Below are 230,686 nucleotides of genomic sequence, written 5' to 3'. Positions count from 1 at the left end.
CTTTCACGACCGTCACTCGGTGGCGCCCGGGCGCCGCGCCGCGGTTATCGGGCTACGCCGGGGGGATGTCCTGGCCCTGCCCGGGAGCCGCCGGCGGATCGACCCGCTCGGACGCCACCTGGCGCACCTCCGTCGGCTGCGCCGACCGGGTGGGAGATGTTTCCGATCTGCTCTCGTTCTGCAGTTCACGGACTTCGGACTTGAAGATTCGTAACGACTTTCCCAATGCCCGTGCCGTGTCGGGAAGCCTTTTGGCGCCGAACAGCACGATCATGACGGCGGCAAGGATCGCCCAGTGCCACGGACTAAGACTGCCCACTTTGGTTACCTCCAGACGTCGCCACGATGCTACCGCAGCCGGGCGATCCACAGTTTTGATCTCGATCGGCGCCCGCCGCGAGCCGGTAGACCTCCAGCGCCGTCGTCGCCGCCTCGCGCACCCGCCGCGCCAGCGAGTCGGGGGCCAGCACTTGCAGACCGGAGCCCACCCCCAGCACCAGGCGGGTCATCCAGTCGTCAGAAGCGTAGGTCATCGCCGCCTCGCAGCAACCGTCGGGCAGCTCACGAAGCAGCCGCATCGGGTAGTACTCGAACATCCACGACGCCGAGGGCGCCACCCGCAGGGTCGCCGCCGGAAGCGCCGGATCGGCCTGGAACAGGGAGGTATCCGGGGGCGCCTGGACCGCAGGTTGCGGGGGTGCGGACGGCTCATCGAGCACCCGGGCGTCGATGATTCGGTCGAAGCGGAACAGCCGGACCCCTTCCGCCTCGCGTGACCAGGCCTCCAGGTAGCTGTGGTCGCCGACGAGCACCACCCGGATCGGATCGACAACCCGCCTGGACAGCGTATCGTGTGACGCGGCGTAGTAATCGATTGCCAGGGCGCGATTACCGCGAACCGCGGCGCGTACCGCCGCCGTGGCCGCATTCTCGGCGGGTGCGGGCTCGGCAGCCGTCGGGTGGCTGGCACCGGGTCCGACGGTGCCCGCCGCGGCTTCGATCTTGGCGATCGCGCTGCGCGCCGCCTCCGGATCGACAACGCCGGGAATGTCCGCCAGTGCCCGCAGCGCCACCAACAAGCCGGTGGCCTCCCGAGAAGTGAGCTTGAGTGGTTTGTCGATGCCGGCCGAGAAGGTCACCTCGATGGTATCGCCGGAGAATTCGAAGTCGATCAGGTCACCCGGGCCGTAGCCGGGAAGGCCACACATCCACAACTGGTTGAGGTCCTCGTCGAGCTGCCGGACGGACACCCCCAGGTCGGCGGCGGCCGCTGCCCTGGTGACCCGGGGGTGAGCCTGAAAGTACGGCACCATGTTGAGCAGCCGCACCAGACGCGTGGATAGCTGAGTCATTTCGCCGCCGCTCCTCCTCATCGCTGCGCTCTGCATCGTCGCCGGCGGGGTCATTTCGCCGCCGCTCCTCCTCATCGCTGCGCTCTGCATCGTCGCCGGCGGGGTCATTTCGCCGCCGCTCCTCCTCATCGCTGCGCTCTGCATCGTCGCCGGCGGGGTCATTTCGCCGCCGGCACCTCCCCCATGCCGGCCTGAGCCCGCAGTCGCGCCAGCACCTCGTCGCGCAAAAACGACGGCGCCAGCGCCACGGCGTCGGCGCCGTAACCGGCGACCTCACGCGCCAGCCGCTCGGTGGAGTCGATGTCCAGCTCGATCACCTCGCCGTCGCGGCCAGCCAAGTTCCGCGCTCCGAGGGACCTCCCGGCGCGTCGCAGGGAGATGGCCCGTCCCTCGGCGACCCACACCTTGGCCCGCGCGTTGGTTGGTGCCGCAGCGGCGGCGGTAACCGATTCGGCCACGATCCGGCGTAAGTCGACGCCGTCGGGCCGGCGGCTCACGCCGGGCGGACCGATCGGTGTCACCTCGGCACCGATCCGCGACAACCGGAAGACGCGGGTGGCCCCGCGATCACGGTCGTGGCCCACGAGATACCAGCGACCCTTCTCGGTAACCACACCCCACGGCTCGACGGTGCGCACGGTGACCGGTTCGGCACGTGACGAGCGGTGCGGAAACTGCACGGCCCGCCCGGAATCGATGGCCGACAAAAGAATCCCAAGAACGTCCTGAGACCCGCGCAGGCCTGCGGGCCAGGCCGCAGAAGAGATGGTCACCGGGGCGTCGGGATCGACGTCCACTCCGGCGGCGCGCAGCTTGAGCAGCGCGTTTTGGGTCGCGGTGAACAGTTCGGGGGATTCCCACAGTTGGGTGGCGACCGCGACCGCGGTGGCCTCCTCGGGGGTCAACCGGACCTCAGGCAGTGCGTAGGCGTCGCGGTTGATGCGGTAGCCCTCGGTGGGATCCAATGGTGACACCTTCCCGGTTTCGAGCGGGATACCCAGGTCACGCAATTCGTTTTTGTCGCGCTCGAACATCCGCGAGAACGCCTCGTCGGTGCGACTGTCGGCGTAACCCGCCACCGTGGCCCTGATTTTTTCGGCGGTGACGTAGCCGCGGGTCGCCAGCAACGCGATGACCAGGTTCATTAACCGTTCGATTTTGGAGGTTGCTGCCACCCCTACAAGGGTAGGGGGCCGGACCCGGATCGCCCGGCTCCTTTGCGTCGCGAGCCGCCGCGCCGCAGGGATCAAGCCCGGCCCGCGCGGCAGCTACATGCTGGCGATCAGCCGCTTGACCCGCTCGTCGACCGACCGGAACGGGTCTTTGCATAACACCGTGCGCTGGGCCTGGTCGTTGAGTTTGAGGTGCACCCAGTCGACCGTGAAGTCGCGGCCCGCCGCCTGGGCAGCGCTGATGAACTCGCCGCGCAGCCTGGCCCGGGTGGTTTGCGGCGGAGTGTCTACGGCCTCCTCGATGTCCTCGTCGGTGGTGACGCGGGCTGCCAGGCCCTTGCGCTGCAGCAGATCAAAAACTCCGCGACCGCGTTTGATGTCGTGGTAGGCCAAATCCAGCTGGGCGATCTTTGGGTCGGACAACTCGAGGTGATAGCGGTCCTGGTAGCGCTGAAACAGTTTGCGTTTGATCACCCAGTCGATCTCGGTGTCGACCTTGGCGAAGTCCTGGCTCTCGACGGCGTCGAGTTGGCGGCCCCACAAGTCGACGACCTGCTGGATCTCCGCGCTGGGCTCACGGGTCTGCAGGTGCTCGACGGCGCGCTCATAGTACTCCCGCTGGATGTCCAGGGCGCTGGCCTGACGCCCCCCGGCCAGCCGTACCGGACGCCGCCCGGTGATGTCGTGACTCACCTCACGGATGGCGCGGATGGGGTTATCCAGCGAAAAGTCCCGGAAGGCCACCCCGGCTTCGATCATCTCCAGCACCAGCGCGGCGGTGCCCACCTTGAGCATGGTGGTGGTCTCGCACATGTTGGAGTCGCCGACGATGACGTGCAGCCGCCGGTACTTCTCGGCGTCGGCGTGGGGCTCATCTCGGGTATTGATGATCGGGCGGCTGCGGGTGGTGGCCGACGACACGCCCTCCCAAATGTGCTCGGCGCGCTGGCTCAGGCAAAACGTAGCGGCCTTCGGGGTTTGCAGTACCTTGCCGGCCCCGCAGATCAGCTGACGGGTGACCAGGAACGGCAGCAGCACATCGGAGATCCGGGAGAACTCGCCCGCCCGCACGATCAGGTAGTTCTCGTGGCAGCCATAGGAGTTGCCCGCCGAGTCGGTGTTGTTTTTGAACAGGTAGATGTCGCCGCCGATGCCCTCATCGGCAAGCCGTTGCTCGGCGTCGACGAGCAGGTCTTCCAAGACCCGCTCCCCAGCGCGGTCGTGGGTGACCAGTTGCACCAGGCTGTCGCATTCGGCGGTGGCGTACTCGGGATGGCTGCCCACGTCGAGATAGAGCCGCGCACCGTTACGCAGAAAAACGTTCGAGCTGCGGCCCCAGGACACCACCCTGCGGAACAGGTAACGGGCCACCTCATCCGGAGACAGCCGGCGATGACCGTGAAATGTGCAGGTCACACCGAATTCGGTCTCCAGGCCCATGATCCGCCGCTGCACAATTCGAGCGTACTGGTTGGATGGGCCAACCGGTGTGGAACACCACGGGCGCTGGACGGCGGTCCGCCCGTCGGCCGCATCCGACAGTTTGATTGCCCGATCCCGCGACACTCCACCGCTGGCGTGATCCGGCCGTCTTGGTCCGGTACAGTCGGTGCTGTTCGTTATCGCGAGCGCAGTCGTCAGAAAGGCCTCTCCAGTCTCGTGGACAGAGCCAGGGTCGCGGAGTACCCGCGGCCGGACCATGTCATCGTTCACATCAGCGACACCCATCTCACAGCCGGCGACGGCGACCTCTACGGAGATGTCGACGCGGAGGCCCGATTATCCCAGCTGCTCAAGCGGCTGGAAGGTTCGCAAACACATCCCGATGCCCTGATCTTCACCGGCGATCTGGCCGACACCGGTCAGCCCGACGCCTACCGTAAGCTGCGGGATCTCGTTGAGCCTCTGGCTGATCGTCTTGACGCCGAGGTCATCTGGGTGATGGGCAATCACGACAACCGGGCTGCGTTACGGCAATGCCTGTTGCGTGAGGCCCCGACGATGGCGCCGATGGACCGGGTGCACGACATCGACGGCCTGCGCGTCATCGTTTTGGACACCTCCGTCCCCGGCCACCATCATGGCGAGATCACGCCGGAACAGCTGCGGTGGCTTGCCGATCAGTTAGCCGAATCCGCTCCCTTCGGCACCATCCTGGCCATGCACCACCCGCCGATACCCAGCGTGCAGGATCTGGCCGTCCTGGTGGAGCTCCGGGATCAAGCACGGCTAGCGCCGGTGCTCTGGGGCAGCGACGTGCGCGCGATCCTGGCCGGGCACCTGCATTACTCCACCACGGCCACCTTCGCCGGCATCCCCGTTTCGGTGGCCTCGGCCAGCTGCTACACCCAGGATCTCTTAACGGCGGGAACCCGGGGTCATGACCGCGCGCAGGCGTTTAATCTGGTGCACTGCTATCCGGAAACGGTGGTGCACACCGTGGTACCGCTGGCCGCCGGGCCCACGGTCGGTCGGTTCGTCCCGCCGGATGCCGTGCGACGTCAACTCGCCGACGCCGGAGTGAGTATCCTGCCGGCCACCCGGATACCGCGCATCGCGCCGCAGCTCGCTCGAGAATAGCGGGCGAGTCACTCGTCCCCGGCTGCTCGCTCCCACGGCGCGGGCACCGGGAAATAGCTTTCCAGGAACTCGCCAACCACGCGGGCCCGCTCCTCGGCGCTTACCTCCGGGAAGCTGCCGTCGTTAAGGCAGAAGAAGTCGAACTTGCGCTTCTTGAGGAGCTTCGGCAGCTTCGCGAGCCCGGACCGTGTCGTGGTGTCCACGTAGAGCACCTTGGCCGACTCGTTTTGCACCGCGCGCCCGGTCATCAGCGCGTAGTAGTGGTACAAGGAGTTGGTCACCGAGATGTCGGTGCTTGACCGGAAGCGACTCGCCTGGGTGCGCGCGAAGTCCTCCGGGAACTCCCGCTCGAGTTCGCTCAGCACGCTCTTGCGCAGCGGAGCGGCCGTGTGCTCAAGGTGGCGGGTGATGATCTTCCCGAACTTCTCCCACAGCAGCTGGCGGTTGACGCGGGCCGCGTTCTCGAAGCCGCTGCGTTCGGGATTGTTGGTCCCGAGTCCGATGCGCGTGCCCGCCTCGATGAACTTCGTCACCCCGCCCGGTGAGAAGAACATCGTCGGTGACAGCGGCCGGCCGAAGAACATGTCATCGTTGGAGTACAAGAAATGCTCTGCCAGACCCGGGATGTGATGCAGCTGGGTCTCAACCGCATGACTGTTGTACACCGGCAGTGCGGACAGGTCGGTGAAGTGGTCCTCGGCGCGCACGATGGTGATCTTCGGGTGCGGAGCGAGCCACTGGGGGACCGGCGAGTCGGTCGCGATGAAGATGCGTCGCACCCACGGCGCAAAGGCGTGCACCGAGCGCAAGGCGTACTTCAGCTCGTCGATCTGGCGAATCCGCGCGTCGGCGTCATCGCCTTCGCCGAGAACGTATCCCGCCATCGCCGCCGCACGGCGGGCACGGAATTCCGGGTCGCTGCCGTCGACCCAGGAGAACACCATGTCGATGTCGAATGTGATGTCGCCGGCGTGCGGGGTGAACATCCCGGCGATCGTCGGCCAGACGCGCCCGTGAAGTTCGACTGTGGTGTAGACAATCTCGCTGAGCGGCAACGCCCGCCGGGTCAGCGAGTTCTCAATCGGGCAGATCACTTGCTGCCCGTCGAACACCCAGAACTGCAGCTCGACTCCGGCGGACGCGCCGTAGCGCATGCCCGAACGCGGGCATTCACGCCGACGAAACACCCGCAGCAACCGTGGGTCGGGGTCTACCGACAGCAGACCGTCACCCAGATACACCGAGCGGCGGCCCGTCCCGTCGTAGATCTTGGCGCGCAGCGGCGCCTCCAGACAGGCAGCCATTAACACCTCGGCCACCCGGGCCCGCAAGGCGATATCCACGACCAGCGCCGGCCGTCCGTCCGCGCCACGGATGAGAAGGAACGGGATGCCCGCCATCTCCAGCTCCGTGCGAACGAACAGCAGGTCCTCCACCATCGCCTCATAGGGAGTCAGGCGCAGCCCATGGGCCGAGTTGACAGCAGCGACGTCGATGGTCATGGGAACACCTGCCTTCCGCACTCGATATCGGTCAGAGCGCACGAAGAGGGATGCCGTGGCGTGAAGTTGGCGGCGCCCTCACACGTTGAGCTTTGGCACTGGGCGACGTATCTCTGCCGAAGCAGAAAAGCCACTTGGGAGCACCCCTTAAGCCGGGGAGATCTGTCCTGATCTTGGGCGTCTCTCGACGTCGTCAGATCAGTGGCCTATGTCCGTCCAGGAGCCTCGCCTAACGAGGTGCCTCCGCAAGATAGCACCGAATCGAACTCCCGGCAACATGCTCACCCCCAGGCCAGAGGTGACCAAAGCGCTTGGTATCGCACACGTCCCGGGATGCCCGACAGGCCGATCAGCCCGTCGGCTCGGAGCCGTCCTGCTTGGGCAGCAGCGCCTCCAGCGCGGAGCCGGTGATCCGCCGGAACGCCCGACGCGGCCGGTTCTGGTCGAGAATGGCCACCTCCAAGGTGGACACTCCCAGCCGGGGTTGTTCGCCACCGTTGCCACCACCCGCGCGCAGCGCCTCGACCGCGATCCGCACGGCGTCGGCCAGCTCGGCATTCTCCGTGTAAGACTCCTTGAGCGCCTTCGTGATTGGCTCCGTCGTTCCCCCGATGACCACGTAGTTCGGCTCGTCGTTGATCGATCCGTCGTAGGTGATCCGGTACATCTCGGGCGGTTTGGTCTCACCGAAATGGGCTACCTCGGCCACACACAGTTCAACCTCGTAAGGTTTGGGCTGCTCGGTGAAGATGGTGCCCAAAGTCTGCGCGTAGACGTTGGCCAGCTGCCGGCCGGTGACGTCACGGCGGTCGTAAGCGTAGCCGCGGGTGTCGGCGAACTGGATCCCCCCGCGGCGCAAGTTGTCCAGCTCGTTGAACTTGCCTGCGGCCGCGAAACCGACCCGATCGTAGAGCTCGCTGATCTTCTGCAGGGACCGCGACGGGTTTTCGGCGACGAACAGCACCCCGTCGGCGTAGGCCAGCGCCACCACGCTTTTACCCCGAGCGATGCCCTTGCGGGCAATCTCGGCGCGCTCGCGCATCGCCTGCTCTGGCGAGATGAAATAGGGAAAGCTCACGTCGTACCCCGCGAAGTCTCCCCACCCGGGCCGAAGGTCCCTGCCCGGGAGCGACTTTCGATGACCTCGCGGGCCAACTCGGCGATCCGCTGCTCAGGCACCTCGGCCGCGCCGTCGGCGTCGATGGCCACCGCCGTCGGGTAGATGCCGCGGACCAGGTCCGGCCCGCCGGTAGCGGAATCGTCGTCGGCGGCGTCATAGAGGGCTTCGACGGCCACCCGCAGCGCAGAATCGGCGTCGGTCACCTGCGAGTAGAGCTTCTTCATCGACGACTTGGCGAAGACCGCCCCCGAGCCCACCGCCTGGTAGCCCTCTTCCTCGAGGTTCCAGCCGCCGGCGGCATCGAACGAGACGATACGGCCTGCTTTTTGCGGGTCCGCCTCGTCGAGGTCATAGCCCGCCAGCAACGGCAGCGCGACCAGGCCCTGCATCGCGGCAGCCAGATTGCCGCGCACCATGATGGCCAGACGGTTGACTTTCCCGGCAAACGTGAGCGGCACGCCTTCGAGCTTCTCGTAGTGTTCGAGCTCGACCGCGTACAGCCGGGCAAACTCAACGGCCACCGCAGCGGTGCCGGCGATCCCGGTCGCGGTGTACTCATCGGTGATGTACACCTTTTTCACATCGCGCCCGGCGATCACGTTTCCCTGCGTCGAGCGCCGGTCACCGGCGATGACCACACCGCCGGGATATTTCAGCGCGACGATGGTGGTGCCGTGCGCCAGTTGTCCGCCGAAATCCTGAGATGCCGCGCCACCGCGCCCGCCCGGAAGTAGCTCGGGCGCCCGACGACGCAGCAGATCAGCGAACGACGACAGCTCAATGGCGGTTGCGGGGATTCCGGGTAGTGCTGAGTTGAGGGCCGGCCGGTAACCGAACGGCCAGGTCACTGTCCGCCCTTTTGGACGTACGCACGAACGAAGTCCTCAGCATTCTCCTCGAGCACGTCGTCGATCTCGTCGAGCAGATCGTCGGTCTCCTCGGCCAGCTTTTCGCGACGCTCTTGACCCGCGGCTACGCTGCCGGTGAAGTCGTCGTCATCGCCGCCGCCACCGCCACGCTTAGTCTGCTCCTGAGCCATCGCCTGCCTCCTGCTTGGTCAAGCGGCCGCGTATCACACGCACGCCGGTGTTTCCACCCTACCGGTCGACACGGTCCTGCCCGCCTTTAAGCGTAATGGAACCTCGGTGTCTGCCTCCTTTAGGCCGTCCCGGCCGGCAACGTCACCGGAGCCGGTCAGGCGGTCAGTTGTTCCACCAGTTCGACCGCACTGTCCACCGAGTCCAGCAACGCTCCGACATGCGCCTTACTGCCCCGCAGCGGCTCCAGGGTCGGGATGCGCACCAGCGAGTCACCGCCGAGATCGAAAATCACCGAGTCCCAGCTGGCCGCTGCGATGTCGGCCCCGAAGCGGCGCAGACACTCCCCGCGGAAGTAGGCGCGAGTGTCCGTCGGCGGGTTGCTCACCGCGTTGAGCACCTGCTGTTCGGTTACCAGCCGGCGCATCGAACCACGGGCCACCAGCCGGTTGTACAGGCCTTTGTCCAACCGCACGTCGGAGTATTGCAGATCGACCAGGTGCAGCCGGGGCGCCGACCAGCTCAGCTTCTCCCGCTGGCGGAAACCCTCCAGTATCCGCAGCTTGGCCGGCCAGTCCAGCAACTCGACGCAATCCATCGGGTCCCGCTCGAGTTTGTCAAGGATGTCCGCCCAGGTTTGCACGATGTCGGCGGCACGCGGGTCCGGATCACGCGAGTCGACCAGCTTTGCGACGCGGTCGAGATAGATACGCTGCAACGCCAGGCCGGTCAGTTCACGGCCATCGGCGAGCGCGACGGTGGCGCGCAGCGACGGGTCGCGGCTGATGGTGTGCACCGCATGCACCGGACGCGCCAGCGCCAGGTCGCTTAGGTCCAAGTTGTGGCGGGGGCCTTCTTCGATCAGGTCCAGCACCAGTGCGGTGGTGCCCAGCTTGAGATAGGTCGCGGTCTCGGCGAGATTAGCGTCGCCGATGATGACGTGCAGCCGGCGGTATTTGTCGGCGTCGGCGTGCGGCTCGTCTCGAGTGTTGATGATGCCGCGTTTCAGCGTGGTTTCCAGCCCGACCTCGACCTCGATGTAATCGGCGCGCTGGGAGAGCTGAAAACCCGCCTCGTCGCCGGCCGGCCCGATGCCGACTCGGCCTTGACCGACGATCACCTGACGGGACACCAGAAACGGCGTCAACCCGGTGATGATGGCCGAGAACGGTGTCTGACGGCTCATCAGGTAATTCTCGTGCGCCCCGTAGGAGGCGCCCTTGCCGTCGACGTTGTTTTTGTACAGTTGCAGTTTCACCGCACCCGGGACACTGGCGACGTGCCGGGCCGCGGCCTCCATCACGCGTTCGCCAGCTTTGTCCCAAATCACCGCGTCCAGTGGGTCGGTGGTCTCGGGTGCCGAGTATTCCGGGTGTGCGTGGTCAACGTAAAGCCGCGCCCCGTTGGTCAAGATCATGTTGGCGGCGCCGACCTCATCGGCGTCGACCACCGGCGGCGGCCCGGCTGATCGACTCAAATCGAAACCCCGGGCATCCCGCAGCGGCGATTCCACCTCATAATCCCAGCGCGTGCGTTTGGCCCGCTGAATGCCCGCTGCGGCGGCGTATGCCAGGACCGCCTGGGTCGAGGTCAAAATCGGGTTCGCGGTCGGGTCGGACGGCGACGAAATGCCGTACTCGACCTCCGTCCCGATGATCCGTTGCATACTCCCAGCCTAGGCGCGGCGACGATGCGGGCCGGGTGCGGCCCGCGCAGGAGCCACGCGATTTCACTCCGGCGCGGCGACGATGCCGGCCGGGTGCCCCCGCGCAACCGGCCCAGGCGCTACAGGTACTGGCCCAGGTTGGACTCGGTGTCGATGGCCCGCGAGGTGCTCGAGCCCTTGCCGGTGACCAGGGTACGGATGTAGACGATCCGCTCGCCCTTCTTCCCCGAGATCCGCGCCCAGTCATCAGGGTTGGTGGTGTTGGGCAAATCCTCGTTCTCGGCGAACTCGTCGGCGATGGAATCAAGCAGATGCTGAATCCGCAGCCCGGGCTGGCCGGTCTCCAGCACCGACTTGATGGCATTCTTTTTGGCTCGGTCCACGACGTTCTGGATCATCGCCCCGGAGTTGAAATCCTTGAAGTACATGACCTCTTTGTCACCGTTGGCATAGGTGACCTCGAGGAACCGGTTGTCCTCGATCTCGGCGTACATCCGATCGACGACCTTTTCGATCATCCCCTTGATGCACAGCGCGCGGTCACCACCGAACTCGGCCAGATCGTCGGCATGAACCGGCAGGTCTTCGGTCAGGTACTTGCTGAAGATGTCCTGGGCGGCTTCGGCATCCGGGCGTTCGATCTTGATCTTCACATCGAGCCGCCCAGGCCGCAGGATCGCGGGATCGATCATGTCCTCGCGGTTGGAGGCACCGATCACGATGACGTTCTCCAGCCCCTCCACCCCGTCGATCTCGCTCAGCAACTGCGGGACCACCGTGGTCTCCACATCAGAAGACACCCCGGTGCCCCGGGTACGGAAGATCGAGTCCATCTCGTCAAAGAACACGATCACCGGCGTGCCCTCCGAGGCTTTCTCCCGCGCCCGCTGGAAGATCAGCCGGATGTGGCGCTCGGTCTCGCCGACAAATTTGTTCAGCAACTCGGGACCCTTGATGTTCAGGAAGTACGACTTCGCCTCCTTGGCGTCGTCGCCGCGAACCTCGGCCATCTTCTTGGCCAGCGAGTTGGCCACCGCCTTGGCGATCAACGTCTTGCCGCAACCGGGCGGGCCGTAGAGCAAGACCCCCTTCGGCGGGCGCAGCGCGTACTCCTTGTAGAGCTCGCGGTGCAGGAAGGGCAGCTCCACCGCGTCGCGGATCTGCTCGATCTGGCGGCTCAGGCCACCGATGTCGTCATAGCAGACATCGGGCACCTCCTCGAGCACCAGGTCTTCCACTTCGGCCTTGGGAATGCGTTCGAACGCGTAGCCCGCCTTGGTGTCCACCAGCAGCGAATCCCCGGGGCGCAGTTTGCGGGGGCGGGTGTCGTCGTGACCGTCAGGGGCACTGTCGGGCAGGTCCGGAGACACCAGCGGCTCGGCCAGCCAAACGACGCGCTCCTCGTCGGCGTGCCCGACAACCAGGGCCCGATGACCATCCGCCAGGACCTCCCGCAGGGTCGAGATCTCGCCGACCGCCTCGAACGAGCCGGCCTCTACGACGGTCAGCGCCTCGTTGAGCCGGACGGTTTGACCCTTCTTGAGGGATTTGACGTCGATGTTGGGCGAGCACGTTAGACGCATCTTGCGCCCGGACGTAAACACGTCGACGGTGTCGTCGTCGTAGATCGACAGCAATACGCCGTAACCGCTCGGCGGCTGCCCGAGCCGGTCGACTTCCTCGCGCAGCGCCAGCAGTTGCTGCCGGGCTTCTTTAAGCGTTTCCATCAATTTGGAATTCCGCGCGGCGAGCGAGTCGATGCGTGCCTCGAGTTGACGGATATCCCTGGCGCCGCGCACCGCACTCTGCCCGACGGCGTTCTCCAGCTGCTCACGCAGCATAGCCGCCTCTCGCCGTAATTCTTCCAGCTCGGCGGCATCGTCGCTGGACATAGGGCCTCCGAACACGTCGCGCTCTGATTCAGCCATGGTGCGCTCCTTTCCCGCTCCGAAAGTTGGCGCGGTGGATAGTTCAACGCTACCGGTGATTTCGCATTCGTGCGCGGACTCGAAATACGGCCTCCGGTTTACCGGGTTACCATCACTACCGAGCCGGTCTAATCGAAAGGACAGCTGTGATCGTGAAATCCCTCGTTACGGGCGTGGCAGCCGCCGCCGCCATCGGTGCGGCCGTCGCGGGTGTGACGTCCGTTGCATCCGGTCCCCGGCCCGCCTGGCAGGTCGAGCCCGTCGTTTTCAGCGTACCGTTGCCGCTGCAGCCGGGCGCCGACGTGCCCACGCCCGAGCAGTTGGCGAACGTGCTGTACGGCCTCGCCAACCCCGGTGTCTCCTTTATCAGCAAGGGCTATTTGGTGGAAGGCGGCATCGGCCCGGTCGAGGCCCGGATAGCGGACCGGCAGATGCAAAAAGCCGCCGCCAACGGCGACCTGCCGCTCTCGTTCACGGTGGCGAACATCCAGCCTGCCGGTCCCGGGGTGGCCACCGCCGATGTGACGGCCTCCGGCCCTCGGCTCGCGCCGACCACCCAGAATGTCACGTTCGTGGATCAGGGCGGCTGGAAGTTGTCGCGGGCCTCGGCGATGTCGGTGCTGCAGGCCGTGCAGGGGGCAGGCGGCTAACCACCGGTATGCATCCCGGTCTGCATCGGTATATCGCCGCGGCGCTGAGTGCCGCCACCGTTGTGGTCGCGCCGGGGTTATCGGGCTGTTCCCAGGGGCAAACCAAGGGGCCCGTCAGGGGCACGCCGCCGGCCGCCCCGGTGACCGGCATCTCGACGCCGGTCGCCGCTGAGCAGACCGCTCCGGTGCCCCCGCCGGAGGCCCTGACCGACGTCCTCTACCGGCTGGCCGACCCCACGGTGCCGGGCTCCGAGAAAGTGGTCCTGGTCGAAGGCGCTACCCCCGACAGCGCGGCCACGCTCGACAAATTCGCCACCGCGCTGCGTGACGGTGGCTACGCACCGGCGGCATTCGCCGCGACCGACATCGCGTGGTCGGACCGGGACCCGGCGACGGTGGTGGCCACCATTAACGTCACCACACCCAATCGCGGTGTCCACGGATTCTCGTTTCCGATGCAGTTCAAGCCTTATCGGGGCGGCTGGCAATTGTCCCAGCAAACCGCTGACATGCTGCTGGCCTTCGGCGCGTCGCAGCCGGGGGCCGGCGCCACGCCGGCCCGCTGACGGCTGCGGCGATGTGGATCGGCTGGCTTGAGTTCGATGTGCTCCTGGGTGACGTGCGATCGCTCAAGCAGAAGCGCTCGCTGATCCGCCCGGTGGTCGCCGAGCTGCAGCGCAAGTTCAGCGTATCGGCGGCGGAAACCGGTTCGCTCGATCTGCGTCGGCGTGCCGGTATCGGGGTGGCGACGGTCTCCGGGGACCGTCGCCATGCCGTGGAAGTGCTCGACGCCGCCGAGCGCCTGGTCGCCGCGCACCCGGAGTTCGAGCTGCTCTCGGTGCGCCGCGGCCTGCACCGCAGCGATGACTAAACCCGCGACGACATTGGACAAGGCGCTGGGCGCGGTGGCGACGCCGGCACGCGAGTCAGTCGGCGCGGTGTTTGCGATGCACCCACAAGGGGGCGGTGACCCCGGGGGCCAGCCGGCGGGCCGAAACCAGGAATGCGGTGTGCGCTCGCATGGTGTGCCGGGGGCGAACGGCCAGCCCCACGACATTCCATTCCCGCTGCAACGTCTCCCAGGCCCGCGGCTCGGTCCAGCACCGCAGTGCGCGCAGCGCCTCCACGGTCCGCGACAACTGGGTGACGGTGGCCACATAGACCATCAGCACCCCGCCGGCGGCCACGACTCGTGACACCGTGTCGAGCACCTCCCACGGCGCCAGCATGTCCAGCACCGCCCGGTCGACGGACCCCGCGGGCAGCTCGGAGTCCGCCACATCGCCGATAACCAGCCGCCAGTTGAGCGGTGCCTGACCGAAAAAGGCTTGCACATTGCGGCGGGCGTGTTCGGCGTGGTCGGTGCGCAGCTCATAGGAGATCACCCGCCCCCCGGGCCCCACCGCGCGCAGCAGGGAGCAGGTCAGCGCACCCGAGCCGGCGCCGGCTTCCAGCACCCGAGCCCCCGGGAAGATGTCCCCCTCGAGCACGATCTGAGCCGCGTCTTTGGGATAGATCACCTGGGCTCCGCGCGGCATTGACATCACGTAGTCCACCAGCAGCGGGCGCAGCACCAAAAACGGGTCGCCATTGCTGGATTTGACCACGCTGCCGTCATCGAGCCCGATCACCGCGTCGTGGGCGATCACCCCACGATGGGTGTGAAATTCGCTGCCCGCCGCGAGCACAATCGTGTAGTGGCGGCCCTTGGCGTCGGTGAGTTGCACACGATCACCCGCGGCGAACGGGCCGGTTGCGCACACGCGATCTAGCCTGCCAGCCGACGCACCCCACCGATGCGCGGGGTTTGACGGTGGCCGGCCCTAGTCTGCGAGTATGAGCCCCCGGCCGGACGCACCCGTCCCGCTGACGGCGGACCCCGCGGCGGGGAGCCCCGGTCCGCCCGAAAGACGACGGGGTGACGACCCGGACGACCGGGATATCCGGTCACGCCCGGCGCTGTCGCCATCACGGGCGGGGGACTTCAAGCAGTGCCCGCTGCTCTACCGGTTCCGCGTGGTCGACCGGTTGCCGGAGCCGTCCTCGGCGGCGCAGCTTCGTGGGGCGGTGGTGCATGGGGTGTTGGAGCGGCTTTACCGCCTCCCCCAGCCGCAGCGCGGGCCGGAAACCGCCAGCGCGCTCGTGGACCGGGCGTGGGAGGGGGTGATCACCGCAGCACCCGGCCTGGTCGCCGGGCTGGATGCCGGCCAACGCGCTCAACTGCTGGAGCAGGCCCGGGTGTTGCTATCCGGCTACTACCAACTGGAAGATCCGACCCGGTTCAACCCGCAGAGCTGCGAGCAGCACGTCGAGGTCACGCTGGCCGACGGCACGCTGCTGCGCGGGTTCATCGACCGGATCGACGTCGCCGCGACCGGCGAACTGCGGGTGGTCGACTACAAAACGGGTAAGGCACCCCCCGCCGCGCGCGCCTTGGCCGAGTTCAGGGCGATGTTCCAACTGAAGTTCTACGCGGTGGCGCTGCTGCGTTCGCGGGGAATGCCGCCGACGCGGCTGCGACTCATCTACCTGGCGGACCGCCAGGTGCTGGATTACTCTCCCGATGTCGACGAGCTGGTTCGCTTCGAAAAGACGTTGGTGGCGATCTGGAAAGCCATTCAAACAGCCGCCGCGACCGGCGATTTCCGACCCAATCCGTCACGGCTGTGCGATTGGTGCCCGCATCGGGCGCGCTGCCCGGCGTTTGGGGGCACGCCACCGCCCTATCCGGGTTGGCCGGGCCATCCGGCCCCGCCCGGCAACGCTGCGAGCCGCACCGCACCGAAGGTGTGACGCATCGCTGCCCTCGTGCCCCTGAGCGACCACGGCCTATCACAGAGCGGCCGTCACCGCGGCTATCGCGAACCCGCCGAGAACCGCGATCGCGTCTTCGGCGAGCGCTACGGGCAGATCGTGCCCCGCGCGGGCGGCCAACCGAACGCGCGCTTGAAGGCCACCCATGGTGCCCAGCACGGCGCCGATAACACCCGACCCCAGCGCGCTCCAGGTGTAGTTCCAGGCGGTGCCGATGGCGGCGCCGGCAACGGCCCCCAGGATGATCCGGCCGCTAAACGCCACCGCGGTGGTGCGGCTCGGTATCTTGGGATGCTTGTCGGCGGCCAGCTCGACGATCGCGAGCACGGTGAGGACGGTGAGTGGCACCGGCTGACCTACCCAGGACGCCCAGGTGCCGTCGAGGTTGATCCAGTGCAGGCCGGTAGCCCAGGAGACGGCGGCCAGAGCCGTCAGCGCGCGCAGCCCGGCGACGACACCGATCAGCAGCGCGAGCAGCACGACGAGGGTATGCGTCACAACGGCCGCACGTTAACACAGCAACGCGGTCGGCACCGGGTTTACGGTCAGAATCGGCAGAACCTGATGTCTGAGGCCAGGATCGCCTTAGCCCCGATCGCGGCGAGATCGTCCATGATCGCGTTGACGTCCCGGCGGGGCACCAGCGCACGGACCGCCACCCAATCCGGCTCGGCGAGCGGCGCGATAGTCGGTGACTCCAGCCCCGGCGTGATCGCGGTGGCCTTGGCGAGCACCGAGCGTGGACAATCGTAATCCAGCATCAGGTACTGCTGGCCGAACACCACGCCCTGCACCCGGGCCACCAGTTGGCCACGGGCCGCGATCATCCGACTGCCACGGCCACTGTCCGGCTCGGCGCGCTCGATCAGCACCGCCTCCGAATCACAAAGCGGCTCGCCAAAGGCCACCAGATCATGCAGGCTCAAAGTGCGCCCGGACCCCACCACGTCGGCGATAACATCGGCCACGCCGAGCTGCACTGATATCTCCACGGCACCGTCGAGTGGAATGATCTTCGCGTCAATCCCCTTGGCGGTCAGGTCTTTTCGTACCAAGTTGGGGTACGCGGTAGCGATCCGCTTGCCGGCGAGGTCTGCCGTGGTCCACGCGCGCCCGGCGGGGGCGGCGTAGCGGAAGCTGGATCGGCCGAATCCAAGCGCCAGACGTTCACGCACCGGCGCATCGGACTCATGCACCAGATCGCGCCCGGTGATCCCGAAGTCCAGCTCCCCTGATCCGACATAGATGGCGATGTCTTTGGGACGCAGGAAGAAAAACTCGACGTTGTTGACCGGGTCGATGACGGTCAGGTCCTTGGGATCGGTGCGGCGACGGTAGCCCGCCTCCGTGAGGATCTCGATCGCCGGCTCGCTCAGCGTGCCCTTGTTGGGAACCGCGACCCGCAGCATTGGCGATTGGTCGCCGGGACACAGGGGCGCCATCAGAGCTTCCGGTACACGTCGTCGGGGGTCAAACCGCGGGAAATCATCAACACCAGCGTCCAATACAGCAATTGGCTGATCTCCTCGGCCAGCGCCTCATTGGGCTCGTGTTCGGCCGCGAGCCACACCTCACCAGCCTCCTCCAGGATCTTTTTGCCGACTGTGTGGATCCCGGCGTCCAGGGCGGCCACGGTCGCGCTGCCCGGCGGCCGGGTGCGCGCGCGCTCATCAAGTTCGGCGAACAGATCCTCGAACGTCTTCACGGGCAGCGATTGTTTCACGTTCCGAGCAGCAAAGTCACGGCGGTTTCGCCCACCCACCGCCATGGCGGGGCGCGCTCGGCTTCCCCCGGTGTGCATGTCTTCCAGCGGCACCCCTTTGGTCTCCGGAGCCCGAGGGCAGCGGCACGGATGCGGTTGGGGAACATCTCCCCCAGCACCACCCACAGGCTCGGCCGAGATCACCCGCCGGGCCTGCGCAATCGCACGTGCGGCGGGGATGTCTCGGCAATGTAAGCAGCTGCGACCACGGACGCGACCCCGACACCGGCGCCGCCGAGGATCCAGCCGCCGATGACCAGCCAGGTGCTGTCCGCGAAGGCGCCAGCAGCGCCGCCGCGGCGGTGAAGCCCACCACCGCATCGGCAATCGTGAATTCATCCTGCGGCACGGTGATCACGCAATTGATCAGCGAGGTGTCGCGCCGAACAACAGCCCGCCCAGTGCGGCCACCGACGCCGCCCACACGGCACGGCGGCCCGGCGCCGCCTGCTCGTCGTCGAGTACCGGGTGCCCGGCTGCGGGGCAACCCTCGCCTCCGGTGAGGGGCTGCCAGCTGTTGCGTCGTGAGCAACCACCGCGGCTAACCCGTCAGACGTTGAAGTACTTGGCCTCGGGATGGTGCAGCACAAAGGCGTCCGTCGACTGTTCGGGATGCAGCTGAAACTCCTCGGACAGCGTCACCCCGATCCGCTGGGGCTCCAGCAGCGCCACCACCTTGGACCGATCCTCCAGATCCGGGCAGGCGCCGTAGCCAAACGAGAAGCGGGCGCCGCGGTAGCCCAGTTTGAAGTACTCCTCGACGGCTAGGGGATCCTCGCTCGAGATCGCCCGGCCCCCGGGAAACCGCAGCTCCTCACGGATACGCCGATGCCAGTATTCGGCCAGCGCCTCGGTGAGCTGCACCCCGATGCCATGCACCTCCAGGTAGTCGCGATAGGCATTCGAGGCGAACAGCTGCTGGGCGTAATCGCCGATGGGCCGGCCCATCGTCACCAGCTGGAACGGCAGCACGTCCACCTGGCCGGTGCGGTGCGCGTGATCGCGCGACCGGATGAAATCGGCGATACACAGAAACCGGCCGCGCTGCTGGCGGGGAAAGTGGAACCGGAATCGCTCCTCGGCGCCGGGTTGGGGCTCGGCGAGCACGATGACGTCGTCCCGTTCGGACACCGCCGGAAAATACCCGTACACCACCGCGGCGTGCGCCAGGATGCCCTCGGTGGACAGCCGGTCCAGCCAGTAGCGCAGCCGAGGGCGGCCCTCGGTTTGCACCAGGTCCTCATACGCCGGCCCCGCACCACCGCGCGCACCGCGCAGTCCCCACTGCCCCAAAAACAGCGCGCGCTCGTCCAGCAACTCGCTGTAGTCGGCCACCGCCAGCCCCTTAACGATCCGCGATCCCCAAAACGGCGGGGTGGGCACCTCGATACCGGCCGCGACGTCGGAGCGTTCCGGAACTGCTGTCGGCTCCTCGACTGCTTTACGTTGCGCGGCAATGCGTTTCGAACGCTCATGTCGGGCTTTGCGCGCTGCCGCTTGTTCACGGGCCTTGACGGCGTCCGGGCTGTCGACCGGGAGTGGTCCACCGCGTTTGGCGCTCATGATGGTGTCCATCAACTTCAATCCCTCGAAAGCGTCACGCGCGTAATGCACTTCGCCGTCATAAAGTTCGGCTAGGTCGTTCTCGACGTAACTGCGGGTCAGCGCGGCGCCGCCGAGGAGCACCGGAAACTTCCCGGCCACGCCACGGGCGTTCATCTCCTCGAGGTTTTCCTTCATCACCACGGTGGACTTGACCAACAGACCGGACATGCCCACCACGTCGGCGTTCTTGTCCTCGGCGACTTCCAAAATGTTGGCGATCGGCTGTTTGATGCCGAGGTTGACCACCTCATAGCCGTTGTTGCTCAAAATGATGTCGACCAGGTTCTTGCCAATGTCGTGCACGTCACCCTTGACGGTGGCCAGCACGATGCGACCCTTACCGGAATCGTCCCCGGATTTTTCCATGTGCGGCTCCAAATAGGCGACGGCGGCCTTCATCACCTCGGCGGATTGCAGCACGAACGGCAACTGCATCTGCCCGGAGCCGAACAGGTCGCCAACGGTCTTCATGCCGGCCAGCAGGTTCTCGTTGATGATTTCCAGCGGCGGCTTCTGAGTCATGGCCTCGTCGAGGTCGGCTTCCAAGCCATCTCGTTCACCGTCGACGATGCGCTGCGCCAGCCGCTCGAACAGCGGCAACCTGGCCAGCTCGGCGGCTCGGGACTGCTGTGATGATGCCGCGGACACCCCTTCAAAGAGCCGCATCAGCTCCTGCAGCGGGTCATAGCCGTCGCGGCGGCGGTCGTAGATGAGATCCAGCGCGACCTGGCGCTGGTCATCGGGAATACGGTTGATCGGCAGAATCTTCGAGGCGTGCACAATCGCCGAGTCCAGCCCGGCCTGGCGGCATTCGTGCAGAAATACCGAGTTGAGCACTTGGCGCGCAGCGGGGTTCAGGCCAAACGAAATATTAGATAACCCCAGCGTGGTCTGCACATTCGGGTGGCGGTTTTTCAGTTCGCGGATCGCCTCGATGGTCTCGATGCCGTCACGCCGAGATTCCTCCTGTCCGGTGGCGATGGTGAACGTCAGGCAGTCGATGAGAATGGCAGACTCGTCGATTCCCCAGTTGGTGGTGATGTCGGCGATCAGTCGTTCGGCGATCTGCACCTTTTTTTCGGCCGTACGGGCCTGGCCGTCCTCGTCGATGGTCAGCCCCACCACCGCGGCGCCGTGTTCAGCCGCCAGTTGCATTGTCTTGTGAAACCGGGACTCCGGCCCGTCGCCGTCCTCGTAGTTCACCGAGTTGATCACACAGCGCCCACCCAAATGCTCCAAACCCGCTTGCAGCACGGCGGTTTCGGTGGAGTCCAGCATGATCGGCAAGGTCGACGCGGTGGCCAGCCTACTGGCCAGCGCGGTCATGTCTGCGACGCCGTCGCGGCCCACGTAGTCCACGCACAGATCCAGCAAGTGCGCGCCGTCGCGGGTCTGTTCCTTGGCGATGTCCAGGCATCTCTGGTAATCCGCGGCAATCATTGCCTCACGGAAAGCTTTGGAGCCATTAGCGTTTGTCCGCTCACCGATCATCAACACCGAGGCATCCTGGGCGAACGGCGTCGCCGAGTACAGCGAGGACACCGCGGGCTCAAAGACGATCACGCGCTCACCGCGACACACCCGCGGCACCGCAGCGGCCACGTGACGGATGTGCTCGGGTGTGGTGCCGCAGCAGCCCCCCACCAGCGAGAGGCCGAACTCCTCGATGAACCCGCACAGCGCCTCGGCGAGCTCCTCGGGCTGCAGCGGGTATTCGGCTCCCGCCCGGCCCAGCACCGGAAGCCCGGCGTTGGGCATCACCGACACCGGGATGCGGGCATGTCTGGACAGGTAACGCAGATGCTCGCTCATCTCGGCGGGCCCGGTCGCGCAGTTCAGGCCGATCATGTCGACACCGAGCGGCTCGACCGCGGTCAGCGCCGCACCGATCTCGCTGCCCAGCAGCATCGTGCCGGTGGTTTCCACGGTGACGTGGACGAACACCGGAAGGTATCGCCCGGAACTCGCCATCGCCCGCCGCGATCCCAGCACCGCGGCCTTGAGCTGCAAAAGATCCTGGCAGGTCTCCACCATGATGGCGTCGGCACCGACGTCGAGCATGCCCAGCGCGGCCTCGGTGTAGGCGTCGCGGACCAGCGGGTACTCGGTGTGGCCCAGGGTCGGCAGCTTGGTGCCCGGCCCCATCGATCCCAGGACGTAGCGTTTGCGTCCGGGCGTGGAGAGCTCGTCGGCGACCCGGCGCGCGATCGCGGTGGCCCTCGCCGAGAGCTCGCGGATCTTGTCGGCGATGCCGTAGTCGGTGAGGTTGGACAGGTTGCACCCGAACGTGTTGGTCTCGATGGCATCGGCTCCGGCCTCGAGGTAATTGCGGTGAATCCGTTCGATGACGTCGGGTCGGGTCGCGTTGAGGATCTCGTTGCAGCCCTCCAGCCCGCGGAAATCGTCGAGGGTGAGATCCGCGCCCTGAAGTTGGGTGCCCATGGCGCCGTCGCCCACCAGCACGCGGCGCGACAACGCTTCCAGCAGATCGGTGTCGTACGGATGATCGTCGGCGAAAGTCACCTCAGCGAGGATAGCCTGCCTATCTAATCCGGGACGTTACCCGTCCCGCATCGTCGCCGGGCTGGGTGTGATGGCCCGGCTCCTCCCCGGGACGTTACCCGTCCCGCATCGTCGCCGGGCTGAAGCCGTAGGCTGATGCTGTGATCCCGCCGGAGGCCAGCGCGGCGCTGCCTGAACTGCACCACACCGTCGCTGTGGCGGCGTTCGAGGGATGGAATGATGCCGGCGATGCGGCCAGCGACGCGCTGGAGCACCTGGACGCCGTCTGGGAAGCCGACCTGATCCTCGAGATCGACGACGAGGCGTATTACGACTACCAGGTCAATCGCCCGGTGATCCGCCAGGTCGACGGCGTGACCAGGGAACTGGTGTGGCCGTCGATGCGGATTTCGCACTGCCGCCCGCCGGGCAGCGACCGCGACGTCGTGTTGATGCACGGGGTGGAGCCGAACATGAGGTGGCGCACGTTTTGCGCCGAGTTGCTGGCCATCGCCGACAAGCTCAATGTCGATACCGTCGTGATCCTCGGGGCGCTGCTGGCCGACACCCCGCACACCCGTCCGGTTCCGGTCACGGGTGCGGCGTACTCCCCCGAGTCGGCGCGGCGCTTCGGTTTGCAGGAGGCTCGCTATGAGGGCCCGACGGGTATTGTCGGGGTGTTCCAGGACGCCTGCGTTGCGGCCGGTATCCCGGCGGTGACGTTCTGGGCGGCGGTGCCGCACTACGTGTCGCAGCCGCCGAACCCGAAAGCGACGGTGGCGTTGCTGCGCCGTGTCGAAGACGTGCTGGACATCGAGGTTCCCCTGGGGGATCTGCCCGCGCAGGCCGAGGAGTGGGAGGCCGCGGTCACCGAGATGACCGCCGAAGACGAGGACCTGGCCGAATACGTGCAATCGCTAGAGCAGCGCGGCGATGCCGAAATCGACATGCACGAAACCCTGGGCAAGATCGACGGCGACGCGCTGGCCGCGGAGTTCGAACGCTACCTGCGCCGCCGTCGTCCCGGCTTCGGGAGATAGCCGCGGGGGCGATGCGTGCCGCAAGCCCCGATGCGGAGTCTGGCAACAGCGGCTGGTCTGCCCCCTCCTAGCAGCCGACCAACCACCCACACCACCAGGACTCCGAAACGCCTGGAACACCGTCAAGAGTCACATAACGCAGTACATCCACACCGCCAGACTGCCGGTCAGTTTTTCCGGTTCATCCACGCCAAGTAATCGGCCTTGGTGAAGCTTGCACCCAACGCCCGGCGGCGCTCGGATTCCTCGAAGACTTCTTGCAGAGCGTCTTGGTCGTACCCCGTTTCTCGCGCCACATAGCGGTACAGCTCGTTGTCCATGGCGTAAACCCCAGGAACGGGTTCTTGCAAGTGCTTACGGTAGACGGCCTCCTGGAAGGCCTTCGGGTCTTCGCCGGCTTCGCGGCGCCGGTTGACCTCGGCCACCAACTTCTGTCGCGCTTCCTCTGCACTCGGCGCAGTCACCGACCAGTCCGAACCTGGGTACCATGCACGCCACCCATCGGTGGTGTGCTCGAATTGGGGCTTCATCCTGAAGGCGAACCGTTGCTGTGCAATTGGATCGTCAGCCGGCGTTGTCATCGGTTGCTCCCGTAACCGTTGGTGGTCGAGTACGCCGGAATCGTCATAGGTGTCCACCTGACTCGTCCTCGTCGGTGTAATACATGTCAGTGGTACCGTCCGTATAGAGAATTTCGCAATGAAAAGCCCAGGGCCCACCCCGCGGACCAGGTACGCACCAGACAATCCGGCCTTGAAGAATGTCGTGAAATCCCAGCGGAATTCCGTCTGTTACGCCTGACCCTCGTACCTTGGCCGTCGGCGACTGGGCGAAGGTCAGGGTGCCCCAGGCGGCGGTGGCTTCCTTCAGCTCTGCGCTGACGCGCTGCTCGTTGCCGACCAGCATCCCGACGCGGTGGCGAATGAGATTGGAGTGCGCGACGGCTTCCGCCAGACGTTTCTCCTGCTGCGCGCGGCTGGTGGCCCGACCGGTGTCGGTGACGCTGTAGTCTTCGCTGACCCGAAAGCCGGCGCGCTGGGCGTCGGCGACCGCCTCCAGGGCTTCCTGCTTGCCGGCTTGCAGCACGTCCTGCCCACGCCGGGCGATCTCGGCCGCATCGGGCACGCTCCACAAAAACTTGCGCGCAATGACCACATCGGTTTCCGCCTGAGTGATCGCCGCGTCCCCGGCCGCACCCTCCCACTCGACGCCGCCCGGGGCACGCACTTTTTGCGCCAATTGCGCCAAGGCTTTCTCTGCTTCAGCACCGAGGTGTTCGCACCAGTCGGCGAACTGCCCCAGGTGACCAAATTGCGCGGAACGCAGCTGCGAGAGCGTCGGCCAGCCCGTGGGCAGCGGCGACACACCGGCCATCAGCTCACCAACCCCCGCAACCGCGCCGCGCTGTGGTCCTCGGTGCCGGTGTAGGCGATGCCCGCCATACTGTAGTCGGCCCCACGCGCGCCCACCCGCCGCGCTATCGCTGCCAGGTCTTTGCTCGCCGCGGCGGCGGCGAAGGTCACGCTTCCCACGGTGGACTGCCAGGGCGAAGCCGCCACAAACGACGGCGCTGCGGCCGCGGACAGCTCACCGCAGATCGTCTCGCATTCAGCTCCCAACTGGCGCAACCCAACCGCGAGCACCTTCAGGCGGCGACCGGGGGCCTCGGGCATACGGGAATCATAGTGGGAACGACCTACTCCACTCGGCCAAACGGCCGATGCGAGACCACCCCCGAAGCAGGCAGCCAGCAACAAGTTCGCTCAAGTCGGCGCACCCCGCCAGCTTTTCCGCTAAGGACGCACGCCGCCAGCCTCCGTTCCACGCTATTGCCGCGCCACAAACGGCGTAGCCGAACCGCACGAACTGCAGTTCACCGAGTTGATCACGCAGTGCCCACCCCAATGCTCCAAACCCGCTTGCAGCACGGCGGTTTCGGTGGAGTCCAGCATGATCGGCAAGGTCGACGGCACCTGGGCGTCCTGGGTAGGTCAGCCGGTGCCACTCACCGTCCTCACCGTGCTCGCGATCGCCGAGCTGGCCGCCGACAATCCCAAGATACCGAGCCGCAAATTCCCACCGCGGCGTTTAGCGGCCGGATCATGGGCCCGACGGGTATTGTCGGGGTGTTCCAGGACGCCTGCGTTGCGGCCGGTATCCCGGCGGTGACGTTCTGGGCGGCGGTGCCGCACTACGTGTCGCAGCCGCCGAACCCGAAAGCGACGGTGGCGTTGCTGCGCCGTGTCGAAGACGTGCTGGACATCGAGGTTCCCCTGGGGGATCTGCCCGCGCAGGCCGAGGAGTGGGAGGCCGCGGTCACCGAGATGACCGCCGAAGACGAGGACCTGGCCGAATACGTGCAATCGCTAGAGCAGCGCGGCGATGCCGAAATCGACATGCACGAAACCCTGGGCAAGATCGACGGCGACGCGCTGGCCGCGGAGTTCGAACGCCACCTGCGCCGCCGTCGTCCCGGCTTCGGGAGGTAGCCGCGGGGGCGATGCGTGCCCGGAGGGCCGACCGGTGTCCGTGCCACCCGAGCAAAGTCACCGCCGCGGCAGTGGGCGGGTGCGCACCAGGGTCGGCCACCAGAACCACGGCCCCAGGATCCGGACGATGCACGGCACCACGAACGACCGCACGATCAGCGTGTCCAACAGCAGGCCAATGCAGACGGTCGAGCCCACTTGACCGATCGTTCGCAGATCGCTTGTCAGCATCGCCAGCATCGTGAACGCGAACACCAGACCCGCGGATGTCACCACCCCGCCGGTATTTCCAAGCGCCCGAATCAAACCGGTGTGCAGCCCGGCATGGATCTCCTCTTTGACCCGGGCGATCAGCAGCAGGTTGTAGTCCGACCCGACCGCCACCAGGATGATGAACGTCAGCGGCAGCACCAGCCAGTGCAGATGCAGGCCGATGAGGTGCTGCCAGACAAGTATGGACAGTCCGAACGCCCCGGCGTAGGAGAAGGCCACAGTGCCGGGAATGACCAACGCGGCCACCAGGCTTCGGGTGATGTACATCATGATCAAAAAGATCAGCACCAAGGCGGCGATCGCGGCGATGAGCAAATCAGCGGCGGCGTATTCCCTGATGTCCTTGTCGTTGGATCCCGAGCCGCCGATATAGATCCGCGCGCCGGCCAGCGAGGTCTCCTTCAAGATCGTGGTGATCGCCTCGGGGAACCTTTCCACGTGCGCCACCCCTTCCGGACCCATGGCGTCGCCCTCGTGGGTCACGATGAGCCGGGCGGCCTTGCCGTCGGGTGACATCATCAGCTTCATGCCGGTTTTGAGATCTTCATTGTCGAAGGCCTCGTGCGGGATGTAGAAGTAGTCGTCGCTTCGCGATCTGTCGAAGTCGTTGCCGACGTTGATCTGGTCGTCGAATGTCTGCTCGGTCTGAACGGACTGCAGGTCGGCGGCGCCGTAGGTGTTGACCAACTTCGCCCGCAGCGCCTCGGTGTCGTCGGCCGTGGCTTTTAACTGGGCAATGATTTGCGGCAAGATCCTGTCGATCTCCTCCAGGGAGACTTTGGTGTGGTTGATGTCTTCCGCCAACTTGTCGATGTGGTCGAGCGTGTCGAATACCGATCTGAACGCCCAGCAGATGGGTATGTCGAAACAGTGCTTCTCCCAATAGAAATAGCTCTTGATCGGCCGGAAGAAGTCGTCGAGGTTCGAGACTTCCTCGTTCATCTCCTCGCTGACTCGTTGCAGATCCTCGACGGTGAGAACCGTTTTGTGCAGCTCATCGGACATCCGTTGGAAGAAAAAGACCTCTCTGCGCAACACTTCGACAGTGTGCGCCTGGATATCTGCCTGCCGGTCGGTATTGAGGTTCTGCTCGTTATTGAACGGAAGCTGTTGACCGTTGTTGCTGCCCTGGGTGGTGAATAGGTAGGGAATGCTGGCATGCTCGAGCGCGTGCCCCAGCGGCCGGGTGATGCTTTGCACCATCGCCACCCCGGGCAGGCGAATGAGGGCTTTGGCGACCCGGTCCAGCGTGATGAAATCAGCCGAGTTGCGCATGTCGTGGTCGGTTTCGACCATGAGCATCTCGGAGAAGAGTTTGCTCTTGGAGAAGTGCCGATCGGCTGCGGCGAAACCCAGATTGGCCGGGGCATTGCGCGGCTGGTATTGACGATCGTCGTAGTTCTGCTGGTAGGTGGGCACGAAGATCGCCCCGATCATCACCGCAGCCGAACTGGCCACCAGGATCGGCACCGGCCACCGCACCACGCTCGCGCCGATTCTGCGGTACAGCCGGGCCTTGGCGGCCTGCCGCGGTTCGAACATTCCGAACAGGCTGCCTACGGTCAAGATGGCCGGACCCAGCGTCATCGCTTCCGCGATGGTGAACAGCATGCTGATGGCAACCGCCGGTCCCATGGTGTGGAAGTAGTTGAGCCGCGCGAAGGTCAAGCAGAAAGCCGCCCCGGCGATGGTCAGCCCCGAGCCGATGACGATGGGCGCTATTCCGCGGTAGGCGGTGTAGAAGGCGTCCTCCCGGCTTTCCCCGGCCTGGCGCGCCTCGTGATAGCGGCCCATTAAAAAGATGCCGTAATCGGTGCCCGCTCCCAGCGTCAGCGCGGTCACGATGTTCACCGCGAATGAGGAGAGCTCGAGGTAGCCGAGATGCCCGAGGGTCGCGATCAGCCCCCGGGCAACCTGCACCTCGATGAGCACCCCGAGCAGCGGCACCAGCAGGGTGGACGGCCGGCGGTACACCACCAGCAGCATCACGACGATGAGCACGATCGTGACGATCGTGACGTTGTTCAGGCTGGCATTGGCAATAGCGACGGTGTCGGAGGCCAGCGGAGCCGCTCCGCTGACATACACCTTGAGCCCGGGTGGCGGGGTGTCTTTGGCGACGATCTCGCGGACCGCGGCCACCGACCGGTTGGCTTGGATCTGGCCGATGTCGCCGGCCAGACGCAGCAGCACATAGGCGGACCTGCCGTCCAGGCTTTGCGCCCCGGCCGCGGTGAACGGCTTGCCCCACAGATCCATCACGTATTGCACGTGCCGGGTGTCGCGCTCAAGCCGGCGCATCAGATCGTCGTAGTAGTAGTGATCCGCGACGACCAGCGGGCGGTTTGCCTCCAAGACGATCATGGCCAGGCTGGTGGAGTCCGACTCGTGAAACTTCGCGCCGATAGCCAGCAACGACCGCTGCGAGGGCGCGTAGTGCGGGATCATCGGCCCGGCCAGTTCCGCTGCGACGTCCTCCACCTTGGGCATGAAGGTGTTGGTCGCCACGGCGAGCAGACCCCAGAAGACGATGATCGGGATCGCGAGCACGCGGACCATTGCCGGGATGACAGGGCGGTTGCGTCGCTCCGCTCGGTGCTCACTCATGCGGATTTGACCCGGCACTCGACGTCCGCGTCCGGATGCTTCGTCCAATGCTCGTCGCGGACGACCTCATCGACCAATATCCGGCAGCCGACCCGCTCGCCGCGGACGTGCACCGAGACGCTGCCGGACACCACCGTGAGCATGGTCGTCTCCGTGTGCGACCACGGCAATGTCGTGACCTCGACCTGATGCGGGTGGCCGTCGATGTCGATGTAGACGAGCGTCCCACCGGAGCCCGCGGAGCCGAACACCTCGTAGGTGAGCCGTTTGGGATTGACCGGGCGCAGAGAGCTGATGCACCTTCCACATGCCCAGCACTCCCAGGCCGACCGCGATGACGGTCACCAACGGCATCCAGGCGTGTGCTAGCACGGTCCTGCCGGTTGAACGAGGGCTCACACGGGTCACCTTCTTCGGATTCGTTCTCGGGCATAGCGTCTCGCTGGATGCAGGTAAAAGGTGCGGCCGAATATCAATTAGCTTGCGATACGCCCGACGGCGACAAGGTGTTCGTCAGACGCTTTTTCAAGCGGGCATTGCCGATCATTCGAAGGGTCAGGTTCACCGCGGCCAGCATCGGGATAACCCCGAGAAAGGTCCGCTCCGAAGGTGCCGCCCCATGCAAATGGTAGAGGCTGCCGAACACATAAAAGCATCCCAGCATGAACAAAGCACCGGGAAGGCAGAACGCCATTGGCGAGCTGCGGTCGGCAACGATTTGCCTCGCATAAACCAGCTCGTCTTCTGATAGGGGTTGGCCCTTGCGCACTTTTTTGACTACCGCAAAGGCGCTGTCGACCTGCTCGCTGATCGGCAGGGGTGTTCGGGTGCGCAACCGCTGCACGTAGCTCGATCCGACAGCGGCCAACACCACCGTTAAACACAAAGTGATGATCGTCAGCAAACCCCACATGCCCGATCCCACCGTTTCACCCCCGCACCCGCCGTCCAACCCGCGTCATGCTAATCCAGTGGGTGCCGAGGGACGGATAGCGGCACCGATCCTGAAAAAGCGCCCGCAAGACACATCGGTGCCTCCTACGGAGCCCGAGAAACGCCCGAGAAACGATGACACTTGCCGCCGTGGGCGACTCCTGCCCGAAGACGAGCAGCGTCCGCTACGAGGCTTCCAGTCCCTCGGTGTGGGCACTGGTTGAGCGGCCGAGCGCGGCGACTTCGGCGTCCATGCGCGGCAGCAGATCGGGCACGAACCGCCGGACCGGGGCCTCGCCCAGGGGGGTCGACAGCACCGGCCGCAGCCAGCGCACCAGCCCCACCCAGCCCGGACTGTTGATGCGGCGCTTGCGCCCCTCGATGCCCTTGACGAAGACCCGGGCGCATTTCTGCACCGATGTGGTGCGGTTCAGCGGGTAGGGCAGTTTCGTAAGCATCTCGGTGAAGGTGGACAGATCGGCTTTGCTGTCTCGCACCATCGGGGTGTCAATCCACGACATGTGCGCTGAGCCGACGTCAACACCCAAATGCGCGACCTCCAGCCGCAACGCGTTGGCGAACTGCTCGACCGCCGCCTTCGAGGCGTTGTACGGTGCCAGGCCCGGTGCGGCGGCATAGGCGGCCAGCGAGGAGACGATCAGGACATAGCCGCGCCGCTGGATCACCGATGGCAAAGCGGCCCGAACCGTGTGATACACACCGAGCACGTTGACGTCGAGGAGCCGTGCGAACGCCTCCGGATCGACCTGCAGCACCGACCCATAGCTGACGATCCCGGCGTTGGCCATCACGACGTCGATCCCCCCGAAGCGCTCGACGGCCTGATCCGCGGCGGCTTGCATCGCCGACAGGTCGCGCACGTCGGCGACCATGGTCAGCACCCACTCGTCACCCAGCTCGCCGGCCAGCGTGTTGAGCTGCTCCTCGTCCAAATCGGAAAGCGCCAGCTTGGCTCCCCTGGCATGCAGTCGACGCGCCACCTCCGCGCCGATCCCCCCGGCGCTGCCGGTGATGAAAACGACCTTGCCGCTCAGCGAACCCATGGCGGAAACCTACCGCCGCGGCGATTGCAGGTCCACCCCCAGCAGGGCGTCGATAACGGCCGCAACCGCCGCCGGCGCGGTGCTGTCCCGGCCACCGTACTCGAGAGCATCGGTGGCCCAACCATCGAGGGCGGCAAACGCTTTGGGGGTGTCTAGGTCGTCGGCCAGGTAGCGCCGGACCCGGGCGATGGTGTCGGTGGCATCCGGACCGCAGGGCATCGCGGTCGCGCTGCGCCACCGATGCAGCCGCGCAACCGCCTCGTCGAGCAGCCGTGCGTCCCAGAACCGATCGGCACGATAGTGCCCGGCGAGCAGACCCAACCGGATGGCCGCCGGTTCGACGCCCGCACGGCGCAGCGTCGACACGAAGACCAGGTTGCCGCGGCTCTTGGACATCTTATGGCCGTCCCAGCCGATCATCCCGGAATGCACGTAGTGGCGGGCGAATCGCCGCTCCCCACTGACGGATTCGGCATGCGCGGCGGTGAACTCGTGATGCGGAAAGATCAGGTCCGCGCCCCCGCCCTGCACGTCCAGGCCGGTGCCGATGCGGCTGAGCGCGATCGCCGCGCATTCAACATGCCAGCCCGGCCGGCCGGGGCCGAACGGCGACGGCCAACTCGGCTCCCCCGGCCGGGCCGCCCGCCACATCAGGGCATCGAGCTCATCGGCCTTGCCCGGTCGCTGCGGATCCCCACCGCGCTGTGCGCACAGCCGCAGCATGGTCTCCCGGTCGTAGCCCGATTCATAGCCGAACTGCGGGGTGGCGTCGGCCCGGAAGTAGACGTCGGGGTATTCGCCGTCGACGACGTACGCCGCCCCGGAGGCGAGCATCTTTTCCACCGCCTCGATGACTTCCCCGACGGCCTCGGTCGCCGCGACGTAGTCGTGGGGTGGCAGCACCCGCAGCGCCGCCATGTCCTCGCGAAACCGCTCGACCTCACGCGCCGCGAGCTCACGCCAGTCCACGCCGTCGCGCTCGGCGCGATCGAACAGCGGATCGTCGACGTCGGTGATGTTCTGCACGTAGTGCACCCGGTGACCGAGATCCAGCCACAGCCGGTGCACCAGGTCAAACGCCAGATACGTGGCGGCGTGCCCCAAATGGGTGGCGTCATACGGGGTGATCCCGCAGACGTACATGGTGGCGGTGCGACCGGGCGCCACCGGGCGCACCTGGCGGTCGGCTGTGTCATACAGCCGGAGCTCCGGGCCCCGCCCCGGCAGGGTCGGGACGGGTGCCGCCGGCCACGAGTGCATAGCATCGACTCTAAGGTGTGGCCCCGCTGCGGCGCCGACACCGGCCGTGCGGAACCGGGAAGGGCGTTTTCTGCGGGTGAAAGCCGGTGCCCGGCAATCGGTTCTAACCGGCCGACCCGATGGCGCCGAGTAGCACGTCGACCAACTCGGGGCGGCACATCAGCAGGTCGGGCACATACGGATCGGGCCGGTTGTAGACCAGCTCGGACCCGTCCAACCTGGAGGCGTGCAGGCCGGCCGCCAGCACCACACCCGCCGGAGCGGCCGAATCCCACTCCCATTGGCCCCCGGCATGGACGTAGGCATCCGCGTCCCCGCGGACCACGGCCATGGCTTTCGCCCCGGCCGAGCCGATCCGCACTATCTGCACATCCAGCCGGTCGCGCAGCCGATCCAGCACCGCGGGCGGTCGACTGGAGCTGGCGGTGACCCGGATCGGCCCGGGGTGGGGAGTCAGGTTGGCGGTGACCGTATCGGTGCGGTACAGCTCCCCGGCCGCGGGCAGGGCCACCGCCGCGTCGGTGATGGCCCCGTTCGGGCCGCCGTTGCGCCGCCACAACGCCACATGGACGGCCCAGTCGGCGCGTCCCGGCGTGGAGAACTCGCGGGTGCCGTCCACCGGGTCGATAATCCAGACCCGGTCCGCGGTCAACCGGGTCAGATCGTCATGGGCTTCCTCGCTGAGCACCGCGTCGCCGGGTCGTTCGGTGCGCAGCCGGCGCAACAGCAGCGTGTTTGCCCTCTGGTCGCCGGCGTCGCCGAGTGCCCACGGATCCTCGAACCCGATCTCCTCGCGCACCGCCAACAGCAGCTTTCCCGCGTCTTCGGCCAGGTCCGCGGCCAAAGCCGCATCCGTGACGTGGTGGGGGGCCGGGCTCACCCGACCCAGTATTGCCGAGGCGGCCACTCGGGCCGCGCACCACCGTCAACTCCGCGTGCCGGACGCCACCGGTCACCCCCGCCGGGAATGTCCGGAGGCAAAACGCGTTAGAAAGCCGGCCAGGGAATGGGCCGGTGCCGGTTGGGGCACGGCATCACCGGGTGGTCCAGCAGCCGGTGCACCCGCCGGCGCAACGCCGCGATCTCCCGGAGGGTGATCGCGCCGCTCAGCGCGTCGGCGAGCGGGCCACCAAGCGCGTCGGCGAGCCCGGCGACCGCCTGCAGCGTCTCGGCGTCGATCGGCCGGCCGGCCCACCCCCACAGCACCGTGCGCAACTTCTCCTCGGCATGCAGACACACCCCGTGGTCGATCCCGTACACGTGCCCGTCGGCACCGAGCAGGATGTGGCCGCCCTTGCGGTCGGCGTTGTTGACCAGCACGTCGAACACCGCCATCCGCCGCAGCCGGATATCGTCGGCGTGGCCCAGCGTGACCTCCTTTCCGGAGTAGTCATAGCCGCGCAGAACCGGAAGATAGCCCGAGGGCAGTTGGCCGGCGGGAAACACGTCGACCAGGTCACATCCGGGGTCGCTGGGGCAGTCCGCTGCGTCACCGGGTTGCTCCACCCACAGCTGCAGCATCCCGGCCCCGGCAGGTCCGTCACGGATGATGGTGCAGGGCACGACATTCCACCCCAGCTGGGTGGACACCAGGTAGGCGCCCAGTTCCCGCCCGGCCAGGGTCCCGTCGGGGAAATCCCACAGCGGCTGCTCACCTGAGATCGGTTTGTAGACGCAATGCACCCGGTGTTCACCCAGCCTCGACTCGCACAAAAACGTGGCATTACTCGCCGAGCGTATGCGTCCGAGCACCGTCAGCTCGCCGCGCCGCAGTACCTCACGATCGTCAGGCCCCGATGTCATCGTCAGACCCGAGCAACGCGCTGCGCCGGTAGCCGTTGGTGCGTGCGCAGATGTGTCCCTCGGGGTCCAGCGGTTCGTCGCATAACGGACACGGTGGGCGGCCCGCCGCGATGACACGGTAGGAGCGAGTCGCGAACTGCCGCGCCGACTCCGGTGTCAAAAACACCCGCACCGCATCGGGCCCCTCCTCGGTGTCGTCGAGCACCACCGACGCGTCGAACTCGCGGTCGGTGGCGGCCAAAAGTTCGACCACCACGGTTTGGGCCTCCGAATCCCAGCCGAGCCCCATGGTCCCGACACGGAACTCGGCGTCGAGCGGGGTGATCAGCGGGCTGAGATCCTCGACCTCGGTGGTCTCCGGCGGTAACGGGGTGCCGAACCTGCGGTGCACCTCATACAACAGCGCGCCGATGCGCTCGGCAAGCACCGCGACCTGCTGTTTTTCCAGCACCACCGAGACCACCCGGGACTCGTGCACCGCCTGCAGGTAAAACGTCCGATTTCCGGGCTCACCGACCGTCCCGGCCACGAACCGGTCGGGTGAGCGGAAAACATGGATGGCGCGAGGCATGGCATCTCCAAAATACCGGCAGTTGCCGTGTGCGTCGTAATTCTTCAGTTGTACCCGTTTGACCGCGACGATGCCCACCGACACCACCAGCGGGCCAATCAGCCGGTCGACCCGCCCACCACCGCGTCCCCGGGCGGCGCTTGGCCATCCGGCGACGGCTCGGCCAGCGCGGCCGCCAGCCGTTCACCGGTGTGGTTGACGTGCAAGACAAACGGCCGCAGCCGGGTATAGCGGATCACGCTCACCGACCCGGGATCCACGGTGACACGCTGAAAGCTGTCCAGGTGCATGCCGAGCGCGTCCGCGATCAAGGCCTTGATGACATCGCCGTGGGTGCACGCCAGCCACAAGGTGTTGGGGCCGTGTTGATCGGCCAGCAGCCGGTCGTGTTCGCGGACCGTCGCCACCGCCCGCGACTGCACCTGTGCCAGGCCTTCGCCCCCGGGAAACACCACCGCGCTGGGATGGGTCTGGACGACCGCCCACAACGGTTCCCGGGCCAGCTCGGCGATGGTGCGTCCGGTCCACTCGCCGTAGTCAACTTCCGCGAGCCGCTCGTCGACGACGAGCTCGAGGCCCAACGCGTCGGTGAGCGGTTCGACGGTGCGCCGGCACCGGAGCAGCGGCGAGCACACCACGGCCCGGATCGGCAGCCCACCGATCCGGTCGACAAGCTCGGCGGCTTGCTGCCGGCCGGTGTCATCGAGGTCGACCCCCGCGGAGCGCCCGGCCAGGATGTGCGCGGTATTGCAGACGGACCGGCAATGTCGCAACAAGATGACGGTCACGTCGGCGCCACCGCCCCGCTGGCCAGCAGAACCAGGACACCCACCCCGGCGGCCACCCGATAGCCCACGAACCAGTACATGCTGTGGCGCACCAGAAACCGGAGAAACCAGGCCACCGCGGCGAGCCCGACGACGAACGCGATCATCGTGGCCGCCGCCAGCTGGGGCCCGGTCGCGCTCATGCCCTGGCGGACCGGGTGAAAGGCATCCGGCAACGAGAACAACCCGGACGCGAACACCGCCGGGATGGCCAGCAGAAAGCCGAAGCGAGCCGCCGGTTCGCGGTGCAGCCCGAGGGACAGCCCGGCGCTGATGGTCGCCCCGGACCGGGAGACACCGGGGATGAGCGCCAGGGTCTGAGCCAAGCCCACGATGACGGCGTCACGCCAAGTCAGGTCCCCGGCACCCCGGTTTTGGCGGCCGACATACTCGGCGAGGGCGATCACCGCCGAGAACATCACCAGGGCCGTCGCCACCACCCAGAGATTGCGGACACCCGAGCGGATCTGGTCGCTGAACGCCAGGCCCGCGACGCCGATCGGGAGGCTTCCGATGATGACGTACCAGCCCAGCCGGTAGTCGGGGCCGCGCTGTCGGGACGCGCCCAGGCCACGACACCACGCGGTGACGATGCGCGCAATGTCTCGGGCGAAGTAGGCCAGCACGGCCGCCTCGGTGCCCAGTTGGGTGACCGCGGTGAACGAGGCGCCGGCGTCGCCGCCGAAAAGCACCCGTGAAGCGATCGCCAGGTGCCCCGAGGAGGACACCGGCAGAAATTCGGTGAGACCCTGCACCACGGCCAGGGCGATGACCTGCCACCACGACATCGCTGCGGGTACGGTCACGACGACGACCGTACCTAATCGATCTCCCGGCATCGATCTCCCGGTCGGGCCGGCCTGCCGGCATTTCCGAAGCCGGCATGCCCGGCATCCGCGGAGGGCTACCGGGAAACCGCGGCGGCCCGCCGGGGCACCGGTTCGGCCACCGCAACCGCATCCCGGACCGCCGCGATGAGGCTGCGCTCGTCGATGAGGTCGACGTGGATGAGGGTGCGGCTCGATTTCGCGACCACATCCTCGGGCTGGGGCACCGGCCCGGTGAGCCGGGGACGGTAGATCTCCACCTCGAGCCGCCGGCGTTCGACGCGGAAGGCGAAACAGCGACCGTCACCGACCGCTCCGAAGCCACTGGCACAAACCCCGCCGGAAAAGACCTCGATCCACAGGTCTTCGATCGCGAAATTCGGGTCGGCGAACGGACGGTCCTCGGTGACGGTCACAAGGGCACAATACTCCCCGGCGCTGCCGGGACTGCATAGGATACCAGACTGCGCCCGAGCGGCGCCGTCCCCGACCGCCAGCACCCCCCGGTCGTTCGAGGCATGGCCCATGGCCCGGGTGGCGCGGCCCGGCCCGCGACGAGGCGGTTGGGCATCCGGGCCGCGGCGCCTATGCTCAGTGGTTACCATCTGGTCCCCGCAACAGCTGTGGAAAGGTACGGTAGCCAACCGTGCGGCACACTAACTCGCCGGACACCGAGGTTGCCTCGGGCGGGCCGCGGGGCCGGCCGGGATCCAACGGCGGAATCCGGGTCATCGGGCACGCGGCGGGTCCCCGTTGACTGCGGCCCGGTGGCGGCGGCTGCCCGCGGGATGGGACTCCGAGATGTCCGACGACTACGAGTGGGCGCCGCTGCACCTGCCGCCCGAGGTGACCAGGGTCAGCGCGTCTACCCGGCTGTCCATCGAGGCCGAGTACCGCGGCTGGGAGTTGACCCGGGTGCGCCTGTACACCGACGGCAGCAGGCGGGTGTTGCTGCGCCGCCAGAAGTCGACGGTCGGCCAGCGGCTTGACCGACCGCAACTGTGACGGCGGACGGCCCCCGCGACAGTCGTCACCGGATCGACGATCTGGTGCGCCGGGTGCTGTTTTTGATACCGCCGGAACACGCCCACGCGATGGTTTTCGCCGCGCTGCGCGGTGTCACCGCGCCCACCCCGCTGCGCGGGTTGCTTCGCCGGCTGTTGGCGCCCGCCGACCCGGTCCTGGCCAGCACGGTGTTCGGGGTGCGCTTCCCGGGACCGCTCGGGCTGGCCGCCGGTTTCGACAAGGACGGTGCCGGGCTCAACACCTGGGGCGCGCTGGGCTTCGGCTACGCCGAGGTGGGCACCGTCACCACCCACCCGCAACCCGGCAATCCGGCGCCGCGGCTTTTCCGGCTGCCCGCCGATCACGCGCTGCTCAACCGGATGGGGTTTAACAACAACGGCGCCGGCGCGCTGGCGATGCGCCTGGCCCGTCACCACCCCGGCATACCGATCGGGATCAACATCGGTAAGGCGGCATCGACCGCGCCGGCACGGGCGGTCGAGGACTACCGCACCTGCGCCCGCCTGCTCGGCCCGCTGGCGACGTATCTGGTGGTCAACGTGAGCTCACCGAATACGCCTGGGTTGAGGGATCTGCAGGCCGTCGAGTTCCTGCAGCCGATCCTGTCGGCCGTGCTCGCCGAGACCTCGACGCCGGTGGCGGTGAAGATCGCGCCCGATCTCGCCGACACCGACATCGACGACATCGCCGACCTGGCGGTCGACTTGGGGGTGTCGGCCATCGTGGCCACCAACACCACGGTCTGCCGCGACGGCCTGCGCACCCCGGGGCTCGACCAGCTCGGGCCGGGCGGCGTCTCCGGGCCCCCGCTGGCGCCGCGGGCGACCGCGGTGCTGCGCCGGCTCCACCGCCGGGTCGGCGACCGGTTGACCCTGATCAGCGTGGGCGGCATCGAAACGCCCGACGATGCCTGGGAGCGCATCACCTCCGGTGCGTCGCTGCTGCAGGGCTACACCGGCTTCGTCTACGGAGGAGCCTTGTGGGCCAAGCACATTCACGACGGGATCGCCCGCAGGCTGCATGACGGCGGGTTCGCATCGCTTAGCGAGGCCGTCGGGTCCGCCCCGGCCGAACCCTAAGCTGCACCGGCGCAAATCTTCAATACCCGTTCAATACCCGGCGAGCAGGCCTGTTGCGACACCGCGCCCCGGGTGGTCAGTCGGCCGGCTGCTCGTAGGTGCCGTAGATGAACGCCCGCGCGATCGCGTGCTGGAAAAGCTGAAATCCCAGGAAGGCGGGACTGGCGTCCTCGCTGAGATCGAGTTTCTCGACGTTGACCGCATGCACCGTGACGTAGTACCGATGCGGACCATGACCGGGCGGTGGCGCAGCCCCGACGTAGCGCCGCATCCCGGCGTCATTGACCAGTGTCAGCGCGTTACCCGGCAGCTGACGGCCGTCGCCCACACCTTCGGGTAGCTCGGTGACCGAAGCGGGCAGGTTGGCCACCGCCCAGTGCCAGAATCCCGACATCGTCGGGGCATCGGGGTCATAGACGGTGACCGCAAAGCTGCGGGTGTCCGCGGGAAACCCAGACCAGCTCAGGTGCGGGCTGGCGTCCCGGCCGCCGGCACCGAGGATCCCGCTGATCTGGGCGGAGGCCAACGGCTGCCCGTCGGTGATCGACTTCGATGTCAGCGTGAACGACGGTAACTTGGGCAGTGCGGCAAACGGGTCGGGTCGGGTGATCATCCTCGGTCCTCTCGTGTCGATCAGCAGTGTGTTAAAAAGTGTGCCAGCACCCGGGTACCGAACTTGAGCCCGTCGATGGGTACCCGCTCGTCCACGCCGTGGAACAGCGCCGCGAAATCCAATTCCGGGGGCAATCGCAGGGGGATGAAACCGAAACAGCGAATACCCAAGCGCGCAAAGGCTTTTGCATCTGTTCCACCGGATAGCATGTAGGGCACCGTGCGGGCATCGGGGTCCACCGCGCGCAGTGCGGCGTTCATGGCGTCGACCAGGTCACCGTCGAACCCGGTCTGATACGGCGGCAGGTTGGCGATCCATTCGCGGCTCACCTCGGGGCCGATCAACTCGTCGACCTCGGCCTCGAAGGCCGCTTGCCGGCCGGGAAGCACGCGGCAGTCCAGCACCGCTTCCGCCGTCGCGGGAACAACGTTGGCCTTATACCCGGCCTTGAGCACGGTCGGGTTGGCGGTGTCGCGCAGCGTAGCCTTCACGATGCGGGCTATCGGGCCCAGTTTGTCGAGTGTCCCGTCCAGGTCTGGCGCCCCGGCGTCGAAAATGTGGCCCGTTTCCTCGCTGACCGCCGCCAGGAACCGCGCGACGGGCTCGGTAACCACCAGCGGGAAGCGGTGGCGGCCCAGCCGGGCGACCGCCTCGGCGAGGGAGGTGACCGCGTTGTGGTCGTGCACCATCGAGCCGTGGCCAGCGCGCCCGCGCGCGGTCAGCCGCATCCACTGCACGCCCTTCTCGGCGGTCTCGATCAGATAGAGGCGGCGTTCGCCGCCGGTGCGGCACGGCACGGTCAGCGAAAACCCGCCGACCTCGCCGATCGCCTCGCTGACCCCGTCGAACAGGTCGGGCCGGTTGTCGACCAGCCACTGCGACCCGTATAAGCCGCCGTGTTCTTCGTCGGCAAGGAACGCAAACAGCACATCGCGGGGCGGCACGATCCCGGCACGCCGGAAATGCCGGGCCACCACGATCATCATGCCCAGCATGTCTTTCATGTCGACCGCGCCGCGGCCCCAGACATAGCCGTCCTCGATCGCTCCGGAAAACGGGTGCACGCTCCAATCGGCCGCCTCGGCCGGCACCACGTCGAGGTGACCATGGATCAACAGCGTGCCGCGGGACCGGTCCGCGCCCGCGAGCCGGGCGAACACATTGCCCCGGCCGGGGGCACCGGACTCGACGTATTCGGTCTGGTAGCCGGCCTCCTCCAACTGCGCCGCCACCCAGCCCGCGCACTGCGCCTCGCCCTTGGTGGTGTCGGGTTCGCCGGTGTTGGTGGTGTCAAATTGGATCAGCCTGCTGACGACGTCCACCACCTCGTCGACCGGAACACCGGCTGCAAGCGTCACAGTCCCTTTCCTATCATCGGCCATCATCGGGCATCATCGGGCACCTTTCCTACCGTTGGGCACTTTCCTACCATTGGAACGGCCCTACCATTGGAACGGCCGTGGGGCAGGCGTGCCTGGTGTTTGGGTCCGCACCCGATGATCCGATAGCCTTGGCTGCCAGCCCTGGTTGAGTGGTCCGAGTGGCGGAATGGCAGACGCGCTAGCTTGAGGTGCTAGTGCCCTATTAGTGGGCGTGGGGGTTCAAGTCCCCCCTCGGACACCCGGTGCCGACGGGCAGCATCGCCGAGCCGTGGCCCGCCTGGGGTCGTAGGCTGGGGATAGCCAGCAACGAGGTAGCACCAATGAATCGATCGGGTGGCTTTCTCCGGCGCACCGCGGCCCGCACGTTTCGCGACCGTCGCGACGCCGGGCGGATGCTGGCCCGAGAATTGGCCCCCCACCGTGGCACGGCGGGGCTGCTGGTGTTGGGGCTGGCACGCGGTGGTGTCCCCGTTGCCTGGGAGGTTGCCCGCGCACTCGATGCTCCGCTGGATGTGTTTTTGGTGCGCAAGCTGGGCGTGCCGCAGTGGAGCGAACTCGCGATGGGCGCGCTGGCCAGCGGTGGCGGGGTGGTGATCAACGACAACGTGGTGTCCAGCCTGCACATCGGTGAGGACCAGGTGCGCGCGGTGATCGATCGGGAGACCGCGGAGCTGAGCCGGCGCGAGCGGGCCTACCGCGGTGACCGGCCGCTCACCGATCCCGCCGGCAAAACCGTGATCCTCGTCGACGACGGTATCGCCACCGGTGCCAGCATGCTGGCGGCCGTGCGTGCGGTGCGGGCCGCCGGCCCGCACGCGATCGTCGTCGCCGTCCCGGTAGCACCACCCTCGGGCTGTGAGCTGCTCGCGCAAGAAGCCGATGACGTGGTGTGTGTCACCATGCCTGCGGCGTTCGACGCGGTGGGACAGGCCTACGTCGACTTTCATCAGGTCACCGATGAGGAGGTCCGGGAGCTGCTGGCCACCCCGACCCGGCAGGAGAGCCCCCACCAAACGTGAATTCGACGCCCGGGCGTCACCCGTCGCCGCCGGCTCCCGGTTTTCTCGCCGGCGTCTCATCGGCACCGGTGTCGACGCTCTCGGGGTACTCGGCATCGAAGGTCTCATCGGTCGAGGTCTCGCCGGTGACGCTCGCGTCGGCCCCCGGGGCTGGTGTCGGGTCTTGAGCGCCCGGCGACGTGGTGTCCACCGGTCGCCGGGGCGGCCGCCCGGCGGTGTCCCGTTCCCGGCGTTCCTGCAGCGCGTCGACGATCAGCAACACCACCCCCGCAGCGCTTGCCGCAATGCAAACCCATGCCACCAACTCGTTACTGGTGACGACCGCGAACACCAATGCGGCCAGGCCTATCACCGCTAACACCAGCGCGATAATCAGCATCGGCAACCCTTCAGCCACACCGGCGGAACCGCCGTCTTCCTCGATGTCTTCTTCGGGGCGGCCCGAACCCTGCCCGGCTAGTTAGTGCCCCCCTAGTTACTGCCCCTGTGGAATTGGTTGAACCCACCGGTTTCTGCGCTGGAGTCGACCGGCGCCGCCGAACCGCGCTGGCCAAGCTCCTCAAGCTGAGATTCCAGGTAGGTCTTCAATCGGGTGCGGTACTCGCGTTCGAAGGTACGCAGTTGCTCGAGGCGACCTTCCAATACCGTGCGCTGCTGGTTGATGGTGCCCATGATCTCGGAATGCTTGCGTTCGGCGTCGGCCTGCAACGCGTCGGCCTTCTCCTGGGCCTGGCGCAGCTGAGCCTCGGATCGAGTCTGCGCATCGGTCAACATCGCATCGGCGCGCTGGCGGGCTTCGGCGAGCGTCGTTTCGGCCTCGCGGCGCGCGTCGCTGAGGATTTGGTCGGCGTTGGCGCGGGCATCGGCCAGCATCTTGTCCGACTCGGCTTTGGCGGTGGCGGTGAGCCGATCGGCAGTGTCCTGAGCGAGGCTCAGCACCCTGGCGGCCTTGAGGGCCTGCTCCTCGGCCACCTCGGCGGCGGGCGCCGGGGCTTCCCGTGGCGGTTCGTAGAGCGGGATGGCCTCGGTGGGCTGGGCACCGGCACTCGCGCGGACGGCGGCCAACTCCTGATCCAGTTCCTTGACCCGCTGGCGCAGGTCGGTGTTCTCTTCGATGAGCCGGCTCAGCTCGTTTTCCACCAGGTCGAGGAAGGCATCGACCTCGTCCTCGTTGTAGCCTCGCTTGCCAATCGGCGGCTTACTGAACGCCACATTATGGACGTCTGCTGGTGTCAGCGGCATTCTTTGCCCCCTCGAATCTGGATCGTCAATCCGGTCTGCAAAGTGTAGGACGTTGCGGTAGCTGTACCGCAACCGTTGCCCATCCTGTCACATCAGACCCGCCGGTTGCCGATTAGCCCGATACTTAAGAGCGAATTTCATATTTTAAGAAGAGCCCGAGAAATCTCGTCCACGAGATTGCGGACGTCCGCCGATAACCCGTTGGCACCCGGTGCGCCCAGCCGCCCGGCGGGCACCGTCCGACGCGCTTTAAACCGCGTTAAACCGCGGCCTGAAAAGCCAATTGCATGCCGATGAACGCCACCAGCAGCAGCACCATGATGGACAGGTCGAGGCGAACCGCCCCGATGGTGAGCTGCGGTATCAGCCGGCGCAGCAACTTCACCGGGGGATCGGTGATCGACATGATGGCCTCGAGAACCACCACGGTGGCACCGCGGGGATGCCAGTCGCGGCTAAACGATCGGATGAATTCGACGACGATCCGCGCGATCAGCAGCAACCAGAACAGGAACAGCGCGAAGCCGAGGATCTGAAAGAACAGCGTCAACGGGGGCCTGACCTTACCGATGTGAGCCTGCCGACTATCACCGCGCCCGGGCGCGGCAACCGTCAGCCTACCGACTCGGATGGCCGGCGTGCACGCTCGTTGCCGGCGGCCGGGCTGTCCTGTTGCGGCGGCTACTGGTAGGCGTAAAAGCCGGTTTCGGCGATCCGGCGCCGGTCCTCCGGGGAGACGTCGACATCGGCGGGCGACAGCAGGAACACCTTGGTCGCCACTTTGTCGAATGAGCCGCGCAAGGCGAAGGCCAGTCCGGCCGCGAAATCCACCAGCCGTTTGGCGTCGGCGTTATCCATCGACACCAAATCCATGATCACCGGGGTGCCGTCGCGGAAACGCTCCCCGATGGTGCGGGCCTCGCTGTAGTCCTTTGGGCGCAACGTGGTGATCTTCGACAGCGGGCTGCCCTCGTCGAACATCATCGCCATCCGACGTGGATCCATTGCCAGCGCGCCGCGCGTGGAGCCGCGCAACAAGCCGAACCGGGGCCGGGCCAACTCGGCTCGGCCGAACTCCCGGGGCCGGAACCGGGGCTCGTCGCCGTAGCCGCGATAACCACCCGGGGGGTAGTCCCCCGGCTCGCCACGCGGATCGTCATAGTCGCGCCCGTCGTAGCGGGGGTAGCCGTCGTCGAACCGGTGCCGCGGATAGCCGTGCGGTGTCGGAGCGCGGTCGTCGTAGTACTCGTCGTCGTAGTCCTCCGTCGGAGCCATCCCGAAGTAGGCCTTGACCTTGTGCAGTGTGCTCATCGTGTGACCCCTTCTGGAGTGTGATGTCTGTGATGAAGGTGTGACTGCAGTGACTGCTCACGGTGACCGTAGCGGTCGCGGGCCCAATAACGCGGTACCGACACGCACACAGGTTGAACCGTGTTTGACGGCGATTTCGAAGTCATTGGACATGCCCGCCGAAAGCCCCACCGCATTCGGATGCGACTCGAGCACCCGGCGATGCTCGGCGTGCAGCCGCGCGAAGGCCTTCTCCGGATCCCAGTTCACCGGCGGAATACCCATCAACCCGACCAATTCCAGCGTTTCGGACGCCTCCACCCGGGCGCAGATATCGTCCACGGCGCCGGGCGCGGAGATGTCCACCCCGCCGCGAGCCACGTCGCCGTCGAGGCTGATCTGGACATAGACCCGCAGCGGGGCACTGCGCTGACCTCCGGCAAGGGCCGCGCCGGCCGCCCGGTCGAGCGCGGTCACCAGGCGTGCGCTATCGACGGAGTGCACGGTGTGCGCCCAGCGGGCCAGCCGGGGAACCTTGTTCCGCTGAATCTGACCCACCATGTGCCAGCGCACCTGCCGCGCTGCGGGGCCCAGCACCCCGGCGAGCTCACCGATCTTCGCCCACGCCTCCTGCTCGCGGGACTCGCCTATCGAGCGGCAACCCAAACGCACCAAAATCGCAACATCGGTTGCCGGAAAGAATTTGGTAACGGGCAGAAGTTCGATGTCATCGACGTTGCGGCCCGCAGCCCGTGCGGCCGCGGCGAGCCGCGAGTGCACCGACGCCAACGCGCGGGACAATTCGGATTCCCGCGTTGAATGCTCGGCTGCCGCCGGACTCATTGCCGACCCGGTCCGTTCACACCGGCGGCTTCCATCCACACCAGCGACGCCAACCTCCCGGTCTGCCCGTCCCGGCGATGGGAGAACAGATCGGGGTCCGCCACCGTGCAGCGGGGATCGACGTCGATCGCGCCGACCCCCGAATCGGCGAGCTGGCGCGCGATTCCGGCGCGCAGATCAAGCGCCGGAGTGCCGGCCGGCGTGGTGGTGCGGCTGCCGGGCAGAGCCGCCTCGACCTCATCGGCCATCGCCGCGGGCACCTCGTAATTGCGCCCGCTGACCGCGGGACCGAGAAAAGCCGAGATATCGCGAGGGTGCGCGCCGACGGCCAGCATCACCTCCAGGGTGCGGGCCACCACTCCGCGCTGGGCGCCCACCCGGCCGGCGTGCACGGCCGCCACCACACCGGCGCGGGCATCGGCCAGCAACACCGGCACACAGTCCGCGGACACCACCGCCAGCGCCAGGCGGGGGGTACGGGTCACCAGTGCGTCGGTGGCGTCGAGCGCGCCGCCGCGTGGCTCATCGACCACCTCGACGTGATCACCGTGGACCTGGTTCATCCACACCACCCGTGCGGGGGGCAAGCCAATGGTGGCGGCCAGCCGGGCCCGGTTGGCCGCCACCGCAGCCGGGTCGTCACCGACGTGATCACCCAGATTGAAGGTGTCGAACGGGGGCGCCGAGACCCCGCCGGCGCGAGTGGTCGTCACCCGGCGAATGCGATAGCCCACCGACCCAGTATCCGGTTCGGTCGGCACCGAAGTCAGCGGGGCGCTAGCGGCGCATGAAGGGCGGCACGTCGACGTCATCGTCATCATCGCCGCCGATGCTGAGCGTCGAGCCGTTGGTGGACAGCGGCACGCTGACGGCGTCGGCGGGCTCGAACAGCGTCGTGGTGAGCTTGCCGGCCTTACCCGGGGCGATGGTCTGGCCCGATCCCCCGCCGAGGATCGGTCTGCGGCCCGGCCCGCTGGCCGCGAAGCCCGCCGCGATGACCGTGACACGCACCTCGTCACCCAGCGAGTCATCGATGACGGTTCCGAAGATGATGTTGGCATCCGGGTGGGCGGCCTCTTGCACCAGCGAGGCCGCCTCGTTGATCTCAAACAGGCCCAGGTCGCTGCCGCCGGCGACCGACATCAGCACGCCCTGCGCCCCCTCCATGGAGGCTTCCAGCAGCGGGGAATTGATCGCGATCTCGGCGGCCTTGATCGCCCGGCCCTCACCGCGGGCCGAGCCGATGCCCATCAGCGCGGTGCCCGCACCGGACATGATGCCCTTGACATCGGCGAAGTCGACGTTGATCAAGCCCGGAGTGGTGATCAAGTCGGTGATGCCCTGCACGCCGTTGAGCAGCACCTCGTCGGCACTGCGAAACGCGTCCATCAAGGAGACCGCGGCATCTCCCATCTGCAACAAGCGATCGTTGGGGATCACGATCAAGGTGTCACAGCTTTCCCGCAGCGCGGCGATGCCGGCCTCGGCCTGCTGACTGCGCCGCTTGCCCTCAAAGGAGAACGGCCGGGTGACCACGCCCACGGTCAGCGCGCCCAGCTTTCGGGCGATGGTGGCCACCACCGGCGCGCCGCCGGTGCCGGTTCCGCCCCCTTCGCCGGCGGTGACGAACACCATGTCGGCCCCGCGCAGCAGTTCTTCGATCTCGTCCTTGGCGTCCTCGGCGGCCTTGCGCCCCACCTCCGGGTCGGCACCGGCGCCCAGCCCGCGGGTGGAATCCCGCCCAACATCGAGCTTGACGTCCGCATCGCTCATCAACAGCGCCTGGGCGTCGGTGTTGATCGCGATGAACTCCACGCCCTTGAGGCCCTGCTCGATCATCCGGTTGACGGCGTTAACACCGCCGCCGCCGATCCCCACGACTTTGATGACGGCCAGGTAGTTATGCGGGGGGGTCATCATTCGGCTTCCTCCCTGATGGGACTGACGTCGTTTGCGGCTCGGATCTGTCGGCCCAACGTGAACAACCCTTCAAGACCTTCGGCAAACTCTCAACCTCAACCAGAGGCTTAGAGTTATGTCAAGTAGTTCTGCGCAACCAGAACGGTATGGCCATGGCCCGCCCCAACCATGCAGGCGCGCCGACACACGGCGGGCGAATTTCGGTCAATTTTTCCCGGGCAGCGGGCGCGAAGCGCCCGGCGCGTGACACCGGCGTCACCCGCGGGGCCCGATGCACAGTCACGCTCACCCTTAAACCTCGGGGACGGGCCTATTTGACGGTGGGCAGGTCCGGACTGGACACGTCGTAGGTGTGTGCCGGCTGGGTCAACAGCGCCGCGAGCTTTTCGGCCTTCTCCTGGGTGCGGTCGGCGGTCCCCCAGATCACCGTGCGCCCGTCGACCAGTGTCAGGGTGATGGCGGCCACCGACGGGGCGGCGACACGGGCCACCTGCCCGGCGACTTCCGGACGCAGCGCGGTGAGCACCGCCAGCGCCGCCTTGGTCGCCGGATCGGCCGGTGCCGGGTCCTCGACATCGATGTAGGGCAGCGACGGTGGCGGAGGGGCGGTCGCAAAGTCGACCCCGTCCCGGTCGTAGAGATGCGGACCGTCAGGAAAATCCTTCACCACCAATGGAATTCGCTCGACGATGGTGATCCGCAGCGTCGAGGGATACTGCCGCTGCACGCGCGCGCTGGCGACCCGGCGGATGGCCGCGACCCGGTCGGCGACCGCGCCGGTGTCGATTTGCAGCAACGGCGTGCCGGGGCGCACTCGCGCCGCGTCGAGAACCTCGTCGCGGGTGACCGCGCGGTTACCGGTGACCACGATGCCGCGCGCGGACATCACCGGGGTGAAATAAAGGACCGCCCCGAGCGTAACCGCGCCCACGATCCCCACGACCGTGGCCACCATCGTCTTCAGGCCGCGCACCGCGCCGCGGGGAACGGGCTTGGGCTCGGTGGCGGGGCCGGCGCGGGCCCGGCGCCTGGCCTCACGGCGGACGTGTTCGATCGCGCGGGTGCGGGCCCGCGCGGCGCGGCCCTCGGCACGTTCCCGGCGGGCCCGCCGGCGGGGACCCTCGAAGTCACCGAGGTGATCCGGTGCCGTGGCCGGCTGCATCAGCGCCACCCCCCCGGCCGTCCGGGCGCGCTGCGGTTGGCCCGCACCCGCAGCGCGGTCAGGATCTCGGGGGCGAGCATGGTCACATCGCCGGCCCCCATCGTGACCACGATGTCGCCCGGAGCGGTAGCCGCCGCCACCGCGGCCGGCACCGCCGAGAAATCCGGGACATAGTGCGCGGGCACACTCACCCACTCGGCGACGCTGGCCCCGCTCACACCCGCGAGGGGCTGTTCGCGAGCGCCGTAGACGTCGAGCACGAACACCTCATCGGCGGCGTTGAGCGCCCGGCCGAACTCGGCGGCGAAAGCCTTTGTCCGCGAATATAAATGCGGTTGAAACACCACCAATAATCGGCCGCCTCCGTCCTGGGCCAGCAGGGTGCGGACGGCGGCTAGGGTGGCGCTGATTTCCGTCGGATGGTGGGCGTAGTCGTCGAACACCCGCACCGAGGCGGCGGTTCCGACCAGTTCGAGTCGGCGGCGCACACCCTCGAAACCGGTCAGCCCGTCGAGCGCCGCATCGATGGGTGCGCCCACCTCGACGGCGGCCAACAGCGCTCCCAGCGCGTTGAGCGCCATGTGGCGCCCGGGCACCGACAGCCGCAGCACCCGCGGGTAGCGTTCGCCGGCCAGGTGGATGTGCGCGACCGCGCCGGTACCCTGCTGCTCCCACGACAGCAGCGTGCCGGTAAGCCCTCCGGTCGGCCGGCTGCCGTAGCGCAGCACCCGAATCCCAAGGGCCGCACTGCGGTGCGCCAGTGCGGCCGCTCCGGCGTCGTCCACGCAAGCCACCAGCGCGCCGCCGGGCGCGAGCCGCTGCACAAACGCGTCGAAAACGGCGGCGTAGGCGTCCGGGCTGCCGAAGAAATCCAGGTGGTCGGACTCGATGTTGGTGACCACCGCGACGTTGGGGGTGTATTCCAAAAGCGAGCCGTCGCTCTCGTCGGCCTCGGCGACAAAGCAGCTCCCGCTGCCGTGGTGCGCATTGGTGCCCGCCTCCCCCAGCTCGCCGCCGACCGCGAAAGACGGGTCCCGTCCGCAGTGCTGGAGCGCCACGATCAGCATCGACGTCGTCGTCGTCTTCCCGTGGGTGCCGGTGACCATCAGCGTGGTCCGCCCGGCCATCAGTTTTGCCAGCACCGCCGGGCGCAGCAGCACCGGGATGCCGCGACGACGGGCCTCGACGAGCTCCGGGTTGGTCTTGGGGATGGCGGCGTGGGTGGTGATGACGGCGGTTGCGCCGCCCGGCAGCAGATCCAGCGCCGACGCGTCGTGCCCGATCCGGATCAGCGCGCCGCGGGCCCGCAGGGCGTGGACACCGCGGGACTCTTTGGCGTCGGATCCCGACACCAGCGCGCCGCGGTCCAGCAGAATGCGGGCGATGCCCGACATACCCGCTCCCCCGATGCCCACCAGGTGCACCCGGCGCAGCTCGGGCGGCAGCGGCTCGGCGCTCACCGTCGCTCCCCGGGCTTCGCCGCCGCCGGCGGATGACCGGCGGCGACGCGTAGCGCACCCCGCCGTTTGGTGACGCGGCTGCCGTCACGCGCGGCGCGCGCGACGTCCAGCGCGGCCTGGGCCACCCGCCGGGCCGCGTCGGGGTGTCCCGCCCGCGCGGCGGCCGCCGTCATCGCCGCCAGCCGTGCCGGGTCGGCGAACAGCCCGGACACCTGCGTCGCCACCAGCCCCGGCGTCAGATCGGCGTCGGCGACCAGCACGCCACCGCCGGCGTTGACCACCGGCAGCGCATTAAGCCGTTGTTCACCGTTGCCGATCGGCAGCGGCACATAGATCGCCGGCAGCCCGACGGCCGACACCTCGGCGACCGTCATCGCCCCGGCCCGGCAGATCACCAAGTCGGCCGCGGCGTACGCGAGATCCATCCGGTCCAGGTAGGGCACCGCCACATAGGGCGGATCACCGGGGTCTGGGGCGCGCAGCTCGAGGGTGTTCTTGGCGCCGTAGGCGTGCAGCACCGACACACCCGCGGCAGCCAGATCGCCCGCTGCCCCGGCGACCGCCCGGTTGAGTGAGACCGCGCCTTGTGACCCGCCGAACACCAGCAGCACCCGCGCGTTGTCGGCGAAGCCGAAATGGGCTCGCGCCGCCGCCCGCAGCGCCGCGCGGTCGAGCGTGGTGATCGCCGCCCGAACCGGCACGCCCACCACCTCCGCACGGCGCAGCCCGCTATCCGGGACCGCTGAAAGCACCCGGGCCGCCGTCCGGGCGCCGACCCGGTTGGCCAGCCCGGCGCTGGCGTTGGCTTCGTGCAGCACCACCGGGACGCGCCGCTGCCACCCCGGGATGCCGTGGGCGGCAAGGTACGCCGGCAGTGCCACATAGCCGCCGAAGCCGATCACCACGTCGGCGTCCACATCGTCCAGCACCGCGCGGGCTTGCCGGACCGCGCGCCCAAGTCGCGCCGGCAACCCGACCAGGTCGCCGCTGAGCTTGCGGGGCAGCGGCGCCGGCGTGATCAGCTCGAGGCGGTAGCCGCGCCCGGGCACGAGCTCGGTCTCCAGGCCGCGGGGGGTACCCAGCGCGGTAATCCGCACGCGAGGCTCCAGGGCCCGCAACGCGTCGGCGACGGCCATGGCGGGCTCAACATGGCCGGCGGTGCCACCGCCGGCCAGAACGACCGATATCGCGGCACCGCCGGCTGAGCCAAGAGACGAGTCGTTCACCCGTAACGTTGACCTTCCACTGTGCGGGCGCGCCGTACCGGACGCCGACCAGCTCTATGATGCCCCGAGCGGGTGCGCTCGGCCGTGGGCGGTCGTCCCGCTCGCCCGACCGGGTGGACCGCACGCTGCTCCCGGTGCGGGGGCCGAAGCGGTGGCCGAGCGCTGCGCAACCGGTCGCGCAGCGCCTCCACCCGGGTCGGCGAGTAGGGTGCCGGCAACGGCAGCCGCAGCAGCCGGTTCATCCGGTCACCTCGCCCGGCCCGCAGCGCAGCCACCGCCTCCGGTTCGTGGCGGGCCGCGTTGGCAATCATGCCAATCATCAAAAGTGTTGTGGCCGTGGCTGTTCCGCCAGCAGAGATCAGTGGCAACTGCAGACCGGTGACCGGCAGCAGGCCGATCACGTATCCGACGTTGATAAATGCCTGGCCCAGCACCCACATCGTGGTGGTGGCGGTCAGCAGCCGCAGAAACGGGTCGACGGACCGGCGCGCGATGCGCATCCCGGTATAGGCGAACAGCCCGAACAACGCCAGCAGCGCGACCGCCCCGACAAAGCCGAGCTCCTCGCCGATGATCGCGAAGATGAAGTCGTTGTGGGCGTTGGGCAGGTAGTTCCACTTCGCGGTGCCCTGACCCAGGCCGTCGCCGAAGATGCCGCCGTTAGCCAGCGCGAAGCGGGCCTGACGGGCCTGGTAGCCGGTGTCTTGCGGGTCGGCCCCCGGGTTCAGCCAGGATCGCACCCGATCGGAGCGGTAGCCCGCGGAGACCGCCAAGATCGCCGCCGAAACGATCACCGCGAACAGCGAGCTCACGAAGACGCGTAACGGCAGTCCGGCGTACCACAGCAACGCCAACAGGATGATTCCCAGCGACACCGTCTGCCCGAGGTCCGGCTGGGCGACGATCAGGGCCAGCGCGATGACGGCCGCGGGCACCAGCGGGATCAGCATCTCCCGCAGCGAGGCGCGCTCCATGCGCCGGGCCGCCAGCAAATGTGCGCCCCAGATCGCGAAGGTGATCTTGGCCAACTCCGAAGGCTGCATCGACAAGCCGGCGATCACAAACCACCCGCGAGAACCGTTGGCCTCCTTGCCAATTCCGGGGATCAGCACGAGAACCAGCAAGATGACGGTCACCGCGAAACCGGGAAAGGCCATCCGCCGCATCACCCGCACCGGCACTCGCAGCGCGAGATAGCACGCGACCAGCCCGATGAGGGTCCACAGCACCTGCCGGCCGAAAATCACCCACGCCGAGCCGTCGTCGTCATAGGAACGCACCCCGGAGGCCGACAGCACCATGATCAGGCCGAGCGTGGTCAACAGCGCCGCCACGGCGATGATGAGGTGAAACGATGTCATCGGCCGTCGCAGCCAAGCCCCGAAACGGGTACGCGGCCCCCCCGCCACGGTGCCGGCGCCCGTTGGCGCCGCGTCGTCACCCGAGGAGGCTGCGGCCGTCTCCGCGGCCTTCGGATCCCGGTGCCGCAACCGGGTCAGCATGCCGGCCACCGCGGCTACCCGATCGCCGCGCGCACGGCGGCCGCGAACGCGTCGCCCCGGTGGGCGTAGCCGGCGAACTGGTCGAACGACGCACCCGCCGGCGCCAGCAGCACGGTGTCGCCGGGCGCCGCCAGCTCTCGGGCCGCGGCCACGGCCGCGATCATCACACACTCACCGACAGTCTTTCCCGGCTCACGGACAACTCTGATCACATCTGCAACATTTGCCACAGAAGTAGCATCCATATCGCCATCCTCGCCCGTCACAACCTGGACGACGGGGACATCGGGTGCGTGTCGCGATAACGCTCGGGCAACCTCGCCGCGATCCCGCCCGATCAGCACCGCCGCCGCCAGCCGGGATGCGACCCGGGCCACCGTCGCGTCCACGGATGCGCCCTTGAGCAGGCCGCCGGCCAGCCACACCACCCGCGGGTAGGCCAGCACCGAGGCCTCGGCGGCGTGCGGATTGGTGGCCTTGGAATCGTCGACGTAGCGGATCCCGTCGACGACGGCCACCACCTCCCCGCGGTGCCGGCCGGCCCGAAACGACGCCAGCGCGCCGGCGATGGCGGCGGCGGGCACCCCGACGCTGCGGGCCAGCGCCGCAGCGGCCAGCGCGTCGAGCACCCCCACCGGGCCCGGCACCGGGATCGACGCGACCGGGGCCAGCGTCAGGGCGTCGGCGAAGGCCCGGTCGACGAGCGCGCCGGCGCGCACCCCCAGCTCCCCCGGGGACGGCTCGCCCAGCCGGAAACCCACCCGCACCGGGGCCGTCGCGGTGTCCAGCAGCGTGGCCGCCCGGGCATCGTCCAGCCCGGCCACGGCCACCCGCCCGGTCAGCACCCGCGCCTTCGCCGCCGTGTAGTCGGTCATCGAGGCATGCCAGTCCAGGTGGTCTTCGGCGATGTTGAGCACCGCGCCGGCCTCGGGTCGCAGCGACGGCGCCCAGTGCAGCTGGAAACTGGAGAGCTCGACGACCAGCAGGTCGGCGGGCTCGCGCAGGGCGTCGAGCACCGGGCTGCCGATGTTGCCGCAGAGCCGGCTGCGCCGGTCCGCGGCCCTTAGCATGGCGTGCAGCATCGAGGCGGTGGTGGTTTTGCCGTTGGTGCCGGTGACGACCAGCCAGCGCCGCGGCGGCCCGCAGCGGCCCGAGGCGTCGAGCCGCCAGGCCAGCTCGACATCGCCCCAGATCGGCACGCGCGCCGCCGCGGCGGCGGCCGGCACGGGCGCGCTCGGCGGGAAACCGGGGCTGGTGAGCACCAGCGCGTAGTCGGCGATCCGCGCGACCGCGGTCGCCGGGTGCACGGTGGCCACCCCGGCCTCGGCGTGCCGGTGCCGAACGGCGGGGTCGTCGTCGCACACCGTCGCGTGCACCCCCAGGCGGGCCAGCGCCGCCAGCGCCGACCGCCCGGTGACCCCGCCGCCGGTGACCAGCACCCGGGCGCCGGGCGCCAGCGGCGCCAGGGACCCCAGCCGGTCACCCCCGCCGATGGTGTGCGGGCTCACGGTCGATCACCGATCGCGACCAGCCACTCGGCGTAAAACAGGGCCACCCCCAGTCCGCAGGCGATCGCGGTGAGCAGCCAGAACCGGATGATCACCGTGGTTTCCGCCCAGCCGACCAACTCGAAATGGTGGTGAAAGGGCGCCATCCGAAACATCCGGCGCCCGGTGGTGCGAAAGGTCAGGACCTGCAGCACCACCGAGGCGATTTCCGCGACGAACAGCGAACCCAGCACGATCGCGAGCAACTCGGTGCTGCTGGTCACCGACAGCCCCGCAATGACGCCGCCCAGCGCCAGCGATCCGGTGTCGCCCATGAAGATCCGGGCCGGCGCGGCGTTCCACCACAGAAAACCGACGCACGCGCCCGCGGTCGCGGCCGCGACCAGCGCCAGATCCAGCGGGTCACGCACGTGATAGCAGCCCACGCCCGGTGCGGTGACGCACGCGTTGCGGTACTGCCAGAACGTGATCAGCACGTAGGCGGCGGTCACCATCGCCATGCTGCCGCCGGCCAGGCCGTCCAGGCCGTCGGTGAAGTTGACCGCGTTCGACCAGGCGTAGACGATGACCACGCAGAACAGCACGAACAGCGCCGGAGCCAGCGTGACCGTGGCGATTTCCCGCACATACGACAGCTCGGGGCTGCCCGGTGTCAACCCGGCGGCGTTGCGGAACTGCAGCACCAGCACGCCGAAGATCACCGCGGCCGTGATCTGCCCGGCCGTCTTGGCGGTTTTGCTCAGGCCCAGGTTGCGGGCCCGGCGGATTTTGATCAGGTCGTCGACGAAGCCGACGGCGCCCAAAGCGGTGGCCAAAAACAGCACCAGCAGGCCCGACGCCGAGGGCCCCACGCCGCCGAAGGCCAGGCCCGCGAGATGGGTGCCCGCATAGCCGGCCCAGACACCGGCGAGGATCGCCACCCCGCCCATCGACGGCGTGCCGCGCTTGGCGCGGTGGCTGGGCGGGCCGTCCTCGCGGATCTCGTGGCCCAACCCCTGCCGGGTGAACAGCCGGATCAACACCGGGGTCACCAGGATGGACACCGTCAGCGCGATGGCGACGGCGATGAGGATTTGGATCATCGCCGGATGCCTCAGCCGGTGCCGTCGGCAATCAGCGCGTCGGCCAGCGCTCCCAGCCCGGCCGCATGGGACGCCTTGACCAGCACCACATCCCCGGGCCGCAGCTCGGTCCGCAACAGCGCCAAGGCGGCGTCGGTGCCGGCGACGACGGTGGCCTCGCCGCCCCACGGGCCCGCCGTCACCGCGCCGTGGTGCATGGCACTCATCAGCCTCCCGGTTCCCACGACAACCAGTCGAGACACATTTAAGCGCACCGCCAGCCGGCCGATGCGATGGTGCTCGGTTATCGCGTCGTCGCCGAGCTCGGCCATCGGCCCCAGCACCGCCCAGCTGCGTCGCGGCCGCCCGCCCCGGTGAGCGATCCAGGCCAGGGCCTGCAGCCCGGCGCGCATCGACTCCGGATTGGCGTTGTAGGCGTCGTCGATCACCGTCACCCCGTCGGCACGGGTGATCACCTGCATGCGGTGCCGCGACACCGCGCCCGCGCCGGCCAGCGCCACCGCTGTCTGCCCCAGCGCGGCACCGCAGTGCAGCGCGACCGCCGCCGCGCACAGCGCGTTGGTGACCTGATGCTCCCCCGACACCCGCAGCTGCACCTGGGCCTGCGCGTCACGGGTGTGCAGCGTGAAGCGCGGCCGGGCCCATTCGTCGAGCGTCACCGGCCCGGCCCAGACATCACCGGGCCCGGCGTCGGTGAGCCGGTTGCGGCTGACCCGCACAACCCGGGCCACGGTTTTACCGGCCATCGCCGCCACCGCCGGATCATCGACATTGAGGACGACCGCTCCGTCTTGTGGAATAGATTGCAGTAGTTCGGATTTGGTCGCCGCGATCGCCTCCCGCGAACCGAATTCGCCGAGGTGCGCGGTGCCGACGTTGAGCACCACCCCGATCGCGGGCGGCGCGATGGCCGCCAGCGCGGCGATGTTGCCGCGATGGCGCGCCGAGAGCTCCAGGACCAGATAGTCGGTGTGGCGGGTGGCGCGCAGCACCGTCCACGGGTGGCCCAGCTCGTTGTTGAACGAGCCCGGTGGGGCCACCACCTCGCCCAGCGGCTTGAGGACGGCAGCCAGCAGGTCCTTGGTCGAGGTTTTGCCCGATGAGCCGGTGATGCCGATGACGGTCAGCCCCTCGGCGATCAGCTCCGCGGCCACCGCGCCGGCCAGCTTGCCCAGCGCGGCCAGCACCGCCGCGCCGGAGCCGTCGGCATCGTGCTCGAGCACCCCGGTATTTGCCGGGGGTTGCGGGCCGGGGCGCACCACGATGGCCGGCACCCCGACCGGCCGGGCGGCCAGCACCGCGACCGCTCCGGCAGCCACCGCCGCCGCCGCGTGCTCGTGACCGTCGGTGCGCGCCCCCGGAAGCGCGAGGAACAACCCGCCGGGAGTGATTGCGCGGGAATCGAATTCGACGGTTCCGGTCACGTGCCGTCGGGCGGCGTCGTGCGGTGTGATGCCGGACAGGTCACCGCCAACGATCTCGGCGATGCGCGCGACGCTCAGATCGATCACGCCCGCGCCTCCAGGGCGGCCGCTAGCTCCAGGCGATCGTCGAAGGGCCGGATCTGCCCGCCACGGATCTGCCCGGTCTCGTGGCCCTTGCCGGTGACCAGCACCACGTCGCCGGGTTGGGCCCAGAAGACGGCGTGCCGGATCGCCGCGCGCCGGTCGGCTATCTCGACGAGTTCGGCGTTGGTGTTCGCCTCGGCGGCCCCGGCGAGGATGGCGCGCCGGATCGCGGCGGGATCCTCCCCGCGTGGGTTGTCGTCGGTGACGACGACCAGATCCGCCAGTTCGGCGGCGATCTTGCCCATCGGGGCCCGCTTGCCGGGGTCGCGCTCCCCGCCGGCGCCGAACACCACCGCGACCCGGGCATCCGGGTGGCGCACCGCCCGCAGCACCGCGCGCAACGCGCCCGGCTTGTGGGCGTAGTCGACCAGCGCCAGAAAGTCTTGACCGCGGTCGATCTCCTCGAGACGCCCGGGAACGCGGGTGGCCCGCAATCCGGGCGCCGCCTGCTCCGGGGAAACGCCGACCAGATCGAGAATAGCCAGTGCGACAAGACAATTCGCGACGTTGTAGGGTCCCGGCAGTCGAATGCCCAGCCGGTGGCGCACGCCGGCCGGGTCGACCGCGGTGAACTGCTGTCCGTGGGCGCCGAACCGCTCGATGTCCTCGGCGCGCCAGTGTGCCGGGCGGTCCGCGGCGCTGACGGTGATCGCATCACCGGCGCGGGCGGCCATCGCCCGCCCGGCATCGTCGTCCACGCAGATCACCACGGCGCGGGCCCGCAGCGGCGAGCCCGGGTCGAACAGCCGGGCCTTGGCCGCGAAGTAGTCGGCCATGCTGGGGTGAAAGTCGAGGTGGTCGCGGGACAGGTTGGTGAAGGCGGCCACGGCGAACCGCACCCCGTCCACACGATGCAGGGCCAGCGCGTGACTGGATACCTCCATCACCGCGGTGTCCACGCCGCGTTCGGCCATCACCGCGAGCAGCGCCTGCAACGCGGGTGCCTCCGGGGTGGTCAGCGCCGCGGGCACGTCGGCGCCGTCGATGCGGCCGCCGATGGTGCCGATCAGCCCGGTGGTCCGCCCGGCGGCCCGCAGACCGGCCTCCACCAGATACGTCGAGGTGGTCTTGCCGGAGGTGCCGGTGATCCCGATGACGGTGACCCGCCCCGACGGCCGCCCGTATACCGTCGCGGCCAGCTCGCCCAGCACCGCACGCGGTTCTGGGTGGGTCAGGACGGGCACGGCGAGGTGGCCGGGCAGCGCGGCCACCCCACCGGCATCGGTGAGCACCGCGACCGCACCCCGTTCGGCCGCCTCGCCGGCGTAACGGCCGCCGTGCGTGGTCGCGCCCGCCAACGCCGCGAACAGGTCGCCGGCACGGGCCTCTTGGGCCCGCAACGTCACCCCGGTGATGCGCACATCCGGGATGACGCCGCCCGCGGCGGGCACGGCGCCCACCTGCGCCGCTAGCACCGGCAGCGGCACACCGGCGCTCGCGGTGGGGCGCAGCTCAGTTGGCACCGACGTCACCTCCACCCGCTCGCTCACCGGGATTTCAGCCAAGCCAATGGGCCTACCAGGATTTCAGCCATGAAACAGTATCGGCCTCGATCACGCGGAACGGTGCCGGCCGTCCGCCGGCGCGACGCCACCCATGGCTGCGCGGCGCGGTGATCTCAAAGCCGCCGCGGCCGGCGCAGCGGTTACCGGCCGGTGCCGAACCTCCGGCGGCGCCCGAGTGCCCTGACGATCAGGGGGTGATGAGCATCTTCAGAAAGCCCGGCTCGCGGTCAGCGAATTGGGTTGCCGCCCCGGGAAACTCGTCGAGCCGCACCCGGTGGGTGATGACCGCGGTCGGGTCGATGACGTTGTTCTCGATGAGCTGCATCGCCTGCCACTGCGCGGTTTTGGCGTTAGCGAATCCGTTGAGACGCAGCTGAAGATTCTTGAAAAACATGTCGAACAGTGACGCCGGATGATCGCGCTCGAGATACACCCCCCCGCCGCTGATCGTCGCACCGGGCCGAGCCAGGGCAACGGCCAGGTCGAAACCCGCACCGCGCCCGGCGAACTCAACGACCTTGTGCACCCCCAGCCCGTTGGTGGCGTCCAGGATGGTCTGAATGGATGCCTCGGTCGCCTGCGGGCCGGCGTCCAGGGCGATCGCGCCGAGCTTTTCGGCGCGCTCCCGGCGATAGGCCACCGGGTCCAACGCATACACCGGGGCGTCGGTGCGCCGGCGAAGCAGGTCAAGTGCGAGCAGACCGGTGGGGCCGCACCCGACGACCGCCACGGTGTCGGTGGGCTCGATGGCGGCCGCGTGCACGGCGATGGTAGCCGCGGGCAGGTTGCAGGACAGGAACGGCGCGACCTCGTCGGCGATGGCGTCGGGCACGTGCTCGAGGTGAGCGTCGGCAAGCGGAACACGGACGTATTCGGCCTGGCTGCCCCCCAGGTCGCCGAAGGCGGTGCCGAAGCCGTAGATGGCCTTGCCGCTGGTCAGGCAGTGCGCGGTCTGGCCGGCCCGGCACATCTCGCAGCGCCCGCAGCTGACCGAGTACGGGAAGGTGACCCGGTCGCCCACGGCGAATTGGGTCACGGCGGAACCCACTTCGACGACCTCGCCGCAGATCTCGTGGCCAAGCGTGGTGTGCCCGGGGGCGACGAGGTCGGCGACCTCGCCGTTGAACAGGTAGAGATCCGATCCGCACATCGAGGCGACCCTGGTCTTGACGATCAGATCGCCCGGATCCCGGAGGGTCGGGTCCGGCACGTTTTCGATGGTGACCGTGCGCGGTCCTTGGTAGACGGCTGCTCGCATGAAAACCTCCTCGTGCGGTCGGTGGGAAACCCGCTGGCGGGCATGGCTGGGCCGGTCAGCCGAAACGGTCGTAGTGGACGCGGTCGATCGGGATGTTGCGCTCGCGCAGCAGCGCGAGCACGGCGTCGACCATCACCGGGGGCCCGGCCAGGTAGTGCTCGGCGTCCGTCAGCGCTGCCAGCTGCGACTCGAGCGCGTCGGTGACAAACCCCGTGGTGCCCGACCAGCCCTCGGCGGGTTTGGCCAGGGCGCCGTGCAGCCGGCCCGACGGCAACCGCGCGACCAGCTGCTGTAGCTCGTCCCAGCACACCAGCTCGTCTCGGGTGTTCGCCCCGTAGAACACGTGCACCGCCCGGGTGGTGGCGGCGTCGGCGAGCTGGCGCACCAGCGCGATGATCGCCGAAATCCCGGTCCCGCCCGCGGTTAGCACCACGTCGCGGTCCCCGCCGCGCAGCCACATGTCCCCGTAAGGCAGCTCGATGGGGATCCGCTCGCCGGGAGCCAGCGAGAAAAGGGTGTTGCTTCCCGCGCCGCCCGCATAGCGCTTGGCGATGAACTCCACGGTGTCGGCGCCCGGGAGACCGGCCATCGAGTAGCAGCGCCGCAGGTTGGCGCCGAGTTCGAGGATGGCGTGCTGGCCCGGCCGATACTGGCTGGTGATGTCCAGACGAAACCGGAACCGGCGGATGTCCGGCCCGAGTTCCTCGGTGCTCACCAGCTCCGCGTGGTAGTCGCGGGTCGGCCGCTCCTCGAACGGTCCGAACCGCAGCACCTTGAGGGTGATGTCGGAGCAGGCCGTGGACTGACAGGCCAGGAAACGCCGGCGGCGGGCGTCCCGGGGATCGACCGCGGGGGCCTGCGGGAAGAGCAGTTTCACTTCCCCCTCGACCAGGGTCGCCTTGCAGGTGCTGCAACTGCCCCACCCGCATTCGAAGGGTAGCCACACCCCCGCCCGGCGGGCGGCGCCGAGTATCCGCTCGCCGGAACGGACCCGGAACCGTAGATCCGTCCCGGCGACGCGGGCCTCAAACGAGCCGGTGGCAGCGCCCTCCTCAGCGCACGGTTCCGGCAAGGAACTCACGGTGAGCCTCTTTCACCCGCGAGGCGACCTCGCCGGGATCCCGGGGCCGCGGCGCCCGGGCGAACTGCGCCGCCAGGGCTTCGACCGCCTTGTCGGCGCGCGGCTGCCATTGGCGCACCCACCCGTCGAGCACCTCGGTCAAGTCCGGCTTGCGCTCACGGGCGTATTCGGTCAGCGCCCGGGTCCAGCGCTGGCTGCGGCGGGCGTCGTGGGCAAACTCGGCGCACAACGCGGCCAAAAGCCGATCGTCGTTGGTTTCGGCCAGCGCCCCGAACTCCTGGTTGACCAGGGTGTCGACCATGGGTTTGACGACGAGGTTCAGCGCGGTGAACGCCTCACCCCAGTCGTAGGCGATCAGCAACTTCTCCAAGGTTTCCCGCAGCGGTTGCCAGGCGGGATCCTGCTCCCAGGCTTGGCGCGCGGTCGCGGTCTCGGCGATATCGGCGCCGTGGGAGTTGGCCAGCACCTTGGTCCAGTAGGCGATGCGCTGGATGCGCCGCATCTCATCGGCCGCCTGGAAGTGGGCGCAGTTGGTGATGTAGGACGACGGCGCCATCTGGCCGACGTACAGCCCGACCATCTGCAGCACGTGCAGCGGGAACCGCAGCGGAACGAACAGCGCCCGCAACGTGTCGACCCATCCCGGGTCGAGGGCGGTGACCGATCCGGCCTCCTCATGCTCGTCGATCAGGCCGTCCACGTACAGCTCGCGCTCGTGCTGGTGGGTGACGTAGTCCTTGTAGATCAGCGTGTCGGGGTCGCGGAAGTCCTCCCAGTCATCGACCTGCAGCGGCGAGCCCTCGCGGTGGGTCAAATACCACTGGTTGAGTGACCACTGCGGGTCCATCTCGAACGGCGCCGGGTCGTGCCGGAAGTGGTAGTGCAGCTTGCCGGTGACAACCTCGTACGGGGTGGGCTTGCGCCGGACGTCACCGAACAAGCTCCATGTCTTTGTCTTTCGCCGTTGCCGGCCCTGCGCGGTTGTCACGGCTTCAGTCCTGCCTTTCTAGGTACCAGACCCACTGGTCATCTGTCTGTTTGATCCGGCCGGCGAACGCCGAGAGGGCGGGCTCGAGATCGGTCAGCGGGAACTCCCGGCCGAGTTCCTCTTCCAGGCTGCGCCGGGTCAGCACGCACCGGTGGGGCACGCTGATCCGCACATAGCCGCCTTTGTCGTCGACCGTCACGTCGGCACCGGGGTTATCCGCCTCGATCGCGGCCACCACCGCCTCGGCGATTTCCCCGTCGATGCCCCGGATCACCGGGCCGACCAGTTTTTCACTCACGTTGTCACTCACAGTCATTGTTGGTTCTCAGCCTCTTGGTAGCGGTAGTAGTGGCTCTGGCCGTCCTGCGGGATACCGACACGCACCGTTCCGTCGTCGGCGACGTCGATCGGGAACCGGTACAGCCGGCACCCCGCCGGATTGATGCACACCCCGGCCTTCAGATCGAAGAGCCAGGAATGCCCGGCGCACTCCAACGTCGCCGACCCCTCATCCCACTTTCCGTCGGCCAGCACCACTTCCTGATGCGGACACAACCCCTGATAGGCCATCCACGAGCCATCCAGGTGGTGCACGATGAGCACCTGGTCGCCGTCAATCTCGGCATCGATAAGGTCGCCCTCCCACAGGTCCTGGGCCTCCGGAACCTCGACCCAGCGCAGCGGCACGTCGGTCATCACACGTATCCCACCTGGATGACATCCATCGGGGTGATTTGCGTGCTGGCCAGGGTGACATCCCCGGGCAGGGTGGTGCCGTTGTGTCGCACCGCCAGGGGGCGGTCCTGCGCCGCCACCCGATGGCCCACCACGTGGTGGGCCACCTTGTCGGCGACCACGCTCATCGGGTCGGTGTCATCGACGGGCACCACCAACGCCACAAAGTCCCCGTCGAACACCGCCTGCAGCGGAAACAGCGCCATTGCCGCAGCCCTCCTTTCGTCGTTGTCGTTAGGCGACCGAGGACACCCGGTGCGGGAGCCCGGCGAACGCCCAGGCGTAGTTCACGGCGTCCTGGCCCATCTCCGCCGGGGACAGGCCCATGTAGGCGAGCGTGCCCTCCATCGTCGGAGGCTGGATCTGACCGGCGAGGAACCGGTCGACGATGTTGAGGTGCCCCTGGAACCGTGCCGGCGACTGCTCGAAGACCCACTGGCAGGGCTCGGAGCAGAACGTGTAGCGACGCCCGTCGCGGTCGAGGATCCGCGGCAGCGGGTCGGACAGCTTGCCGGCGTTGTAGCCGGCCGGGGACACCACCGGGATGTGGCACATGTTGCAGACCATCGGCAACGTCTCGGGCAGGGTGGCTTCGGGGTTGCCGGCCCGGATGTTCTCCGTGATCACGTCCCAGTGCCGGCCGAAGTTGTCGTTCCAACCGGGGTATTTGGTCTCCAGCCAGTCGCGTCCCTTGCCCGGCGTGACTCCGCCGTCGGGGTTCCACCAGACGGTGGGGCGCCAGTACCACACACCCAGGTGCAGCGCGTGGTGATACCAGTCCAGCTCCGGGATGAAGATGTCGTCCCAGTACCAGGGTTTTTCCAGGCCGAAGTCGCGGAACTGGTCGAGGAACTGCTTGCAGATAAACTCCTGCATGAACTCCTTGAACGAGTGGCCGCGCTGCTCCACCGGCGTGTAGTAGTCCATCGACAGCCCGGTCAGCAGTGCGAAGATCCGCCACGAGCGCCAGAACATGTGATCCACCAGCTTTTGGGCGACGTCCTTGCGCCCGTGCTTGACGAGCAGCTTGATGGTCGGCTCGCCCTGCTGGGCGTGGCGGGCCTCATCGGTTTGGATGGAGGAGATCAGCGCGCCGAAGCTGACGTCACCGACGTTCATCGCGTCGGCGGCCATCCCCAGGAACTGCAGGTTGGTGAACCCGGTCTCGAAGGTGAAGGTCAGCTGGATCGCCGTGGACACCGCGTCGTTGGCGACGAACATGTCGTCGAAGAGGCTGCGCGCGGCGATCGCACCCCACTCGTTGGTGTGGGTCGTCTTGAGCGCCCAGTCGAAGCGGGGTTCCCTCCCCAGCAGACCGTAGGGGATGTAGAGCTGAATCTGGCCGTGGCGCATCTCATCCAACGTGCCGAACAGGGCCATGTTGCGCCACGCCGCCGCCCGGCCGAAGCGGCCCATCCGCGACTCGCCGATGCTGGCCAGATACTCGGGCACCGCGATCGCCCCGTAGTGCGCGATAATCGCCGACTTCCAGCCGGGATCGAGCTGTTCGAACACCTTCGAGCGCGCTATGGCGGCGTTGACCGCATAGACCTCGGCATCCTTGCCGTGCTGGGTGCGCACGTACTCCGGGTAGGTGATCTTGTAGGGCTCGTCCCAGCCCCACCAGGCCTCGGCGGGCAATCCGAAGCCGTTGGACAGCTCGGTCGGCCACGCCTCCTCTTCGGTGACATACGACAGCGTCCAGTTCATGTCCCTGGTGAGGTCGTACCATTCGGAACGGGCAAGCTTGGGCATGTTTTTGCTCCTGTCTTCAGACTGCACGTCGGGGTCCGGCTTGGCGTTATATCCGTTTGAAGCGGATCTCTAAGGGGGAGTCTTGGCTGGCCCCAACGTGGCGTCAACGCGCGTTCCACGATGAGGAACATCACAGTCGATCCGCGTTGCGCCGCCCGCCCGCGGACGTGAAGTCAGGTCAACTCGCAGCCGGCACGGTGCGGTTCGCAGCCGGCGCGCCGACGGCCGTCACCCGCTGATTGTCAATGCGAACGGCGGGCGGGCCCGCTTTCGGCCCGGGACGGGCCGGCTGGGCGACGGCAACGCCCACCGCTTTGGCGAGCTTCACCGCGACGAGGCTCGCCAGCCGTGCGTGCCGGTCGATGTGACGCTCGGCGTAAGCGGTCGGCGCGACCACCGACAGCGCCGCAAACGCCCGGCCGGAGTGGTCGCGCACCGGCACCCCGACCGAGGTCAGCCCCGCCAATGTTTCGTCGCGGTTGACGGCGAAACCCCGCCGCCGGGTCAGCGCAAGCTCCCGCTCGAAGTCACCGACGGTGCGGATCGTCGACGGCGTGAGCTCCGGGAAGCCGGCGTGCATCCGCGCCGTGGCGCAGGACGGGTCGAACGCCGCGATCGCCTTGCCGCACGCGGTGCTGTGCACCGGCTGTCGCCGGGCAATTGCGGCGAACAACGGCGTGCACCGCACGCTTTCCAGCCGCTCCAGCTGAATCACGTCGGCGCCGTCGGCAACCGCCAGGTGCACGGTGCACCCGCTGCGCTCCTGCAGCTCGTGCAGCAGCGGCATCGCGGTACTCCGCAACCGGTAGCGGCTGATTACCAGCGTGCCCAGCTCGTAGAGATGCAGCCCCAGCCGGTACCGGCCGGTTTCGGGATTGCGCTCCGCGAATCCCCGGGAGCACAGGGTGGTCAGCAGCCGATGCACGGTGCTCTTGGCGACACCGAGGCGCCGGCTGAGGTCGGACACCCCCAACTCTTCCTGCGTCGCGAAGCAGTCCAGCAAGTCCAGCGCCGTCGACACCGAGTGCAGACCGCCGACTTGCATCGTCATGGCCTCGACCACGCAGACCTCCTCGTCACCCCGGGATGTGGTACCTATCACAATGCTTCACCGCAGTGACGCTGGCAACAACATCGTTCCGTTGAGTGGCACAGCGGATCCGGCACTGCCCGTGACCCCGGACCGGTGAGCGGGAAGGCTGGGCCCAGTCCACGAGACGACGCGTACGCCTCGCTGGATACCTATGATCGGGCCGATGACCATCCTCACGTTGTTGCATCCGGGCGCCATGGGCGCCGCGGTCGGCCGGCAGGCCGTGTCCGGCGGCGCCACGGTGCGCTGGGTGGCTGCGGGCCGCAGCGCCGCCACCCGCCGCCGCGCGGCCGAGGCCGGGCTCGAGGAACACGCCGGGCTGACCGCCGCCCTGGACGGCGCGGATGTCGTGGTGTCGATCTGCCCTCCCGCGCATGCCGAGGACGTGGCCCGCGCGGTTGCCGGATACACCGGGGTGTACGTGGAAGCGAACGCCATCGCCCCGGCTCGGGTAAAGCGAATTGCCGAGCTGCTCCCCGCGGCGCGAGTGGTGGACGGCGGCATCATCGGACCACCGCCCCGCCGGCGCGGTACCACCCGGCTGTACCTGTCCGGTGACGCCGGCGGGATACCGGATGTGTTTGCGGGAACCGCGCTGGAAGTGATCACGCTGCCCGGCGGCATCGGGCAGGCCTCCGCGCTGAAGATGGCCTACGCGTCCTACCAGAAGGCCAGCCGGGTGCTGGCCGCCGTGGCGCACGCATTGGCCACCGAGCACGGCGTCGACGACTACCTCATGCGTGAGGCGGCCCTACTGCGCAGCTTCCCCCTGGCCGATGTCGACCACTTCCCGGAGGTGGCCGCCAAAGCCTGGCGGTGGGCTCCGGAGATGCTCGAGGCAGCCGAAACCCTGCGCACCGCCGCGCTTCCCGCCGGACTGGCGCTCGGCGCCGCCGCGGCACTCGAGCGTTGGGCGGCGGTCAAAGACCGGGACGACCTGAGCGTCGCCGACACGATCGAGCTGCTCTTCGACCACCCGGAGGGCCGCCACCCCGCCGCCGAAGCACGCCGCCGCGGCTAACGCGTCCTCCTGGCTGTGTGCTGATCACTAATATACCTCGGTTCAATTCCGCTGTATCTGCATGACGACGGCTTTCGGTTCGGTGAAGAATTCCCGGCTGAAAGTGCCTCCCTCCCTGCCGACCCCGGAATCGCCCACCCCGCCGAACGGGGCACGCAGATCCCGTATGAAAAAACAATTGACCCAGACGGTGCCGGCCCTCAGCGCCGCCGAAACCCGGTGCGCCCGATGCAGGTTCTCGGTGAACAGCATCGCGTTGAGGCCATACCGGGTGTCGTTGGCCAGTCCGACCGCCTCCTGCTCGGTGTCGAACGGGACGATGACGACGACCGGGCCGAAGATTTCCTCGCGGCTCAAGCGAGCATCCGGGGCGACATCCACGACGGCCGTCGGCTTCACCACCCAGCCATCGCCCAAGCCGCCGGTGATCATCTTGCCTTCGCTGGGCACCAGATCGATGTACGACTTCACCTTGCGGAAGTGCTCTTCGGAGGCCAGCGGGCCGATCTCGGTGGTCTCCTCTTTCGGGTCACCGATGACCATCGCCTCGGCGGCGGCGACGAAACGGGACAAAAACTCGTCGTACACCGCGCGCTGCACCAGCAACCTGCTGCCGGCCAGGCAGACCTGCCCGGTGTTGGTGTATATCGCGCGAATCGACCAGTCGACGGCGTTGTCCAGGTCGGCGTCGGCAAACACCAGGTTCGCGCCCTTCCCACCGAGTTCGAGGCTTACCGGGGCCAGATGCGTCGACCCCGCCCGCATGATCATCTTGCCGGTAGCGGACTCACCGGTGAACGTGATCCGGTCGACCGCCGGGCTTTCGGTCAAGGCCTGGCCCACCGAATCCGGGCCGTAGCCGTGGACCACGTTGAACACCCCCGGCGGCATGCCCGCCTCGATGGCGAGCCGACCCAAAATCGTTGCCGAGACCGGGGTGTCCTCGGCCGGCTTGAGCACCACGGTGTTGCCCCAGGCCAACGCCGGCGCGACCTTCCAGGTCTCCAGCATCAGCGGGAAGTTCCACGGCGCGATCGCCGCCACGACACCGGCCGGGTCGAACCTGGTGTAGGTGTGGTGGCCGCTGTCCATCGGCAACACCTCGGCGGTCGACAGCCGGGCGTGGTCGGCGAAGAACCGGAAGTTCAGCGCCGACCTCGGAACGTCGTTATCGCGGGCCTGCCTGATCGGTTTACCCATGTCACGGGTGTCGGCCATGGCGAGTTCGGTGGCGTGTTGCTCGATCAGATCCGCCAGCCGGTGCAGGATCGCGCCACGCTGCGCGAAACCCATTCGGGGCCAGGGTCCCTCGTCGAAGGCTTGACGGGCCGCCGCTATCGCGCGATCGGCGTCGGCTTTACCGCCCAAGGCGATCTCCGCCCACGGCTCGCGCGGCCACGGATCCACGCTGTCGAAGGTTGCGCCATCGAGCGAACCGACCTCTTCGCCGTTGATGATGTGACCGAACGAGCGTTTGGAAGTCATGGCATGCTCCGTTTCGAATCGATAGGGGTGCGCGTGACGCTCACGCGGGTCTGATGTTCGCACCGCTCTGCGACAGTGCCGTCGCCTGCGGCCCAATGGCTACCGGCGTCGCGGACCACGCGGTGCTGGGCCACCACCGGATCCGCGCCTTCCCTGCTCGACGGCGACTGCACCTCTGACGGAGCATAAGCCGTCGTCGAAGCCTGCGCTGCGCCGTGTTCCCGGTCGCGGAACAGGGCCCACGGCATGAACACGGCATGAAGAGGACGTTATCGGGAGCAAATTACCGGCAGCCGGAGCGTCCGGATAATCTCGCGGTAGGACCTGGCGGGTCGGGTCACGTCGAAGAGCAGCGTCGCCATGCCGAGTGCCCGCGCGGCATCGGTGTTTCTGGGCTGATCGTCGACGAACAGCACCGACCCGGCCGGCACCCCGAACGCGTCCAAGACCGGCCGGTACGCGGCGGGATCGGGCTTGAGCACCCCCGTTCGGGAACAGTCGATCACCACGTCGACCTCGTGCAGGAAACCCACCCGACCGATCCAGTCGTCGTCGAAGTAACTGGCGAGGTCGTTGGTCAGCACCGCGGTCCGCAGCCCGGCGGCCTTGGCGGCGCGCACCGTGTCGCACGCCTGAGGACGGATCAACGCATCGACTTCGTCGGCCGGATACAACTGCGCCATCATCGCGCGCAGGCCCGGGCGTCCGGTCACCGCAGCCACCTCCCCGGCCCGGGCCGCCCAATACTCCTGCTCGCTGATCCGCCCGGCCAGCATGCTGCGCCACAGCGGGTCCCGAGCGGGGTCGAAGGGCCCGGTCCAATCGAATGTGCCCGGCGCCAGCCCGAGTCGGCGCTCCAAGCCCCGCACCGCCTCGAAAGGGGTGAGCAGCACCGGGCCGCCGAAATCGAACACCAGCGCCCGCACCGTCACGGCGGTCCGCCGAACGCGTATTTGGCGGCGTAGACGCTCGGATCCCAAGTGACCCCGGATTCGCGGATCGCCGCGTCGTCGGGTCCGGCGGCCACCGTCACCGGCCGGGCCTGCACGATGACGATCGGCTCCCCGGCGCGCCGGGTCCGTTCGATCACCCATTCCACATCCACCGGGTGGCCGTAGTGATCCTCGATCGCACAGACCTCCTCGGCGATCACCCCGATCTCCTCCTCGCCGAGGACCCGGGCGGTGCGAAAGCGGGCGGGCATCTCGGCCTGCACCACCCCACCCTTGACGTAGTCGAAGGTGGAGACCACCCGTTTGTCCGCAACGTGATAGGCCAGCACTCGCCGATCGGCCTTCCCCACCTCGACGTGGTCGGGTGTCACCGCGCCCTGCACGACGGCCTCGCCCCATCCCCAGGTGCCCTCGATCACCATCCGGTCGCGTTTCCCCGACACCGGGTGGATGGAGAATGCGACGCCGGATACCCGTGCGGGAATGAGTTCGAGCACGCCGACCGCCATCGGCATGTCGTGGTGCGAGCGCCCGTGCTCGAGACGATAGGACAGCGCCCGGACCGAAAAAAGACTCGCCCAGCACCGCCGCACCGCGTCGAGCACCTGGGTCTCGCCCGAAACGCCCAGGTAGGTGTCGAAGACGCCGGCGAAGCTCGCCTGGGCGCTGTCCTCCCCGGTCGCCGAACTGCGGACCGCCACCGGTTGACCGACGTCCAGGCAGCGGAATGCCAAATCGGCGTACGCGTCGGCGATGGCGCCGGCGAGCTTCGGCTGCACCGGGGTCTGCTCGAACACCGTGCGGATGGTTGCCGCGACGGCCGTGAGCCGATCACGGCCGACGGGCTCGGTGATCGTCGACAGTTGCTGATCGATCACGGCATCCAGCCCGGACTCGGCGCAGTGATAGGCATAGGCCTCGACGGTGACGGTAAAACCGCGCGGCACCCTGATGCCGATGTGCGCCAGTTCCGTGAGCCGGCCCATCTTCGCCCCGGCGACAGCGATCGCCGACGCCGGATCCATGTCGTCCAGCCAGGCGATGAACCCGCTCATGTCGATGGTTCGGGCTGGGACGTTTCGGGCGTTGCGTCCTCGTGGCGCCGAGAATCCTCGTGATGCCGGTAAATGATGACGTCACCGGCGGACCCGTCGACCTCCACCTCGTCACCATCGCGGATCAAGGCGGTGCCGAGACCGACCGCGGTGACCGTCGGCACCCCATATTCTCGGCCGACGATGGCCGCGTGCGACAGGGAGCCGCCCTCGTCGCAGACACAGCCCGCGATCTTGGCAAACGCCGGGGTCCAGTTGGGCGAGGTGGACTCGCACACCAGCACTTCACCCGGTTCGATCCGGTGCAGGTTGTCGGCGTTGCTGAGCACCCGCACGGGTCCGCGGGCGCGCCCGCCGGCAGCGGGCACTCCGTGCAGCGTCTTCACGGCGGTGTCCGGGCCTCCGGTGCGCACCGCGTGCAGGAAATGCTTGTTGAGCCCGAACACCTCGATCAAGATCGGATCGCTGACGGTGTCCGGTACCGTGCCCAGCACCTTGGGCATCGCGGCCCGGCGCTGGCGCCAGTGGCTGAAGTACTGGCGGCGCTCGGCGATCAGGCTGTTGAATCCGCGGAGATCGGCCTTTCCGTCTAGCAGCGCCAGGATTTCCGGCCAGAACAGGAATATCGTGTCGTCGGGTGCGTCCGCCCCCAGCACCTCGGCCACCGCCAGGCACGCCCGGCGCAGCGGCAGCATCGCGCGCAGGTCGATGTAGTAGTCGTGTTCCTCGTTCCACCAGGTGAAATTGGCCTGCCGGCAGGACATCAACCCGGCGTCGAAGGCGGCCTGCTCCTGTCGTGTCAGCTTGGAGCGGACCGCATCGAGCGCGCTCTCCCGGGCTTCGGCGGCCGCCGCGCGCGCGGCCGTGAAGTCGTGCGGGGCCGCCATCTGCAAAAAGGTTTTGATCGTGCCCAGCGGCGACGTGGGGTCCTCGACCCAGCTGGGCAGCGCGATGTCGTCGATCCCCTCGGTGCGCCAACCGTAGGTGTTGAGGAAATCCTCGAACTCCGCCAGCCAGCCCACCGCCCGGCCACCGGTCTTGGCGAGCGTCACCGCCAGCCGCTCGGGCGGGGTGGCGGCGAAAACGGTGTCCAGCCCGGCGCTGCGGGCCGACTCCGCCAACCGCCACAGCTCGCGGTCGGTGGCCATAATTTGAGTGTCGCCGCGGTCGAGGAATTGGCAGATGTCGGCCGGATCGATACCCAGCTCGATGCACAGGCCCCGAAAGGCCAGGTAATTGGCCAGCAGCGGATACATCAACTCGAAATGGATCTCCCAGGCACGCCGGTGATGGGCGCGGGCCTGCAACAGATGCTCGCGCAGCTTCCGGCGCGACATGGTGGCGGGGTCGGCACGGCGGAGGCGCTGCCAATCCTCGTCGATCTCAGTGCGACGCGCCCGCCAGATGCGCTGGAAGTCACGGATGAAGACCGGCAGGGCCTGGGCGAACCGCGCCGCGCGGTCGGTGTTGTCCGCGCCCGGATCGACGGGGATCTCGGCGGCGTAGGTGTGCGTTCCGGCGGTGCGCACCGCAATGCCACGCCCCGAAGGCAGCGGCAGCCGGCGCGCGGCGTACTGGGTACCCCAGGTGTAGTCGACCATGCTGATCAGACCCATCGGGGTGAGCCCGCGCGGCCAGTGGAAATCCAGAAACCAAAAGCGGCTCTGATCCTCGGCGCGGAACCGGGAATACGGTTCGGCCGGCCACGGCGGCGAATCACCGGTAAAACCGGGGTCTCCCGGATACCCGGGGTCCGCGACGAACTCGTCGATCGGCACTACGGCGGCCATGGCTCAACCCTAACGGCACCCATCGGCGGATCCGCGGTCTTTCCCCCACCGGCCGGCACCGGCCATCGGTTGGGTGTCGGCCATCGGCTTGCTCACCCCAGTTCGGTCTCCCAGTCGCGACCCTGCAGGGCGTCGCGGACATACATCAAAAATCGGGAGGCGGTGACGCCGTCGAACGCCCGGTGGTCATAGGAGAGCCCGAGAATGCACATGTGGTGGATGGCGATCGCGTCACCGACAACGGTTGGTCGGCGCGCGACGGCGTCGGTGGACATGATCGCGACATTGGGCTGGTTGATGATCGCCGCCGACGCGTAGCTGCCCAGCGGCCCGGGGTTGGTAATCGTGAATGTCGAGCCGGAAAGGTCATCGGCGGTAAGCTTTTTCGCTTTCGCGGCGTCACCGACCCTCTTAATGGCCCGGGCGAGCCCGCGCAGATTGAGCGCATCGGCGTCTTTGATCACCGGAGCCATCAGGCCTTGCTCGTTCAGGTCGACCGCGATGGCCAGATTCACGTAACGGTGCAACGTCATCGTCTTGGCGGCCATGTCGAGCGACGAGTTCACCGTGGGGAAGGCGCGCAGCGCGTCGACCGTCGCCCGGGCGATGAAGGCCAGATACGTCAGGGAAACGCCCTCGTCTTGGCGGAACCGCTCCTTGTGCCGCCGCCGAACCTGTTCGACCCGCTCGAGGTCGACCTCTACGGAGGTCCACACATGCGGTGAGATCTGCCGTGACTGCAGCATCCGCTCGGCGGTGAGCAGCCGGATGCGGGACAGCGGCACCACCTCCTCCCGGTCCCCGGCCGCCGTCGCCGCGGCCGGCGCGGGCATGACGGGTGCGGGCGCCACCGGTGGCGCCGGCGCGGCGGCGCGGGCGGCGATGGCGGCGACGACGTCCTCCCGGGTGATCCGTCCGCCCGCACCCGACCCCGAGACGGTGGCCAGGTCGATGTTGTTCTCCGCGGCCAGGCGGCGCACGACCGGAGACAGCAGGGACCTGCCGCCGTTGCCCGGGTGCGCGGGGCGGGGCGGGGCGGGTGCGGTCAGCGTGGCGGCCGCCACTTCCACCACCGGCTCGGCGGGGGCGGCGACCGGCTGGCCGGCGGCCGGAAGCGGTTGGGCGGTAGCGCCGGCGCTGGCCCCGGCCGGCCCGATCCGGGCGAGTTCGGTGCCAACCGGAACGGTTTCCCCCTCGGCGACAAGCACATCCAGCAGCACCCCGTCGTACGGGCTGGGCACCTCCGAGTCGACCTTGTCGGTCGAGACCTCCAGCAGCGGATCATCGAACGCGACCGGGTCGCCGACCGATTTCAACCACCGTGAAACGGTGCCCTCGGTGACCGTCTCGCCGAGTTTCGGCATGGTCACCACGTGCACGTCGTCTGCCATGATCCTCCGTTTCAGCCATGCAGTGCGCGCCCGGTGAGGGCGAGCATCGTTTCTCCCACGGTCTCCGAGAGGCTGGGGTGCGGATGGATGAACGCGCCGACTTCCTCGGGCAGGGCCTGCCAGTTGACCGCCAGGTAGCTTTCCGCGAGCAGTTCGCTGGCCCACGGCCCGACGATATGGACACCCAGGACGGGTCCGTCACGCTGGGCGACGACTTTCACCAATCCGTCGGTGTCACCGAGGATCATGGCGCGGCCGTTGCCGGCGAACCTGTGCTTACCCACCACGATGTCATAGCCGGCGGCCCGGGCGTCCGCTTCGGTGTAGCCGCTCCAGGCCACCTCGGGATGGGTGTAGACCACCCATGGAATTCGCGCGTAGTCGACCGGGACGGGTCTCTCCCCGAGGATGGCCTGGATCGCCACGATCGCCTCGGCGTAGGCGACGTGCGCCAGTCCGCAGGTGTCGACGACGTCACCGACCGCGTAGACACCCGGCCTGGTGGTGGCCATCGTGGTGGTGTCGACGTCGATGAATCCCTTGTCCGACACGTGAACTCCGGCTTCGGCCAGCCCCAGGTCCGCGGTGAGCGGACGACGTCCGACCGCCACCAGCACCTGGTCAACCTCGATCTTCTCCGTCGTGCCGTTGGCTTCAAATCCCAGAACGAGTCCGCCGTCGGACCTTTCCGGTGGGCTCACTGTCGCCCCGGCGTGAATCGTGGTGCCGCGCTTGACCAGGGCCCGGCGCAGCACGTCGGCGAGCTCCGGGTCCGGACCGATCGGAAGGATCCCTCCGGGCAGCGCCTCCAGCAACGTGGTCTGCACACCGACATCGGTGAACATCGACGCGAACTCCGAGCCGATGACGCCACCGCCGATGACCGCAACCCGGCCCGGCAGGCCGGCACTGCGGGTGCTGTGGTCCGAGCTGACGATCCGCTCGCCCTCGAACTCGAAGCCGGGAAGGGTGCGCGGCGCCGACCCGGTCGCCAGGATCACCGCCCGCCCGCGCAGCGTTGTGCCGTCGACCGACACCGCGCCGGAGGCCGTCAGCCGGCCCCACCCGCTGATCAGTTCGACCTTGCGCTTTTTGATCAGCCCCGTCAGCCCGCCCACCAGCCGGTCGACGATCCCCGTGGTGCGCTCCGCGACCCGGGTCCAGTCGGCCGTCAGCGCACCGGAGCCGTCGGCGCGAATCCCGAAATCCGCCGCGCCCGCAGCGGTCCGGTACACCTCGGCGGTGTGCAACAGCGCTTTGGCGGGAATGCAGCCGCGGTTCAGGCAGGTGCCGCCGACCGTGTCGCTCTCGATCAACGCAATCGACAGGCCCGCCGAGGCGCCGTACAGCGCCGCGGCGTAACCGCCCGGACCCCCGCCGATCACCACCACGTCGTAATCGTGGTCGCGCCCGCTCATGTCGTCGCCACCTTGCGCAGCGTTTGGATGACCTCGGCGGTTTGCGGGACGACGTCGTCCTCCAATGGCGGGCTGGTCGGGATCGGGGTGTTTTTCCCGGCGACCCGCACCACCGGGTGATCCAGGGCCCAAAAACACTCCTCGGCGATGACCGAGGCGATCTCGGCACCGTAACCCAACCGGCGCGCCGCCTCGTGCAGCACCACGGCGCGGGCGGTCTTGCGCACCGAGTTGGCGATCGTCTCGACGTCGAGCGGCACCAGGGTCCTGACGTCGACAACCTCGACGGAGATCCCTTCCTTCTCCAGCTCGGCGGCGGCCTCCAGCCCCTGATGCACGCCCACCGAGTAGCTGACCAGCGTGACGTTGGTGCCCTCCCGGACCACCTTCGCAGCGCCGATGGGCACCGGCTCCAGCGACAGCGGCGCCTTGATTCGCCGGTACAGGTACTTGCTCTCCAGATACAGCACCGGGTTGTTGTCCCGGATCGCGCTGATCAAAAGGCCCGCCGCATCACTGACCATCGCCGGCGCGACGATCTTCAATCCCGGCACGTGAGCGAAGTAGGATTCGATGCTTTGCGAATGCGTCGGGCCGGCGCGCAGCCGGGCCCCGAACGGGCACCGAAACGTGATCGGCATCGGGTTGCCGGTGCGGAAGTGATGCCGCGCAACCACATTGATGATCTGGTCGAACGCGCAGGAGATGAAGTCGGCGAACTGGAACTCGACGACGGGGCGTAGCCCCATCAGCGCCGCGCCGGCGGCCAGCCCGGTGAACCCGGACTCCGCGATCGGGGTGTCCACCACTCGCCGCGCGCCGAACCTGTCCAAAAAGCCCTTGGTCACCTTGAAGGCCCCGCCGAATTGCCCGACGTCCTCTCCGATCAAGAAGACGTTCTCGTCGGCGTCCATCTCCGCGGCCAGCGCCCGACTGACGGCGTCGAGGTAGCTGACCTCCTCGCTGGGTGTTGCCGCGTTTGCCGGCGCAGCGGGCCTAGTCGGCATAGACACGCTCCTCCAAACCGATCGGCTCCGGCAGCGGATCCGCGATCGCCTTCGCCCGGGCCTCGATCGCGGCTTGCCGTGCTTCCTGCTTGATGGCGGTGATGTCCTCGTCGGTGGCGAATTTCAATTCCCGCAACGTCGCCGCGAACTCCTCGATCGGATCCCGTTTCGCCCACTCGGCGAGCAGCTCGCGGGGCACGTAGTCGGCGGGATCGTGCTCGGCGTGGCCGTGCATGCGCATGGTGACCGCCTCGATCAGCGAAGGGCCCTCGCCGGCTCGGGCGCGGGCGACCGCGCGCCCGGTCGCCTCATACACCGCGATCACGTCGATCCCGTCGACCCGCTCGCCGGGCATGCCATAGGCGATCGCTTTGGTGGCCAGATCCTTCGATTTCGAGGTCAGCCGCAGCGGCGTGGAGTAGGAGTACTGGTTGTTTTCCACGATGAAGATGCACGGCAGCTCGAGCACCGCGGCGATGTTGAGCGCCTCGTGGAAATCGCCGCGCCCGGTGGACCCGTCGCCGCAGTACGCCAACGCCACCCCGTCGCTGCCCCGGTATTTGAACGCGAACGCCGCGCCGGTGGCCACCGGGTAGTTGTCGGGGATGTGGCTGGGCGGGTTGTAGATGTTTAAGTCCAGCCGCCCGTAATGCAGGGTGCCGTCCCGGCCGCCGGTCGGGGACGTGGCCTTGCCCATGAAACTGGCCATCACCTCCCGCGGATCGACGCCGCGCCACAGGTGCGCCCCGAGATCCCGGTGCAGCGGCGCGAGGAAATCGCTGGGGCGCAACGCCGCGGCGGTGCCCACCGCGATCGCCTCGTGCCAGTGCCCGGTATACAGCGAGCCCAGCAGCTCACCCTGCCGGTACATGCTGACCATCCGGTCCTCGACCGCGCGCTGCAGCGCCATCGTGCGAAACATGCGCAGGTACAGCTCGCGGTCGGGTGCGGGCGCCGCCTGGCGGCCACGCCGATCGTTGGTGCCCGCTTTGGCGGTCTTATTCGTCACCGTCATGCTTGTCTCGCCCTCGTCTACTCAGCGATACATCGGCGTTGCCGAGATCGGCCAGCCGAGATTGTGTATTTCGAAGACCCGGTACGTCGGTTCGGGCAGGCCACTTTCCATGATCGCTTCACGGATCTGCGCGTTTTGCCGAAACGCCCGTAAGGCATCCTCAGAATCCCAGACATCGCACACCATAAGCCCGTAATCGCGTGGCACCGCGAGGTGGATCAGCGGCCGCGCCGGCGAGATCTCCACGATGCGCAGCAAGGCCTTGTCGTAGCACGCCTTCAGCTGGTCGGTGTCGCCACGAAAGTCCAGGGCCGCCAGGACCGTGCCCATAACTCCTCCTCAACCGGCCGGGTTGACCGCTGTGTGGGGCCTGGCCTGGGTCAACATGTCGACGATGACGTCATCGAGTGCCTTTCTGCCCGCGGGCTTCTCGGGTTGCGCATGCAGATCGTCACCGACCTCGAGCCGTGCCGTGTGGCCCAGCGGGTCGCGGTGCACCAGCAACCGAAATCGGTGTCCCCGCCAGCTGAGCTCGAATGCCAGCACGCCGGTGCCGTATTCGTCGCGCAGCGTGATGCGTTCGGTGTCGGCGTCGAGCATCGCGTTCGCCTCGGCGATCATCTGCTCCGCGTAGGCGCGCAGCTCCATCCATTCGTCTACTGCCACGGCGATGGAGCAGGTGCCGCTGGGTTCGAATTGCAGTGTGCCCGGCGCCGCGGAGGTGCCGCTCAATGCGTCACGCACCCGCAACATGAACGGGGTGAAGACAACGTCACGCTGGCTGTCGTCGCTCGTCATCGGATCTCCTTGTCCGGCTGTCATATTCGTTGGACACCCGGGGCGAGAACGTTGCTTGGCAGCGGCTGGAAGCGGGCCCGCGGCGCCGAGCATGCCGATGCGCATCAGGGTGTCTTGATCAACGGGCTGCGGATACCGCCGGTGGCCTTGTCGGACGCGTCGAAGAAGTCCTCCCGGAAAATATCGCGGGGGAACAACCGCTTTTTGATCAGCATCTTGATCGCCGCTTCCACCATCGGCGGCGGCCCGCAGAGGTAGCCGACATGGCCGCGGCAGGTCTCGAAATCCTCCGCCACGACGTCGGTGACCAGGCCGTGGGCAAAACCGTCCACCTCCTCATCGGACAGGCATGGGCGATAGCTGAACTGCTCGGGGAACTGCTTCGCCAACCCGCGGAAGAAGTCGACGTCATAGAGGTCTTCTTCGGTTCGCGCGCCCTGGTAGAGGTACAGCCGTTGCGGCAGCCCGGTTTCCAGCACATGCCGAACGATCGCCTTGAGCGGGGCGACACCGGTGCCCCCGCCGATGAGAATGGCGGGCTGACTGCGGGCTTCCCGAAAGAAAAACCGACCATATGGACCGGCGAGGTGCACCTCGTCACCGACGGCAAGATCTTTGAACACCCAGCCCTCGGTGCCCAAACCTCCCGGCGTGTTGCGGATCTGCAACTCGATGAGGCCGGGCTGACCCGGCGGGTTGGCCATCGACCAGCTTCGGTTCACGCCCGCGCCGGGGATGGTGACCTGGACGTATTGGCCGGGGTTGAAGGCCATCTCACCGTCCAGCTCGATCAGCACCCGCCGGGTCGCGCGTGCGCAGTCCTCGACGGCGCTCACCGTGCCGGTGTAGTCGCGGACCGGGTGGAACACCACCCCCTCCTCGACATCCACATCGGCTTCGAAGGTGACATCTGAGGTCGGGGTCGCCACACAGATCAGGGCCTTGCCCTCGGTGCGTTCGTAATCCATCAGCGCGAAGCTGGATGCGTCGTTGTGCTCGACCTCGCCCTCGAGGACCTGCACCTTGCAGGTGGCGCACGTGCCGTGGGTGCAGGCATGCGGCAGCCAGATACCCGCGCGCAGGCAGGCGTCGAGAATGCTCTGGTCGGCGCGACACGGCACCTGACGGCCGAGCGGTTCGACCGTGATGGTGAACGTCTCGGTCATGGGGCGTCTTGACCTCCGCTGCTTGGTCGCTGTCAGGTGAATACGGTGGTGAACCGGTCGTTGAGTTCGCGGGTGATGTAGAAAATCCCCTTTCCGATTTGGTCCGCGGTCCAGGTGATCGTCGGGAAATCGGCCCCGGTGATGTAGCCGCCGGCGAACACCTCGTTGCGGTTGCCCGACGGGTCGAAGAAGTAGATGGTCTTCCCGCGGGTGATGCCGTGGCGGGTGGGGCCGATATCGATCGGCACGTCGTCCATCGCGAAAATGTCTCCGGCACGCAGGATCTGGTTCCAGTCCTCGAGCCAGTAGGCCCAGTGGTGCAGCTTGCCGTTCTCACCCTTGATCACGGCGAGGTCGTGCGGCTTTTGGCCGCAGAACATCCACGTCCCGATGAGCTCCGGGTTGCCGGGCTCGGTGATCAGCCGCTCGGCGATGTGGAAGTCCAGGCACTCGATGAAAAAGCGTTCGACGAGCGCGGGATCTTCGGCCGCGATCAGCGCGTGGTCCAGCCGGTGCACGGCCACTCCCCTGGCGTGGCGGGGCCAGGGATCCGGGTTGAGGGTGCCGGTTTCGGTGCCGACATAGTCCATCTCGGTGTAGAGCTCCACCACGTGTTCCGACGGCAGGATCACCCGCAGACCCTCGCCGACCGCGAGGTTCTCCCCTTTGCTCATCCGCTCGCTACGTGCCCCGAACCGGGCGATGCGGTTTTCGAACTCGGCCAGGTCGTCGTCGGTGTGCACCTTGAAGCCGAGCTTGACCAGGCCGACCCCACCCTCCTCGAGAACCACCGAGTGATGGTCGAATTCGTCCCAGGACTTCAGGTAAACCTTTCCCTCTTCCTGTGCGACGATGCTCTGGCCCAGGGTGTTGCTGTAATGGCCGATGGCCTCCTCCAGGTCGGTGACACGTGCATGCACGTAGCCGATCCGATTCACTGACATCGCGCTGCCTCCTTATGCGAAAATGGTGACTGTTTGCGAGCTAGGCGCTCGCGGTCTTGCGGGTCTTTTCGGCCGCCACCTCGTGCTGCCCGATAGCAAAAGCTATCGGGACGTTCAGTTTCAGCCGCTCGGCGTGGCGCAGCTGAAGCACGACGTCATCGGAGACCGGGCAGGCGCGACACGTCAGCACCACATTGGCCGCCCGCTCCTGTTCGCTGAGCACGCTGTAGGCGACCACCTTGGGATACCGCACCTCGCCGGAGACCAAATCCGCCTTGCAGACCCCGCAGCCACCGCGACGGCACCCATACCAGTAGGTGAAGCCGTTGCGGCGGATCGTCTCGAGAATCGACTCGTTGGGGTGAACCGACAGCTCGATGTCGCCGGGCAGCAGGCGAAGGATCGTCATTGCGGCACTCGGAAGCGGATCACGCCTTTATGCGGGATGCCCAGATCGGCGATGGTCTCCGTTGGCTTCGGGTTGATCTCCTCCTCGTCGATGCGCCAGCCGGTGGCGTCGTTGGGCCGGTAGTCCGGGTCGGCGGACGCCCAGGGGTCGATCATCTGGGTTTTGAAATCCGACCAGGTCATAGCCCGGGGAACCCGGAAACACGCCGCGGCGCAAAAGAACATGTTGTTTTCCCAGAGCACGTGGACGAGCTGGTCGTCGCCGAAAAGCTCTTGCCGGTCTTTTGCGGGAAAGTCATAGCTCCCCAATGCCTTAACACTCATCTGCCCACCCCCAGGGGTGCGTGCCAGTTCGCCCATCGCTTGGCGTCTTCGGAGGTGGTGTACTCGCCGTTGTCGCGACCGTCGACGATGCCGTACCAGGCGAGCACGTCCGGTATTGTCGGCCCGCCGCAATTGCCCTGGTAGATCTGGTGCACCGGCAACCACGCCTGCACGTACTTCTCCGGCTCCCGCTCGAAAATCCATTGGCATCCGTCCGAGCAGAAGTTGTAGCGCTCCCCGCGGTAGACGCTGTGCCGCTGGCTGATGGTCGTCGGATCCCCGACTTCGGTGAACCCCATCGGGATCTGGCACACCTGGCACAGTTGCGGCAATCCGGGGAAGAAGAAGCGGTTGCCGCTCGCCTGCATCCTGGCGGCCTTCTCGTAGAGCGGACGGTAGTAGCGGTCGAAGGTGTCGGGGTAGCGCTGCGATAACCAGTCCAGCTCGGGCTCCGGCGGAACCGTGGTGGTGAACGCCGCCGCGTGGGAGAACTGGTAGAGGATCCAGTGCACCTGGTGGCTGACGTAGTCCTTCTCCACGATGGCCTGCTGGACGTGACGCGGCGGCCTGATGCCGTAGTACTCCAGGTCGGGGAACAGGCCCTCGAGCATCTGCTGTTCCAGGTACAGCTCGAAGGCCTCCTTCCAGCTCATCACCTTTTTCACCAGGAAGTAGTCCATCATGGCGGCCACCAGCCCCAGCAGCCGGTAGCCGCGCCAGAACCATTTGTCGACCCAGTCCTGCATGATCGGCACGTTGGCCTCGTCCTGCTCGAGAATGAACTTGATGGCCTCGAGACCCAGGGTCATGTGCCGGCTTTCGTCGCTTTGCGCGGAGAAGCCGAAGGTCATGGTCGGCAAATCGCCGTTGAAGCTGGCGCCGCTCATGAACGGGACGAACAACAGGTTGGTCAAAAAGTACTCGAAGCTAAACGAGATCGCGGTCAGGGCTTCGAACGGCCCGGCCGAGAGCGCGTCGTCGAAGAACGACTTCGGCACGCTCAGATACCACACCCGGTCGTGCATTTTCCAGGGTGAGTGCAACCCGTCGTAGTACTTGTTGTACATCGAGATCGCGTGTGTCTGGGTTTGGGCGTGCCGCAGCTCGTCGATGCTCTGGCACAGCGCCGCGAACCGTGGCCCCGGGCCATTGAAATGCCGTCCCAGATAGGCGAACAGGCGGTGCGCCGTGTACTCCAGCGGCATAACCCCCTGCAGGAAGAGCTTGAGCGCGTTGAGGTAACGGGCGTCGGCCACCTGCAAATGCCCCTGCCCCTGGGCAAAGCTCTCGATTGCCGCGTAGAGCCTTTTGTCCTTCTCCGACTGATATTTGGAGTACGCGTCGATGGTCAGCCGGAACGGGTCCTCCCAGGCGTCCCAGTCATGGATCTTGATGCCCTCGAATCGGGTGTAGGGGTAGAGCTGTTCTTCCGAGACATACGTCGGCGTCCAGTCCAAATCCCGGGTCAGGAGCCGGTAGCGCTCCCGCATCGACGCCTTGGCCACAATTCCTCCTTCAGTGTTCCCACTTGATCACGATCTCGTCTTCGTCCCACTCGGCGATGTGGCCGACGTAGGAGACGATCGCCAGCTGAAATTCGTGTGTCTCCCAGGGACGGCCGAGCAGTTCTTCGACCGTGGTGCGCCGGATGACCAGGTGCCCGGGTGACGTGATTTTGACCAGTCCGGGCATCCGCAGCACGTCGGCGCTGGGATTGTCCCGCTCGATCGCGTCGATGATCACGCGATTGTCCTCGGTGTCTTGCAGGTCGACGCCCACCGGGCGGACCCGTCGGGTTCGGGTCTCGGTCATGCTCGCACTCCGCCCGGCGCGGTGACGGGAACGCCGATCTTCTCCAGGCTTGCCGCCAGCTCGGAGGCGTAACGGGTGGCGGCGGACATGATCGAGGTCGAGGCGAAGTTGGTTTCAATTCCCTCGGCCAGGCGGCGCACCGCCTCCCGCGCCTGCGGATACCACCGGTCTGCCATGGCGCCCAGCGCTTTACGGTTCGCGCTGCCGTATGAAGGATCCTCCACCCACGCCTTGAGCAACGCCATCAGCCATTTCTGATGGTCGGCATACCACCGGCTGAAGTGCTGGGCGAGCAGGCTGTAGGCCATCGCACCGCGGAACAGCGCGCGATCGTCGGTGTGCCGGAACAGCAACGGATACAGTTGCGCGTCGGTCAATTCGATCGCGAGCACCCCGCTGACCCAGTCGGGCTCGACGAGCGCCTGCTCGGTGAGTTCCCGCAGCGCCTGCAGGCTGGGCTGCTCCAGCCAGAACCGCTTGGCCTCGGCGAGTTTGTCGCCCGCTCCCCCGCCCATCGCCAGGCCGATCAGGCTCAGCAGCTGAGCGTTGCCCACCCGGTCCATGGCCGCGTAAGCCGCCGGCTGGGCCACCGCCGTGCCCCACGCGAACCGGGCGCCGTTGATGAAGGCCAGCTGGGCGCCCGATTCGTAATGCCGCAACGGCACAATCGCGTGGGCCACGAACGCGTGCCAGTTCTCTGGGAGCCTGTCGAACAGCTCGCGCTGCTCGATGTATTTCAGGTCGTTGGCGAAGGCTTCGTAGTGAGCGGCCCGGTTGGCCACATAGGTCGCGTAATAGTACTGCCTGGGGTCGGTGTAGCTATACGGGTCGGCAAGCTTCACCGCCGAGTAGTCGGGATCGTAGATCTCATGCTGCGGGTCCCACAGCGGCCGGTAATGGAAATTCTCCATCGCCTGCATGTTGTAGGTGCCTTCCTGATACCGGGTTGCCGGCTTGTCGCCGAACCGGTCGATCAGGTTTTGAAAGGTGTTGCGGATCGGCTCGACCGCCTGGGTTCGTATTTCGTATCCGACCATCAGCTCTCCTTTCGGCGCCGAACCGGCCGGCCCCACCGAGCGCGGGGTTCCCGGAGTTCGTCTGCGGGTTTCGCAGTTAGTGTGGTGTCCGCCACGACCCCACCATGCGCCACGCCGCGGGGTTTCACAACGAAATGTTCCGCATAGCGGAATCATGCAAGATCCCGCCGGGAGGCCCGGCGGTTTTGGGTTTATTGCCTGACGGGGCACCGCCCCCGGCGCCGGCGACTCCGAACGGAATCCGTTGTTCTGCATCGCGGAACAGCGATGTGTGCCCGCCGCGCGCTGCATAGCCTGAAAGTCGTGGAAGCTGGGGCGGGTCGCGAGGCCCAGCGAATGCGCCGGGCAACGGCGGGTTTCGTCACTGCGATTCATCGCGCGTACGCCACCGAGCTGCGATCGCTCCCGCCGGCGGCCCGTCGGCGTCTGCCGCTGGTCTCCGGCGGTCCCTTCGAGGTCGCCGCGGTCGGGCTGCACCATCTGCACCTGCTCGCCACCCACGACCACCTGGGCACCGGCGACGACGAAATCATCGAAGCCAGCGGTTCGGCACCGCCGCTGTCGTGGACGCTCCGTTTCTACGATGCAACTATCCTGCCCGCGCTTACCACGCTCGACGAGTCGACGCAACCGGCGGTCGACGGGGTCCGGCGGGTGCTGGGCGTCGGTGCCACGCTGTATCACCTCGTGGTGCAGCAGGGCGCGACACTGGACTACCATCGGGCCGAGCATTTCGGTGCGGGGCTGGCACACAGTCATGCCGCGGCGGTGATCGATTTCGCGGCGATGCGCCGCTGCGCCCGGGGGCGCGAAGACCTCGTCGATGAGATGGAGGCGGCGACGATCGCGGGCCTGCGCCACTGCCAGCGGCTGCTCGCCCTGGCACTGGCACCAGGGGACGCCAGGGTCGCCGAGCTCGCCGCCGACCAGCCGCCGGATCCGGTGGTGCTTCGTCGTGCCGTGTTGGCCGCCCTGCGTGCCCACGGTCCGGTGCCACGGTGACCGGCTCCCCGGAGAGCACCGGGGAGCGGATGTCCTCCGCGCGCAACACCGCCCGGGTGCTCATGGCGTTCGGCCATCACCCCGGTCCGCGGGGAGTGACCGAACTCAGTCGCGAGCTCGGCCTGAGCAAGAGCACCGTGCACCGCATCCTCACCGCGCTCGTTGCCGAGCATCTGCTGGAGCACGACCCGGTATCCCGCACCTATCGGCTCACCCTGACCTCCATTGACCTCGCCACGGCCGCCACCGCACCGCTGCGGCTGCATGAGGCGGTGATGCCCAACTTGGTGCACCTGCACCAGCGCATCGGTCAGACCGTGCATCTGGGCGTGCTGGAGGGCAGCGAGGTGGTGTATGTCGAGCAACTGGCAAACCACGGCGGCCGCTACCGGGCGGTCACGCACGAGGCCCGGATGCCCGCCCATTACTCCAGCTGCGGCAAAGCGATCATGGCGTACCTGCCCGACGCCACGTTGGAGGCCCTCCTGGCGGGGCATCATTTCGACGCCCGGACACCGCAGACCATTGTCGATCCGACCCAGTTTCGGCGCGAACTGCGCCTGGTTCGGGCACGCGGATGGGCCCAGACCGTAAACGAGCGCGAATACGGTCTCGGATCGCTCGCCGTGCCGGTGCGCGGCAAATGCGGGCTGGTCGTGGCGGCCGTCGGCACCGTGCGTCGGCTCCCACAGGACCGAAAAGACGAGCTGCGCCGCTATGTCGAGCCCCTGCTGATGACCGCCGCGGCGATTTCCCGCACCATCAGGGCCGTCCCGCCGGGGCGGGGCGGGTAAGCCCCAGGGTTAGCCCGCCTGGATCTGCATCACCACCGCCTTGGGTTCGGTGAAGAACTCGCGGCTGAAGTTGCCGCCCTCCCGGCCGATGCCGGAGTCCCCGACCCCGCCGAACGGGGCCCGCAGATCGCGGATGAAAAAGCAGTTCACCCACACCGTGCCGGCCCGCAGCGCCGCCGACACCCGGTGGGCGCGATGCACATTCTCGGTGAACAGCATCGCGTTCAAGCCGTAGCGGGTGTCGTTGGCCAACCGGACCGCGTCGGCCTCGGTGTCAAACGGCATCACCACCGCCACCGGGCCGAAGATCTCCTCCCGGCTGCAGCGGGCCTGCTGACCCAGTCCGGTCACCACGGTGGGACGCACCCCCCAGCCCTCGCCGAGCCCCCCGGTGACGACGGAGCCGCCCTCGGACTCGATGGTGTCGACGTAGCCGCGCACCTTGCGGTAGTGCTCCTCGGAGGCCAGCGGGCCGATTTGGGTGCTCTCCTGCTTCGGATCCCCGATGATCATGGCTTCGGCCGCGGCGGTGAACCGGCTCAGAAACTCATCGTAGACGTCGCGCTGCACATACAGCCGAGACCCGGCCAGGCACACCTGACCGGTGTTGGTGAAGATCGCCTTGATCGACCATTCCACGGCGGTGTCCAGGTCGGCGTCGGCGAACACCACGTTCGCGCCCTTCCCCCCGAGCTCCAGGCTCACCGGCGTCAGGTTGGCCGCGGCCGCCCGGGCGATGGCCCGGCCGGTTCCGGATTCACCGGTAAAGGTGATTCGGTCGACGTCGGGGTGTTCGGTGAGCGCCTGCCCGACGGAGTCCGGTCCATAGCCGTGCACGACGTTCAACACGCCCGGCGGCATTCCGGCTTCCACCGCGAGCCGACCCAGGATAGTGGCCGAGGCGGGGGTGTCCTCGGCGGGCTTGAGCACCACGGTGTTTCCCCACGCCAGGGCGGGGGCAACCTTCCAGGTTTCCAGCATCAAGGGAAAATTCCACGGCGCAATGGCCGCCACCACACCGGCCGGCTCGAACCGGGTGTAGGCATGATGCCCCGAGTCCATGGGGAACACGTCCGCGGTGGCCAGCCGCGCGTGGTCGGCGAAGAACCGGAAGTTCAGCGCGGCACGGGGCACATCGTTGCCGCGTGACTGGCTGATCGGTTTACCCATGTCGCGGGTGTCGGCCATGCCCAGCTCGTCGGCGTGCTCCTCGATCAGGTCGGCCAACCGGTGCAAGATTCGGCCGCGCGCGGCGTATCCCATCCGCGGCCACGGCCCGGAGTCAAACGCGTGCCGCGCCGCGGCCACCGCACGATCGGCGTCGGTGGTGTCGCCGAGCGCGGCTTCCGCCCACGGGCGACGGGTGTAGGGGTCGATCGAGGCGAACGTCGCCCCGGAGGCCGACTTGACCTCTTCACCGTCGATGATGTGCCCGAAAAATTCCATGTTCCTCAGGTCTCCTTCGATGTCATCGCAGCGCGTTCGGCCAGGGTCACCCCGCCGGCCGAGAAATGCGTGGCCGGAACCTCGCGCACCACCACCCGGATGCTGGCCTCCGGTGCCCCGATCGCCCGGTGCACCGCGGCATGCACCTCGGCCAGCAGGGCCCGGATCTGCTCGGCGCGGCGGCCCTCGACCAGCGTGATTTCCACCAGCGGCATGTCACTCGCACCTCAGGGTGACCGCGCCCAGGCTGGAGAACTCGGCGCTGACCCGGCTGCCCGGCCAGACGGGCACGGCATCGGTGAGGCCCCCGGTCAACACCACCCATCCCGGCTCCAGCGCCTGCTGGCGCTTGGCCAGCGCATTGGCCGCCAGCGCCAGGGCCTCACCCGGATGGCCCTGCACCGCGGCGCCGGTGGCCGAGTCGACGACGTCACCGTCCACCGCTAACAGGCACGCTTCCAGCGCCAGGTCCACCTCGTCGGGCCTGCGGGCCACTCCCCCGACGACGAAAAGCGCCGAGGAGGCGTTGTCGGCCACCACGTCGGGCAGGGTGAACTTGAAGTCGGTGTAGCGGCTGTCGATGATCTCCAACCCGCCGTACACGTGCGACACCGCCTCCATCGCCCGCGCCGCGGTGACGCCGGGCCCGGCCAGTCGCTGGCCGAGCACGAACACGATCTCCGGCTCCACCCGTGGATGAATCAGCTGCCCGACCACCAGCGGCGCACCCACCGGCAGCGCCATCCGGTCGGTCAGCCAGGCGGTGAGCGGCGAGTCTATCCCCATGCGCTGCTGCTTGGCGCGCGAGGTCAACCCGAGCTTCACCCCGACAATGTGCTGCCCCGACTCGACCTTGCGGCACACGATCTCGTCTTGCACCCGATACGCGGTCTCCAGATCCAGCCCGGGCCACTCCGCGGTGACCGGACCGCGGTCGGCACGCGCGGCCTCGGCCTCCAGCAGCACCGTCGCCGCCCGCGCCACATCCCATTCGGTCATGCCGCACCCTCCCCGCGCTCGGCCGCCAGCTGCAGCGCGATGTCGATGATCATGTCCTCCTGGCCGCCGACGTACCCGGCTTCGCCGACCCGCTGCAGAATCTCGTGCGCGGGCACCCGGTAACGCTCCGCGGCACGTTCGGCGTGCAGCAGAAACGACGAATACACCCCCGCATAGCCCTGCACGATGGCGTTGCGCTCGGCCCACGGCAGCCGCGGAATGAACGGCAGCGCCACCTCCGCGGCCGCGGCGAGCAGCCCGGGCAGATCCAGCCCGGTTCGCACACCCAGTTTCGCGAACACCGCCGCGAGCACCTCCGTCGGCGAGTTACCCGCCCCGGCGCCCAGCGCGCACAGCGTGCCGTCGATCTGCCGGGCGCCGGCCTGGTAGGCGGCCAGCGAGTTGGCCACCCCCAGGCACAGGTTCTGGTGGCCGTGCAGGCCGACCTCGGCCCGGTCGCCGATCCGACCGACCAGCGCCGCCACCCGCGCCCGCGCATCGTCGGGCAGCAGCGCACCGGCGGAGTCGACGACGTACACGCACTGGCAGCCGGCGTCGACCATGATTTCGGCCTGCGCCGCGAGCTCGGCGGGCTCGATCATGTGCGAGAGCATCAAAAAACCGACGGTCTCCATGCCGAGGTCCCGGGCGGCCCCGAAATGCTGGATCGACACGTCGGCCTCGGTGCAGTGGGTGGCGATGCGCGCCACTCTGGCCCCGGCGTCGTAGGCTTGCCGCAAGTCGGCCACCGTGCCGACACCGGGCAACAGCAGCACCGCGATGCGCGCGTTTTCCGCCTCGTCCGCGGCCGCGGCGACCAGCTTGATTTCATCCTCACCGGAAAAGCCGTAGTTGAACGTGGATCCCCCCAGGCCGTCCCCGTGGGTCACCTCGATGACGCGCACACCCGCGCGGTCCAGCGCCCGCACCACGTCACGCACCTGCCGTTCGGTAAACCGGTGCGCCATCGCGTGACTGCCGTCGCGCAGCGTGGTGTCGGTGATCCGCACATCGATTTGGCCGGTGTCCGGGATTTGGCCGGTGTCCTGGACTTGGCCGGTGTCCTGGATTTGGCCGGTGTCCTGCCCGCTCATCAGATCGCCACCTTCGCTGCCGCCAACAGCTCGCCCACCCGTGCGGCGGCGGCTGTCATGATGTCCAAGTTGCCCGCCCACTCGGGCAGGTAGTCACCGTTTCCGCGGACCTCCAAAAAGACACCCACCCGGGCACGGCCGTTCCAGCCATCGCGGGGGTCGTCGAATTGCGGGTCGGCGCGCAGCGTGTAGCCCGGCACGTAGCGGCGCACCTCGGTGACCATCCGGTGAATCGACTCGCTAATCGCGTCGCGGTCGGCATCCGGATCGATCGCGCAGAAAACGGTGTCCCGCATGATCATCGGCGGTTTGGCCGGGTTGAGAATGATGATCGCCTTGCCGCGAGCCGCCCCGCCGACACTTTCGATCGCCTTGGCGGTGGTCTCGGTGAACTCGTCGATGTTCGCCCGGGTTCCCGGCCCGGCCGACCGCGAGGCGATCGACGCCACGATCTCCGCATACGGCACCGGAGTCACCCGCGACACCGCGGCGACGATGGGGATGGTGGCCTGACCCCCGCAGGTGATCATGTTGACGTTCGGCGCGTCGATATGGGTGGGCAGGTTCACCGGGGGGCACACGAATGGCCCCACCGCCGCCGGGGTCAGGTCAATCGCCTGAATGCCGGCCTCGGCGTAGCGAACCGCGTTGGCGGCGTGCGCCTTGGCGCTGGTGGCCTCGAAAACCAGGTCCGGCGGTTGCTGCGCCAACAGCCAGTCCACTCCGGCCGCAGAGGTCTGCACGCCCAGCCGGGCCGCGCGCGCCAGACCCTCGGAAGCCGGATCCACCCCGACCATGTACCGCACCTCGATGTGCTCGCTGCGCTGCAGTTTCGCCAGTAAGTCGGTGCCGATGTTGCCCGGCCCGACGATCGCCGCAGTCGCTTTGCAAGACGCGTTGCCCACCGCCGTCACTGCAGTCCACCGCCCTTCTTGGAAAACCGCGCCGTCACCGAGCCCAGTCCGGCGAAAGCCGTCGTCACCACGTCCCCCGCGGCCACCGGCACCGCCGCCGTGATCGAGCCCGGCAGCACCACATGACCGGCTTCCAACACCACGCCGCGCGCCCCGAGGATGTTGGCCAGCCACACCAGCGCGTTCAGCGGGGACCCCAGCACCGCGCCGCCGGCCCCGGATCCCACCAGCTCCCCGTTGCGGTAGATCACCCCGCCGGTCAACCGGACATCGACCTGCGACAACGGGACGGCGCTGCTGCCCAGCACCACACCGCCCGAGGACGCGTTGTCGGCGATGGTGTCCACCAGCTTGATCTTCCAATCGCGGATCCGGGAGTCGATGATCTCCAGCGCCGGGGTCACGAATGCCACCGCGGCCATCGCCTCGGCCACCGTCACCCCCGGTCCGGCCAGCGACCTGCCCAAAACGAACGCAAGCTCGGGCTCCACCTTCGGCGCCAGAAACACCGAAGAATCGATGGGCTGCGACTCGAGGAAAAACATGGCGTCGGTGAGATGGCCGAAGTCGGGCTGGTCGACCCCCAGCTGACGCTGCATGGCCGCCGAGCTCAAGCCCACCTTGTGCCCTTTGATGACGGCGCCGTCGGCCGTCCACCGCTGCACCTGACCCACCTGAATCGCGTAGGCGTCGTCGACGGTCAGCCCGGGGAAGCGGTCGGTCAGCGGGTCGATCGGCTCGCCGCTGCGGTAGGCGGCCAGTAACAGCTCGACCGCCTCGGCCCGCGCCCGGCGGTTAGCGTCGTCGCTCGGTGTCATCGTCTACCGCCTGTCTTCCTGGCCCACATCGCTGGCCCAAACGCTATCGCCGTCGACCTTCGTGCCGGCTACGCGTTCGCGAGCGCGGAACGCCCGCGATCACTTGACACTCGTCTTCGGCGCGGCACAATGCAAGTCATGCGTTCCACTGGGCGGCACGAAGGAGACGATTCCGCTCCGTCGGTGCTGGCCCGCGCGACGGCCATCCTCTCGGCCTTCGACCGCGACCGACGACCGCTGGGAATATCCGAGCTGGCCCGGCGCACCGGGCTGGCCAAATCCACCGTGCACCGGCTGACCGCTGAGTTGACCCGGCATGGCCTGCTGGAGCGCCGCAGCGAGGGGCTGGTCCTCGGGTTGCGGCTGTTCGAACTGGGGGAATTGGTTCCCCGCCAGCTCGATCTCCGGGAGGCCGCGCTGCCCTACATGGCCGACCTGCGCGCCGCGACCAGGCAAACCGTGCACCTCGCGGTCCTCGACGGCACCGAGGTGGTCTACGTGGAGATTCTTCGCCACCACGACGCTCCACCACTGCCGTCACGGGTGGGTGGACGGCTTCCCGCGCACGCGACCGCCGTCGGCAAGGCCATCCTCGCGTTCTCAGATCCCGATGTCACCGAGGCGGTGCTGCGCGCCGGGCTGCGACGCCTGGCGGAGCGCACCATCACCAACCCCGACCTGCTGCGACGCACTCTCAAGTTCACCCGCGCGCACGGCATCGCCTACGACTATGAGGAATCCCAGGCCGGGCTGGTGTGCGCCGCCAGCCCGATCACCACCGCCACCGGTGATGTCGCGGGGGCGTTGTCCGTCTCCGGATGGGCGGGGCGCCTGAATGTTAGGCGACTCGGGCCCGCCGTTCGCACCGCCGCGCTCACCCTCTCCCGCGACCTTGCGTCCTCGGGCCCATAGTCAGGCCACAGCGCCCGCACCGGTGTCGGCGATTTCGCGATCCTGTTCGGCGGAACCACCGGACACCCCGATCGCGCCCACGAGTTCCCCGGCCACCCGGATGGGCACCCCGCCGCCGAAGATCACCAACCGCTCGGCGTGCACGATGCCGTTGCGCAGCGCCGGGTCGTCGGCGATCGCGTCCCACCACTGATGGGTCGGCCGTCCATTGAAGGCCGTCACCGTGTAGGCCTTATTGCGGGCGAGTTGCTCGGAGAGCAGCGGAGCGCCATCCATCCTCAGGTAGGCCAGCAGGTTCCCGGCCCGATCGGTCACCGCCGCGCACACCGGCACACCGATGCGTTCGGCGTGTGCGACCGCGGCGTCGATCACCCGCCGCGCACCTGCCATGGTCAGCGAGGACCACGACGTGACATCTTCAGCCATCGCGCGAATGTGCTCCCTTCACCCTCGTGGAATCGGTCCGGTCCACGCCACCATCGTCGCCAGAGCGCCTGCGCGGCAACCGGAGACGTTCCTCACCACGGAACACCCTAAATGCGAACCTCATCCATCGCCGCGAGTTGGCCGCCTCAGGTGGCTAAGCAGGTGGCGAAGCGCCGGTCTCACCACGTCTTGTGGGGTCTTGTGGGTCTTTTGGCGTAACGTAGGCGCGATGAGCGTATCGGATTGCGTTGCCGTGAGCACCGATCGGGGGCAACGGCGTCGCCCCCGTTCCGAAGCGGTCGCACGGGCGCAGCCGATTCAGCCCACGGGGATGCCCGGGACGCGGGTGGCCGGTGTTCGGGCACCGGCATGCCCGGCCCCTGGTGCGGTCAACCCGGCGAAACGACGCGGGAAATGACGCGGAAATTGATGACGCCGGAATTGATGACGCCGCAGTTGACGTCGGCCACCCACTGGGGCGCGTTCACCGCACGGGTGCGCGATGGCGACATCGTGGCCGTGACTCCGCTGAGCGGTGACCCCAACCCGGCCCCGCAGTTGCGGAATCTTCCCGGTGCCGTGCGGCATCGCTGCCGCATCGCCAACCCCGCGGTGCGGCGCGGGTGGCTGCTGAACGGTCCGGGACCCAGTCCGGCGCGCGGCGCCGACGAGTTCGTCGAGGTCAGCTGGGACGAGCTGCTCGACTTACTGGCCGCCGAACTGCGCCGCGTGGTCGAGCGCCACGGCAACGAGGCGATTTACGGCGGCTCCTACGGCTGGGCCAGCGCCGGCAGGTTTCACCACGCGCAAAGCCAGATCCACCGCTTCCTCAATCTGCTGGGCGGATACACCGCATCCCGGCATACCTACAGCACCGGCGCCTCCGAGGTGATCTTTCCGTATATCTTCGGCGCCGAGCTCTTCGAATCCCTGGCCGGCATCACCACCTGGGACGTCATCGTCGAGCACACCGACCTGTTGGTGGCGTTCGGCGGCTTGCCACTCAAGAACACCGCGGTGACGCCCGGCGGCGCCACCCGTCATCTCGACCGCGACTACCTCACCCGGTACCGCTCCCGCGGCGGCCGGCTGGTATCGGTCAGCCCGCTGCGCGACGACATCACCGCGATCGCCGGCCCGCTGGGCGACCGGTGCCGCTGGCTTGCCCCGGTTCCGGGCACCGATGTGGCGATCATGCTGGCGCTGGCCTACGTGCTGGCCACCGAGTCACTGGCCGACCGGGCCTTCCTCGACACCTACTGCACCGGATATGAGCGCTTCGAGCGTTATCTGCTCGGCGCTGACGACGGGGTGCCCAAGACACCCCGGTGGGCCGCCGGGCTGTCCGGACTTGACGCCGGCGAGCTGCGGGATTTGGCCCACCGGATGGCCGATGGAAGAACGCTGATCACCACCAGCCTGTCGCTGCAGCGCATCGAACATGGTGAGCAAAGCGTGTGGATGGGCGCCACGCTGGCGGCGATGCTGGGCCAGATCGGGCTTCCCGGGGGTGGATATGGGCATGGCTATGGCTGCAATGGCATCGGCAACCCGCCGCTGGCCTGCCGGCTGCCGGCATTGCCGCAGGGAACCAACCCGGTGCGCAAGTTCATCCCGGTGGCGGCGATCACCGAACTGCTGGAGCGGCCCGGGGGGCAGCTGGCCTACAACGGCACGCTGCTGGATTTGCCCGACATCAAGTGCGTCTACTGGGCCGGGGGAAACCCCTTCCACCATCACCAGAACCTGCCCCGGCTGCGCCGGGCGCTGTCCCGTGTCGACACCATCGTGGTGCACGAGCAATTTTGGACCGCGATGGCCAAACACGCCGACATCGTGGTGCCCACCACCACCAGCTTCGAGCGTGACGATTTCACGGGCAGCAGCACGGATCCCGGGTTGGTCGCGATGAAGGCGCTGGTGCCGCGGTATGCGAACGCCCGCGACGACTACGACACCTTCGCGGGGCTTGCCCACCGGCTGGGGTTCGGTGAGCAATTCACCGAGGGCCGCAGCGCCCACGAGTGGCTGGAACACCTCTACACCAAATGGTCGGCCGAACAGCACTTCCCGGTGCCATCATTTGCTGAATTCTGGCGCGTCGGCCAGCTGCAGCTGCCCACCAGAACGGGTGTGACGATGCTGGCCGATTTCCGCTCCGATCCCGACGCCTATCCGTTGGGCACCCCCAGCGGGCGCATCGAGATTTTCTCGACGACGATCGACGGCTTCGCCCTGCCGGATTGTGCGGGCCATGCCAAGTGGTATGAGCCCACCGAGTGGCTGGGCGGTCCACGGGCCCGGTTGTTTCCGCTGCATCTGATCGCCAACCAGCCGGGCACCCGGCTGCACAGCCAGCTCGATCACGGGGGCGCCAGCATGGCCTCGAAAATCCATGGGCGAGAGCCGATCCGGATACATCCCGTCGACGCTGACGCCCGCGGGCTCAGCGATGGCGACATCGTGCGGGTGTTCAACGACCGGGGTGCCTGCCTGGCGGGTGTCGTGATCGACGAGAATCTGCGGCCGCAGGTGGTGCAGCTGGCCACCGGAGCGTGGTTTGATCCCGCCGACCCGGCGGACCCGGATTCGATGTGCGTGCACGGCAATCCCAACGTGCTGACCAACGACTGCGGAACCTCGGCCTTGGCACACGGCTGCACCGGCCAGCACGTCCTGGTCCAAATCGAGAAGTTCACCGGCGAACTGCCCCCGCTGCGCGCGCACGAACCGCCCGCCGTGAACCCGCTCAGCCCATGCTGCTTCCGCCGTTGACACTGAGCACTTGCCCGGTGATGAAGCTGGCCTCCTCGGACGCCAGGAAAAGCACTGCGGCTGCGACTTCCTCGACCGTTGCCGGACGTCGCATCGGGATAAGGTTGACCGCGATGTCGGTGATCGACCGGAATTCCTCAGGGATCGTCCCGTCGGCCAGGGCCGCTCCGATTTCCGGGGTGAGGGTGTAAGACGGGGCCACCGTGTTGAAAGTGATGCCGCTGGTGGCGTATTCGCGGGCCAAACCCACCGCAAACGCATGGACACCGCCCTTGGCGGCGTTGTAAATCGCGTGTCCGTTCAGGCCGTTGCGCACCGATTCGGCGCCGATATTGACCACCCGCCCGTAGCGGGCCGAAACCATGTGAGGAAGCACGGCCAGCGTGCAGTTGAGCGTGGTCCACAGATTGTTGTCAATGGTGCGCCGGATCGTCTCATCGGTGTGGTGACGGGTTGCGGTGATCACCCCACCGCCGGCGTTGTTGACGAGAATGTCGATGCCGCCCAGCTCTTTTAGGGCAGCGTCCACCAGTCGCTCTCCCGCCCCAGGGCGGCTCAGGTCATCGACATGCCCGGCCACCACCTGCTGGGAATCAATAGCTGACAGGCGGGGCAGCGCAGCGGCCATCGCCGCGTCGTCGGGGCCGGCGAGCAACACCGCGGCCCCCTCGGCAAGGAACCGACAGGCCACCCCGAATCCGATCCCGGTCGCGCCGCCGGTGATCACGGCGCGCCGCCCGGCAAGGCGGCCGGCGTTCACAGAATGATGCTCACGGCGCCGGCGGGCCGCAGCACCGTCATGTCCATGACCGCCCGCTTGTAGCAGATCCGCAGGATCCCGTCGGTGCGGCGCAGCCGATAGTCGTAGCGCCCGACGTAGTGGTCGTCGCGGCCGTTGCGAAAGCGCCATACCGTGAAATACGCGGTGGCGACGATCTCCCCGCCCGATTGATCGAGGATGCGCACATTGCTGACCTGGTGGCGGGTGATCGCATGGGGGTATTCGCGGTGTGCTTTGCGGCTCTTGAGCCGTTCCACCCGGGCCAATAGCCGGAACTTGTTGTCGTTGACTAGCACCAGGTCACGATCCGGGTCCGGATCGGGCAGGTCGTTGGCTGGGATGACGTAGTGGGCGTCCTCGGTGTAAAGCGCTGCCCATTCGTCCAGGCGCCACTCGTCGAGCAACTGCGCCTCAAGGTAGAGCAGATCTTCAACGTCACCGCGCTGCACCGGGGCAGCGTCGGCATCAAGCTCCGCGGCCTCTTGTTCGAGTGTCATACCACCACCTCCCGCTGCGGGCTGAGCTGTTTGCGCCACTGCCGCCAGAACGCCCGCATCTGCTCCTCGTCGGTGGCCTGGGGTTCACGCGTCATCCCACGGGAAATATCGTTCCACTCGACCCCGCCGCTGCGAAACCCGTCCTGGCAGGACTCGAGGGCCTCGATGTCGTCGGGCGTGGCCAGGCCCCCCGGGCCGAGAAAGCTCAGAAAACTTTCCAGCCGCAGCGCCCGTGCTTGCGGTATTTCCGTTTTCGGGGCAAGGTGCCAGGCGCTGACCTCCATGTGATCCGCGGCGGTGGGCATGAAAGTGCGCACGGTGACCGCCTGGATGTCGTTGACGATGAGGTTCGGGTAGATGAACAAGTTCCGGTTGTTTTCTGCCATCCTTTCTGCGCGTTCAGCACCGTACACTTCGACGAGCCGGTCCCGGAGTCTCTCGATTTCGGGGCGGGACTGCTCACCGAATTGCTTCTCCCATTTTGCGATCGGCCGGCCCCATGGTGCCTTGTATTCCATCACGGCATGCCCGTGACCCAATGCCCGGCCCCGCCCGGAGAGCCCGCCGGCCACCCGAATATTCATGGAGCTCAGGTACTTCATATAAGTATCGTGGGTGGGCACCGCGTGGTAGCCGTCAATACTGTTCTCCACCAGAAGCTTCCAGTTGGCGTTGATGGAGTACTGGTTGGATCCTTTGAGAATCTCCCACCCCGACTCCGATTCGTCGACGATCAAATCGAGGTAGTCGCGGGCCCCCGCCAGATAGTCGACGAGGCTCTCGGCGCTGGTATTGAAGGTGACGAACACGAAGCCGCGATAGGACTCCAGCCCGGCCACGGGCTGCAGGCCCATCTCCTCGGCGCGGAACGCCGGACCGTAGCCTTGGCGGTCGGGCACACCGATCAGTTCACCGTCGGTGTTGAACGACCACGCGTGGTAGAAACATTGAAACACCTTGCCGTTGCCCGAATCGGTGCGACACACCAGTGCGCCCCGATGCGGGCAGGTGTTGTGAAAAGCCCGGATCTGCCCGGTTTTAGCGCTGCGCACGAAGATCAGCGGCCGCCCCGCTACCGCGCGTCTCACGAAATCACCCGGAGCGGCGACCTCCGACTCGTGCCCCAGATATAACCAGCAGCGGTCGAAGACCAGGTCGCGTTCCGCTTCGAAAATCTGCGGTGAGGTCAGCGCCGAGCGATGCACGCGAAACACGCCATTGTCCGGGTCGTCGACAATGAGCTGCGTTGCAGCCGTACTCATGATCCGCCACTCTTTCCCGAACTCCGAAGACTACGCGGCACCCCTTGACGCCGGGCAACCGGCCGGCCCTCCGGGCAAGCCGGCCGGCCGCTCAGCGCGGACCGCTACGCCCGCTGCGACGCCTTCGACGTGGCCTGCCACTGGGGCCAGCCGGCCTTGCGGTTCGCCGCCATCGCCAGCTCCTTTTCGGCCGGGGAGGCAAAATGCTCATCCCAGTGCCGTAACCGCGGCTGGGCGATCAGGCGTTCCCACAGCGGCGGGATGAGGGCGCACACGAAGCACAGAAACGCACTGGGCATTTGTGGCGCCTCCGGGCGGGGTTTCAGCTCGTGGTATTTATACCGGCTGTCGAGGTGGTGCTCGATGTGGGTGGTGATCTCCACACCCAGCGGACGGATGATCGCCCCGAGGTGGTTCCAGGCGTGCTGCAACTGGATCGGCGAGCCCGGCACCCGGACCAGGCCATAGTGCTGCAGATAGTTAAAGCCCTCCACCAGCAACTTGGAAAAGACCATCGCGGCGGCGGCGGGCACCAGTCCCGCCGGCCCGGCGACGGCATACACCGCCGCAAACAGCAGCGCCAACAGCCCGAGTTCCAGGTACACCGCGTTCTTCGGATGAAAGACCGACAAGTCGCGCTTGCGCAGGGAGGTCACCGAGGTGACGACGCCGTCCTTCCACGCCCCGTAGGACGCCTGCCACATGAACGCGTAGATGCTCTGCCCGCGTCTGGGAGTATCACTGTCTTTCTCGGTGCACAAGTCGAGGTGGTGGGTGAGCTTGTGCCCCACGTCGCGGTTGGGATCCAGGTAGACGGTGCTGTAGACCTTAGCCACGGCCCGCGGAAACAACGCTCGCCGGTGCATCAGCTCGTGGGCGATCGGCAGGTTGGGAACCGCGCCGATCCATCCCACCGACAACACCATGCCGACGACCCCGGCCGCGCCGACCGTGCCGCCCGGCAACGCCACCGTGGTGTGGCCCGTCCAGGCACCCAGTCGCAGCGCGAACAGTGCCCACAACGCCGCCAGGAGGGGCAGATGCAAATACAGCGGCACCTCGGCCAGCCACGGTACCCGGATGTTGCGGACCTTGTGGTCGGCGGGCAACACGATGTCTAAGAACATCAGGATCGGGAAGGTTGCGATGCCGGCCCACACCCAGCCACCTCCCAGCCACAGTCCAGCCAGGGCCACCCCGGAGACCAGGCTGACCAGGTAATATCGCAGCGCATCCACCTTGCTACTCCTTTCTTGTAGCGGAATCCGCACGGGTGATGGTTAGTAGATCAACACCGGTTTGATGGTGCGGCTAGCTTCGGCGTCCGCGATGGCGGTGTTGATGTCGGTAAACGGGTAGCGTTGAATGATTTTGTCGAGCGGGAATCGGCCGCGCAGGTGCAAATCGACCAGATGGGGAATAAACAGGCTGGGCACGCTGTCGCCCTCCACGATCCCTTTGACCGTGCGCCCGAACAACAGATTCACCAGATCCAATGACACCTCACTGCCGATGGCGTTGGCGCCGACCAGCCCGGCGGTGCCACCGACGTTGAGCGCATCGACGGCCTGACGCAAAGTCGCCGGCAACCCGACGGCATCCAACGCGAAATCCGCTCCCCCGCCGGTGATATCCCGAATCCGGGCCAGGGCCTCATCGGAGGCCTTCACGGCGTGGGTGGCCCCCAATTCCACGGCCATGTCTAGTCGCGAAGTGTTGAGGTCAACCGCGATGATCGGGTCACACCCGGCGATCACCGCACCCATGACGGCCGCTAACCCGACCGCCCCCGCCCCGAACACCACGATGCTGGCCCCCACCGGCGGCGCCAGCGCATTAAGCACCGCACCCGCACCGGTTTGCAGCCCACAACCCAACGGCCCCAGCAACTCCAGTGGTGCTTGCTCAGAGACCTTGACCGTGCTGCGTTCGGCCACCACCATGTGACTGCTAAACGAGGACTGGCCGAAAAAGTGCCCATTGAGCGCACCGCCGTCACGGTCCCGATACGCCGTGGAACCATCGGCGCGGCGCCCACCGAAGTTCAGCGCCATAAAAGAATCACAATTCATCGGATGACCAACCAGACAATTGCGGCACACACCGCACCACAACGGGGCCAGCACCACATGGTCACCCACCGCTAGCGAACGCACCTCGGAGCCAACCGCCTCCACAACCCCGGCCCCTTCATGCCCTAAAATGACCGGCGGGCCCGGGGGAAGCACCTGGTCGCGAACACTTAAATCGGTGTGACAAATCCCGCTGGCCACGGTGCGCACCAGCACCTCATCCGGACGCGGATCACCGATCTGGACGTCTTGAACGCCAAACGACCCCCTCTTGTCGCAGAGCACCGCCGCCTTGCCCGTAATCACCATGCTCCTTTGCGGTCTTGCGATCAGCTCGCTGAGGACACCGGCGGCAGATAGACCGACTTCTGCTGCTCGTAGGCGGCCAGCCCTTCCGGTCCCAGCTCGCGGCCCAACCCGCTGGCCTTCACCCCGCCGAACGGCGCGGTGGGGTCGGGCAGATAGCTGTTGATCCCGATCGTGCCGGTCTGAACACGACGGGCCACCTCGACCGCCCGCTCGGGGTCGCTCGTCCAGATGGTGCCGCCCAGCCCGTAGTCGGAGTCGTTGGCGATGCGCACCGCCTCGTCGACATCGCTGTAGGCGATCACCGACAACACCGGGCCGAAGATCTCTTCCCGGGCCACCGTGAAGGTGTTGTCCACGTCGGCAAACACCGTCGGCTCGACGAACCATCCCTTGTCCAGTTGCGGCGGGCGTCCGCCGCCCACGGTGATCTTGGCGCCCTCATCGAGCCCTTTGGCGATGTAACCCTCCACGCGTTGCCGGTGCTTGGCGCTGACCATGGGGCCGATCTGGGTCGCGGGATCGAGCGCATCGCCCACCGTGAGGCCCGCAACGAAGTCGGTGAAGAGGTCCACGATCTGCCGGTAGCGACTGCGCGGCGCCAAAACCCGGGTGCACAGGTAGCAGGTCTGGCCGTTGTTGAGCAGTGTCGCCCCGAAAAGGTTTTTCGCCGTGGCCGCCAAGTCCAGATCGGCGTCGTCGAGGATGATCGCCGCGGACTTGCCGCCCAGCTCCAACGTGACCGGACGCAGCATCCGCCCACAAGTCTCAGCGATCTGGCGGCCCGCGGCGGTCGATCCGGTGAAGGCGATCTTGTCCACCCCGGGATGGGACACCAGATAGGCGCCGATGTCGCGCCCGCCGGTGATGATGTTGACCACGCCCGGCGGCAGCGCGGCCTCCTGCACGGCCTCGGCCAGCAGGTAACTGTCCAGCACCGTCTCCGGCGAAGGCTTAATCACCACGGTGCAGCCCGCCGCCAACGCCGGAGCGTATTTGAAGGCCGCCAACGTTTGCGGGAAATTCCACGGCACAATTGCGCCCACCACCCCAACCGGCTCGCGTCGCACCAGGGTGGTCCCGCCGAACAAACCGGGGCGCTTCTCCTCCGGATCGCGGTCGCGAACCATCGCCGCGTAATAGCGCAGCAACATCGCCGGGAACACGGCTTCCAATTGCTGCGACACCGCGATCGGCATGCCATTTTGGCCGCTCACCCGACGCGCGATCTCCTCCGACCGCTTATCCAGCGCGTCAGCCAACCCCACCAACGCCTCCGCGCGCCGCGCCGGCTCCCACCGCGACCAGCCCGCCGGATCATCAAACGCGGCCCGCGCAGCGCCAACCGCCGCATCGACCTCCGCCCGGGTCGCCTCGGGCACGTGCCCCAGGACCTCTTCGGTGCTCGCCGACAGCACCGTAATCGGCATCGCCCCGGGCGGCTTTACCCAGTCACCACCGATGAACAGCGCGTCGTACGCCAACGACATGTCATCTCCTCATGCAGATCCTCATAAACCAGCGCACCGGTGCAGCGGTGCAGCGATGAGCCAGTTCACGCGCCGGTACCGGTTGTGAACCAGATCACGCACAGACTAGAGGTTCTTAACCGTGATAGTCAATACCTATAACTAAAGTCGGGCGGCGGGTTGCGCCAGCGGAAGAGCGGCGATGGCGGCCGAGACCACCGCGACCGGGGGCAGGACCGTTGCCCGCAATCGGCCTTAAGCGGTCACGCGATTAGGCCGTTGTCGATATGTCCAAACCGTCGAGCGCGCCGGCTTGGCCGTCGTCGGGGACCGGCGGGTGGGCCGCCGGCGGCGGGCACGGTGGGGCGGTTTCGATGGAGACCCGCAGGCGATCCAGTAGCGCCGCCAGCTGGCGCAGCTCATCGCCGGTCAACCCGCTGGTCAGTACCTTGAGGTAGCGCCAGTGGTGAGGCAAGAACCCCGCTAAAAACGCTTCCGCGACCGGGGTGATCTCGACCAGGAACGAACGCCGGTCGTGGGGATTGAGCACCCGCCGGACCAAAGACCGCCGCGCGAGGGTGTCGATCAGACCGGTCAGGTTGGCGCGCCGAACGGAAAGCAACTCGGCAAGCTCCCCCATCGTGACCGGCTCCTGTACCCGGTGCAGCACGCTCAGCGCCTGGAACTGGCTCAGACTGAGTTTGTAGGGAGCCAGTTCCGCCGCGTGCGTTCGGTCGGCCGCCGCCACGGCGCGGTACAGCATCATCATCACGGTCAGCGACTCCGGGTCGAAATCATCACCGGCCTCATGCGCGCTGCGGGTAACCTGTTCGGCTACCGACAGGCCCGCCCGGCCGGCCGCGACCCGGCGGTTTTGACCTGCTGGCTGTGTGCTCAACTGCACTCCCTCGCGGGGTGAGACCGTATCGTGCGCAGAGTCTAACACGGAAAGCTTGTTGACCCTGATATTTATATCACTGTACTATCAATAGTCCTGAGGAACTTTGGGGGACACAACCGCAGGAGGACGGCCGTGGGCGAGGTGCTAGGGATCGGGTTGTCGCATTACCCACCGCTCAGTGGCCGCGACGAGGACATGGCCGGACTGCTGCGAGCCACCCTCAACGATCCGGCCATCCCGCCGGCGGCGAAGGACCCGGCGAACTGGCCCGAGCTGATGCGCCGGGAATGGGGTTCCGACGAGGGGCGCTCGGCTGCGGCCGCGCACCGCGCCGCCCTGGTCACCGGATTCGAGCGGGCCCGTGCCGCCCTGGACGAGTTCGCCCCGGATGTCGTGCTGATCTGGGGCGATGACCAATACGAGAATTTCCGCGAAGACATCATCCCGCCATATTCCGTCCAGGCATACGACGATATGGAGGTCCGGCCCTGGGCGCAGGCCGACCACTCATCGGACATGGCCGGCCGCGCCAACGTCTGGAACGAACCCGCCGACACGACGGTGTTCAAGGTGCGGGGCCGCCGCGACATCGCCAAACATCTCGTCAGCTCGCTGCTGGATCGCGGCGTCGACGTGGCGTACGCGTATGAGCCGCTGCACCATCCCGGGCTGCCGCACGCATTTCTCAACGCCATCTTGTACCTGGATTATCACCGCGCGGGTTTCGACTACCCCGTTATCCCGTTTTCGGTCAATTGCTATGGGCGTCGTGTGATCAGCTACCGGGGTTTTGCCAGCCGCCTGGACGACACTCGGGAACTCGATCCGCCGTCACCGCATCCGGCACGCCTGGTGGCCCTCGGGGCCGCGGTCGGGCAGATCATGGCGGAGTCGCCGTGGCGGATCGCTTTGGTGGCGTCCTCGAGCTGGTCGCACGCCTTTTTGTGTGACAAGACCTGGCGACTACGCCCGGACACGGCTGCCGACCGCTACCTCTATGACCGGCTCACCGTCGGGGACATCGACGCCTGGCGGGCGGTGTCTCTTCCTGACCTGGAGGCGTCGGGCCAGCAGGAACTGCTGAACTGGTTCGCGCTGCTGGGGGCAATGGAAGCGGTGGGCTCGCCGGCACCGTCATGGTCGGAGTTCATCGAGACCGATGTCTTTAACTCCAACAAAGTGTTTGCGATCTATCGGCCATGAAAACCGCAGGCCTCCAATCGACAACAGGGCCGGTCTCCGAGAAATCCAGTGTCATGACAGCGCCGACGACGTGGCCGGACCGGCTGGAGCGGCTTGCGCACGGCACCATCGACTTTCACACCCACGCGATCGACCCGGAGCTACCCGACATCGGGGCGACGTATCGGGGATCCTTTCCCCGGGTCGAGCGCACCGGTGAGCGCAGCGCCAGGATCATCGTCGATGGTCGTGGGTACCGTGATATCGACGATGCCTGCTGGTCGGCGGACACCCGGGTCAGCGATATGGATGCCGAGGGCATCGCCGTGCAGGTGCTGTCCCCGATCCCGGTGACGTTGTGCCACGAGCAGCCGGCGTCCGGGGCCGCGATCCTGGCGCGCGCCCAGAACGACTTTTTGGCGACCCTGGTCGCGTCGGCACCCCAGCGATTCCTGGCCCTGGGCACGGTGCCGATGCAGGACCCGCCGTCGGCGATCCGAGAATTGACCCGGTGCATCACCGAACTCGGGTTTGTCGGCGTCGAGATCGGAACCCGTGTCGGAGAATTCGACCTCACCGATGCCCGGTTCCGGCCATTTTTCGACGCCGCGTCGTCGCTGTCGGCGGTGATCTTCATCCACCCGGTCGACCGTGACGTGGATCCGCGGGTGACCAACCTGGGGTTGGGGTTTGGGGTCGGCATGCCCACCGAGACGGCAACCGCGGCGGCCGCGCTGTTGGCGGCGGGCGTCGTGCAGGCCGCCCGCGGGGCGCGCTTCGTGCTTGCCCACGGCGCTGGCGCGCTTCCCGCCCTGCTGCCACGCCTGGATCAGGGGCAGCGTCTTGCTGCCCACCGGGCCGGTGCAGAGCGGCTCTCTGATGCCGCCCGTCGACTATGGTGCGACTCGCTGACGTACGACGCCGCGAGCCTGCAGTTGGCATTGCAACGCTTCGGAGCCGGGCATGTGGTCCTGGGCACCGACTACCCCTTCGCGGCCCGCGAACACCCCGCCGGAGAAGTCCTCACCCACCTCGACCCCCCGTTGCAGCGGCGCATTGGCACCACGAACGCCTGCGCGCTGTGCTCGGACGTGAGGCACCACCTGAGCCGGCGTCACGTGTCGGAGATGACTGACCCGACCGTCAACCGATCGGGCACCATCGCTCACATCAGCAACCGTGTCGACGTCGTCACCGACGTCGCAGACCAGGAGGGACATCCCAGGCTATGACCGCCGACGCCGGCACCACAAACCCCGCTATCGGCTCATCCGTCGACGCCGGCGGGATCATCACCAATTACCTGGACGCCGGCGACCCGACGGGGGCGCCGGTGGTGTTGTTGCACGGCTCCGGTCCGGGGGTGTCGGCCTACGCCAACTGGCGGCTGACCATCCCCGCGCTGGCCGCCACCCGGCACGTCGTGGCCCCGGACCTCGTCGGCTTCGGCTACACCCAACGGCCCACCGGCTACCACTACACCATGGACAACTGGATCGCCCACATCGAGGCGTTTCTCGCAGCTCTCGAACTTCACTCGTATTCGCTGGTGGGCAACAGTTTCGGCGGTGCGCTGGCGTTGCGGCTGGCCACTCGGCACCCCGATCAGGTCCGTCGGCTGGTGCTGATGGGCAGCGTCGGCGTCCCTTTCCGGCTGACCGAGGGGCTGGACGTGGTGTGGGGCTATGAACCCTCGGTGGCGGCGATGCGCCGGGTGTTGGATTTTTTCGCCTACAACCGGGAGCTGATCACCGATGACCTGGCGGCGGCCCGCTACCAGGCCAGTGTGCAACCGGGTTTTCAGGAGTCCTACGCGGCGATGTTTCCCGCTCCCCGCCAGCGCTGGCTGGACGCGATGGTCACCGACGAAAACGCCATCCGTGACATCCGGTGCCCGGCCCTGATCGTTCATGGCCGGGAGGACCGGGTCATCCCGCCCGAGGCTTCCCGGCGGCTTTTCGAGCTGATCCCCGACGCGCAGTTGCACATGTTCGGAAAATGCGGGCATTGGACCCAAATCGAGCATGCGGCGGCCTTCAACCGTCTTGTCGCGTCATTCCTTACCGACGAACGGCAATGAGCCCCTGTTGAACAATCCCGAAAAGAGGCCACGGTGAAACTGTTCTCCCGCACCACAACCCACGGGGCGCGCACCGTCACCATCACCGGTACCACCAAAGTGTTCGAGGTTCCGGGCAAGGATTCCATCCTCAACGAGGCGTTGGCGGCCGGCATCCCGTTTCCGCACAGCTGCACGGTGGGCACCTGCGGCACCTGCAAATCCAAACTCGTCCACGGCAAGGTCCGCGAAATCGTCGATTCCGCTATCGCGCTCAGCGCCCAGGAACTGCGTGACGGCTACATTCTGCCGTGCCAGAGCATCGCCCGAAGCTGCATCGAACTCGAGGTCGCCGGCCTGGCCGACATGCCCGAGCACCCCCTGGTGCACACCGGCGCGGTGATCTGCGCGCAACGCTCGCTCACCCACGACATCACCGAGATCGTCCTGAAGCTCGACAAAGAGCTCGACTACACCGCCGGCCAATACGCGGAACTGCGCATCGACGGGGTGACCGGCCCCCGCTCGTATTCCTTTGCCACCGCGCCGGACGACGCAAACTTGCGCCGGGTGACCTTTTACGTCCGCCACGTGCCGGGGGGACAGTTCACCGATTGGCTGTTCGACGCCGACAGGCAAGGCACCCGGCTGCAGCTGGCCGGTCCCTTCGGTGACCTGTGGCTGCGCCCGGCCGACGAGCCGCTGTTGTGCGTGGCCGGCGGAAGCGGACTCGCGCCGATCAAGGCGCTGCTCGAAGATGCCGTCCGCCAGCGCTGCAAGCGGCACACGGTCCTGCTCTTCGGCGCCCGAACACAGCGCGATCTGTATTGCCTAGCGGAGCTAGACGAGCTGCGCCGGTCCTGGAACGGGCAATTCGACTTTCATGCCGTCCTCTCCGACGAGCCCCCGGAATCGACCTGGTCGGGCGCCCGCGGCCTCGTCACCGACGTGCTGCCCCGGTTACCGAGCCAGTTCATCGGTGACTGCCACGTCTATACCTGCGGCCCACCGGCGATGATCGACGCCCTCGAGACCGCGTTGCGCGACATCCGGGCCGACACCGAGCACTTCTATGCCGATCGATTCGTCACACGCATCCCCGGAGCCGCGCAAACCCTATGAACGCGCGTTGCTCCAGCCCCAGGCCAGTCCTAGCAATTTACCCAGTGTGATGAGGATCACCGGGTGCAAAGATTTCAGGAACGATTTCAGGAAATTACCCCCCGTAGAGGCAACCGATGACCACACCAATCGCCGAGAACCTGGACCACCTCGCCGCCCTGCTAACCGATGCGGTGATCGAAGACCCGCACACCGGCCGCTACCGGGTCAACCGCCGGATCTTCACCGACGATGAACTGTTCGAACTGGAAATGAAATACATCTTCGAGGGCAACTGGGTCTACCTGGCCCACGAAAGTCAACTACCTGACCCGGGTGATTACTTCACCACCTACATCGGCCGTCAGCCGGTGGTGATCACCCGCGATAAGGATGGTGACCTGCACTGCCTGATCAACGCCTGCTCCCATCGGGGAGCCATGCTGTGCCGCCGAAAGACCGACAATCGAATGACGCTGACCTGTCCGTTTCACGGCTGGACATTTCGCAACGACGGGCGACTGCTCAAAGTGAAAGATCCCGAGGGCGCGGGCTACCCGCCGTCATTCAACCTCGATGGCTCGCATGATCTGACCAAGGTGGCCCGTTTCGACAGTTACCGCGGTTTCTTGTTCGGCAGCCTCAATCCCGACGTGCTGCCCTTGACCGAACACCTCGGTGACACCACCAAAATCATCGATCTGCTCGTCGACCAGTCCCCCGACGGCCTGGAGGTGTTGCGTGGCTCGTCGACCTACACCTTCGACGGCAACTGGAAGGTGCAGGCCGAAAACGGCGCCGACGGCTATCACGTCTCGGCCACCCACTGGAATTACGTAGCCACCACCTCGCGGCGCAGCACCGGTGAATCCAAGACCGGCACCAAGGTGCTCGACGCCGGCAGCTGGGGTAAACACGGCGGCGGTTACTGGTCGTTCCCCAACGGTCATGTGTGCCTGTGGACCTGGGCGGCCAACCCCCAGGACCGCCCACTGTGGGACAAGATCGATGAGCTGAAAGCCACCCTGGGTGCGGCCAAGGGCGAGTTCATGATCAAAGGGTCCCGTAACTTGGGGATCTATCCGAACGTTTATTTGATGGACCAAATGTCCACGCAGATAAGACATTTTCGGCCGATCGCACCGGACAAGACCGAAGTGACCATTTACTGCATCGCCCCCAGGGGGGAGAGCCCGGCGGACCGGGCTCGCCGCATCCGCCAGTACGAGGATTTCTTCAACGCCTCCGGCATGGCAACGCCGGACGACCTGGAGGAGTTTCGCTCCTGCCAGCGGGCATTCCACGCGAGCAGCGCGCGGTGGAACGACATCAGCCGCGGCGCCGAGCATTGGCTTTCCGGGCCCGATCCGGTCGCCGAATCGCTGGGCATGCAAAACGTTATCTCATCCGGTGCCCGTAACGAGGACGAAGGTCTTTACGTAGCGCAGCATGGCTACTGGCTGCAAACCATGCGCGCCGCGCTGGCCCGAGAGGCGTCGCTGCAGATGGAGAGCGTCAGATGACCACCGCGCAGAACACCGACACCGGCGGCAAACTAATCACTCAAAACATGGTCGAGCAGTTCCTCTACCGCGAGGCCCGCTACCTCGACGACCGCGAGTTCGAAAAATGGCTGGAGTGCTACGCGGATGACGTTATCTACTGGGTGCCGACCTGGGGTGATGATGACCGGCTGGTGGAAGACCCGCAGCGGGACATCTCACTGATCTACTACGCCAACAAAGGCGGCCTGGAAGACCGGGTCTTTCGGATCCGCACCGAGCGCTCGTCGGCCACGTCCCTTCCCGAGCCACGCACCAGCCATAACATCAGCAACGTCGAAATCATCGAGCGCCGTGGTGACCTGGTCGATATTCGGTTCAACTGGCACACCATGTATTTCCGCTATCAGACCCTCGACCCGTACTACGGGACATCGTTTTACACCGTCGACTTCTCCGGTGAGCAACCGCTGATCCGGCGTAAGACGGTGGTGCTGAAAAACGACTACATCCACCATGTGGTGGATATCTACCATTTCTGAAGGCGCGCACATGGCTACCACCGCCGCGACCTACCAGGTCGCGCTTGCGTTCGAAGACGGGGTCACCCGATTCATCACCTGCCGGGCGGACCAGACCGTTGCCGATGCGTCGTACCGGCAGCGCATCAACATCCCGGTGGACTGCCTCGACGGGGCCTGCGGCACCTGCAAAGCGTTGTGCGAATCGGGCCGTTTCGACGGCGGAACCTATATCACCGACGCGTTGTCCGCCGCGGAGGCCGCGGCCGGCTACTGCCTCCCCTGCTGCATGAAGCCCCGCTCGGATCTGGTGCTGCAAATCGCCAGCACCTCCGAGGTCGCCAAGGCGAAAGCGGGCCGGTACACCGGAAAGCTCACTGCTCTGCAACAACTTTCGCCTACCACAATGCAGATCGGCATCGACATCCCCGATCGTGACAAGTTGGCGTTTTTGCCCGGTCAATATGTCAACATCACCGTGCCCGGAACCGAACTCACCCGGTCCTACTCGTTCAGTAATTCCCCCACCGAGCGGCAACTGACGTTTTTGATCAAATTGACCCCCGGCGGTGCGATGTCGGGCTATCTGACCGGGCGGGCCGCTCTCGGCGACACAATCACCTTCACCGGCCCCCACGGCTCGTTTTTCCTGAGGGAGGCAGACCGGCCGGCGCTGATGCTGGCCGGCGGAACCGGCCTGGCGCCGATGCTGTCCATGCTGGGCGGGCTGCGCGCCCAAACCAGCCCTCGCAAAGTGCACCTGATCTACGGCGTGACCACCGACGATGACCTGGTGGCGCTCGACGAACTGGCTCGGCTGTCCGCCCAGCTGCCCGGTTTCAGCTGGGACTACTGTGTCGCCGACCCGCACAGCAGCGCCCCCAACAAGGGGCCGGACAAGGCCTACGTCACCAGCCTGCTAGAGCCGGCGCACCTCTACGACGGCGACGTCGCCGTTTATCTGTGCGGTCCGCCGCCGATGGTGGAGGCCGTGCGCGACTACTTCCGGACCACCGGGTTTCAACCGACCGGCTGCTACTACGAGAAGTTCGCGCTCGCCGTTCCCGACGCCGACAAGGCCGGCGCGGCCGCTGCTGCCCCGCCGCATGCCGAGCCGCATGCCGAACAGCTGCTGCCCGCACCCGACGCCCGAGGGATAGCCGGCCAGCTCATGCTGCCCGCGAAGGAGATCGGCGCCTGGGCGGGGCCGATTGCCGTCACCGACGACAGCCGGGTGTTACGCCGGCTGGCGGGACAAGAGATCTTCCCGCCCCCCGGTTCGCCGCTTCCCGGGACCGCACCACCGGCGATTCCACAACCGTCGGTCTCGATCGTCGGCCCGGACGGCTACCAAATCGGCGAGGACCACCCGCCCGTGCTCGAGTCGGATGCCCTGTTCGAAGCCCGCCAGGCCCTCGAACTCGCCGCCCTGGAACTGACCCTGGGCCGGTTGACCGGCCAGCAGCTGACCGGCTACCGGTTGCTCGCCGAGTCCACGCTGCGCTATGTCGACGGCGACCGCCTGGCCGACGCCGCCCAATTCACCGAAGCCAACGCGGCGTTTCACGACTACCTGTTCACGCTGAGCGGCAACCAGCACCTGTTACAAGCCTACCAAGCCCTCGACATCAAGGGCCGGATGAGCGAAGTGCTGCGTAACGCCACCTGGTGTCACCCGCTGGTCGCCCAAGACCACGTCGACATCGTCGCCGCGTTCGAGGCCGGCGACAAAGAGGCCGCGCGGGCGCTGATCGTCGCGCACGCCGAGCGGTCCAAGCAAACCATGCGCCGTGCCATGGCGGACGCGGGCGCGGCGCGGCGCCCGAAATTCGTCACCCCCGGCCGTTTCACCGGCAAGGTCGTCGTCGTCACCGGAGCGGCCCAAGGCATCGGCGAGCACACCGCGCGCCGGATCAGTGCCGAGGGCGGCACGCTGGTGCTGGCCGACCGCTCGGCGCTGGTGAAGGAGCTCGCCGACGAGCTGGCGTCCGTCGGGCCGGAGGCGCTGGCCGTCACGGTGGACCTCGAGTCGGCTGACGGGGCCGAAACCCTGGTGCAGCAGGCGCTGGCGTCCTTCGGGCACATCGACGTGCTGATCAACAATGTGGGCGGCGCGATCAACTTCAAACCGTTCACCGAGTTCACCGGAGCCGAGATCCGCGCCGAGATCGAGCGCTCGCTGCTGACCACACTGTATTGCTGCCGCGCCGCGCTGCCCTCGATGGTGCGGCGCGGCCGTGGGGTGATCGTCAACATCTCCTCGGCGGCCACCCGGGGCATCCATCGCATCCCCTACTCGGCGGCCAAGGGCGCGATCAACGCGCTCACCGCCTCGCTCGCGATGGAGTACGCCGACGCCGGAATCCGGGTCGTCGCCACCGCCCCCGGCGGCACGCAGGCACCGCCACGGCGGATCCCGCGCGGCACCCCGCAGCCGCGCACCGACACCGAACGCGCCTGGTTCCAGGCCCACATCGACCAGACCCTCGACTCATCGCTGATGAAACGCTACGGCACCCTCGACGAACAGGCCGCCGCGATCTGTTTCCTGGCCTCCGACGAGGCGTCCTACATCACCGGCACCGTGCTCCCGGTGGCCGGCGGGGATCAGGGCTGACACCGGCGGCCGACGGCGAAGCGCCCGGCAGTGGACCGGGTATTCGCCGCGCTCCTAGCATGTCAGCGTGATCATCGCGGCCACGACCTGCGTCGGGCGCGGTCGGGAACTGGCCGAGCTGAGCAGCCGCTGTGCCGCGACAGCGACCCGCGGCGCCGACATCGTCGCGGTGGTCGGGGCTTCCGGGATCGGTAAGAGCACCGTGTTACGGCGGCTGATCAGCCAGCGCGAGGCGGCCCGGTGGGCCCGCGCGACGCCGTGGGAGAGCGGCCTGCCCGGTGGGGTGCTCAGTCAGCTGCTGCAGGAGAAGGTGCCCGCCGAGCCGGTCGCCGCGGCCGAGCAGTTCGTCGATCGGATCACCGGGTTGCAGCCCGCGCTCGTCGTGGTCGACGACGCCGAGCACGCCGACGAGCTGTCGCTTCATGCGCTGGTCTCGGCGGTTCGGCATCATCGCCGCCTGCCGCTGTTGGTGGTGGTGAGCACCACGTCACCGCAGGTGATCGCTGACGCGGTGAGCGAGGAGATTCGGCTGGAAGGGCTGGAACCCCCCGCGGTTGCCGAGATAGCGGCGTCGCGGGGCCTGGTGCTGCACCCGGCGATGAGCGAGATCCTCACCCGGCACACCGGGGGCAATCCCCGCGCCGTGGTGGCGCTGCTCGACGAGCTGCCGATCGATGTGTGGTCTCGGCCCGGCGTTCGGCTGCCGGCGCCGTCGCACGTCGTCGCCGATGTGGCGGACCGGCTGAAACGCTGCGGGTCGGCGGGCCGCGCGCTGGTGGAGGCGCTCGCAATCCTCGATGATCACGAATCACTTGGAGCTGCGGCAGCTTTAAGCGGACTGGAGGATCCGCTGACAGCGATCGACGAGGCCGCCGACGCAGGGTTGTTGGCGCCCTCACCGGGGTTTTCGCCACGGCTGCGCGATTCGCTCACCCGGGCCGCCGTTATCGATCTCATGGGCGCGCACGCCGCCGGCGAAGCCCATCGCCGGGCCGCCCGGATGGGGGCCGATCCGGTCCGGCGTCTCCATCACCTGATCGCGGCCACCGCAACCCCGGATCCCGGTCTGGCCGAGGACGCCGAACGACTCGCTCACGAACGCGCCTCCCAGGGAGCCTGGGCCGAGGCCGCGCGACTCCTCCGGGAAGCCAGTCGGCTCAGTTCGGACCCGGCGTTGCACGATGAACGACTCACCCGTTCGGTCGACGCCCTGATCGCTGCGGGCGACTGCCTGGGCGCCGCCGCGCTAGTGCCCACCATCGAAAGCCTGCACGAAACGCCTTTGCGTGACGCCGTCTTGGCGTACCTGGCGATCCTTCGCGGCCGGGCCGCCGAGGCAGAGGTCCGGCTGCGTCGTGCGTGGGACATCGCCGATGCCGGGCGAGACCCCGAGACGGCGGCCATGATCGCTCAGCGTCGAGTCCTGCACTCACTGGTGCGTTGCCGGACCGAAGAACTCGTGCACTGGGCCGACCGCGCGCTGGCACTTGCCGGCGGCTGCTCACCCGCCGGGATCGAGGCCGCCGCCATCCGCGGCCTGGGACTGGCCGCAGCCGGAAAGGTCCACGAGGCGGCCGTGGCCTACGACACGCTGGCCAGCCGAATCAGCCACGGCGCCCAGGCGCAGCGGATTGGCATGGGCCGTGGTTGGTTTCAGCTGAGCCAGGATGACATCGACGGCGCCCGAAGCAGTTTGGAAGCCGCCGTCGCCATGGCCGCGTTGGGCGGCTCGACGCGGATCACGCTGTGGGCGCTGGGCTGGCTGGCCCGGGTGCAGTTCGTGACCGGCGAATGGGACCGGGCGCTGGACAGTGTGGAGCGCGGCCGCGCGCTGGCCGGCTCCAGCGGCATCGTGCTGGCGACACCGCTGCTGGCCTGGACCGCGGCCCAAGTGCACGCGCTGCGCGGCGACTGGAAGAAGGCCGCTGCCGATGTGCTGGCGGCCGACGCGGTCACCGGCGATTACGAGATGATGCGAATCCCGCCCCTGCTCGCTCGGGCGCATGTCGCCGAGGCCAAAGCGTATTACGCCGCGGTGCGGCGCACGCTGGAGCCGCTTACCCGGCTGTCCGCCGATACCACGGTGGAGCCTGGTCTATGGCCGTGGGCCGACGTGCTGGCCACCGCACTGGTGGTCGACGGTCAGCTCGACAGCGCCGAGGCGTTGTTGCGCCGTCACGAGCACTGCGCTCGCGGGCATCGCTCGGCCACCGCCCGGGTGCTCGCCGCCCGCGGCCGGCTGCTGGGCGCGCGGGCGGACCTGCCGGCGGCGCGACGGGCCTTCCAGGAGGCGCTTGCGTTGCTCGAGGGACTGCCGCTGCGCTACGACCTGGCGCGGGTCTACTTCGGCTACGGCCTGACACTGCGCCGCGCCGGCAAGCGGGGCGAAGCCGACGCGGCGATCAGCACCGCCCGCGACCTTTATCTCTCGCTCGGCGCGCACACCTACGTGCAGCGCTGCGAGCGCGAGCTCAGGGCGGGAGGCGTGCATCAGCTGCGCCGGCCGCGGGCTCCCGTCACCCTAACCTCGCAGGAAGAAGCGGTGACCGCTCTTGTCGCCCAGGGACTGTCCAACCGTGAAGTGGCGGCCGAGCTGTATGTGTCGCCGAAGACCGTGCAGTATCACCTGACCCGGATCTACCCGAAACTCGGGGTGCGGTCCCGTGCCGAACTCGCCGCCCTACGGCGCTGAACGAGCATCCACGCTTCACGGAATGGCACGCACCACACCGCCGTCCACCCGAAGGGCCGCTCCGGTGGTCGCCGCGGCCTGGGGCGAGCACACGTAGACCACCAGATTGGCCACCTCATCGGTGGTCGCGAACCGGCCCAGCAGCGAGGTCGGTCGCATGGTTGCCAGAAACTCCCGCTCGGCATCTTCGGTGGTCCGCCCCTGGCGGGCGGCCAATTCTTGCAGGAAGGTGCTCACACCCTCGGAGCGGGTCGGCCCGGGGAGCACCGAGTTCACCGTCACCCCGCTCGCCGGGTAAGACTCGGCCAACCCCCGGGCCACGGCGATCAAGGCGGTCTTCGTCATCCCGTAGTGGACCATCTCCGGGGGAATGTGCAAGGCGGACTCGCTGCTGATGAACACCACGCGCCCCCAGCCCCGGTGTGCCATCCTGGGCACGTAGTGGCGGGCCAGCCGAACCGCTCCCATGACGTTGACATCGAAAAACCGCTGCCACTCCTCGTCGGTGATCTCCGCGAACGGTTTCGGCGCGAAAATCCCGGCGTTGGCAACGAGCACGTCGACGTCGGGTTCTTTCTCGAGTAGCGTGGCCACCCCGTCGGCCGTGCCGACATCGGCCGCCACGCCCGTCACCCGGGCGTCGGGAACCTCCTCGTGCAACCGGGCCACCGCCTGGCGGACGCGGTCGGCTGTCCGCCCGTTGACGACCACCGCGGCACCCGCCCCGGCAAGGCCCCGCGCGATCGCGTAGCCGATCCCGGCGGTCGACCCGCTCACCAGTGACCGTCGGCCAGATAAGTCGATCCGCATGCCCGCTCCTTCCGGTGATGAGTCCAGGTGCGCGGTCCGGTGTCCATCATCCGGGACGCCACCGGGTGCCGGGCACGCATATTCCGGGCACCGGAACACCGACACCGGTGAGCCCACGGGCGGCTGGAACAGGTGCGCTCACCCGACGCGGACGGCGAGCATGGAGACCGATCCCCCCTCGAATCCCGTCACCGGCAAGCCCACCGGCTCGTCCTCCGAACAGGCGCCCAGCACATACAGCAGGGGCAGGTAGTGCTCGGGAGTGGGGACCGCCAACGCCGCATCAGCGCCGGCGCTCCGGTAGCCGATCACGTCGCGGAAACGGCGCTCCCGAAGCGCATCTCGCAACCAGGCATCGAAGCGAACCGCCCAGTCGAACGGGACGACGGGGTGCCGGTCCCAGGCGTAAAGGCGCAGATTGTGCACCACGTTGCCCGAGCCAAGGATCAAGATCCCCTCCTCGCGCAGCGGACGCAAGCGTTGCCCCAGGTCGAAATGCTGCGCGGGGGTAAGGGTTTCATCGATGCTCAGCTGCACCACCGGAATGTCGGCAGCCGGGTACATCTGCACCAGAACCGACCAGCTGCCATGATCCAGCCCCCAGTCGGCGTCCGGTTCGATCGCCGCCGGCGCCAGCAGGTCGGTGACCCGGCCGGCCAGCTGCGCTGACCCCGGGGCGGGGTATTCGACCTCATACAGCGCACGGGGAAACCCGCCGAAGTCGTGCAGGGTCACCGGCTTCTCGGCAGCGGTCACCCGCCCGCCCACGCCGTACCAGTGCGCCGAGATCGCCAGGACCGCCCGGGGCCGCGGGATCGACGCGGCCAATCGCCGCCAGGCCGCGCTGAAGGGGTTGTCCTCGATCGCGTTCATCGGATTGCCGTGCCCGACGAAGACGGCCGGCATCACCGCGGGGCGCATCTTTGACATCCCGGTGGCCGATCAGTTCGCCGCTGGGGCCAAGACGATGTCGAAACGCACCCGCGACCACTCGCGATCGCCCACATCGCGGCCGTCCGGGGTGGGTGTTCCGGGGCGGTGGCGGGTGAACTCCTTAACCAACGAGTCTTTGACACCAAAGACCGCGTCCCCAACCTCAAGCTGGGGATCCCCGGCGACGAACACGTGGGTGACCAGGGTCCGTAAACCGTCGGCGCTGACCATGACATGCAAATGCCCCGGGCGCATCGGGGAGCGGCCCGTGGCCGCAAGCAGCGCCCCCACCGGCCCGTCGTGCGGGATCGGGTACGGCGTGGGGGTGAGCCCCCAAAAGCGATACCCGCCTTGAGCGTCGGTGAACAAATGCGCTCGCCCCGCGACCCGGCCGTCGGGATACTGCACGTCATACAGCCCGGCGGCGTCGGCCTCCCAGACCTCGATTCGGGCGCCCGCGACCGGGTTGCCGTCGGTGTCGGTGACCCGGCCCTCCACCCAGCACGGCTCGCCGGGAGCCCCGCCGGCCATATCCCCGCCCAGCGGGATCCGCGGCGAGCCGGTGACGAAAAACGGGCCGAACACCGTCGCCTCGGTAGCACCCCGGTAGACCTCGTTGTTGACGGCCACGGTCTGCATCGAGGCGCCCAGCACGTCGGAGAGCAAGATGAACTCCTGGCGTTTGTCGTCGCTGATCTGCCCCACGGCGGTGAGAAACTCGATCGCCGTCTTCCACTCCGACTCGCTGAGACGCACCTCGCGGATAAAGGCGTGCAGATACCGGGTGAGCGCCTGCATCAGCTGGCGCAGCCGCGGATCGGGGGTAGCGGCAAAAGCGTCGACGACGCGGGCCACAAGGTCGTCTTCCACGGCCCGCTGCTCAGCGGAGATTACGGTGAGGGCAGCTTCTGGCTTAGTCATCGTGTGCTCATTGCGCCTTTCGTGATGTCCTCGGCGAGGATCCCCGGATCAGCCCCCCGCCACGCCGCGGTGAGCAGCCGGCGCAGATCCTCGGCGTCGACCGGGCGCGGATTGCCCGGCGGCACCTTCGGCAGGATCGCGTCCACCGCGGCGCCGATGTCGTGTTCGCGAAACCCGTAGTCGCGCAACGCCTGCGGCGCCCCAAGCCGCACCCGCAATCGTTGCAGACCCGCGAGCGCCGTCGGCGCCTCGAGCGCGGCCGCGATCCGGCGCTCGGCCTCCGGCGCGGCGCTCGCGTTGAACGCCAGCACGTACGGCAACACGACGGCGTGGGTCTGAGCGTGCGGAAGGGCGTAGGCGCCACCGAGAACATGACAGATTCGGTGGTGCAGCCCCGACCCCGCCGACGAGAACGCCACCCCCGCCAGATAGGCCCCGTAGAGGGCATGCTCGCGGCCGGTTAGCCCCGTCGGGTCGGTCACGATCCGGGGCAACCCAACCTTAAGCGCCCGGATCCCCTCTTGCGCCAGCGCCTGATCGATCGCGTCCACCCGAGGTCCCCACATCGAATCCACGCAGTGCGCCAACGCATTCAACCCCGAGGCCACCGTTATGGCTACCGGCAGCGAGCACGTCAGCTCCGCGTCGTAGATGACCGCTCGGGGCAACACCCGTGCGTCCACCCCGGTCGTCTTGCCGGTGCCGTCGGTCAGCCCCCACACGTTGGTGGCCTCCGAGCCGGCGTAGGTGGTCGGCACCGCCACGATCGGCAGCCCGGTGGTCAACGCAACGGCCTTCGCCAGCCCGGTCGCCGATCCTCCGCCGACACTGACCAACACATCGGCCTCATGGCGGACAGCGGCGGCGCGGGCCCGCTCGGCCACCTCGACCGGAACATGCATCACCACTTCGTCGTGACGATGCACCACCGGCAGACCCGCGGTGATCCTGCCCGCCCGCCGCAGCGCACCGGGCGAGGCGATCACCATCACCCGCGAGGCACCCAGCCCGGTGACCTCCTGCGCCAGCGTCGGCTGGGCGTCACCCGGGGCGAAGCACACTCGCTGGGGCAGAAATTCATGCGAGAACCGCACTACGGGCATACCTTTCATGCCGACACGGGAACCGTCCCGCGCTGAAGCTGGAGGCACCGGCAAACCTCGCCGTCAACTCATGGCTGCCATCTTAAAAACCTAAGCGTCGACCACGGTCCCGGCGATCATCGTTCCGGTACGCGGAACACGCCGTTCACGCGTGCCGATGATGCTCGGTGCTCCCCCGCTATCCGGTGATGCGTTGCCACCCTTACTCGGCTTGCAACGTCAGTCGAGGTCCGGGATCCGGTGACAGCGGGACGTTTTCGCGCCGCATGAGCCAGCTCGCGATGTTGTGGAACAGCGGGGCCGCCGAGGATCCCGGGGAGCCGTCGGCCGCGCGCCGCGGGTTGTCCATCATCATCGCGATGACATAGCGGGGGTTGTCGGCGGGCGCCATGCCCGCAAAGCTGATCCAGTAGACGTCGTCGAAGTAGCAGCCGCAGGCCGGGTTGATCTGCTGCGCGGTGCCGGTTTTGCCGGCGATCTGATAGCCGTCGACCGCGGCCGCCGGTGCGGTGCCCTGCTGATAGCCACGGGGGTCGCGCTGCACGACCGCGCGCAGCATGTTGCGCACGGTCCGCGCGGTCTGCGGCGAGACCACCTGAACACCTTGCGGGCGCGGCTCTTCGGTCCTGGAGCCGTCGGGAGCGATGATCGCCTTGATGATGCGCGGCGGGATCCGCAGCCCGTCGTTGGCGATGGCCTGATACATCCCGGCCATCTGCAACAATGTCATTGAAAGTCCCTGTCCTATAGGAAGATTGGCAAATGTGCTGCCTGACCACTGGTCGATCGGCGGTACCAGCCCGGCACTTTCGCCGGGCAGCCCCACCCCGGTGCGCTGACCCAGGCCGAATTTCTTGAGCATGTCGTAATAGCGTTGCGGGCCGACGCGCTGCGCCAGCATCAGGGTGCCCACGTTAGACGACTTGCCGAAGATCCCGGTGGTGGTATAGGGCATCACGCCGTGGCCCCAGGCGTCGTGCACGGTGACCCCGCCCAGGTGGATTGAGCCGGGCACCGAGAGCACCTCGTCGGGGTTGCTCAGCCCGTACTCGATGACCGCGGACGCGGTCACGATCTTGTTCACCGAGCCGGGCTCGTATGGTGCGGACACCGCCGGGTTGCCCAGCTGCCTATCACCCTGACGCCCGATATCCTGCGACGGGTCGAAGGTGTTGTCGTTGGCCATCGCCAGCACCTCGCCGGTTTTAGCGTCCAGCACCACGGCCGACACGTTGCGTGCGCCGGAGGAGTTCTTGGCCTGCTGCACCTGCTGCTGCACATAGAACTGGATGTCGTCGTCGATGGTGAGCTGCACGGTCGACCCGTTGATCGCCCTGTGCCGGTTGCGATAGCTGCCGGGGATGACGACTCCGTCGGACCCCCGGTCGTAGGTGACCGAGCCGTCGGTGCCGGCCAGCACGGCGTCCATCGCGTCCTCCAGGCCCAGCAGCCCGTGACCGTCCCAGTCGATGCCGCCGACGATGTTCGCCGCCAGGGACCCGCCCGGGTACTGGCGCAGATCCTGGCGCTCGGCGCCGACTTCGGGATATTTCTTGGTGATCGCGGTGGCGATCGCGGGGTCCACGGCACGGGCGAGGTAGACGAACGTCTCGTTGCTGCGCAGCTTTTTCAGCACGGTGTCCCGGTCGGGCTTGTTGTTGAGCCGGGTGGCGACCTCGCCGGCGATCTCGCCCAGCCGCTGCTGCGGGTCGGGGGCGGCGGCGTTCTTGCGTTTCGCCTCGGCCAGTTGCCTGCCGATCCTGCGGGGTTGGAATGTCAGCGCGCGCGCTTCGATGGTGAACGCCAACCGGTCGTTGTTGCGGTCGATAATGGCCCCGCGCACCGCCTTTTCCACGTCGGTGACCTTCAGTTGCCCCGCGGCCTCGGCGCGCAGCCCGGCCGCCCGCGGCACCTGCAGGTAAAACAACTGCGCGGCCGCCACGATCAGAGCCGCAAAAATAACCGCATTTCCGACACGGTGCCGAAACACGAACGACGCGCTGCGGACGCCCAGGTCGACAGCCTGCCGGGTACGCCGCTCGGATGCCGGGTGACCGTGGGCAACCGGGCCGCCGAGCCCTTGCCGGTGCGGCTTTTTCGGTTTTGCGGATGCCGCTGCGCGTCTGGGGTTTCCCCTGCCGCGATTCATCGGCGGTCGCCGGGGCTCGCGATGGTCAGCGGACCGAACTGTTCGCCACCGGGTGCAACGGTGGGCCCGGCGGTGTCGGGGGTGACGGCCACGGAAGGCGCGGCGGCCGGAACCGGCACCGGGGTACCCGGGGCACCCGGGGCCGGCGCGCCGACCGTCGGCGAACCCGGTTGCGGGGCCGGTGCCGCCTCGGACGGCCCGGGCCCCGGGGGTGGCGCCGGGGGTTCCGCCGCAGCCCCCGGGTGCTGGACTCCCAATGTCGTCGCGCCGTCGGGAGCGCGAACCAGCACCTCCGGCGTGGGTACCGCGGCGCCCGGTGACATCCGAACCGGCAACTCCACCGAATTCACCTGCTGCGGTGGGGGCGGTGGTGTCGGTTTTTCATCCGGCAGCTTGGTGTTCAGTGGCGGCGGCGGAACCCCGTCAGCGGGTTTGGGGGTGCCGACAACCACCCAGTTACCGGCGGGGTCTTGGACGAGGTGCGCGGTGTCCCTCGTCGGGATCATTCCCAAGTTTCTGGCTTCCTCTGCCAGCGCCGGTGCGGATTGCGCTTGCAGCACGTCACGTTCGAGGGCCTCCTTCTGCTGTCGCAGGATGCGGGTTTGCTCACGGGCGTTGCCCAGCTCATAGGAGCGCTCCGCGGAATCGGTGGATAACCACAGCGTGACGCCCAAACCGACGGCAAGCGAACCGATCACCAGCACCACAAAGGGCACCTTGCTCACCAGCGTGCGCGGCCGCAGGTCGACCGACATCAGCCTGGCGATGACACGGTCCCGCAGCGGAACCCGGATTACCTTAGGCGCCTTGGCTTTCCGGGCCTTTGAACGTGCCTTGGCTTGGCGGGTGCTCGTGGGCCGGGCCGATCGCTCGACCGGGCGGGGCATGGGCGCGGTCTGCGGTCCCGATCGCGCCGTTTTGCGCTCGCGGGTGCGCGCCGCGCTGCCCTCGGTGCGCCGGCGACCTGCGCCGCGGCGCGCCGGCGGTTGGTGCGTGACTGTCATGAATCGGCCCTCCCTGCGACTCCCGACCCCGGCCGGACACGCTGCACCGCGCGCAATCGCACCGACGCGCTGCGCGGGTTGTGGTTCACCTCGGTCACATCGGCGCGCTCGGCGCCGTGCGTCAACAACCGGAAATGCGGTTCGTGGCCGGGCAGTTCAACCGGCAAGCCCTCCGGGGTGCGGGTGGCTGCCGCCCGGCCGAACACCCGCTTGACCAGGCGATCCTCCAGCGACTGGTAGGACAACACCACCATCCGCCCGCCGACGGCCAACGCATCCAACGCCGCCGGGAGTGCGTTTTCCAGCGAACCCAACTCGTCGTTGACCTCGACGCGCAGCGCCTGAAACGTGCGCTTGGCCGGATGCCCGCCGGCGCGCCGGGCCGGCGCCGGGATCGCCCGGTAGACGACCTCGACCAACTCCGCGGTGGAGGTGAACGGCGCCCGGCTGCGGCGACGCACGATGTGCGCGGCGATTCTCCGGGCGAACCTCTCCTCGCCGTAGCGGTGCAGGATCTCGGCCAGGGCGGCTTGATCGTAGGTGTTGACGACGTCGGCCGCGGTCAGGCGGGACCGGGGATCCATTCGCATGTCCAACGGCGCGTCGTGAGCGTAGGAGAACCCCCGCTCGAGGCGGTCGAGCTGAATGGACGACACACCGAGATCGAACAGCAGCCCGTTGACTGATTCCGTTGCAGCGTAACCAGATTCAGTCAGCGCGGCGGCGATGTCGTCATAGCGGGTCGACACCAGCGTCACCCGGTCGGCGAACCGGGCCAACCGAGTGCGGGCGATGTCGAGCGCGGCCGGGTCCCGGTCGATGCCGAGCAGGCGCAGGCCCGGCAACTCGGTGAGAAACCGTTCGGCGTGTCCGCCCGTGCCGATGGTGGCGTCGACGAGAAGCGCCCCCGACCCGTCGGGACGATGCCGGGTCAGCGCCGGGGTGAGCAACTCGACGCACCGGGCCAGCAGCACCGGCACATGCCCAAAACTCCCCGGCTGATCAGCCACGGGCACCCCTTCCCCGCTGTGGCGCCGGCGGGCCGCCTGTGCATCGAGGTCCCTGTCCGATAGCGCGAACCTGGCGTCGGGGAAGTACGTCAGGGTCGGTTCGGGCAGAGGCCACGCTGCACGGGCGGGCGCCTTAGATAATCTCGCCGAGCGCTTCATCGCTGGCCGCGGAGAAGTTCTCTTCGTGGGTCTGCTGGTAGTCATGCCACGCCTGGGCGTCCCAGATCTCCAAATAGTCGACCGCACCGATCACGACGCAGTCTTTCGACAGGTTGGCATACCGCCGATGATCGGCCGACAACGTGATCCGGCCCTGGGCGTCGGGGTGCTGCTCGTCGGTGCCCGCGGCGAGGTTACGCAGGAATGCCCGCGCGCCGGGGTTGCTCCGCGACGCTTTGCTGGCGCGGCGCGCCAGCTGTTCGAACTCCGCCCGGGGGTAAACGGCCAGGCTGTGGTCTTGGCTCTTGGTGACCATCAACCCTCCTGCCAGTGCGTCGCGAAACTTGGCGGGCAGTGTCAGCCGCCCCTTGTCATCGAGCTTGGGCGTATAGGTGCCCAGAAACACCAGGCCACCTCCCGCCACGACACGGAGCGACCGCGCTCCCACTCACCCGACGACTCCAACCACCATACCCCACAATTCCCCACTTTTCCCCATTTTGTGGTCACAGATCGTTCATGCCGTGCTTTCGGGCCGTTCTCGGGCGGGTTCCGGGATGACCGTCGGGGATGACGCCGAGCCCTGGCGCCCTGGATTCGCACCGCAAGTCCCGGAAACATCGCTGAATTTCCCCAATCCGGCGGGAACCGGTCACCCCGGACGGTCAGGGGGGCCTGCGGTGGGGGAAAGTGGGGCGAACTCCGACTCAAACCCGAAGTGCCCCGCCCGGTGTCGAAGACACCGAACCTACGGTGAATCGCCGGCCATGCCGGTGGAAACCACGGAACACCCGGGGCGGCAGGCCCCTCACGGCCGGCCCTTTTGCCCGGGCCCGGCTACTGTTCGAAACGGCGCCGGAACCGATCTTCCATGCGGCTGGTGAAGGAGCCCCCGGCGCCCTTGGCCCGCCGAGGGCGCGCCGACGGCGATCCGGACGGGCCGCGCCTACCGGGCAGCCGTGGGCCGGTAATGGCAAACACCACCCCGCCGAACATCACGACGAACCCGAAGACGCTGAGAATAGGGAAACTTCCGATCATCGTGGCCCGGAACGCCACCCCGGAAACCAGCATCCCCAGGCCGATGACGAAGAGCGCCGCCCCCTGCAGTCGCCGTCGTGTGGTCGGCGCGCGCAGCCCACCCCCACGAACACTCGAGGCGAACTTGGGGTCTTCGGCGTAGAGAGCGCTCTCGATCTGCTCGAGCATCCGCTGCTCATGATCGGAGAGTGGCATTCGTCCCTCCTTGCCGAAAGGCTGTCACGCAACACCGCTGGCACGTGCCCGCCCGCTGTGAACAACTAACTCAGATGATACGAGGTCAGCCAGCGCCATACCACTGGTTCGCAAGCGATTCTAGCGGCGACCCGTCGCGGCTCCGAAGCCGCCACCCACACCGACAATCCGGTCCGATAATTAGGTGAAGGCCCGCGCCGCGATCACCTGCCGGGAGGAGGGCAACGCCAGTTGACGACGTTCCTCATCGATCTGGCCCCGCACGACATGCAGCGCCGCCTCGATGACGCCCTGGGTGTGTACGTCGACGCTATGCGTTATCCCCGCGGCACCGAGAACCAGCGCGCGGCAATGTGGCTGGAGCACACCCGGCGGCGTGGCTGGCAGGCCGTGGCCGCCGTGGAAGTCCCCGACGGCGACGAGTTACCCTCGGGCGCGCAGTTGCGCAGCGCCCCGCTGCTCGGTGTGGCCTACGGCTATTGCGGGGCACCCGATCAGTGGTGGCAGCAGCAGGTGGTGCGGGGCTTGCAGCGCGGCGGCTTCACCTACCCCGAGATCGCCCGGTTGATGTCCGATTACTTCGAGTTGACCGAATTGCACATCCACCCCCGCGCCCAGGGTCGCGGCCTGGGCGAGGCGCTGACCCGGCGCCTGCTCGCCCGCCGTGGCGAGGCATACGTGCTGCTTTCCACCCCGGAAATCAACGGCGAAGCCAACCGGGCGTGGCGGCTATACCGGCGGCTGGGATTCATCGACATCATCCGCGACCACCACTTCGCCGGCGATCCGCGAGCGTTCGCGATCCTGGGCCGCAGGCTGCCGCTGTGATGCGGCTCGCCGGCGGCGATCTCTGGTCCTGCAGCGCTGCCGGGGCTCGTCTCGATGCCCCGGGGCACGCACGTCTGGCACGATGACCTGATGCGCGTGAGATTGCCGCTGTTGGCTTCGCGCGGGCGGCGCCCGCATCGGCGCCGCCGCGTGTTGCTGGGTGCGGCGCTGCTGTTGACACTGCCGATCGCCACCGGATGCGTGCGCGTCAAGACATCGCTCACCGTCTCCCCCGACGATCTGGTGTCCGGGCAAATTATCGCTGCGGCCAAACCACGCAACAGCAAAGATGCCGGGCCGCAGCTTGATTCGAACAACCTGCCGTTCAGCCAGAAAGTCGCGGTCGCCAAGTATGAGCGCGAAGGCTATGTGGGGTCCGAGGCGTGGTTTTCCGGCCTGACCTTCGCCGAACTGCCGCAGTTGGCCAACATGAATCCCGACGCCCAGGGGGTCAATCTCGACCTGCGACGAGCCGGTGATCTGGTGATCTTGGAGGGCCGCGCCGACCTGACCTCGTTGCATGATCCGGACGCCGACGTCGAGTTGAGCGTCGCCTTCCCCGGAACGGTGACCTCAACCAACGGGGATCGGGTTGAACCCGAAGTGGTGCAATGGAAGCTCAAACCCGGCGTGGTGAGCACCATGACCGCCCAGGCGCGCTACACCGACCCCAGCACCCGTTCGTTCACCCGGGCAGCCACGTGGCTGGGCCTCACCTCGTTCGCGGTCGCCGGTGTCGTGGCGCTGCTGGCCTGGCGCAGCCGCGACCGCTCCCCGCGGTTCACCCGAACCGCCGATTAGGCCGGGCGGACCGGACGCCCGCGGGTCACGAGTACTCGTTCAGGACTTGGCGGGCGACCAGTAGGCGAGCATTTCTGCGAACGTCTGGAAAGCCGGGACGGATACGCCGTATGTCGCCTCCAGGTGGATGCTCAGCGGGAAACCGAGGTCGACGACGCCGTCGATCACCCGCTTGTACAGGTCGACCATGAGCCGGCGTTTTTCGGCGGGTTCGCTGCCGGCCAACCTCTTGACGAACTCCTGCTCACCGGCCACCGCGGCGTTCCCCGGGTCGCGGATCAGCCAGTTGATCAGCCCGATCCGGCTTTCCACCTGGGGGACGAAACCAAACGACAGCAACAACTCCGGCCGATGCTCGCTGCGCCGGGCGAACTCGGTCAAAAAGGTCACGATCGCGTCGGAATACAGCAGCTGGGTCTGGGCGAAGGTGGCACCCCGATCGCACTTGTAACCGAACCGGCCGTGTTCGCCCTGCCGGGTGGGGATCAAGATGACCCCCCGGTTGGCCACCAGATCCCGGTAGATCGATAGCGCGTCGGTCGGCGCGACGCCCGGGCCCTCACCGTCGTGCATGGTGCGCGGCACACCGACGAACACGACACCCTCGATCCCGGCGGCGAGCAGATCGGTGAGTCTCCGGCGCAAGGACTGCTCGTCGGTGAAGGCGGTGACCTGGCTGCACAACGCGCCCACCCCGGGCAGCTCCGGTTTGATGATCGACCAGAATTCCAGGACGTCCAGCCGGGGCTTCATCTCGACCGGCCGATCGCTCTCCTCGGCGATGATCCCGGGGATCATCACGTGGCCGATACGGCCCTGCAGACCCGTTTCGGCGGCGACTCGCAGCACTTTGCGCGCATCCTCGACGGCCCGCTCCCGACCTTCTGCTGTGGCCGTCGGCAAAAGCTCCAAGGCTACGGTGGTGAAACTCACGGGCCTCCTCGTTACCTCTCCATCGCTCCTTCGACAGCAGCGCACCGGCCGGCCGGGGCAATCGGCCCAACTCGTCGCCAGCTTAGGCGTCGCAGCCGCCGGGCCGTCGCGACAGCCGCTCGGCGCCCACCGGACTCGGCACGACACCCCGTTGAGCTGGGCAATCTAGAGCAGGGCAGGGTTAAGGCGATTCGGTTCTACGCTCTACGCTGAAGGTACGTGGACACCCGGACTGGGGGCCACCATGGCGGAAAGGGGCGCCGCGCTGAGCGTCGAAGCACCGGCAACCGCGGAGTTGGCCGGCGTGATCACCGATCAGTTGAGGGGATATCTGCGCGGCCGCCGTCGCGATGCCGGGCACATCGGCGCCGACTACGACGACCTGATCGCCGCTCTGGAAGAGTTCGTGCTGCACGGCGGCAAACGCCTCCGGCCGGTTTTCGCCTACTGGGGCTGGCGTGCGGTGACCACCCGTGACGTTGATCCCGGTGTCTGGCTGCTGTTTTCGGCGCTGGAGCTGCTGCACGCCAGCGCGCTGGTGCACGACGACGTGATCGACGGATCGGGAACACGCCGGGGCCGGCCGGCCGCCCACGTCAAGTTCGCGAACCTGCACCATGGCCGGCACTGGCGCGGCTCACCGGAGCGGTTCGGCGTCTCAGCGGCCATCCTGCTCGGGGACCTGGCGCTGGCGTGGGCCGACGATATCGTCACCGCCGTGGATCTTCCGCCCGATGCGCACGCGCGGGTCCGGCGGGTGTGGGCCGATATCCGCACCGAACTGCTTGGCGGGCAATACCTCGACATCCGCGCCGCGGCCAGCGCCGCCCCGTCGATCGCCTCGGCGATGACCGTCAACACCTTCAAGACCGCCGCCTACACGGTGTCGCGACCCTTGCAGCTGGGGGCGGCCGCGGCCGCCGATCGCCCCGACGTCCACGGCGTTTTTCATCAGCTCGGCACCGACCTCGGCCTGGCGTTCCAGTTGCGCGACGACGTGCTGGGTGTCTTCGGGGACCCGGCGGTCACCGGCAAGCCGTCCGGAGACGACCTGCGCTCCGGCAAGCGCACCGTCCTGGTGGCGGCGGCGCTGGAGTTAGCCGATAAGTCAGACCCCGTCGCGGCCAACCTGTTGCGCAGATCCATCGGCACCGACCTTTCTTCTGGGCAACTGCGTGAACTACGCGACGTCATCGAGTCGGTAGGTGCGCTGGCCGCGGTGGAGGACCGCATCGACGTGCTTACCCGGCGGGCGCTGCTGACGCTCGACGCCGCCCCGATCAACCCGGTGGCCAAGGCTGGCCTGTCCGACCTGGCCAGGCTGGCCGCCAGCCGATCCTCCTGACCGGTATGACCACCCCCGTGCCTGTACCGGCGGCCGCTTCGGAAAACCATGTGGCGCACCACTTCCCACGTCTGCGCGCGGTTACTGCGACACCCGAAGGTCGACTCGCGCTGGTGGGCTCCGCGGGTGCGGTGCTGATCACCGTGGGCGGGCTCGGTGCCGGCAGCACCAAGCCGCATGACCCGCTGCTGGAGTCGATCCAGCTGTCCTGGCTGCGCTTCGGGCACGGGCTGGTGCTCTCCTCGGTCCTGCTGTGGCTCGGCGTCGCGCTCATGCTGCTGGCATGGCTTGCCCTCGGCCGTCGTGTCATCGCCGGCCGGGCCGGCGAATACGCCATGGTGGCGACCACCGGCTTGTGGCTGGCACCGTTGCTGCTGTCGGTGCCGGTCTTCAGCCGCGACACCTACTCCTATCTCGCTCAGGGCGCCCTGCTGCGCGACGGCCTAGACCCCTATGCTGTTGCCCCAGTGGACAATCCAAATCCATTGCTGGACAATGTAAGTCCAATTTGGACTATCACCACCGCGCCGTACGGCCCAGCGTTCATCCTGGTCGCGCGGTTCGTCACCACGGTGTGCGGCGACCACGTGATCGCCGGGACCATGCTGTTGCGGTTGTGCATGCTGCCCGGGATGGCGCTGCTGATATGGGCGACCCTGCGGACGGCCCGCCATCTCGGCGCCGACGGCCCGACCGCGCTGTGGATCTGCGTCCTCAATCCGCTGGTCGTTATCCATCTGGTTGGCGGCGTACACAACGAGATGCTGATGGTGGGCCTGCTGGCCGCGGGCATCGCGCTGACCTTCGGTGGGCGCCATCTCTCGGGTGTCACCCTGGTCGCCGTGGCCGCCGCGGTCAAAGCCACCGCCGGTATCGCGTTGCCGTTCTTGGTGTGGGTGTGGACACACCACCTGCGCGACCGCAGGGGATACCCGCCCGTGCGGGCGTTCGCGGTGGCCACCGCGATGTCCACGGTGATCTTCGTGGCGGTGTTCGCGGCGTTGTCCGCCCTGGCGGGGGTCGGCCTGGGCTGGCTGACCGCGCTGGCCGGCTCGGTGAAGATCATCAACTGGCTGACCGTGCCCACCGCGACCGCAAACCTGCTCCACGCGGTGGGTGGCTGGTTCTTTCCGGTCAACTTCTACGCGGTGTTGCACGTCACCCGGCTCGCCGGAATCGCGATCATCGCGGTGTCCCTGCCGTGGCTGTGGTGGCGATTCCGGCACACCGACCGGGCCGCGCTCACCGGCCTCGCGTGGTCGATGCTGATCGTGGTGCTGTTCGTGCCGGCGGCGCTGCCGTGGTACTATAGCTGGCCGCTGGCCGTGGTGGCCCCGCTGGCTCGCTCGCAAACGGCACTCGCGGCCATCGCCGGCGTCTCGACTTGGGTGATGGTGATCTTCAAACCCGATGGGGCGCACGGCATGTACTCGTGGGTCCACGTCATGCTGGCGACCGCCTGCGCCGCTCTCGCCTGGTCTGCGCTGCACCGAGCGCCGCAACCGCGCCGCGCCGCCGCACAGCCGGCCGTACCGCCGGCCGCGGCTTAACTGAATCGGCCACTTAATAAGCCATCGCCTGCGCCCGGCGCAGCACTTCGCGAGCCTCATGGGCGTGCAACGCGTCGACCGGGCGGGCGTTGCCGGCCACTTCGCGTGTTCCGTCGTGGGTGAGGCTCAGCGACGGGTCGGGAGTGAACAACCAGCGGATGATCTCGGTGTCACGGTAGCCACCGTCGCGCAGGACCATCAACAACCCCGGCAGGCTTTTGACCACCTCACCGGACTGGGTGAAAAACGCTTGCGGCACCACCACGTGCCCACCGCGCCGGATCGCGACCAGGTGACCTTCCCGCAGCTGCTGGTGCACCTTGGTGACCGGCACCCCCAAAAGCTCGGCGACCCTGGGTAGATCATAGGTGGGCTCGTCGGGATCCAGAACGTCCTCGCCGACCGGAATGCTGCTCACCGCGCCCAGTGTAGAACGCCGTCCGCGACGCCGCGCGCGGGTTTCCGCGCCCACATCGCGGTGCTCTGCTGTGATCGTTCGCCGACGCTAATCGCGCAGCATTTCGGCGATGAGAAACGCCAGCTCCAGCGACTGTTGAGTGTTCAACCGGGGGTCACACGCGGTCTCGTAACGGCCGGCCAGGTCGGTATCGGAGATGTCTTGCGCGCCACCGAGGCACTCGGTGACGTCCTCGCCGGTGATTTCCACATGCACACCGCCCGGATGCGTTCCCAGCGCCCGGTGCACCTCGAAGAAACCCTGCACCTCGTCGACGATGCGGTCGAAGTGCCGAGTTTTGTATCCGGTGGATGACTCATGGGTGTTGCCGTGCATCGGGTCGCACTGCCAGATCACCTTATGCCCGGTGCCCTGGACCTTCTCCACAATCGGGGGCAGCAGATCGCGCACCTTGTTGTTGCCCAGCCGGCTCACCAACGTCAGTCGGCCCGGGGTGTTGTGCGGATCGAGGCGTTCGACGTACTCCACCGCCAGCTCCGGGGTCATCGCCGGCCCCATCTTGACACCGATGGGGTTGGCGATCACCTCGGCGAACGCGACATGCGCGCCGTCGAGTTGCCGGGTGCGCTCCCCGATCCACAAGAAGTGCGCCGACAAGTCATACAGCTTGGGCACCCCCTCGGGCTCGTCGGACAACCGCAGCATGGCGCGCTCGTAGTCGAGCACCAAAGCCTCATGGCTGGCATAGATCTCGGCGGTCTGCAGGTTACGGTCGGCCACCCCGCAGGCGCTCATGAACCGCAACCCCCGATCGATCTCGGTCGCCAGGGCCTCATAGCGCGCCCCGGCCGGAGAGGTCCGGACGAACTCCCGATTCCAGTCGTGCACCAGGTGCAGCGACGCCAGGCCCGAGGATGTCAGCGCCCGCACCAGGTTCATCGCGGCGCTGGCATTGGCGTAGGCGCGCACCAGCCGCGACGGGTCGTGCTCTCGGGCTGCGGGGTCCGGGGCGAAGCCGTTGATCATGTCCCCGCGGTAGGAGCGCAGACCCAGCGCATCGATGTCGGCCGACCGGGGCTTGGCGTATTGACCCGCGATGCGGGCCACCTTCACCACCGGCACGCTGGCGGCGTAGGTCAGCACCACCGCCATCTGCAACAGGGTGCGGATGGTGCCCCGAATATGGGGTTCGGTGTTGTCGACGAACGTCTCCGCGCAGTCGCCGCCCTGCAGCAGAAACGCCTCACCGTTTGCCACCTGCGCCAGCAAGCCCTGCAGCCGCACGACTTCCGACGGCACCGTCACCGGGGGCACGCTCTCCAGGACCGTCCGCATCGCCTTGGCTTCGTCCGCCGGCCAGTCGGGTTGCTGAGCAGCGGGTTTGGCCAGCGCGGCGTCCAGCCGGGCCCGCAGATCCGGCGGCAGCGGCGGCAGCGGCGGCAGTTGGTCGATCGGAATGTCGACGGTCCAGTTCATTGGATCATGGTAACCGGGGCATCGCCTGCTCCCGGGGCCGTCCCGGCCCGCATCGTCACCGGGCGGTGATGAGGAAAAAGCGGCGCAGCTGGTCACGGGCATCGACCAGCGCGTCGTGAACGTCCCGCGGGCGGGGCGGCATCGGTGGGCACCCGCGGTCCTCCCACAGCTGGCGCAGCTCCCGGGTGAACCGGGGCATCGCCGGCGGCAGATCCGTCATCGGGCCCCACAACTGACACAACGCGACGTGATCGTAGGCGCCAGCCCAGGCCCACAGCTCGATCGGATCCGCGCGTTCCACACCGAAGAACTGTTCCAGATCAGCGCGAATCCGGTTCCGTGAGCGCCACAGTGGCGAGGCGGGCGGCGGCAGTTTCGGCAGCACATGACTGCGCACCCACAGCCCGGCCCGCTCGGGATCGAACTCGGTGGACACGGCGTAATATTCACGGCCGTCCTCGGCCGCCACCCCGATCGAGATCAAATCGATGGTGCGGCCATCCTCGATGAATTCGGTGTCGTAGAAGTACCGCACCCGCGCAGCCTAACCGGAGCGGGCGGGGGCGCCGCTCGATGACCTCGACGCGCAGAATCCGACACCCGGCAATCCCCGATACCGGCCAACCAAACCGCCAGCCGCTCCCCGCTCGGAGACGCGACGCTCAGCCGGGGCGAGTACCGCGTGCCGTCAGGGCGTGCCGGGGTGCTTCGGGCGGTGGCGCGGGGTGGACTTCGCGGTCCAGCTGGGCGTCGACGGCGACCTCGTCGGCAAAGCGCGGCGTTCCGGCGACCGCGCTCTGCAGCCAGAGCTTGGCATGCACCACGGGGCGCCGCAACCGACGCTCCCGCTCCAGCGCACGGCGCATCTTGTCCGGCTGCTTGGTGTAGCGCCAACGCGCCCACGGGGCGTGCGGACGCGATAACCGGATCGCGCCAATAAGCAGCAGCGGGGCGAAGAACATGCCGATCAAGCCGGTCCATACCTTGCCTTTGAACAGCACCAGCACGGCGAGCGGCAACGTCAGCACGCTCCCGGCAATCGCGAGCGCCCGCATCAGCGGCTCGTGCGTGTCGTGCCACAGCGCGATGAAAAACATCAGCGGGTGCAAACCCAGCACCAGCAGTCCGGTCACCGCCACCGCCGCGAAGACCGCATCGACCGAGCTGCGCCCATCCTCCTCCCAGTACACATCGGAAAGGTGCAGGATCAACGCGTATTCGTCCAGCACCAGCGCCGCGCCGATGCCGAAAAAAGTCCCGGCGACGGTGAATTCGGTTTGGCTGCCGCCGACGGCAATCGTCACCAACGTCACGCCGGAGATCATCACCAGGACCACCCCGAACACCACGTGGTGGATGTGTCGCGAGCCGATGTAGATATTCCGGGGCTGCCACCATTTGGCCGGCAGACCCCGCTCGGTGCGATAGCGGATGAAACGCGCGAATGTGCGCGTCACGAAAAACGTCACGATGAACGCGACCAGGCAACACAGCAGCGGCAGCCGGCCGCGCTCGACGATGTCATGCTGCAGCCAGCGGAGCACGTTTAAAAACGTACGCCCACCCGACGCGCCGGCGCCGTATCCGGATACCGCTCGGCTCGTCGCGGGCGCGCCGATAGGCTGGTGTTCAACATGAGTGAATGGCGGTCGCCCGACGCGGGCAGTCGACGCGGGCGGTCAGCCGTTCGGCAGATTCTGGTGTGGTGGGCGCTGTGGCTGCCGGCCATCGCCGCCCTGGGCTACACCGCCTGGCGGCTGCTGGGGCGCACTCCCTATCGCATCGACGTCGACATTTACCGGATGGGGAGTCAGGCCTGGTTGGACGGTCGTCCGCTGTACAGCGACGGGGCCCTGTTTCACACCCCGATCGGCCTGGACCTGCCGTTCACCTATCCCCCGCTCGCGGCGGTGGTGTTCTGCCCCTTCGCGTGGTTGCAGATGCCGGCGGCCAGTGTGGCCATCACCTCGCTGACTTTCGTGCTGCTGATCGCCGCGATGGTCATGGTGTTGACCGGCCTGGGTGTCTGGACCTCCTCGCGGCTGGCCGCGGGACCCGCGTGGTTACGACGAAGCTGGCTGGCCACCGTCATCGTCGCGGCGGCCGCGATCTGGCTGGAACCGATCCGGTCGAACTTCGCGTTCGGTCAGATCAACGTGGTGCTGATGACGTTGGTGATCGCCGATTGTGTGCCGCGCCGCACCCCGTGGCCGCGCGGAATCGTGCTGGGGTTGGGGATCGCGCTGAAACTCACCCCGGCGGTGTTTCTGCTGTACTTCCTGCTGCGCCGGGACCTCGGCACGGTAGCGCGGGCGGCCGCATCGTTCGGGGCGGCGACCCTGGCGGGTTTCTTGCTGGCCTGGCGCGACTCCTGGGAATACTGGACCGACACGGTACGCAATACCGACCGGATCGGGGCGGCGTCGTTGAACACCAACCAGAACGTCGCGGGCGTGCTGGCGCGGCTCAGGCTGGGGGACCAGGAACGATTCCTGGTGTGGGCCGCGGCCTGCCTGCTCGTCCTGGCGATCACCGCGTGGGCGGCGCGCCGGGTGCTGGATGCCGGGGAGCCGATGCTGGCGGTGATCGTGGTGGCGCTGTTCGGGTTGGTGGTGTCACCGGTCTCCTGGTCACACCACTGGGTGTGGATGCTGCCGTCGGTGGTGGTGACCTCGACGGTGGCCTGGCGGCGGCGCGGCGCGGCGATGGCCGCGCTGAGCGCGGCCGGGATAGCGCTGATGGTGTGGACGCCCATCGATTTGCTTCCCAAGCACCACGAGGCGACCGCGGCGTGGTGGCGTCAACTCGCCGGGGCCTCGTATGTGTGGTGGGCGCTGGGGGTCATCGTTACCGCGGGGCTCACCGTCACCGCGCAAACGGCATCCCGGGCATCTGTGGTGCCCCGCGCGACAGCGGTATCGGCGCCCGGGTGACCGCCGATCCGACACGCTTTGATATGTAATTCGTTTTGTCAACCAGGCAGGGGGAAGCAGGCGCCGCGGCCGTCGCCGGGCGCCTGCTTCCGGTTGACCGAATCGTCCCGGTTGGCGAGCGTGTCGAGGTTGTCGACGCGGGTGTCAAGTCTGATATTCGCGGGTTGGTTACCGCAGGACGGACTGTTCTGCTGGAGTGGATCGCGGATCTAGAGGTCGAGCGTCATCATGTTGTCAGGCAACAGGATTGCTCATAAAGCGTTCGCGGGTCACTCCCAGGCGCTGCCGCCACCAGGCTCGATTCGGGCAGTTGTGGAGGGCGCGGGTTTAGCTGTCGAGGACCGCCAGTGACCAGCACCAGCCCGCCAGTTCGCGGGCGATCGCGGTGTTGGCGACCACCGGGCGCTTGTTACGGGCATCGAAGCGACACCAGCGCTCGTGCAGGCGCCGGTTGGCCTGTTGGCCGCGCGCCCGTGCTGCCGGGCTGGCCGCGTCCCAGCGGCGCCGCATCACCATTCCGGGTCGGTAGGGCTGGCGGTGATGCCAGGCCGCCTCGATGAGCAGTCGGCGGGCGTGGCCGTTGCCGGTCTTGGTGATCGCCCCCTGCGAGCGGGAAGCCCCCGAGCTGTACTCGCATGGCACCAGACCCAGGTAGGCGCCGATCGAGCGGCCGGTCAACCGGTGCCAGTCGCCGATCTCGACGGCCAGCCCAAACGCCGTCAGCGTCGAGACCCCGCGCAGACAACCCAGCCGGGTCACCACCGGGGTGTAGGCGCTGTCGGCGGCCAACTTGGCGATCGCCTCGTCGAGGCGGTTACGGCGATCCACGGTGGCCAGCATCGTGTCCAGTGCCGTGTCGTAGGTGAGCTGCAACGCCGGTGCGTCAAACCGCTGCCGCTGCAGCCACAGTTCGTGCTTGCCGGTCCAAGTTCCTCCACCGGAATAGATAACCCCCTGCCGCAACAGCAGTTTCGACAATCGATGCCGGGCACTCATCAGATCCCCGCGGCAGTCCTCTCGTGCCCGCACCAGATCTCGGGCCGCCTCCTGCTCGGCGCTGGGAACCGTGACCTCCACAATCTGACCCAAATGCAGCAACCGGGCCAGATGCGCCGCATCACGGGCATCGGTCTTGACCCGATCCCCGGTCGGGCGTTGCAGCTTCGACGGAGCGGCCACCAGACACATCACCCCAGCCGCCACCAGAAAGCGCGCCAGACCGAACCCCGTCGGGCCAGCCTCATAGGCCACCGCGACCCGGCCCGGCAACGATCGCAACCACTCCAAAATCTCCTGATAATCCGGGGTCAACCGACGTTCGAATACCTCACCGGTATCTCCGTCCAACGCGCACCCAACCACCGACCGCGCATGCACATCCAAACCAACACTCGTACGCTGAACCTTCACTGGGGCCTCCCACATCTTGTGGCTCTACCGGCCAGGACCCGTTTCCTGTCGGCAACCCACGTTCACATGTGAGCGAGACCCCAGCCCCCCATACCGTCTAACCGGCCGCTGTTTCCGGAATCCGGGCATCACCGTTCGCGTCGGTGCCGCGGTAGCCGTTTTTCACGCTGGCGGCATAGATATCGACGTACTCCTGGCCGGAAAGCCCCATCAACTCATAAATCACCTCATCGGTGACCGCCCGCTCGATGAATCGGTTGCCGGCCAGTCCGTCGAACCGGGAAAAGTCCATCGGCTTGCCGAACCGGATGGTGACCCGGCCGAACCGCCACATCCTTTTGCCCGGCGGGTTGACCGTGTCGGTGCCGATCATGGCCACGGGTATCACCGGCACCCCGGTGTGCAACGCCAGCCTGGCCAGCCCGGTCTTCCCCTTGTACAACCGCCCGTCGGGCGAGCGGGTGCCCTCCGGGTACATTCCCAGCAACTTCCCCTCGTTCAGCAACCGCTGAGCGGTGTCGAGCGCGGCCTGCGCGGCGTCGGCATCGGAGCGGTCGATCGGTACTTGCCCCGTGGTGCTGTAAAACCAGCGGAGGAACCAGCCCTTCAGCCCGGTACCGGTGAAATATTCCCTCTTGGCCAGAAACGTTATCCGGCGCGGCACCACCAGCGGGAGATAAAAACTGTCCGCCACCGCCAAGTGATTGCTGGCCAAAATTGCCGGCCCTGAACGCGGAACGTTTTCCAGCCCTTCGACTTTCGGTCGACCGAGCAGGGCCAGCAATGGGCCCATGAAGATGTACTTAAACAACCAGTACCACATGGACCCTCCCTCAAACCCACACCGGATGGCGCTCTGCGCCAACTGTACCCACCCGCCGTGGCGGCGACCACCTGCCGTGGCAGCCGGCGGCCCTGCTGGGCGGTATGCCGCTGTGCAGCCGGGATTCCAGCACTCCCGCCGGCTCCATAGCAGATCGACCGGGTCCGCAGCACTGGCGGGCAGGCAAATTTAGTTTTTAGTTCTCGACGGTGATCGGGATGGGCTGGTATCGACTCTTCGAGGTGGCCTCGGCGGGCGGACGGTCCGGGGGCACCGATTGTTCGATGTCGGCGACGATGGCGCGGATCACCTCCAGCAGCGCGACGCTATGTTCGGCGATCACCGTCAGCAACGGGTGCTGCTCACCGGTCACCAGTGCGGCCAGCGCACACACCGGGCACCACACCCGCTGGCATCTCCCGGTGCCGGCCCCGCCGGCCACCATCCGCGCCGCCGCGGCCCGCGCGGCGGGGTCAATCCCGTCGAGGATGGCCTGTGCCAGCTTGCGCAACTCCGGACCAACCTCGCGGTGAGCGTCGGTCACCAGCGTCGTTCTCCCCCGCAGGCCAGCGGTGCCCCGGCCCCCACCTCGTCGGTCCGCGCTGCATCGTTACCGGCGGTCACTGCGGCCACACCTCCGGATCGGGTCGAAATCGCACTGTCAGCTCGCTACCTCGAAGGTGCGCGTCCAGCACCGTGCATCGGCGCAGCACCGACGCCAACCGGATCCGGCGCCGTATCCCCCCGGCACCGATGATCAGGTCGTCGTCGACCCGACCCAGGGTGAGCGTGCCGGAATCGAGTTGAGGCAATTCTAGTCGCAACCGGTACACCGATCCCAGCCCCGACCCCGATTCCAGGTCGACGACGGGACGCAACGGCCCCGGCGGAGCCGATCCGCCCCGGCGCCAGGCATTCTCGAGCAGGTCGCCGAGCGCCTTGGGGCCGATCGGCTCGCCCGCCAGATACGGAGCCAGCACCAGTGCCACGTCACCGATGGTGGCATTCAACTCGTCGAGAACCGCACGCTGCTCGCCGATACGGTGGGTATACCACTCGAACGCCGGATGCTCGGGCAGATTATGATACTCGTATGAATCGTCTTGCAGCAGAACCTGATTGACGATTAGCTCCTCAACGCGCACCCCCATCAGCGCCAATGCTCCCAGCGTTCGGACCGCCTCGGCCGCCGCTACCCGTTCGGCGGTCAACACCAGGTGCGCACCGACCCGCTCACCATCGGTCAGCAGGGCGCGCAGCCGCTCGAGGCCGGCACCGATGCGCTCGACCAGGTCCACCAGGGCGGCCGACCGGGCGTCGTTGACGGTCATCGAGAGCCGGCGATGTCGTGGCCAAACACGTTCCAGGTACAGCCCGAAAGCGGACGGCAGCGTCAGCATCCGCAACGCGTCGGCGGTGGAAGCACAGTCCACCACGATGCGATCCCATTGCCCGGTGGTGGCCAGCCCACCGACCTCATGCAGGCCGAGCACTTCCTGAGCACCGGGCAGTGCCGAGAGTTCTTCAGGGGCGACAGCGGCCAATTCGGAGTCGGGAAATCGCCGGTCCAGCATGTCGACGACCTCACGCCAACGAGCCTCCAGCAGCGCGAGGGTGTCCAGCGCCAACGCATCCAGGAAGCCGCCGCCGGCGTCGTGGGTGAGCACCCGCACCGGATCGCGCCGAGCGGTCGGCGGCACCTGCACGCCCAGCACCTCACCGAGCGAGTGAGCTTGATCGGTAGACACCACCAGCAGCCGCCGACCGGCGCGCGCGTCCCGTACCGCGGTGGCGGCCGCCAGGGTGGACTTGCCTACGCCGCCCTTGCCGACGAAAAGACTGATCCTGGCCGGGGTGGGCGCTGCAGACTCACTCAGCCTCGACTCGTTTCTTTAGGTCCTTCAACGCGGTGTCGATCAACCTGCGCTCGGCCTTGCGCTTGAGCAAGCCGATCATCGGGATAGCCAGGTCGACCGTGAGCTCATAGGTGACATTGGTACCAGATCCCTTAGGCGCCAAGCGATACTCGCCATCAAGTGACTTCAGCAACGAGCTGGAGACCAGCGACCAGCGAACCGATCCACGATCGGAGGGCCAATCATAAGACAACACCATGGTGTCCTTGAGGACGGCGGTGTCCAACACCATCCGGGCCACCTTCGGGTAACCCTCGGCGTCGGCCTCCAATACTTCGGCCTCCCGGTACTCCGAGACCCATTCGGGATAGGAATCGATGTCGGCGATCACCTTCATCACCGTGCGCGGATCCGCCTCGATGTAGATCGTCTGCGCCGTCTTCTCCGTCACCTGTTGCTTCCCTTCCCCGTCGCCCCCCGCGCGGGCGAGCGGCACCGTGCGCGCACCCCACGCCCTCGCAGAAACGGTACCTTGCCGGCGAAGGCGCGGTTAACCCGCCGGAGAAACCCCCACCGGACGCGAACGCTCCAGTTTCTCTTTCACCTCGAAGGCCATTTTCTTGCCGGCGACCCGGCGACGGTGGGTGATTTTGGCGAGATTCATCCGGGCCAGTTGCCAGGCGGCGGCACCCGACGGCTCGGCGTGCAAAAAGTAGTGCAGCAGCACGCCGTCCAGCGAAGGCTCCAGCCATATTTCCATGGTCCCGGTGAGCGCTCCGGTCACCGCCCACCTGATCCCCTTCTCGGCGCGATCCTCCACGACCCGCAGCCGCAGGTCGGGCCACCACCGCCGCCAGCCGGCCGGATCGGCAATGGCGGCGCTCACCCGCCTGGCGTCGGCGGCGATAAAGGTCTCGTCGGCGATTTGAATGCTGTGCACCGCCTTAGCTTCACACACCTACCCACGAGCGCATCCGCACCAAAGTGAAGCCAGTCACATCCGGCACGCGGCGCGCACTAGGCTGAACAGCATCCGGGGCTGCCCTACAGATGTCAAGCGAGGTCGAAAAGTGCGTGAGTTCAGCGTTCCCGCGTCGTTTACCGTCGGCGAGCACGACACCATCGTCACCGCTATCTTTGAACACGAGCGCGACGATCCCGACTTCGTGCTCTTCCAGCGCCTGATCGACGGCGTGTGGACCGATGTCAGCTGTGCCACCGCTGCTGCCGAAATTCGTTCCGCTGCATTAGGTTTGATTGGACTTGGGGTGCAGCCCGGGGAGCGGGTGGTGATCTTTTCGGCCACTCGTTACGAGTGGGCGATCCTCGACTTCGCGATCCTGGCGGTCGGTGCCGTCACCGTCCCGATCTATGAGACATCATCGGCCGAGCAGGTGCGCTGGGTGCTGCAGGATTCCGAGGCGGTGCTGGTTTTCGCGGAAACCGACCGGCATGCGGCGCTGGTCGCCGAGCTCGCCGGCGAGCTACCGATGCTGCGCAGACTGCTCCCGATCGACGGTTCCGGTCCCGCGGCGCTCGACCAGCTCGCCGCGGAGGGCGCGTCGATCGACCCCGCCGAGCTCGGCAAACGAATCGACGCGCTGCGTGCGGCCGACCCGGCGACCCTGATCTACACCTCGGGCACCACCGGGCGGCCCAAAGGATGCCAGCTCACCCACTCCAACCTCGTCTATGAGGTCAAAGGCGCCAAGGAGGTGCTCCCGACGCTGCTGCGCAAAGGTGAGCGGTTGCTGGTCTTCCTGCCCCTGGCGCATGTGCTGGCCCGGGCGGTCACCTTGGCCGCAGTTCACAACAAAGTCACCGTCGGGTTCACCAGTGACATCAAGAACCTGGTCCCGATGTTCGCAGTGTTCAAGCCGACGATCGTGGTGTCGGTGCCGCGGGTGTTCGAGAAGGTGTACAACACCGCCGCCCAAAACGCCGCCAACGAGGGCAAGGGCCGGATCTTCGCGATCGCCGCGCAGACCGCGGTGGACTGGAGTGAAGCCTGCGACCGTGGTGGTCCGGGGCTGTTGCTGCGCGTCAAGCACGCGGTGTTCGACCGCCTGGTGTATCACCGGTTGCGTGCGGCGCTGGGCGGCGACTGTCGCGCTTCTATTTCGGGCGGCGCACCGCTTGGCGCACGGCTGGGCCACTTTTACCGCGGTGTCGGATTGACCATCCACGAGGGCTACGGGCTCACCGAAACCAGCGCCGCCATCACCGTCAACCAAGTCGGTGACCTGAAAATCGGCACGGTAGGAAAGCTATTGCCCGGCAACAGCATGCGTATCGCCGACGACGGCGAGCTGCTGGTACGGGGCGGCGTGGTATTCGGCGGCTACTGGCGCAACGAGCAGGCCACCGCCGAGGCGTTTTCCGACGGTTGGTTCAAGACCGGTGATCGCGGCGCCGTCGATGAGGACGGCTTTTTGACCATCACCGGCCGCAAGAAGGAGATCATCGTCACCTCGGGCGGCAAGAACGTCGCCCCCGCGGTGCTCGAAGACCAGCTGCGGGCGCACCCGCTGATCAGCCAGGCGATGGTCGTCGGTGACGCCAGACCGTTCGTCGGGGCGCTGATCACCCTCGACCCCGAGGCGCTCGAGGGCTGGAAGCAGCGCCACAGCAAGCCCGCCCGGATCCCGATGGGTGATCTGGTCGCCGATCCCGACCTGGTCGCCGAGGTGGACGCCGCCGTCAAACAAGCGAACCTGGCGGTTTCGCACGCCGAGTCGATCCGTAAATTCCGGATCCTGCCCGTCGATTTCACCGAAGATACCGGTGAGCTGACACCGACGATGAAGGTCAAGCGCAAGGTGGTGGCGGAGAAGTTCGCCTCGGATATCGAGGCGCTCTACAGCACGAGTTAGCCCGGGGTTAGCCCGGTGCCGATGCCGGGCGCGCCGCCGCGGCGCAGCCGCTCGACCAGGCTTCGCCGCTCACGATGCAAAAGTCCTGTGCTAACTGGTATTTCGTGTGCCTTTGGGCCTGTTCGCCATCACTCACCCCGCAGCAATTGGGCCAGTCGTGCCGCCAGGGTTTCCCAGCGCCAGTGGGCCATCACCCACTTCCGCCCGGCTGCTCCCATCGCGGCGCCACGCTCGCGGTCGGCCAGCAGCTCGATGACGGCAGCGGCGACCTGATCGACCGAACGCCCATCGACCACAAGACCGGTTTTGTTGTGCCACACCGCTTCCGGAGCCCCACCCGAGTTTCCGGCGATCACCGGAACACCGCAGGCCGAAGCCTCCAGGTAGACGATGCCCAGCCCCTCGACATCCAGCCCGGCACCGCGGGTACGGCAGGGCATCGCGAACACATCGGCCATGGCGTGGTGTGCGGGCAGCTCATCGGCGGGCACTCCCCCGGTAAACGTCACGTGTTCGGCCACCCCGGCCCGCTGCGCCAGCCGGCGCAGCCCCGCAAGATAGGGCCCGCCGCCCACAATGACCAAGGCGGCGCCGTCGACCCGCCTTCGGATCGACGGCAGCGCCCGGATCAGCATGTCTTGACCTTTGCGCGGCACCAGCCGCGACAGGCACACCACCGTGGGCCGTTCCCCCAGCCGGTAGCGGGCGCGCAGCTCGGCCCGGCTCGCCGGGTCGGGCCGGAACCGGTCGGTGTCGACGCCGGGTGGGAGGTATTCCAGGGCGGCCTCGGCCCCGAAGGCCGAGGCGAATCGGGCCCGGGTGTAGCGGCTGACGAAGGTCACGACGTCGCAGCTCTCGCCGATGCGTCGCAGCACCGAACGCGCCACCGGGAACATCGACCAGCCCACCTCGTGGCCGTGCGTACTGGCCAGCACCCGCGTCGCCCCGGCCCGCCGCGCGCGGTGCGCCAGCAAGCCCAGCGGCGCCGCCGCACCGAACCAGACGGTGTCGATGCGGTGCCGGGAAATCAGCCACTGCATCCGGGCGGCGACGGCGGGGCCCGGCAGCATGAGGGTCCCGGGATGGCGTACCACCTGATAGCCGGCCGAGCGGGCCGAGCGGTCAAAGGAGCCGGCACCCTTCCACTGCGGCGCATACACCGTCACGGTATGCGACCCGCCATCGACCAGCCGGCGCGTCAGCTCGCCCAGATACGACTGGATACCACCGGGTCGAGGTGGAAAGTCGTTGGTTACCAACAAAATCCGGCTCACTGGGCCAGACTAACCCACCAGCCAGCGCTGCCAGGCGGCTAGCACGCCCGCGGCGTCGGTTCCAAGCACGGTGCGCAGCGCGCCGGGCAGGTCGGCATGATCGACGCCACACGCCGCCAGATACAGCGCACGCAACTTGGCGATCCCGTAGGTCGCGGCGACGAACCGCGCGAACAACCACGCGCGGTCGTAAGCCAGCGATCGCTGCGGTCCGGCCGCGTCCAGGTCCGCGTCCGACGGCAACGTCTCGGGCGGTGTCGTTGCGCCGCGCGCCGCCACCGGTGGGCGGGCAACAAAATCGGCAACACCTTCGGCCAGCCAGCGGGGCGCGTCCAGCGCGGTGTCTCGCCGCGCCACATAGTGAAAAAGCTCATGTGCCAGCACGATTCGCAGCGCTGTCCGGCTCATGGCGAGCGCACCGGGCGCGAACACGATTCGCTGACCGAACGCCAGGCGCCGGACCGGGTCCACGCGATCAGCGACCGTCACCGCCGCGATGTCCGACCACTGCCGGGCGGTGTCACCGCCGCCGACCTGGGCACGAAACTGCGGTTCGGTTCCGGTGAGCACCACCGCGATCTCCCTCGGCCAGTCGCCCCCCCAGAAGGCCCGCACATCCTCCACCGCCGCGCCGAACTCGTCCGAAATCCGCGCCAGCAGGTGAGCCGATGCCGGCCCGCCGTAACTCGTCAGCCACACGGCGCGCCCGGCGATGACGACTGAGGACACCGGGCTCGCGGGGATCACGCGCATGGGTTCGCGCGGGGGGCGCGACCCGGTGGCCGGGACCAGGACCACCGCGACAACCAGCGTGAATGCCAGCAGCTTCGCAGGCCACCGGCACACCCGGGCAGCAAGGTCAGTAACGGCGGGCGTTGTAAACCGGACCCGAGGCGGTCATCGGCACCACCCGCACCGGCTGACCGTAGGTGGAGGAATGGACCATTAAGCCGTCACCGATGTAGATGCCGGCATGCGAGGCGTCCGAATAGAAGGTCAGCACATCGCCGGGCTGCAGATCCGACAGCGCGACCGGCTGACCGCCGTGGGCCAGGGCCTGGCTGGAGTGCGGCAATGCGATACCTGCCTGTTGGAATGCCCACATCACCAAACCGGAACAGTCGAAGCCGCCCGGCGCCGCACCACCCCAGGCATAGGGCGCCCCGATTTGGGTCAGGGCTGCTTGCACGGCGATAGCGGCCTGACTGGCGCCCGGAGCGGCGGCGGGCGGCGCGTCGGGCGGGGTCGTCCCCGGAGCCCCGCCGGCGACGGGCTCGCCGGGCGGCACTCCCTGCGGTCCGGGGGCGGTGGTTACCGCCGGCACCGGACCCGGGTCGGCCAGGGCGGTGCGTTGCTCGGGCGTCAACGCGCGATACTGCGACTTGACCGCCGCTATCTGAACCTGCAGCCGGCTCTGCTTGGCCTGCAGGTTCGCCCGCACCGCGGCGGCCTGCTCGGCTGCGGTCCTGGCGTCCGCGGCGGACTTTGCAGAGGCCCGCTCGGCTTTGGTGGCCTGCTCACCGGCCGCCCGGTAGCCGGCCATCTGTTCGGCCATTCGGGTCGATATCACCCGCTGCACGGCCAGCTTCCCGAGCAGCTGCTGGGGTGCCTCCGCGGTGAGCATGGCGGTCACGCCGTCCATGCGACCCCCCATATACATCGCGGCCACAAATCTGTCCACAGCCGACTGAAACGCCGCTAACCGCGCCCTTGCGGCGTCCAACCCGGCCTGGTCCTCGGCGTGCCTCTGCTCGGCGGCGCGCTGAGCGGCGAGCTTTTCGCTCAGATCGAGCTCGGCGCTGTGCATCGCCTCGGTGGTCTGTTCGGCTTGCCGGGACAACTCATGGAGTCTTGCCAGCGCATCGTCGGCCGGGTCCGCCGGCGCCGGTGCGCCGACAACGCCGGCCAGAATCATGCAGCCCATGATCACGCCGATGGCAAACCTCGTGATCACGCCCGCGCCCCAATGCCTGCGGCCCTGCCCCAACCCCAAAGCGATATGTCCTTTTAGCCCTCGACGCAATGCCGAATCCGCATAAAGTCTCAGATAGGTTACGAAATGGTATAGCTATTGCCAACATCCGAACATTAAGAAATCAGCAAGATTTGGTGCTCGGCCCCGGTTCAGCCGGGGCGGGATGGTCTCGTCGGATCGGCACCAGCCGCAACCTGGGGGCCAGCCCCGCGTCGGCGAGCACCTCCAACGCGGCGCGTTCGTCCTCGTGCAACCAATCCGGCACACCGAGCACCACGCTGATAACGCAGTCGCGGCAGCCCGGGCCGCGAGCCGCGCACTCGTCACAGTCGATGCGCACCGCGTCGGCGCGATCGAGCCCCGTGCCGCTCGGTGCTGCCCGACGCGATCGGGCGCTGAGTCGTCCCATCCGAAGCGTCCCATCTGGCGTTTGTCCCATCTATCGCTGTCCTCCCGGCATGTTGGTTCGGCCTTGCGCAAGGCTATTTGTGGGTACCGACAGATCCCCCGGGCGGCGACCGGACCGATTGCCGTGCCGCCGGGCGGGCCGGCGAGCGGAACCGAACGAAACTCAGGCGTGGTGGCTAAACCTGACCCACCGCGCGAGCAGCCGTTGGGCCGCCCCGCTATCGATCGCCGTGGCGGCCCGGGCCAGCCCGTCCTCCCACGCCGGCAGCCATTCGGCGTGGCTGGATAACCCGGTGTGAGCGACGATCGCCCCGGCGGCGTTGAGCACGACGGCATCGCGAACCGGGCCCGTGGCGCCGGCCAGCACCGAACGCGCCACGGCCGCATTGCGCGCCGCGTCGCCGCCCGCCAATTCGCCCAACCCGGCCCGCGGGAAACCGAACCCGGCGGGGTCGAACGCCAGCTTGTCCACGGCCCCGGCCCGCACCCGCCAGATCGTGCTCGTCGTGGTAGTGGTCAGCTCGTCGAGGCCGTCATCGCCGCGCACCACCAACACGCTGGAGCCGCGGGCAGCGAACACCCCGGCCATGACCTCGGCCAGATCAGCGAATGCGCAGCCGATCAACCCCGCCCGCGGCTGCCCCGGATTCGTCAGCGGCCCGAGAAGATTGAACACCGTGGGCACACCGACCTCGCGGCGCACCGCCGACGCGTGCCGATACGACGGGTGAAACATCGGTGCGAAACAAAACCCGATCCCGACTTCGGCCACGCTGCGCGCGACCTCGTCAGGCCCCAGATCGATCCGCACCCCGAGCGCCTCCAGGGTGTCGGCGCCACCGGCAAGCGACGACGCGGCCCGGTTGCCGTGCTTGACCACCGGGACACCGGCCGCCGCCGCCACGATTGCCGCCATGGTCGACAGGTTGACCGTGCCCGCGCCGTCGCCGCCGGTGCCGACGATGTCGACGGTATCGGTGCCGATCACGTCGACGGGCAGCCGGCGTGACCGGCTGAGCATGATGTCGGCCAGCTCGGTGACCTCGGCCGCCGTCGGCCCCTTCATCGTCATCGCCACCGCGAAAGCCGCGATCTGAGCCGGTGTCGCGGCCCCGGTCATGACCTGCTCCATGACCCAGGCGGCCTGCCCGCGCGCCAGGTCCGTTGCCGCCATTAACCGCGCCAGCACCTGCGGCCACGACGCCGCCCCGCCCGGGCGGGACGACACCCCCGGCGACGCCGCCTCAGATGAGAGAGCCACCCGTCGATGGTCCCACGAAGACCGGGCGACCCCAAGCGAGAGGACAGATGGCCGCCCGATCCCCCACCCGGGTGGAGTACGACAACTACAAAGCGTCATACTTGCGAATGTGACAAGCGCTGCGGGGACTTCAGGCACTGCGATCACATCGCGGGTGCATTCGCTGAACCGACCCAACATGGTCAGTGTCGGCACCATCGTGTGGCTTTCCAGCGAACTGATGTTTTTCGCCGGGCTGTTCGCGATGTATTTCACGGCGCGCGCCGAGGCCGGCGGCAACTGGCCGCCGCCGCCGACCCACCTGAACCTGTATCAGGCCGTGCCGGTCACCCTGGTGCTGATCTCCTCGTCGTTTACCTGTCAGATGGGGGTGTTCGCCGCCGAACGCGGCGATGTGTTCGGGTTGCGCCGCTGGTACGTCATCACCTTCCTGATGGGCCTGTTCTTCGTCCTGGGCCAGGGTTACGAGTACTACCACCTGAGCACCCACGGCACCACCATCCCGGCCAGCGCCTACGGCAGCGTGTTCTATCTGGCCACCGGCTTTCACGGGCTGCACGTCATCGGGGGCCTGATCGCCTTCATTTTCCTGCTGGCCCGCACCGCGATGAGCAAGTTCACGCCCGCACAGGCAACCGCGGGGATCGTCGTGTCGTACTACTGGCACTTCGTCGACATCGTATGGATCGCGCTGTTCACCACGATTTACTTCATCCGATGACCAGACCCGTGAACGGGCCAGTTCAGACAGGAGCGTTTGCTTGAAGACCATGAGGTTGGCCGCCCGCACGCGGCGGCGTCTTCGCCGGCGGCTGTCGGGCGGACTGCTGTTGCTGGCGGCGCTGGCCCTCGCCGGAGGGCTGGCCGCGGTGCTGACCCCGCGCCCCCAACTCGCCGTCGCCGACGAGTCCTCCTCGGCGCTGCTGCGCACCGGCAAAGAGCTGTATGAGACGTCGTGCGTGAGCTGCCACGGGGCCAACCTGCAGGGGGTGCCCGATCGCGGCCCGAGCCTGATCGGTGTTGGCGAGGCGGCGGTTTACTTCCAGGTGTCCACCGGCCGGATGCCCGCCAGGCGCGGTGAGGCGCAGGCGGAACGCCAGGAAAGGCCGGTTTTCGACGCCGCGCAGATCGACGCGCTGGGTGCCTACGTGCAGGCCAATGGTGGTGGCCCCACCGTGGTGCGCAACCCCGACGGCAGCATCGCCCAGCAGTCGCTGCGCGGGGACGACCTGGGCCGCGGTGGTGACCTGTTCCGGCTCAACTGCGCCTCGTGTCACAACTTCACCGGCAAGGGTGGCGCGTTGTCATCCGGCAAGCACGCGCCTGACTTGGGGCCGGCCAATGAGCAGCAAATCCTCGCCGCGATGCGGACCGGCCCGGGCAACATGCCGAAGTTCTCCGATCGGCAGCTCTCGTTCGACGCAAAGAGGGACATCATCGCCTATGTGAAAACCGTCGCCGAGGAACGCAGCCCGGGCGGATACGGCCTGGGCGGATTCGGGCCGGCCCCCGAGGGCATGGCGATCTGGATCATCGGCATGGTCGCGGTCATCGGCGCGGCGCTATGGATAGGGGCGCGGGCATGAGCGACGCTAACAGCGACATCAACGACGTCACCGGCACCGAGATTCCGGGCCAGCCCGACGAGGCCGCGCTGGCCGCTATGTCGCGCGAGGAGCTGGTCGCGCTGGGCGGGCGACTCGACGGGGTGGACACGGTCTACAAAGAGCCTCGCTGGCCGGTCGCGGGCACCAGAGCCGAAAAACGGGCCGAACGCCAAGTGGCGCTGTGGTTGTTGCTGGGCGGGGTCTTCGGGCTGGCGCTGCTGCTGATCTTTTTGTTCTGGCCCTGGCAGTACAAACCCAAGCAGGCCCCCGGCAGTCTCCTCTACTCGCTCACCACGCCGCTTTACGGGCTGACCTTCGGGCTTTCCATCCTGTCGATAGCCGTGGGCGCGGTGCTATTCCAGAAAAAATTCATCCCGGCCGAGATCTCGATCCAGGAGCGCCACGACGGCGCCGGTGCCGGATCCCCGGAGATCCACCGCAAGACCGCGGCCGCCAACCTGACGGACGCTTTCGAAAGCTCCACCATCCGCCGCCGCAAACTCATCGGGATGTCCCTGGGCGTCGGCCTGGGAACGTTCGGCCTGGGCACCCTGGTGGCGTTCGTCGGCGGACTGATCAAAAACCCCTGGAAACCGGTCGTCCCCACCGCCAGGGGGAAGCAGGCCGTGCTGTGGACCTCGGGCTGGACCCCGCGGTACCCCGGCGAGACTATCTATCTGGCCCGGGCCACCGGCGAGCACGCGGGGGCGCCGTTCATCAAGATGCGCCCGCAAGACATCGACCCCGGCGGGATGGAGACCGTGTTCCCCTGGCGCGAGTCCGACGGCGACGGCACCACACCCGAATCCCGGGAGAAGCTGTCGGAGATCATGATGGGCGTGCGCAACCCGGTGATGCTCATCCGCATCCGGCCGGGTGACATGTCTCGGGTAATCAAACGCAAGGGCCAGGAGAGCTTCAACTTCGGAGATCTTTTCGCCTTCACCAAGGTCTGCTCGCATTTGGGTTGCCCGGCTTCGCTTTACGAACAACAGGATTACCGCATCCTCTGCCCCTGCCACCAGTCGCAGTTCGACGCGCTGCAGTACGCCAAGCCGATCTTCGGTCCGGCTGCCCGTGCGTTGGCGCAGCTGCCCATCACCATCGACACCGACGGCTATCTGGTCGCTAACGGCGACTTCGTCGAGGCCGTCGGGCCGGCCTTCTGGGAGCGCACCTCATGAGCCCGAAAATCGGTGACATCCTGGCCCGCCAGGCCAACGACATTGATGTCCGCTATCACCCGTCGGCCGCACTGCGCCGCCAGCTCAATAAAGTCTTCCCGACACACTGGTCGTTTCTGCTCGGCGAGATCGCCCTGTACAGCTTTGTCGTGCTGCTGATTACCGGCGTCTACTTGACGCTGTTTTTCAATCCGTCGATGAACGAGGTCACCTACAACGGCGTCTACCAGCCGCTGCGCGGAGTGCAGATGTCGAAGGCCTACGCCTCAACGCTCGATATCAGCTTCGAGGTGCGTGGCGGCTTGTTCGTCCGCCAGGTCCACCATTGGGCGGCACTGATGTTCGCGGCCGCCATCATGGTGCACCTGGCGCGGATCTTCTTCACCGGCGCTTTCCGCCGGCCCCGCGAGACCAACTGGATCATCGGCTCCCTGCTTTTGATCCTGGCCATGTTCGAGGGCTACTTCGGCTACTCGCTGCCCGACGATCTGTTGTCGGGTATCGGGCTGCGTGCGGCGGCGTCGTCGATCACGTTGGGAGTACCGGTGATCGGGACGTGGTTGCATTGGGCGCTGTTCGGTGGCGACTTCCCCTGCGGTGGTGTGGGAGACAACTGCGACGCGGCGGGCTACATCGTGCCGCGCATGTATTCACTGCACATTCTTTTACTTCCGGGAATCATCCTGGCGCTCATCGCTATCCATTTGGCGTTGGTGTGGTTTCAAAAGCACACCCAGTTCCCGGGTCCGGGCCGCACCGAAGAGAACGTCGTCGGCGTGCGGGTGATGCCGGTGTTCGCCCTCAAATCCGGTGCCTTTTTCGCGCTGACCACCGGCGTTCTCGGCCTGATGGGCGGCCTGCTGCAGATCAACCCGATCTGGAACCTGGGACCCTACAAGCCATCCCATGTCTCGGCCGGCTCCCAGCCGGACTTTTACATGATGTGGACCGAGGGCCTGGCCCGGATCTGGCCGGCCTGGGAGCTCTACGTGGGGCATCACACGATCCCGGCGCCGGTCTGGGTGGTGGTGATCATGACGCTGGTGTTCGTGCTGCTGATCGTTTACCCGTTCCTGGAAAAACGCTTCAGCGGCGATTATGCGCATCACAACCTGCTGCAGCGGCCGCGGGACGTCCCGGTGCGTACGGCGCTCGGCGCCATGGCGATCGCCTTCTACATGGTGCTCACCCTCAGCGCGATGAACGACATCATCGCACTCAAGTTCCACATCTCGCTCAACGCGACGACCTGGATCGGCCGCATCGGCATGGTGCTGCTCCCGCCGATCGTCTACTTCGTGGCCTATCGGTGGTGTATCGGGTTGCAGCGCAGCGATCGGGAGGTCCTCGAACACGGCATCGAAACGGGCATCATCAAACGGCTGCCGCAGGGCGCCTACATCGAGTTGCACCAGCCGCTCGGTCCGGTTGACGAGCACGGCCATCCGATACCGCTGGAATACCAGGGTGCGCCGATCCCCAAGCGGATGAACAAGCTCGGCTTGGCCGGGTCGCCCGGCCACGGCAGCTTCTTGTTCGCCGACCCGGCGTCCGAAGACATCGCCCTGCGGGAAGCGGCGCACGCTGCCGAGCAGCGCGCCCTGACCGCGCTGCGCGAGCGCCAGGAAGCCAATACAACCGGCGACAATCACGGCGATCCCGACAATCACTAAGAGAACTAAAGGGTTTGGCAGCTGGCGGCCGTAGTCACCCGGCCTGGCGTCGTTGCGGCCCCCAACCCACGTAGGTCAAATAGAGCCCGGCCAGGGCCAGCCCGACGAATATCACCCAGATCACCGCCGTCGCACCAGACCGGTAGACGGCGTTGCCCGCCGCGCTGTAGACCCGGGGAACGGTCAGCAGCAGCAGCCCGCGGATCGCGAGAAACCAGCCCACAGCAGACACGATGATCGCCGCGGGGGTGCGCCAGTACTGGTGAAACGCGATGACGACCAGGCCGAATAACAGCAGAATGGCGCCATAGAGCCATGGCCACATCGGGTTGGCCTGGAATTCGGCGAATAAATCCCGCATATCCGCGCCGCGAAGTGCCACGCTAGTAGGGACGATTGCGAAAAACGGGCCCAACACCCGGGCGAACATGCGCGTACGAGTCGCTGCCTGCGCCGTTGGGGTCATCACTACCTCCTAGGTTGCCGTAGCCGGCCACAACCACCAGTGGTGATCGAGGCCGTGCGGGAACGACTGCGCCTGCCAGACCAGAGTTCGACGGTATCTTTAGGGCTCAGCGCGGCGCGGTTCCGGGTGGTGACGCTGGGGGTGCCCGCCCGGTCGGTCACTCCGTGGATTCAGTACGGCGGCTGGTGCTCCGCAGCCAGGCGGCGCAACTGTCGAACCTTGTGCCAGGAGAACACGATCATCACCACGGTGACGATCCCGGCGATTACGTACCCGGTCCAGGAGGCGCCGTACCGGCCGATGGCCATCAGGTAAGTTGCCACCGCGACACAAACCAAGGCGGTGCCCATCGTGGCCAACAGGGCTACCGTGCCCCGTAGCCAGAGCCGATCCACTTCCGTGTCGGCTGACGCGGCCGGGCCGAACGCCGTGAGACGCTCTGTAGGGGCTTGCTCGGCCACGCCGTAGGCGACCGGGCCGAGGGCGGACCTGAGTGGTTGGTTGCCCACGCCGAAGATCGGTCCGGCTGCCGGCCGGGCGCCCGGCTCAGCCGGTCCGGCGCGGCGGGCCCGCAACAGCAACGGAATGGCGGCCAGAATGACCACCACCGACACCGCGATGACGGCGTAGAGCACCGCCGGGGTGTGCGCGTTCCCACCCGCGGTGCGAAATCCCCGGCCCAGGTCCACCAGCGCGACGACGGCGGCGACGCTCGCGCCCACCAGCAAAAGCCAGATCCCCGCACACCAGGCGAGCAGGACGCGGTCGGCGGTGTTGAGTGATCCGGCCCCCCGCCCGCGCCCGGTCCAGGGATCCCGATCGACCATCAACAACTCGTTTGCGGTTGGTCGTTGTTGTTTGCCGACAAAACGGTCCCGTCACTCGTTGTGATCGAGCAGTTGAGTTTGCTAAGCCGCAGCAGGCTGGATGCCTCCACCGAGCCGATCTCAGACTGCGAGATCGGTGTTAGGGTCATCGACCACGGGATGTACGCGTTGCGTTGCGTCCGGCGCTGCCCGGACGCATCGATATAGGTAATTGTGATGACGTCAAAGGGGGCCTTGGTGCCGGTCACCGAATAGGTGACCTGCCGGGGGCCGGCCGGAGTGCTGGGGGCCACCGGCGGTGCCGCGACCGTCGTGGACGCCGGTGGTGCCGGGGTGGCCGGCGGCGGGGGCGGCGCTTCGGCGGCCGGGGGAGGCGGCGGCGGGGCGGTCGTCGTCACCGTCACCGTCTGGGTCGGAGGCGGCGGGGGTGCCGTGCTCACCGGCGGTGGCGGCGGGGGCTGGGCGGTGGTGGTGACGATCTCGTCCTGCATAGGCGGCGTGGACGAGGGGGCGGTAGCCGGGGTGGCAAGCTTTTGAGTGTCGGTGCGGGCGAACAGCAACGAGACCGACACGACCAGCGCGATGGCGGCCAAGATCGCAGCGACACCGACAACCCACGGCCAACGGGGAGTGATCCGTTCGTCTTGCGGGTCGATCGAGTCGCCATAGCTGTCGTAGTCGTAGAGTTGTGGATCGACCGGCACGTACGGGCTGCTGGTGAAATGCTCGGATTCGGGAGCCGAGTAGGCCTGCGAGTAAAACTCGGTCGCACTGGTCTGCGGCTCCGACTCTTCGCCGCCGGACTCGCTGGCGAACCGCGATTCTTCATTACGCTCGCCGCCCACGTCCAGTTCGTCGCCGGGCTCACCAACGGGTGCCAGTTCTTCAGATTTCGGTCCTGAGGGATTGGGCCCACCCATGTTTGTCTGTCCTGTTCGATTGCATCACCCACGCGCGGCACTGCTGCTGCGCGCACAGACATTTTTATTGTGCATTTTTATTGTGCTTGGCAAGTTTATTGTTCTTGGCAAGCCTACCTAACTCAGCCCCGCATGGCGGTCATGGCGAACGGCGAGGAGTCAACTCGTGCCCCGATCCCACCACGCCCCGGCGACGATGCGGGCCCGCAGGGCCCGAGGGTAAGGCGGGGCAATCGCACCACCACCGAACTCCTCAGTGCTTTTCCGGACCCACGTAGTACTGGAAGACCAGCCCGGCTGCCGAGCCGAGGACGAACACCACGCCGGCGACGATCAGCCACGGTAACCACAGCGCGACGCCGACCGCCGCCACCGATGCGGACAACGCGACCAGGATCGGCCACCAACTGTGCGGGCTGAAAAACCCCAGTTCCCCCGCCCCGTCGCTAATCTCGGCACCTTCGTAGTCCTCGGGCCGGGTGTCCAGGCGCCGGGCCACGAAGCGGAAGAACGTGGCCACGATCAGCGCCATGCCGCCGGTCAACGCCAGCGCGGTGGTTCCGGCCCACTCCACGCCACCCGTGGCGAACAGTTGCGTCAAAACGCCGTACACCACCGCAACCACGACGAAGAACGCGGCCACGAACTCGAACAGCCTGGCTTCGATACGCATGAACGTCGTCACCTACTCGCTTGGGGGAGCCTGCTGACCACGGCGGGTTTCGAACGGATGGGTGCTAATGGCGACCGGGGACTGATTGATGGCCAGCAGGGCCTGGGCGTTGGTCTTCCCCGCGATGCGCTGCTGCAAATATGCCTTGAAGTCATTGGGCGTCACCACCCGGACCTCGAAGTTCATCATCGAGTGATACGTGCCACACATTTCCGCGCAATGCCCGACGAACGCGCCGGTCCTGGTGATCTCTTTCACCTGGAATTTGTTCACCGAGTTGTTCGCCGCGGGGTCGGGCAGCACGTCGCGCTTGAACAAAAAATCCGGCACCCAAAACGAGTGCACCACGTCGGCCGACGCTAACTGGAACTCGATGCGCTTACCGGTGGGCAGCACCAGCACCGGGATCTCGGTGCTGGTGCCCAGGGTTTCGACCTTGTCGAAGTTGAGGTAGGTGCGGTCCTGGGTGTTGCGGCCACGCACCGGGCCGACCAGGTCTTCACCATACTTGTCTTTGCCCTCGGGCTTGGATGCCATCGCCCGTTTGCGCGCCGGGTCCGCGCCGTCATAGGTCAGCGTGCCGTCTTTGAAATCGACCTTCTGATAGCCGAACTTCCAGTTCCACTGAAACGCGGTGACGTCGACCACAACCTCGGGGTCAGAGCTCAAGCGGAGCATCTTTTCCTGCACCACCACGGTGAAATAGAACAGCACCGAGATGATCAGAAACGGGGTCACGGTGAGCACCAGCTCCAGCGGCATGTTGTAGCCGAACTGACGGGGTAGTTCGGTGTCGGTGGCTTTCTTGCGGTGAAACGCGGAAGCCCAGAAGATAAGCCCCCACACAATGGCTCCGACGACCAGTGAGGCGATGACAGCGCCGAGCCACAGGTGTCGGTTGAGCTCCGCCTCCGGGGTGACACCCCGGGGCCAGCCCAGGCCCAGCACTTCCGACCAGCTGCACCCGCTCAGGACGATCGCCAGCGCGCCCATGGTCCCGGACAGCGCCAGCAACCGAAGCCGGCGGGAAAATCCCCGGCGAACCCTCCCCCAAACACCGATGGCACCTTCGGGCCGGCGAAGTGTCACGGTGGCGCCTCCTCTGTCACAAGTTGGACCGACCGGGGCATGTCCCCGCGGAACATCGGCTTTCCTCGCCCGCTAGCGGCATTCGAATACTACGCAGCGTAGACCACGCGCCGCCGGGCGGCGACGCCGCCCGGGGCGCGCTGTGAAGCCGGCCCTTGCGCGGTGATGACGCGGGCCCGCACCGAGTGCGGCATACTGGTGCGCCATGTGTGGATTGCTGGCCTTTGTCCGGGCCGGCACCGGCACGGACCCTCGCGGTTCGGCGTGCAACGTCGCCGATGCCGTCGCCCGCGCGTCGCACCTGATGCGTCACCGCGGGCCTGACGAGCTGGGAACGTGGTGCGACGCTGACTCGTACCCGACCGTCGCGTTCGGTTTCAACCGACTCGCCATCATCGACATCGCGCACTCGCACCAGCCGCTGCGGTGGGGCCCACCCGAAAACCCCGGCCGCTACGTGCTGGTGTTCAACGGCGAAATCTACAACTACCTGGAGTTACGCGAGGAACTGGCGGCCACGCATGGGGCTGGGTTTGCCACCGAGGGCGACGGGGAGGCCATCATCGCCGCCTACCACTACTGGGGTGCCGGGGCGCTGACGCGACTGCGCGGCATGTTCGCCTTCGCACTGTGGGACACGGTTACCCGGGAGCTTTTCTGTGCCCGCGACCCGTTCGGCATCAAACCGCTGTTCATCGCGACCGGCTCCCGGGGGACGGCGGTGGCCAGCGAGAAGAAGTGCCTGCTGGACCTGGCGGATGTGGTGGGCTTCGACACCGGTATCGACCAGCGCGCCATGCAGCACTACACGGTGCTGCAGTATGTGCCGGAACCCGAGACCCTGCACCGCGGCGTGCGCCGCCTGGAATCGGGCTGCTACGCGCGAATCCGTCCCGGACAGGGTGTCAGCGAGATCAGCCGGTATTTTGTGCCGCGTTTCACCGCCAAGCCGATCATCCGAGACACCGAGCAGGACCGTTATGCCGAGATCACCGCCGTTCTGGAGGACTCGGTGGCCAAACACATGCGCGCCGACGTCACAGTTGGCGCATTTTTATCCGGGGGCATCGACTCCACGGCGATCGCGGCGCTGGCCATCCGGCACAATCCCCGGCTGATCACTTTCACCACCGGTTTCGAGCGGGAGGGCTTCTCGGAGATCGACGTCGCCGTGGCCTCGGCGGAGGCCATCGGTGCCCGCCACATCGCCAAGGTCATCAGCCCGACGGAGTTCGTGACGGCCTTGCCCGAGATCGTCTGGTACCTCGATGAACCGGTGGCCGACCCGGCGCTGGTGCCGTTGTTCTTTGTGGCCCGCGAGGCCAGGAAACACGTGAAGGTGGTGCTTTCCGGTGAAGGCGCCGACGAGCTGTTCGGCGGTTACACGATTTACCGCGAGCCGTTGTCGCTCAAGCCGTTCGACTACTTGCCCGGTGCGTTGCGACGCTCGATGGGCAAGGTGTCTAAGCCGCTTCCGGAGGGCATGCGCGGCAAGAGTCTTTTGCACCGCGGCTCGCTGACCCTGGAAGAACGCTATTACGGCAACGCCCGCAGTTTTTCCGATGAGCAACTGCGCGCCGTGCTGCGCGGGTTCCGGCCGGAGTGGACCCACACCGACGTGACAGCGCCGCTGTACGCGCAATCGCGGGGTTGGGATCCGGTGGCCCGCATGCAACACGTCGACCTGTTCACCTGGTTGCGAGGTGACATCCTGGTCAAGGCGGACAAGATGACGATGGCGAACTCGCTGGAGTTGCGCGTCCCGTTTCTCGATCCCGAGGTGTTCGCGGTGGCCTCCCGGTTGCCGCTACGAGCCAAAATCACCCGAACCACCACCAAATACGCGCTGCGGCGAGCGCTGCAAGCAATTGTTCCGCCGCATGTGCTCGATCGGCCCAAGCTGGGGTTTCCGGTGCCCATCCGGCACTGGCTGCGCGCCGGCGAGCTCTTGGAGTGGGCGTATGCGACGGTGGACTCGTCGCAGGCCGACCACCTTGTCGACATCGCTTCCGTGCGCCGGATGCTCGATGAACATCGTTGTGGCACAAGCGATCACAGTCGGCGATTGTGGACGGTGCTGATCTTTTTACTGTGGCACGCGATCTTCGTCGAACACAGCGTGGTGCCACAGATCAGCGAGCCGCACTACCCCATCCAGGTGTGAGACCCGGCCGGACCGGCGGACAGTCGTCCCAGTCCCCGACGTGGCCCGGGGCGCCTTACGGCAGTGCGGCGCTAATCTCCCGGGCCGCCCGGTCGCCGTAGGCGCCGGCCAGCCGCGCCATCGCGACGTCGCGATCCCACCGCCACTCTTGGGTGCCCGTCGACTCCAGCACCAAAACCGCGACGAGCGAGCCAAGCTGCGCCGACCGCTCCAGACTCAGGCCCGCGCTGCGTCCGGTCAGAAAGCCCGCCCGAAACGCGTCACCGACACCGGTGGGATCCACTCGGTCGGTCTCGGGCACCACGCCGACGTGGATCACTGAGCCGTCGGGGTCGACGATGTCAACACCCTTGGGGCCCAGCGTGGTCACCCGCAGGCCGACCCGGGCCCGCACGTCCGCTTCGGTCCAGCCGGTCTTGGACAGCAGCAGATCCCATTCGTAATCATTGGTGAACAAGTAGGTGGCACCGCCGATGAGCCGGCGAATCTGCTCGCCGGAGAGCCGGGCCAGCTGCTGGGAAGGGTCGGCGGCAAACGCCAGCCCCAGTTGGCGGCACTCCTCGGTGTGCAACAGCATGGCGTCGGGGTCGTTGGCGCCGACGATCACCAACTCGGGTCTCCCGATGATCGACATCACATCGGCGAGCGAGATCTCGCGGGCCTCCGACATGGCACCCGGATAAAACGACGCGATCTGGGCCATCTCCAGATCGGTGGTGCACATAAAGCGCGCGGTATGGGCGGTCTTCGAAATCCGCACCGCGGCACACTTCACCCCGTGAGCCTCCAGCCATTGGCGATACTCGTCGAAGTCTTCACCGGCCGCACCGACCAGCGCAACGTCACCGCCGAGGACACCGATGGCGAAGGCCATGTTTCCCGCCACCCCACCACGATGGATCACCAAGTCATCGACCAGAAAGCTCAGCGATACCTTCTCCAGGTGCCCGACCAGCAGCTGCTCGGAGAACCGGCCCGGAAACCGCATCAGATGGTCGGTGGCAATCGAGCCGGTGACGGCGATCGTCACGAAATCTCCACCCTTCGTTCGTGAGCTCGTCTAGCTAACTCGTCTAGCTAAGACTATGCGACCGGGGTGGCCGGCCACCTTCTAGCCCGTGCCCTAGCCCGTGCCCGCTACCGGAGCTTCCGCACGCCGCGACGACTCAGCGCTATCCGGGCGACTGGCGCGCCGGAACCCACACCACCCGACAGGCGCGCATAAATGCTAGGCGAGTACGGGTGCCGGTGGGTAGCGGGTCAACTCAGTTGAACGAATCTCCGCAGGCGCAAGACCCCGTGGCGTTCGGGTTGTCGATGGTGAAACCTTGCTTCTCGATGGTGTCCACGAAGTCGATCGTCGCGCCGTGCAGGTACGGCGCACTCATGCGGTCCACCGTCAGCGTCACGCCGCCGAACTCCGCTGTCAGGTCACCGTCAAGCGTGCGGTCATCGAAGAACAGGTTGTAGCGCAGCCCGGCGCATCCGCCCGGCTGGACCGCGATGCGCAACGCCAGGTCGTCGCGCCCCTCCTGGTCCAGCAAAGCCTTCGCCTTAGCGGCGGCGGCCTCGGTCAGGGTCACGCCGTGAGTCGTCGCCGTGGACTGGTCTGAAACAGCCATTAGGTCTCCTACGCGTTCGGATATGCTCGCTGTAGCGGGGCCGGCTCTAACCGCCCGGCTCACTGACTCAACGGTACCTGGTTTGGGCGCAATTCCCGAGTCGTGACGCCACCGCCGCCGCCAGGCCCATAAGCTGGTTGGCGGCGTCGGCCAGTGCCAGCCCCACCGAGCCGGCGTAATCGGCGATGGCGTAGGCCGCCAGAATGCCCGCTGACCGCAACGCAGACTCGTGCAGACGAACCTGCCCCGCCAGCACCAGTACCGGAATACCCCGTGGCTGCGCGGCAGCGGCCAGGGCACCGACCACCTTGCCGTGCAGAGACTGCTCGTCGAGCTGGCCTTCACCGGTGACGATCAGGTCCGCGGCGGCGATGTCATCGGCCAGCTGCGTGTGTTCGGCGACGAGCGCCGCACCCGACGTGCACCTCCCGCCCAGGGCCAGCAGCGCGGCCCCGATACCGCCGGCGGCGCCCGCGCCCGCTTCAGCGCTCACCGTCCGCCCGGCGACGGCGTCCAGTTTTTCGGCCCACCATCGGAGGCGCTCTTCAAGCGCCGCGACCGTGGCCGGGTCGGCGCCCTTCTGCGGCCCGAATATCCGCGCCGCACCCCACGGCCCCAGCAGCGGGTATTCGACGTCGCAGGCGGCGATCAACTCCGTTTCCGCGAGCCGCCGCCGCCCGGCCTGCAGGCCGCCGAGTTCGTCGATCAGCCCCTGGCCGCCATCGGTGCTGGCGCTGCCGCCGAGCCCCACCACGATCCGTGTCGCCCCGGCTTGCAGCGCCGCCCCAATAAGTTGGCCTACTCCCCTGCTGTGCGCCGCCAAGGCGGTCTGCGGTGTTGGCGGGCCGCCCAGCCGTCCCAGGCCGCAGGCCTGCGCACACTCCAGGTATGCCGTCGCCGAGCCGGGATCGAACACCCAGTCGGCGTCGACCTCGGCGCTTAATGGGCCGCAGACCCGCAGCCGGCGCAACCCCCCCAGCCGGGCCGCCAGCACCGACACGAAACCCGGTCCGCCGTCGGACTGCGGCGCCACGGTGAACTGGTCGCCCGGACGTGCCCGGTTCCAGCCCGCCGCGATAGCCGCGGCGGCCTGTACCGCGGTCAGGCTGTCGCCGTAGCTATCCGGGGCGACCAGCACCCGCCAGGTCGGTGGGTGGACCGCGGTCGCCGCCAGGCCGGCACCAGCCGATCGGCCGTTCATTTCTGAAAGCGTAGAACTGGCCGGCCGGTGGCGCACGCCGAAACCGGGTGCACCATGGACCGGGTACCCGATCACGAGCCACATCGAAGTAACCTGACGACTGTGAAGCTGTTGGGCCGAAAGAAAGCGCCATCCGGTGACACCCGCGGAACGGGCGATCCCCGCACGACGGCCGGGCCGAACTCCGGCGCGCCCGCGCCGGGCGCCGTTCGCGGTTCACGCACGACCGCACCGAAGGGCCGGCCCACACCGAAGCGTCGCGACAAGGACCAGAGGAAAAGGGGTCCGGTCGCGCCGGCGCCGATGAACCTCGCCGAGGCCCGCGCCCGGCGCAAGCTGCATGGCGGCCCCAAACTCAGCCGGGAGGAGCGCCGGGCCGAGCGAGCCAGGCGACGGGCGCAGATGGCCGAGCGCCGGGAACGCATGATGGCCGGCGAAGAGGCGTACCTGCTGCCGCGTGACCGCGGTCCGGTACGCCGGTTTGTTCGCGATGTGGTGGACTCCCGCCGCAACGTCCTGGGGCTGTTCATGCCCTCGGTGCTGGCACTGCTGTTGCCTATGATGGCCGTGCCACGGCTCCAGTTCTACGTCTCGCCCGCGATGATGGTGTTGATGATCGTCATGGCGATCGACGGGATCATCCTGGGCCGCAAGGTTGCCACCCTGGTTGACGCCAAGTTCCCCGGTAACACCGAAAGTCGCTGGAAACTTGGCCTTTACGCGGTGAGTCGGGCCTCCCAGCTGCGTCGCACCCGAACCCCCCGCCCCCAGGTCCGGCGCGGCAGCAGTGTTGCTTAAAAACCTCCCGAGAGCTGCTTGACCCGCGGTGCGCATCCTCGTGCTCGGCGGGATCCGGTCGGGTAAGTCTCAGTGGGCGGAGGCGGTCATCGCCGAATCGCTGGCTCCCGGCCAGCAGGTGCGCTACCTGGCCACCGGACAGGCCGACCATGCCGATGAGGTGTGGTCGGCGCGGGTCGCCGAGCACCGGGCCCGCCGGCTCGCGCACTGGTCGACGGTTGAGACCGACGACGTCGCCGCCGAGTTGCGGCACTCGCCCCGCATCCCGACGCTCGTGGACGACGTCGGCACCTGGTTGACCGCCGCCCTGGACCGCCACCACGCCTGGGACGCTGGATCGGTGGTAGTCGATATCGAAGAGCTGGTCGCCGCGGTGCGAGAGTTCCAGGCACCCCTGGTGCTGGTCAGCCCGGAAGTGGGGTTGTCGGTGGTGCCGGGCACCGCGTCGGGCCGGCGCTTCGCTGACGAGTTGGGCATGCTTAACCAGCGACTTGCCGCGCTGTGCGATCGGGTGGTGCTGGTGGTGGCCGGGCAACCGGTGCAGATCAAGCCGTTCCGGGGAGCAGGGAGCTGACATGGAGTTCGCGCCGGTGCTGCCCCCCGACCCCTCCGCCGCCGCGGCCGCTCGCTCCCGCCAAGAAACCCTGACCAAGCCGCCGGGTGCGCTGGGCCGTCTCGAGGATCTGTCGGTATGGGTGGCAGCTTGCCAGGGACGCTGCCCCCCAAGACAATTCGAGCGCGCCCGGGTCGTGGTGTTCGCCGGTGATCACGGGGTCACCTGCCGCGGGGTGTCGGCCTACCCGCCAAAGGTGACCGCACAGATGGTCGCCACTATCGCCGGCGGCGGTGCGGCGATCAACGCTGTGGCCGGTGTCGCGGGGGCGACCGTGCGACTGGCGGATCTGGCCGTGGATGCAGACCCGCTATCGACGCAGATTGGCGCGCACAAAGTTCGGCGCAGCAGCGGTGATATCGCGAAAGAGGACGCGCTGACCGGCGAGGAGACCGCCCGCGCGATCGAGGCCGGCCGCCAGATCGCCGATGAGGAGGTCGACGCCGGCGCCGATGTTCTCATCGTCGGCGACCTGGGGATCGGGAATACCACCCCGGCAGCGGTTTTGGTGGCGGCACTCACCGACACCGAGCCGGTCGCGGTGGTCGGCCGGGGCACCGGCGTCGACGACGCCGGCTGGGCCCGCAAGACGGCCGCGGTGCGTGACGCCCTGTTTCGGGCGCGGCCGTTGTTCTCCGACCCAGTCGGGTTGCTGCGCTGCTGCGGCGGCGCCGACCTGGCGGCGATGGCGGGCTTTTGCGCGCAGGCCGCGGTCCGGCGCACCCCGCTGCTGCTCGACGGCCTGGCGGTCACGGCCGCAGCCTTGGTCGCCGAACGGTTGGCCCCGGGAGCCCGGCAGTGGTGGCAGGCCGGGCATCGCTCGGCCGAACCGGCTCACGGGCCGGCCCTGGCGGCCCTGGAGTTGGACCCCATCCTCGATCTGCAAATGCGGCTGGGTGAAGGTGCCGGCGCCGCGGTGGCGCTGGGTGTGCTGCGGGCGGCGGTGGCCACGCTGTCGTCGATGGCCACCTTTGCCGCGGCCGGTGTCTCCACCCCTGCTGAAGCCGACCCGCCGCCACCCCCGTGATCAGGGCGCTGGCAAGCGCTGTCGCGTTCGAAACCGTGGTTCCCGTGCCCGGCGATCGCCGGCTGGGCCGCGGCACGATAACCGCGCTGCCGCTGGTGGGCGTCGCGCTGGGCGCGCTGGCGGCGGCCGTGACGGAGGTCGGCACGTTGGTCTTCGGCCCCGGAAGTGCGCTGTCCGGCCTGTTGGCGGTGGCGACGCTACTGGCCGCGACCCGTGGCCTGCACATCGATGGCCTGGCCGACACCGCCGACGGGCTGGGCTGCTACGGCCCGCCGTCCCGTGCCTTAGCGGTGATGCGCGACGGGCGGACCGGCCCGTTGGGGGTGGCGGCGGTGGTAGTGGTGATCGTCGTGCAGGGCCTGGCGTTCGCGGCGCTGGGCGCGGTCGGGATCGTCGACGCCGTGGTCGCCGGCCGCGTCGCGGTGGTGCTGGCCTGCCGCCGATCGGTGCCCGCGGCTGACGGCAGCACCCTAGGGGCCCGCGTCGCCGGCACTCAGCCGGCTCCGGTGGTGGCCGCCTGGCTTGTGGTGCTGGCGGCGCTGTCGCTGGCGGCGGGTCCGCGGCCATGGCAGGGACCGGTCGCGGTGCTGGTGGCGCTGTCCGGGGCCGGGGCGCTGACCGCACACTGCGTCCGGCGGTTCGACGGGATCACCGGCGACGTGCTGGGCGCCGCAACCGAGGTGGCGACGACGATGACCGCCGTGCTGCTGGCGGGGCTAGCCCGGTTCTGAGCGCCGAAAGCGCGCAACGCGCATCAGAAGCCACGGACGTGCGGTGACGGCGCGGCCCTGCCCGCCGGGTGGCGGCGCTCGCAGCGGCAGCTAATCCAGGCGGGCGATCCAGCCGTGGGTATCGGCGAAGGTGCCGCGCTGAATTCCGGTCAACGTGTCACGCAGCGCCATGGTCACCTCGCCGGGTTGGCCGTCGGCGATGGTGAACTCGACATCGCCGTACTTGACGCGCGCGATCGGGGTGATGACGGCCGCGGTGCCGCAGGCGAACACCTCGGTGATCTCACCGGCGGCGGACTTTTTCTGCCATTCGTCGATATCGATCTTGCGTTCCTCGGCAGCGATCCCGGCGTCAATGGCCAACTGTAACAACGAGTCCCGCGTGATACCGGGCAACAGCGAGCCGGACAGCTCGGGTGTGACCAGCCGGGCAGACGGGCCGCTGCCGAACACGAAGAAGATGTTCATCCCGCCCATCTCTTCGATGTAGCGGCGCTCGACAGCGTCCAGCCACACCACCTGGTCACACCCATTTTCCGCGGCCTGCACCTGAGCCACCAGCGATGCGGCGTAGTTGCCGCCGAACTTCGCCGCACCGGTGCCGCCCGGGCAGGCCCGCACGTATTGCGTCGATACCCAAACACTGACCGGCTTTATACCCTCTTTGAAGTACGCGCCGGCCGGCGAGGCCATCAGCAGGTACCGGAACTGCTTGGCCGGGCGCACCCCCAGCCCCGGTTCAGTGGCGAAGATGAACGGCCGCAGATACAGCGACTCCTCGCCGCCGGGCGGGGGGACCCACTCCTTGTCGACGGCGATGAGTTGTCGCAGCGATTCTAAGAACAGCTCCTCAGGCAGTTCGGGGATCGCCAGACGGCGGCACGACGAGCGCATCCTGGTGGCGTTGGCGTCGGCGCGAAACGACACGATCGAGCCGTCGGGCCAGCGGTAGGCTTTCAGGCCCTCGAACACCTCTTGGGCGTAGTGCAGCACGATCGCCGAGGGATCCAGCGTGACCGGACCGTAGGCCATCACCCGAGCGTTGTGCCATCCGAGCCCCTCGGTGTAATCGATCGACACCATGTGGTCGGTGTGATACTTGCCGAAACCGGGGTCCGCCAGGATCGATCGTCGCACCTCGTCGGTCACCGGGTGCACCGCGCGAGAAACCGTGAACTCGAGCGGACCGCTGGCCATGGGGCGATTCTATATGCGCGCGTTACCGGGTCTTGGCTTCCACGAAAGGCAGGCGTACCACTTCGCACTCCACGGCGCGCCCGCGGACGTCGACGGTGACATGCCGGCCGTCCTCGATGCCGGCGGCGGTGTCGATCAGCGCCAGGGCGATCCCGACTTTCAGTGTCGGAGAGAACGTTCCGGAGGTGGTGATCCCGATCTGGGTCGTCCCGTCAAGCACCCTCAGCCCAGGGCGCAACACGCCGCGCCCGACGGCCCGCAGCCCCCGCAGCAGCCGCCGCGGCCCCGCCGCCTTCTCGGCCAGCAGCGCCTCGCGGCCCCAAAACGTGTCCTTGTTCCAGCCGACCGCCCAGCCGCAGCGGGCCTGCAGCGGTGAGATGTCAGCCGACAGCTCATGGCCGTGCAACGGATAACCCATCTCGGTGCGCAGCGTGTCGCGGGCCCCCATGCCGGCCAGCTGCCCACCAACGTCGGTGACCGCCTTCACCAGGGCGTCGAACACCCCGGTGGCTGACTCCCAGGGCGGCATCAGCTCGTAGCCGTGTTCGCCGGTGTAGCCGCTGCAGCACACCCGCACCGGCACCCCGCCGAACGTCGCATCGGTGAAGCTCATGAACTCCAGGGCCGTGGGCAGTCCCAGCGCGTCGAGCACCTCGGTGGACCGGGGTCCCTGCACGGCCAGCACCGCATAGGAGCGGTGCTCGTCGGTGATCGTCAGCGTGTCCGGCGCGGCGCTGCGCAGCGCGGCGATCACCGCGGCTGCGTTAGCGGCGTTGGGCACCGGAAAGATTTCGTCGGGCGCTACGTAGTAGACGATCAGGTCGTCGATGACACCGCCGGATTCGGTGCAGCACAGCGTGTATTGGGCCTTGCCGGGGCCGATCTTACGCAGGTCGTTGGTGAACGCGGAGTTGACGAACTCCGCGGCTCCCGGCCCGCGGACGCACACTTTGCCCAGATGACTAACGTCGAACAGGCCGACGGTGCTGCGGGTGGCGGTGTGCTCGGCGACGGTGCCGGCATACGACATCGGCACCCACCAGCCGGCGAACTCGGCGAACTTGGCGCCCAGCTCGCGGTGGCGGTCTTCCAGCGGTCCGTGCTGCAACTCGTGGTTCACGAGAGACGACCCTAATGCGGATAGCGGCTGGAACACTTTTGTAGGTGGTCTGTAGGTGGTCGACCGGGCGTCTGCGACAAACTGCCGAACCGGCTGGAAGTCGCCCAAGCCCCCCAAGCCCCAAGACCCCTCAAGACCCCCAAGACCCCTCAAGACCCCCAAGATCCCCAAGACCCCCAAGATCCCCAAGACCCCCAAGATCCGTTGACACTCAAGGGCTTCCACGCACCCGTTAAGGCTTACGACCTGAGCGCCGGCCAACGACGGCGCGGCGCTGCCGAATCCGGGGCAATGCGCTGATTAGGGTGATGCCCGTGAGCACTTTTCCCGGTTACCCGGCCCCCGCCGTTAGCGTCACCTCCACGCTGCCGCGCCGCGGAGCGGCAACGGCGGTGCTGATCGTCCCGGTGGTCTCCACCGGCGACGAGGACCAGCCGGGCGCCGCCGTCACCGCGGCCGAGCCGTTTCTGCCTGCCGCGGCCGTCGCCGAGATCGAGGCCGGGCTGCGTGCGATCGATGCGAAGGGCGGCAGTGAACAGGTGCACCGGCTGGCGGTCTCCTCGCTGCCGGTCGGCAGCGTGCTGACGGTGGGCTTGGGCAAGGCGCGCGACGAGTGGCCGGCCGAGACGATCCGCCGCGCGGCCGGTGCCGCGGCGCGGGCGCTCAACGGTGCCGAGTCGGTGATCACCACGCTGTCCGGGCTGGATCTGGCCGCCGCCGTCGAGGGCCTGATCCTGGGCAGTTACCGGTTCACCGCCTTTCGCAGCGACAAGACCGCGCCGAAAGACCCCGGGTTGCAAAAGATCACCGCGCTGTCCACCGCCAAAAATGCCCGGGACCAGGCCGCGCACGCGGCGGCGGTGGCGACCGCCGTGGCCACCGCCCGAGACTTCGTCAACACCCCGCCGAGCCATCTCTTTCCTGCCGAATTCGCCCAACGGGCAAAGGCTTTGGGTGACTCTGTCGGCCTGGACGTGGAGGTGCTTGACGACAAGGCCCTGCAAAAGGCCGGTTTCGGCGGGCTGATCGGTGTCGGCAAAGGCTCATCGCGCCCACCGCGGCTGGTTCGCCTGATCCACCATGGCTCACGGCTGGCCAAAGCCCCGCAGCAGACCAAGACGGTGGCCCTGGTCGGCAAGGGCATCACCTTCGACACCGGGGGGATCTCCATCAAACCGGCGGCAAACATGCACCACATGACCGGGGATATGGCCGGGGCGGCCGCCGTCATCGCGACCGTGGCCCTGGCCGCTCAGCTGCAGTTGCCCATCGACGTGATCGCCACGGTGCCGATGGCCGAGAACATGCCGTCGGGCAGCGCGCAGCGTCCCGGCGACGTGCTGACCCACTACGGCGGAACCACGGTGGAGGTGCTCAACACCGACGCCGAGGGTCGGCTGATCCTCGCCGACGCCATCGTGCGGGCGTGCGAGGACAACCCGGATTACCTGATCGAGACCTCGACGCTGACCGGGGCGCAGACGGTGGCGCTGGGCACCCGCACGCCGGGGGTGATGGGCAGCGACGAGTTCCGCGACCGGGTAGCCGCGATTTCGCAGCGGGTGGGGGAGAACGGCTGGCCGATGCCACTGCCCGAGGAGCTCAAAGACGAGCTGAAATCGACGGTGGCCGATTTGGCCAATGTGAGCGGCCAGCGCTTCGCCGGGATGCTGGTCGCCGGCACGTATCTGCGTGAATTCGTCGCCGACGGGGTGAGCTGGGTGCATATCGACGTCGCCGGACCGGCGTATAACACCGGCAGCCCGTGGGGGTACACCCCCAAGGGCGGCACCGGCGTGCCGACTCGCACCATGTTCGCCGTGCTGGAGGACATCGCCCACAACGGCTAGCGGGGTTACCCCACCCCGGGTGTCGGCTCCGGCCAGCCGGCCCCGACGGGCGATCCGCCGCGTGTCATCGGGGTGATCCGCGGCGCCGGACACGCCGGGCGATACCCTCCCAGCCCGCCCCGCCGGCTCCGCCCTGCGTGGGGGTTGAGCATCCGGAAGTGACAGGATGGATGGTTGTGAAACCGACCCGGGTGCGACGCCCGACGCTGTGGTAAGCCAGAGGTCGACGCGTGCCGACCGACCCATCGATCGAATCGAGGAGTCAACAGAGATGGCCTTCTCAGTGCAGATGCCGGCACTCGGTGAAAGCGTCACCGAGGGGACGGTCACCCGCTGGCTCAAGCAAGAAGGCGATCGGGTCGAACTTGATGAACCACTGGTCGAGGTGTCAACCGACAAGGTCGACACCGAGATCCCGTCGCCGGCCGCCGGTGTGCTGACCAAGATCATCGCGCAGGAGGATGACACCGTCGAGGTCGGCGGCGAGCTGGCCGTCATCGGAGATGCCGTGGAAAGCCCGGGGGAAAGCCCACAAGCACATCCCCCGGTGGCCGCACCGCAACCCCAGCCGGAACCCCGGACCACGCCGCTACCCGAAGCCCGGCCGCAACCGCAACCCGAGACGCCCGCCCCAACCGCTTCCGGCCAGCGGGGCGGCGAGTCCACCCCGGTACTCATGCCCGAGCTCGGCGAGTCGGTGACCGAGGGCACCGTGACCCGCTGGCTAAAGAACGTCGGCGACTCCGTGCAGGTTGACGAGCCACTGGTGGAGGTGTCCACCGACAAGGTGGACACCGAGATTCCCTCGCCGGTGGCCGGCACCCTGATCAGTATCACCGCCGCCGAAGACGTCACCGTCCCCGTCGGCGGGGAGCTCGCCCGGATCGGTCCCGCGTCGGCGCCCGGTACCGCCGAGCCCCAGCCCGAACCCGAACCGGAGATCACACCCGAGCCTGCCGGGGCAGCGGCGATTGCGCCCGCGCGCGAGCCGGCCCCCCCGCCGGCCGCACCCAGGCCCGAACCCGGGCCACCGCCCTCGCCGGGGCCCCAACCGCAGCCCACGGCCCGCCCCGCGGCGGCGCGCCGGACGACCGGCGCGCCCTACGTCACTCCGCTGGTGCGAAAACTGGCTGCCGACAACGGTATCGACCTCAGCGAAATCCAGGGCAGCGGGGTCGGCGGGCGCATCCGCAAGCAAGATGTGCTGGCTGCCGCCGAAGCGAAGAAAGCGCGCGCGGCGGCACCGGCGCCGGCCCCCGCCACCACGGCGCCGGCCGCGCCCACGCCCGCACCGGCGCTGGCGCATCTGCGGGGCACCGTCCAGAAGGCCAGCCGAATCCGTCAAATCACCGCCCAGAAAACCCGGGAATCCCTGCAAGCTACCGCGCAACTCACGCAGACCCACGAGGTCGACATGACGAAGATCGTGGCGTTGCGTAACAGGGCCAAGGCGGAGTTCGCCGAACGCGAAGGGGTGAACCTCACCTTCCTCCCGTTCATCGCCCGGGCGGTCATCGACGCGCTGAAGATCCACCCCAACATCAACGCCAGCTATAACGAAGAGACCAAGGAGATCACCTACTACGATGCCGAGCACCTCGGCATCGCCGTCGACACCGAGCAGGGTTTGCTGTCCCCCGTCATCCACAACGCCGGTGACCTATCGCTGGCCGGACTGGCCCGCGCCATCGCCGACATCGCCGCACGGGCACGCTCGGGCGACCTGAAACCCGACGAGCTGTTCGGCGCGACCTTCACCATCACGAACATCGGCAGCCAGGGCGCACTGCTCGACACCCCGATCCTGATTCCACCGCAGGCCGCCATGTTGGGCATCGGGGCCATCGTCAAACGCTTGCGGGTGGTTGTCGATGAAAACGGCAACGAAACCATCGGGATTCGCTCGGTCTGCTACCTGCCGCTGACCTATGATCACCGGTTGATCGACGGTGCCGACGCGGGGCGTTTCCTGACGACGATCAAAAACCGGCTCGAAGAAGGAGCGTTCGAGGCCGACCTGGGGCTATGAGGGCTATCAGAAGGGCTTCCCAACCGTGGCCGAGGCTGTCGTCGCCATTGCCGGTTCGTCCGGGCTGATCGGTTCGGCTCTGGTGGCGGCGCTGCGCGCCGCCGACCACCACGTGTTGCGCATCGTGCGCCGGACCCCGGCCACCGCCAGCGAGCTGCACTGGAATCCCGACAGCGGGCAGTTCGACGCCCGGGCATTACACGGAGTCGACGCCGTGATCAACCTCTGTGGCGTCAATATCGCCCAGCACCGGTGGTCGGGAGCCTTTAAACAAAGCTTGCGCGACAGCCGCATCACCCCCACCGAAGTCCTGGCGTCCGCGGTCGCCGACGCCGGTGTCGGGGTGTTGATCAACGCCAGCGCCGTCGGTTATTACGGGAACACCGAAGATCAAACTGTCGACGAAACCGCTCCGGCGGGAACGGGCTTCCTGGCCCAGCTGTGCACAGACTGGGAGGCGGCAACGGCGCCCGCCCAGCGGGCCGGCGCCCGTGTGGTGCTGGCCCGCAGCGGCCTGGTGCTGGCCTCCTCGGGAGGTCTGCTGCGCCGGCTGCGGCCGGTGTTCTCCCTCGGTCTGGGCGCGCGCCTGGGAAGTGGGCGCCAGTACATGTCGTGGATCACCCTGGAAGACGAAGTCCGCGCCCTGCTGTTCGTTCTCTCCCAGTCATCGCTTTCGGGCCCGGTCAACCTGACCGGGCCCGCACCCGTCACCAACGCCGAGTTCACCACGGCGTTAGGCCGCGCTCTTAACCGTCCTGCCCCGCTCATGCTCCCCGGGTTCGCGGTGCGCGCCGCATTCGGCGAGTTCGCCGACGAGGGGCTGCTCACCGGCCAGCGCGCCATCCCGGCCGTGCTCGAGCGTGCGGGTTTCCAGTTCCACCACAACACCATCGGTGAAGCATTGAGTGCTGCCATGGCCCGGCCCGTCAGGGCATAATCCGGATCGGGGCAGCGCTGACCCGGGCGCCGCGCCGCCCCGTCGCCGACCGGCGTACCCTCACCACCGTGATGAGTTCCATCCGCTCCAGCGCGGCTCCGATCGACGTCCGCCACCTGGGCAGCATCGACTATCTCGCCGCCTGGCAGCTGCAGCGCGAGCTTGTCGATGCCCGCGTCGCCGGCGGCCCGGACACGTTGCTGCTGCTGGAACACCCATCGGTGTACACCGCCGGTCGGCGCACCCAGCCGCACGAAAGGCCGGTCGACGGGACACCGGTCATCGAGACCGACCGCGGCGGAAAGATCACCTGGCACGGCCCCGGGCAACTGGTCGGCTACCCGATCATCGGGTTGACCGAGCCGCTTGACGTAGTTAATTACGTTCGGCGCCTTGAGGAATCGCTGATCAAGGTGTGCAACGATCTGGGCCTGGAGGTGGGCCGGGTCGACGGCCGCTCCGGGGTCTGGCTGCCGGCCGGCCGGGGCCGGCCGGCCCGCAAGGTCGCGGCCATCGGGGTCCGGGTGTCGCATGCGACGACCCTGCACGGATTCGCGCTCAACTGTGATTGCGACCTGGGCGCGTTCGCCCGCATCGTGCCGTGCGGCATCGCCGATGCCGGCGTCACGTCGCTGTCGGTGGAGCTGGGCCGCCGGGTCGGTGTCGATGACGTCCGCCCGGCAGTCGCCACGGCGGTGTGTGACGCCCTGGATGGCGTACTGCCATACGGTGTCGATGGCCCGGCTCCTCAGCCCGCCGTGGCGGCGAGCGTCGCCGCCGCGCGGGGTTGATGGCCGCGTAGCATCGCCATTGTGACCGTCGCTCCGGAAGGCCGGAAATTGCTGCGACTGGAGGTGCGCAATGCGCAAACGCCGGTCGAGCGCAAGCCGCCGTGGATCAAGGTCCGGGCGCGAATGGGCCCGGAGTACACCGAGCTGCAGCGTTTGGTCCGGAGCGAAGGCTTGCACACCGTCTGCGAGGAGGCCGGCTGCCCCAACATCTTCGAATGCTGGGAGGACCGGGAAGCGACCTTCTTGGTCGGCGGGGACGTGTGCACCCGCCGTTGCGATTTCTGCCAGATCGACACCGGTAAACCTGCGCCACTGGACCGCGATGAACCGCGCCGGATCGCCGAAAGTGTGCGGGCGATGGGTCTGCGGTATGCCACGGTCACCGGCGTTACCCGCGATGACCTACCCGACGGTGGGGCGTGGCTGTACGCGGAGACGGTGCGGGCCATCAAGCGGCTCAACCCATCGACCGGTGTCGAGCTGCTGATTCCGGACTTCAACGGCGATCCGGCCCGCCTCGAGCAGGTTTTCCAATCTCGTCCGGACGTGTTGGCGCACAACGTCGAAACTGTGCCGCGCATCTTCAAACGGATTCGGCCCGCGTTTACCTATCGGCGCAGCCTCGACGTACTCACCGCCGCGAGCGACTTCGGATTGGTCACCAAGAGCAACCTCATCCTCGGACTGGGTGAGACCCCCGACGAGGTTCGCACCGCCCTGTCCGACCTGCATGACGCCGGCTGCGACATCGTCACCATCACGCAATACCTGCGCCCATCGGTGCGCCACCACCCTGTTGAGCGCTGGGTCCACCCCGAGGAGTTCGTCGAGTATTCGCAATTCGCCCAACGACTGGGGTTCGCCGGGGTGCTGGCCGGGCCGCTGGTGCGATCGTCCTACCGGGCCGGCCGGCTCTACGAGCAGGCACTCGGACGGCATCGCGCCGCTAGCCCCCACTGACGCGGCACCGGCCAAGTTTCCGTATCCTTGGGGATCATGGTGAAGTCCCGCGATACCGCTGCCGCAAAGGCCGCCAGAGCCCAGGCCCGGGCCGCTCGCAAAGCCGCCGCCCGGGAGCGCCGTGCGCAGGTGTGGCAGATGTTCCTCCTGCAGCGCAAGGAGGACAAGTGGCTGCTGCCCTTCATGATCGGTGCGTTCGTGCTGATCGTCGGGGTCTCGGTGGCGGCCGCCGTGGCTGCGGGCGGGCTCAACATGATCATGATGATCCCCCTCGGTATCGTGGTGGGTGCGCTGGCGGCGTTCGTCATCTTCGGCCGGCGCGCACAACGAACGGTCTATCGCAAGGCGGAGGGGCAGCCCGGCGCTGCGGCATGGGTGCTGGATAACCTTCGCGGCAAGTGGCGCGTCACCCGCAACGTGGCCGACACCGGTCATTTCGACGCGGTGCACCGGGTGATCGGGCGCCCCGGTGTGATCCTGGTCGCCGAAGGGTCCGCTGCCCGGGTCAAACCGCTGCTCGCCCAGGAAAAGAGGCGCACCGCGCGGCTCGTCGGTGACATCCCGATTTACGACATCGTCGTCGGCAATGCCGAGGGCGAGGTTCCGCTGGCCAAGCTGGAGCGCCACCTCACCCGCCTGCCGGCCAACATCAGCGTCAAGCAGATGGACTCGTTGGAGTCGCGCCTGGCCGCACTGGGTTCACGGTCCTCCGCGACCGCCACCCCGAAGGGACCGGTGCCCACCGCCGCCAAGATCCGTGGCGTGCAGCGCACCGTACGACGCAGATAATCCCCTCATCATCTCCGCTCCCCCTCCGACGACGATCCCCCCGGGCGCAGCCGGCGTCCGGGCTCGGTGAAACGTCAGCGGCGCACCACCGCGGTTCCGGTCAATCTGTCGTGTAGACCGCGTCCGTCCATGTCGGCGAAGAGCGGCGGAATCACCAACGCGATCATCACTGCCCGTGTTGCGGCGCGCCCGAGTCCGATGTGCGACGCCCCGTCCCCGGCCGCCACCGACAGCACCCTTATACCCAGCGCGAACTGGCCGGGTGTGAAACCGAACCACCAGACCGCGGTCACGCCCAGCACCAGCCAAACGATCATCACCGCGGTCGCCAGCAGCGCCGATGCCACCACCCCCGCCCTCATCGCCAGCGCTGCCAAGCCGTAGGCCACCAGCCAATCCACGGCCAGCGCCGCCAACCGGCGCCCCATCCCGGCCAGCGATCCCGGACCGTCCGCCGGCAGCCCGAGCGCCGCACCCGGATACCCACCACGGTGACCCGATTCCGGCGGACGACGGCCCGGACTGCCCGCCTCTGCTGCTCGGCCGCCGGCGCGCCGAAAGACCCCGGGTGAATCGTGCCGGCCCCGGCGGCGGGAATGACCGGAGAGCCGACATGTGATTGCGCGACCCACGCCCCCACAATAGATATGCTCAGAGATATGCCCGGATCATGGGTATCACAGCAGGTGTCTTGTCCCCGGCTCGAGGACCGCCACGGGCTGGTGTAACGTCTGCGCAACACAGGCTTGACGCCCAGGAAACATGGGCTCCCTAGCGTCGATCCGGCGATTATGAGGTAAAGGAGCACATCGGTGACGGAAATGACGCCCGACGACGTCTTCAAACTCGTCAAAGACGAGGACATCAAATACATCGATGTCCGGTTCTGTGATCTACCCGGCGTCATGCAACACTTCACGATTCCGGCGTCGAGCTTCGACCAGAACGTCTTCGAGAACGGGATTGCGTTCGATGGCTCGTCGATCCGCGGCTTTCAGGCGATCCACGAGTCCGACATGTTGCTGCTACCCGATGCGGACACCGCGTGCGTCGACCCGTTTCGGGCCGCAAAGACGCTGAACCTGAATTTCTTCGTGCACGACCCGTTCACCCTGGAGCCTTACTCGCGCGACCCGCGCAATGTCGCCCGCAAGGCGGAGAGCTACCTGGCGAGCACCGGGATCGCCGACACCGCCTACTTCGGCGCCGAGGCCGAGTTCTACATCTTCGACTCGGTGAGCTTCGACTCGCGAGCCAACGGCGCGTTCTATGAGGTGGACGCGATCTCGGGCTGGTGGAACACCGGCAACGCGACCGAGGCCGATGGCAGCCCCAACCGTGGCTACAAGGTGCGTCATAAGGGCGGGTACTTCCCGGTCGCCCCCAACGACCACTACGTCGATCTGCGCGACCAGATGTTGACCAACCTGATCAACGCCGGCTTCACCCTCGAAAAGGGCCACCATGAGGTGGGTAGCGGCGGGCAGGCCGAGATCAACTACCTGTACAACACGCTGCTGCACGCGGCCGACGACGCGCAGCTGTACAAGTACATCGTCAAGAACACCGCCTGGCAGGCCGGCAAGACCGTGACGTTCATGCCCAAACCGCTCTTCGGCGACAACGGCTCGGGAATGCACACCCATCAGTCGCTGTGGAAGGACGGCCGCCCGCTGTTTTACGACGAGGCGGGCTACGCGGGCCTCTCGGACCTGGCCCGCCATTACATTGGCGGCCTGCTGCACCACGCACCGTCGCTGCTGGCGTTCACCAACCCGACGGTCAACTCCTACAAGCGCCTGGTGCCCGGGTACGAGGCGCCGATCAACCTGGTCTACAGCCAGCGCAACCGGTCGGCATGTGTGCGCATCCCGGTCACCGGCAACAACCCCAAGGCCAAGAGGCTGGAGTTCCGCTGCCCCGACTCCTCGGGAAACCCGTATCTGGCGTTCGCGGCCGAGTTGATGGCGGGTCTGGACGGTATCAAGAACAAGATCGAGCCGCAGGCACCGGTGGACAAGGACCTCTACGAGCTGCCGCCGGAAGAGGCCGCGAACATCCCGCAGGCCCCCACCTCGCTGTCGGCGGTGATCGACCGGCTCGAAGCCGACCACGACTACCTCACCGAGGGCGGTGTGTTCACCGAAGATCTGATCGAGACATGGATCGCCTACAAGCGCGACAACGAGATCGAGCCGGTTAACATCCGGCCGCATCCCTACGAGTTCGCGCTGTACTTCGACGTGTAGGCGCCCGGGTCTCGTTGCGCCATGGCGGGTAGGGTGCAGGCCCGGCTAGAGCCTTATGCCCCGGTGGCGGTGGCTGTTTTCCGGGTGGTGTTCGGAGCGTTGTTCTGCTGTCACGGGCTTTCCAAGCTGCTCGGCTGGCCGGCCGCCACCGAGGTTCCGGTCGGTGCGTGGCCGCTGTATTACGCGGGTTGGATCGAACTGGTCACCGGTGTGCTGATCGTTGCCGGTTTGTTCACCCGGCTTGCGGCCGCTATCGCGTGCGCCGAGATGGTGGTCGCGTACTTCACCCGGCACCTGCCGCTCGGGCTGGTGCCGCTCACCAACAAGGGGGAACTGGCGGTGCTCTACGGTGTGGCTTTCCTGTTGTTGGTCTTTCTCGGCGCGGGGGCTTACGGGTTGGACACCCGCCGATCGGCCGGGGATGGCAGTTGAGGCGTTCGCCGTGGACCCACCCGGTTCGGCGCCGGCGACCCGGCCGTCGTTGACCGTTCGCGATTCGCGTTCGTCCACGCCGACGGGCGAAACCCTCTCAACTTCCGAAGACCTTGCGCACCACCGCTTTCGCCCGTCGAGTCACCCGCAGATAGTGATCCAAGAACGCGCCGCCGTCGCCGTTGCCCCAACCGGCGGCAACCGCGACCGCGTTGAGCTGCCGTCCGGGTCCGGGCAGTTGGTCGGTGGGCTTACCGCGCACCAGCACCAGCGCGTTGCGGGCCCGCGTCACGGTCAGCCACGCCTGCCGCAGCAGTTCGACGTCGTCTTCGGCCAGCAGTTTGGTCGCGGCGATCGCATCCAAGGTGTCCAGGGTCGAGGTGCTGCGCAGCGCCGGAATGCGGTGCGCGTGCTGTAGCTGCAGCAACTGCACGGACCACTCGATATCCGCCAGGCCCCCGCGCCCCAGCTTGGTGTGGGTGTTGGGGTCGGCGCCACGGGGTAACCGCTCGGCGTCGACGCGAGCCTTGATCCGCCGGATCTCGCGGACGGTTTCCGCGGACACCCCGCCGGCGGGATAGCGTATCTTCTCGGCCATCTGCGAAAACCGTTGGCCCAGCTCGGCATCCCCGGCGATCCACCTCGCCCGCAGCAGTGCCTGGATCTCCCAGGGCTGCGCCCACTGCGCGTAGTAAGCGTCGTAGGCCGCCAGCGTGCGAACCAGCGAGCCGTTGCGGCCCTCGGGTCGCAGATCGACATCCACGCACAGTGGCGGGTCGACGCTGGGGGCGCCCAGCAATGCCCGCATCTGCTCGGCGACCGACTGCGACCACTGCACCGCCCGCGAGTCATCGACACCGGCGGCCGGGTCGCAGACGAACATCACGTCGGCGTCCGAGCCGTAACCCAGTTCGTCACCGCCCAGCCGGCCCATCCCGATCACCGCGATGGTGGCCGGGGCGCTGCCGCCGGCGGGGAGGTTGGCACGGATCACCGCGTCCAGAGCGGCCTGTAGCACCGCGACCCACACCGAGGTGAGTGCCTTGCAGACGTGCCTGACGTCGAGCATGCCCAGCAGGTCGGCCGAGGCGATGCGGGCCAGCTCACGCCGGCGCAGCGCCCGCGCGGAGGCGATCGCCCGCACCGGGTCGGGGTGCCGGCTCGCCGAGGCGATCAGCCCGAGGCTCCCGGCCCCGGGCTCGGGGTCGAGCAACCGCGGGCCCGATGGACCGTCGGCGTACTGCTGGATCACCTCCGGCGCGCGCATCAGCAGCTCCGGCACGTACGCCGAGGTGCCCAGCACCCGCATCAGCCGCTTGGCCACCGCGGGCTGGTCGCGCAGCGTGGAGAGATACCAGCGCTGTGCGGCCAGCGCCTCGCTGAGCCGGCGGTAGGCCAACAACCCGCCGTCGGGGTCGGGGGTGTCCGACAGCCAGTCCAGCAGTCGGGGCAGCAACACGGCCTGCACGCGGCCGCGGCGACCGCTCTGGTTGATCAGCGCGCTCAGGTGGGCCAGCGCGCTTTGGGGACCTTCGTAGCCGAGCGCGGCCAGCTGACGCTCCGCGGCTTCCGGCGTCATGCCGTGCGCGAACTCCAGGCCCGCCGGGCCGATCGATTCCAGCAGCGGCTGATAAAACAGCTTGGCGTGCAGCCGGGACACCCGCAGGTGATGGCGCTTGAGCTCCTCGCGCAGCACCCCCAAAGCGTCGTGTTTGCCGTCCGGACGGACGTGGGCCGCGCGCGCCAGCCAGCGCAACGCCTCGTCATCGTCGGGGGCGGGCAGCAGGTGGGTGCGCTTGAGCCGCTGCAGCTGCAGCCGGTGCTCGAGCAGCCGCAGAAACTCGTAGGAGGCCGTCAGGTTCGCGGCGTCATCACGCCCGATATAGCCCCCGGCGCCCAGCGCCGCCAGGGCATCCACCGTGGACGCGACGTGCAGCGACTCGTCGGTGCGACCGTGCACCAATTGCAGCAGCTGCACCGCGAACTCGACGTCCCGCAGCCCGCCGCTGCCCAGTTTCAGCTCACGGCCGCGGACGTCGGCGGGCACCGACTGCTCCACCCGGCGTCGCATCGCCTGCACTTCGCCGACGAAATCCTCGCGTTCGCAAGCCCGCCATACCATCGGCATCACTGCGGCCATATAGCGCTCGCCCAGCTGTGCGTCGCCGGCGGCCGGCCGCGCTTTCAGCAGCGCCTGAAACTCCCAGGTCTTAGCCCACCGCCGGTAGTAGGCGATATGGGAGTCCAGCGTGCGGACCAGCTCGCCATGGCGGCCTTCGGGCCGCAGCCCGGCGTCCACCTGGAAAAACGCCTGCGATGCCACCCGCATCATCTCGCCGGCCACCCGGGTGGTCACCGGGTCCGCCCGCTCGCCCACGAAGATGACGTCGACGTCGCTGACGTAATTGAGTTCGCGGGCACCGCATTTGCCCATCGCGATGACGGCCAGCCGGGGCGGGGTGCGCTGCCCGCACACCGTCGTTTCGGCCACCCGCAGCGCCGCCGCCAGCGCGGCGTCGGCCAGGTCCGCCAAGTGGGCACCGACCTCGCGGAAAGCCAGCACGGGCAGATCCTCGACAACGGGCGCCAGATCGAGTGCGGCCAGCACCAGCAGCCGGTCCCGGTAGCGGGCGCGCAATCGAGAGAGCACCGAGCGCGCCGCGGGTGATGTTTCGGCCGGGCTGTCGGCGAGGCACTCCAGGAACATCCGGCGCAGGTCCTCGGCGGACGGCAATGTCACGCGGCCGGCCAGCAGCCGCCACGACCCCGGGTGGGCGATCAGGTGGTCTCCCAGCGCCAGCGACGAGCCGAGCACGGCGAACAGCCGACCGCGCAGGCCGCGGTCGGTGAACAGGGCGGTGTTGAGCTCGTCCCAGCCGGCGCCCAAAGCCTCCGCCAGCCGGACAATGGTGCGCAGCGCGGCGTCGGCATCAGGAGCCCGCGACAGCGCCCACAGCAACTCGACATGGGCGTCGGTGTCCCACCCCAGCCGGGCTAAGTGGGCGGCGGCATTGGGGTCGACCAATCCGAGCCGGGCCGCGCTGGGCACCGTGGGTCGCTCGGTCACGGGTTTGGTCACGACCACGAAGGTAGCGCACACCCGGCGCCGCTCGGCCCGACGACGGCCGCGACGAGGTGCGGCCCATCAGCCGCCGACCGACGCCGCCGCTACAGCGACAGGTACGTCTTCAACTCGAACGGTGTGACGTTGCAGCGGTAGTTCGCCCATTCCGTGCGCTTATTGCGCAGGAAAAAGTCGAAAACGTGCTCCCCCAAGGTTTCCGCGACAAGCTCGGAGTTCTCCATGGCGTGAAGCGCGCTGTCCAGGCTGGTGGGCAGCTCGCGATAGCCCATCGCGCGACGCTCCTCGACCGTGAGATCCCACACGTTGTCTTCGGCCTGGGGACCCAAGACGTAACCCTTTTCCACGCCACGCAGGCCCGCCGCCAGCAGCACGGCGAACGCCAGGTAAGGGTTGCACGCCGAGTCGGGGCTGCGCACCTCGATGCGCCGCGACGACGTCTTGCGCGGGCTGTACATCGGAATCCGTACCAGCGCTGAGCGGTTGGCGGCTCCCCAGCACGCCGCGGTGGGTGCCTCCCCGCCGGACACCAACCGCTTGTAGGAGTTCACCCATTGGTTGGTGACGGCGCTGATCTCGCATGCGTGTTCCATGATGCCCGCGATGAACGACTTGGCGACATCGGACAGCTGCAGCGGATCGTCGGGGCTGTGAAAAGCATTGACCTCGCCCTCGAACAGGCTGATATGGGTGTGCATCGCCGAGCCGGGGAACTGCACGAACGGCTTGGGCATAAACGACGCCCGCACGCCCTCTTCCAGGGCGATCTCTTTGATGACATAGCGGAATGTCATCACGTTGTCGGCCATCGACAGCGCATCGGCGAAACGCAGATCGATCTCCTGCTGGCCGGGCGCCCCTTCGTGGTGGCTGAACTCCACCGAGATGCCCATGAACTCCAGCGCGTCGATCGCGCGCCGGCGGAAGTTCGATGCGGAGTCGTGCACCGCCTGGTCGAAATAGCCGGCATCGTCTGCGGGAACCGGCACCGACCCGTCGTCGGGACCGGGCTGTAGCAGGAAGAACTCGATCTCCGGGTGGATGTAGCAGGAGAATCCGAGCTCGTTGGCCCTACCCAGCTGGCGCCGCAGCACATGGCGGGGATCCGCCCAGGAGGGTGAGCCGTCCGGCATTTTGATGTCGCAGAACATCCGTGCGGAGTGGTGGTGGCCGGAAGCGGTGGTCCAGGGCAGCACCTGGAACGTCGACGGATCGGGGTGGGCGACGGTGTCGGATTCCGACACCCGGGCAAAGCCCTCGATCGAGGACCCGTCGAAGCCGATGCCCTCCTCGAAGGCGCCCTCGAGCTCGGCCGGGGCGATCGCGACCGATTTGAGGAAACCGAGCACGTCGGTGAACCACAGCCGGACGAAACGGATGTCTCGCTCCTCCAGCGTGCGCAGCACGAATTCCTTCTGACGATCCATAACCCGAACAGTATGCGCTTGCTGTTAAGCGAGTGTTACCGCGGTCACGCACGACGGGCTAGCACCGTGAGTCATCCGGCGGTGGCACCCCGTCGACGAGGTAGCGCACCACCGCGGCGTCGACACAGCGGACGCCGGTGAACACGGCGGTGTGCCGGGTGCCGTCGTGGGTGATCAGCGGCGCGCCCAGCTGACGAGCCAGGCTTACCCCGGCCTGATACGGGGTTGCGGGATCGTGGGTGGTGGAGACCACGACAACCTTGGGCACGCACCGCGACGCCGGCCGCTGCGCAGCGGCGCGGGCGGCACCCCCGCAGGCCGCCGCGACCGGTGCCGCGCGATGAGGTGCCGACGTCGCCGGCACCGGCCACAACGCGCACAGGTCGCGGGGTGCGGATCCGGTGAACAGCCCATAGCTCAAAAACGGTGCGACCTGGCGGATCCGGCGGTCGGCGGCCACCCATGCGGCTGCGTCCGGCGGTGCGGGCGCGTCGACGCAGCGGATCGCGTTGAACGCGTCCTGCCCGTTGCTGTAGTGACCGTGCGCGTCGCGACCTTGGTAGTCGTCGGCGAGCAACAGCAGGTCATCGGCGTCGGTGCCGCGCTGCAACCCCTGCAGGCCGCGAGTCAGGTACTTCCAAAACCGCGGGGTGTAAAGCGCATTGATGGTGCCGGTGGTGGCATCGGCATAGCTCAGCCCGCGTGGATCCGAGGTTTTACCCGGCTTGTCAACCAGCGGATCGACCAGCCGGTGATAGGCGTCGACGGCCTTGGCGGGGTCGGTGCCCAACGGGCACTGCGGCGAGCGGGCGCAGTCGGCGGCATAGTCGTTGAACGCGGTCTGAAACCCCGCCATCTGGTCAATGTTCTGTTGTACCGGGTCCACACTCGGGTCGATCGCACCGTCGAGCACCATCGCGCGCACATGATCGGGGAACCGCTCGACGTAGGCGGTGCCCAACGCGGTGCCGTAACTGTAGCCGAGGTAGTTGAGCTGCTCGTCGCCGAGCGCTTGGCGGATCACCTCCATGTCACGCACCACCGAAGCGGTGCCGATGTTCCTCAAAAAGCCCGGCCCCATCCGCTCGGCACACCGTCGGGCCAGCTGCCGGTAGAGCTGCTCGATATGCGCGACCCCGGCCGGGCTATAGTCCACCAGCGGTTCCCGCCGATAGGCGTCGAACTCGGCATCGGTGCGGCACCGCAGCTCCGGGGTGGAATGGCCGACCCCCCTCGGATCGAATCCGACCAGATCGAAGTGGCGGGTGATCTCGGTGTCCGTCAGGTCGGCGGCCATCGCGGCGACGGTGTCGACGGCGGAGGCCCCGGGCCCCCCCGGATTGATCAGCAGCGACCCGATCCGGGGGCCGGTCGCCGGAATCCGGATCAGCGCGAGTTCGGCGTGTGCCCCGTCGGGGTTGTCGTAGTCGACCGGGACCGGAACCGTAGCGCACCGGGCGTCGGGAATGTCGGGGGTGTCGAGGAGAAACCGCGTGCAGTCGGCCCAGTCCAGCCGCCGCACCCCGGTCGTCGGCGGCATCACAGGACCGGGGGGCTGGCCGGGGCCGGACTCCCCGGTGGCGCCGGCCCGCGGCGGGTTCACGGTCACCGGCACGGTCATCGCCGGCCCGACCGAGAGCAGCCCCACCGAAAGCAACACCGAACTCAATTGCCTCAGCCGCCACATGCGTTTCATCGTCGCATGCGTGGCCCCGGTTGTGCTGACCGCCAAAGGTCACAGCTAGATCGCTGATTCAGCACTTTGCGCCCGGCGGCGGCACGGTGCCGTCGATCAGATACGCCGTCGCGTAGTCGTCGACGCAACCGTTGCCCTGAAAGACCACCGTGTGCTGGGTGCCCTCGAAGGTCAACAACGCGCCCCTGAGCTGCTTCGCGAGATCCACCCCCGCCTGGTAGGGGGTGGCCGGATCTTGGGTGGTGGATACCACCAGCGTGGGTGCCAGGCCGGGTGCGGAAATGACGTGCGGCCGACTGGTCGGCGGCACCGGCCAGAAGGCGCAGGTGCCCAACGGCGCGTCCCCGGTGAACTTCCCGTAGCTCATGAACGGGGCGATTTCGCGGGAGCGGCGGTCCTCCTCGATCACCTTGGCCCGGTCTTTGACCGGGGGCTGATCAACGCAGTTGATCGCCGTGCGCGCGTCGGTGGCGTTGGTGTAGTGACCGTGTGGGCCGCGTTGCCAATACATGTCGGCCAGCGCGAGCAAGGTATCGCCGCGGTCGGCGTGCAACTCGGTCAGGCCGTCGGTCAGGTAGTGCCACAGCGTCGGTGAGTACAGCGCCATGATGGTGCCCACGATGGCGTCGCTGTAGCTCAGCCCGCGCGGGTCCTTGGTGTGCGCCGGCCGCCCGATGTTCGGGTGGGCCGGATCGACCAGCGGGTCAACCAGGCTGTGGTAAACCTGAACGGATTTCGCCGGGTCGGTGCCTAACGGGCAGGTTGGGGTCTTCGCGCAGTCGGCGGCGTAGTCGTTGAACGCATCCTGGAAACCCTTGGCCTGACGCAACTCAGCCTCGATGGGGCTGACGTTGGGGTCCACGGCACCGTCGAGGATCATCGCCCGGACGTTCTTCGGGTAGGCCTCGGCGTAGGCCGAGCCGATCCGCGTGCCGTAGGAGTAGCCGAGGTAGGTCAGTTTGTCGTCGCCCAGTGCGGCCCGGATGGCGTCGAGATCCCGGGCGACGTTGACCGTCCCGACGTTCGCCAAGAACTTCTTGCCCATCTTCTTCACGCAGCGCGCGACATACGCTTTGGTCTCGTCCTCGATGTGCGCCACCCCCCCGGGGGTATAGTCGACGTCCGGTTCGGAGCGCAGCTTGTCGTTTTCGGCGTCGGTGTTACACCAAATGGCGGGCCGTGAGGACGCCACCCCGCGCGGGTCGAACCCGACCAGGTCGAAGCGTTCACGCACTCGCGGCGGCAGCGTCTGCACAATGTTCACCGCGGCGTCGGTGCCCGACTCCCCCGGGCCGCCGGGGTTGATGACCAGCGATCCGATCTTCTTGCCCGTCGCCGGAAAGCGGATCATCATCAGGGCCGCGGTGGTGCTATCGGGATGGTTGTAGTCGACGGGCACGGCGACCTTGCCGCACTGTGCGCCCGCCGGAAGCTTGACCGAGGTCCCCCCGGTGACCCGGCACAGTCCCCACTCCACCGGCCTTCCGATCTTCGGGTTGGCCAGCGTCGCCCGCCCACCGACCACGCGGGTGCAACTCGCCACCAGCAACATCGTGGCGGTGATCACGGCAACGAGCAGCCAAACCGGCGCGGCACGCGTGATCGTGTTGCGGTAAGCCAGGCCCATGGCACCCTATGCTGCCATGAGCGCGGTCAAAGCTCGGGAAGCGGCCGCAGCCGCCCGGCGTTGTCGCGGTGGCCGGCGGCGACGCATCAGGCGCTGTGAGCAAGTCCACTGCACCCGACGGTATGACGGCGGCCGCGCATTTGGCAGACTGACAGGGTTAGACGGACCCGGGGACCCCGTGGGGCCACGAGGACCGAGCCGAATATCGGTAGGGACAATGATGTCTGAACACGCTGTTTACCGGGCGCAGCCGTCCCGGGCAGGTGCCGGCGAGCCCCCCCGGGCCAAAATCCGCGTCCACCACTTGCAGCAGATGAAAGCGGAGGGCCGCAAGTGGGCCATGCTGACCGCCTATGACTACTCCACCGCGCGGATCTTTGACGACGCCGGGATTCCGGTGCTGCTGGTCGGTGACTCCGCCGCCAACGTCGTCTACGGCTACGACACCACCGTGCCGGTCTCGATCGACGAGTTGATCCCGCTGGTACGCGGCGTGGCGCGGGGCGCCCGGCACGCGCTGGTGGTCGCCGACCTGCCGTTCGGCAGCTATGAGGCCGGGCCCGCCGCCGCGCTGGCGTCGGCCACCCGTTTCCTGAAGGAGGCCGGCGCGCACGCGATCAAGCTGGAGGGCGGTGTGCGGGTCGCCGAGCAGATCGCATGCCTGACCGCGGCCGGTATCCCGGTGATGGCGCACATCGGCTTCACCCCGCAAAGCGTCAACGCCTTGGGCGGCTTTCGGGTGCAGGGGCGCGGCGACGCCGCTGAGCGGACCATCACCGACGCCATAACCGCCGCCGAGGCCGGTGCGTTTGCGGTCGTCATGGAGATGGTGCCGGCGGAACTGGCGACCCTTATCACCGGCAAGCTGACCATCCCGACGATCGGCATCGGGGCCGGGCCGAACTGCGACGCGCAGGTTCTGGTGTGGCAGGATATGGCGGGGCTCACCAGCGGTAAGACGGCACGCTTTGTCAAGCAATTCGCCGATATCGGCGGCGAATTGCGCCGTGCGGCAATCCGCTACGCGCAGGAAGTGGCGGGCGGGATTTTCCCTGCCGAGGAGCACAGCTTCTAAAGCCGCATGAGAGTTCCTGTGCCACCGATGCTTTGCCGTCGACGTCGGGATTCCCTGCGTCGGCCACCGGTTTGGGTAACGTTGGCTATCGGTTCGAGTTCACCGTAGCCCTCCGGTTCCATCGGGGCGGTACCGTGGGCTGGTGAGAGACGCGGCGACGATGGGAGCATGCCGATGAGCGAAACGTTTACCGAAACGCAGCTGCGTGAGCTGGCGGCGCATGCGGCGGCGGACCTGGAAGGCGCCGACGCCGTCGAGCTGTTGCGCTGGACCGACAACACCTTCGGCGACAAGTACGTGGTGGCCTGCAACATGCAGGACGCGGTGCTGGTGGACCTGGCGGCAAAAGTTCGGCCCGGCGTTCAGGTGCTCTACATCGACACCGGCAACGAATTCCCGGAAACCCTCGGCATGCGCGACGCGGTGGAAGCCACCTATGACATCAGGTTGATCACCCTGCACCCCGAACCCTGGGTGCTCGAGCTGGGAACAAGCCTGTGCTACACCAACCCTGACGAGTGTTGCCGGCTGCGCAAGGTCGTCCCGCTGGAAAAAACGCTGCGCGATTTCTCGGCGTGGGTGACCGGGATCCGTCGCGTCGACGCGCCCACCCGCGCCAACGCCCCCCTGATCAGCTTCGATGAAAAGTTCAAGCTGGTGAAGGTCAACCCGCTAGCAGCGTGGTCCGACCAGGATATGGCCGACTACATCAGCGAAAACCACGTGCTGGTCAATCCCCTGATCGACGAGGGCTACACGTCCATCGGCTGCGCCCCGATGACGGCGAAGCCGGCCGAGGGCGCCGACAAGCGCAGTGGGCGCTGGCCTGGGTTCGCCAAGACCGAGTGCGGCATTCACGTCCAACCCTGAGCGGGCTTAGGCGTGGCTTAGGCGAGGCCTAAACGCCCCTGCGGGGCCTCAGCGGCGCGGGCGCGTCCCCGCCACCTGGACGCACCCTATCCTGCTGTCCATGGGCATCGGAAGCCCGCGGTGACCGGGGCAGGTCCGGCGTGGGCGTTGTTCACCGTGGCGGCCACCCTCCTCGGGGGGCTGCTCGGGTTGCGGCTGCGCGCCCGTCTTCCCGGGGTGATGGCGTTCACCGGCGGGGTGTTGTTGGGAGTGGCGTTATTCGATCTCGGGCCTGAGGCCGTTGACCGGCTGGGCGCGGCGGCGGGGCGCACCGTGGGAGTGGCCATGGGCGCGGGGTTCCTGGGTTTCCTCATGCTCAGCCGGCTCCTCGTGCTGCACCACCACGACGACCCTGATCGCGCATTCGACCGCCGGTCCGTGGGCGCATTGCAGGCGCTGGCGTTATCGGTGCACAGCCTGTTCGATGGTTTCGGGATCGGCGCCGGGTTCGCGATCTCCCCCCACGTGGGAGCTTTCCTGCTGATCGCGGTTGTCGGCCATGATTTCGCCGATGGGATTAACGCCGTCGTCTTCGTCCTCTCCCAAGGCGGTGAGGTTTCCCGTGCGCGCCGATGGCTGGTGATCGACGCGGTTGCCCCTGAAATCGGGGCTCTTGCCGGCGCGACCGTCCCTCTCACCTCGCACGCGTATAGCGTCGCTTTGGCGATCTTCGCCGGCGTCTTTCTGATGATCGGCACCAGCGAACTGCTACCGGCCGCCCATCGCGCATCGTCGGTGCCCCGGCTGGCACTCACCGCCGCCGGGGCGCTGCTGATCCTCCTGATCACCGGACTGCTGCCGGCGTGATCTTTTCCGTTGATCCGCCGACGAGTGCCCCCAGGAGCGAGACCCAGGTTAAGCGCACCACTGCGCCAGTCGTGTCGAACATGCTGCTCGCCCATAGGGATTCGGCGCGCTAGATTCATGACATCGGGCAAACGCAAAGGGGTTCCCGGCGCAGTGGCAGATGATCGTGAAACTGGGCAATTTCGTCTCTGGGCATTTGGCGATGCTCATGTCGGGACGGATAAGCGGTTTGGCAGAAACAGCCTCGCCGAAGCAATTTCGCAATCGGAATTCGGCGGTTCCGAGGGCGGCCCGCCTTACTCGTGGGACATCGCCATCGACGTGGGTGACATGTCGGGCGCTCACTACAGCCTGCCCGATGATGCCGAAGGGCTGGAAGTGCGCCGGCAATTCTCCGCGCTGCAGACTCACCGGCGTGAGGATGTCTACAGCGTGTGCGGAAACCATGACCGTAGCGGCCTTTCGGAGCCAGAGGCATGGTGGTGGCAAAAATGGATTGACCCGTTCGGCGAGCACACAGAGTTCTCCGGTGTTCACCCCGCGGCACGCCGGTATCCCGTCGAGGGGACCTGGGCGCGGTATTCGTTCCGTGTCGGCAATCTGCTGTTTCTCATGATGAGTGACCGCAACGAGCCCACCCAGTCGATCGGCCGGGGGCCCCTTGGAGGGAATCCCGGCGGTGTCGTCAGCGGAGAGACGTTCAGGTGGTTCACCGAGATGGTCGCGGCCAATCCCGGGTCCATCATTGTCTCAGTGCATCACTACGTCTTGAAAGACACCACCGTGGCCTCCGGCGAGTGGGAAGGTGTGCGTAAGAATGCGGCCGGAGACTGGGTGGAGCACTACCACCGCCCCTACGCCCAGGGCACCCCCCAGGGGGCATCGTATCTGTACTGGGTTGACAGTAAGCCGGATTCGGGCGCCTTCGAGAAGTTCCTGGCGGCCCGCCCCGGTCGGGTGCAGATGTGGCTCGCCGGCCACACCCACACCAATCCCGACGATTCCTTCGGCGGCAAAACCCACATCGAACGCCGTTGGGGTACCTGGTTCCTCAACTTCTCCGCGTTAAGCCGCTATCACATGCCCCTCACCACGGTGCCCATGAGTCGGCTGCTGACCTTCACCCCGGGCAGCCGCCACGTGCGGGTGCAGTGCTATTTGCACACCAGTCAGTATGCCCCGCAGGGCTGGTACGCCAAAGCTGAGAAGACCTTGACCCTTGACCGCGCCTTTCACTGGTGAGCTCGACGCCCGCTCCGGATGCTGTGCCGTGCGAACCTTTCCGCGTTCGTTACCGACCCACGCGGCAATCCGGTATGGCAGGCTGGGTTCACCGTCGCGGCCCCGCACCTACCGGAGGCACCAATGCCTGTCGAAGCCCCAGGAACCCCGGGCTACCTGGAGGTGGAGCGAAAGTTCGATGTCGCGGAGTCGGCGCCGGCGCCGTCGTTCGACGGGGCGACTGCGGTGGTCCGGGTGGAGAAGCCGCCCGCGCAAGAGCTGGATGCCGTGTACTTCGACACGCCGGAGCGGGACCTGGCGTCTCAACGGATTACCCTGCGCCGGCGCACCGGTGGCTCCGACGCGGGCTGGCATCTGAAGTTGCCGGCCGGACCCGATGCCCGCACCGAGGTTCGCGCGCCGCTCGATAGGGTCGACGAGGACGGCCGCCACCAGGTGCCCGGCGAGTTGCTCGATGTGGTGCTCGCGATCGTCCGGGACCGCCCGCTGGGGCCGGTCGCACGGATCACCACCAGGCGTGAGCGCCAGCTCTTGCGTGGCGCCGATGATGCCGTGCTGGCCGAATTCTCCGATGACCACGTGACCGCATGGCCGATGGCGGCCACCGGTGAGCCCCCCGTCGAGCAGCACTGGCGGGAGTGGGAAGTGGAGCTCACCAGCGCCGACACGGTTGCTAACGCCGAGTTGTTGGACCAGCTCAGCAGCCGTTTGCTGGCCGCCGGCGCCACGCCGGCCGGTCACAGCTCCAAGCTCGCGCGGGTACTCGGGCCGATGCCGACGAGCGACGGCTCGCCGACCGGCGCGGCCCCGGTGCACCGGGCGGTGGCCGAGCAAGTCGAACAGCTGCTGGTGTGGGATCGGGCGGTGCGCGCCGACGCTCCCGACGCGGTGCATCAGATGCGGGTGACGCTGCGCAGGCTCCGCAGCCTGCTGCAAGCCTCGCCGGCGGAGTTCGGCTTGTCCGACGATGCGCCGATCCTCGATGAGCTGCGGGATCTGGCCCTGGTGCTGGGCCAGGCCCGCGACGCCGAAGTGCTGGGCGAACGTTATCGGCGGGCGCTCGATGGGCTACCGCCGGAATTGGTGCGCGGACGAGTCCGGGAACGTCTTGTCGATGGCGCCAAGCACCGCTATCAGGAAGGGTTGCGGCGATCATTGGCGGCGATGCGGGCCGAGCGCTACTTCCGGCTGCTCGACGCCCTCGACGCGATAGTGGCGCAGCCCCGGGCGTCCGGGCGCGCCGGGGAGCCGCCGCAGGCCGCCATCCGGGCCGCCTACAAACGGGTGCGAAAGGCCGCAACAGCGGCTGCGCGGGCTACCGGCGAGGATCGCGACCTGGCACTGCACCGAACCCGGAAACGCGCCAAGCGACTGCGCTACACCGCAGCGGCGCTGGGGGCGGTGCGGGTGTCCGAGCGCGCGAGAGCCATCCAGACGTTGCTCGGCGACTACCAAGACAGCGTGGTGAGCCGGAAACACCTCAGTGAGCAGGCCGAGGCCGCCTACGCCGCCGGCGAGGACACCTTCACGTACGGTCTGCTCTACCAGCAGGAGGTCGACGTGGCTGACAGTTGCCGGCGGCAACTGGGCGATGCGCTGGACGAACTCGCCAAGGCGGTCCGCAAAACGAAGCGATGAGCCCGGGGTGGGGTGCGGGCGAGTTGGCCTGTAAGCCGGATTCTGTTCCCCGCCGGAAGAACGGCGGGGCGGCGGCCATCCATCTGGACACACCGTTGCCGGGTGCCTCAAGCGGCCTACCCGCAGGCTCGGGCGAGCAACCCTCAGGCGCCTGCGCAACCGCACCGGTGGCGCGGTCTTCTTGGCCTTGCTTCGGGTGGGGTTTACCGAGCCATCCCGGTCACCCGGGATGCTGGTGCGCTCTTACCGCACCGTTTCACCCTTACCACCGCGAGGGTGGCGGTCTGTTTTCTGTGGCACTTTCCCGCGAGTCACCTCGGATTGCCGTTAGCAATCACCCTGCTCTGTGAAGTCCGGACTTTCCTCGACGCGTCACCGAACCCATCGGATCGGCGCACGCCGCGGCCGCCCGGCCAACTCGTCCGCAATTAACACCATAGCCGCCGCAAAATTCCCCTGCGATAACCGAATCCCGGTCCCGTGCGCTGTTGTCGGCGGATAGATCGTCTTGATGCGGAATCGCATGACATGATGGGGACCGAGATGATCATGACCGAAGTCTTCGTCAACCCGGAGCTTTGTGTCGGACACGGGCGCTGCTACACCCTGGCACCGGGAGTGTTCGACGCGGACGAGTGCGGCCACGCGCTGGTGCGGGTGGCCAACGTGTCCGGCGAACTCGAGGGCCAGGCGATCATTGCGGAGCAAAACTGCCCGGAGGGCGCGATCACGCTGTCATCCCCAAGGCCCGGGTGACCCGGCGCCCGTCTCACGGTCCAGTACCCGCGTGGGGTATAAGACGTTAGGTGAGCGGTCCGCCGACGGCGCGGATGACGATGCCCGGGAACGGATGGTCGCGATGAGAGCCGGGGCCACGACACAGATGTGGGTGCAAAGTTTGCGCCGATATCCGGTGAAGTCGATGCTCGGTGAGACCGTGAGGGCCGTGTTCGTCGACGAGCGCGGCGCCGCGGGCGATCGCCGGCTGGCGCTCATCGACGCGATGACCGGGCGGGTGGCCAGCGCTAAACAGCCCCGGCTGTGGCGTGCGTTGCTGCAGTGCAGTGCCTGCGGGGACGCCGGTCGGGTGGTGATCCGGCTGCCCGACGGCACCCGGGTGACCGCCGACTCACCCGGCATCGACGAACTGCTCTCCCGGGTAGTGGGGCGGTCGGTCCGGCTGGTGAACCGCCGACCCCAGGGGGCGACTTTGGAGCGGCCCGACCCGGAGAAAGTGCTCGAGTGCGGCGTCGACGCCGACATTGACAGCCGCATCGTCGAAATAGCCCAAGCCACCCCGGGGGGCGACACATTCACCGATCTCGCGCCGCTGCACGCGATCACGACGGCCACCCTGGAACGCACCGGCGTGGAAGCGTTGCGCTACCGGCCCAACCTGGTCATCGCGACCCCGCCCGGATATCCACCATATGCGGAAAACGACTGGGCCGGAAGAGAGTTGACGGTCGGCGAGATTCGGCTGCGCGCGCTGAAGCCTACCTCGCGGTGTGCTGTTCCCACGCTTGAGCATGGGGCGCTGCCGGCAGCTCCGCATGCGCTGCGCATCCTGATGGCCGAAAACCGGGTGAAGACGTCGGGTTCGGCGACGCTGCCCTGCGCCGGAGCCTACTTCGAGGTGCTCACGGCAGGCACGATCCGCACCGGAGACCCCGTCACCCTGCACGGCGAGTGCTCGGCGGTCGGCTGAACTGCGTGGCCACGGCGCCACGAGTCACAGATAACCGGTCTGATTCACCAGCCGCACCGACGACGCGCCGTCGGGATAGAACTCGGCGATGCTCAATGAAGCCAGATCCAGGTGCAAGCGGTACACGACTCCCGGTCCGGCATCCAGCGCCAGCCGCAGCAGCATCTTGATCGGCGTCACGTGCGACACCACGAGCACGGTGGTGCCGCCGTGTTCGGCGATGATCCGGTCACGCGCCCGGCGCACCCGCCGGTGCACCTCGTCGAAGCTCTCCCCTCCCGGCGGCCTGACGCCGGTGTCGCGCAGCCAGCGCTGATGCAGCTCGGGGTCGCGCTGCGCGGCCTCGGCGAACGTCAGCCCCTCCCAGGCACCGAAGTCGGTTTCGATGAGATCCTCGTCCACGACCACGTCCAGGCCCAGCGCTTTGGCGACCATTACTGCGGTGTCATAAGACCGCTGCAGCGGGGATGCCCGGACCGCCGCAATCCCGCCGCGCTGCGCCAGATACCGTGCCGCCGCATCAGCCTGGCGCCGCCCCAATTCGGTCAGCGCCGGGTTACCACGCCCCGAATAGCGACGCTGCACCGACAGCTCGGTCTGCCCGTGGCGCAACAGCAGAAGGCGGGTCGGCATGCCCCGCGCGCCGGCCCAGCCGGATGGTGGCAGTGGCTGGGCCACAACAGCTTCGGACGGACCAATACCGGGCTGCGTGGATTCCTCGGCCCCCCCGACGACACGGGCCGCGGCGTCCATCGCCTCATTGGCCAGCCGATCGGCGTGCGAATTCCGCTCCCGCGGCACCCAGGAATAGCTGATCCGGTCGAACCCAGACGCCAGCGCCCGGGCCTGGGCGTGCAGCTCGGCCAGATGCGGCTGCTTGACCTGCCAGCGACCCGACATCTGCTCGACCACCAGCTTGGAGTCCATCGACACCACGACCTCGGTGGCGCCGAGCTTCGCGGCCTCTTCCAACCCTGCTATCAGTCCGCGGTATTCGGCGACGTTGTTGGTGGCCCGGCCGATCGCCTGCTTGCTCTCGGCGAGCACGGTGGTGTGATCGGCGGTCCACACCACCGACCCGTAACCGGCGGGGCCTGGATTGCCCCGCGACCCGCCGTCGGCCTCGACGATCACTTTCACCGATTAGCAGTCCTTAACCCGCAACAGGATCGCTCCGCATTCCGGGCAGCGCAGCACCTCGTCCTCGGCGGCCGCCTCGATCCGGGCCAGCTCGCCGCGGCCGATCTCGATCCGGCAGGCGCCGCAGCGGCGCCCCTGCAGCGGGCCGGCGCCCGGACCTCCGCCGGCCCGCTGGCGCTCGTAGACGGCGACCAGCTCGGTGTCCAGCGCCGCGGTCAGCTCGCCACGCCTCGACGTGAGTTGTTGGCGGGCCTGGTCGATCTCGGCGAGCGCACGATCACGCGCCTGCTGAGCATCGGCCAGCCGAGCCTGCAGCCGGTCCACCGCCGCCAATTCGGCGTTTTGCTGCTCCTGCAGTTCTTCTCGCCGCTCCATCACCTCCAGGAGCGAATCTTCCAGACTGGTCCGGCGGCGCTGCAGGGTGTCCAACTCGTGCTGCAGGTCCGAGAGCTGCTTGGCGTCCGTTGCCCCCGAGTCCAGTAGTGACCGATCGCGATCCTCGCGACGACGCACCGCGTCGATCTCCGACTCCAAACGTGACACTTGAGAATCTAAGTCCGCCAATGCTATTCGCATGGTGGCCAGTCGATCGTTGGCGGCGGTGTGCTCCGCCTGCGCTTGCTCGAAGTCCCGTTGTTGGGCAAGGTTGGCGGCCCGGTAGGCGATCCGGGACAGCTCGGCGTCCAGCTCCGCCAACTCTAGTAGCGAACGTTGCTGTGCCACTGCAGCTTTCATAAATGATTTCTCCAGGTGTCGCTCTCGAGGTTCCAGGGGTCGGTGCGCACGGCAGACACTCGCACGTGCAGCGCCGCGCCGAAGGCCGCCCGCAACACGTCGGCGGCCTGCTCGCACCACGGGTATTCGCTGGCCCAGTGCGCGACGTCGATCAGGGCGACATCCGAGGCCCGGCGATGCTCGTCGGCGGGATGGTGACGCAGGTCGGCGGTGACATACGCCTGCACGCCGGCAGCGGCCACCGTGGCCAGCAACGAGTCGCCGGCGCCGCCGCAGACCGCGACCCGCGACACCGGCATCTCGGGATTGCCGGACGCACGCAGGTTCCATGAGGTCGGCGGCAACGCCGCTGTCACCCGGGAGACGAAGCTGCGCAGCGGCTCGGGCCGCGGCAACGTGCCGATCCGGCCCAGCCCGACCCCGGGGGGCGGCGGCGCCAGCGTGAAGATGTCAAATGCGGGCTCCTCGTAGGGATGGGCTGCCCGCAGCGCCGCCAGCACCTGCGCCCGCAGCCGCGCGGGTGCGACAACCTCGACGCGGTCCTCGGTTACCCGCTCGAGGGCGCCGACGCTGCCGATGGCCGGCGACGCCCCATCATGCGGCAGGAACTGTCCGGTGCCGGTGACGCTCCAGCTGCAATGGGAGTAGTCGCCGATATGGCCGGCACCGGCGGCAAAGACAGCCGCCCGCACCGCCTCCGCGTTCTCCGGTGGCACGTAGATGACCCACTTGTCGTGATCGGCGCTCGCCGGCAGCGGGTCGAGCACCGCCTCGACGGTCAGCCCGAGCGCCGCCGCGAGCGCGTCGGACACCCCCGGCGATGCCGAATCGGCATTGGTGTGCGCCGTGAATAGTGACCGTCCCGAACGGATCAACCGGTGCACCAGCGCGCCTTTCGGCGTGTGGGCGGCCACGGTGTCCACACCGCGCAGCAGCAGCGGATGATGGGCCACCAGCAGCCCGCCGTCGGGAACGTCGTCGATGACCGCGGCCGTCGCGTCGACCGCGATGGTCACCGATTCCAGCACGTCCCCCGGGTCGCCGCACACCAGGCCGACCGAATCCCACGGCTGGGCCAGCTGGGGCGGGTAGGCCGCGTCCAACACCTCGATGACCTCGGCCAGCCGCGCGCTCATCGCAGCACCTCGCCGATCGCCTCCACCAGCACCGGCCACTCCGGGCGCACCGCCGCCCGCAGATACCGCCCATCCAGGCCGACGAACGTGTCACATCGGCGCACCGCGATCCCCCTGCCGTGTAAGTGCTTGCGTACCAGCTCCGCGTCCGGCGAGCTAAACAACACGAACGGCGCGCGCCCCTCCACCACGTCGACACCCACCGCTTGCAACCCAGCGACCATCTGCGCGCGCAACCGCGCCAGCCTGACCGCACCGGCCGCGGCCTGGGCCACCGCGTCGCGGGCGCAACAGGCCGCAATGGCCGTCAGCTGCAGGATGCCCACCGGCCAATGCGCACGCCCGGAGGTCAATCGCGCCAGCACCTCCGGTGAGCCCAGGGCGTAGCCCACCCGCAGCCCTGCCAGGGCCCACGTCTTGGTGAGGCTGCGCAGCACCAGCACATCGGGAAGCGAGTCACCGGCCAGCGACTCGGGTTCGCCCGGAACCGAGTCGGCGAACGCCTCGTCGACAACAACGATCCGGCCGGGCCGGCGCAGTGCCAGGATCAGCTCGCGGGGGTGTAGCACCGCCGTCGGGTTGGTCGGGTTGCCCACGACAACCAGGTCGGCGTTCTCGGGCACCTGGGCGCCGGCCAGGCCGAACGGCGGCGCCAGCACGACGTGGTGCACCGGCACCCCGGCCGCCGTCAGGGCCGCATCGGACTCGCTAAACGACGGCGCGATCACCGCGGCCCGCCTCGGACGAAGGTTTCGCAGCAGTGCGAACCCTTCGGCAGCACCGGTCAAGAGCGCCACTTCCTCGGGGGCGCGGCGGTGGCGCGCCGCGACCGCGTCCTTCGCGGCTCGCTCGTCCCCGGCTCCCGGGTAACGGCCAAGGTCCGGCAGCCGCGAGGCGAGCCGGCGCACCAGCCATGGCGGCGGTTGCCGGTAACGGACGTTGACGGCGAAATCCAGCATTCCCGGCGCTGCGGCCTGATCGCCGTGGTAGCGCGACAGCGCGGGCACGCCGGGGTCCAGACTCGCCACAGGGTCAAACAGTAGTCGGCCACGCTGCGCCGCCGGACTGCGTGGTCACAAGCGGGGTGAGCGTCCGGCGCGGCATCACGGACAATGGGAGCATGACCACCCCAATGGCCGCCCGCACCGTCGGCCCGGCTATGCACCGCACCCGGGGCGGGCATCGCTGATGCGGCGCCTGGCGTTTCTGCTGCGACCCGGCTGGCTGGTGCTGGCCCTGGTGGTGATCGCGTTCAGCTACCTGTGCCTTACCGTGCTGGCGCCCTGGCAGCTGGGAAAAAACGCCAAGACCTCACGGCAGAACCACCAAATCGAGCATTCCCTGGAAATCGCACCGGTGCCGGTGACAACGCTTCTGCCACACCAGGATTCGTCAGCGCCCGATGCCCAGTGGCGCCAGGTGACCGCCACCGGGCATTATCTGCCCGAGGCTCAGGTGGTGGCTCGCTTGCGGGTGGTCGACGGGGCGCCGGCGTTTGAGGTGCTCACCCCCTTTGCCGTCGACGCCGGCCCGACGGTGCTGGTCGATCGCGGATACCTGCGGCCGTCGGACGGCTCACGGGTGCCGCCGATCCCGCCGCCGCCGACTCAGACCGTCACCATCACAGCGCGGCTTCGAGACTCCGAACCGGCCGTGCAGGGCAAGGACCCGTTCTTCAAAGACGGTGTCCAACAGGTGTATTCGATTAATGCTGGACAGATCTCGGCGCTGACCAAGGTGCCGCTCGCGGGGTCTTATCTGCAACTGGTCGACAGCCAACCCGGTGGACTGGGCGTGATCGGCACACCGCGCCTGGACGCCGGACCGTTTCTCTCCTATGGCATCCAGTGGATCGCGTTCGGCATCCTCGCGCCGATCGGATTGGGCTATTTCGTGTTCTCCGAACTCCGTGCCCGCCGCAGGGAACAGGCGGGCGTGACCGCGCCCGAGGCGGCGCCACCCGTGCTCACCGTCGAGGAGAAGCTCGCCGACCGCTACGGACGACGCCGCTGAACCACCCCGCTGCGCGGCGCGCCTCGTCGCCGTGTCCAACCCGCCGCCAGGGCCGCGGCGGCCGCCTGTACCACCCGCGACAGCAGCACCGCACGCCGCAGATCGGTCACCCGCGGGTGCCGCCCGTCGCCCAGCACGGGCCGGATTTGCAATTGGTGGTGGTACTGCGTGGGCCCGCCCAGCCGCACGCCCAGCGCCCCGGCGAACGTCGCCTCGAGGATCCCGGCGTTGGGGCTGGGATGCCGCGCGGCGTCGCGGTGCCAGGCCCGCATCGCTCCTGCCGGTGATCCGCCGACGAGGGGTGCGCACATCACCACCAGCGCACCGGCCACGCGGGCCGGGACGTAACTGGCTAAATCATCTAATCGTGCTGCCGCCCAACCGAATCGGGTGTAGCGCAGGGAGCGGTGCCCGATCATCGAGTCCAGGGTGTTGATGCCGCGGTAGACCAGCGCCGCGGGAACGCCGCCCGCCGCCGCCCACAGCAGCGGCGCCACCTGCGCGTCCGAGGTGTTCTCCGCGACCGATTCCAGCGCGGCGCGGGTCAGGCCCGTGGAGTCCAGGACGGCGGGATCGCGCCCACATAGCGACGGCAGCAGCCGTCGTGCGGCCTCGACATCGCCGCCGTCCAGCAGCTCCGCCATCCGGCGGCCGGTGCGCGCCAGGGACGTCCCGCCCAGCGCGGTCCAGGTGGCCGCGGCCGTCGCGGCGACCGACCACCACCGGCCGCGCCGTGCGCATTCCCGCTGCAGCGCCGCGCCCAGCAGCCCCAGCGCGCCCACCAGCACCCCCGCGTGCGCTGCGCCGGCAACCCTGCTGTCGCGGTAGGTGAGCCGCTCCAGCGTCGCGGCCGCACGGCCGAACACCGCCACCGGATGACCTCGCCGCGGGTCGCCGAGCAGCAAATCGGCCAGATAGCCCGCCAGCGCGCCGCCGACCCATTCCCGTCGTGGAACCCCAAACACCACGCCAGCGTCCCCCACCTCACCCGTTCGTCCTGCGGCGCGCCCCGCCGAATCCCCGGCCTGTCGCCGGACGGCCCCTCAGCGCAGCGTCGCGAAAAAGGCCCGGACGTCCTCGACGAACAGGTCCGGCTGTTCGAACGCGGCGAAGTGTCCGCCGCGGGGCATGCTCGTCCAGCGGGTGATGTGATAGTTCGGTTCGCACCAGCGCCGCGGTGCGGGCAGGATCTCCTTGGGAAACGCCGCCACACCGGTCGGCAATTCGACCCGGCCCGTCGTGGCGAAGCTGCTGATGCTCTCCCAGTACAGCCGAGCCGACGACGCGCCGGTGCCGGTCACCCAGTACATCATCACGTTGTCGAGCAGCTCATCGCGGCGCAGCACGTTCTCGGGGTGTCCGTTGCAGTCCGTCCACGCCCAGAATTTCTCGATGATCCATGCCAGTTGTCCCACCGGGGAATCGACCAGGCCGTAGCCCAATGTCTGCGGTCGGGTGGATTGCTGCTTGGAATAGCCCGTGCCCCACCGCCGGTGGTGCGCCCACGCGGCCAGGGCTTGCCGCTCCTCCTCGGTGGGGTTGGCGACACCCCCGGCGGGCGGCAGGGCCAACGGCATGTTCAGGTGGATGGCCACGCAGCGCCCGCGATTGCGGCCGATCTGGGTGGTCACGGCCGCACCCCAGTCGCCGCCCTGGGCGCCGTAGCGCTCGTAGCCCAGGCGCGCCATGAGTGTTTCCCAGGCCTGCGCGATCTTTTCGACGCCCCACCCGGTGCGGGTGGGCTTCCCCGAGAAGCCGTATCCAGGTAGCGACGGGCAGACGACGTGGAAGGCGTCTTCGGCCCGGCCACCATAGGCGGTCGGATCGGTCAGCGGCCCGATCACTTTGTGAAACTCCACTATCGAGCCGGGCCAGCCGTGGGTGATCAACAGCGGAAAGGCGTCCCGATGCGGCGAGCGCTGGTGGATGAAATGAATATCCAGCCCGTCGATTTCGGTGATGAACTGATCGAATCGGTTCAGCGCGGCCTCGCGGGCCCGCCAGTCATATCCGTCGGCCCAGTATGCGGCCAGCTCGCGGGTGTAGTCCAACGGCATACCCTGGCTCCAGTCATCCACGCACTCGGCGTCGGGCCAGCGGGTGCGCGCCAGACGTGATCGCAAATCATCGAGCACTTCATCGGGAACGGCAATGCGAAACGGCCTGACCTCGGACATGCCGTTCATCATCGCCGGTCGCGGTGCGGGGCGGATACACCGGGCGCCATCGGGGTCGGCGCGAGGCTGTCGAGGACGATCCTGCGTGCGGACCGTCAAATCGGGCCTATCGCCTGGGCGATCACGAACCCGGCGGTGAACACAACCAGCGACACCGGGACCGACAACGAGCCGATAAGGATTCCGCGACCGACCTGGCCCGCCGTGCCAGGCCGCTTCGCGAGCACGCCGTAGACAACCAGGTCGACAACGGCCAAGGTCGGAAGGACGTAGAGAAACAAAGGAATTACGTAGGAGAGGGTGGCTATCCACGCGGCCAATTCCACCGCCAGAGTAGTAACCAGCGCCACCAGGAAGCTCACCGCGCCATAGCGGTCCTCCGCGGTCTTGGTCGGCGAACTATTCTGCATGGACCACCGATCAGCGAAGTGCGCAAAAGGCGAAGACAATCGCCCCGACAAGAACAACCGTGCCCGCGCCGACAATGCTTAGGGCCGCGCCGCGAATACGCGATGATCGCGACGTGAAGAGCAAACCACTTATCAACACGGATGCTATCGCTGTGGCCGCCGCCCCCGAGAGGAACCACGCACGCTCGCCCGCGTATGCGCTATGCGTCGTGAATGGAGGTGCTTTACCGAATAGCCATAAGACGAGGAACATCGCCCCCAATACGAGCTGAACCATGAACGGCATCGCCCAGGTGGCCGTGGACCAGGCGCGAGAGTCCATGTCGCGTAACGGGGTAATCGGCGGCATCGGCATCTGCAGCACCCTCGGTCAGGCCGGGACTCCGGGGCCGGAAAGCGGCGCAGGCACAGACGGCGGGCTGGAGACCGGGCCGAAGTCGGTGGAGGGCAGCGGAACGCGGGCATCGTATTTGGGGTTCCACCCGTCTCGGTCGAAGGGCTCGAACGCGCGCCCACCAATCCCCACATCGTGGTGTCGCGGAAGATTCATGACAGGGCCCTCAGAACTTCCTGCCCGTGCCGGGTCGATGAGCACGGTGCGCGTGGGGCCGCTAGGCAAATCTTGATATACCTCCATCGATGGATAGTTAGTGCGCGTTCCGTCTACGTGCACGCCCTGCGGTCCCGGTGTGAACACCAGGTCGCCGTTGACCGTCCACGAATGGAGCGGATCAGGCGGATGTCGCGAGGGTGAGGGCGCAAACGGATTGCCCGCGTCGTATTTGATGCGCACCGACCCGTCGGGAAGCTGCGTCACACTGCCCTGCGGGATGCCCACCTTCACCGGTCCCGGCCCGCCGTCGTGGTCGAGCTGGACGGACGGATTCTGGCGTAACACGACGACCCCGTTCTCGTAGTCAATGTAGGTTGTGACCCGCGCATTCCCGGGATCAAAGTTTGGGCTAGCTGTTCTGTTGTCGCCCATGTCGCGCGTGCCGGGCGCGCTCCATACATCACGCTGCTCGATCCACTGCGAGACCCGCACCTCGCCCTGCCCCGGCACCGGCCGGATCCTCACCACGCGGATCTCCGGGGGCACACCCTGATACTTCGGGTCATAGCTATGCGGGTCGAGCGCAGCAGCGGTTTCCCAATCGGTCGCCGATACGGGCTCTCGGCCAAACGCTTGCTTGAAGGCATCGATCTGATTCTGATGCCGACTTGCTTCGTCCTCGGCTTTCCCGGGCGCGTCCTTTAGCGTCTTGTTGTCGACAGCCTGGACACGCCCCTTTTTCCCCTCGGCGCCCGCTTGCGACTCCTCGAAGGTGAGGCTCCCCCAGCCGGCGGTGGCCTGTTTAAGTTGGGCGTCGAGGTGCTGCTCGTTGGCCACCAGCTGAGCGACCCGGTAGCGGATGAACTCGGCGTGGGCCTCGGCGGCGGCTTGGCGCTCGGCGAGCTGCTCGCGTGAGCGGGCCTGGCGGGTGTCGGTGACCCGGTAATCTTCGCCGATCTCAAACCCGTCGCGTTCGGCGTCGTCGACCGCATCCAGTGCCAGGCGCTTGCCGGCCTCCAGCATGTCCTGCCCGCGGCGGGCGGCGGCCGCCACGTCGGCCCAGCCCCACACAAACCGGCGCGCCCTCACCACGTCCAAGCCGGCCTGCGCGATCGCCCGGTCCCCGGCTTCGCCCTCCCACTGCACGCCGCCGGGACGCTTAACGTCCTCGGCTAGCTGCTCCAGCGAGGTCTCGGCTGTCGACGAAATGCGCTCCAGGTAGTTGGCCAACTGCCCCAGATACCCGAACTCCGAGGAACGCAGCTCTGACAGCGTGGGCCAACCACCCGCCCCGGCGGGCATCAGCGCACCAACGACCGCAGCGCGGCCGCGCTGTACTCGTCGTTCCGCTCATACATCGTGCCCGCCATGGCGTAGTCGGTTCCGCGTGTGCCGATCCGTTTCGCGATGGCGATCAAGTCTTCGCTGGCGGCGGCCGCGACAGCGTTCGCCGTAGCGGCCGTCGACTGCCACGATCTGCCGGCCACAAACGACGGGGCAGCACCGGCAGTCAACTCGCCGGCGAGCTTCTCGCATTTGGTGCCCAACTGGTGCAGCCCGGCGGCGAATACTTTCAGGTTGCATCCCGGGGTTTCGGCGGGCATGGGTGAATCGTAGCTCCCCGTGCGAAAAACGGTGTCACCCTCGCGGCACCCCTGCGCGGGTGGTCTGCTGCCTTCTGCCCATGTCGTCGGCGTCACGCCCTCGGTATCCGGCCGCCGGTTATCTTCGGACACCACAGCCCTGATACGCGTCGCTGGATGACGGCGTGGGGCTGCTCATGGGGGACAGCGCCTCGGATGGGCTCCATGGCGGCGCTCGGAAGCGCCAGGGACAGAGCCGTCACCACTGCGCGCGTCACCCTGCACGAAGGGCCTTTCCACGTCTTCCGCCACAAGAAGAGCCCCCGGGGCCGACAAGACCGAAGGGGGCACTGGTGGCTCACGCTGGACGCTAAAGGACGCGAATCCTGGACGGGTTTCCCGCGCGTCAACGTGACCGGCAGCTTTATTGGACTGGCCAGCGGTCGTATCTGTCCATCACGCCGCGCGGATTCCAGCGGGGGTGACACCGGCGGCGATGACCGACTAACGATTTACCAGCCGGACGGGTGCGGTGCCGATCTTCTCCCACGTCTGGTTGCGCGCGTCGGTGAACCGCAGCGCCATCCGCTCAAGATCAGAATCGTCCGCGTGGACGGCAGCGGTGCCGGTGGGCCGGAACATCCATTGAGATTGCTGATGTGCGCCCACCGTGGGTTCGACATACTTGGGCCTCTGCTCTGGTCCCGAGCCCAGGTAGAGGAGAATCTGCTCGCCCCCCACACCCGAAACCTCGACGTCCGTGATGGGCTGGTCGCTGCCGTTGTCGACCCTCCAGCCGCTGCGCCCGTGCTGGACCTGTGAGCGCGCGATCGTGACGCTGGACGCTTGCGCGGTCTGCTCGGCGGCCTGGCGGGATCCCTGCACTTGCGCTAGACGAGCGACGCCGGACGCGACATGCTGCGCCGCCTCGATGGCCTCCTGTTTTGCCTGTCGGGACCGCAACGCCGACACACCGAACAGGATGGCCGACACCAGGGCCACGGCTGCGCTGATCCCAGCGAATATCGCGCTCCACGTTCCGGCGGCCACAGGCTGGGAGCCTACTTCTCGGCGGTTGCAGACGCTTCGTTTCGGGAGTTCATGTACTTGACGTGCCTCATCGGTGGGAGGAGGTAGGGCGAGAACACTGACTGTCCGCGGAACACCCGTGGCATCGCCGCGTTCAGCCAGGCCAGCGTCAACACCAGGGCTGCATGCGTTTCGACAAACGTCCAGCCCGACACGTCGTCTCGGACGGTTTTCGACCCGTCGGGGTTTTCAAAGCCGATCCGGATTCCCAGCGGGTTATTGGGCCGCACATAGAGCCACACGCCTTTCCCCAGGATGCAGATGACATCGAGCGGAGGTTGAGGGGTGTTCGCCCAGTCCTCCTCGCCCATTGACTTGCCCGCCGGGGGTTCGATCAGCCCAGCCTTTTCGAGCCGTTCTCTCATCGTGGCGGGCGCGACCTTGTTGTCGAAGGCGACCACAAAATACGGCGGCACCATGCCGATCTGCTTCATGTACGCCTGTTCTTTGGCGGTCATCACGTGATCGGACTCGTTGACTGTCATCCGTAGCTGTTTGAACGCTGCGCCCTTCGTGATGCTGTCGTTAAGTTTGGGTATGTCCAGGCAGGACTTGACCTCTCCGGCTGCGGCAACACCGTCCACGAGGTAGGTTCCAGACTTGCCTTCGGGGAATGACAGCGGGTGATCAGGGTTGGTGATCACGACGTCGGACTGACGTGAGCCGTCGCCGAACGCGTCGTACACGAAGCCCGTGCCCACTCCGTATCCCGATGGCAAGTAGCTGCGCAGCATGTTGCGCACGGCATCCTCGGCGCCGTCCCCGATCGTGGTGCCGTGGTCCGACTCCAGACGCGCCTTGGCCAACGCCGTCTGAAGCTCCTGCTCGACGGTCGCGAGAATCTTGTGGAACCGGAGATCAATGCTGTAGCTGTGCTCTCGGGTCTGGTCATCGGCCATGAGGGCGAGTATGCACCTGCGCACCGACATGGCCTCGGCACTGCTACCCCCAATTCGTCGGGTCATCCACGGCGGTGGCGGCGGAATCAGACCCTTGCGGGCGCGGCGCGCGACATCGAGCGGCGAGACCATGGACCTGAGCCCCGAGCGAGTGAACCAGCACGTCGCGGACGACCATCAACGCCGCCAGGGAGTCGGGCGGTGTTGACCGGCCTGCCAGCTGACCGCTGCGCCCGCTAAGCCGGGCAGATAACCCGCGATGGGGGTGGCGCCGGTCTCAAGGCCCTGGAGCAGCGCCGCCGATCGGGCCAGGGCGTCACCGCGCGGCGGACACTCCCGCGTACAGCGCGTACCACGCACGCTCACCGGAGGTGCGCCGAGCGGCGGCGAAGTGCTCAGCGTTGAAGCCCAGCGCCAATGTCATCGCCACGCCGGTACACGCCCAGGGTGTCCGGTATCCCGGTCTCGGGCACGGCGGGGATGTTGGTTGGGTCCACAGGTCGGGTTCGCTATCGAGCAGCTCGCCCGCCGAGTCGTTCGGGTGCCACCTGCTCATCACCAGCAGCACCGACCCGCCGGGATGCGGGCGGGTCGCCAAGGTGGAGCGGTACTCGGTGATGATTCGGCTGCGGTGCACAGCGGAGTCAGCCTCTGGGGCGTCCTTGACCGAATCATACCGATGGGCAGGTCAGCGCCGAATCCGGTCACGCCGCTGTTGATTGCGGTAGCGGGCAGCCCGCCCGCGTGGCCATCGACGCGCCTGCGCCAGACAGCTGTCTTATCCTGGGACAGCCGAAAACTGAGGTAGTCGGCGTTTCGTTGATCAGTTGACGCGCTGCCCTGAAGTGAGCCTGGGCCAGCTCGTCCGGATCGCTGACCAGGACAATCTGAAGGCCGGGGTTACCGCCCGGAGCCCACACCACCTCCCAGACCGCCAGCGGCCGCGACTTGCCGGTGCGCGGCGGCGTGGTCACGACGTCGCGCTGATCGGGTTAGGTCACCAGCGAGGTCCGATAGGAGCCGGATCGTCGGCGTGACAACGAATTTGGGATCGAGCCGACGCGCTAGCTCAGCCGGGGAGGCCGAGCGCTGCCGACCACGCACGACCTGGCTGGCGCGCGCGACGGTCACGGTGGTCAAGGTCATGCGGCGGTCTCCGTTTCACACGCTCCAGGCCGTTCAACGTCCAAGTAGGCCAGTCACTTTCGGACCAGGCCCAGCCACGGGCCGGGCTGACCTAGTCCTAGTAGGCGTAGTGGGCGACGACGCTCGCCACTGCGCCCAGCGCGAGACCGCCGACCAGTAGACCGACGGCGGTCCAGCGGCCCCGCTGATGTCGTTCTCGGCGGTGACGTACTTGTGGAGAGCATGCTGGGCTGGCTCGGGCCAGCCAATCTTCATCGCTTGGTCCCAGTCCGTCTTGAACTGGCGGCGACCGGCCCAGGCGTCTCGGATCACGCCGAACGCACCGCTGGCCTGCAATACCGAACTCGTCACGTAAAGCACCACGGCCAGCGTTGTCACGGCTACGACGTTAGGGGTTCGGCGCAGGTTGGTAGTCGAACCGCAAAACCATTGTCCACCTGGAACATTTCGTCGTGGGCGCGGACGGGATCGAACCGCCGACCGCTGGTGTGTAAAACCAGAGCTCTACCACTGAGCTACGCGCCCGTGCCGCGCACGCTACCCGCCGAAGAGTCCACCCGCCGCAAAAGCAAAAGCCGCCCACAAGCGGCCCTCAGCCTTTCAGCGCCGCCAGCGCATCGCGCCACAGCTGTTGGTCACGGGCTTCCCCGGGCTGTTTCATCTCCGCGAACCGGATGATCCCCGACCGATCGACGACGAAGGTGCCGCGGTTGGAAAAGCCGGTGTCGTCGTTGAACACTCCGTAGGCCTGGCTGACGGCGCCGTGCGGCCAAAAGTCCGACAACACCGGAAACAGAAAGCCGTTCTCGGTTGCCCACACCTTGTGGGTGGGCGGCGGACCCACCGAAATGGTCAGCACCGCGCGGTCGTCGTTTTCGAAATCGGGCAGGTGATCGCGCAGCTGGTCCAGCTCACCCTGGCAGATGCCGGTGAACGCCAGCGGGAAAAACACCAGCAGCACGTTCTTGGCGCCCCGGTAGCCGCTCAGGGTGACCGGCTGCTGGTTCTGATCGCGCAGGGTGAAGTCCGGGGCGGGGGTTCCCACAGGCAGCATCAGCGCCTCCCCGCCCGCGACTTGGGCTGCACCAAGCGGCTGCCGCTCCAGTCCCCGAGATTTACCGACGAGGTGGGCATCAGACCCGCGGTGGGCGCCGACTCCGCGATTTCGGCCGGCAGCACATGACCTGGCCTTCCGGTCTTGGGGGTCAGCACCCAGATCACGCCGTCTTCGGCAAGCGCGGTGATGGCGTCCATCAGGGTGTCCACCAGGTCCCCATCGCCGTCACGCCACCACAGCAAAACCACGTCAACCACTTCGTTGGTGCTGCCCTCGTCGAGTAACTCGGCACCGCATGCCTCCTCGACCGCGGCCCGGATGTTGTCGTCGGTGTCCTCGTCCCAACCCCACTCCTGGACAACTTGGCCTTTTCGGATGCCAAGTTTGCGGGCGTAGTTCGGGGCGTCATCCGCCGCGACCACCGTGGGACCTCCTTTAACCGTCCAGTGCGCCGTGCGATGGGCATTATCGTCGCACAGCGCGACGCTGCCCACACGGGCGACTCAGGATGCGGCGAGGCACAGCCGCACCGCTTTCGCCTTGGCCTCGTTGAACCGATCGACGCGGCGATTGAACTCCGACGTCGACGCGTGCGCGGCGATGGCATCCGCCACTGCGCGGGCCGCCTGGGCATAGGCTTCAAGCGCTGCGCGCAGCTCCGGTGACAACGCGCTGCCCAGGCTCCCGGCCACCGCGTCGGCACTGTTGTTGAGCGCGTCTATGGCCGGGCCTTCGGTCGGGGCGGTGTCACGGCCCTCGTTGAACGCTCCGACGAACTCGTTCACCTTGTCGGTGGCGGCTTTGCCGGTCGTGGCAAGCGATTCGCATGCGGCGCGCACGGCCCGGGTCGTCAGCGACTGCTGGCGCTGCGATTCCCGGATTCGCGACGTCGCCGACGACGCCGACACCGACGCGGACACCGACGACCGGTACGCCGGAGCCACCGCGGTGTCGACCGTCGCGGTGCCGGCGGTGATGCTGGTGCACCCGGCCACCGCGTTGAGCACGCCCATCAGAAGCACCGCAACGCAGCCCAGCACCAGCGCCCCCCTCCGCAGCGGGGGCCGGGCGCACCACCTGATCAGCACAGCCGTGACGTTACCGGTTCGGACTTGCCGCCGCCCCGACCCGGCGGTCTCCCCGGCGGGGGCCCGATCCGATTGCCCGGCACGCCGTCGCCGCGGCGAGCCCGGTTCCCCGGCCTCGCCGCAGCGGTACGGTGGGCCGCGTCGCCACCGACGACGTCAGCTCGCCGTTGCGCGCCCGGTACCCCGGTGCGGCACGATGGAGGGCAAACCCAGATTCCGCGGCCGCAGCCGAAGAAAAGTTGGAGAAAGCTGAGCCGCCAACCAAGGAGCGGAAAGTTGACCACCGAGTTCGTGCGCCACAATGTGCCTCAACGCTCGGGCAGCGCAAGCGAACCCGACCGCGTTCGGGTGATCCGCGAAGGCGTCGCGTCCTACCTGCCCGACATCGACCCCGAGGAAACCTCCGAGTGGCTGGAGTCCTTCGACGAGCTATTGGCACGTTCCGGGCCGGCGCGAGCACGCTACCTGATATTGCGGTTGCTGGAGCGCGCCGGCGAACAGCGGGTGGCCATCCCGGCCCTGACGTCCACCGACTACGTCAACACCATCCCCACCGAGCTGGAGCCGTGGTTTCCCGGCGATGAGGACGTGGAGCGCCGCTACCGCAGGTGGATCCGGTGGAACGCCGCCATCATGGTGCACCGTGCGCAACGGCCGGGCATCTCGGTGGGCGGGCACATCTCGACCTACGCGTCGTCGGCAACGCTCTACGAAGTCGGGTTCAATCACTTCTTCCGCGGTAAATCGCATCCCGGAGGCGGGGATCAGGTGTTCATCCAGGGCCACGCATCCCCGGGGATCTACGCCCGGGCCTTCCTGGAAGGTCGGCTCTCCGCAGAGCAGCTCGACGGGTTCCGCCAGGAGCACAGCCATCCCGGGGGCGGGCTGCCGTCTTATCCGCACCCGCGGCTGATGCCCGACTTCTGGGAATTCCCCACCGTGTCCATGGGCCTGGGCCCGATGAACGCCATCTATCAGGCCCGCCTTAACCACTATCTGCATGACCGCGGCATCAAGGACACCTCCGACCAGCACGTGTGGTGCTTTTTGGGTGACGGCGAAATGGATGAACCCGAAAGTCGGGGCTTGCTGCACGTGGCGGCCATCGAAGGCCTGGACAACCTCACGTTCGTGATCAACTGCAACCTGCAGCGCCTCGACGGCCCGGTACGCGGAAACGGCAAGATCATCCAGGAGCTGGAATCGTTCTTCCGGGGCGCCGGGTGGAACGTCATCAAGGTGATCTGGGGACGCGAGTGGGATGCGCTGCTGCACGCCGACCGGGACGGCGCGCTGGTCAACCTGATGAACGTCACCCCCGACGGCGACTACCAGACCTACAAAGCCAACGACGGCCGCTACGTGCGTGAGCACTTCTTCGGCCGCGATCCGCGCACTAAAGAATTGGTGAAAAACCTTTCCGACGACGAGATCTGGAACCTCAAGCGCGGCGGCCACGACTACCGCAAGGTGTATGCGGCCTACCGGGCCGCGGTGGAGCACAAAGGCCAGCCGACCGTCATTTTGGCCAAGACCATCAAGGGCTATGCGCTGGGTAAGCACTTCGAGGGCCGGATGGCCACCCACCAGATGAAAAAGCTGACGCTGGAGAACCTGAAGGAGTTCCGCGATACTCAGCGGATTCCGATCACGGACGCCCAGCTCGAGGAGAACCCCTACCTGCCGCCGTATTACCATCCGGGGCCCGATGCCCCGGAAATCCGCTATATGCTCGATCGCCGCCGCGCGCTTGGCGGCTTCTTGCCGGAGCGGCGCACGAAGTCCAAAGCGCTGCGGCTGCCCGGCCGTGACATCTATAAACCGCTGAAGAAGGGCTCCGGGAACCAGCAGGTCGCCACCACCATGGCCACCGTACGTGTATTTCGGGAAGTATTGCGGGACAAGGAAATCGGTCCTCGTATCGTGCCGATTATTCCCGATGAGGCGCGCACGTTCGGGATGGACTCCTGGTTCCCGAGCCTCAAGATCTATAACCGCAACGGCCAGTTGTACACCTCGGTCGACGCCGACATGATGCTGGCCTACAAGGAAAGTGCCGACGGGCAGATCCTGCACGAGGGCATCAACGAAGCCGGGGCGGTGGCTAGCTTCACCGCCGCCGGCACCTCGTATTCGACGCACAACGAGCCGTTGATCCCGGTTTACATCTTCTACTCGATGTTCGGGTTCCAGCGCACCGGCGACGGATTGTGGGCGGCCGGCGATCAGATGGCACGCGGGTTCCTGCTCGGCGCCACCGCGGGCCGCACCACGCTGACCGGCGAAGGCTTGCAGCACGCCGACGGGCATTCGCTGCTGTTGGCCAGCACCAATCCGGCGGTGGTGGCCTATGATCCGGCGTTCGCCTACGAAATCGCCCATATCATCGAAAGCGGACTGGCCCGCATGTACGGGGAAAACCCGGAGAACGTGTTCTTTTACATCACGATCTACAACGAGCCCTACGTGCAGCCTCCCGAACCGGAAAACTTCGACCCCGAAGGACTGCTGCGCGGCATCTATCGCTACCAGCAGGCCGCGGGGCGCGGCAGCCGCAGCGCGCACCTCCTGGCGAGCGGGGTGGCCCTGCCCGAGGCGCTGCGAGCGGCGGGAATGCTGTCCTCCGAATGGGATGTGGCCGCCGACGTGTGGTCGGTGACCAGCTGGAGCGAGCTGAACCGCGACGGCGTGGCCGTGGAGATCGACAAGCTGCGCCACCCGGATCGCCCCGCCCGGGTGCCCTACGTGACCCGGGTGTTATCCGAGGCCCGCTCGGATCACCCCGGCCCGGTGGTCGCGGTGTCGGACTGGATGCGCGCCGTGCCCGAGCAGATCCGGCCCTGGGTGCCGGGCACCTACGTCACGCTGGGTGCCGATGGGTTCGGGTTTTCCGACACCCGCGCCGCCGCGCGCCGCTACTTCAACACCGACGCCGAATCCCAAGTGGTCGCGGTGCTGGAGGCGCTGGCCCACGACGGCGTGATCGACCCGTCGGTGCCGGTCGCGGCGGCGCGGCAATACCGGATCGACCGGGTGCCGACCGCGCCGAAGCAGACACCCGAGCCGAAACCGGGGCAGACATAGGTATCCGGCGTGGTATCCGGGGTGCCCGATCCGGTGGGCCAGGAGCGCGGGGCCAGCCGGGTGGTGCCGCGATCCGGGCGGACCGTCACGGGCCGCTTTTAGCGGAGTCTTCCAGAAATTTCACGTAGTTTTCAGGGATGACCGACAACCAGTTCGCCCTGCCTCGCTCCCCGCTGGAGCTGTTGGACGCCATACCGGACTCCCTGTTGCGGCGGTTGAAGCAGTACTCGGGCCGGCTGGCCACCGAGGCCGTGTCCGCTATGCAGGAGCGGTTGCCGTTCTTCGCCGATTTGGAGGCCTCGCAACGTGCCAGCGTGGCGCTGGTGGTGCAGACCGCGGTGGTGAACTTTGTCGAGTGGATAAAAAACCCGCACAGCAACGTCAGCTACACCGCGAAGGCGTTCGAGCTGGTGCCTCAGGAGCTGACCCGGAGGATCGCCCTGCGTCACACCGTCGACATGGTGCGGGTCACCATGGAGTACTTCGAAGAAGTCGTCCCGATGCTGGCCCGCTCCGAAGAGCAACTGACCGCGCTCACGGTGGGCATCCTGAAGTACAGTCGTGACCTGGCCTTTACCGCGGCTTCCGCCTACGCCGACGCGGCCGAGGCACGGGGTGCGTGGGACAGCCGGATGGAGGCCAGCGTCGTGGACGCGGTGGTGCGCGGCGACACCGGGCCCGAGCTGCTCTCCCGGGCGGCGGCGCTGAGCTGGGACACCACCGAACCGGCGACGGTGGTGGTGGGGACCCCCGCGCCCGGGCGCGAGCTGTACGCCAGCCAAGATGTCCGAGATATCGCCGCCCGCCACGGGCGCGCGGCGCTCACCGACGTGCACGGCACCTGGTTGGTGGCGATCGTGTCCGGGAAGCTGTCCCCGACCGAAAAGTTCCTGGGGGACCTGCTGGATGCCTTCTCCGACGGACCGGTGGTGATCGGGCCGACGGCGCCCATGCTGAGCGCGGCCTACCACAGTGCCAGCGAGGCCATCTCGGGAATGAACGCCGTCGCCGGCTGGCGTGGTGCGCCGCGGCCGGTGCTCGCGCGCGAACTGCTGCCCGAACGGGCCCTGATGGGGGATGCGTCGGCGATCGCGGCGCTGCAGACCGATGTGGTGCGCCCCCTTGCCGACGCCGGGCCGACGCTCATCGAGACGCTGGACGCCTACCTCGACTGCGGTGGCGCGATTGAAGCCTGCGCCCGCAAGTTGTTCGTTCATCCAAACACCGTTCGCTACCGCCTCAAGCGCATCACCGACTTCACCGGCCGCGATCCCACCCAGCCCCGCGATGCCTACATCCTGCGGGTGGCCACCACGGTGGGTCACCTGAGCGCCCAGACGCATCATTCCGGCACGGGTGGCCGCCCTCGGCCCGGCACGGGTGCGCCCGGGCCGTCGCGCGTGCCACCCTCCCGTTGACCGCACGATACAGGTTGCAGCGGGATATCAAACGTGTTCCATCCGGTCTGCTTTTGGAGGGTGTCTACAAAAACATAAGATGAGGTTCATAATCTGTTACACCCCGCAAAACCGTCTTCACAGTGTTCTCTTAAACACGTGATTGCGTTGCTGGCGCCAGGACAAGGATCGCAAACCCCCGGGATGCTGGCACCCTGGCTGGAACTGCCGGGAGCCGCCGACCGGATCGCGACCTGGTCGAAGGCAAGCGGCCTGGATCTCGAGCGGCTGGGCACCACCGCGTCGGCCGAGGAGATCACCGACACCGCCGTCACCCAGCCGCTGGTCGTGGCGGCTACGCTGCTGGCGTACCGGGAGCTGGCCAGGCGTGGCGCACTGCCCACGCGGCCCATCGTGGCCGGCCACTCCGTCGGTGAGATTGCGGCCTATGCGATCGCCGGCGTGCTCTCCGCCGACGACGCCGTTGCGCTGGCCGCCACCCGCGGCGCCGAAATGGCCAAGGCGTGTGCCAACGAGCCGACGGGGATGTCCGCGGTGCTCGGCGGGGACGAAGCCGAGGTGCTGGCCCGCCTCGAGGAACTCGACTTGGTCGCCGCCAACCGCAACGGCGCCGGCCAGATCGTCGCCGCCGGCCGACTGACCGCACTGGACAAGCTCGCTGAAGATGCCCCGGCTAAATCCCGGGTGCGCCCGCTGGGTGTGGCCGGAGCGTTCCACACCGCATACATGGCGGGTGCCCTCGACGGCTTCGCCGCCGCGGCGGCGAAGGTCGTGACCGCCGAGCCCACCGCCACCCTGTTGTCCAACCGCGACGGAAAACCGGTATCTTCAGCGGCGGAGGCAATGGAAAAACTGGTCGCTCAGCTCACCCGGCCGGTGCGCTGGGATTTGTGCACCCGCACGCTGCGCGAGCACAACGTGACAGCGATCGTGGAGTTCCCGCCCGCGGGTGCCCTGGCCGGCATTGCCAAACGCGAACTTCGAGGCGTGGAGATACGCGCCCTCAAGTCGCCCGCAGACCTGGACGGGTTACCCGAGACGGGTTGATCGGGCAGAAGCCCCCGGCGTCCGCCGGAACAACCGCATATCGCAGCACAGCACATATCGCAGAGAGTCTCGATCCACACAGCACGTCACCAAACACAACACATCACGGAAGGGAAGCCCACTGTGCCTGTCACTCAAGAAGAAATCATCGCCGGCCTCGCCGAAATCATCGAAGAGGTGACCGGCATCGAGCCATCCGAGATCACCCCGGAGAAGTCGTTCGTCGACGATCTGGACATCGACTCGTTGTCGATGGTGGAGATCGCGGTGCAAACCGAGGACAAGTACGGGGTGAAGATCCCCGACGAGGACCTTGCGGGCTTACGCACCGTGGGCGACGTCGTCACCTACATCCAGAAGCTTGAGGAAGAAAATCCCGAGGCCGCCGAGGCGATCCGCGCCAAGATCGAGGCCGAGAACCCCGAGCAGGTCGAGAAGGTCCGCGCGAGGATCGAAGCGGAGACCAAGTGACCAGGCCTTCCACTGCTAATGGCGGTTTCCCCAGCGTCGTGGTCACCGCCGTCACGGCGACGACATCGATCGCGCCGGACATCGAGAGCACGTGGAAGGGCCTGCTAGCCGGGGAGAGCGGCATCCGCCTCCTTGAGGATGACTTCGTCACCAAATGGGATCTGCCGGTGAAAATCGGCGGCCACCTCAAGGAGCCGATCGACAATCACATGGGGCGGCTGGATTTGCGGCGCATGTCGTATGTCCAGCGGATGGCCAAGCTGCTGGGTAGTCAGCTGTGGGAGGCCGCCGGCAGCCCCGAGGTTGATCCGGACCGGTTCAGCGTGGTCATCGGCACCGGTCTGGGCGGCGCCGAGCGGATCGTCGAGAGCTATGACCTGATGAACCAGGGCGGACCCCGCAAGGTGTCGCCGCTCGCCGTTCAGATGATCATGCCCAACGGCGCCGCCGCGGTCGTCGGTCTGTTGCTGGGGGCCCGGGCCGGGGTGATGACCCCGGTGTCGGCCTGTTCCTCGGGCTCGGAGGCGATCGCTCACGCCTGGCGTCAGATCGTCATGGGTGACGCCGACGTCGCCGTGTGCGGCGGTGTCGAGGGCGTGATCGAAGCGCTGCCCATTGCGGCGTTTTCCATGATGCGGGCGATGTCGACCCGCAACGACGACCCGGAAGGGGCCTCCCGCCCGTTCGACAAGAATCGCGACGGCTTCGTGTTCGGCGAAGCCGGGGCGCTCATGCTGATCGAAACCGAGGAACACGCCAGGGCTCGCGGCGCCAAGCCGCTGGCGCGGCTGCTCGGTGCCGGCATCACCTCGGACGCTTTCCACATGGTGGCGCCCGCGCCCGACGGGGTGCGCGCCGGCCACGCAATGATCCGCTCGCTGCAGCTGGCGGGCTTGTCGCCCAAGGACATCGACCACATCAACGCGCACGCCACCGCCACGCCGATCGGCGATGTGGCGGAGGCTAACGCCATTCGGGTGGCCGGGTGTGAGCATGCCGCGGTGTATGCCCCCAAGGGCGCGCTGGGCCACTCGATCGGCGCGGTCGGCGCCCTCGAGTCGGTGCTCACCGTGCTGACCCTGCGCGACGGCGTCATCCCGCCGACACTGAACTACGAAACCCCGGATCCCGAGATCGACCTGGACGTCGTCGCGGGTGAACCCCGCTACGGCGATTACCGGTACGCCATCAACAACTCGTTTGGGTTTGGCGGGCACAACGTCGCGCTCGCCTTTGGGCGTTACTGAAAGTCACGAAAGGAACGCATCCGACACCCATGACAGAGCTCGTTACGGGAAAAGCGTTTCCCCACGTGGTTGTCACCGGCATCGCCATGACGACCGCCCTGGCATCCGACGCCGAAACGACGTGGAAGATGCTGCTGGATGGGCAGAGCGGGATTCGCAAACTCGAAGATCCGTTTGTCGAGGAGTTCGACCTGCCGGTTCGCATCGGTGGACATCTCGTTGAGGAATTCGATAGTCAGCTAACGCGCGTCGAAAACCGTCGGATGGGCTACCTGCAGAAAATGGCCACCGTGCTGGGCCGACGGGTGTGGGACAACGCGGGCTCGCCCGAGGTCGACACCAACCGGCTGACGGTGTCCATCGGCACCGGCATGGGATCCACCGAGGAACTGGTCTTCGGCTACGACGACATGCGCGTTCGGGGCATGAAGGCGGTCTCACCGCTGGCCGTGCAGATGTACATGCCCAACGGCGCCGCCGCGGCGGTCGGGCTGGAACGGCATGCCAAAGCCGGTGTGATGACACCGGTCTCGGCATGCGCCTCGGGCTCGGAGGGCATCGCCCGCGCCTGGCACCAGATCGTGCTCGGTGAGGCTGACATCGCGATCTGCGGCGGTGTGGAAACCAAGATCGAGGCGGTGCCGATCGCGGGGTTTGCCCAGATGCGCATCGTGATGTCGACGAACAACGACGATCCGCCGGGCGCCTGCCGGCCCTTCGACAGGGACCGCGACGGGTTCGTGTTCGGCGAAGCCGGGGCGCTGATGGTCATCGAGACCGAGGAGCACGCAAAAGCCCGCGGCGCCAACATCCTGGCCCGCCTGATGGGGGCGGCCATCACCTCCGACGGCTACCACATGGTGGCGCCGGATCCCAACGGCGAACGCGCCGGGCACGCCATGACCCGGGCGATCCAGCTGGCCGGCCTGACCCCCGCCGACATCGACCACGTCAACGCGCACGCCACCGGAACACAGGTCGGTGACCTCGCCGAGGGCAAGGCCATCAACAACGCGCTGGGCCCCCATGGCGGCAACGCCGCGGTGTATGCGCCCAAGTCCGCGCTCGGTCACTCGGTGGGGGCGGTCGGCGCGGTGGAGTCGATCCTCACGGTGCTCGCGCTGCGGGACCAGATCATCCCGCCCACACTGAACCTGGTGAACCTCGACCCGGACATCGACTTGGACGTGGTCGCCGGCAAGCCGCGCCCGGGCAACTACAAGTACGCGGTCAACAACTCATTCGGATTCGGTGGGCACAACGTCGCGATTGCCTTCGGGCGGTACTGACCTGCTGACCGGTGCACTGACAGGAGACCTGCGATGACGATCGTGGCCCCGGAGGCGGTCGGTGAGTCGCTGGATCCCCGCGATCCGCTGGTGCGGCTGTCCGCGTTCTTCGACGACGGCAGCGTGGAGTTGCTGCACGAGCGTGACCGCTCCGGGGTGCTGGCCGCGGCGGGCACGGTGAACGGTGTTCGCACCATCGGATTCTGCACCGACGGCACCGTGATGGGCGGCGCCATGGGTGTCGAGGGCTGTGCGCACATCGTCGACGCCTACGACCTGGCTATCAGCGAGCAGCACCCGATCGTGGGTATTTGGCATTCCGGCGGTGCCCGGCTGGCCGAAGGGGTGCGGGCGCTGCACGCGGTCGGGTTGGTGTTCGAGGCCATGATCCGGGCGTCGGGCTACATCCCGCAGATCTCGATGGTGGTCGGTTTCGCGGCCGGCGGCGCCGCCTACGGCCCGGCGTTGACCGACGTGGTGATCATGGCCCCGGAAAGCCGGGTGTTCGTCACCGGTCCCGATGTGGTGCGCAGCGTCACCGGCGAGGACGTGGACATGGCCCAACTCGGTGGACCGGAGACCCACCACAAAAAGTCCGGGGTGTGCCACATCGTCGCCGACGACGAGTACGACGCCTACGAGCGGGGCCGCCGACTGGTCGGATTGTTTTGCCAGCAAGGGCATTTCGACCGCAGCAAAGCCGAGGCCGGCGACACCGACCTGCATGCCCTGCTGCCGGAATCCCCGCGGCGGGCCTATGACGTTCACCCGATCGTGCACGCGCTCCTCGATGACGGCACGTTCGAGGAGTTCCAGGCCAGGTGGGCGCCGTCGATGGTGATCGGACTCGGGCGGCTGTCGGGCCGGACGGTCGGTGTGCTGGCGAACAACCCGCTGCGCCTGGGAGGCTGCCTGAACTCGGAAAGCGCTGAAAAGGCAGCACGTTTCGTCCGGTTGTGCGACGCCTTCGGCATCCCGCTGATTTGTGTGGTCGACGTTCCGGGCTATCTGCCCGGGGTAGACCAGGAGTGGGGCGGTGTGGTGCGCCGCGGGGCTAAACTACTGCACGCCTTCGGCGAGTGCTCCGTTCCGCGGGTCACGCTGGTCACCCGAAAGATTTACGGCGGGGCCTACATCGCGATGAACTCCCGCTCACTGAACGCCACCAAGGTGTTCGCCTGGCCGGACGCCGAGGTGGCGGTGATGGGTGCCAAGGCGGCGGTGGGCATCCTGCACAAAAAGAAACTGGCCGCCGCACCCGAGCATGAGCGGGAGGCGCTGCACGAGCAGCTGGCCGCCGAGCACGAGCGCATCGCCGGAGGTGTGGACAGCGCCATCGAGATCGGTGTGGTCGACGAGAAGATCGACCCCGCGCACACCCGCAGCAAGCTCACCGAGGCACTGGCCACGGCTCCGCCGCGCCGCGGCCGCCACAAGAACATCCCGCTGTAGTTTGTAGCGCGAGCAGACGCAAAAGCCCCCGAACCAACGGTTTTCGGGGGCTTTTGCGTCTGCTCAGCGGGGCGTCACCCATTACTTGACGAGTACCGAAATCAGCGCCCTGCCCCGCTTGGACGTGGCACGATTCCGCAACCGGTACCACACGTCGCCGACGCCGTTCCTCGAGGCGTTGGCACAGCTTGGCCGACTATCAAGCCCAAGAAGGCTTTCCGCGGTGCCGTGAGCGAAACGCTCCTTGTCCTCGGGCGAAAGCCCACATTGCTCAAGAAATTCCATGGCGGCGAAGTTGTCCTGCAGCGGCTAGTCGACCGAGAACATCAGGTTGTCCAGGCCCAGCATCGCTCGGGCACGTCGACTCGGTCATCGCATCCGACCGAGAATCTGACACAGCACCTTACGCAGTCCGCTTTCCGGGCCAGCGGGCAGCTTGTCCGCGCGCCATCCGACGAAATCATCCGGGCGCACCAACAGTGCTCCGCCTGGAGCAAGGCCGGTGGTCGCCGCCCATGCGCCGTCGAGATCAACGGCGTCGCCGTTGGGACCAATGCGATGGACAGTGATCGGGACGCCCAACGCTGCCGACGCCGACGCCGCGGCGTCGACCCATGGGGCGCCGTCATCGCCGGTCAACAGGGTAAAGCCGGAGCCGAGCAGGTCGAGAGTCGAAACCTCCTTTCCGTCGCGGCGCACCCAGACGTGCGGCAGCCGAGTACCGGGTTGTCCGCGCAATTCCTCAACCAGCGATACGGCGTCCGGGTCAGCCAGCGCAGGTTCATCACTCACGACCGCGGCCGACCGGTATTGGTAGCCGATGAGGAGCGCGAACATCGGCTCCTCCTCCTCCGGCGGCAATTGCGGCCGGTTCTCGTCCAACCGCAGAAAGGCAAGTGACGGACCAGTGAGCGACTGGCGAGCGTTGAAGCGGCCGACCGGATGGCGCTCGGTGTGGTACGTACTGAGCAGCTCGGGTCCGGCCACGCCGTTCAAGACGGCGGCGAGCTTCCAGGCCAGGTTGTCTGCGCTTTGGATGGCCGTGTTTGCTCCCCCGGCCTTGAACGGCGGCATCGTGTGCGCGGCGTCGCCGACGAGAAAGACTCGCCCGCATTGGAATTGGTCGGCTACCCGCTCGTATGGCTGCCACGCAGCGACGTCGGCAATCTCCAGGTCGATCTGTTCGCCGATTGCCTTAATCAGTATCTCCGCGCACCGCTCCGGAGTGAACTGCGCGGCAGTTTGGCCTTTCTCGGGGAAGTAGGTGGTGATGAATATGCCAAAGTCGCCCTCGACGACCAGGAATATGCCCTCCACATCAGCGTTTTTGACTTGTACGCCATCCCCATCCCCTAAGTGCGGCACGAACTTCCGCCAAGGCGCCTTAAAGTAGATGAAGACGACGAAGATCGGCACCGCGCCGTACCCGGAAGTGGCGATGGCAAGTGAGTCTCGCACCGGGCTGTGCACGCCGTCGGCGGCGACGAGATAGTCCGCGCGTATCGTTTCTGCTGCGCCCGAATCCCGGTTGCGCACAACCACTGTCACACCGTCGTTGTCCTGGTCGAACGACGACAACTCCGCCCCGTAGCGAACTTCGTTGCCATGCCGGCGGGTTTCGGCCGCCAGCATCGGCTCCAGTCGGCTCTGGGGTAGATACTGCGCGGACGGCTCGGGGCTGAGTCCTCGAAGGGCGCGAAGATGGCGTCGATGTTCATGCCCGGTTCTACTTCGGCGCTGTTGAGCGTTGGCTTGACGACCAGGTCCGAAACATGCTCGGCGACGGCATGCATCTCCTCACCGAGCCCCAGACGCCGCAGGATCTCCAGGCTGCGGAAGCTCAGGTTGCGGGCTTTCGGGTAGATGAAGACCTCGCGCCGCTTCTCGACCAGCAGTGAGCGAACGCCGTGCTGGGCGAGCAATGCGGATGTCGCAAGGCCTCCGGCGCCCGCGCCGACGATGAGTACAGGGACACGCGTGAGGTTCATCCTCATCTACCCTCCACGGACTCGGTGACGCCAGCGGGATGCAGCCGTATCGCCAGCGCCGCTCTCAGCAAACAAACAAACAGGTTGCGGGGCTCCATGAGGCTGACTCGCTTCCAGTCGGCACTGGTCGATATTTGCGGAACGTATCGGTTCCGTTCCGCGTTAAGACTGGCACGAATTGCGGCCGCGCGCAACTTCTCGAAGTCAGGCCGGTCGCTCCGGGGCGCGCTAGTTGGGAGGATCGGCGGTCGCGAGCGGCAGAATCAGCTCTTCCAGGACACGCCGGACGTAGACACGATCGATCGGCCGTCCCGTCAGCACTCGCAGTACGTTGAGGCCCAAGAGCGCGTCGGGTAGAAGCGTCAAATCGCGGCCGGCGGGAATCTCGCCTCGGGCTACCGCGTGGTCGAGGACCGTCCTGATGATCCGACGGGGGGTGGAGAGCACGAGATCATCCAGCGCCGCCGCCAGAACTGGATGGTGCATTGCCGCCGTCGCCGCCCCGACAATCACCTTGATCGTGCTCAGAGCGGCTTCATCGTAGTCAGGTACCGCGGCAACCAGCGCTTCGATGTCACCACGAAGGCTGCCGGTATCCGGAGCCTGCACCGGCCCAAGTCCCCGCCGCCAATGGGCGATCGCCTCGGCCACCACCGCGGCCTTCGACGGCCAGCGCCGATAGATCGCGGCCTTGCCCACGCGGGCGCGGGACGCGATGTCGTCCATGCTCATCCGGTCGTAGCCAAGTTCGCCCAGCCCCTTCAGCGCCGCATCCAGGATGGCGCCATCCAGAGAGCGATCGAAGCGTCCCGGATTTTTCCCCGATGGTCGGCGTGGCGTACGCGCGGCCCGGCCGCTTCGAACGCTGTCGGTACTCATGACCATATCCCCCAATTCAAACCGAGACGCGACGGTTCCGTTTCACTATACTCGGGCCGGGAACCTCGCCGCATAGACATAGATGAGTGCCCGGCCTCTCGATCATGCCGGGCAAACGACTCGTGGGCCTCCCCTGCGCATAAGCCCGTGGTGGCCGGCGCTGGCGGCTCGCTGGCCGCCGCACCCGAGCATGAGCGGGAGGCGCTGCACGAGCAGCTGGCCGCCGAGCACGAGCGCATCGCCGGAGGTGTGGACAGCGCCATCGAGATCGGTGTGGTCGACGAGAAGATCGACCCCGCGCACACCCGCAGCAAGCTCACCGAGGCACTGGCCACGGCTCCGCCGCGCCGCGGCCGCCACAAGAACATCCCGCTGTAGGCCTCCGGCGTCTTGCGCCCCGGTCCTGAGGCGAGCCACCGGCAAAACATCAGCGTGAGCTATGCTCCGGCCCGCACCGTCTCGGGGCGTACGATCATTCACGCCCCCACATAAGCAACGAAGCAGCGGGCACGGCCAAGTGAGGATAGGTGTCGATGACCAGGCTCAAGGTGTTAGTGCTGGCTCTCTTCACGGCTTACTGGATGATAATTGCGGCCATGGTGCTGGTCGCCCGGCCGCAGTATGACCAGCTGCTGAAGCTCTCCGGTAACTCTCAAAAGGGTGAGGTGCCGTCGCTGGTGATCCTGACGGCGGTCCTCGCAACGCTGTCGATCGGCGTGATTCGCGGCTGGCGATGGACCTTTTGGCTCATTCTCCTGGTGTTTCTGGCCGGGGTGCTGCGCGCGGGCGAGATGGCCATGCAGTTGATCGGCCTGAGGCCGCACCACGGGCCGGTCTGGTACGTCGTTTTGCCCGGCATGATCGGCTTGATTCAGTTCGTTATCGCACTCGGCATGATCGTCAGCTATCGCAGGGTGGGCCCCTGGGGCCGCCCCTCGCCGCGGTGACACGACCGACCGATGAAATCCGCGACACCCTGAAATACGGCGTCGTGCGCACCAGGAGCCGGGCCCCCCGGTCCGGCTTGCCGGTGTTCAGCCGGGATGCGACGACGCTATGGCCTCTGAGACCATCGCGTACGCGTGAGCCAATTTCTCGATCTCGTTGGTGCTCGAGCCGCTGAACTGCTTGAGCTTGCCAAGCTCAGCCCTGATCGCTATGTACAGCTCCTGCGCCGTCTCGTTCCGCTCCTGGGCCGCGTTCACGATACTGCCTCCTAATCGGTTAGTAGGGATGGGTGCTGGTCGTGTTGACCGGGGTCTGTTTCTGGCGGGGTCTGCCGCCGGGTTGATGCCTGGTGTCTCCCGGCGTTCGACGCCTTGTGAAAGAGCGGCGCGCCTGGCGGCAGGTCACGTGTGTGGGTGGTGGGATGCTGTTGCCCGAGCTTGCCGCGGGGTTGACTTCCTGATGGTTGTTCCCGAGCCTTGAGCTCTTCGATAGAACGAGGTCTCGCGGTGGGCTGGAGTCACGGACGGCTACTGAGATGACGGACCATCGAGTCCTGCGATTAGGGCGCCGCACAACTCCGCCGGGGACAACACAATCACCGAGTACCGGAGGGATGCCTTGGCACTGTTTTGTGGAATTGATTGGGCCACTGATCATCACGATGTCGCGGTCGTCGACGACGACGGGCGTGTGGTGGCGCGCGGACGGGTCAGCAATGACGCGGCCGGCTTCGCCCAGCTGTTGACGCTGTTGGCCGATGCCGGCGACACCGCCGATGATCCGATCCCGGTGGGGATCGAAACCGACCGCGGGCTGTGGGTCGCTGCGCTGCGCGAGACCGGTCGGGTGATCTATCCGATCAACCCGCTGGCGGCCTCCCGCTATCGGGCGCGGTATGCGCTGTCGGGGGCCAAATCCGATGCCACCGACGCGGTGCTGCTGGCCAACATGGTGCGCACCGACCCCGACGCGCACCGCCCGCTGCCTGCCGACACCGAGCTGGCCCAGGCCATTAGGGTGCTGGCCCGGGCTCAGCAAGACGCGGTGTGGGCGCGCCAGCAGATCGGCAACCAGATCCGTGACCTGCTCAAGGACTTCTACCCGGCCGCGATCATCGCCTTTGCCGGGCTGCCCAGCGGGGGTTTGGCCCGCGCCGATGCCCGCGCCATCCTGGCCGCCGCACCCACTCCCGCCGAGGCTGCCCGGTTGACCCCGGCGCGGCTGCGCCGACTGCTGATCAAAGCCGGCCGCCGCCGCGACCTCGACCGCGACGTCGAGCGGCTGCGCGCGGTGTTCACCGGCACCTACCTGCACCAGCCGCCCGCAGTCGAAAACGCCATGGGCATTCAGCTGACGGCGCTGCTGCGCCAGTTCCAGGCCGCCAGCGCCGCCGCTGATGAGTTGACTGAGGCGGCGACCGCCCATTTTGAGCGACACCCGGACGCCGAGATCATCACCAGCTTTCCCGGGCTGGGGAAGCTGGCCGGCGCCCGGGTGCTGGCCGAGATCGGCGACGACCGAACCCGCTTCGCCGACGCCCGCGGATTGAAGGCCTTCGCCGGATCCGCCCCCATCACCCGAGCCAGCGGCAAGAAAACCATAGTGACACACCGCCATATCAAGAACCGGCGCCTGGCAACTGTCGGGTCGATCTGGGCGCTGGCCGCGCTGCGCAGCTCCCCGGGAGCCCGCCGCCACTACGACGCCCGCCGCGCGGCCGGAGACTGGAACCGCCAAGCCCAACGGCACCTGTTCAACAAGTTCCTCGGCCAGCTTCACCACTGCCTGCAAACCGGCCAGCCCTACGACGAACACCGGGCGTTTCCACCTCCTCTCCCACTCACGGCTTGACTTTCAACTTCCTGAGATGTCTTTCACCCGATGCCGCTCGTTCGCGTCCGAGCCGGCTCCCCAACTCGTTTAGCCGGTTAGCCCAGCATTGCCAAAAACTCCTGCGTCACACCGACCACCCGCTCACGATCCGCCGCCACCAGACCGATGCGGGTGCGGCGATCGAGAATGTCGCCGACCTCCAGCGCGCACTCGTGGGTCACCGCGTACTCGAACTCGGCTCGGGTCACGTCGATGCCCTCGGCGACCGGATCGGTGGGCCGCTCGCAGGTGGCCGACGCGACGACGTTGGCGGCTTCGGCCCCGTAGCGCGCGACCAGCGAGGCCGGCAGGCTGGCGACGGGCCGCGTCGCCGGCCCCGGGTTGGCCGGCGCGCCGATCAACGCCAGGTGGTGCGTCCGGCATTTTCCGGCATCCAGGCGACGCCAGACGATAGCGCGGTCGAGCACGTCTTGTGCCATATACCGGTATTCGGTCAGCTTGCCGCCGACCACGCTGATCACGCCGGACGGCGATTCCACCACGGCATGCCGGCGCGACACGTCGGCGCTGCGGCCGTCGCCGGTGTCGATCAGCGGCCGCAGACCCGCGTAAGCACCAATGACATCACTGGCGTTCAGCGGCGTGCCCAGCACGGTGTTCACCGTATCGAGCAGAAAAGCGATGTCGCCCGGCGTCGGCTGCGGCACATCGGGAATCGGGCCGGGTGCGTCTTCATCGGTCAACCCGAGATAGACGCGGCCCAGCTGTTCGGGCATGGCGAACACAAAGCGGTTGCGCTCACCGGGAATCGGAACGGTCAGCGCCGCGACCGGATTTCCGAACGAGCCGCTAGCGAAGACGAGATGGGTTCCGCGGCTCGGCCGCAGCCTCAGGTGCGGATCGATCTCGCTTGCCCACACCCCGGTCGCGTTGATCACCGCACGCGCGGACACCTCGAACGATCCGCCGCCGCGCTGATCGGTCAACCGGACCGAGGTCCCGGTGGCCTCGGACGCGGCCACATACGAAAGAATCCGGGCGCCGTGTTGCGCGGCGGTGCGCGCCACCGCGATGACCAGCCGGGCGTCGTCGACAAGTTGGCCGTCGTAGGCCAAAAAGCCGCCTTCGAGGCCGTCGCGCCGCACCGCGGGAACCATGCCGATGACTTCTTGCGCCGCGATGCGGCGCGAACGCGGCAGCACCGCCGCCGGGGTACCCGCCAGCGCGCGCAACACGTCGCCGGCGAGAAACCCGGCGCGCACCAGTGCCCGCTGCCCACGTCCCATCGACGGCAGCAACGGCACCAGCTGCGGCATCGCGTGAACAAGGTGAGGAGCGGTGCGCGACATCAGGATCCCGCGTTCGATGGCGCTGCGGCGGGCGATGCCCACGTTGCCGGTGGCCAGATAGCGCAAGCCGCCGTGGACCAGCTTGGAACTCCATCGGCTGGTGCCGAACGCCAGGTCGTGTTTCTCCACCAACGCCACCCGCAGGCCCCGTGAGGCGGCGTCCAGCGCGATGCCGGTGCCGGTGATGCCGCCACCGATCACCACGACATCGAGGGGCTCGCCATCGGCCAGCGCGGTCAGCTCGGCGGTTCGCCGTGCCGCATTGAGTGCGGTGCGCATCGGAACGAACATCCGTTCAGCGAGTCAAGCGGGTCGCGTCCAGTCTCGGCTGCACGGTACCCGCGGGGTGGGGCGGCTGGGCAGTCGGCACTCGCGTCCCGGCCGGCTGGCGCGGGTAATACTGTAACGCATGGTCAGCCGCGAGGAACTGCTGCCGCCGATGAAGTGGAACGCGTGGGGTGATCCGGCGGCGGCCGTCCCGCTCTCCGACGGCATCAGGTCGTTGCTGAAAGAGGCTTTGGGCGTGCCGGATTCGCCTCCCCCGGAACTCGACCCCGAGCAGGTGCGGTTGCGTCCCTCGGCGTTGTCGCCGACCGATCGCGACGCGCTTACCGCGATGCTCGGAGCCGACTACTGCCGGGTCGGCGACCGCGATCGGCTGTTGCACGCTGGCGGCAAGTCGACTTTGGACCTGCTGCGACGCAAGCACTCCGGCGAACAGGATGCTCCCGATGCGGTGCTGCTTCCCGGAAACGACGACGACGTCGCGGCTATCCTGCGCTACTGCACACACCACGGCATCGCGGTCGTCCCGTTCGGCGGCGGCACCAGCGTGGTCGGCGGACTCGATCCGATTCGGGGCCGGTTCACCGCCGTAGTCGCGCTGGACCTGCGGCGCTTCGATGAGTTGTTGGCTCTCGACGAGGTCTCCGCGGTAGCGGAATTCGGTGCCGGCGTCACCGGCCCCGAGGCCGAACGGCTGCTCGGGGAACACGGCTTCTCGTTGGGGCATTTCCCGCAGAGCTTTCAGTTCGCCACCCTCGGGGGTTTCGCCGTAACCCGGTCTTCGGGCCAGGACTCGGCCGGCTATGGCCGATTCGACGACATGGTTTGCGGGCTGCGGGCGATCACCCCTGTCGGCGTGCTGGAGCTGGGCCGAGCACCGGAATCGGCCGCCGGCCCGGATTTGCGTGAGCTGCTGATCGGGTCCGAAGGCACCTTCGGGGTCATCACCCGGGTGCGGCTGCGGGTGCACCCGGTGCCGGAAACCATTCGATACCAGGCGTGGGCATTTCCCGATTTTGCGACCGGGACCGCGGCGTTGCGTGCCGTCACCCAGGCCGGTGCGGGCCCGACGGTCATCCGGCTTTCCGATGAGGCGGAAACCGGGGTGAACCTGGCCATTACCGACGCGATCGGGCAGCAGCGGATCACCGGCGGCTGCCTGGCCGTCACCGTATTCGAGGGCACCCGGGCGCACGCCGAAAGCAGGCATGCCGAGACGGCTGCCCTGCTGGCCGCCCACGGCGGTAGCTCGCTGGGGGAGGCACCGGCACGGGCCTGGGAGCGCGGCCGGTTCAGCGCGCCGTATCTGCGCGACTCACTGCTGGCCGCGGGCGCCTTGTGCGAGACCCTGGAAACCGCGACGTATTGGTCGAACATTCCCGCGCTCAAGCAGGCCGTCACCGCGGCGCTCACCGCGTCGCTGGCGGAATCCGGCACGGCGGCGCTGGTGCTGTGCCACATCTCGCACGTGTACCCCACCGGCGCGGCACTGTATTTCACCGTGGTCGCCGCGCAGCGGGGCGATCCGATCGAGCAGTGGCGCGCGGCGAAAGCGGCCGCATCGGAAGCGATCATGGCGACCGGGGGCACCATCACCCACCATCATGCGGTCGGTACCGATCACCGGCCGTGGATGGCGCGGGAGGTGGGTGAGCTGGGCGTGCGCCTGCTGCGAACCGTCAAATCGACCCTGGATCCCGCGGGAATCCTCAACCCCGGCAAGCTGATCCCGTGACCGGGCAGCTGCGGCGGCGGGAGATCGGCCAGGTGACCGTGCTGACCAACCCGGTATCGGGCCGCGGCCAGGCCCCGCGGGCCGCGCACGCCGCGATCGCGCGATTGCGGCAGCGCGGTGTGGGTGTCGCCGAAATCGCCGGCACCGACGCGCATCACGCGCGTCTCCTGATCGACGAAGCCCTTGAGCGCGGCACCGACGCCCTGGTGGTGACCGGCGGTGACGGTGTGATCTCCGACGCGCTGCAAGCGTTGGCGGGCACCGACATCCCGTTGGGCATCGTGCCCGCAGGCACCGGTAACGACCATGCTCGCGAATTCGGGCTCCCGACCAAGCATCCCGACGCTGCTGCCGACATCATCGCCGACGGCTGGACTGAAACCGTGGACTTGGGGCGGATTTGTGATCGCAGCGGTGTGGTCAAGTGGTTCGGCACCGTGGCGGCTGCGGGGTTCGACTCGCTGGTGACCGACCGCGCCAACCGAATGCGCTGGCCCCGCGGACGGATGCGGTACAACCTGGCGATGCTCGCCGAACTCCGGAACTTGCGGCTGCTGCCGTTTCGGCTCACGCTCGATAACGGTCAAGAGATCGTCACCGAACTCACGTTGGCGGCTGTCGGCAATACCCGCAGCTATGGCGGCGGCATGCTGATCTGTCCCGACGCCGACCACGCCGACGGCCGACTCGACATCACCATGGTGCGCTGCCCTTCACGGATCCGGCTGATCCGCTTATTTCCCACCGTTTTCAACGGCACTCATGTCGGTCTTGACGAGGTGCGCACGGCACGCACCACGTCCACCGAGATCGAATCGGCCGGCATCAACGTCTACGCCGACGGCGAATACGCCTGCCGGCTGCCCGCCGAGATTTACGCGGTCCCGGGTGCGTTGCAGATTCTGCGCCCCGCTACCCCACACTCCGGCTGAGCCAGCTCACCTGACCGGCGTCGCCACCGTCGCGATACGCCTCCAGAGCCTCGTCCCAGGCCGTTCCCAGCACCGAATCCAGTTCGGCGGCAAGCACGTCAGGACCTTGCGCCATCATCGCCCGCAGCCGGTTCTCGCTGACCATGATGTCCCCGTTGGCGCTTGTGGACCCACTCCACAGGCCCAATTGCGGAGTGTGGCTGAACCGTTGCCCGTCGACACCGGGACTGGGATCCTCGGTGACCTCGAAGCGCAGCACCGACCACGAGCGCAACGCGTTGGCCAACCGCGCACCGGTGCCTACCGGCCCCACCCAGTTGGTCACCGCTCGCAACTGTCCGGGCATCGCCGGCTGCGGGGTCCACTGGAGGTTCGCCTTGGCCTGCAGAATCGACGACAACGCCCACTCCACATGCGGGCACACCGCCGCGGGTGAGGCGTGGATATACACCACGCCGCTGGTCACATCGGCGAATTGGTACGACGCGCACATCTGTTGCTCCTTCGGCTCCAGGACGTCTTCCCCTACGACCCGGCGAAACCGACGAGCAGATGCGATGAAGTTGTGTCTTACGTGCCTATTGTGCCTCTTGATACCCCTGTTGCGCTAGTCTGGGGCGGTTTCGGCTATCACCGCGTCGGACAGTGCCGGCCACAAGGGCAGCGCCCATTCACCGAAATCACGATCGGTGAGCACCACCAGCGCCAGGTCCAGGTCCGGATCCACCCAGATGAAGCTGCCCTGCTGGCCGAAGTGGCCGTAAGTCCGGGGCGAGTTGGTCCTGCCGGTCCAGTGCGGCGACTTGGCGTCCCGGATCTCGAATCCCAGCCCCCAGTCGTTGGGCCGTTGCACGCCGTAGCCGGGCAGCACACCGTCCAGACCGGGAAACTGCACCGCGATCGCCTGGGCATGCATCCGCGCCGACACCGTCGACGGCCTCAGCAGATCGCCGGCGAACGCCACCAGGTCGGTCACCGTCGAGGTGGCGCCGAATCCCGCCGCTTGAGCCCCGCCGTCCAGCCGGGACGCGGTCATGCCCAGCGGGTCGAAGACCGCCTCGGCCAGGTAACGCGTGAACTCGATGCCCGATGCCTCTTGCACGGCCTCGGCCAGCAGGGTGAAGCCGTAGTTGGAATACATCCGGCGCACGCCCGGCCTGGCCAGCACCCGATTGGAGTGCATCGCCAGTCCGGACGCGTGCGCCAGCAGGTGACGCACCGTCGACCCGGGCGGACCGGCCTGGGTGTCGAGATCGAACACCCCTTCCTCGACCGCGACCTGCACCGCCCGCGCAACCAGCAGTTTGGTCACCGACGCCAAAGCGAACACCCGCCCGGTGTCGCCGTGGGTTGCCAGCGGACCGGACGGCCCCACCACGGCGGCCGCGGCGGCCGTGACCGGCCAGTCATCGAGGGCGTCGAGGGCAGCCATCGGGTGCAGCCTATCCTCCGGGTGGCGACGGTGCGTGCCGCGCTAGCGGCGAACGACGCGCCGCGCGAGCGCTCCGGGTTGAAGCCTTGGCACCAGGGGAGCGAACTCACCGCCGGGCTACGTTGGAGACTATGCCTTCGACGGTGCGCGGGGTGATTGCCCGTAAGAAAGCCGAACCGCTTGAACTGGTCGACATCGTCATCCCCGACCCTGGGCCCGGTGAAGCCGTCGTCGATATCGCCGCGTGCGGTGTCTGCCATACCGACCTGACCTACCGCCAGGGCGGCATCACCGATGACTACCCGTTCCTGCTGGGCCACGAAGCCGCGGGCACCGTCGAATCCGTGGGGCCGGGGGTGACCGCGGTCCAACCGGGCGATTTTGTGGTCCTCAACTGGCGTGCGGTATGCGGTCGGTGCCGCGCCTGCAAACGCGGCAAGCCGTGGTATTGCTTTGACACCTTCAACGCAGACCAGCCGATGACACTGACCGACGGCACCGCATTGACCCCGGCGCTGGGCATCGGTGCGTTCGCCGACAAAACACTGGTGCACGCCGGTCAATGCACCAAGGTCGGCCCCGAAGCCGACCCGGCGGTGGCCGGCTTGCTGGGTTGCGGAGTGATGGCCGGCCTGGGTGCCGCGGTGAACACCGGTGCGGTCAGCCGTGGCGACACCGTTGCGGTGATCGGCTGTGGCGGTGTCGGCGATGCCGCGATCGCGGGCGCGGCGCTGGTTGGGGCCACACGGATCATCGCGGTCGACACCGACCACACCAAACTCGCCTGGGCCCGCAAGTTCGGCGCCACCCACACCGTCAACGCGCACGAATCCGACGTCGTTACGGCGATTCGGGATCTCACCGACGGTTTCGGTGCCGACGTGGTGATCGACGCCGTAGGCCGCCCCGAAACCTGGGAGCAGGCTTTCTACGCGCGGGATCTCGCCGGAACGGTTGTGCTGGTGGGGGTGCCCACGCCCGAAATGCGCATCGAGATGCCGCTGCGGGATATCTTCTCCCACGGTGGCGCCTTGAAATCATCGTGGTACGGCGATTGCCTGCCCGAACGCGATTTTCCCACGTTCATCAGCCTCTATCTGCAAGGCCGGCTTCCACTGCAAGACTTCGTCACCGAACGCATCGGACTCGCTGACATTGAGGAGGCGTTCCGCAAAATGCAGACTGGCAAAGTCTTGCGCTCGGTGGTGATGCTATAACGACCCACCGGCCGTATGGTCACTGACGTATCGTCGGGATATTCGAACTCACTAGTGGCAGTGGAGAACTCGATTCCGCTGGGCCAGCTACGCTTCCGCGGGACGCAGCGGCGTAGTATGCGGGTGACATCCGAAGCGGCCGGGGAGGGAGGGGCTTTGCCGGCACCAGCCACAATGAATGTAAATAAGGCAATAGAATTCGGCCAACTCGTGGGCGCCGCTTACCGGAAACCGCCAAACGACTTGACAAATGCAGCCGGTCAGCAGTTAAGGGCTGAGGGTGTGGCCTATATGGTGATCACGACGATCTATGCCAATGATCTGGCGACCGACATTAATCCCTCCCGCGGCGAGGATGACGTTTCGATCGGGCTGATCTGCCAGGCAAATCAAGCCGGTGATGTGGTAATCGCCATCCGGGGCACCGAAGGCATCTGGGAGTGGATCCATGACTTCGAATTCCAGCAGGTACCATGCCCTTTCCTGGCGGGAGCCGGCCGGACGGAAGACGGCTTCACCGCCATGTATGAGTCCCTCAAAACCGGAACTGCACCGAATTCTCCTCCCGTGGTCAGCGCATTGACCACGCTGTCGTTTCCCCGTCCGGTCAGCTCGGTGACGATTTGCGGGCACAGCCTGGGAGGTGCCCTTGCGACGCTGCTCGCCCTCGACGTCGCGGCGAACACCGGCTTTAGCGAGCCGACCGTATACTCCTACGGCAGTCCGCGCGTCGGGGATCCGCGCTTTGCAAGCACCTTCGACAAGCTGGTCAAGAACTCATACCGGATCGCGAACCGCCTGGACATCATCCCGGCACTACCCCCTGCCCCAGACTACAAACACGTGCTCAATCCATATGAGCTGAACCCGATTCTGCTATTACCTCCTCCCCCAAAGGTTTTGGTGAAGTTTACTCCCGGATGCGAACACTCCCTCGTGACGTACCTGCATCTTTTGTCACGTCAATCCGGTGGACCACCGATACCGCTTGAAACCAGGTGCCAGCCTTAGACCCCTAGCGCCCCCCGTGACTCAGCCGGCATGTCGTCCAATGCCATGTCGTCCAATCCGGGCCGGTGTTGGCGTGCCGGCCTCCTCCCGGGGTGCACCGCACCCCATTCTCGCCGGCACGCCATACTCGTTGGATATGGCGTTCAAGGTGTGGCTCCGCAGCAGCGATGACCCGCTCGACCGCGGCGACGGTGACATTTACGATTTCCTTCCCGGTGGGGTGCTGGCGGTTCACTACGTAACGGCGGGTCGCTGGTCGGACTACTACTCCCCGACCTCCTGGGAGCACCTCGCGGCCGCGCCCAACCATCGGCCCGGTGAACCGTCGGATCAGTCTATTGGCCCAGACTTCGATTAGCGGTGTGGCGGGCTTTACTTCACCAATCGGTCGATTCGGTTGTTTCCCGTCCGGTGGTGGCGGGATCCGCCACCCATAACGCCCCGAAATCCGGCAGTGTGTGCGTACCCTCAACGCATGCAGCAGCACGCCGGCACCGCTGAAGATGCCTGCTATAGGGGCCTCGCGGCATATCGCAAGTGCGTTGACCGTATTCGCCTCGCCTGGCCCGGGTTCGCCGAGGAGCGCCGCCGACGGCTCAACCAGGCCGGCATCGGGCGACCGGTGGAGAGGGTCGCCGAAAACATCCTCGAGGACATGTTCACGACCGTCCTCGACTGGCCGGTAGCAGACGTCAAATTGCAGGTCGGAGGAACCCGCGGATTCGCCGATATCGTGCTGGCCCGGTTGGGCTTCAAGCGGCTCGTGCTGGAGGTCAAAAGGCCGGGCTCGCTGACCGGCCGTCGCGCAGCGATTGAGGCGGCCCTCCTGCAAGCGCGTCGCTACGCTGCGGATCAGCGCGTCTCGGCCGTGGCGGTCAGCGATGCCACCTTGCTGTACGCGGCCGACGTCCACAGCGGGGGGCTGCGCCCCCGGGTGTGGCTCACCCTGGACAGCGAACGACACGCGCACCTGGAAGCTGCCCTATCTGCTGGCGGACGGCGCGACCCCGGACCCCCAACGGCTCCCTAAGGCGATTCAGTGCATCGTGAGGAACTATCGAGGCACCACGGTCGACATTCCCGAGGCGGATGTCGGCGATGTGTTGGTGCGACTCGGGCGCGCGGCCGCGAAGCTCCGGAAAATGCCGTGCCAAAACGCATTCACCGCCGCGGCGTACCTGGAGGCCCACCAGCTCCTGGAACAGCTGAACCGGTTATCCGACGTGGGGTGCTGCGGGCAGAAGCACGACATCAAGCCGTTGCGCGGACAAGCGAAGGACAACCCGTGAAGACGTTGACACTGAGCGTTGTGGTAATGGCAGCGGCGGTGGCGCTTGCGCCCGCTGCCCGAGCGGGCATGCAGATCGGCAACTACGCGCTTCAAACCGACCGGGATCCGGGACATGCCTGGATTTGGGAGATCAGACCGTGCTCACCGGAATGCGTTCACGTGCAGGCGGTGCCGCAGCCCAACGGGCAAGCGGCGCCTTATGAGGGGAACGCCCAATTGGCCGACGGTCGCTACACCATGAGCGTCGACGTGCCCGATGGGGTGCGCTGCGTCGTCTATTTCCTGCCCTCGCATGACACCTACACCTGGGATGCGCTGACGCTGACCGGTTCGGTGGAATCCAGGTACGACGCGGGCTGCGGCGGCACGCCGGGAGGGACCGACACCTACGCGTTCCGGCTCGTCCGCTGGTAGCTGCCCGCTGTGGCGTGGGTTGGCGCGCACCCGCCCGCCCCGCGGGCAAAGCCGGGTCACGGCGCCCGGGAGCGTGCTGTAAACCGGGCAAGCCAACCCGCAACGCCGCTGCATTTGACGAGCGGATCGGCTGCGGCGACGATTAACCCAATGGCGGCCGAATCTGGCGTCCCCCGACCACGAAATGCCCGGCGATGACGTTTAAACCCGACACCGAGCCCGGGCTGCATATCGAGCTGTCCCTCGACCAGCGCCGGGCGCTTAAAGCCGCCGCCGCACGGCTGCACGCCGAATTCGACGGTACCTTCGACGTGCAGACCATCGAACGGTTCGTGTACTCCTCGTACAACAAGGTCGCCGCGGGCGCGACCGTCTACGACTTTTTGGCGCTGCTGGCGGAGCGCTTCACCCGCCAGCGACTTCGCGCCCTGGCCAAGGTGGAGGGTAAGTCCGGCGACGACAAGCCCGTCGTGTTGTTCTTGTGCAACCACAACGCCGGCCGATCCCAAATGGCGATGGCTTTTTTCAACCACCTCACCGGCGGTGAGGCGGTGGCGTGGTCCGGCGGATCGCAGCCCCAACGCGAGGTCAATCCCGCTGTGGTCGCCGTGATGGCCGAGCGCGGCATCGACATCAGCGGTGAGTACCCGAAACCCTGGACCGACGAGATCGTGGAAGCTGCCGACCTGATCGCCTCCATGGGCTGCGCCGATGCCCCAACCGGGCCCGGGTTTCAACATCAAGATTGGGTCATCGACGACCCGGACGGCAAGGATATGGCGGCCCTGCGGGATATCCGCGATGACATCGAACAAAAGGTTCGCCGGCTGATCGCCGACCTCGGGCTCCCTTGCCGCGACTGAGCGGACCGCCGACCCGCTTCATCGGTCCGTGATTCGTTCTGCTCACGGGTGGTGCACGAGCGTCACGGCGGAAACGTCACCCCGTTTCACCAGACACGCACCCAGTCGACGAGCATGTCCGCCGGATAGCTGCCCGGGCTGGGATCACCCCCACCCGAGCCGGCAACCGCGAGATTGAAAACCGTAAACATCCGATAGCCCGGGTCGCTGAACGGCCAGTCCGGCAGGGAGTTCGCCGGAACGTCGAAATACGGTTGCGCGCCGTCCACGTAGTCCTGCCAGAAGCGGATACCGGCCGCGTCCCACTGGCATCGCCACGTGTGCCAGGCGCCGTCCAGCGAAAGGTTATGGGTCTTCCACTCCGAGCCGTTGGCCTTTGCGTGGACGGTGGTCGCCGACGGCCAGTTGCCGTTGCCGTACCACTCGAGCACATCGATTTCGCCGCGGTCGTCATTACCCAACCAGAAGGCGGGCCAGCAACCCGCGGTCAGGCAGTTCAGCTTGATCCGGGCTTCCCAGGTGTGGCCGACAGTGCCCGTCCACACGCTTTGCACTTTGCCGCTGTAGTAGGTTCTGCCGTCTTTTGCGGCGCGCAGTACCAGGTTGGAGTTGCCGTCGAGGAACACGTTTCGGCGGTCGTCGCGATACTGCCCGACGTTCTCGGGTCGCTCCCAAAACGTCGGATTTTTCATCGGCTCCCGGGCCCGCGCCACCGTCCACTTCGATGGATTCGGGGCGGATCCGGCCGGTCCGTCGAACTCATCCTGAAAAAGATAGGTACCCGCGGTAGCGCCGGGCGGCGCGGCGGGCGGGGGCCGTCGATCCGCCGGCGCGGACGGGTAGGCCCGGGCGCGCGGGACCCCGATCGCGGTCGCCAAGACGCCGATCCCCATCGTCACCATCAGGCTGCGTCGGTCCATCTCGGGCATGTTTCGAATGAAACCACGCGGGCCGTCAGCGCGCAGGGCGTCCCAGCGTTCGAGCCCGATCAGTGACGGGTGAGCTTCTCGCGGGCCACGTCGGCGAGGAAACGCCGCGGCGACACCGGCCGGAACGCGCGGGCGGCATCGGTGAGCGCGTCGCGTGACTCCGCGCTCAGCTCGATGTCTGCGGCGGCGGCGTTGAACTCGAGTTGCTCCGCACTGGACGCCCCGGGAATGGCGACCACGCCCGGCAGGCTGATCAGCCAGGCGAGCGCCACCTGCGCCGGTTTCGCATCCATTTCCGCCGCGACGTCACGCAACGTGCCCAGCAACGGTTCGATCCGGCGCAGGTTCTCGGTGCCGAACAGGGGGTTGAGCGCGCGAACACCGCCGGGGCGGTTGTCGGGACCGTACTTGCCGCTCAGCAGTCCTTGCGCCAGTGGGCTGTAGGCGATCACGACACGGTTCTCGCGCTCGGCGAAAGGGACGAGGTCGTCGAGCGGCCCGGGATGTGCCAAAGAGAAATGGACCTGGTTGCTGATGACCGGACGCCCGAGCGCGGCATCGGCCCGCTGCCACCGGGACAGGGAATAGTTTGAGACGCCGGCCGCGCCGATAACGCCGCTGTCGAGCAGGTCGCGCATTCCCGGCATGATCACCGAGTCGGGGACCACCGGGTTGGGCTGGTGGATCTGATAGAGGGGGATGCGTTCCAGCTGCAGCCGACGCGCGCTGGCGCGCGCCCGCTGCCTGATCACCGGGGGAAACGGCGCGATCGGCATGATTTTGCTGGCCACCACAACCTCGCCACGCCGGTCGCCGAGCGCCTCGCCGAGTATCCGTTCGCTTTTGCCCAGCCCGTAGATCTCGGCGGTGTCAAACAGCGTCACCCCCAACGCAAGAGCCCGCTGGACGATGTCGCGGGCGGTACCGGAGGCATAGCGCTCGCCGTAGCCCCACTCGCGCGAGCCGAACTGCCAAGTGCCCAGCCCGATCCGGCTGACTTTTCCGATTCCTTCGACGTCCAGGTACTTCATATCGACCACCGTACCGAGCCGGCCGAGCACGCCCGGCGCCGAACGCCCGCGGAACCGCAGCGTTCGCGCCCGCCGACCCCGACCGGCCGGCGCCGGGCCATAAGATCGGCCAATGCATCTCGACGAATACCTGTCATACGATGCGACGGCGCTGGCCGAACTGGTCGAAAGCAAGCAGGTCACCCCGGCCGAACTCCTGGCCTTGGCGCGCCGGCGCGCCGATGCGGTCAACCCCCGATTGAACGCGATCGTCCGTCGCCTCGACGAGGCGGCCGACAGGCAAGCCACCGACCCGAATCTGCGCGGCCCATTTGCCGGGGTCCCCCTGTTGCCTCACGTCAAGATGCCCGCGAGGTTTGATTCGTTGCCTCATCCGAGG

General features: G+C 67.6%; 217 protein-coding genes, 2 tRNA genes, 1 other RNA gene, 8 pseudogenes and 1 riboswitch. Of the genes and pseudogenes, 75 read left to right on the top strand and 153 right to left on the bottom strand.

The genetic code is table 11. The annotated features are described in order from the left end of the window. Window positions 1-52 precede the first annotated feature (52 nt). The 5 genes and pseudogenes from tatA to pafA all read right to left on the bottom strand — a co-directional run bounded on the left by tatA (window position 53) and on the right by pafA (window position 3,979). On the bottom strand, window positions 53-319 hold the full coding sequence (tatA, locus tag QJR12_RS06350; RefSeq protein WP_300579923.1) for a Sec-independent protein translocase subunit TatA: 267 nt from the start codon (window positions 317-319) through the stop codon (window positions 53-55). A gap of 73 nt (window positions 320-392) precedes the next feature. Next, window positions 393-1,352, bottom strand: a pseudogene (locus tag QJR12_RS06345) (YafY family protein); the annotation flags it as partial. A 69-nt stretch (window positions 1,353-1,421) separates the two neighbouring features. After that, a pseudogene (locus QJR12_RS06340) lies at window positions 1,422-1,514 on the bottom strand (sirohydrochlorin chelatase); the annotation flags it as partial. Beyond that, window positions 1,511-2,497, bottom strand: a complete 987-nt coding sequence (locus QJR12_RS06335; RefSeq protein WP_300579992.1) for a YafY family protein — start codon at window positions 2,495-2,497, stop codon at window positions 1,511-1,513. The pseudogene QJR12_RS06340 and the gene QJR12_RS06335, both read right to left, overlap by 4 nt. A gap of 123 nt (window positions 2,498-2,620) precedes the next feature. Next, entirely contained in the window at window positions 2,621-3,979 is a 1,359-nt protein-coding gene (gene pafA, locus QJR12_RS06330; protein WP_300579921.1) for a Pup--protein ligase, read from the bottom strand. A 204-nt stretch (window positions 3,980-4,183) separates the two neighbouring features. Between pafA and QJR12_RS06325 the strand changes: the two genes are divergently transcribed. Further along, a complete protein-coding gene (locus tag QJR12_RS06325; protein WP_300579919.1) occupies window positions 4,184-5,104 on the top strand; it encodes a phosphodiesterase in 921 nt (306 codons plus the stop codon). Window positions 5,105-5,112: 8 nt separating this feature from the next. On the opposite strand, the gene QJR12_RS06320 is transcribed toward QJR12_RS06325, so the two are convergent. The 6 genes from QJR12_RS06320 to arc form a co-directional block, all read right to left on the bottom strand. Continuing rightward, entirely contained in the window at window positions 5,113-6,606 is a 1,494-nt protein-coding gene (locus tag QJR12_RS06320) for a stealth family protein (protein WP_300579917.1), read from the bottom strand. 70 nt (window positions 6,607-6,676) lie between these two features. Continuing rightward, a riboswitch (M-box (ykoK) riboswitch) is annotated at window positions 6,677-6,850 on the bottom strand. A 105-nt stretch (window positions 6,851-6,955) separates the two neighbouring features. Continuing rightward, complete coding sequence (gene prcA / locus QJR12_RS06315; RefSeq protein ID WP_300579916.1) at window positions 6,956-7,684, bottom strand: proteasome subunit alpha; 729 nt, start codon at window positions 7,682-7,684, stop codon at window positions 6,956-6,958. Further along, window positions 7,681-8,574 carry a proteasome subunit beta gene (prcB, locus tag QJR12_RS06310; RefSeq protein ID WP_300579914.1) on the bottom strand — a complete coding sequence of 298 codons (894 nt, stop codon included), beginning with the start codon at window positions 8,572-8,574 and terminating at the stop codon, window positions 7,681-7,683. The genes prcA and prcB overlap by 4 nt, the downstream gene beginning before the upstream one ends. Further along, window positions 8,571-8,765: a ubiquitin-like protein Pup gene (locus QJR12_RS06305; protein WP_213445527.1), complete on the bottom strand. Its 195-nt coding sequence runs from the start codon at window positions 8,763-8,765 to the stop codon at window positions 8,571-8,573. Before QJR12_RS06305 ends, prcB begins: the two co-directional genes overlap by 4 nt. 155 nt (window positions 8,766-8,920) lie before the next feature. Next, entirely contained in the window at window positions 8,921-10,429 is a 1,509-nt protein-coding gene (dop, locus tag QJR12_RS06300; RefSeq protein WP_300579912.1) for a pup deamidase/depupylase, read from the bottom strand. A gap of 119 nt (window positions 10,430-10,548) precedes the next feature. Further along, window positions 10,549-12,357 carry a proteasome ATPase gene (gene arc / locus QJR12_RS06295; RefSeq protein WP_300579910.1) on the bottom strand — a complete coding sequence of 603 codons (1,809 nt, stop codon included), beginning with the start codon at window positions 12,355-12,357 and terminating at the stop codon, window positions 10,549-10,551. Window positions 12,358-12,503: 146 nt separating this feature from the next. Between arc and QJR12_RS06290 the strand changes: the two genes are divergently transcribed. The 3 genes from QJR12_RS06290 to QJR12_RS06280 are packed head-to-tail and all read left to right on the top strand — an operon-like array spanning window position 12,504 to window position 13,878. After that, window positions 12,504-13,007, top strand: coding sequence for a hypothetical protein (locus QJR12_RS06290; protein ID WP_300579908.1), 504 nt, complete (start codon window positions 12,504-12,506; stop codon window positions 13,005-13,007). A gap of 8 nt (window positions 13,008-13,015) precedes the next feature. Further along, window positions 13,016-13,573: a hypothetical protein gene (locus QJR12_RS06285; protein ID WP_300579906.1), complete on the top strand. Its 558-nt coding sequence runs from the start codon at window positions 13,016-13,018 to the stop codon at window positions 13,571-13,573. Between the two features lie 11 nt (window positions 13,574-13,584). Beyond that, a complete protein-coding gene (locus tag QJR12_RS06280; RefSeq protein WP_300579904.1) occupies window positions 13,585-13,878 on the top strand; it encodes a DUF503 domain-containing protein in 294 nt (97 codons plus the stop codon). A 55-nt stretch (window positions 13,879-13,933) separates the two neighbouring features. Here the strand turns inward: QJR12_RS06280 and trmI are convergent, their stop codons facing one another. Further along, window positions 13,934-14,770: a tRNA (adenine(58)-N(1))-methyltransferase TrmI gene (gene trmI / locus QJR12_RS06275; RefSeq protein ID WP_300579903.1), complete on the bottom strand. Its 837-nt coding sequence runs from the start codon at window positions 14,768-14,770 to the stop codon at window positions 13,934-13,936. A gap of 73 nt (window positions 14,771-14,843) precedes the next feature. Here trmI and QJR12_RS06270 point away from each other — a divergent pair, with 73 nt between their 5' ends. Beyond that, complete coding sequence (locus QJR12_RS06270) at window positions 14,844-15,800, top strand: RecB family exonuclease (RefSeq protein WP_300579902.1); 957 nt, start codon at window positions 14,844-14,846, stop codon at window positions 15,798-15,800. A 39-nt stretch (window positions 15,801-15,839) separates the two neighbouring features. Here the strand turns inward: QJR12_RS06270 and QJR12_RS06265 are convergent, their stop codons facing one another. The 5 genes from QJR12_RS06265 to metH form a co-directional block, all read right to left on the bottom strand. Beyond that, entirely contained in the window at window positions 15,840-16,319 is a 480-nt protein-coding gene (locus QJR12_RS06265; protein ID WP_300579900.1) for a DUF4126 family protein, read from the bottom strand. Between the two features lie 47 nt (window positions 16,320-16,366). Continuing rightward, entirely contained in the window at window positions 16,367-17,230 is an 864-nt protein-coding gene (gene hisG, locus QJR12_RS06260) for an ATP phosphoribosyltransferase (RefSeq protein WP_300579990.1), read from the bottom strand. Between the two features lie 32 nt (window positions 17,231-17,262). Continuing rightward, a complete protein-coding gene (locus QJR12_RS06255) occupies window positions 17,263-17,544 on the bottom strand; it encodes a phosphoribosyl-ATP diphosphatase (RefSeq protein ID WP_300579899.1) in 282 nt (93 codons plus the stop codon). Between the two features lie 179 nt (window positions 17,545-17,723). Beyond that, window positions 17,724-17,918, bottom strand: a complete 195-nt coding sequence (locus QJR12_RS06250) for an MFS transporter (RefSeq protein ID WP_300579988.1) — start codon at window positions 17,916-17,918, stop codon at window positions 17,724-17,726. 214 nt (window positions 17,919-18,132) lie between these two features. After that, entirely contained in the window at window positions 18,133-21,711 is a 3,579-nt protein-coding gene (metH, locus tag QJR12_RS06245) for a methionine synthase (RefSeq protein WP_300579898.1), read from the bottom strand. A 140-nt stretch (window positions 21,712-21,851) separates the two neighbouring features. Here metH and QJR12_RS06240 point away from each other — a divergent pair, with 140 nt between their 5' ends. Beyond that, window positions 21,852-22,730, top strand: coding sequence for a PAC2 family protein (locus QJR12_RS06240; protein ID WP_300579897.1), 879 nt, complete (start codon window positions 21,852-21,854; stop codon window positions 22,728-22,730). A gap of 167 nt (window positions 22,731-22,897) precedes the next feature. Here QJR12_RS06240 and QJR12_RS06235 read toward each other — a convergent pair whose 3' ends face one another. The 4 genes from QJR12_RS06235 to QJR12_RS06220 form a co-directional block, all read right to left on the bottom strand. Further along, the gene (locus QJR12_RS06235) at window positions 22,898-23,368 is read right to left on the bottom strand and encodes a hypothetical protein (RefSeq protein ID WP_300579895.1); all 471 of its coding nucleotides are present in this window, start codon (window positions 23,366-23,368) and stop codon (window positions 22,898-22,900) included. Further along, window positions 23,355-24,104, bottom strand: a complete 750-nt coding sequence (locus QJR12_RS06230) for a hypothetical protein (protein WP_300579893.1) — start codon at window positions 24,102-24,104, stop codon at window positions 23,355-23,357. Before QJR12_RS06230 ends, QJR12_RS06235 begins: the two co-directional genes overlap by 14 nt. After that, window positions 24,104-24,403, bottom strand: coding sequence for a hypothetical protein (locus QJR12_RS06225; RefSeq protein ID WP_300579891.1), 300 nt, complete (start codon window positions 24,401-24,403; stop codon window positions 24,104-24,106). Before QJR12_RS06225 ends, QJR12_RS06230 begins: the two co-directional genes overlap by 1 nt. A 153-nt stretch (window positions 24,404-24,556) precedes the next feature. Beyond that, window positions 24,557-24,703 (bottom strand): dihydropteroate synthase, encoded by a 147-nt coding sequence (locus QJR12_RS06220; RefSeq protein ID WP_300579889.1) that lies wholly within the window; start codon window positions 24,701-24,703, stop codon window positions 24,557-24,559. Window positions 24,704-24,835: 132 nt separating this feature from the next. Here QJR12_RS06220 and QJR12_RS06215 point away from each other — a divergent pair. Further along, window positions 24,836-25,219 (top strand): annotated as a pseudogene (locus QJR12_RS06215) (PAC2 family protein); the annotation flags it as partial. Window positions 25,220-25,276: 57 nt separating this feature from the next. Here QJR12_RS06215 and QJR12_RS06210 read toward each other — a convergent pair. The 11 genes and pseudogenes from QJR12_RS06210 to QJR12_RS06160 all read right to left on the bottom strand — a co-directional run bounded on the left by QJR12_RS06210 (window position 25,277) and on the right by QJR12_RS06160 (window position 35,800). Next, window positions 25,277-28,099: an RND family transporter gene (locus QJR12_RS06210; protein ID WP_300579888.1), complete on the bottom strand. Its 2,823-nt coding sequence runs from the start codon at window positions 28,097-28,099 to the stop codon at window positions 25,277-25,279. Further along, a pseudogene (locus tag QJR12_RS06205) lies at window positions 28,096-28,453 on the bottom strand (MmpS family transport accessory protein). Before QJR12_RS06205 ends, QJR12_RS06210 begins: the two are co-directional and overlap by 4 nt. 118 nt (window positions 28,454-28,571) lie before the next feature. Beyond that, complete coding sequence (locus QJR12_RS06200; protein WP_300579887.1) at window positions 28,572-29,024, bottom strand: hypothetical protein; 453 nt, start codon at window positions 29,022-29,024, stop codon at window positions 28,572-28,574. Between the two features lie 193 nt (window positions 29,025-29,217). Next, the gene (locus QJR12_RS06195; RefSeq protein ID WP_300579886.1) at window positions 29,218-30,096 is read right to left on the bottom strand and encodes an SDR family oxidoreductase; all 879 of its coding nucleotides are present in this window, start codon (window positions 30,094-30,096) and stop codon (window positions 29,218-29,220) included. Between the two features lie 9 nt (window positions 30,097-30,105). Then, the gene (gene mshC, locus QJR12_RS06190; protein WP_300579885.1) at window positions 30,106-31,356 is read right to left on the bottom strand and encodes a cysteine--1-D-myo-inosityl 2-amino-2-deoxy-alpha-D-glucopyranoside ligase; all 1,251 of its coding nucleotides are present in this window, start codon (window positions 31,354-31,356) and stop codon (window positions 30,106-30,108) included. Window positions 31,357-31,459: 103 nt separating this feature from the next. After that, the gene (locus QJR12_RS06185) at window positions 31,460-32,236 is read right to left on the bottom strand and encodes an inositol monophosphatase family protein (protein WP_300579883.1); all 777 of its coding nucleotides are present in this window, start codon (window positions 32,234-32,236) and stop codon (window positions 31,460-31,462) included. A gap of 107 nt (window positions 32,237-32,343) precedes the next feature. Next, window positions 32,344-33,159, bottom strand: coding sequence for an SCO1664 family protein (locus QJR12_RS06180; RefSeq protein WP_300579881.1), 816 nt, complete (start codon window positions 33,157-33,159; stop codon window positions 32,344-32,346). Continuing rightward, window positions 33,143-33,730, bottom strand: a complete 588-nt coding sequence (locus tag QJR12_RS06175; RefSeq protein ID WP_300579986.1) for a DUF3090 domain-containing protein — start codon at window positions 33,728-33,730, stop codon at window positions 33,143-33,145. The genes QJR12_RS06180 and QJR12_RS06175 overlap by 17 nt, the downstream gene beginning before the upstream one ends. Window positions 33,731-33,828: 98 nt before the next feature. After that, window positions 33,829-34,518: a histidine phosphatase family protein gene (locus QJR12_RS06170; RefSeq protein WP_300579880.1), complete on the bottom strand. Its 690-nt coding sequence runs from the start codon at window positions 34,516-34,518 to the stop codon at window positions 33,829-33,831. Beyond that, a complete protein-coding gene (locus QJR12_RS06165) occupies window positions 34,515-35,345 on the bottom strand; it encodes an undecaprenyl-diphosphate phosphatase (protein WP_300579984.1) in 831 nt (276 codons plus the stop codon). The genes QJR12_RS06170 and QJR12_RS06165 overlap by 4 nt, the downstream gene beginning before the upstream one ends. Window positions 35,346-35,461: 116 nt before the next feature. After that, window positions 35,462-35,800 (bottom strand): hypothetical protein, encoded by a 339-nt coding sequence (locus QJR12_RS06160; RefSeq protein ID WP_300579878.1) that lies wholly within the window; start codon window positions 35,798-35,800, stop codon window positions 35,462-35,464. A 337-nt stretch (window positions 35,801-36,137) separates the two neighbouring features. On the opposite strand from QJR12_RS06160, the gene QJR12_RS06155 reads away from it, so the two are divergent. Beyond that, window positions 36,138-36,389: a DUF5703 family protein gene (locus tag QJR12_RS06155; protein ID WP_300579876.1), complete on the top strand. Its 252-nt coding sequence runs from the start codon at window positions 36,138-36,140 to the stop codon at window positions 36,387-36,389. 32 nt (window positions 36,390-36,421) lie between these two features. Further along, window positions 36,422-37,489: a quinone-dependent dihydroorotate dehydrogenase gene (locus QJR12_RS06150; RefSeq protein ID WP_300579983.1), complete on the top strand. Its 1,068-nt coding sequence runs from the start codon at window positions 36,422-36,424 to the stop codon at window positions 37,487-37,489. A gap of 76 nt (window positions 37,490-37,565) precedes the next feature. Here QJR12_RS06150 and QJR12_RS06145 read toward each other — a convergent pair whose 3' ends face one another. Both QJR12_RS06145 and QJR12_RS06140 read right to left on the bottom strand, forming a co-directional pair. Then, window positions 37,566-38,102, bottom strand: coding sequence for a YbhB/YbcL family Raf kinase inhibitor-like protein (locus QJR12_RS06145; protein WP_300579874.1), 537 nt, complete (start codon window positions 38,100-38,102; stop codon window positions 37,566-37,568). A gap of 20 nt (window positions 38,103-38,122) precedes the next feature. Then, on the bottom strand, window positions 38,123-39,484 hold the full coding sequence (locus QJR12_RS06140) for a M20/M25/M40 family metallo-hydrolase (protein ID WP_300579982.1): 1,362 nt from the start codon (window positions 39,482-39,484) through the stop codon (window positions 38,123-38,125). Window positions 39,485-39,636: 152 nt separating this feature from the next. On the opposite strand from QJR12_RS06140, the gene QJR12_RS06135 reads away from it, so the two are divergent. Both QJR12_RS06135 and QJR12_RS06130 read left to right on the top strand, forming a co-directional pair. Further along, a tRNA-Leu gene (locus QJR12_RS06135) sits at window positions 39,637-39,722 on the top strand. A 70-nt stretch (window positions 39,723-39,792) separates the two neighbouring features. Then, window positions 39,793-40,503: pseudogene (locus QJR12_RS06130) on the top strand (phosphoribosyltransferase); the annotation flags it as partial. Between the two features lie 16 nt (window positions 40,504-40,519). Here the strand turns inward: QJR12_RS06130 and QJR12_RS06125 are convergent. The 23 genes from QJR12_RS06125 to QJR12_RS06015 all read right to left on the bottom strand — a co-directional run bounded on the left by QJR12_RS06125 (window position 40,520) and on the right by QJR12_RS06015 (window position 63,691). Then, window positions 40,520-40,882 (bottom strand): hypothetical protein, encoded by a 363-nt coding sequence (locus tag QJR12_RS06125; RefSeq protein ID WP_300579981.1) that lies wholly within the window; start codon window positions 40,880-40,882, stop codon window positions 40,520-40,522. A 92-nt stretch (window positions 40,883-40,974) separates the two neighbouring features. Continuing rightward, window positions 40,975-41,745, bottom strand: a complete 771-nt coding sequence (locus QJR12_RS06120; RefSeq protein WP_300579873.1) for a DivIVA domain-containing protein — start codon at window positions 41,743-41,745, stop codon at window positions 40,975-40,977. Window positions 41,746-42,004: 259 nt separating this feature from the next. After that, window positions 42,005-42,295, bottom strand: coding sequence for a YggT family protein (locus QJR12_RS06115; protein WP_300579872.1), 291 nt, complete (start codon window positions 42,293-42,295; stop codon window positions 42,005-42,007). 131 nt (window positions 42,296-42,426) lie between these two features. Continuing rightward, complete coding sequence (locus QJR12_RS06110; RefSeq protein ID WP_300579870.1) at window positions 42,427-43,056, bottom strand: cell division protein SepF; 630 nt, start codon at window positions 43,054-43,056, stop codon at window positions 42,427-42,429. Window positions 43,057-43,113: 57 nt separating this feature from the next. Further along, window positions 43,114-43,878 (bottom strand): YggS family pyridoxal phosphate-dependent enzyme, encoded by a 765-nt coding sequence (locus QJR12_RS06105; RefSeq protein WP_300579868.1) that lies wholly within the window; start codon window positions 43,876-43,878, stop codon window positions 43,114-43,116. Continuing rightward, entirely contained in the window at window positions 43,875-44,612 is a 738-nt protein-coding gene (gene pgeF, locus QJR12_RS06100; RefSeq protein ID WP_300579867.1) for a peptidoglycan editing factor PgeF, read from the bottom strand. The genes QJR12_RS06105 and pgeF overlap by 4 nt, the downstream gene beginning before the upstream one ends. Before the next feature lie 43 nt (window positions 44,613-44,655). Continuing rightward, the gene (ftsZ, locus tag QJR12_RS06095) at window positions 44,656-45,795 is read right to left on the bottom strand and encodes a cell division protein FtsZ (RefSeq protein WP_300579866.1); all 1,140 of its coding nucleotides are present in this window, start codon (window positions 45,793-45,795) and stop codon (window positions 44,656-44,658) included. Between the two features lie 313 nt (window positions 45,796-46,108). Beyond that, window positions 46,109-46,960, bottom strand: coding sequence for a cell division protein FtsQ/DivIB (locus QJR12_RS06090; RefSeq protein ID WP_366526292.1), 852 nt, complete (start codon window positions 46,958-46,960; stop codon window positions 46,109-46,111). Further along, window positions 46,960-48,420, bottom strand: coding sequence for a UDP-N-acetylmuramate--L-alanine ligase (gene murC / locus QJR12_RS06085; protein WP_300579865.1), 1,461 nt, complete (start codon window positions 48,418-48,420; stop codon window positions 46,960-46,962). Before murC ends, QJR12_RS06090 begins: the two co-directional genes overlap by 1 nt. After that, a complete protein-coding gene (gene murG, locus QJR12_RS06080; RefSeq protein WP_300579863.1) occupies window positions 48,417-49,646 on the bottom strand; it encodes an undecaprenyldiphospho-muramoylpentapeptide beta-N-acetylglucosaminyltransferase in 1,230 nt (409 codons plus the stop codon). The genes murC and murG overlap by 4 nt, the downstream gene beginning before the upstream one ends. After that, on the bottom strand, window positions 49,643-51,148 hold the full coding sequence (gene ftsW / locus QJR12_RS06075; protein ID WP_300579862.1) for a putative lipid II flippase FtsW: 1,506 nt from the start codon (window positions 51,146-51,148) through the stop codon (window positions 49,643-49,645). The genes murG and ftsW overlap by 4 nt, the downstream gene beginning before the upstream one ends. A 14-nt stretch (window positions 51,149-51,162) precedes the next feature. Then, window positions 51,163-52,623: a UDP-N-acetylmuramoyl-L-alanine--D-glutamate ligase gene (gene murD, locus QJR12_RS06070; RefSeq protein WP_300579980.1), complete on the bottom strand. Its 1,461-nt coding sequence runs from the start codon at window positions 52,621-52,623 to the stop codon at window positions 51,163-51,165. Between the two features lie 29 nt (window positions 52,624-52,652). Next, entirely contained in the window at window positions 52,653-53,738 is a 1,086-nt protein-coding gene (mraY, locus tag QJR12_RS06065; RefSeq protein ID WP_300579861.1) for a phospho-N-acetylmuramoyl-pentapeptide-transferase, read from the bottom strand. 11 nt (window positions 53,739-53,749) lie between these two features. Then, window positions 53,750-55,249 carry a UDP-N-acetylmuramoyl-tripeptide--D-alanyl-D-alanine ligase gene (gene murF, locus QJR12_RS06060; protein ID WP_300579859.1) on the bottom strand — a complete coding sequence of 500 codons (1,500 nt, stop codon included), beginning with the start codon at window positions 55,247-55,249 and terminating at the stop codon, window positions 53,750-53,752. Continuing rightward, entirely contained in the window at window positions 55,246-56,811 is a 1,566-nt protein-coding gene (locus tag QJR12_RS06055; protein ID WP_300579858.1) for a UDP-N-acetylmuramoyl-L-alanyl-D-glutamate--2,6-diaminopimelate ligase, read from the bottom strand. The genes murF and QJR12_RS06055 overlap by 4 nt, the downstream gene beginning before the upstream one ends. A gap of 187 nt (window positions 56,812-56,998) precedes the next feature. Beyond that, the gene (locus QJR12_RS06050) at window positions 56,999-58,069 is read right to left on the bottom strand and encodes an alcohol dehydrogenase catalytic domain-containing protein (protein ID WP_300579856.1); all 1,071 of its coding nucleotides are present in this window, start codon (window positions 58,067-58,069) and stop codon (window positions 56,999-57,001) included. 55 nt (window positions 58,070-58,124) lie between these two features. Beyond that, window positions 58,125-59,150: a 2Fe-2S iron-sulfur cluster binding domain-containing protein gene (locus tag QJR12_RS06045; protein WP_300579854.1), complete on the bottom strand. Its 1,026-nt coding sequence runs from the start codon at window positions 59,148-59,150 to the stop codon at window positions 58,125-58,127. Further along, a complete protein-coding gene (locus QJR12_RS06040; RefSeq protein ID WP_300579853.1) occupies window positions 59,122-60,138 on the bottom strand; it encodes an aromatic/alkene monooxygenase hydroxylase subunit beta in 1,017 nt (338 codons plus the stop codon). The genes QJR12_RS06045 and QJR12_RS06040 overlap by 29 nt, the downstream gene beginning before the upstream one ends. Before the next feature lie 4 nt (window positions 60,139-60,142). Further along, a complete protein-coding gene (locus QJR12_RS06035; RefSeq protein ID WP_366526291.1) occupies window positions 60,143-60,436 on the bottom strand; it encodes an MmoB/DmpM family protein in 294 nt (97 codons plus the stop codon). A gap of 14 nt (window positions 60,437-60,450) precedes the next feature. Then, window positions 60,451-60,834 (bottom strand): Rieske 2Fe-2S domain-containing protein, encoded by a 384-nt coding sequence (locus tag QJR12_RS06030; RefSeq protein WP_300579851.1) that lies wholly within the window; start codon window positions 60,832-60,834, stop codon window positions 60,451-60,453. Further along, complete coding sequence (locus QJR12_RS06025) at window positions 60,834-61,079, bottom strand: toluene-4-monooxygenase system B family protein (RefSeq protein WP_300579849.1); 246 nt, start codon at window positions 61,077-61,079, stop codon at window positions 60,834-60,836. The genes QJR12_RS06030 and QJR12_RS06025 overlap by 1 nt, the downstream gene beginning before the upstream one ends. Before the next feature lie 28 nt (window positions 61,080-61,107). Then, entirely contained in the window at window positions 61,108-62,628 is a 1,521-nt protein-coding gene (locus QJR12_RS06020) for an aromatic/alkene/methane monooxygenase hydroxylase/oxygenase subunit alpha (RefSeq protein WP_300579848.1), read from the bottom strand. 178 nt (window positions 62,629-62,806) lie between these two features. Continuing rightward, entirely contained in the window at window positions 62,807-63,691 is an 885-nt protein-coding gene (locus tag QJR12_RS06015) for an IclR family transcriptional regulator (RefSeq protein WP_300579846.1), read from the bottom strand. A gap of 193 nt (window positions 63,692-63,884) precedes the next feature. Between QJR12_RS06015 and QJR12_RS06010 the strand changes: the two genes are divergently transcribed. Next, the gene (locus tag QJR12_RS06010; protein WP_300579845.1) at window positions 63,885-64,742 is read left to right on the top strand and encodes an NAD(P)-dependent oxidoreductase; all 858 of its coding nucleotides are present in this window, start codon (window positions 63,885-63,887) and stop codon (window positions 64,740-64,742) included. A gap of 42 nt (window positions 64,743-64,784) precedes the next feature. On the opposite strand, the gene QJR12_RS06005 is transcribed toward QJR12_RS06010, so the two are convergent. The 17 genes from QJR12_RS06005 to QJR12_RS05925 form a co-directional block, all read right to left on the bottom strand. Next, window positions 64,785-66,227: an aldehyde dehydrogenase gene (locus QJR12_RS06005; protein ID WP_300579843.1), complete on the bottom strand. Its 1,443-nt coding sequence runs from the start codon at window positions 66,225-66,227 to the stop codon at window positions 64,785-64,787. Window positions 66,228-66,496: 269 nt separating this feature from the next. Further along, window positions 66,497-67,159, bottom strand: coding sequence for an HAD family phosphatase (locus QJR12_RS06000; protein ID WP_300579842.1), 663 nt, complete (start codon window positions 67,157-67,159; stop codon window positions 66,497-66,499). Continuing rightward, the gene (locus tag QJR12_RS05995; RefSeq protein ID WP_300579840.1) at window positions 67,156-68,235 is read right to left on the bottom strand and encodes a PEP/pyruvate-binding domain-containing protein; all 1,080 of its coding nucleotides are present in this window, start codon (window positions 68,233-68,235) and stop codon (window positions 67,156-67,158) included. The genes QJR12_RS06000 and QJR12_RS05995 overlap by 4 nt, the downstream gene beginning before the upstream one ends. Beyond that, on the bottom strand, window positions 68,232-70,025 hold the full coding sequence (locus QJR12_RS05990) for a PEP-utilizing enzyme (protein WP_300579838.1): 1,794 nt from the start codon (window positions 70,023-70,025) through the stop codon (window positions 68,232-68,234). The genes QJR12_RS05995 and QJR12_RS05990 overlap by 4 nt, the downstream gene beginning before the upstream one ends. A 92-nt stretch (window positions 70,026-70,117) precedes the next feature. Next, window positions 70,118-71,416, bottom strand: coding sequence for a dihydrolipoamide acetyltransferase family protein (locus QJR12_RS05985; RefSeq protein ID WP_300579836.1), 1,299 nt, complete (start codon window positions 71,414-71,416; stop codon window positions 70,118-70,120). Between the two features lie 11 nt (window positions 71,417-71,427). Further along, window positions 71,428-72,834, bottom strand: coding sequence for a dihydrolipoyl dehydrogenase (lpdA, locus tag QJR12_RS05980; RefSeq protein ID WP_300579835.1), 1,407 nt, complete (start codon window positions 72,832-72,834; stop codon window positions 71,428-71,430). Continuing rightward, entirely contained in the window at window positions 72,831-73,841 is a 1,011-nt protein-coding gene (locus tag QJR12_RS05975; RefSeq protein ID WP_300579834.1) for an alpha-ketoacid dehydrogenase subunit beta, read from the bottom strand. Before QJR12_RS05975 ends, lpdA begins: the two co-directional genes overlap by 4 nt. After that, a complete protein-coding gene (locus QJR12_RS05970) occupies window positions 73,831-74,856 on the bottom strand; it encodes a thiamine pyrophosphate-dependent dehydrogenase E1 component subunit alpha (protein ID WP_300579832.1) in 1,026 nt (341 codons plus the stop codon). Before QJR12_RS05970 ends, QJR12_RS05975 begins: the two co-directional genes overlap by 11 nt. A gap of 21 nt (window positions 74,857-74,877) precedes the next feature. After that, the gene (locus QJR12_RS05965; protein ID WP_300579830.1) at window positions 74,878-75,186 is read right to left on the bottom strand and encodes a hypothetical protein; all 309 of its coding nucleotides are present in this window, start codon (window positions 75,184-75,186) and stop codon (window positions 74,878-74,880) included. 9 nt (window positions 75,187-75,195) lie between these two features. Beyond that, window positions 75,196-75,654, bottom strand: coding sequence for a hypothetical protein (locus tag QJR12_RS05960; RefSeq protein ID WP_300579828.1), 459 nt, complete (start codon window positions 75,652-75,654; stop codon window positions 75,196-75,198). 104 nt (window positions 75,655-75,758) lie between these two features. Further along, on the bottom strand, window positions 75,759-76,820 hold the full coding sequence (locus QJR12_RS05955; protein ID WP_300579827.1) for a 2Fe-2S iron-sulfur cluster-binding protein: 1,062 nt from the start codon (window positions 76,818-76,820) through the stop codon (window positions 75,759-75,761). Window positions 76,821-76,852: 32 nt separating this feature from the next. After that, entirely contained in the window at window positions 76,853-77,764 is a 912-nt protein-coding gene (locus QJR12_RS05950) for a catechol 2,3-dioxygenase (RefSeq protein ID WP_300579825.1), read from the bottom strand. Between the two features lie 40 nt (window positions 77,765-77,804). Next, window positions 77,805-78,173, bottom strand: a complete 369-nt coding sequence (locus QJR12_RS05945) for a 2Fe-2S iron-sulfur cluster-binding protein (protein ID WP_300579824.1) — start codon at window positions 78,171-78,173, stop codon at window positions 77,805-77,807. After that, window positions 78,170-78,496: a phenol hydroxylase subunit P4 gene (locus tag QJR12_RS05940; protein ID WP_300579823.1), complete on the bottom strand. Its 327-nt coding sequence runs from the start codon at window positions 78,494-78,496 to the stop codon at window positions 78,170-78,172. The genes QJR12_RS05945 and QJR12_RS05940 overlap by 4 nt, the downstream gene beginning before the upstream one ends. After that, window positions 78,493-80,001, bottom strand: a complete 1,509-nt coding sequence (locus QJR12_RS05935; RefSeq protein WP_300579821.1) for a YHS domain-containing protein — start codon at window positions 79,999-80,001, stop codon at window positions 78,493-78,495. Before QJR12_RS05935 ends, QJR12_RS05940 begins: the two co-directional genes overlap by 4 nt. Window positions 80,002-80,011: 10 nt before the next feature. Continuing rightward, window positions 80,012-80,308 (bottom strand): MmoB/DmpM family protein, encoded by a 297-nt coding sequence (locus QJR12_RS05930; protein ID WP_300579820.1) that lies wholly within the window; start codon window positions 80,306-80,308, stop codon window positions 80,012-80,014. Then, the gene (locus tag QJR12_RS05925) at window positions 80,305-81,345 is read right to left on the bottom strand and encodes a phenol 2-monooxygenase (RefSeq protein WP_300579819.1); all 1,041 of its coding nucleotides are present in this window, start codon (window positions 81,343-81,345) and stop codon (window positions 80,305-80,307) included. Before QJR12_RS05925 ends, QJR12_RS05930 begins: the two co-directional genes overlap by 4 nt. 303 nt (window positions 81,346-81,648) lie before the next feature. On the opposite strand from QJR12_RS05925, the gene QJR12_RS05920 reads away from it, so the two are divergent. Both QJR12_RS05920 and QJR12_RS05915 read left to right on the top strand, forming a co-directional pair. Next, the gene (locus tag QJR12_RS05920) at window positions 81,649-82,347 is read left to right on the top strand and encodes a hypothetical protein (RefSeq protein WP_300579817.1); all 699 of its coding nucleotides are present in this window, start codon (window positions 81,649-81,651) and stop codon (window positions 82,345-82,347) included. Next, complete coding sequence (locus QJR12_RS05915) at window positions 82,344-83,141, top strand: IclR family transcriptional regulator (RefSeq protein ID WP_300579815.1); 798 nt, start codon at window positions 82,344-82,346, stop codon at window positions 83,139-83,141. Before QJR12_RS05920 ends, QJR12_RS05915 begins: the two co-directional genes overlap by 4 nt. Window positions 83,142-83,150: 9 nt before the next feature. Here the strand turns inward: QJR12_RS05915 and QJR12_RS05910 are convergent, their stop codons facing one another. Genes QJR12_RS05910 through QJR12_RS05885 form a run of 6 tightly spaced genes read right to left on the bottom strand, consistent with a single transcriptional unit; the run spans window position 83,151 to window position 88,412 of the window. Beyond that, a complete protein-coding gene (locus tag QJR12_RS05910) occupies window positions 83,151-84,587 on the bottom strand; it encodes an aldehyde dehydrogenase (protein ID WP_300579814.1) in 1,437 nt (478 codons plus the stop codon). Window positions 84,588-84,592: 5 nt separating this feature from the next. Continuing rightward, complete coding sequence (locus QJR12_RS05905) at window positions 84,593-84,802, bottom strand: 2-hydroxymuconate tautomerase (RefSeq protein ID WP_213445273.1); 210 nt, start codon at window positions 84,800-84,802, stop codon at window positions 84,593-84,595. A gap of 1 nt (window position 84,803) precedes the next feature. After that, window positions 84,804-85,586 carry a fumarylacetoacetate hydrolase family protein gene (locus tag QJR12_RS05900; protein WP_300579813.1) on the bottom strand — a complete coding sequence of 261 codons (783 nt, stop codon included), beginning with the start codon at window positions 85,584-85,586 and terminating at the stop codon, window positions 84,804-84,806. After that, entirely contained in the window at window positions 85,583-86,680 is a 1,098-nt protein-coding gene (dmpG, locus tag QJR12_RS05895; protein WP_300579811.1) for a 4-hydroxy-2-oxovalerate aldolase, read from the bottom strand. The genes QJR12_RS05900 and dmpG overlap by 4 nt, the downstream gene beginning before the upstream one ends. After that, a complete protein-coding gene (locus tag QJR12_RS05890) occupies window positions 86,680-87,585 on the bottom strand; it encodes an acetaldehyde dehydrogenase (acetylating) (protein WP_300579809.1) in 906 nt (301 codons plus the stop codon). Before QJR12_RS05890 ends, dmpG begins: the two co-directional genes overlap by 1 nt. A 5-nt stretch (window positions 87,586-87,590) precedes the next feature. Further along, window positions 87,591-88,412 (bottom strand): fumarylacetoacetate hydrolase family protein, encoded by an 822-nt coding sequence (locus QJR12_RS05885; protein ID WP_300579808.1) that lies wholly within the window; start codon window positions 88,410-88,412, stop codon window positions 87,591-87,593. Between the two features lie 138 nt (window positions 88,413-88,550). Here QJR12_RS05885 and QJR12_RS05880 point away from each other — a divergent pair, with 138 nt between their 5' ends. Next, window positions 88,551-89,324, top strand: coding sequence for an IclR family transcriptional regulator (locus QJR12_RS05880; protein ID WP_300579806.1), 774 nt, complete (start codon window positions 88,551-88,553; stop codon window positions 89,322-89,324). Here the strand turns inward: QJR12_RS05880 and QJR12_RS05875 are convergent, their stop codons facing one another. Further along, on the bottom strand, window positions 89,325-89,750 hold the full coding sequence (locus QJR12_RS05875; RefSeq protein WP_300579804.1) for a heme-binding protein: 426 nt from the start codon (window positions 89,748-89,750) through the stop codon (window positions 89,325-89,327). It lies immediately after the preceding gene. 444 nt (window positions 89,751-90,194) lie between these two features. Between QJR12_RS05875 and QJR12_RS05870 the strand changes: the two genes are divergently transcribed. After that, window positions 90,195-92,525 carry a molybdopterin guanine dinucleotide-containing S/N-oxide reductase gene (locus QJR12_RS05870; protein WP_300579979.1) on the top strand — a complete coding sequence of 777 codons (2,331 nt, stop codon included), beginning with the start codon at window positions 90,195-90,197 and terminating at the stop codon, window positions 92,523-92,525. On the opposite strand, the gene QJR12_RS05865 is transcribed toward QJR12_RS05870, so the two are convergent. The 7 genes from QJR12_RS05865 to QJR12_RS05835 form a co-directional block, all read right to left on the bottom strand. After that, complete coding sequence (locus tag QJR12_RS05865; RefSeq protein WP_300579802.1) at window positions 92,500-93,285, bottom strand: SDR family oxidoreductase; 786 nt, start codon at window positions 93,283-93,285, stop codon at window positions 92,500-92,502. The genes QJR12_RS05870 and QJR12_RS05865 overlap by 26 nt on opposite strands. Continuing rightward, window positions 93,282-93,803 (bottom strand): aromatic-ring-hydroxylating dioxygenase subunit beta, encoded by a 522-nt coding sequence (locus tag QJR12_RS05860; protein WP_300579801.1) that lies wholly within the window; start codon window positions 93,801-93,803, stop codon window positions 93,282-93,284. The genes QJR12_RS05865 and QJR12_RS05860 overlap by 4 nt, the downstream gene beginning before the upstream one ends. Beyond that, entirely contained in the window at window positions 93,800-95,065 is a 1,266-nt protein-coding gene (locus tag QJR12_RS05855) for an aromatic ring-hydroxylating dioxygenase subunit alpha (RefSeq protein ID WP_300579799.1), read from the bottom strand. The genes QJR12_RS05860 and QJR12_RS05855 overlap by 4 nt, the downstream gene beginning before the upstream one ends. Before the next feature lie 104 nt (window positions 95,066-95,169). After that, complete coding sequence (locus tag QJR12_RS05850) at window positions 95,170-96,303, bottom strand: fatty acid desaturase (protein WP_300579797.1); 1,134 nt, start codon at window positions 96,301-96,303, stop codon at window positions 95,170-95,172. 42 nt (window positions 96,304-96,345) lie between these two features. Continuing rightward, on the bottom strand, window positions 96,346-97,446 hold the full coding sequence (locus QJR12_RS05845; RefSeq protein WP_300579796.1) for an NAD(P)-dependent alcohol dehydrogenase: 1,101 nt from the start codon (window positions 97,444-97,446) through the stop codon (window positions 96,346-96,348). Window positions 97,447-97,466: 20 nt separating this feature from the next. Then, on the bottom strand, window positions 97,467-98,933 hold the full coding sequence (locus tag QJR12_RS05840) for an aldehyde dehydrogenase (RefSeq protein ID WP_300579795.1): 1,467 nt from the start codon (window positions 98,931-98,933) through the stop codon (window positions 97,467-97,469). 250 nt (window positions 98,934-99,183) lie between these two features. Continuing rightward, window positions 99,184-99,810, bottom strand: coding sequence for a MarR family transcriptional regulator (locus tag QJR12_RS05835; protein WP_300579793.1), 627 nt, complete (start codon window positions 99,808-99,810; stop codon window positions 99,184-99,186). Between the two features lie 135 nt (window positions 99,811-99,945). Here QJR12_RS05835 and QJR12_RS05830 point away from each other — a divergent pair, with 135 nt between their 5' ends. The 8 genes from QJR12_RS05830 to QJR12_RS05795 all read left to right on the top strand — a co-directional run bounded on the left by QJR12_RS05830 (window position 99,946) and on the right by QJR12_RS05795 (window position 111,487). Further along, on the top strand, window positions 99,946-101,016 hold the full coding sequence (locus tag QJR12_RS05830; protein WP_300579791.1) for an extradiol ring-cleavage dioxygenase: 1,071 nt from the start codon (window positions 99,946-99,948) through the stop codon (window positions 101,014-101,016). Window positions 101,017-101,069: 53 nt separating this feature from the next. After that, window positions 101,070-102,227, top strand: coding sequence for an amidohydrolase family protein (locus QJR12_RS05825; protein ID WP_300579789.1), 1,158 nt, complete (start codon window positions 101,070-101,072; stop codon window positions 102,225-102,227). Further along, a complete protein-coding gene (locus tag QJR12_RS05820) occupies window positions 102,224-103,075 on the top strand; it encodes an alpha/beta hydrolase (RefSeq protein WP_300579788.1) in 852 nt (283 codons plus the stop codon). The genes QJR12_RS05825 and QJR12_RS05820 overlap by 4 nt, the downstream gene beginning before the upstream one ends. 33 nt (window positions 103,076-103,108) lie before the next feature. Then, window positions 103,109-104,176, top strand: coding sequence for a 2Fe-2S iron-sulfur cluster binding domain-containing protein (locus QJR12_RS05815; RefSeq protein ID WP_300579787.1), 1,068 nt, complete (start codon window positions 103,109-103,111; stop codon window positions 104,174-104,176). Window positions 104,177-104,292: 116 nt separating this feature from the next. Then, complete coding sequence (gene benA, locus QJR12_RS05810; protein WP_300579786.1) at window positions 104,293-105,678, top strand: benzoate 1,2-dioxygenase large subunit; 1,386 nt, start codon at window positions 104,293-104,295, stop codon at window positions 105,676-105,678. After that, a complete protein-coding gene (gene benB, locus QJR12_RS05805; RefSeq protein ID WP_300579785.1) occupies window positions 105,675-106,199 on the top strand; it encodes a benzoate 1,2-dioxygenase small subunit in 525 nt (174 codons plus the stop codon). The genes benA and benB overlap by 4 nt, the downstream gene beginning before the upstream one ends. 10 nt (window positions 106,200-106,209) lie before the next feature. Continuing rightward, window positions 106,210-108,795, top strand: a complete 2,586-nt coding sequence (gene benC / locus QJR12_RS05800; protein WP_300579784.1) for a benzoate 1,2-dioxygenase electron transfer component BenC — start codon at window positions 106,210-106,212, stop codon at window positions 108,793-108,795. A gap of 73 nt (window positions 108,796-108,868) precedes the next feature. Next, on the top strand, window positions 108,869-111,487 hold the full coding sequence (locus QJR12_RS05795) for a LuxR family transcriptional regulator (protein ID WP_300579978.1): 2,619 nt from the start codon (window positions 108,869-108,871) through the stop codon (window positions 111,485-111,487). Window positions 111,488-111,502: 15 nt separating this feature from the next. On the opposite strand, the gene QJR12_RS05790 is transcribed toward QJR12_RS05795, so the two are convergent. The 9 genes from QJR12_RS05790 to QJR12_RS05750 all read right to left on the bottom strand — a co-directional run bounded on the left by QJR12_RS05790 (window position 111,503) and on the right by QJR12_RS05750 (window position 120,812). After that, window positions 111,503-112,297: an SDR family oxidoreductase gene (locus tag QJR12_RS05790; RefSeq protein WP_300579783.1), complete on the bottom strand. Its 795-nt coding sequence runs from the start codon at window positions 112,295-112,297 to the stop codon at window positions 111,503-111,505. A 138-nt stretch (window positions 112,298-112,435) separates the two neighbouring features. After that, window positions 112,436-113,218, bottom strand: coding sequence for a 4,5-DOPA dioxygenase extradiol (ygiD, locus tag QJR12_RS05785; RefSeq protein WP_300579782.1), 783 nt, complete (start codon window positions 113,216-113,218; stop codon window positions 112,436-112,438). 21 nt (window positions 113,219-113,239) lie between these two features. Then, complete coding sequence (locus QJR12_RS05780) at window positions 113,240-114,151, bottom strand: dioxygenase (RefSeq protein ID WP_300579780.1); 912 nt, start codon at window positions 114,149-114,151, stop codon at window positions 113,240-113,242. Then, complete coding sequence (locus QJR12_RS05775; protein ID WP_300579778.1) at window positions 114,148-115,254, bottom strand: maleylacetate reductase; 1,107 nt, start codon at window positions 115,252-115,254, stop codon at window positions 114,148-114,150. The genes QJR12_RS05780 and QJR12_RS05775 overlap by 4 nt, the downstream gene beginning before the upstream one ends. 202 nt (window positions 115,255-115,456) lie before the next feature. Next, entirely contained in the window at window positions 115,457-117,403 is a 1,947-nt protein-coding gene (locus QJR12_RS05770) for a penicillin-binding protein 2 (RefSeq protein WP_300579777.1), read from the bottom strand. Continuing rightward, complete coding sequence (locus tag QJR12_RS05765) at window positions 117,400-118,407, bottom strand: hypothetical protein (protein WP_300579775.1); 1,008 nt, start codon at window positions 118,405-118,407, stop codon at window positions 117,400-117,402. Before QJR12_RS05765 ends, QJR12_RS05770 begins: the two co-directional genes overlap by 4 nt. Beyond that, window positions 118,404-119,576: a 16S rRNA (cytosine(1402)-N(4))-methyltransferase RsmH gene (gene rsmH / locus QJR12_RS05760; protein ID WP_300579773.1), complete on the bottom strand. Its 1,173-nt coding sequence runs from the start codon at window positions 119,574-119,576 to the stop codon at window positions 118,404-118,406. Before rsmH ends, QJR12_RS05765 begins: the two co-directional genes overlap by 4 nt. Then, window positions 119,551-119,982, bottom strand: coding sequence for a division/cell wall cluster transcriptional repressor MraZ (gene mraZ / locus QJR12_RS05755; RefSeq protein WP_300579772.1), 432 nt, complete (start codon window positions 119,980-119,982; stop codon window positions 119,551-119,553). The genes rsmH and mraZ overlap by 26 nt, the downstream gene beginning before the upstream one ends. 431 nt (window positions 119,983-120,413) lie before the next feature. Next, on the bottom strand, window positions 120,414-120,812 hold the full coding sequence (locus QJR12_RS05750) for a DUF3040 domain-containing protein (RefSeq protein ID WP_300579770.1): 399 nt from the start codon (window positions 120,810-120,812) through the stop codon (window positions 120,414-120,416). A 231-nt stretch (window positions 120,813-121,043) separates the two neighbouring features. On the opposite strand from QJR12_RS05750, the gene QJR12_RS05745 reads away from it, so the two are divergent. Beyond that, a complete protein-coding gene (locus QJR12_RS05745) occupies window positions 121,044-121,640 on the top strand; it encodes an N-acetyltransferase (RefSeq protein ID WP_300579768.1) in 597 nt (198 codons plus the stop codon). A 90-nt stretch (window positions 121,641-121,730) separates the two neighbouring features. Further along, a complete protein-coding gene (locus tag QJR12_RS05740; RefSeq protein ID WP_300579767.1) occupies window positions 121,731-122,441 on the top strand; it encodes a DUF3153 domain-containing protein in 711 nt (236 codons plus the stop codon). Window positions 122,442-122,480: 39 nt separating this feature from the next. Here QJR12_RS05740 and QJR12_RS05735 read toward each other — a convergent pair whose 3' ends face one another. After that, complete coding sequence (locus QJR12_RS05735; RefSeq protein ID WP_300579765.1) at window positions 122,481-123,374, bottom strand: mycobacterial-type methylenetetrahydrofolate reductase; 894 nt, start codon at window positions 123,372-123,374, stop codon at window positions 122,481-122,483. Between the two features lie 295 nt (window positions 123,375-123,669). On the opposite strand from QJR12_RS05735, the gene idsA2 reads away from it, so the two are divergent. Next, a complete protein-coding gene (gene idsA2 / locus QJR12_RS05730; RefSeq protein ID WP_300579976.1) occupies window positions 123,670-124,719 on the top strand; it encodes a bifunctional (2E,6E)-farnesyl/geranyl diphosphate synthase in 1,050 nt (349 codons plus the stop codon). A 5-nt stretch (window positions 124,720-124,724) separates the two neighbouring features. Further along, window positions 124,725-126,269, top strand: a complete 1,545-nt coding sequence (locus tag QJR12_RS05725) for an alpha-(1->6)-mannopyranosyltransferase A (RefSeq protein ID WP_300579763.1) — start codon at window positions 124,725-124,727, stop codon at window positions 126,267-126,269. Window positions 126,270-126,282: 13 nt separating this feature from the next. Here QJR12_RS05725 and QJR12_RS05720 read toward each other — a convergent pair whose 3' ends face one another. From QJR12_RS05720 to QJR12_RS05705, 4 genes are all read right to left on the bottom strand, one after another. Further along, window positions 126,283-126,687: an Rv2175c family DNA-binding protein gene (locus QJR12_RS05720; protein ID WP_300579762.1), complete on the bottom strand. Its 405-nt coding sequence runs from the start codon at window positions 126,685-126,687 to the stop codon at window positions 126,283-126,285. A gap of 87 nt (window positions 126,688-126,774) precedes the next feature. After that, window positions 126,775-128,163, bottom strand: a complete 1,389-nt coding sequence (locus QJR12_RS05715; RefSeq protein ID WP_300579761.1) for a class II 3-deoxy-7-phosphoheptulonate synthase — start codon at window positions 128,161-128,163, stop codon at window positions 126,775-126,777. Between the two features lie 55 nt (window positions 128,164-128,218). Beyond that, a complete protein-coding gene (locus QJR12_RS05710; protein ID WP_300579759.1) occupies window positions 128,219-128,698 on the bottom strand; it encodes a polyadenylate-specific 3'-exoribonuclease AS in 480 nt (159 codons plus the stop codon). 127 nt (window positions 128,699-128,825) lie between these two features. Further along, window positions 128,826-129,707: a hypothetical protein gene (locus QJR12_RS05705; protein ID WP_300579757.1), complete on the bottom strand. Its 882-nt coding sequence runs from the start codon at window positions 129,705-129,707 to the stop codon at window positions 128,826-128,828. Between the two features lie 90 nt (window positions 129,708-129,797). Between QJR12_RS05705 and QJR12_RS05700 the strand changes: the two genes are divergently transcribed. Beyond that, window positions 129,798-131,096: a glycosyltransferase 87 family protein gene (locus QJR12_RS05700; protein ID WP_300579756.1), complete on the top strand. Its 1,299-nt coding sequence runs from the start codon at window positions 129,798-129,800 to the stop codon at window positions 131,094-131,096. A 327-nt stretch (window positions 131,097-131,423) separates the two neighbouring features. On the opposite strand, the gene QJR12_RS05695 is transcribed toward QJR12_RS05700, so the two are convergent. The 6 genes from QJR12_RS05695 to QJR12_RS05670 form a co-directional block, all read right to left on the bottom strand. Beyond that, window positions 131,424-132,521, bottom strand: a complete 1,098-nt coding sequence (locus QJR12_RS05695) for an IS110 family transposase (RefSeq protein ID WP_300575550.1) — start codon at window positions 132,519-132,521, stop codon at window positions 131,424-131,426. A gap of 82 nt (window positions 132,522-132,603) precedes the next feature. Next, window positions 132,604-133,329: a lysophospholipid acyltransferase family protein gene (locus tag QJR12_RS05690; RefSeq protein WP_300579754.1), complete on the bottom strand. Its 726-nt coding sequence runs from the start codon at window positions 133,327-133,329 to the stop codon at window positions 132,604-132,606. A gap of 196 nt (window positions 133,330-133,525) precedes the next feature. Further along, window positions 133,526-133,873 carry a hypothetical protein gene (locus QJR12_RS05685; protein ID WP_300579752.1) on the bottom strand — a complete coding sequence of 116 codons (348 nt, stop codon included), beginning with the start codon at window positions 133,871-133,873 and terminating at the stop codon, window positions 133,526-133,528. Between the two features lie 76 nt (window positions 133,874-133,949). After that, window positions 133,950-135,206: an ArsA family ATPase gene (locus tag QJR12_RS05680; RefSeq protein WP_300579974.1), complete on the bottom strand. Its 1,257-nt coding sequence runs from the start codon at window positions 135,204-135,206 to the stop codon at window positions 133,950-133,952. Continuing rightward, a complete protein-coding gene (locus QJR12_RS05675; protein WP_300579750.1) occupies window positions 135,199-135,636 on the bottom strand; it encodes an SRPBCC family protein in 438 nt (145 codons plus the stop codon). Before QJR12_RS05675 ends, QJR12_RS05680 begins: the two co-directional genes overlap by 8 nt. A gap of 99 nt (window positions 135,637-135,735) precedes the next feature. Beyond that, complete coding sequence (locus QJR12_RS05670; RefSeq protein WP_300579748.1) at window positions 135,736-136,125, bottom strand: polyketide cyclase / dehydrase and lipid transport; 390 nt, start codon at window positions 136,123-136,125, stop codon at window positions 135,736-135,738. Window positions 136,126-136,255: 130 nt separating this feature from the next. On the opposite strand from QJR12_RS05670, the gene QJR12_RS05665 reads away from it, so the two are divergent. Next, window positions 136,256-138,058 (top strand): long-chain fatty acid--CoA ligase, encoded by a 1,803-nt coding sequence (locus tag QJR12_RS05665; protein WP_300579747.1) that lies wholly within the window; start codon window positions 136,256-136,258, stop codon window positions 138,056-138,058. 128 nt (window positions 138,059-138,186) lie between these two features. On the opposite strand, the gene pimB is transcribed toward QJR12_RS05665, so the two are convergent. From pimB to trpD, 5 genes are all read right to left on the bottom strand, one after another. Further along, window positions 138,187-139,332 (bottom strand): GDP-mannose-dependent alpha-(1-6)-phosphatidylinositol monomannoside mannosyltransferase, encoded by a 1,146-nt coding sequence (pimB, locus tag QJR12_RS05660; RefSeq protein WP_300579746.1) that lies wholly within the window; start codon window positions 139,330-139,332, stop codon window positions 138,187-138,189. 9 nt (window positions 139,333-139,341) lie between these two features. After that, a complete protein-coding gene (locus tag QJR12_RS05655; RefSeq protein WP_300579972.1) occupies window positions 139,342-140,085 on the bottom strand; it encodes a DUF4157 domain-containing protein in 744 nt (247 codons plus the stop codon). Between the two features lie 106 nt (window positions 140,086-140,191). Continuing rightward, entirely contained in the window at window positions 140,192-141,268 is a 1,077-nt protein-coding gene (gene ripC / locus QJR12_RS05650; protein ID WP_300579970.1) for a peptidoglycan hydrolase RipC, read from the bottom strand. A gap of 160 nt (window positions 141,269-141,428) precedes the next feature. Continuing rightward, window positions 141,429-141,647, bottom strand: a complete 219-nt coding sequence (locus tag QJR12_RS05645) for a hypothetical protein (protein WP_366526296.1) — start codon at window positions 141,645-141,647, stop codon at window positions 141,429-141,431. 231 nt (window positions 141,648-141,878) lie between these two features. Continuing rightward, window positions 141,879-142,976, bottom strand: coding sequence for an anthranilate phosphoribosyltransferase (gene trpD / locus QJR12_RS05640; protein WP_300579745.1), 1,098 nt, complete (start codon window positions 142,974-142,976; stop codon window positions 141,879-141,881). A gap of 109 nt (window positions 142,977-143,085) precedes the next feature. On the opposite strand from trpD, the gene QJR12_RS05635 reads away from it, so the two are divergent. From QJR12_RS05635 to QJR12_RS05620, 4 genes are read left to right on the top strand one after another with little or no spacing between them, the layout of a single operon-like run. Then, window positions 143,086-143,697, top strand: coding sequence for a heme-copper oxidase subunit III (locus QJR12_RS05635; RefSeq protein ID WP_300579743.1), 612 nt, complete (start codon window positions 143,086-143,088; stop codon window positions 143,695-143,697). 49 nt (window positions 143,698-143,746) lie between these two features. Next, window positions 143,747-144,562 (top strand): cytochrome c, encoded by an 816-nt coding sequence (locus QJR12_RS05630; protein WP_300579967.1) that lies wholly within the window; start codon window positions 143,747-143,749, stop codon window positions 144,560-144,562. Next, window positions 144,559-145,767 carry a ubiquinol-cytochrome c reductase iron-sulfur subunit gene (locus QJR12_RS05625; RefSeq protein WP_300579741.1) on the top strand — a complete coding sequence of 403 codons (1,209 nt, stop codon included), beginning with the start codon at window positions 144,559-144,561 and terminating at the stop codon, window positions 145,765-145,767. The genes QJR12_RS05630 and QJR12_RS05625 overlap by 4 nt, the downstream gene beginning before the upstream one ends. Next, window positions 145,764-147,440, top strand: a complete 1,677-nt coding sequence (locus QJR12_RS05620) for a cytochrome bc complex cytochrome b subunit (RefSeq protein ID WP_300579739.1) — start codon at window positions 145,764-145,766, stop codon at window positions 147,438-147,440. The genes QJR12_RS05625 and QJR12_RS05620 overlap by 4 nt, the downstream gene beginning before the upstream one ends. A gap of 34 nt (window positions 147,441-147,474) precedes the next feature. Here QJR12_RS05620 and QJR12_RS05615 read toward each other — a convergent pair whose 3' ends face one another. From QJR12_RS05615 to QJR12_RS05595, 5 genes are all read right to left on the bottom strand, one after another. After that, a complete protein-coding gene (locus QJR12_RS05615) occupies window positions 147,475-147,906 on the bottom strand; it encodes a hypothetical protein (protein ID WP_300579737.1) in 432 nt (143 codons plus the stop codon). A gap of 170 nt (window positions 147,907-148,076) precedes the next feature. Continuing rightward, window positions 148,077-148,733, bottom strand: a complete 657-nt coding sequence (locus QJR12_RS05610) for a DUF2561 family protein (RefSeq protein WP_300579735.1) — start codon at window positions 148,731-148,733, stop codon at window positions 148,077-148,079. Then, window positions 148,733-149,653 (bottom strand): MmpS family transport accessory protein, encoded by a 921-nt coding sequence (locus tag QJR12_RS05605; RefSeq protein WP_300579733.1) that lies wholly within the window; start codon window positions 149,651-149,653, stop codon window positions 148,733-148,735. The genes QJR12_RS05610 and QJR12_RS05605 overlap by 1 nt, the downstream gene beginning before the upstream one ends. 253 nt (window positions 149,654-149,906) lie before the next feature. Continuing rightward, window positions 149,907-150,326: a cytochrome c oxidase subunit 4 gene (locus QJR12_RS05600; protein ID WP_300579732.1), complete on the bottom strand. Its 420-nt coding sequence runs from the start codon at window positions 150,324-150,326 to the stop codon at window positions 149,907-149,909. 12 nt (window positions 150,327-150,338) lie between these two features. After that, entirely contained in the window at window positions 150,339-151,319 is a 981-nt protein-coding gene (locus QJR12_RS05595; RefSeq protein WP_300579966.1) for a cytochrome c oxidase subunit II, read from the bottom strand. 301 nt (window positions 151,320-151,620) lie between these two features. Between QJR12_RS05595 and asnB the strand changes: the two genes are divergently transcribed. Beyond that, window positions 151,621-153,579: an asparagine synthase (glutamine-hydrolyzing) gene (gene asnB, locus QJR12_RS05590; RefSeq protein WP_300579730.1), complete on the top strand. Its 1,959-nt coding sequence runs from the start codon at window positions 151,621-151,623 to the stop codon at window positions 153,577-153,579. A gap of 55 nt (window positions 153,580-153,634) precedes the next feature. Here the strand turns inward: asnB and QJR12_RS05585 are convergent, their stop codons facing one another. The 3 genes from QJR12_RS05585 to QJR12_RS05575 all read right to left on the bottom strand — a co-directional run bounded on the left by QJR12_RS05585 (window position 153,635) and on the right by QJR12_RS05575 (window position 156,402). Continuing rightward, window positions 153,635-154,609 carry a carbohydrate kinase family protein gene (locus tag QJR12_RS05585; protein ID WP_300579728.1) on the bottom strand — a complete coding sequence of 325 codons (975 nt, stop codon included), beginning with the start codon at window positions 154,607-154,609 and terminating at the stop codon, window positions 153,635-153,637. Between the two features lie 235 nt (window positions 154,610-154,844). After that, window positions 154,845-155,201 carry an iron-sulfur cluster assembly accessory protein gene (locus QJR12_RS05580; protein WP_300579727.1) on the bottom strand — a complete coding sequence of 119 codons (357 nt, stop codon included), beginning with the start codon at window positions 155,199-155,201 and terminating at the stop codon, window positions 154,845-154,847. Window positions 155,202-155,268: 67 nt separating this feature from the next. Continuing rightward, the gene (locus tag QJR12_RS05575; protein ID WP_300579726.1) at window positions 155,269-156,402 is read right to left on the bottom strand and encodes a glycerate kinase; all 1,134 of its coding nucleotides are present in this window, start codon (window positions 156,400-156,402) and stop codon (window positions 155,269-155,271) included. A gap of 111 nt (window positions 156,403-156,513) precedes the next feature. On the opposite strand from QJR12_RS05575, the gene QJR12_RS05570 reads away from it, so the two are divergent. Genes QJR12_RS05570 through QJR12_RS05555 form a run of 4 tightly spaced genes read left to right on the top strand, consistent with a single transcriptional unit; the run spans window position 156,514 to window position 159,571 of the window. Then, window positions 156,514-157,200 (top strand): DUF3043 domain-containing protein, encoded by a 687-nt coding sequence (locus QJR12_RS05570; RefSeq protein WP_366526295.1) that lies wholly within the window; start codon window positions 156,514-156,516, stop codon window positions 157,198-157,200. A 28-nt stretch (window positions 157,201-157,228) separates the two neighbouring features. Next, window positions 157,229-157,774, top strand: a complete 546-nt coding sequence (locus QJR12_RS05565) for a bifunctional adenosylcobinamide kinase/adenosylcobinamide-phosphate guanylyltransferase (protein ID WP_300579724.1) — start codon at window positions 157,229-157,231, stop codon at window positions 157,772-157,774. Between the two features lies 1 nt (window position 157,775). Then, entirely contained in the window at window positions 157,776-158,840 is a 1,065-nt protein-coding gene (cobT, locus tag QJR12_RS05560) for a nicotinate-nucleotide--dimethylbenzimidazole phosphoribosyltransferase (protein ID WP_300579722.1), read from the top strand. After that, the gene (locus QJR12_RS05555) at window positions 158,837-159,571 is read left to right on the top strand and encodes an adenosylcobinamide-GDP ribazoletransferase (RefSeq protein WP_300579720.1); all 735 of its coding nucleotides are present in this window, start codon (window positions 158,837-158,839) and stop codon (window positions 159,569-159,571) included. The genes cobT and QJR12_RS05555 overlap by 4 nt, the downstream gene beginning before the upstream one ends. A 90-nt stretch (window positions 159,572-159,661) precedes the next feature. Here QJR12_RS05555 and QJR12_RS05550 read toward each other — a convergent pair whose 3' ends face one another. Together QJR12_RS05550 and gcvT are read right to left on the bottom strand one after the other, a co-directional pair. Then, a complete protein-coding gene (locus QJR12_RS05550; RefSeq protein ID WP_300579718.1) occupies window positions 159,662-160,768 on the bottom strand; it encodes a branched-chain amino acid aminotransferase in 1,107 nt (368 codons plus the stop codon). 22 nt (window positions 160,769-160,790) lie between these two features. Beyond that, on the bottom strand, window positions 160,791-161,888 hold the full coding sequence (gcvT, locus tag QJR12_RS05545; protein ID WP_300579716.1) for a glycine cleavage system aminomethyltransferase GcvT: 1,098 nt from the start codon (window positions 161,886-161,888) through the stop codon (window positions 160,791-160,793). A 314-nt stretch (window positions 161,889-162,202) separates the two neighbouring features. On the opposite strand from gcvT, the gene QJR12_RS05540 reads away from it, so the two are divergent. The 6 genes from QJR12_RS05540 (at window position 162,203) to QJR12_RS05515 (ending at window position 169,244) form a co-directional block, all read left to right on the top strand. After that, window positions 162,203-163,738: a leucyl aminopeptidase gene (locus QJR12_RS05540; RefSeq protein ID WP_300579715.1), complete on the top strand. Its 1,536-nt coding sequence runs from the start codon at window positions 162,203-162,205 to the stop codon at window positions 163,736-163,738. 271 nt (window positions 163,739-164,009) lie between these two features. Then, the gene (gene sucB, locus QJR12_RS05535; RefSeq protein WP_300579713.1) at window positions 164,010-165,767 is read left to right on the top strand and encodes a 2-oxoglutarate dehydrogenase, E2 component, dihydrolipoamide succinyltransferase; all 1,758 of its coding nucleotides are present in this window, start codon (window positions 164,010-164,012) and stop codon (window positions 165,765-165,767) included. Window positions 165,768-165,792: 25 nt separating this feature from the next. Beyond that, window positions 165,793-166,704 carry a TIGR01777 family oxidoreductase gene (locus QJR12_RS05530; protein ID WP_300579711.1) on the top strand — a complete coding sequence of 304 codons (912 nt, stop codon included), beginning with the start codon at window positions 165,793-165,795 and terminating at the stop codon, window positions 166,702-166,704. 68 nt (window positions 166,705-166,772) lie between these two features. Continuing rightward, window positions 166,773-167,495: a lipoyl(octanoyl) transferase LipB gene (gene lipB / locus QJR12_RS05525; protein WP_300579710.1), complete on the top strand. Its 723-nt coding sequence runs from the start codon at window positions 166,773-166,775 to the stop codon at window positions 167,493-167,495. A 21-nt stretch (window positions 167,496-167,516) separates the two neighbouring features. Next, window positions 167,517-168,455: a lipoyl synthase gene (lipA, locus tag QJR12_RS05520; RefSeq protein WP_300579708.1), complete on the top strand. Its 939-nt coding sequence runs from the start codon at window positions 167,517-167,519 to the stop codon at window positions 168,453-168,455. 36 nt (window positions 168,456-168,491) lie between these two features. Continuing rightward, on the top strand, window positions 168,492-169,244 hold the full coding sequence (locus QJR12_RS05515) for a DUF4191 domain-containing protein (RefSeq protein ID WP_300579707.1): 753 nt from the start codon (window positions 168,492-168,494) through the stop codon (window positions 169,242-169,244). A gap of 74 nt (window positions 169,245-169,318) precedes the next feature. Here QJR12_RS05515 and QJR12_RS05510 read toward each other — a convergent pair whose 3' ends face one another. Beyond that, window positions 169,319-169,705 (bottom strand): RDD family protein, encoded by a 387-nt coding sequence (locus QJR12_RS05510; protein ID WP_300579964.1) that lies wholly within the window; start codon window positions 169,703-169,705, stop codon window positions 169,319-169,321. 351 nt (window positions 169,706-170,056) lie between these two features. On the opposite strand from QJR12_RS05510, the gene glnA (QJR12_RS05505) reads away from it, so the two are divergent. Next, window positions 170,057-171,493, top strand: coding sequence for a type I glutamate--ammonia ligase (glnA, locus tag QJR12_RS05505; RefSeq protein WP_300579706.1), 1,437 nt, complete (start codon window positions 170,057-170,059; stop codon window positions 171,491-171,493). 21 nt (window positions 171,494-171,514) lie between these two features. Further along, the gene (locus QJR12_RS05500) at window positions 171,515-171,925 is read left to right on the top strand and encodes a DoxX family protein (RefSeq protein WP_300579705.1); all 411 of its coding nucleotides are present in this window, start codon (window positions 171,515-171,517) and stop codon (window positions 171,923-171,925) included. A 97-nt stretch (window positions 171,926-172,022) separates the two neighbouring features. Here QJR12_RS05500 and QJR12_RS05495 read toward each other — a convergent pair whose 3' ends face one another. The 4 genes from QJR12_RS05495 to QJR12_RS05480 form a co-directional block, all read right to left on the bottom strand. After that, window positions 172,023-175,010: a bifunctional [glutamine synthetase] adenylyltransferase/[glutamine synthetase]-adenylyl-L-tyrosine phosphorylase gene (locus tag QJR12_RS05495; protein WP_300579704.1), complete on the bottom strand. Its 2,988-nt coding sequence runs from the start codon at window positions 175,008-175,010 to the stop codon at window positions 172,023-172,025. Window positions 175,011-175,093: 83 nt separating this feature from the next. Beyond that, window positions 175,094-176,434 carry a type I glutamate--ammonia ligase gene (gene glnA, locus QJR12_RS05490; protein ID WP_300579702.1) on the bottom strand — a complete coding sequence of 447 codons (1,341 nt, stop codon included), beginning with the start codon at window positions 176,432-176,434 and terminating at the stop codon, window positions 175,094-175,096. Window positions 176,435-176,492: 58 nt separating this feature from the next. Beyond that, complete coding sequence (locus QJR12_RS05485) at window positions 176,493-178,130, bottom strand: alpha/beta hydrolase (protein WP_300579700.1); 1,638 nt, start codon at window positions 178,128-178,130, stop codon at window positions 176,493-176,495. A gap of 58 nt (window positions 178,131-178,188) precedes the next feature. Continuing rightward, window positions 178,189-179,682: an alpha/beta hydrolase gene (locus tag QJR12_RS05480; RefSeq protein WP_300579962.1), complete on the bottom strand. Its 1,494-nt coding sequence runs from the start codon at window positions 179,680-179,682 to the stop codon at window positions 178,189-178,191. Window positions 179,683-179,977: 295 nt separating this feature from the next. Here QJR12_RS05480 and panB point away from each other — a divergent pair, with 295 nt between their 5' ends. The 5 genes from panB to QJR12_RS05455 all read left to right on the top strand — a co-directional run bounded on the left by panB (window position 179,978) and on the right by QJR12_RS05455 (window position 185,428). Then, window positions 179,978-180,832 (top strand): 3-methyl-2-oxobutanoate hydroxymethyltransferase, encoded by an 855-nt coding sequence (gene panB, locus QJR12_RS05475; protein ID WP_300579698.1) that lies wholly within the window; start codon window positions 179,978-179,980, stop codon window positions 180,830-180,832. A gap of 174 nt (window positions 180,833-181,006) precedes the next feature. After that, window positions 181,007-181,702 (top strand): phosphoadenylyl-sulfate reductase, encoded by a 696-nt coding sequence (locus QJR12_RS05470; protein WP_300579697.1) that lies wholly within the window; start codon window positions 181,007-181,009, stop codon window positions 181,700-181,702. 120 nt (window positions 181,703-181,822) lie between these two features. Next, window positions 181,823-182,548 (top strand): ZIP family metal transporter, encoded by a 726-nt coding sequence (locus QJR12_RS05465; RefSeq protein WP_300579696.1) that lies wholly within the window; start codon window positions 181,823-181,825, stop codon window positions 182,546-182,548. A gap of 153 nt (window positions 182,549-182,701) precedes the next feature. Further along, a complete protein-coding gene (locus QJR12_RS05460; RefSeq protein ID WP_300579694.1) occupies window positions 182,702-183,790 on the top strand; it encodes a metallophosphoesterase in 1,089 nt (362 codons plus the stop codon). Between the two features lie 123 nt (window positions 183,791-183,913). Further along, window positions 183,914-185,428, top strand: coding sequence for a CYTH and CHAD domain-containing protein (locus tag QJR12_RS05455; RefSeq protein ID WP_300579693.1), 1,515 nt, complete (start codon window positions 183,914-183,916; stop codon window positions 185,426-185,428). A gap of 15 nt (window positions 185,429-185,443) precedes the next feature. On the opposite strand, the gene rnpB is transcribed toward QJR12_RS05455, so the two are convergent. Beyond that, window positions 185,444-185,849, bottom strand: an RNA gene (rnpB, locus tag QJR12_RS05450) — RNase P RNA component class A. A 128-nt stretch (window positions 185,850-185,977) separates the two neighbouring features. Here rnpB and QJR12_RS05445 point away from each other — a divergent pair. Further along, the gene (locus QJR12_RS05445; RefSeq protein WP_366526294.1) at window positions 185,978-186,184 is read left to right on the top strand and encodes a ferredoxin; all 207 of its coding nucleotides are present in this window, start codon (window positions 185,978-185,980) and stop codon (window positions 186,182-186,184) included. Window positions 186,185-186,278: 94 nt separating this feature from the next. Then, window positions 186,279-187,136 (top strand): MOSC N-terminal beta barrel domain-containing protein, encoded by an 858-nt coding sequence (locus tag QJR12_RS05440; RefSeq protein WP_300579961.1) that lies wholly within the window; start codon window positions 186,279-186,281, stop codon window positions 187,134-187,136. A gap of 24 nt (window positions 187,137-187,160) precedes the next feature. Here QJR12_RS05440 and QJR12_RS05435 read toward each other — a convergent pair whose 3' ends face one another. The 4 genes from QJR12_RS05435 to cobC are packed head-to-tail and all read right to left on the bottom strand — an operon-like array spanning window position 187,161 to window position 191,175. After that, window positions 187,161-188,276 (bottom strand): bifunctional RNase H/acid phosphatase, encoded by a 1,116-nt coding sequence (locus QJR12_RS05435; RefSeq protein WP_300579689.1) that lies wholly within the window; start codon window positions 188,274-188,276, stop codon window positions 187,161-187,163. A gap of 3 nt (window positions 188,277-188,279) precedes the next feature. Continuing rightward, window positions 188,280-189,011, bottom strand: coding sequence for a zinc ribbon domain-containing protein (locus QJR12_RS05430; RefSeq protein WP_300579687.1), 732 nt, complete (start codon window positions 189,009-189,011; stop codon window positions 188,280-188,282). Further along, entirely contained in the window at window positions 189,008-190,147 is a 1,140-nt protein-coding gene (locus tag QJR12_RS05425; RefSeq protein WP_300579686.1) for a Nif3-like dinuclear metal center hexameric protein, read from the bottom strand. Before QJR12_RS05425 ends, QJR12_RS05430 begins: the two co-directional genes overlap by 4 nt. Then, a complete protein-coding gene (gene cobC / locus QJR12_RS05420) occupies window positions 190,144-191,175 on the bottom strand; it encodes an Rv2231c family pyridoxal phosphate-dependent protein CobC (protein ID WP_300579684.1) in 1,032 nt (343 codons plus the stop codon). Before cobC ends, QJR12_RS05425 begins: the two co-directional genes overlap by 4 nt. 160 nt (window positions 191,176-191,335) lie before the next feature. Between cobC and QJR12_RS05415 the strand changes: the two genes are divergently transcribed. Beyond that, the gene (locus QJR12_RS05415) at window positions 191,336-192,160 is read left to right on the top strand and encodes an SURF1 family protein (protein ID WP_300579683.1); all 825 of its coding nucleotides are present in this window, start codon (window positions 191,336-191,338) and stop codon (window positions 192,158-192,160) included. Here QJR12_RS05415 and QJR12_RS05410 read toward each other — a convergent pair. The 12 genes from QJR12_RS05410 to QJR12_RS05355 form a co-directional block, all read right to left on the bottom strand. Beyond that, window positions 192,142-193,125, bottom strand: a complete 984-nt coding sequence (locus tag QJR12_RS05410; protein WP_300579959.1) for a cobalamin biosynthesis protein — start codon at window positions 193,123-193,125, stop codon at window positions 192,142-192,144. The two genes, QJR12_RS05415 and QJR12_RS05410, sit on opposite strands and share 19 nt — an antisense overlap. A 78-nt stretch (window positions 193,126-193,203) precedes the next feature. Further along, entirely contained in the window at window positions 193,204-194,337 is a 1,134-nt protein-coding gene (locus QJR12_RS05405; RefSeq protein ID WP_300579681.1) for an epoxide hydrolase, read from the bottom strand. 95 nt (window positions 194,338-194,432) lie between these two features. Then, window positions 194,433-194,747, bottom strand: coding sequence for a hypothetical protein (locus QJR12_RS05400; RefSeq protein ID WP_300579680.1), 315 nt, complete (start codon window positions 194,745-194,747; stop codon window positions 194,433-194,435). Window positions 194,748-195,117: 370 nt separating this feature from the next. Continuing rightward, a complete protein-coding gene (locus QJR12_RS05395) occupies window positions 195,118-196,602 on the bottom strand; it encodes a hypothetical protein (RefSeq protein WP_300579678.1) in 1,485 nt (494 codons plus the stop codon). Further along, the gene (locus QJR12_RS05390; protein WP_300579676.1) at window positions 196,602-196,904 is read right to left on the bottom strand and encodes a hypothetical protein; all 303 of its coding nucleotides are present in this window, start codon (window positions 196,902-196,904) and stop codon (window positions 196,602-196,604) included. Before QJR12_RS05390 ends, QJR12_RS05395 begins: the two co-directional genes overlap by 1 nt. Window positions 196,905-197,387: 483 nt before the next feature. Beyond that, complete coding sequence (locus tag QJR12_RS05385) at window positions 197,388-197,933, bottom strand: hypothetical protein (RefSeq protein ID WP_300579675.1); 546 nt, start codon at window positions 197,931-197,933, stop codon at window positions 197,388-197,390. An 11-nt stretch (window positions 197,934-197,944) separates the two neighbouring features. After that, window positions 197,945-198,871 (bottom strand): DUF6602 domain-containing protein, encoded by a 927-nt coding sequence (locus tag QJR12_RS05380; protein ID WP_300579673.1) that lies wholly within the window; start codon window positions 198,869-198,871, stop codon window positions 197,945-197,947. A 316-nt stretch (window positions 198,872-199,187) separates the two neighbouring features. Beyond that, window positions 199,188-199,508: a hypothetical protein gene (locus QJR12_RS05375; RefSeq protein WP_300579672.1), complete on the bottom strand. Its 321-nt coding sequence runs from the start codon at window positions 199,506-199,508 to the stop codon at window positions 199,188-199,190. A 962-nt stretch (window positions 199,509-200,470) separates the two neighbouring features. Further along, a tRNA-Val gene (locus QJR12_RS05370) sits at window positions 200,471-200,542 on the bottom strand. 67 nt (window positions 200,543-200,609) lie between these two features. After that, a complete protein-coding gene (locus tag QJR12_RS05365; RefSeq protein WP_300579671.1) occupies window positions 200,610-201,071 on the bottom strand; it encodes a peroxiredoxin in 462 nt (153 codons plus the stop codon). Further along, the gene (locus QJR12_RS05360; RefSeq protein ID WP_300579670.1) at window positions 201,071-201,496 is read right to left on the bottom strand and encodes a DUF3052 domain-containing protein; all 426 of its coding nucleotides are present in this window, start codon (window positions 201,494-201,496) and stop codon (window positions 201,071-201,073) included. Before QJR12_RS05360 ends, QJR12_RS05365 begins: the two co-directional genes overlap by 1 nt. Window positions 201,497-201,577: 81 nt before the next feature. Further along, entirely contained in the window at window positions 201,578-202,087 is a 510-nt protein-coding gene (locus QJR12_RS05355; RefSeq protein WP_300579958.1) for a hypothetical protein, read from the bottom strand. 351 nt (window positions 202,088-202,438) lie between these two features. On the opposite strand from QJR12_RS05355, the gene aceE reads away from it, so the two are divergent. The 7 genes from aceE to QJR12_RS05320 all read left to right on the top strand — a co-directional run bounded on the left by aceE (window position 202,439) and on the right by QJR12_RS05320 (window position 212,170). Next, the gene (gene aceE, locus QJR12_RS05350) at window positions 202,439-205,246 is read left to right on the top strand and encodes a pyruvate dehydrogenase (acetyl-transferring), homodimeric type (protein ID WP_300579669.1); all 2,808 of its coding nucleotides are present in this window, start codon (window positions 202,439-202,441) and stop codon (window positions 205,244-205,246) included. 137 nt (window positions 205,247-205,383) lie between these two features. After that, a complete protein-coding gene (locus QJR12_RS05345; RefSeq protein ID WP_300579668.1) occupies window positions 205,384-206,664 on the top strand; it encodes a PucR family transcriptional regulator in 1,281 nt (426 codons plus the stop codon). 138 nt (window positions 206,665-206,802) lie between these two features. After that, window positions 206,803-207,711, top strand: coding sequence for an ACP S-malonyltransferase (locus tag QJR12_RS05340; protein ID WP_300579667.1), 909 nt, complete (start codon window positions 206,803-206,805; stop codon window positions 207,709-207,711). A 123-nt stretch (window positions 207,712-207,834) separates the two neighbouring features. Next, window positions 207,835-208,182, top strand: coding sequence for a meromycolate extension acyl carrier protein AcpM (gene acpM, locus QJR12_RS05335; RefSeq protein ID WP_300579666.1), 348 nt, complete (start codon window positions 207,835-207,837; stop codon window positions 208,180-208,182). Then, window positions 208,179-209,429 carry a 3-oxoacyl-ACP synthase KasA gene (gene kasA, locus QJR12_RS05330; protein ID WP_300579665.1) on the top strand — a complete coding sequence of 417 codons (1,251 nt, stop codon included), beginning with the start codon at window positions 208,179-208,181 and terminating at the stop codon, window positions 209,427-209,429. Before acpM ends, kasA begins: the two co-directional genes overlap by 4 nt. Before the next feature lie 29 nt (window positions 209,430-209,458). Then, window positions 209,459-210,718 (top strand): 3-oxoacyl-ACP synthase KasB, encoded by a 1,260-nt coding sequence (kasB, locus tag QJR12_RS05325; RefSeq protein WP_300579664.1) that lies wholly within the window; start codon window positions 209,459-209,461, stop codon window positions 210,716-210,718. Between the two features lie 33 nt (window positions 210,719-210,751). Further along, the gene (locus QJR12_RS05320; protein WP_300579663.1) at window positions 210,752-212,170 is read left to right on the top strand and encodes an acyl-CoA carboxylase subunit beta; all 1,419 of its coding nucleotides are present in this window, start codon (window positions 210,752-210,754) and stop codon (window positions 212,168-212,170) included. Between the two features lie 369 nt (window positions 212,171-212,539). On the opposite strand, the pseudogene QJR12_RS05315 reads toward QJR12_RS05320, so the two are convergent. Together QJR12_RS05315 and QJR12_RS05310 are read right to left on the bottom strand one after the other, a co-directional pair. Beyond that, window positions 212,540-214,158: pseudogene (locus tag QJR12_RS05315) on the bottom strand (FAD-dependent monooxygenase). 228 nt (window positions 214,159-214,386) lie between these two features. Next, complete coding sequence (locus QJR12_RS05310) at window positions 214,387-215,037, bottom strand: TetR/AcrR family transcriptional regulator (RefSeq protein WP_300579662.1); 651 nt, start codon at window positions 215,035-215,037, stop codon at window positions 214,387-214,389. Between the two features lie 171 nt (window positions 215,038-215,208). Here QJR12_RS05310 and QJR12_RS05305 point away from each other — a divergent pair. Both QJR12_RS05305 and QJR12_RS05300 read left to right on the top strand, forming a co-directional pair. Next, a pseudogene (locus tag QJR12_RS05305) lies at window positions 215,209-215,415 on the top strand (acyl-CoA carboxylase subunit beta); the annotation flags it as partial. Between the two features lie 155 nt (window positions 215,416-215,570). Next, window positions 215,571-215,984, top strand: coding sequence for a hypothetical protein (locus QJR12_RS05300; RefSeq protein WP_300579661.1), 414 nt, complete (start codon window positions 215,571-215,573; stop codon window positions 215,982-215,984). 87 nt (window positions 215,985-216,071) lie between these two features. Here QJR12_RS05300 and QJR12_RS05295 read toward each other — a convergent pair whose 3' ends face one another. Continuing rightward, window positions 216,072-216,242: a hypothetical protein gene (locus QJR12_RS05295; protein WP_300579660.1), complete on the bottom strand. Its 171-nt coding sequence runs from the start codon at window positions 216,240-216,242 to the stop codon at window positions 216,072-216,074. 367 nt (window positions 216,243-216,609) lie between these two features. On the opposite strand from QJR12_RS05295, the gene QJR12_RS05290 reads away from it, so the two are divergent. Then, window positions 216,610-217,836 (top strand): IS110 family transposase, encoded by a 1,227-nt coding sequence (locus tag QJR12_RS05290; RefSeq protein ID WP_300576469.1) that lies wholly within the window; start codon window positions 216,610-216,612, stop codon window positions 217,834-217,836. Window positions 217,837-217,913: 77 nt separating this feature from the next. Here QJR12_RS05290 and QJR12_RS05285 read toward each other — a convergent pair whose 3' ends face one another. After that, the gene (locus QJR12_RS05285; RefSeq protein ID WP_300579659.1) at window positions 217,914-219,458 is read right to left on the bottom strand and encodes a glycerol-3-phosphate dehydrogenase/oxidase; all 1,545 of its coding nucleotides are present in this window, start codon (window positions 219,456-219,458) and stop codon (window positions 217,914-217,916) included. Window positions 219,459-219,606: 148 nt separating this feature from the next. Here QJR12_RS05285 and QJR12_RS05280 point away from each other — a divergent pair, with 148 nt between their 5' ends. Next, complete coding sequence (locus tag QJR12_RS05280; RefSeq protein WP_366526293.1) at window positions 219,607-221,187, top strand: FAD-binding oxidoreductase; 1,581 nt, start codon at window positions 219,607-219,609, stop codon at window positions 221,185-221,187. Further along, a complete protein-coding gene (locus tag QJR12_RS05275; protein WP_300579657.1) occupies window positions 221,184-222,119 on the top strand; it encodes a diacylglycerol kinase in 936 nt (311 codons plus the stop codon). Before QJR12_RS05280 ends, QJR12_RS05275 begins: the two co-directional genes overlap by 4 nt. Here the strand turns inward: QJR12_RS05275 and QJR12_RS05270 are convergent. Both QJR12_RS05270 and QJR12_RS05265 read right to left on the bottom strand, forming a co-directional pair. Then, the gene (locus tag QJR12_RS05270; protein WP_300579656.1) at window positions 222,100-222,612 is read right to left on the bottom strand and encodes a DUF3145 domain-containing protein; all 513 of its coding nucleotides are present in this window, start codon (window positions 222,610-222,612) and stop codon (window positions 222,100-222,102) included. The two genes, QJR12_RS05275 and QJR12_RS05270, sit on opposite strands and share 20 nt — an antisense overlap. Window positions 222,613-222,726: 114 nt before the next feature. Next, window positions 222,727-223,551, bottom strand: a complete 825-nt coding sequence (locus tag QJR12_RS05265; RefSeq protein ID WP_300579655.1) for a serine hydrolase domain-containing protein — start codon at window positions 223,549-223,551, stop codon at window positions 222,727-222,729. 131 nt (window positions 223,552-223,682) lie between these two features. On the opposite strand from QJR12_RS05265, the gene QJR12_RS05260 reads away from it, so the two are divergent. The 7 genes from QJR12_RS05260 (at window position 223,683) to QJR12_RS05230 (ending at window position 228,347) form a co-directional block, all read left to right on the top strand. Next, window positions 223,683-224,768: an S-(hydroxymethyl)mycothiol dehydrogenase gene (locus QJR12_RS05260; protein WP_300579654.1), complete on the top strand. Its 1,086-nt coding sequence runs from the start codon at window positions 223,683-223,685 to the stop codon at window positions 224,766-224,768. A gap of 291 nt (window positions 224,769-225,059) precedes the next feature. After that, entirely contained in the window at window positions 225,060-225,779 is a 720-nt protein-coding gene (locus QJR12_RS05255) for a lipase family protein (protein ID WP_300579653.1), read from the top strand. Between the two features lie 136 nt (window positions 225,780-225,915). Continuing rightward, window positions 225,916-226,137 carry a hypothetical protein gene (locus QJR12_RS05250; RefSeq protein ID WP_300579652.1) on the top strand — a complete coding sequence of 74 codons (222 nt, stop codon included), beginning with the start codon at window positions 225,916-225,918 and terminating at the stop codon, window positions 226,135-226,137. Window positions 226,138-226,254: 117 nt separating this feature from the next. Next, window positions 226,255-226,809, top strand: coding sequence for a hypothetical protein (locus QJR12_RS05245; protein ID WP_300579651.1), 555 nt, complete (start codon window positions 226,255-226,257; stop codon window positions 226,807-226,809). A gap of 16 nt (window positions 226,810-226,825) precedes the next feature. Next, window positions 226,826-227,068 carry a hypothetical protein gene (locus QJR12_RS05240; protein ID WP_300579650.1) on the top strand — a complete coding sequence of 81 codons (243 nt, stop codon included), beginning with the start codon at window positions 226,826-226,828 and terminating at the stop codon, window positions 227,066-227,068. Between the two features lie 26 nt (window positions 227,069-227,094). Beyond that, window positions 227,095-227,484, top strand: a complete 390-nt coding sequence (locus tag QJR12_RS05235; RefSeq protein ID WP_300579957.1) for a hypothetical protein — start codon at window positions 227,095-227,097, stop codon at window positions 227,482-227,484. A gap of 194 nt (window positions 227,485-227,678) precedes the next feature. Further along, entirely contained in the window at window positions 227,679-228,347 is a 669-nt protein-coding gene (locus QJR12_RS05230) for an arsenate reductase ArsC (RefSeq protein ID WP_300579649.1), read from the top strand. An 86-nt stretch (window positions 228,348-228,433) separates the two neighbouring features. On the opposite strand, the gene QJR12_RS05225 is transcribed toward QJR12_RS05230, so the two are convergent. Beyond that, complete coding sequence (locus QJR12_RS05225; RefSeq protein ID WP_300579648.1) at window positions 228,434-229,276, bottom strand: glycoside hydrolase family 16 protein; 843 nt, start codon at window positions 229,274-229,276, stop codon at window positions 228,434-228,436. Window positions 229,277-229,335: 59 nt separating this feature from the next. Beyond that, complete coding sequence (locus QJR12_RS05220; RefSeq protein WP_300579647.1) at window positions 229,336-230,307, bottom strand: aldo/keto reductase; 972 nt, start codon at window positions 230,305-230,307, stop codon at window positions 229,336-229,338. Window positions 230,308-230,419: 112 nt separating this feature from the next. Here QJR12_RS05220 and QJR12_RS05215 point away from each other — a divergent pair. Then, window positions 230,420-230,686 (top strand): annotated as a pseudogene (locus QJR12_RS05215) (hypothetical protein); the annotation flags it as partial.

It is taken from the genome of Mycobacterium sp. (assembly GCF_029961025.1).
Taxonomy (GTDB): Bacteria; Actinomycetota; Actinomycetes; order Mycobacteriales; family Mycobacteriaceae; genus Mycobacterium.
This window is presented reverse-complemented; position numbering and strand designations above follow the sequence as displayed.

Coding starts and splice junctions, on each gene's coding strand:
- QJR12_RS06335 (WP_300579992.1), bottom strand. CDS start 2,497: ATGAACCTGGTCATCGCGTTGCTGGCGACCCGCGGCTACGTCACCGCC.
- QJR12_RS06320 (WP_300579917.1), bottom strand. CDS start 6,606: ATGACCATCGACGTCGCTGCTGTCAACTCGGCCCATGGGCTGCGCCTG.
- QJR12_RS06305 (WP_213445527.1), bottom strand. CDS start 8,765: ATGGCTCAGGAGCAGACTAAGCGTGGCGGTGGCGGCGGCGATGACGAC.
- dop (WP_300579912.1), bottom strand. CDS start 10,429: ATGCAACGGATCATCGGGACGGAGGTCGAGTACGGCATTTCGTCGCCG.
- arc (WP_300579910.1), bottom strand. CDS start 12,357: ATGGCTGAATCAGAGCGCGACGTGTTCGGAGGCCCTATGTCCAGCGAC.
- QJR12_RS06285 (WP_300579906.1), top strand. CDS start 13,016: ATGCATCCCGGTCTGCATCGGTATATCGCCGCGGCGCTGAGTGCCGCC.
- QJR12_RS06280 (WP_300579904.1), top strand. CDS start 13,585: ATGTGGATCGGCTGGCTTGAGTTCGATGTGCTCCTGGGTGACGTGCGA.
- QJR12_RS06270 (WP_300579902.1), top strand. CDS start 14,844: ATGAGCCCCCGGCCGGACGCACCCGTCCCGCTGACGGCGGACCCCGCG.
- hisG (WP_300579990.1), bottom strand. CDS start 17,230: ATGCTGCGGGTCGCGGTTCCCAACAAGGGCACGCTGAGCGAGCCGGCG.
- QJR12_RS06230 (WP_300579893.1), bottom strand. CDS start 24,104: ATGGCCGGTGTGTCGCCGCTGCCCACGGGCTGGCCGACGCTCTCGCAG.
- QJR12_RS06225 (WP_300579891.1), bottom strand. CDS start 24,403: ATGCCCGAGGCCCCCGGTCGCCGCCTGAAGGTGCTCGCGGTTGGGTTG.
- QJR12_RS06210 (WP_300579888.1), bottom strand. CDS start 28,099: ATGAGTGAGCACCGAGCGGAGCGACGCAACCGCCCTGTCATCCCGGCA.
- QJR12_RS06195 (WP_300579886.1), bottom strand. CDS start 30,096: ATGGGTTCGCTGAGCGGCAAGGTCGTTTTCATCACCGGCAGCGCCGGG.
- mshC (WP_300579885.1), bottom strand. CDS start 31,356: ATGCACTCGTGGCCGGCGGCACCCGTCCCGACCCTGCCGGGGCGGGGC.
- QJR12_RS06180 (WP_300579881.1), bottom strand. CDS start 33,159: ATGACATCGGGGCCTGACGATCGTGAGGTACTGCGGCGCGGCGAGCTG.
- QJR12_RS06175 (WP_300579986.1), bottom strand. CDS start 33,730: ATGCCTCGCGCCATCCATGTTTTCCGCTCACCCGACCGGTTCGTGGCC.
- QJR12_RS06165 (WP_300579984.1), bottom strand. CDS start 35,345: ATGTCGTGGTGGCAGGTCATCGCCCTGGCCGTGGTGCAGGGTCTCACC.
- QJR12_RS06145 (WP_300579874.1), bottom strand. CDS start 38,102: ATGATCACCCGACCCGACCCGTTTGCCGCACTGCCCAAGTTACCGTCG.
- QJR12_RS06140 (WP_300579982.1), bottom strand. CDS start 39,484: ATGGCCGATGATAGGAAAGGGACTGTGACGCTTGCAGCCGGTGTTCCG.
- QJR12_RS06125 (WP_300579981.1), bottom strand. CDS start 40,882: ATGCTGATTATCGCGCTGGTGTTAGCGGTGATAGGCCTGGCCGCATTG.
- QJR12_RS06120 (WP_300579873.1), bottom strand. CDS start 41,745: ATGCCGCTGACACCAGCAGACGTCCATAATGTGGCGTTCAGTAAGCCG.
- QJR12_RS06110 (WP_300579870.1), bottom strand. CDS start 43,056: ATGAGCACACTGCACAAGGTCAAGGCCTACTTCGGGATGGCTCCGACG.
- QJR12_RS06105 (WP_300579868.1), bottom strand. CDS start 43,878: ATGAGTCCGGCGGCAGCCGAGCATTCAACGCGGGAATCCGAATTGTCC.
- ftsZ (WP_300579866.1), bottom strand. CDS start 45,795: ATGACCCCCCCGCATAACTACCTGGCCGTCATCAAAGTCGTGGGGATC.
- QJR12_RS06090 (WP_366526292.1), bottom strand. CDS start 46,960: ATGCAGCCGGCCACGGCACCGGATCACCTCGGTGACTTCGAGGGTCCC.
- ftsW (WP_300579862.1), bottom strand. CDS start 51,148: ATGCTGACCCGGTTGCGGCACCGGGATCCGAAGGCCGCGGAGACGGCC.
- mraY (WP_300579861.1), bottom strand. CDS start 53,738: ATGATCCAAATCCTCATCGCCGTCGCCATCGCGCTGACGGTGTCCATC.
- QJR12_RS06050 (WP_300579856.1), bottom strand. CDS start 58,069: ATGCGAGCAGCCGTCTACCAAGGACCGCGCACGGTCACCATCGAAAAC.
- QJR12_RS06030 (WP_300579851.1), bottom strand. CDS start 60,834: ATGACCGACGTGCCGCTGCGCTGGGTCGAGGTTCCGGAGGCCCAGGAC.
- QJR12_RS06025 (WP_300579849.1), bottom strand. CDS start 61,079: ATGGCGCTGTTTCCGCTGCAGGCGGTGTTCGACGGGGACTTTGTGGCG.
- QJR12_RS06020 (WP_300579848.1), bottom strand. CDS start 62,628: ATGCCCAAGCTTGCCCGTTCCGAATGGTACGACCTCACCAGGGACATG.
- QJR12_RS06010 (WP_300579845.1), top strand. CDS start 63,885: ATGACCATCCTCACGTTGTTGCATCCGGGCGCCATGGGCGCCGCGGTC.
- QJR12_RS06005 (WP_300579843.1), bottom strand. CDS start 66,227: ATGACTTCCAAACGCTCGTTCGGTCACATCATCAACGGCGAAGAGGTC.
- QJR12_RS05995 (WP_300579840.1), bottom strand. CDS start 68,235: ATGAGCGGGTTCATCGCCTGGCTGGACGACATGGATCCGGCGTCGGCG.
- QJR12_RS05990 (WP_300579838.1), bottom strand. CDS start 70,025: ATGGCCGCCGTAGTGCCGATCGACGAGTTCGTCGCGGACCCCGGGTAT.
- QJR12_RS05985 (WP_300579836.1), bottom strand. CDS start 71,416: ATGGCAGACGACGTGCACGTGGTGACCATGCCGAAACTCGGCGAGACG.
- lpdA (WP_300579835.1), bottom strand. CDS start 72,834: ATGAGCGGGCGCGACCACGATTACGACGTGGTGGTGATCGGCGGGGGT.
- QJR12_RS05975 (WP_300579834.1), bottom strand. CDS start 73,841: ATGCCGACTAGGCCCGCTGCGCCGGCAAACGCGGCAACACCCAGCGAG.
- QJR12_RS05970 (WP_300579832.1), bottom strand. CDS start 74,856: ATGACGGTGACGAATAAGACCGCCAAAGCGGGCACCAACGATCGGCGT.
- QJR12_RS05965 (WP_300579830.1), bottom strand. CDS start 75,186: ATGGGCACGGTCCTGGCGGCCCTGGACTTTCGTGGCGACACCGACCAG.
- QJR12_RS05960 (WP_300579828.1), bottom strand. CDS start 75,654: ATGACGAGCGACGACAGCCAGCGTGACGTTGTCTTCACCCCGTTCATG.
- QJR12_RS05955 (WP_300579827.1), bottom strand. CDS start 76,820: ATGACCGAGACGTTCACCATCACGGTCGAACCGCTCGGCCGTCAGGTG.
- QJR12_RS05950 (WP_300579825.1), bottom strand. CDS start 77,764: ATGTCAGTGAATCGGATCGGCTACGTGCATGCACGTGTCACCGACCTG.
- QJR12_RS05945 (WP_300579824.1), bottom strand. CDS start 78,173: ATGACGATCCTTCGCCTGCTGCCCGGCGACATCGAGCTGTCGGTTCAC.
- QJR12_RS05940 (WP_300579823.1), bottom strand. CDS start 78,496: ATGAGTGTTAAGGCATTGGGGAGCTATGACTTTCCCGCAAAAGACCGG.
- QJR12_RS05930 (WP_300579820.1), bottom strand. CDS start 80,308: ATGACCGAGACCCGAACCCGACGGGTCCGCCCGGTGGGCGTCGACCTG.
- QJR12_RS05925 (WP_300579819.1), bottom strand. CDS start 81,345: ATGGTCGGATACGAAATACGAACCCAGGCGGTCGAGCCGATCCGCAAC.
- QJR12_RS05910 (WP_300579814.1), bottom strand. CDS start 84,587: ATGGAATTTTTCGGGCACATCATCGACGGTGAAGAGGTCAAGTCGGCC.
- QJR12_RS05905 (WP_213445273.1), bottom strand. CDS start 84,802: ATGCCGCTGGTGGAAATCACGCTGGTCGAGGGCCGCCGCGCCGAGCAG.
- QJR12_RS05900 (WP_300579813.1), bottom strand. CDS start 85,586: ATGACCGAATGGGATGTGGCGCGGGCGGCGACGGTGCTGCTGGAGGCC.
- dmpG (WP_300579811.1), bottom strand. CDS start 86,680: ATGAGCGGGCAGGACACCGGCCAAATCCAGGACACCGGCCAAGTCCAG.
- QJR12_RS05885 (WP_300579808.1), bottom strand. CDS start 88,412: ATGACACCGAGCGACGACGCTAACCGCCGGGCGCGGGCCGAGGCGGTC.
- QJR12_RS05880 (WP_300579806.1), top strand. CDS start 88,551: ATGCGTTCCACTGGGCGGCACGAAGGAGACGATTCCGCTCCGTCGGTG.
- QJR12_RS05875 (WP_300579804.1), bottom strand. CDS start 89,750: ATGGCTGAAGATGTCACGTCGTGGTCCTCGCTGACCATGGCAGGTGCG.
- QJR12_RS05870 (WP_300579979.1), top strand. CDS start 90,195: ATGACGCCGCAGTTGACGTCGGCCACCCACTGGGGCGCGTTCACCGCA.
- QJR12_RS05860 (WP_300579801.1), bottom strand. CDS start 93,803: ATGACACTCGAACAAGAGGCCGCGGAGCTTGATGCCGACGCTGCCCCG.
- QJR12_RS05855 (WP_300579799.1), bottom strand. CDS start 95,065: ATGAGTACGGCTGCAACGCAGCTCATTGTCGACGACCCGGACAATGGC.
- QJR12_RS05845 (WP_300579796.1), bottom strand. CDS start 97,446: ATGGTGATTACGGGCAAGGCGGCGGTGCTCTGCGACAAGAGGGGGTCG.
- QJR12_RS05840 (WP_300579795.1), bottom strand. CDS start 98,933: ATGTCGTTGGCGTACGACGCGCTGTTCATCGGTGGTGACTGGGTAAAG.
- QJR12_RS05825 (WP_300579789.1), top strand. CDS start 101,070: ATGACAGCGCCGACGACGTGGCCGGACCGGCTGGAGCGGCTTGCGCAC.
- QJR12_RS05820 (WP_300579788.1), top strand. CDS start 102,224: ATGACCGCCGACGCCGGCACCACAAACCCCGCTATCGGCTCATCCGTC.
- benA (WP_300579786.1), top strand. CDS start 104,293: ATGACCACACCAATCGCCGAGAACCTGGACCACCTCGCCGCCCTGCTA.
- benB (WP_300579785.1), top strand. CDS start 105,675: ATGACCACCGCGCAGAACACCGACACCGGCGGCAAACTAATCACTCAA.
- benC (WP_300579784.1), top strand. CDS start 106,210: ATGGCTACCACCGCCGCGACCTACCAGGTCGCGCTTGCGTTCGAAGAC.
- QJR12_RS05790 (WP_300579783.1), bottom strand. CDS start 112,297: ATGCGGATCGACTTATCTGGCCGACGGTCACTGGTGAGCGGGTCGACC.
- ygiD (WP_300579782.1), bottom strand. CDS start 113,218: ATGCGCCCCGCGGTGATGCCGGCCGTCTTCGTCGGGCACGGCAATCCG.
- QJR12_RS05780 (WP_300579780.1), bottom strand. CDS start 114,151: ATGACTAAGCCAGAAGCTGCCCTCACCGTAATCTCCGCTGAGCAGCGG.
- QJR12_RS05775 (WP_300579778.1), bottom strand. CDS start 115,254: ATGCCCGTAGTGCGGTTCTCGCATGAATTTCTGCCCCAGCGAGTGTGC.
- QJR12_RS05770 (WP_300579777.1), bottom strand. CDS start 117,403: ATGAATCGCGGCAGGGGAAACCCCAGACGCGCAGCGGCATCCGCAAAA.
- QJR12_RS05765 (WP_300579775.1), bottom strand. CDS start 118,407: ATGACAGTCACGCACCAACCGCCGGCGCGCCGCGGCGCAGGTCGCCGG.
- rsmH (WP_300579773.1), bottom strand. CDS start 119,576: ATGAAGCGCTCGGCGAGATTATCTAAGGCGCCCGCCCGTGCAGCGTGG.
- QJR12_RS05750 (WP_300579770.1), bottom strand. CDS start 120,812: ATGCCACTCTCCGATCATGAGCAGCGGATGCTCGAGCAGATCGAGAGC.
- QJR12_RS05740 (WP_300579767.1), top strand. CDS start 121,731: ATGCGCGTGAGATTGCCGCTGTTGGCTTCGCGCGGGCGGCGCCCGCAT.
- QJR12_RS05725 (WP_300579763.1), top strand. CDS start 124,725: ATGACCACCCCCGTGCCTGTACCGGCGGCCGCTTCGGAAAACCATGTG.
- QJR12_RS05715 (WP_300579761.1), bottom strand. CDS start 128,163: ATGAACTGGACCGTCGACATTCCGATCGACCAACTGCCGCCGCTGCCG.
- QJR12_RS05700 (WP_300579756.1), top strand. CDS start 129,798: ATGAGTGAATGGCGGTCGCCCGACGCGGGCAGTCGACGCGGGCGGTCA.
- QJR12_RS05695 (WP_300575550.1), bottom strand. CDS start 132,521: ATGTGGGAGGCCCCAGTGAAGGTTCAGCGTACGAGTGTTGGTTTGGAT.
- QJR12_RS05690 (WP_300579754.1), bottom strand. CDS start 133,329: ATGTGGTACTGGTTGTTTAAGTACATCTTCATGGGCCCATTGCTGGCC.
- QJR12_RS05655 (WP_300579972.1), bottom strand. CDS start 140,085: ATGCGCGTGATCCCCGCGAGCCCGGTGTCCTCAGTCGTCATCGCCGGG.
- QJR12_RS05630 (WP_300579967.1), top strand. CDS start 143,747: ATGAGGTTGGCCGCCCGCACGCGGCGGCGTCTTCGCCGGCGGCTGTCG.
- QJR12_RS05625 (WP_300579741.1), top strand. CDS start 144,559: ATGAGCGACGCTAACAGCGACATCAACGACGTCACCGGCACCGAGATT.
- QJR12_RS05620 (WP_300579739.1), top strand. CDS start 145,764: ATGAGCCCGAAAATCGGTGACATCCTGGCCCGCCAGGCCAACGACATT.
- QJR12_RS05615 (WP_300579737.1), bottom strand. CDS start 147,906: ATGACCCCAACGGCGCAGGCAGCGACTCGTACGCGCATGTTCGCCCGG.
- QJR12_RS05610 (WP_300579735.1), bottom strand. CDS start 148,733: ATGGTCGATCGGGATCCCTGGACCGGGCGCGGGCGGGGGGCCGGATCA.
- QJR12_RS05605 (WP_300579733.1), bottom strand. CDS start 149,653: ATGGGTGGGCCCAATCCCTCAGGACCGAAATCTGAAGAACTGGCACCC.
- QJR12_RS05600 (WP_300579732.1), bottom strand. CDS start 150,326: ATGCGTATCGAAGCCAGGCTGTTCGAGTTCGTGGCCGCGTTCTTCGTC.
- QJR12_RS05595 (WP_300579966.1), bottom strand. CDS start 151,319: ATGGGCGCGCTGGCGATCGTCCTGAGCGGGTGCAGCTGGTCGGAAGTG.
- asnB (WP_300579730.1), top strand. CDS start 151,621: ATGTGTGGATTGCTGGCCTTTGTCCGGGCCGGCACCGGCACGGACCCT.
- QJR12_RS05580 (WP_300579727.1), bottom strand. CDS start 155,201: ATGGCTGTTTCAGACCAGTCCACGGCGACGACTCACGGCGTGACCCTG.
- QJR12_RS05575 (WP_300579726.1), bottom strand. CDS start 156,402: ATGAACGGCCGATCGGCTGGTGCCGGCCTGGCGGCGACCGCGGTCCAC.
- cobT (WP_300579722.1), top strand. CDS start 157,776: ATGGAGTTCGCGCCGGTGCTGCCCCCCGACCCCTCCGCCGCCGCGGCC.
- QJR12_RS05550 (WP_300579718.1), bottom strand. CDS start 160,768: ATGGCCAGCGGTCCGCTCGAGTTCACGGTTTCTCGCGCGGTGCACCCG.
- sucB (WP_300579713.1), top strand. CDS start 164,010: ATGGCCTTCTCAGTGCAGATGCCGGCACTCGGTGAAAGCGTCACCGAG.
- QJR12_RS05515 (WP_300579707.1), top strand. CDS start 168,492: ATGGTGAAGTCCCGCGATACCGCTGCCGCAAAGGCCGCCAGAGCCCAG.
- QJR12_RS05500 (WP_300579705.1), top strand. CDS start 171,515: ATGGCGGGTAGGGTGCAGGCCCGGCTAGAGCCTTATGCCCCGGTGGCG.
- glnA (WP_300579702.1), bottom strand. CDS start 176,434: ATGGATCGTCAGAAGGAATTCGTGCTGCGCACGCTGGAGGAGCGAGAC.
- QJR12_RS05485 (WP_300579700.1), bottom strand. CDS start 178,130: ATGAAACGCATGTGGCGGCTGAGGCAATTGAGTTCGGTGTTGCTTTCG.
- QJR12_RS05480 (WP_300579962.1), bottom strand. CDS start 179,682: ATGTTGCTGGTGGCGAGTTGCACCCGCGTGGTCGGTGGGCGGGCGACG.
- panB (WP_300579698.1), top strand. CDS start 179,978: ATGTCTGAACACGCTGTTTACCGGGCGCAGCCGTCCCGGGCAGGTGCC.
- QJR12_RS05470 (WP_300579697.1), top strand. CDS start 181,007: ATGAGCGAAACGTTTACCGAAACGCAGCTGCGTGAGCTGGCGGCGCAT.
- QJR12_RS05455 (WP_300579693.1), top strand. CDS start 183,914: ATGCCTGTCGAAGCCCCAGGAACCCCGGGCTACCTGGAGGTGGAGCGA.
- QJR12_RS05445 (WP_366526294.1), top strand. CDS start 185,978: ATGACCGAAGTCTTCGTCAACCCGGAGCTTTGTGTCGGACACGGGCGC.
- QJR12_RS05440 (WP_300579961.1), top strand. CDS start 186,279: ATGGTCGCGATGAGAGCCGGGGCCACGACACAGATGTGGGTGCAAAGT.
- QJR12_RS05430 (WP_300579687.1), bottom strand. CDS start 189,011: ATGAAAGCTGCAGTGGCACAGCAACGTTCGCTACTAGAGTTGGCGGAG.
- QJR12_RS05425 (WP_300579686.1), bottom strand. CDS start 190,147: ATGAGCGCGCGGCTGGCCGAGGTCATCGAGGTGTTGGACGCGGCCTAC.
- QJR12_RS05415 (WP_300579683.1), top strand. CDS start 191,336: ATGCGGCGCCTGGCGTTTCTGCTGCGACCCGGCTGGCTGGTGCTGGCC.
- QJR12_RS05405 (WP_300579681.1), bottom strand. CDS start 194,337: ATGTCCGAGGTCAGGCCGTTTCGCATTGCCGTTCCCGATGAAGTGCTC.
- QJR12_RS05400 (WP_300579680.1), bottom strand. CDS start 194,747: ATGCAGAATAGTTCGCCGACCAAGACCGCGGAGGACCGCTATGGCGCG.
- QJR12_RS05395 (WP_300579678.1), bottom strand. CDS start 196,602: ATGCCCGCCGGGGCGGGTGGTTGGCCCACGCTGTCAGAGCTGCGTTCC.
- QJR12_RS05390 (WP_300579676.1), bottom strand. CDS start 196,904: ATGCCCGCCGAAACCCCGGGATGCAACCTGAAAGTATTCGCCGCCGGG.
- QJR12_RS05380 (WP_300579673.1), bottom strand. CDS start 198,871: ATGGCCGATGACCAGACCCGAGAGCACAGCTACAGCATTGATCTCCGG.
- QJR12_RS05365 (WP_300579671.1), bottom strand. CDS start 201,071: ATGCTGCCTGTGGGAACCCCCGCCCCGGACTTCACCCTGCGCGATCAG.
- QJR12_RS05355 (WP_300579958.1), bottom strand. CDS start 202,087: ATGGGCGTGCTCAACGCGGTGGCCGGGTGCACCAGCATCACCGCCGGC.
- QJR12_RS05345 (WP_300579668.1), top strand. CDS start 205,384: ATGACCGACAACCAGTTCGCCCTGCCTCGCTCCCCGCTGGAGCTGTTG.
- kasB (WP_300579664.1), top strand. CDS start 209,459: ATGACAGAGCTCGTTACGGGAAAAGCGTTTCCCCACGTGGTTGTCACC.
- QJR12_RS05320 (WP_300579663.1), top strand. CDS start 210,752: ATGACGATCGTGGCCCCGGAGGCGGTCGGTGAGTCGCTGGATCCCCGC.
- QJR12_RS05310 (WP_300579662.1), bottom strand. CDS start 215,037: ATGAGTACCGACAGCGTTCGAAGCGGCCGGGCCGCGCGTACGCCACGC.
- QJR12_RS05300 (WP_300579661.1), top strand. CDS start 215,571: ATGACCAGGCTCAAGGTGTTAGTGCTGGCTCTCTTCACGGCTTACTGG.
- QJR12_RS05285 (WP_300579659.1), bottom strand. CDS start 219,458: ATGTTCGTTCCGATGCGCACCGCACTCAATGCGGCACGGCGAACCGCC.
- QJR12_RS05280 (WP_366526293.1), top strand. CDS start 219,607: ATGAAGTGGAACGCGTGGGGTGATCCGGCGGCGGCCGTCCCGCTCTCC.
- QJR12_RS05270 (WP_300579656.1), bottom strand. CDS start 222,612: ATGTGCGCGTCGTACCAATTCGCCGATGTGACCAGCGGCGTGGTGTAT.
- QJR12_RS05265 (WP_300579655.1), bottom strand. CDS start 223,551: ATGGCTGCCCTCGACGCCCTCGATGACTGGCCGGTCACGGCCGCCGCG.
- QJR12_RS05260 (WP_300579654.1), top strand. CDS start 223,683: ATGCCTTCGACGGTGCGCGGGGTGATTGCCCGTAAGAAAGCCGAACCG.
- QJR12_RS05255 (WP_300579653.1), top strand. CDS start 225,060: ATGGTGATCACGACGATCTATGCCAATGATCTGGCGACCGACATTAAT.
- QJR12_RS05250 (WP_300579652.1), top strand. CDS start 225,916: ATGGCGTTCAAGGTGTGGCTCCGCAGCAGCGATGACCCGCTCGACCGC.
- QJR12_RS05245 (WP_300579651.1), top strand. CDS start 226,255: ATGCAGCAGCACGCCGGCACCGCTGAAGATGCCTGCTATAGGGGCCTC.
- QJR12_RS05235 (WP_300579957.1), top strand. CDS start 227,095: ATGGCAGCGGCGGTGGCGCTTGCGCCCGCTGCCCGAGCGGGCATGCAG.
- QJR12_RS05230 (WP_300579649.1), top strand. CDS start 227,679: ATGACGTTTAAACCCGACACCGAGCCCGGGCTGCATATCGAGCTGTCC.
- QJR12_RS05225 (WP_300579648.1), bottom strand. CDS start 229,276: ATGCCCGAGATGGACCGACGCAGCCTGATGGTGACGATGGGGATCGGC.
- QJR12_RS05220 (WP_300579647.1), bottom strand. CDS start 230,307: ATGAAGTACCTGGACGTCGAAGGAATCGGAAAAGTCAGCCGGATCGGG.